The organism is Paenibacillus sp. NPDC093718, from assembly GCF_050279985.1.
GTDB lineage: Bacteria > Bacillota > Bacilli > Paenibacillales > Paenibacillaceae > Paenibacillus_AQ.
Genome location: NZ_JBNNUS010000002.1, coordinates 230,687 through 461,372 on the forward strand (window position 1 = coordinate 230,687; position 230,686 = coordinate 461,372).

At 48.3% G+C, this 230,686-nt stretch carries 188 protein-coding genes, 1 pseudogene and 1 other annotated feature (2 of these 190 cut by a window edge); of the genes and pseudogenes, 31 read left to right on the forward strand and 158 right to left on the reverse strand.

The window, feature by feature from the left end; all coding sequences use genetic code 11:
• The 4 genes in view from ACQKPA_RS06870 to ACQKPA_RS06885 are tightly spaced (at most 33 nt apart) and all read left to right on the forward strand, a layout consistent with a single transcriptional unit that may run on beyond the window.
• On the forward strand, positions 1–216 hold the 3' portion of the coding sequence (locus ACQKPA_RS06870) for a spore germination protein (protein ID WP_427490642.1). The gene continues 1,419 nt to the left of window position 1, outside the view; the window shows 216 of its 1,635 coding nt (coding positions 1,420–1,635); its start codon lies off the left edge, out of view; its stop codon occupies positions 214–216.
• 2 nt (positions 217–218) lie between these two features.
• Entirely contained in the window at positions 219–1,313 is a 1,095-nt protein-coding gene (locus ACQKPA_RS06875) for a GerAB/ArcD/ProY family transporter (protein WP_427490644.1), read from the forward strand.
• Complete coding sequence (locus ACQKPA_RS06880) at positions 1,310–1,519, forward strand: CLC_0170 family protein (RefSeq protein ID WP_071220965.1); 210 nt, start codon at positions 1,310–1,312, stop codon at positions 1,517–1,519. The genes ACQKPA_RS06875 and ACQKPA_RS06880 overlap by 4 nt, the downstream gene beginning before the upstream one ends.
• Before the next feature lie 33 nt (positions 1,520–1,552).
• Complete coding sequence (locus ACQKPA_RS06885) at positions 1,553–2,791, forward strand: Ger(x)C family spore germination protein (RefSeq protein ID WP_427490647.1); 1,239 nt, start codon at positions 1,553–1,555, stop codon at positions 2,789–2,791.
• A gap of 30 nt (positions 2,792–2,821) precedes the next feature.
• Here ACQKPA_RS06885 and ACQKPA_RS06890 read toward each other — a convergent pair whose 3' ends face one another.
• The 25 genes from ACQKPA_RS06890 to ACQKPA_RS07010 all read right to left on the reverse strand — a co-directional run bounded on the left by ACQKPA_RS06890 (position 2,822) and on the right by ACQKPA_RS07010 (position 39,213).
• Complete coding sequence (locus ACQKPA_RS06890) at positions 2,822–5,056, reverse strand: chondroitinase-B domain-containing protein (RefSeq protein WP_427490649.1); 2,235 nt, start codon at positions 5,054–5,056, stop codon at positions 2,822–2,824.
• 188 nt (positions 5,057–5,244) lie between these two features.
• Positions 5,245–6,372, reverse strand: coding sequence for a glycoside hydrolase family 88 protein (locus ACQKPA_RS06895; protein WP_427490651.1), 1,128 nt, complete (start codon positions 6,370–6,372; stop codon positions 5,245–5,247).
• A gap of 12 nt (positions 6,373–6,384) precedes the next feature.
• Positions 6,385–7,275: a carbohydrate ABC transporter permease gene (locus ACQKPA_RS06900; protein ID WP_427490653.1), complete on the reverse strand. Its 891-nt coding sequence runs from the start codon at positions 7,273–7,275 to the stop codon at positions 6,385–6,387.
• Between the two features lie 12 nt (positions 7,276–7,287).
• Positions 7,288–8,256 carry an ABC transporter permease gene (locus ACQKPA_RS06905; protein WP_427490654.1) on the reverse strand — a complete coding sequence of 323 codons (969 nt, stop codon included), beginning with the start codon at positions 8,254–8,256 and terminating at the stop codon, positions 7,288–7,290.
• An 84-nt stretch (positions 8,257–8,340) separates the two neighbouring features.
• Positions 8,341–10,008, reverse strand: a complete 1,668-nt coding sequence (locus ACQKPA_RS06910) for an extracellular solute-binding protein (RefSeq protein ID WP_427490656.1) — start codon at positions 10,006–10,008, stop codon at positions 8,341–8,343.
• Between the two features lie 151 nt (positions 10,009–10,159).
• Positions 10,160–12,490 (reverse strand): helix-turn-helix domain-containing protein, encoded by a 2,331-nt coding sequence (locus tag ACQKPA_RS06915; RefSeq protein WP_427490658.1) that lies wholly within the window; start codon positions 12,488–12,490, stop codon positions 10,160–10,162.
• A gap of 108 nt (positions 12,491–12,598) precedes the next feature.
• Positions 12,599–14,851 (reverse strand): glycosyl hydrolase family 95 catalytic domain-containing protein, encoded by a 2,253-nt coding sequence (locus tag ACQKPA_RS06920; protein ID WP_427490660.1) that lies wholly within the window; start codon positions 14,849–14,851, stop codon positions 12,599–12,601.
• A 13-nt stretch (positions 14,852–14,864) separates the two neighbouring features.
• Positions 14,865–16,493: a response regulator gene (locus ACQKPA_RS06925; protein WP_427490662.1), complete on the reverse strand. Its 1,629-nt coding sequence runs from the start codon at positions 16,491–16,493 to the stop codon at positions 14,865–14,867.
• Between the two features lie 9 nt (positions 16,494–16,502).
• Positions 16,503–18,266, reverse strand: coding sequence for a cache domain-containing sensor histidine kinase (locus ACQKPA_RS06930; protein ID WP_427490664.1), 1,764 nt, complete (start codon positions 18,264–18,266; stop codon positions 16,503–16,505).
• Between the two features lie 58 nt (positions 18,267–18,324).
• Complete coding sequence (locus ACQKPA_RS06935; protein WP_427490666.1) at positions 18,325–19,737, reverse strand: ABC transporter substrate-binding protein; 1,413 nt, start codon at positions 19,735–19,737, stop codon at positions 18,325–18,327.
• Between the two features lie 209 nt (positions 19,738–19,946).
• Positions 19,947–20,765 carry an endonuclease/exonuclease/phosphatase family protein gene (locus ACQKPA_RS06940; protein WP_427490668.1) on the reverse strand — a complete coding sequence of 273 codons (819 nt, stop codon included), beginning with the start codon at positions 20,763–20,765 and terminating at the stop codon, positions 19,947–19,949.
• 84 nt (positions 20,766–20,849) lie between these two features.
• Positions 20,850–21,842 carry a hypothetical protein gene (locus tag ACQKPA_RS06945; protein ID WP_427490670.1) on the reverse strand — a complete coding sequence of 331 codons (993 nt, stop codon included), beginning with the start codon at positions 21,840–21,842 and terminating at the stop codon, positions 20,850–20,852.
• 343 nt (positions 21,843–22,185) lie between these two features.
• Positions 22,186–22,581 (reverse strand): YvaD family protein, encoded by a 396-nt coding sequence (locus ACQKPA_RS06950; RefSeq protein WP_427490672.1) that lies wholly within the window; start codon positions 22,579–22,581, stop codon positions 22,186–22,188.
• Between the two features lie 38 nt (positions 22,582–22,619).
• Positions 22,620–23,180: a TetR/AcrR family transcriptional regulator gene (locus ACQKPA_RS06955; RefSeq protein ID WP_427490674.1), complete on the reverse strand. Its 561-nt coding sequence runs from the start codon at positions 23,178–23,180 to the stop codon at positions 22,620–22,622.
• 192 nt (positions 23,181–23,372) lie between these two features.
• Positions 23,373–25,697 carry a glycoside hydrolase family 3 N-terminal domain-containing protein gene (locus ACQKPA_RS06960; RefSeq protein ID WP_427490676.1) on the reverse strand — a complete coding sequence of 775 codons (2,325 nt, stop codon included), beginning with the start codon at positions 25,695–25,697 and terminating at the stop codon, positions 23,373–23,375.
• A gap of 33 nt (positions 25,698–25,730) precedes the next feature.
• Positions 25,731–27,308, reverse strand: a complete 1,578-nt coding sequence (locus ACQKPA_RS06965; protein ID WP_427490678.1) for a response regulator transcription factor — start codon at positions 27,306–27,308, stop codon at positions 25,731–25,733.
• Positions 27,292–29,091, reverse strand: coding sequence for a sensor histidine kinase (locus tag ACQKPA_RS06970; RefSeq protein ID WP_427490680.1), 1,800 nt, complete (start codon positions 29,089–29,091; stop codon positions 27,292–27,294). The genes ACQKPA_RS06965 and ACQKPA_RS06970 overlap by 17 nt, the downstream gene beginning before the upstream one ends.
• A 47-nt stretch (positions 29,092–29,138) precedes the next feature.
• On the reverse strand, positions 29,139–29,969 hold the full coding sequence (locus ACQKPA_RS06975) for a carbohydrate ABC transporter permease (RefSeq protein ID WP_427490682.1): 831 nt from the start codon (positions 29,967–29,969) through the stop codon (positions 29,139–29,141).
• Between the two features lie 16 nt (positions 29,970–29,985).
• The gene (locus tag ACQKPA_RS06980) at positions 29,986–30,858 is read right to left on the reverse strand and encodes a carbohydrate ABC transporter permease (RefSeq protein ID WP_427490684.1); all 873 of its coding nucleotides are present in this window, start codon (positions 30,856–30,858) and stop codon (positions 29,986–29,988) included.
• Between the two features lie 96 nt (positions 30,859–30,954).
• Positions 30,955–32,250: an extracellular solute-binding protein gene (locus ACQKPA_RS06985; RefSeq protein WP_427490686.1), complete on the reverse strand. Its 1,296-nt coding sequence runs from the start codon at positions 32,248–32,250 to the stop codon at positions 30,955–30,957.
• Between the two features lie 300 nt (positions 32,251–32,550).
• Positions 32,551–33,567 (reverse strand): glycosidase, encoded by a 1,017-nt coding sequence (locus ACQKPA_RS06990; protein WP_427490688.1) that lies wholly within the window; start codon positions 33,565–33,567, stop codon positions 32,551–32,553.
• Positions 33,568–33,846: 279 nt separating this feature from the next.
• A complete protein-coding gene (locus ACQKPA_RS06995) occupies positions 33,847–35,346 on the reverse strand; it encodes a malate:quinone oxidoreductase (protein ID WP_427490690.1) in 1,500 nt (499 codons plus the stop codon).
• A gap of 428 nt (positions 35,347–35,774) precedes the next feature.
• Positions 35,775–36,734: an ABC transporter substrate-binding protein gene (locus ACQKPA_RS07000; RefSeq protein WP_427490692.1), complete on the reverse strand. Its 960-nt coding sequence runs from the start codon at positions 36,732–36,734 to the stop codon at positions 35,775–35,777.
• A gap of 69 nt (positions 36,735–36,803) precedes the next feature.
• A complete protein-coding gene (locus ACQKPA_RS07005) occupies positions 36,804–38,426 on the reverse strand; it encodes a helix-turn-helix domain-containing protein (RefSeq protein ID WP_427490694.1) in 1,623 nt (540 codons plus the stop codon).
• A gap of 160 nt (positions 38,427–38,586) precedes the next feature.
• Positions 38,587–39,213 (reverse strand): spore coat protein, encoded by a 627-nt coding sequence (locus ACQKPA_RS07010; RefSeq protein ID WP_427490696.1) that lies wholly within the window; start codon positions 39,211–39,213, stop codon positions 38,587–38,589.
• A 498-nt stretch (positions 39,214–39,711) separates the two neighbouring features.
• Here ACQKPA_RS07010 and ACQKPA_RS07015 point away from each other — a divergent pair, with 498 nt between their 5' ends.
• Positions 39,712–40,386 carry a helix-turn-helix transcriptional regulator gene (locus ACQKPA_RS07015; RefSeq protein WP_427490698.1) on the forward strand — a complete coding sequence of 225 codons (675 nt, stop codon included), beginning with the start codon at positions 39,712–39,714 and terminating at the stop codon, positions 40,384–40,386.
• Between the two features lie 195 nt (positions 40,387–40,581).
• On the opposite strand, the gene ACQKPA_RS07020 is transcribed toward ACQKPA_RS07015, so the two are convergent.
• The 6 genes from ACQKPA_RS07020 to ACQKPA_RS07045 form a co-directional block, all read right to left on the reverse strand.
• Positions 40,582–41,952 (reverse strand): BNR repeat-containing protein, encoded by a 1,371-nt coding sequence (locus tag ACQKPA_RS07020; protein ID WP_427490700.1) that lies wholly within the window; start codon positions 41,950–41,952, stop codon positions 40,582–40,584.
• A gap of 63 nt (positions 41,953–42,015) precedes the next feature.
• Entirely contained in the window at positions 42,016–42,321 is a 306-nt protein-coding gene (locus tag ACQKPA_RS07025) for a hypothetical protein (protein ID WP_427490702.1), read from the reverse strand.
• 700 nt (positions 42,322–43,021) lie between these two features.
• Positions 43,022–43,168 carry a hypothetical protein gene (locus tag ACQKPA_RS07030; RefSeq protein ID WP_427490704.1) on the reverse strand — a complete coding sequence of 49 codons (147 nt, stop codon included), beginning with the start codon at positions 43,166–43,168 and terminating at the stop codon, positions 43,022–43,024.
• A gap of 223 nt (positions 43,169–43,391) precedes the next feature.
• Entirely contained in the window at positions 43,392–44,120 is a 729-nt protein-coding gene (locus ACQKPA_RS07035) for a DUF6138 family protein (RefSeq protein ID WP_427490706.1), read from the reverse strand.
• Positions 44,113–45,033: a DUF6138 family protein gene (locus ACQKPA_RS07040; RefSeq protein WP_427490708.1), complete on the reverse strand. Its 921-nt coding sequence runs from the start codon at positions 45,031–45,033 to the stop codon at positions 44,113–44,115. Before ACQKPA_RS07040 ends, ACQKPA_RS07035 begins: the two co-directional genes overlap by 8 nt.
• Before the next feature lie 304 nt (positions 45,034–45,337).
• Positions 45,338–45,847: a helix-turn-helix transcriptional regulator gene (locus ACQKPA_RS07045; protein ID WP_427490710.1), complete on the reverse strand. Its 510-nt coding sequence runs from the start codon at positions 45,845–45,847 to the stop codon at positions 45,338–45,340.
• Between the two features lie 201 nt (positions 45,848–46,048).
• Here ACQKPA_RS07045 and ACQKPA_RS07050 point away from each other — a divergent pair, with 201 nt between their 5' ends.
• Positions 46,049–47,278 carry a cytochrome P450 gene (locus ACQKPA_RS07050; RefSeq protein ID WP_427490712.1) on the forward strand — a complete coding sequence of 410 codons (1,230 nt, stop codon included), beginning with the start codon at positions 46,049–46,051 and terminating at the stop codon, positions 47,276–47,278.
• A gap of 231 nt (positions 47,279–47,509) precedes the next feature.
• On the opposite strand, the gene ACQKPA_RS07055 is transcribed toward ACQKPA_RS07050, so the two are convergent.
• Entirely contained in the window at positions 47,510–48,493 is a 984-nt protein-coding gene (locus ACQKPA_RS07055; protein ID WP_427490714.1) for a helix-turn-helix transcriptional regulator, read from the reverse strand.
• Between the two features lie 135 nt (positions 48,494–48,628).
• Here ACQKPA_RS07055 and ACQKPA_RS07060 point away from each other — a divergent pair, with 135 nt between their 5' ends.
• On the forward strand, positions 48,629–50,614 hold the full coding sequence (locus ACQKPA_RS07060; RefSeq protein ID WP_427490716.1) for a beta-galactosidase trimerization domain-containing protein: 1,986 nt from the start codon (positions 48,629–48,631) through the stop codon (positions 50,612–50,614).
• Positions 50,615–50,891: 277 nt separating this feature from the next.
• Here the strand turns inward: ACQKPA_RS07060 and ACQKPA_RS07065 are convergent, their stop codons facing one another.
• The 4 genes from ACQKPA_RS07065 to ACQKPA_RS07080 all read right to left on the reverse strand — a co-directional run bounded on the left by ACQKPA_RS07065 (position 50,892) and on the right by ACQKPA_RS07080 (position 56,067).
• Complete coding sequence (locus tag ACQKPA_RS07065; protein ID WP_427490718.1) at positions 50,892–53,096, reverse strand: heavy metal translocating P-type ATPase; 2,205 nt, start codon at positions 53,094–53,096, stop codon at positions 50,892–50,894.
• A 237-nt stretch (positions 53,097–53,333) separates the two neighbouring features.
• Positions 53,334–54,356 (reverse strand): serine hydrolase domain-containing protein, encoded by a 1,023-nt coding sequence (locus tag ACQKPA_RS07070; RefSeq protein ID WP_427490720.1) that lies wholly within the window; start codon positions 54,354–54,356, stop codon positions 53,334–53,336.
• A gap of 52 nt (positions 54,357–54,408) precedes the next feature.
• Positions 54,409–55,233: a MerR family transcriptional regulator gene (locus tag ACQKPA_RS07075; RefSeq protein ID WP_427490722.1), complete on the reverse strand. Its 825-nt coding sequence runs from the start codon at positions 55,231–55,233 to the stop codon at positions 54,409–54,411.
• Positions 55,234–55,344: 111 nt separating this feature from the next.
• Positions 55,345–56,067 carry an alpha/beta fold hydrolase gene (locus ACQKPA_RS07080; RefSeq protein WP_427490724.1) on the reverse strand — a complete coding sequence of 241 codons (723 nt, stop codon included), beginning with the start codon at positions 56,065–56,067 and terminating at the stop codon, positions 55,345–55,347.
• 341 nt (positions 56,068–56,408) lie between these two features.
• On the opposite strand from ACQKPA_RS07080, the gene ACQKPA_RS07085 reads away from it, so the two are divergent.
• A complete protein-coding gene (locus ACQKPA_RS07085) occupies positions 56,409–58,454 on the forward strand; it encodes a serine hydrolase (protein WP_427490726.1) in 2,046 nt (681 codons plus the stop codon).
• A 264-nt stretch (positions 58,455–58,718) separates the two neighbouring features.
• Here ACQKPA_RS07085 and ACQKPA_RS07090 read toward each other — a convergent pair whose 3' ends face one another.
• Positions 58,719–59,684, reverse strand: coding sequence for a DUF4097 family beta strand repeat-containing protein (locus ACQKPA_RS07090; RefSeq protein WP_427490728.1), 966 nt, complete (start codon positions 59,682–59,684; stop codon positions 58,719–58,721).
• Positions 59,685–59,945: 261 nt separating this feature from the next.
• The gene (locus ACQKPA_RS07095; RefSeq protein WP_071221625.1) at positions 59,946–60,761 is read right to left on the reverse strand and encodes a ZIP family metal transporter; all 816 of its coding nucleotides are present in this window, start codon (positions 60,759–60,761) and stop codon (positions 59,946–59,948) included.
• 331 nt (positions 60,762–61,092) lie between these two features.
• Here ACQKPA_RS07095 and ACQKPA_RS07100 point away from each other — a divergent pair, with 331 nt between their 5' ends.
• Entirely contained in the window at positions 61,093–61,653 is a 561-nt protein-coding gene (locus ACQKPA_RS07100) for an NAD(P)H-dependent oxidoreductase (RefSeq protein WP_427490730.1), read from the forward strand.
• A gap of 82 nt (positions 61,654–61,735) precedes the next feature.
• On the opposite strand, the gene ACQKPA_RS07105 is transcribed toward ACQKPA_RS07100, so the two are convergent.
• The 4 genes from ACQKPA_RS07105 to ACQKPA_RS07120 form a co-directional block, all read right to left on the reverse strand.
• Positions 61,736–62,107 carry a winged helix-turn-helix transcriptional regulator gene (locus ACQKPA_RS07105; protein ID WP_427490732.1) on the reverse strand — a complete coding sequence of 124 codons (372 nt, stop codon included), beginning with the start codon at positions 62,105–62,107 and terminating at the stop codon, positions 61,736–61,738.
• A 112-nt stretch (positions 62,108–62,219) separates the two neighbouring features.
• Entirely contained in the window at positions 62,220–65,411 is a 3,192-nt protein-coding gene (locus ACQKPA_RS07110; RefSeq protein ID WP_427490734.1) for a bifunctional cytochrome P450/NADPH--P450 reductase, read from the reverse strand.
• 365 nt (positions 65,412–65,776) lie between these two features.
• Entirely contained in the window at positions 65,777–66,301 is a 525-nt protein-coding gene (locus ACQKPA_RS07115) for a GNAT family N-acetyltransferase (protein WP_427490736.1), read from the reverse strand.
• Positions 66,302–66,303: 2 nt separating this feature from the next.
• Positions 66,304–66,912, reverse strand: coding sequence for a TetR/AcrR family transcriptional regulator (locus ACQKPA_RS07120; RefSeq protein ID WP_427490738.1), 609 nt, complete (start codon positions 66,910–66,912; stop codon positions 66,304–66,306).
• Between the two features lie 168 nt (positions 66,913–67,080).
• Here ACQKPA_RS07120 and ACQKPA_RS07125 point away from each other — a divergent pair, with 168 nt between their 5' ends.
• The gene (locus ACQKPA_RS07125) at positions 67,081–67,572 is read left to right on the forward strand and encodes a hypothetical protein (protein ID WP_427490740.1); all 492 of its coding nucleotides are present in this window, start codon (positions 67,081–67,083) and stop codon (positions 67,570–67,572) included.
• Between the two features lie 150 nt (positions 67,573–67,722).
• Here the strand turns inward: ACQKPA_RS07125 and ACQKPA_RS07130 are convergent, their stop codons facing one another.
• The 6 genes from ACQKPA_RS07130 to ACQKPA_RS07155 form a co-directional block, all read right to left on the reverse strand.
• Entirely contained in the window at positions 67,723–68,868 is a 1,146-nt protein-coding gene (locus ACQKPA_RS07130) for an NAD(P)/FAD-dependent oxidoreductase (protein ID WP_427490742.1), read from the reverse strand.
• A gap of 196 nt (positions 68,869–69,064) precedes the next feature.
• Positions 69,065–69,439, reverse strand: coding sequence for a VOC family protein (locus tag ACQKPA_RS07135; RefSeq protein WP_071221855.1), 375 nt, complete (start codon positions 69,437–69,439; stop codon positions 69,065–69,067).
• Positions 69,440–69,669: 230 nt separating this feature from the next.
• Positions 69,670–70,632: a DUF5643 domain-containing protein gene (locus tag ACQKPA_RS07140; RefSeq protein ID WP_427490744.1), complete on the reverse strand. Its 963-nt coding sequence runs from the start codon at positions 70,630–70,632 to the stop codon at positions 69,670–69,672.
• Between the two features lie 43 nt (positions 70,633–70,675).
• Positions 70,676–71,503: a DUF5643 domain-containing protein gene (locus tag ACQKPA_RS07145; RefSeq protein WP_427490746.1), complete on the reverse strand. Its 828-nt coding sequence runs from the start codon at positions 71,501–71,503 to the stop codon at positions 70,676–70,678.
• Positions 71,504–71,532: 29 nt separating this feature from the next.
• A complete protein-coding gene (locus ACQKPA_RS07150; protein ID WP_427490748.1) occupies positions 71,533–72,741 on the reverse strand; it encodes a DUF4179 domain-containing protein in 1,209 nt (402 codons plus the stop codon).
• On the reverse strand, positions 72,728–73,273 hold the full coding sequence (locus ACQKPA_RS07155) for a sigma-70 family RNA polymerase sigma factor (RefSeq protein ID WP_427490750.1): 546 nt from the start codon (positions 73,271–73,273) through the stop codon (positions 72,728–72,730). The genes ACQKPA_RS07150 and ACQKPA_RS07155 overlap by 14 nt, the downstream gene beginning before the upstream one ends.
• Before the next feature lie 200 nt (positions 73,274–73,473).
• On the opposite strand from ACQKPA_RS07155, the gene ACQKPA_RS07160 reads away from it, so the two are divergent.
• From ACQKPA_RS07160 to mscL, 5 genes are all read left to right on the forward strand, one after another.
• On the forward strand, positions 73,474–74,934 hold the full coding sequence (locus tag ACQKPA_RS07160) for an MDR family MFS transporter (protein WP_427490752.1): 1,461 nt from the start codon (positions 73,474–73,476) through the stop codon (positions 74,932–74,934).
• 51 nt (positions 74,935–74,985) lie between these two features.
• Positions 74,986–76,437, forward strand: coding sequence for an alpha/beta hydrolase family protein (locus ACQKPA_RS07165; RefSeq protein WP_427490754.1), 1,452 nt, complete (start codon positions 74,986–74,988; stop codon positions 76,435–76,437).
• Between the two features lie 94 nt (positions 76,438–76,531).
• Positions 76,532–77,419, forward strand: a complete 888-nt coding sequence (locus ACQKPA_RS07170; RefSeq protein ID WP_427490756.1) for a TetR/AcrR family transcriptional regulator — start codon at positions 76,532–76,534, stop codon at positions 77,417–77,419.
• A 455-nt stretch (positions 77,420–77,874) separates the two neighbouring features.
• Positions 77,875–78,558, forward strand: a complete 684-nt coding sequence (locus ACQKPA_RS07175) for a DUF1796 family putative cysteine peptidase (protein ID WP_427490758.1) — start codon at positions 77,875–77,877, stop codon at positions 78,556–78,558.
• A gap of 668 nt (positions 78,559–79,226) precedes the next feature.
• Positions 79,227–79,625 (forward strand): large conductance mechanosensitive channel protein MscL, encoded by a 399-nt coding sequence (gene mscL / locus ACQKPA_RS07180; RefSeq protein WP_427490760.1) that lies wholly within the window; start codon positions 79,227–79,229, stop codon positions 79,623–79,625.
• Between the two features lie 315 nt (positions 79,626–79,940).
• Here mscL and ACQKPA_RS07185 read toward each other — a convergent pair whose 3' ends face one another.
• The 4 genes from ACQKPA_RS07185 to ACQKPA_RS07200 form a co-directional block, all read right to left on the reverse strand.
• The gene (locus ACQKPA_RS07185; RefSeq protein WP_427490762.1) at positions 79,941–80,489 is read right to left on the reverse strand and encodes a DinB family protein; all 549 of its coding nucleotides are present in this window, start codon (positions 80,487–80,489) and stop codon (positions 79,941–79,943) included.
• 237 nt (positions 80,490–80,726) lie between these two features.
• On the reverse strand, positions 80,727–81,029 hold the full coding sequence (locus tag ACQKPA_RS07190) for a VOC family protein (RefSeq protein ID WP_427490764.1): 303 nt from the start codon (positions 81,027–81,029) through the stop codon (positions 80,727–80,729).
• Positions 81,030–81,033: 4 nt separating this feature from the next.
• Positions 81,034–81,180, reverse strand: a complete 147-nt coding sequence (locus ACQKPA_RS07195; protein ID WP_427490766.1) for a hypothetical protein — start codon at positions 81,178–81,180, stop codon at positions 81,034–81,036.
• Positions 81,181–81,195: 15 nt separating this feature from the next.
• The gene (locus ACQKPA_RS07200) at positions 81,196–81,828 is read right to left on the reverse strand and encodes a nitroreductase family protein (RefSeq protein WP_427490768.1); all 633 of its coding nucleotides are present in this window, start codon (positions 81,826–81,828) and stop codon (positions 81,196–81,198) included.
• A gap of 386 nt (positions 81,829–82,214) precedes the next feature.
• Here ACQKPA_RS07200 and ACQKPA_RS07205 point away from each other — a divergent pair, with 386 nt between their 5' ends.
• The gene (locus tag ACQKPA_RS07205; RefSeq protein ID WP_427490770.1) at positions 82,215–82,826 is read left to right on the forward strand and encodes a TetR/AcrR family transcriptional regulator; all 612 of its coding nucleotides are present in this window, start codon (positions 82,215–82,217) and stop codon (positions 82,824–82,826) included.
• A gap of 203 nt (positions 82,827–83,029) precedes the next feature.
• Here the strand turns inward: ACQKPA_RS07205 and ACQKPA_RS07210 are convergent, their stop codons facing one another.
• The 11 genes from ACQKPA_RS07210 to ACQKPA_RS07260 form a co-directional block, all read right to left on the reverse strand.
• Positions 83,030–84,190: an NAD(P)/FAD-dependent oxidoreductase gene (locus ACQKPA_RS07210; RefSeq protein WP_427490772.1), complete on the reverse strand. Its 1,161-nt coding sequence runs from the start codon at positions 84,188–84,190 to the stop codon at positions 83,030–83,032.
• 59 nt (positions 84,191–84,249) lie between these two features.
• A complete protein-coding gene (locus tag ACQKPA_RS07215) occupies positions 84,250–84,972 on the reverse strand; it encodes a methyltransferase domain-containing protein (RefSeq protein ID WP_427490774.1) in 723 nt (240 codons plus the stop codon).
• On the reverse strand, positions 84,959–86,116 hold the full coding sequence (locus ACQKPA_RS07220) for a type III polyketide synthase (protein ID WP_427490776.1): 1,158 nt from the start codon (positions 86,114–86,116) through the stop codon (positions 84,959–84,961). Before ACQKPA_RS07220 ends, ACQKPA_RS07215 begins: the two co-directional genes overlap by 14 nt.
• 227 nt (positions 86,117–86,343) lie before the next feature.
• Positions 86,344–86,673, reverse strand: a complete 330-nt coding sequence (locus ACQKPA_RS07225; protein ID WP_427490778.1) for a hypothetical protein — start codon at positions 86,671–86,673, stop codon at positions 86,344–86,346.
• A 215-nt stretch (positions 86,674–86,888) separates the two neighbouring features.
• On the reverse strand, positions 86,889–88,175 hold the full coding sequence (locus tag ACQKPA_RS07230) for a Gfo/Idh/MocA family protein (protein ID WP_427490780.1): 1,287 nt from the start codon (positions 88,173–88,175) through the stop codon (positions 86,889–86,891).
• Between the two features lie 28 nt (positions 88,176–88,203).
• Positions 88,204–89,091, reverse strand: coding sequence for a carbohydrate ABC transporter permease (locus tag ACQKPA_RS07235; protein WP_071221824.1), 888 nt, complete (start codon positions 89,089–89,091; stop codon positions 88,204–88,206).
• A 20-nt stretch (positions 89,092–89,111) separates the two neighbouring features.
• Positions 89,112–90,002: an ABC transporter permease gene (locus ACQKPA_RS07240; protein WP_260067316.1), complete on the reverse strand. Its 891-nt coding sequence runs from the start codon at positions 90,000–90,002 to the stop codon at positions 89,112–89,114.
• An 82-nt stretch (positions 90,003–90,084) separates the two neighbouring features.
• Entirely contained in the window at positions 90,085–91,809 is a 1,725-nt protein-coding gene (locus ACQKPA_RS07245) for an extracellular solute-binding protein (RefSeq protein WP_427490784.1), read from the reverse strand.
• A 119-nt stretch (positions 91,810–91,928) separates the two neighbouring features.
• On the reverse strand, positions 91,929–93,272 hold the full coding sequence (locus ACQKPA_RS07250) for a response regulator transcription factor (protein WP_427490786.1): 1,344 nt from the start codon (positions 93,270–93,272) through the stop codon (positions 91,929–91,931).
• Complete coding sequence (locus tag ACQKPA_RS07255) at positions 93,257–95,020, reverse strand: sensor histidine kinase (protein WP_427490788.1); 1,764 nt, start codon at positions 95,018–95,020, stop codon at positions 93,257–93,259. Before ACQKPA_RS07255 ends, ACQKPA_RS07250 begins: the two co-directional genes overlap by 16 nt.
• 178 nt (positions 95,021–95,198) lie before the next feature.
• Entirely contained in the window at positions 95,199–95,981 is a 783-nt protein-coding gene (locus ACQKPA_RS07260) for a phytanoyl-CoA dioxygenase family protein (protein WP_427490790.1), read from the reverse strand.
• Between the two features lie 124 nt (positions 95,982–96,105).
• On the opposite strand from ACQKPA_RS07260, the gene ACQKPA_RS07265 reads away from it, so the two are divergent.
• Positions 96,106–96,993, forward strand: a complete 888-nt coding sequence (locus ACQKPA_RS07265) for a helix-turn-helix domain-containing protein (RefSeq protein ID WP_427490792.1) — start codon at positions 96,106–96,108, stop codon at positions 96,991–96,993.
• A 79-nt stretch (positions 96,994–97,072) separates the two neighbouring features.
• Here ACQKPA_RS07265 and ACQKPA_RS07270 read toward each other — a convergent pair whose 3' ends face one another.
• The gene (locus ACQKPA_RS07270; RefSeq protein ID WP_427490794.1) at positions 97,073–97,828 is read right to left on the reverse strand and encodes a siderophore biosynthesis protein; all 756 of its coding nucleotides are present in this window, start codon (positions 97,826–97,828) and stop codon (positions 97,073–97,075) included.
• A gap of 7 nt (positions 97,829–97,835) precedes the next feature.
• Positions 97,836–98,327, reverse strand: a complete 492-nt coding sequence (locus ACQKPA_RS07275) for a hypothetical protein (RefSeq protein WP_427490796.1) — start codon at positions 98,325–98,327, stop codon at positions 97,836–97,838.
• 74 nt (positions 98,328–98,401) lie between these two features.
• On the opposite strand from ACQKPA_RS07275, the gene ACQKPA_RS07280 reads away from it, so the two are divergent.
• On the forward strand, positions 98,402–98,602 hold the full coding sequence (locus tag ACQKPA_RS07280) for a hypothetical protein (protein WP_427490798.1): 201 nt from the start codon (positions 98,402–98,404) through the stop codon (positions 98,600–98,602).
• A 102-nt stretch (positions 98,603–98,704) separates the two neighbouring features.
• Positions 98,705–99,190: a hypothetical protein gene (locus tag ACQKPA_RS07285; protein WP_427490800.1), complete on the forward strand. Its 486-nt coding sequence runs from the start codon at positions 98,705–98,707 to the stop codon at positions 99,188–99,190.
• A 112-nt stretch (positions 99,191–99,302) separates the two neighbouring features.
• Here the strand turns inward: ACQKPA_RS07285 and ACQKPA_RS07290 are convergent, their stop codons facing one another.
• The 12 genes from ACQKPA_RS07290 to ACQKPA_RS07345 all read right to left on the reverse strand — a co-directional run bounded on the left by ACQKPA_RS07290 (position 99,303) and on the right by ACQKPA_RS07345 (position 113,688).
• On the reverse strand, positions 99,303–99,752 hold the full coding sequence (locus ACQKPA_RS07290; protein ID WP_427490802.1) for a DUF1569 domain-containing protein: 450 nt from the start codon (positions 99,750–99,752) through the stop codon (positions 99,303–99,305).
• Between the two features lie 97 nt (positions 99,753–99,849).
• Positions 99,850–100,206 carry a DUF4181 domain-containing protein gene (locus tag ACQKPA_RS07295; protein WP_427490804.1) on the reverse strand — a complete coding sequence of 119 codons (357 nt, stop codon included), beginning with the start codon at positions 100,204–100,206 and terminating at the stop codon, positions 99,850–99,852.
• Between the two features lie 33 nt (positions 100,207–100,239).
• Positions 100,240–100,482, reverse strand: coding sequence for a hypothetical protein (locus ACQKPA_RS07300; protein WP_427490806.1), 243 nt, complete (start codon positions 100,480–100,482; stop codon positions 100,240–100,242).
• A gap of 452 nt (positions 100,483–100,934) precedes the next feature.
• Positions 100,935–101,573, reverse strand: a complete 639-nt coding sequence (locus ACQKPA_RS07305) for an RNA ligase family protein (RefSeq protein ID WP_427490808.1) — start codon at positions 101,571–101,573, stop codon at positions 100,935–100,937.
• A 14-nt stretch (positions 101,574–101,587) separates the two neighbouring features.
• Positions 101,588–102,547, reverse strand: coding sequence for an AAA family ATPase (locus tag ACQKPA_RS07310; protein WP_427490810.1), 960 nt, complete (start codon positions 102,545–102,547; stop codon positions 101,588–101,590).
• Between the two features lie 268 nt (positions 102,548–102,815).
• Positions 102,816–103,946, reverse strand: a complete 1,131-nt coding sequence (locus tag ACQKPA_RS07315) for a GntR family transcriptional regulator (protein WP_427490812.1) — start codon at positions 103,944–103,946, stop codon at positions 102,816–102,818.
• 118 nt (positions 103,947–104,064) lie between these two features.
• Positions 104,065–105,657, reverse strand: a complete 1,593-nt coding sequence (locus ACQKPA_RS07320) for an ABC transporter substrate-binding protein (RefSeq protein ID WP_427490814.1) — start codon at positions 105,655–105,657, stop codon at positions 104,065–104,067.
• A 63-nt stretch (positions 105,658–105,720) separates the two neighbouring features.
• Entirely contained in the window at positions 105,721–106,617 is an 897-nt protein-coding gene (locus tag ACQKPA_RS07325; RefSeq protein ID WP_216531383.1) for a carbohydrate ABC transporter permease, read from the reverse strand.
• Between the two features lie 37 nt (positions 106,618–106,654).
• Complete coding sequence (locus tag ACQKPA_RS07330; RefSeq protein WP_427490816.1) at positions 106,655–107,614, reverse strand: ABC transporter permease; 960 nt, start codon at positions 107,612–107,614, stop codon at positions 106,655–106,657.
• Positions 107,615–108,037: 423 nt separating this feature from the next.
• A complete protein-coding gene (locus tag ACQKPA_RS07335; RefSeq protein WP_427490818.1) occupies positions 108,038–111,280 on the reverse strand; it encodes a hypothetical protein in 3,243 nt (1,080 codons plus the stop codon).
• Positions 111,281–111,835: 555 nt separating this feature from the next.
• Positions 111,836–112,741: a DMT family transporter gene (locus ACQKPA_RS07340; RefSeq protein WP_427490820.1), complete on the reverse strand. Its 906-nt coding sequence runs from the start codon at positions 112,739–112,741 to the stop codon at positions 111,836–111,838.
• Positions 112,742–112,881: 140 nt separating this feature from the next.
• Entirely contained in the window at positions 112,882–113,688 is an 807-nt protein-coding gene (locus ACQKPA_RS07345; protein ID WP_427490822.1) for a helix-turn-helix domain-containing protein, read from the reverse strand.
• 142 nt (positions 113,689–113,830) lie between these two features.
• Here ACQKPA_RS07345 and ACQKPA_RS07350 point away from each other — a divergent pair, with 142 nt between their 5' ends.
• Complete coding sequence (locus tag ACQKPA_RS07350; RefSeq protein WP_427490824.1) at positions 113,831–114,637, forward strand: phytanoyl-CoA dioxygenase family protein; 807 nt, start codon at positions 113,831–113,833, stop codon at positions 114,635–114,637.
• Between the two features lie 177 nt (positions 114,638–114,814).
• On the opposite strand, the gene ACQKPA_RS07355 is transcribed toward ACQKPA_RS07350, so the two are convergent.
• Positions 114,815–116,029 (reverse strand): DegT/DnrJ/EryC1/StrS family aminotransferase, encoded by a 1,215-nt coding sequence (locus ACQKPA_RS07355; protein WP_427490826.1) that lies wholly within the window; start codon positions 116,027–116,029, stop codon positions 114,815–114,817.
• 220 nt (positions 116,030–116,249) lie between these two features.
• Between ACQKPA_RS07355 and ACQKPA_RS07360 the strand changes: the two genes are divergently transcribed.
• Complete coding sequence (locus ACQKPA_RS07360) at positions 116,250–117,641, forward strand: extracellular solute-binding protein (RefSeq protein ID WP_427490828.1); 1,392 nt, start codon at positions 116,250–116,252, stop codon at positions 117,639–117,641.
• 462 nt (positions 117,642–118,103) lie between these two features.
• Here the strand turns inward: ACQKPA_RS07360 and ACQKPA_RS07365 are convergent, their stop codons facing one another.
• From ACQKPA_RS07365 to ACQKPA_RS07485, 25 genes and pseudogenes are all read right to left on the reverse strand, one after another.
• Complete coding sequence (locus ACQKPA_RS07365; RefSeq protein ID WP_427490830.1) at positions 118,104–118,994, reverse strand: carbohydrate ABC transporter permease; 891 nt, start codon at positions 118,992–118,994, stop codon at positions 118,104–118,106.
• Positions 118,995–119,008: 14 nt separating this feature from the next.
• Entirely contained in the window at positions 119,009–119,917 is a 909-nt protein-coding gene (locus tag ACQKPA_RS07370; RefSeq protein ID WP_427490832.1) for an ABC transporter permease, read from the reverse strand.
• 66 nt (positions 119,918–119,983) lie between these two features.
• Positions 119,984–121,615: an extracellular solute-binding protein gene (locus ACQKPA_RS07375; protein WP_427490835.1), complete on the reverse strand. Its 1,632-nt coding sequence runs from the start codon at positions 121,613–121,615 to the stop codon at positions 119,984–119,986.
• Positions 121,616–121,818: 203 nt separating this feature from the next.
• Positions 121,819–123,063 carry a DegT/DnrJ/EryC1/StrS family aminotransferase gene (locus ACQKPA_RS07380; RefSeq protein WP_427490837.1) on the reverse strand — a complete coding sequence of 415 codons (1,245 nt, stop codon included), beginning with the start codon at positions 123,061–123,063 and terminating at the stop codon, positions 121,819–121,821.
• Between the two features lie 3 nt (positions 123,064–123,066).
• Complete coding sequence (locus ACQKPA_RS07385) at positions 123,067–124,809, reverse strand: hypothetical protein (RefSeq protein WP_427490839.1); 1,743 nt, start codon at positions 124,807–124,809, stop codon at positions 123,067–123,069.
• A gap of 23 nt (positions 124,810–124,832) precedes the next feature.
• On the reverse strand, positions 124,833–125,741 hold the full coding sequence (locus tag ACQKPA_RS07390) for a Gfo/Idh/MocA family protein (RefSeq protein WP_427490841.1): 909 nt from the start codon (positions 125,739–125,741) through the stop codon (positions 124,833–124,835).
• Between the two features lie 290 nt (positions 125,742–126,031).
• Positions 126,032–126,574, reverse strand: coding sequence for a GrpB family protein (locus tag ACQKPA_RS07395; protein WP_427490843.1), 543 nt, complete (start codon positions 126,572–126,574; stop codon positions 126,032–126,034).
• A gap of 688 nt (positions 126,575–127,262) precedes the next feature.
• Positions 127,263–128,387: a GerAB/ArcD/ProY family transporter gene (locus ACQKPA_RS07400; RefSeq protein WP_427490845.1), complete on the reverse strand. Its 1,125-nt coding sequence runs from the start codon at positions 128,385–128,387 to the stop codon at positions 127,263–127,265.
• Between the two features lie 18 nt (positions 128,388–128,405).
• Positions 128,406–128,645, reverse strand: a complete 240-nt coding sequence (locus ACQKPA_RS07405; protein WP_427490849.1) for a hypothetical protein — start codon at positions 128,643–128,645, stop codon at positions 128,406–128,408.
• A 9-nt stretch (positions 128,646–128,654) separates the two neighbouring features.
• Positions 128,655–129,863: a Ger(x)C family spore germination protein gene (locus ACQKPA_RS07410; RefSeq protein WP_427490851.1), complete on the reverse strand. Its 1,209-nt coding sequence runs from the start codon at positions 129,861–129,863 to the stop codon at positions 128,655–128,657.
• Between the two features lie 36 nt (positions 129,864–129,899).
• Positions 129,900–131,495, reverse strand: a complete 1,596-nt coding sequence (locus tag ACQKPA_RS07415) for a spore germination protein (protein WP_427490853.1) — start codon at positions 131,493–131,495, stop codon at positions 129,900–129,902.
• Positions 131,496–131,700: 205 nt separating this feature from the next.
• Positions 131,701–132,231 (reverse strand): DUF3189 family protein, encoded by a 531-nt coding sequence (locus ACQKPA_RS07420; RefSeq protein WP_427490855.1) that lies wholly within the window; start codon positions 132,229–132,231, stop codon positions 131,701–131,703.
• A 166-nt stretch (positions 132,232–132,397) separates the two neighbouring features.
• On the reverse strand, positions 132,398–133,480 hold the full coding sequence (locus ACQKPA_RS07425) for a Gfo/Idh/MocA family protein (RefSeq protein WP_427490857.1): 1,083 nt from the start codon (positions 133,478–133,480) through the stop codon (positions 132,398–132,400).
• Positions 133,481–134,038: 558 nt separating this feature from the next.
• Positions 134,039–134,821, reverse strand: a complete 783-nt coding sequence (locus tag ACQKPA_RS07430) for an SDR family NAD(P)-dependent oxidoreductase (RefSeq protein WP_427490859.1) — start codon at positions 134,819–134,821, stop codon at positions 134,039–134,041.
• 177 nt (positions 134,822–134,998) lie between these two features.
• The gene (gene treR / locus ACQKPA_RS07435; RefSeq protein ID WP_427490861.1) at positions 134,999–135,742 is read right to left on the reverse strand and encodes a trehalose operon repressor; all 744 of its coding nucleotides are present in this window, start codon (positions 135,740–135,742) and stop codon (positions 134,999–135,001) included.
• A gap of 63 nt (positions 135,743–135,805) precedes the next feature.
• Entirely contained in the window at positions 135,806–137,836 is a 2,031-nt protein-coding gene (gene treP / locus ACQKPA_RS07440) for a PTS system trehalose-specific EIIBC component (RefSeq protein ID WP_427490863.1), read from the reverse strand.
• 26 nt (positions 137,837–137,862) lie between these two features.
• On the reverse strand, positions 137,863–139,578 hold the full coding sequence (gene treC / locus ACQKPA_RS07445; RefSeq protein WP_427490865.1) for an alpha,alpha-phosphotrehalase: 1,716 nt from the start codon (positions 139,576–139,578) through the stop codon (positions 137,863–137,865).
• A gap of 291 nt (positions 139,579–139,869) precedes the next feature.
• A complete protein-coding gene (locus tag ACQKPA_RS07450; protein ID WP_427490867.1) occupies positions 139,870–141,351 on the reverse strand; it encodes an S-layer homology domain-containing protein in 1,482 nt (493 codons plus the stop codon).
• A 132-nt stretch (positions 141,352–141,483) separates the two neighbouring features.
• Positions 141,484–142,179, reverse strand: coding sequence for a response regulator transcription factor (locus tag ACQKPA_RS07455; RefSeq protein WP_427490869.1), 696 nt, complete (start codon positions 142,177–142,179; stop codon positions 141,484–141,486).
• Between the two features lie 3 nt (positions 142,180–142,182).
• Positions 142,183–143,655, reverse strand: a complete 1,473-nt coding sequence (locus ACQKPA_RS07460) for an ATP-binding protein (RefSeq protein WP_427490871.1) — start codon at positions 143,653–143,655, stop codon at positions 142,183–142,185.
• Positions 143,656–143,664: 9 nt separating this feature from the next.
• On the reverse strand, positions 143,665–144,885 hold the full coding sequence (locus tag ACQKPA_RS07465) for an amidohydrolase (RefSeq protein WP_427490873.1): 1,221 nt from the start codon (positions 144,883–144,885) through the stop codon (positions 143,665–143,667).
• A 171-nt stretch (positions 144,886–145,056) separates the two neighbouring features.
• A pseudogene (locus ACQKPA_RS07470) lies at positions 145,057–145,182 on the reverse strand (SAM-dependent methyltransferase); the annotation flags it as partial.
• Positions 145,183–145,200: 18 nt separating this feature from the next.
• The gene (locus ACQKPA_RS07475; protein WP_427490875.1) at positions 145,201–145,638 is read right to left on the reverse strand and encodes a hypothetical protein; all 438 of its coding nucleotides are present in this window, start codon (positions 145,636–145,638) and stop codon (positions 145,201–145,203) included.
• Positions 145,639–145,923: 285 nt separating this feature from the next.
• On the reverse strand, positions 145,924–146,898 hold the full coding sequence (locus tag ACQKPA_RS07480; protein WP_427490877.1) for a phosphotransferase enzyme family protein: 975 nt from the start codon (positions 146,896–146,898) through the stop codon (positions 145,924–145,926).
• A 34-nt stretch (positions 146,899–146,932) separates the two neighbouring features.
• Positions 146,933–147,496, reverse strand: coding sequence for an SMI1/KNR4 family protein (locus ACQKPA_RS07485; RefSeq protein ID WP_427490879.1), 564 nt, complete (start codon positions 147,494–147,496; stop codon positions 146,933–146,935).
• 175 nt (positions 147,497–147,671) lie between these two features.
• Between ACQKPA_RS07485 and ACQKPA_RS07490 the strand changes: the two genes are divergently transcribed.
• On the forward strand, positions 147,672–148,457 hold the full coding sequence (locus tag ACQKPA_RS07490) for a M15 family metallopeptidase (RefSeq protein WP_427490881.1): 786 nt from the start codon (positions 147,672–147,674) through the stop codon (positions 148,455–148,457).
• A 195-nt stretch (positions 148,458–148,652) separates the two neighbouring features.
• On the forward strand, positions 148,653–150,116 hold the full coding sequence (locus ACQKPA_RS07495; protein ID WP_427490883.1) for a 4-hydroxyphenylacetate 3-hydroxylase family protein: 1,464 nt from the start codon (positions 148,653–148,655) through the stop codon (positions 150,114–150,116).
• Positions 150,117–150,199: 83 nt separating this feature from the next.
• Here the strand turns inward: ACQKPA_RS07495 and ACQKPA_RS07500 are convergent, their stop codons facing one another.
• Complete coding sequence (locus tag ACQKPA_RS07500; protein WP_427490885.1) at positions 150,200–152,284, reverse strand: DUF5054 domain-containing protein; 2,085 nt, start codon at positions 152,282–152,284, stop codon at positions 150,200–150,202.
• Between the two features lie 209 nt (positions 152,285–152,493).
• Entirely contained in the window at positions 152,494–154,053 is a 1,560-nt protein-coding gene (locus tag ACQKPA_RS07505; protein WP_427490887.1) for a HEAT repeat domain-containing protein, read from the reverse strand.
• Positions 154,054–154,200: 147 nt separating this feature from the next.
• Between ACQKPA_RS07505 and ACQKPA_RS07510 the strand changes: the two genes are divergently transcribed.
• Positions 154,201–155,073: a helix-turn-helix domain-containing protein gene (locus tag ACQKPA_RS07510; RefSeq protein ID WP_427490889.1), complete on the forward strand. Its 873-nt coding sequence runs from the start codon at positions 154,201–154,203 to the stop codon at positions 155,071–155,073.
• 140 nt (positions 155,074–155,213) lie between these two features.
• Positions 155,214–156,083, forward strand: a complete 870-nt coding sequence (locus ACQKPA_RS07515; RefSeq protein WP_427490891.1) for a serine/threonine protein kinase — start codon at positions 155,214–155,216, stop codon at positions 156,081–156,083.
• Positions 156,084–156,474: 391 nt separating this feature from the next.
• Here the strand turns inward: ACQKPA_RS07515 and aac(2')-IIb are convergent, their stop codons facing one another.
• The 14 genes from aac(2')-IIb to ACQKPA_RS07585 form a co-directional block, all read right to left on the reverse strand.
• Positions 156,475–157,197 carry a kasugamycin N-acetyltransferase AAC(2')-IIb gene (aac(2')-IIb, locus tag ACQKPA_RS07520; protein ID WP_427490893.1) on the reverse strand — a complete coding sequence of 241 codons (723 nt, stop codon included), beginning with the start codon at positions 157,195–157,197 and terminating at the stop codon, positions 156,475–156,477.
• A 174-nt stretch (positions 157,198–157,371) separates the two neighbouring features.
• The gene (gene nhaC, locus ACQKPA_RS07525) at positions 157,372–158,748 is read right to left on the reverse strand and encodes a Na+/H+ antiporter NhaC (protein ID WP_427490895.1); all 1,377 of its coding nucleotides are present in this window, start codon (positions 158,746–158,748) and stop codon (positions 157,372–157,374) included.
• A gap of 230 nt (positions 158,749–158,978) precedes the next feature.
• Positions 158,979–160,064, reverse strand: coding sequence for an aspartate-semialdehyde dehydrogenase (gene asd / locus ACQKPA_RS07530; protein WP_427490897.1), 1,086 nt, complete (start codon positions 160,062–160,064; stop codon positions 158,979–158,981).
• Between the two features lie 198 nt (positions 160,065–160,262).
• Positions 160,263–160,527: a binding site (T-box leader), on the reverse strand.
• 112 nt (positions 160,528–160,639) lie between these two features.
• Positions 160,640–161,302, reverse strand: a complete 663-nt coding sequence (locus ACQKPA_RS07535; RefSeq protein ID WP_427490899.1) for a hypothetical protein — start codon at positions 161,300–161,302, stop codon at positions 160,640–160,642.
• A 22-nt stretch (positions 161,303–161,324) separates the two neighbouring features.
• On the reverse strand, positions 161,325–161,564 hold the full coding sequence (locus ACQKPA_RS07540) for a hypothetical protein (protein ID WP_427490901.1): 240 nt from the start codon (positions 161,562–161,564) through the stop codon (positions 161,325–161,327).
• Between the two features lie 125 nt (positions 161,565–161,689).
• Positions 161,690–162,340, reverse strand: a complete 651-nt coding sequence (locus ACQKPA_RS07545; protein WP_427490903.1) for a phosphatase PAP2 family protein — start codon at positions 162,338–162,340, stop codon at positions 161,690–161,692.
• Between the two features lie 326 nt (positions 162,341–162,666).
• On the reverse strand, positions 162,667–164,265 hold the full coding sequence (locus ACQKPA_RS07550; protein WP_427490905.1) for an amidohydrolase: 1,599 nt from the start codon (positions 164,263–164,265) through the stop codon (positions 162,667–162,669).
• Between the two features lie 130 nt (positions 164,266–164,395).
• Positions 164,396–165,631 carry an RICIN domain-containing protein gene (locus ACQKPA_RS07555; RefSeq protein WP_427490907.1) on the reverse strand — a complete coding sequence of 412 codons (1,236 nt, stop codon included), beginning with the start codon at positions 165,629–165,631 and terminating at the stop codon, positions 164,396–164,398.
• A 422-nt stretch (positions 165,632–166,053) separates the two neighbouring features.
• Positions 166,054–166,557 carry a VOC family protein gene (locus ACQKPA_RS07560; protein ID WP_427490909.1) on the reverse strand — a complete coding sequence of 168 codons (504 nt, stop codon included), beginning with the start codon at positions 166,555–166,557 and terminating at the stop codon, positions 166,054–166,056.
• Between the two features lie 21 nt (positions 166,558–166,578).
• Entirely contained in the window at positions 166,579–167,916 is a 1,338-nt protein-coding gene (locus ACQKPA_RS07565) for a helix-turn-helix domain-containing protein (protein WP_427490911.1), read from the reverse strand.
• A 640-nt stretch (positions 167,917–168,556) separates the two neighbouring features.
• A complete protein-coding gene (locus ACQKPA_RS07570) occupies positions 168,557–170,941 on the reverse strand; it encodes a polyprenyl synthetase family protein (RefSeq protein WP_427490913.1) in 2,385 nt (794 codons plus the stop codon).
• Between the two features lie 93 nt (positions 170,942–171,034).
• A complete protein-coding gene (locus ACQKPA_RS07575; protein WP_427490915.1) occupies positions 171,035–171,820 on the reverse strand; it encodes an alpha/beta hydrolase in 786 nt (261 codons plus the stop codon).
• Between the two features lie 147 nt (positions 171,821–171,967).
• Positions 171,968–175,420: a glycoside hydrolase family 2 TIM barrel-domain containing protein gene (locus ACQKPA_RS07580; protein WP_427490917.1), complete on the reverse strand. Its 3,453-nt coding sequence runs from the start codon at positions 175,418–175,420 to the stop codon at positions 171,968–171,970.
• Between the two features lie 271 nt (positions 175,421–175,691).
• Positions 175,692–176,105: a YugN-like family protein gene (locus ACQKPA_RS07585; protein ID WP_215155754.1), complete on the reverse strand. Its 414-nt coding sequence runs from the start codon at positions 176,103–176,105 to the stop codon at positions 175,692–175,694.
• Positions 176,106–176,597: 492 nt separating this feature from the next.
• Between ACQKPA_RS07585 and ACQKPA_RS07590 the strand changes: the two genes are divergently transcribed.
• Positions 176,598–178,388 (forward strand): hypothetical protein, encoded by a 1,791-nt coding sequence (locus ACQKPA_RS07590; RefSeq protein ID WP_427490919.1) that lies wholly within the window; start codon positions 176,598–176,600, stop codon positions 178,386–178,388.
• Positions 178,389–178,705: 317 nt separating this feature from the next.
• Here ACQKPA_RS07590 and ACQKPA_RS07595 read toward each other — a convergent pair whose 3' ends face one another.
• From ACQKPA_RS07595 to ACQKPA_RS07635, 9 genes are all read right to left on the reverse strand, one after another.
• Entirely contained in the window at positions 178,706–179,422 is a 717-nt protein-coding gene (locus tag ACQKPA_RS07595; RefSeq protein ID WP_427490921.1) for a DUF899 domain-containing protein, read from the reverse strand.
• A gap of 208 nt (positions 179,423–179,630) precedes the next feature.
• A complete protein-coding gene (locus ACQKPA_RS07600) occupies positions 179,631–179,981 on the reverse strand; it encodes a DUF2512 family protein (protein ID WP_427490923.1) in 351 nt (116 codons plus the stop codon).
• Positions 179,982–180,085: 104 nt separating this feature from the next.
• Positions 180,086–181,507, reverse strand: a complete 1,422-nt coding sequence (locus ACQKPA_RS07605; protein WP_427490925.1) for a sensor histidine kinase — start codon at positions 181,505–181,507, stop codon at positions 180,086–180,088.
• 3 nt (positions 181,508–181,510) lie between these two features.
• Positions 181,511–182,218 carry a response regulator transcription factor gene (locus tag ACQKPA_RS07610; protein WP_427490927.1) on the reverse strand — a complete coding sequence of 236 codons (708 nt, stop codon included), beginning with the start codon at positions 182,216–182,218 and terminating at the stop codon, positions 181,511–181,513.
• Positions 182,219–182,306: 88 nt separating this feature from the next.
• Positions 182,307–184,511 (reverse strand): M1 family metallopeptidase, encoded by a 2,205-nt coding sequence (locus ACQKPA_RS07615; RefSeq protein ID WP_427490929.1) that lies wholly within the window; start codon positions 184,509–184,511, stop codon positions 182,307–182,309.
• Between the two features lie 26 nt (positions 184,512–184,537).
• Entirely contained in the window at positions 184,538–184,720 is a 183-nt protein-coding gene (locus tag ACQKPA_RS07620) for a YxeA family protein (protein ID WP_427491694.1), read from the reverse strand.
• Between the two features lie 6 nt (positions 184,721–184,726).
• On the reverse strand, positions 184,727–184,903 hold the full coding sequence (locus tag ACQKPA_RS07625) for a hypothetical protein (RefSeq protein ID WP_427490931.1): 177 nt from the start codon (positions 184,901–184,903) through the stop codon (positions 184,727–184,729).
• A 22-nt stretch (positions 184,904–184,925) separates the two neighbouring features.
• Positions 184,926–186,857 carry an FtsX-like permease family protein gene (locus ACQKPA_RS07630; RefSeq protein ID WP_427491696.1) on the reverse strand — a complete coding sequence of 644 codons (1,932 nt, stop codon included), beginning with the start codon at positions 186,855–186,857 and terminating at the stop codon, positions 184,926–184,928.
• Positions 186,844–187,611 carry an ABC transporter ATP-binding protein gene (locus ACQKPA_RS07635; protein WP_427490933.1) on the reverse strand — a complete coding sequence of 256 codons (768 nt, stop codon included), beginning with the start codon at positions 187,609–187,611 and terminating at the stop codon, positions 186,844–186,846. Before ACQKPA_RS07635 ends, ACQKPA_RS07630 begins: the two co-directional genes overlap by 14 nt.
• 217 nt (positions 187,612–187,828) lie before the next feature.
• On the opposite strand from ACQKPA_RS07635, the gene glsA reads away from it, so the two are divergent.
• Positions 187,829–188,770 carry a glutaminase A gene (glsA, locus tag ACQKPA_RS07640; protein WP_427490935.1) on the forward strand — a complete coding sequence of 314 codons (942 nt, stop codon included), beginning with the start codon at positions 187,829–187,831 and terminating at the stop codon, positions 188,768–188,770.
• Positions 188,771–188,897: 127 nt separating this feature from the next.
• Here glsA and ACQKPA_RS07645 read toward each other — a convergent pair whose 3' ends face one another.
• The 10 genes from ACQKPA_RS07645 to ACQKPA_RS07690 form a co-directional block, all read right to left on the reverse strand.
• Positions 188,898–189,575 (reverse strand): serine/threonine protein kinase, encoded by a 678-nt coding sequence (locus ACQKPA_RS07645; RefSeq protein WP_427490937.1) that lies wholly within the window; start codon positions 189,573–189,575, stop codon positions 188,898–188,900.
• Positions 189,576–189,836: 261 nt separating this feature from the next.
• A complete protein-coding gene (locus tag ACQKPA_RS07650) occupies positions 189,837–193,565 on the reverse strand; it encodes an amino acid adenylation domain-containing protein (RefSeq protein WP_427490939.1) in 3,729 nt (1,242 codons plus the stop codon).
• Between the two features lie 48 nt (positions 193,566–193,613).
• Positions 193,614–195,386, reverse strand: coding sequence for a methyl-accepting chemotaxis protein (locus tag ACQKPA_RS07655; RefSeq protein ID WP_427490941.1), 1,773 nt, complete (start codon positions 195,384–195,386; stop codon positions 193,614–193,616).
• Positions 195,387–195,883: 497 nt separating this feature from the next.
• Complete coding sequence (locus ACQKPA_RS07660; RefSeq protein ID WP_427490943.1) at positions 195,884–196,216, reverse strand: thioredoxin family protein; 333 nt, start codon at positions 196,214–196,216, stop codon at positions 195,884–195,886.
• A gap of 39 nt (positions 196,217–196,255) precedes the next feature.
• Entirely contained in the window at positions 196,256–196,594 is a 339-nt protein-coding gene (gene ytxJ, locus ACQKPA_RS07665) for a bacillithiol system redox-active protein YtxJ (RefSeq protein ID WP_427490945.1), read from the reverse strand.
• A 260-nt stretch (positions 196,595–196,854) separates the two neighbouring features.
• Positions 196,855–197,583, reverse strand: coding sequence for a class I SAM-dependent methyltransferase (locus ACQKPA_RS07670; protein ID WP_427490947.1), 729 nt, complete (start codon positions 197,581–197,583; stop codon positions 196,855–196,857).
• A 38-nt stretch (positions 197,584–197,621) separates the two neighbouring features.
• Entirely contained in the window at positions 197,622–198,509 is an 888-nt protein-coding gene (locus ACQKPA_RS07675; protein ID WP_427490949.1) for a YwqG family protein, read from the reverse strand.
• 503 nt (positions 198,510–199,012) lie between these two features.
• Positions 199,013–199,156 carry a hypothetical protein gene (locus ACQKPA_RS07680; protein WP_427490951.1) on the reverse strand — a complete coding sequence of 48 codons (144 nt, stop codon included), beginning with the start codon at positions 199,154–199,156 and terminating at the stop codon, positions 199,013–199,015.
• Between the two features lie 331 nt (positions 199,157–199,487).
• Positions 199,488–201,776: a 5-methyltetrahydropteroyltriglutamate--homocysteine S-methyltransferase gene (metE, locus tag ACQKPA_RS07685; protein ID WP_427490953.1), complete on the reverse strand. Its 2,289-nt coding sequence runs from the start codon at positions 201,774–201,776 to the stop codon at positions 199,488–199,490.
• Between the two features lie 208 nt (positions 201,777–201,984).
• Complete coding sequence (locus ACQKPA_RS07690; protein WP_427490955.1) at positions 201,985–202,563, reverse strand: biliverdin-producing heme oxygenase; 579 nt, start codon at positions 202,561–202,563, stop codon at positions 201,985–201,987.
• A gap of 298 nt (positions 202,564–202,861) precedes the next feature.
• Between ACQKPA_RS07690 and ACQKPA_RS07695 the strand changes: the two genes are divergently transcribed.
• Positions 202,862–203,560 (forward strand): aspartate/glutamate racemase family protein, encoded by a 699-nt coding sequence (locus ACQKPA_RS07695; RefSeq protein ID WP_427490957.1) that lies wholly within the window; start codon positions 202,862–202,864, stop codon positions 203,558–203,560.
• Positions 203,561–203,577: 17 nt separating this feature from the next.
• On the opposite strand, the gene ACQKPA_RS07700 is transcribed toward ACQKPA_RS07695, so the two are convergent.
• The 16 genes from ACQKPA_RS07700 to ACQKPA_RS07775 all read right to left on the reverse strand — a co-directional run bounded on the left by ACQKPA_RS07700 (position 203,578) and on the right by ACQKPA_RS07775 (position 224,860).
• Positions 203,578–204,234 (reverse strand): GAP family protein, encoded by a 657-nt coding sequence (locus ACQKPA_RS07700; RefSeq protein WP_427490959.1) that lies wholly within the window; start codon positions 204,232–204,234, stop codon positions 203,578–203,580.
• Positions 204,231–204,719 (reverse strand): MerR family transcriptional regulator, encoded by a 489-nt coding sequence (locus ACQKPA_RS07705; RefSeq protein ID WP_427490961.1) that lies wholly within the window; start codon positions 204,717–204,719, stop codon positions 204,231–204,233. Before ACQKPA_RS07705 ends, ACQKPA_RS07700 begins: the two co-directional genes overlap by 4 nt.
• Before the next feature lie 210 nt (positions 204,720–204,929).
• Complete coding sequence (locus tag ACQKPA_RS07710) at positions 204,930–205,601, reverse strand: bifunctional 2-keto-4-hydroxyglutarate aldolase/2-keto-3-deoxy-6-phosphogluconate aldolase (protein ID WP_427490963.1); 672 nt, start codon at positions 205,599–205,601, stop codon at positions 204,930–204,932.
• 26 nt (positions 205,602–205,627) lie between these two features.
• The gene (locus tag ACQKPA_RS07715) at positions 205,628–207,289 is read right to left on the reverse strand and encodes a hypothetical protein (RefSeq protein ID WP_427490965.1); all 1,662 of its coding nucleotides are present in this window, start codon (positions 207,287–207,289) and stop codon (positions 205,628–205,630) included.
• Between the two features lie 242 nt (positions 207,290–207,531).
• Positions 207,532–209,388 (reverse strand): beta-galactosidase, encoded by a 1,857-nt coding sequence (locus ACQKPA_RS07720; RefSeq protein ID WP_427490967.1) that lies wholly within the window; start codon positions 209,386–209,388, stop codon positions 207,532–207,534.
• 35 nt (positions 209,389–209,423) lie between these two features.
• Complete coding sequence (locus tag ACQKPA_RS07725) at positions 209,424–210,677, reverse strand: alpha-L-fucosidase (RefSeq protein WP_427490969.1); 1,254 nt, start codon at positions 210,675–210,677, stop codon at positions 209,424–209,426.
• A 113-nt stretch (positions 210,678–210,790) separates the two neighbouring features.
• Positions 210,791–212,173, reverse strand: a complete 1,383-nt coding sequence (locus ACQKPA_RS07730) for an ABC transporter substrate-binding protein (RefSeq protein ID WP_427490971.1) — start codon at positions 212,171–212,173, stop codon at positions 210,791–210,793.
• Positions 212,174–212,323: 150 nt separating this feature from the next.
• On the reverse strand, positions 212,324–213,160 hold the full coding sequence (locus ACQKPA_RS07735) for a carbohydrate ABC transporter permease (RefSeq protein WP_397376704.1): 837 nt from the start codon (positions 213,158–213,160) through the stop codon (positions 212,324–212,326).
• 18 nt (positions 213,161–213,178) lie between these two features.
• Entirely contained in the window at positions 213,179–214,099 is a 921-nt protein-coding gene (locus ACQKPA_RS07740) for a carbohydrate ABC transporter permease (RefSeq protein ID WP_220685558.1), read from the reverse strand.
• Positions 214,100–214,457: 358 nt separating this feature from the next.
• Positions 214,458–216,047 (reverse strand): response regulator transcription factor, encoded by a 1,590-nt coding sequence (locus ACQKPA_RS07745; RefSeq protein ID WP_427490973.1) that lies wholly within the window; start codon positions 216,045–216,047, stop codon positions 214,458–214,460.
• The gene (locus ACQKPA_RS07750) at positions 216,044–217,768 is read right to left on the reverse strand and encodes a cache domain-containing sensor histidine kinase (protein WP_427490975.1); all 1,725 of its coding nucleotides are present in this window, start codon (positions 217,766–217,768) and stop codon (positions 216,044–216,046) included. The genes ACQKPA_RS07745 and ACQKPA_RS07750 overlap by 4 nt, the downstream gene beginning before the upstream one ends.
• 67 nt (positions 217,769–217,835) lie before the next feature.
• Positions 217,836–220,004: an alginate lyase family protein gene (locus ACQKPA_RS07755; RefSeq protein ID WP_427490977.1), complete on the reverse strand. Its 2,169-nt coding sequence runs from the start codon at positions 220,002–220,004 to the stop codon at positions 217,836–217,838.
• Complete coding sequence (locus ACQKPA_RS07760; protein ID WP_427490979.1) at positions 219,994–221,115, reverse strand: glycoside hydrolase family 88 protein; 1,122 nt, start codon at positions 221,113–221,115, stop codon at positions 219,994–219,996. Before ACQKPA_RS07760 ends, ACQKPA_RS07755 begins: the two co-directional genes overlap by 11 nt.
• A gap of 625 nt (positions 221,116–221,740) precedes the next feature.
• On the reverse strand, positions 221,741–222,271 hold the full coding sequence (locus tag ACQKPA_RS07765) for a ClbS/DfsB family four-helix bundle protein (RefSeq protein ID WP_427490981.1): 531 nt from the start codon (positions 222,269–222,271) through the stop codon (positions 221,741–221,743).
• 85 nt (positions 222,272–222,356) lie between these two features.
• Positions 222,357–224,264 (reverse strand): threonine--tRNA ligase, encoded by a 1,908-nt coding sequence (gene thrS / locus ACQKPA_RS07770; RefSeq protein ID WP_427490983.1) that lies wholly within the window; start codon positions 224,262–224,264, stop codon positions 222,357–222,359.
• A 458-nt stretch (positions 224,265–224,722) separates the two neighbouring features.
• Positions 224,723–224,860: a hypothetical protein gene (locus ACQKPA_RS07775; RefSeq protein WP_427490985.1), complete on the reverse strand. Its 138-nt coding sequence runs from the start codon at positions 224,858–224,860 to the stop codon at positions 224,723–224,725.
• 260 nt (positions 224,861–225,120) lie between these two features.
• On the opposite strand from ACQKPA_RS07775, the gene ACQKPA_RS07780 reads away from it, so the two are divergent.
• Positions 225,121–225,813, forward strand: coding sequence for a DUF421 domain-containing protein (locus ACQKPA_RS07780; protein ID WP_427490987.1), 693 nt, complete (start codon positions 225,121–225,123; stop codon positions 225,811–225,813).
• A gap of 70 nt (positions 225,814–225,883) precedes the next feature.
• Here the strand turns inward: ACQKPA_RS07780 and ACQKPA_RS07785 are convergent, their stop codons facing one another.
• A complete protein-coding gene (locus ACQKPA_RS07785; protein WP_427490989.1) occupies positions 225,884–226,666 on the reverse strand; it encodes a GNAT family N-acetyltransferase in 783 nt (260 codons plus the stop codon).
• Positions 226,667–226,680: 14 nt separating this feature from the next.
• Positions 226,681–227,853 carry a GNAT family N-acetyltransferase gene (locus tag ACQKPA_RS07790; protein WP_427490991.1) on the reverse strand — a complete coding sequence of 391 codons (1,173 nt, stop codon included), beginning with the start codon at positions 227,851–227,853 and terminating at the stop codon, positions 226,681–226,683.
• 323 nt (positions 227,854–228,176) lie between these two features.
• Between ACQKPA_RS07790 and ACQKPA_RS07795 the strand changes: the two genes are divergently transcribed.
• A complete protein-coding gene (locus ACQKPA_RS07795; RefSeq protein ID WP_427490993.1) occupies positions 228,177–228,716 on the forward strand; it encodes an NADPH-dependent FMN reductase in 540 nt (179 codons plus the stop codon).
• A 156-nt stretch (positions 228,717–228,872) separates the two neighbouring features.
• On the opposite strand, the gene ACQKPA_RS07800 is transcribed toward ACQKPA_RS07795, so the two are convergent.
• Positions 228,873–229,562, reverse strand: coding sequence for an ArsR/SmtB family transcription factor (locus ACQKPA_RS07800; protein ID WP_427490995.1), 690 nt, complete (start codon positions 229,560–229,562; stop codon positions 228,873–228,875).
• 97 nt (positions 229,563–229,659) lie between these two features.
• Between ACQKPA_RS07800 and ACQKPA_RS07805 the strand changes: the two genes are divergently transcribed.
• Positions 229,660–230,280: a flavin reductase family protein gene (locus tag ACQKPA_RS07805; protein ID WP_427490997.1), complete on the forward strand. Its 621-nt coding sequence runs from the start codon at positions 229,660–229,662 to the stop codon at positions 230,278–230,280.
• Positions 230,281–230,349: 69 nt separating this feature from the next.
• Here ACQKPA_RS07805 and ACQKPA_RS07810 read toward each other — a convergent pair whose 3' ends face one another.
• Positions 230,350–230,686: the 3' portion of a sigma factor gene (locus ACQKPA_RS07810; RefSeq protein WP_427490999.1), read on the reverse strand. 215 nt of this gene lie beyond the right edge of the window; only the last 337 of its 552 coding nucleotides appear in the window; the start codon falls outside the window, past its right edge — the gene reads right to left on this strand; the stop codon is at positions 230,350–230,352.

A 230,686-nucleotide genomic window follows, 5' to 3' on the forward strand; every position in this document is an offset into this window, starting at 1 on the left:
TTCGGGGTCCCGTACTTAAGTCCATTTGTGCCTGGCAACTTTCAAGGCATGCGGGATCTCCTGACCCGTGGGCCGTTGTGGAAAATGAAGAACCGGCCTTCCTTCCTCCATCCGATATACAAAACAAGATTGGGTGATCAAATGAAGGAACAGGTGGATCATTCTTCATCCCATATTATGGATCCCGTCCATCCTAACGACGAGAAAGGGCGTTAACGATGAAAGAACAGCGCCAAATCACTGTCTTGCAGGCTTCTGCCGTTACGATCAGCACCATCGTTGGAGTAGGCGTTCTTGCACTTCCGTTAGCTGCCGTGAAGGCCGCGGATGCAGGAGCTCCGCTAGTCACTTTTTTGGGAATGCTGCTAGCGTTTGTCGGACTTTTTTTCATGACCCGGCTTGGCATGCGGTTTCCGAATGACTCTTACATCGAGTATAGCGAGGTTATTATCGGCAAATGGCTCGGTAGATTCGGAAGCCTCATATCGATTGTTTTCTTTGCTGTATTATGCTCTCTTGTTGCAAGAGAATTCGGAGAGGTCGTTGTCACAGCCGTATTGAAACACACGCCACTCGAGGTCACTGTATTGGTCATGCTGCTCCTGGCTGCTTTTTCTTCACGCCGAAACATCATGACCTTTGCTTACATTCACTTATTTTACAGCCCCTTTATCCTAATACCTGCGCTGTTGATCGTTGCCCTGTCGTTAAAAAACGCGGACATGATTAATGTTCTCCCTGTGTTAGGGAATGAAATTCGAGGAATACCGGCAGGCATTATTACGTTGTCCACTATGTTCCAGGGATACTTCATTATGATGATGGTCATCCCTGCCATGTGCAAACCGGAAAGAGCGATGCGGTCCAGCATATGGGCAATGCTGATTACCGGTGTGCTCTATATATTAATCGTCACGGCAACGGTCAGCGTGTTTGGGGCGGAAGAGACAAAGAAGCTGTTATGGCCGACGCTGGAGCTGGCAAAAGCAACTTCATTGCCTGCCAATATACTGGAACGTTTGGATGCGGTCTTTCTTGCCGTCTGGGTAACCGCTGTCTTCACTTCCTTGTTCTCTTGCTACTACTTTACGATTTACTCGATAAGCAAGTTATTCCGATTAGCTGATCACGGGATGATGTCCTTCTTCATCCTACCCATTCTGTTCGTTCTGGCCATGCTGCCCCAAAGCTTGGTTCAATTAAATGAAGTGAACGGCTTGATATCCAAATTCGGTCTGCTGATAACCATCGTATATCCTGGAGTGCTGCTTATCATCTCCATGCTGCGTAAAAAAAGAGGTGCGTCCAAATGATCGGGAATCTTTACAGCGGTTATTTGGATGTTGCCATCTTGATCTGGGTGTTATCCGGCATGTTCAATCTGCTCATCGATAAAAATAAGTATGAACAATCGAACATGACCAAGGAAATGAAAGTATCTCGTATACTGGGCTGGATTCATATCGTGATCGGAACTGCGTTGTTTCTAAGTGTCATACTTGTTAAAGCCCTGGTGTGAGTGAGCATGTTCACCAAATTTAGGAGGATTTCAATGAGGAAAAGAATAAGCGTTAAACTAAACGTAAAATTCACGATCGTCCTTCTCCTATCCTGCTCACTCCTGACAGGCTGCTGGGATCGGATGGAAATTGAAGAGCGCGCTGTCGTTCTAGGAATATCGATTGATACGGCTGACAAGGATGCTGAGGCACGAGAGGATGAAATATCTCATCTTCGCGGGAAATACCCGGCACCTAAACAGGAATTAATCCAGCTATCCGTTCAAATTGCTCTTCCCGGCAGAATACCGCTCGGGCCAGGGGAAGGCGGCGGTTCGGGAGAAGGCGAGCAAGAAACGGTCTGGGTGCTTGATGTTGTAGGACACACCGTCGACGACGCCATGATGAATTTACAGCAGCAAATATCAGGCAAATTATTTTTTGGCCATCTGCGCGTCATTGTCGTATCAGAAGAGTTTGCCAGAAAAGGATTACAAAATTTGAACGACTATCTTCATCGCAACGCGGAAGTTCGCCGAATGGCCTGGTTGATGGTGTCAAAAGGGAAGGCCAAAAACCATATGCAGGCAGCACCTAAATTGGAGCGTGTCCCTGCGCTGTATCTAGCATCCACATTGGACGATGCCGTAAAACAAGGCAAATTTCCAAGTAACTACGTTGGGACGTTCTGGAGCAATTCTTCAAAGAAAGGCCAGGAAGGATTTCTGCCTTATATCAAAATCATGAAGGGAGATAATGTGGAAATCAGCGGAATGGCTTTTTTTAAAGGGGCCAAAATGGTAGGCGTGACAAAACCGTTTGAAATTGCCGGGTACCTGGTCATCAAGGGAATTAGTCCCGCAGGATACCGCGGAATTATTCATATTGGGAACGATTCACAAGTCGTAACGATCCATGCGACGAACCGGGAATCGGAAATTAAAGTCGATATCAAGAACGGGATTCCCCATTTTACAATTACGGCGTTGACAGAGGTTAATATCGAAGAAAAAAACACAGATACCCTCTCGGTCAACAGCACGAAAATTCTAGAGGAAATTGCACACGAGAATGAGCATTCCGTTAAACAATTATTAATCGGATTAATCCAAAAGACACAAAAAAAAGAATCCGATATATTCGGATTCGGCGAATTGGTAAGAGCCAAAAAACCATCGTATTGGAAAAGCCATGTTAAATCTGCGGAGCAATGGGGTGAAATCTATAAAAACGTAACCTTTGATTACCGTGTGACGTCCAAAGTTCGAAGAATCGGGATGAAGGCGGAATGATGCTGACGTTAGTCGTAAGAATACTCACCTTCATTTCGCCCAAGCATCCGGGCCTACATCATAGACGGAAAGCGGGGGATTGGCTCGCTGCTTGCCTGGCGCATATTCATCTGCACCCACGTCAGGTATATAGCGGATCTGGCCATCCATGTCGTCCGCTGCAACGAATGGAGTCAGGGCAGCGTCAACGGCCGGGCTATAGACGGATAATCGAATGAGGCCGTCCATACTGCGCACCAAATGGAGCTCTTGTTTGGTCATCTCTCTGTCCACGGTGGGATTGTTCGAGATCGGTGCGTTCCCCGAGAGCATATTTCCCTTGTACACAGCCCGTTCCTGGTCGGGTGCTTGGATCACCGCATCGGTTTCATGAAACATGGTACCTGCATGGCTAAATATCAGATTGTTATAAATCTTTGTCCCAACAGGCTGATAGGTTCTGCCGCCCAGATTGAAAGTCGTTGTTTGATTGCCGACATTCACGATGGTATTATTGTAGATTTGAACGTTATACTGCCGCCAATGTCCCCTTAAAAGTTCCGTTCTTTGTTCAGCAGGCAGATCGCCAAGCCGTGCAGTTTGCTCTTGGTTTCCACCCCAACGAACGATTGGATTCATACTGCCTTCCGTTCCGCCGTCATGTGTTCCGCCATCAAGACGAATCACTTTGTCCGTAAGGCCTTCCATGTAATTGTTATAGATTTTATGATCGTTGCCGTAGATCCGAAACCCGCTGCTGCCAGGTGTCACCCCATCCCCGATCAGATGGTTGCCGTAGAAGCTGTTACGGTTTCCATGCCGAGACACAATCCCGCCGTATGAATGACGAATCGTGTTGTTCCGAATGAAATTGTCGCTGCTCTTCACCGATATCACTTCATCTTCACCGTTAAACCCGTCAAACAAATTGGACTGAACCGTAATATAACCGGAGGCGAGCGAGGTACTGGAAAGCCCGAGCCTGATGGCTTCCAACCCGTTGGTTACCCGGGGACCAATGTCGTGAAAATAGTTATACTCGATGACGTCGTATTGCGATATATGCTGTCCGCTATGTCCTTCACCATCATAAATCAGGACTGCGCCAAAGCCCTTCTTCGGTCCAATATCATTATAAGCGATCCGGTTATGGCTGCTTGTTCCTTCAACACGGATGTAATGTCTGTGCGTGCCATTATCCGTAATGAGTTTCGGATCTTCATATGGCGTTAACCCCTTATATACCTCTCCGTTCGGATTATACCGATCTTCACTGTACCGGCAGCTGTTCTCCACATTGAGCAGGCACCATACATATCGGTTTTGAGCTTTAAATCGGTAGGGCTGACCCGTTTCATCCAAGGCAAAGGTGTTGCCCAAAATAGAAATTCGGCTGGAGCTTTCCAGCTGAACCCCTGGATGAACTCCGGTGAGCGCCCGCTGTGCCAAACCTCGGTCAATCAAGGTCTGTTTTCCATTCTCATCGCCGATCCCGTTCCGGAACGTGAGTCCGCTGACCTCAACATAACTTGAATTTTCGATGTGCATATAGCTGTTACCGCTAATAATTGCCTTGCCAGACTTCCCGGTAATCCGAATCGGATAGGCCGCTGAGCCGTGTTTATCCTTCACAACAAACGGACCGTTCTGCTCATAGGTCCCATCCTTCAGTTCAATCAGTGTACCAGCCACAGCCTGATCCAGCGCCTGCTGCAATTGTTCCGCCGTGCTGACCGAGACGCGCTTCATTTCCGGAGGCTTTACATCTTCTTCCTTCACTTCGCCAGCGTTTGGAGGAAGCGGTGGTTGCGCCTCTTCCGGTGATTCACCCGGCACTTTCCCTCCGTAAAGCTCTACTTCCATGATACTGTTCCAGTTACCCGAGCTGCCGCTGGCATTATTGCCATATCCGATCAACCGCAAATACCTTGCCTTCACCGTAGGCTGTAATACATATGTTTGCATGATGCTATCTTCCGAGTTCAGCTGCCGGCTGAACTGTCGTTCAAAAACAACAGTGCTGGATTGGAAATCTTCAGTATTCGAAGCTAATATCTCAAAGCTGGACTGACGCTCTCTAGCATTCAGAAACGCAATGTTCACGTAAGTAACGGTTTGTTCCGTGCCTAGATCAAACTGCAGCCATTGACCTTGACCCGATGCGGACCAGCGGCTTTGCTGGCTCTCCGCGTCCTCGCCCCATACCCCATCCAATACATTCCCGGGTATATAATTCGTACCCGGTTGGTGGCTGCTTGCCGTTACCGTGCTCTCGATTCGGTTCATGCTGCTCCCTCCTGCATCACTTGATGCCCCTTGGGCTTCTGAAGGCGACATCACCAGTGTTCCGACCATAAGGATCAAAACCAGCCCCATACATATCGATCTGTGATACCGTTGGTTTAATGCGTTTAATAACGTTTTCATATCCGTTCACCTCTCTTCGAATATTTACGCCCCCTAACCATAACCAATCAGAATACGCGATTAACCCAGCCCCGAAGCTTCGCCAGAGCCTCAACGTAATAATAATCCCCATAAATTAGCGACACATTGATATTGGTGTCCGCTGGCTTATGGCCGGTTCCGCCAAACAGGATTCCCTCATGCTCATGAACCTGAAATGCTGCATACTCCGTCGACAATGCCAGGACGATTCGCTCAGCGGCTGTCCGGTAAACAGCCCCAACTTCCGGAGTTGTCAAGGCAGCGAGCTCCAACAATCCGGAAGCAGCGATGGCCGCTGCGGAGGTGTCACGAGGCTCAGTATCGGGATTCGGTACCCTGAAGTCCCATGGCGGTACCCCGTGCCCCTGTAAGGAAGCTATAAAATGATGAGCTACCCGCTCGGCGGCATACAGAAAATCCTTGTTATTCGTAAAACGGTAAGCGTTAGCCATCCCGTACAGCGCCCATGCATTCCCTCTCGACCAGCAGGAATCCGGGGCATAGCCCTGCCATCCCTTATACTCCAGCAATTCCCCGCTTTCCGGATCAAACACTGCCACATGACAGGTGGATCCATCAGCACGAATCATATGCTCCAAAGCCATATTCGCATGGGCATTCGCAACGTGGCGAAATCTCGGGTCATCACCTTCTTCAGCTGCCCAGTACAAGAGGGACAGGTTCATGAGGCAATCGATAATAGCCCAGCCCGGGAGATCCTTGTTCCATGCCCTGATGTACTGGCCAGCCAAGTTAAATCGTCCGGCCAGAAAGTTAGCCGCCGCAAGTCCTCGCCTTCTGCCATCGGCATCTCCGGTTAACTTATATTTCAATACGGCTGTCGGTAAATACTGAAACCCGACATCATGATGGAAGCGACTCTCTTCCAAGGTCAATCGTTCCATCCGTATGTCCCACTCCCACGCCGCTTCCTTATACTTCGCCTCTCCAGTCATATCGTAAAAAATCCACAGCATTCCCGGCCAAAACCCCGATATCCAGTTGTCTAAGGTCAAGCCGTCGTAATTTCCATCCTTCGCTGCATGGGGTGCAAGTTCAGGCTTTCTAGCCAGCATCCGGTCCACCTTCAACCGAGCACTATTCCACCACATATCCAGCTCGAGTTCATGTTGAATCTTTAATTTACTCATCATATCCTCCTGTCGTTATCCTTTAATGGCACCAATTAGGGCACCTTTCACGAAGTACTTCTGCAGAAACGGATAGACCAGCAGAATCGGTACCGTCGCAACGATAATGGTTGCATGCTTCAGCGTTTCGCCGATAACGGCGACCTCCCCTCCGCTCGCTCCGCTTGCCATGGAGCTTGCATCATTGAGAAGCAGCAGCTCTCGCAGGACGAGCTGAAGCGGGTACAAGGAGCGATCCTGCAAATAGATCATAGCCTGAAACCACGAGTTCCAGTGGCTGACACCGTAATACAGCAGCATGACGGCGATGACCGGCATGCACAGCGGCATCATGATCCGATATAGGATGACGAATTCATTGGCTCCATCAATCTTGGCCGATTCCTCCAGACTATCAGGCACCGCCTCAAAAGCCGTTCTCATGATAATCAGATTAAAAGCAGATATAGCCTGAGGGATAATCAAGGACCACAGCGTATTGGTGAGCTCCAGGCCTTTCACTGTAAAATACAGCGGAATCAGACCGCCGCTGAAGAACATGGTGAATACGATAAACAGCATTAGCTGCTTGCGATATCGCAAACCCTTACGGGACAGCGCATACGCTCCGAACGCAGTCAACGTGATATTGAGCACCAAACCGCCCGAAACGATTAAAAACGTATTCAGGTATCCTTGTATAATCATCGGATTGTCAAACACGAGACGGTATGCGTTAAATGTTATATCCAGCGGCTTCCATAGAATCCCCGAATGCTGCATGTAACGGGTTGGATCGCTCAAGGAAGCAAACAGCACGTATATCAATGGGTATAACGTACATAAGGTGATTACGGTCAACAAGACGTAATTAAAAACATCAAACAGCTTTTCACCAACCGATCGATTCCCAGCTCTCCATTCCATTCCCTTCACCTCCTACCACAAGCTGGTTTTGTTCATTCTGCGGCTCAGCCAGTTTGAGCCGATAACAAGCGTAAAATTAATGGCCGAATTGAACAGCCCTACCGCCGAACTGAAGCTGTAATTGAATTCCTGAAGCCCCACCCGGTACACATAGGAGCTGATCACGTCTGCCGTATCGTAGGTTGACGGGTTATAGAGCAGGATGATTTTCTCGCTGCCGACGTTCATCAGCCTGCCGATTTCAAGAATGAACAGGATGATAATCGTAGGCATGATCCCCGGCAAAGTCACATTCAACATCTGCCTCCACCGATTGGCTCCATCAATCTTCGCGGCCTCATATTGTTCCTGATCGATACCGGCCAGGGCCGCAAGGTAGATGATGGTCCCCCAACCGATGTTCTGCCAAATTCCGGAGGTTACGAAGAGGGTCCGGAAATACTCAGACTCCAGCAGGAGGGAGACCCGTTCCCATCCGAAAAAAGCCAAAATATCGTTGATTAACCCGTCACTCATTGTGAATTCCTTAATAATGCCGCAAACAACGACCAGCGAAATAAAATGCGGCATATACGTTATGGTTTGAACCGTGCGTTTGAATGCGGTTTTCCTCACCTCGTTTAGCAGGAGCGCCAATATAATGGGCGCCGGGAAGCCAAAGAGGAGCTCATAAAAGCTGATTAACAGCGTATTTCTGACGACCCGCCAGAAGTAGATGCCGTTAAAAAACGATTCGAAATGCTCCCAGCCAGCCCATGGGCTACCCATGATGCCAAGACGTGGAGAAAACTCCTTAAAGGCAATAGACGCCCCGTACATGGGGAAATAATGAAAAACCGCAAAGTATAGGAGTACCGGGATTAACATGATATACAGGAAACGATTTTTACTAATGTCCTTCAACAAGCCCCAATTTCGCGGATCCAGTCCTGCCGAGTTAGAAGGAATTGACGTGCGTGTCGGAGGCGGAAGTTTCGCCATGACGTGCTCACTCCTTATGTTCTGTCTATTGAAGGTTCAAGTTAGCGAGGGGATGCAAGCCCGCTCCATTCCCCTCGCAATTCATTATCTGCTGTTGTATCGATCCAGAGCGCTTTGATAGATCTCAACCGCACGTTCAATCCCCAGCTTCTTGATTTGCTCCACGTACTTGTCGTAACTCTCCATCGGCTCCTTGCCGACAATGAACTTGACAAACATTTCCTCTTTATAATTGCTTACGTCAGTAAGAATCTTGCCAAGCTCCTTGCTTTCTTCGGCGGTTGGTGTCAGGAAGCCAGGCAGTATATGCTTCTCGGCATCCGTCTTCGCCCACACCTTCACGGCCTCATCCTGCTCAGGGAACGTATTCCAGTTCCGACGTTCATCCGCTTCGTAAGGTCCATTCGGCTTGGAATACTGCGATACCATCTGCTGCAGACTATATTTCTCATTATTTTTAATCAAATCGGTATACACCGGAGCACCGTTTTCCATCACATAGCTCTCTCCTTCAATACCGAAGTTGTAGAGCATCGCGCCCTCATCGCTGTAGGCATAGTCAAGCCAGCGTACGATCAGTTCCGGATTTTTGGCTGCGGTTGTGATGGCTTTGCTTGGTCCCGGATTGTACTTAAAATCTCGTTGTCCAATAAAAGGAACTTCGTCTTTGTGGAGCGTTGGATATGGAGCGCCAACCAGCTTGAATTTCGGATCCTGCCCCTTCATGGCATCCATCCATTTTCCCATGCCGCCGCTGAGAAGATGCACCATTGCGCCGGTCTGCCCGGTCAAAATCTTGTTGTCCAACGCTTTGGTATCGGTGAGCGCAAAATCCTTGTCAAACAATCCTTCCGCAAACCACTTGCGGAATAAGGCCAGAAAATCTTTATACTGCGGATCTATGGGACCATACCTCACCTTTCCTTCATCGTCCACATAGAAGGAGTTTGAGGTGCGGTAAGCTCCGATGAAAGCATCACGGATCTCAAAGTTCCCTCCGGTGTAAGTGACACTGAGCGGTGCTTTGGCACCCTTCTCGTCACGAAAGGCAATTAACGTCTTCTCCCACTCCTCTATGGTTGTTGGAACTGGAAGACCAAGCTCATCCAGCCAATCCTGACGGATCATGGGACCGCGGAAGACGAGCCCGGATGGATTGCGAATCATGGGAAATACATAATATTTGCCGCTGTCAGTCTTGACCATTTGATCAAGCGCCGGATCCGCTTCAAGTTTCTTCTTCAAGTTCGGGGCGTATTGATCAATCAGATCATTAAGCTCCAGGATAACACCGTCCTGAATGGCTTTCTCCGGTCCGCCCGGATAAGACCCCGCACTTCGTCCGGTCCAATCGTATTCAATGACATCGGGAAGCTCATCGGACGCAATCATCAGATTGAACTGCTCCGCCGTCTGCTGATCATTAGGATGAATATACTCCACCTGAACTCCTGTTTTTTCGGCAAGCGCTTTCCCAAAAGGCGTATCTGCCAGGTTGGAATAGAAGGTTACCGCATTCATGTTCAAGATTTCCCATGACGTGATCGATTCGGTTGTATTTAGCGGATACGATGAACCGATTGCAGTGGCTGTACCCTTCCCGGCCTCGTTCGGCTTAGCATCCGGCGTGTCATTCTTACTTCCCGACGAACATCCCGCAAGCACCAGACTTGTTAACAATATGGCGGTCAGTCCTGACTTTACATTTCGCAACAAGCTGTCTTTGACCAGCAAACGTTGAACCATCATCATTCCCCCGATTGTAAGATAAGGTGCAGGATAGGCCAGCATGATGCTCTATCCGATGTCATTGTTCAATAAAACCCGTGCCCCTTACCATAGACAAAATCTAAAATCGCAGGCAATTCCTTAAAAATCGATGGTTTTTCATGAAAAATCCGGATTACAGTGCGGCTTTCTGATATTTCCCGGGGGTCACGCCTTCGAATTTTTTAAAAATTCGTAAAAACGTGCTGACATCCGAATAACCGACCTGGTAAGCGATTTCATTGACAGTAAGCTTTTGCAGAACAAGCAGTTCTTTCGCTTTAGACAGACGAAGGCGGTTAATGCTATCCAGCAAGGCTTCTCCTGTAAATTCCTTGTACAGTCTTGATACATAAGAGGGGGTCATCTGAAAAGCATCGCCAATCGTTGAAATATTCAATTTCGGGTCATACAGATGCTCTTGGACATACTGCGAGACATCTTCGATTAGATAACGGTGATGATTCCGTTTCTCGGCCAGGATCCATTCACAGACTTGCGCAAGCATCTGTTTCATCCGCTCCTTCATCTCCGGAACATGATCGCATTCGAGCAATAGATCCGCATCGATGAATTGCTCTTCATACGTTCGCTTGCCGCCCGCTTTCACTTCCTCAAGCGTATTCAGCATTGTGCTTGCCAGGTTGTACATCAGGCATTTGGCGATTGGTACCGAAACCGGGTGCTTTGAAAAGTTGGCTTGGAATATATCATCCAAAATGGCTTCTGCTTTGTCGTAACTTCCGCTCTTCACCAAGCCTATAAACTGCTGCTCGACACTCAAAGGATAATAAAATTGACGGGTTTGCATACTCTTGTCAGAAAGAGTGTCCGTATATGGGATGAACTGTCCGCTCCCTATCACAATCCGGTATTCAAGTGCGGCCTGTGCTTCTTGATAAGAAAGGGCAATGCCATGCAAACTCGAATGAACCTGACCCACAGCCACCGTAAGCTCTGCTTCAATATGCTTTCGCATGAATTCGCGAACCTGAGCCAGTATTCGATTCAACACACTTTGCTCCTGCTCCTCTGACAAGCTCGCTTTGAAGTTAACGACACAAGCAAGCGCATCGTTCATTTCTGTTGTAAACACGAGCGCTTCATCGGAAGCCGTATCCTCAAGCACGTTGGTCAGTATGAAATGAAGCATTTGCTGCTTCTGATCCGGGAGTCCGCGAATGCCAAACTGCTCAAACTTGCCATAATGATCAATCGATATCAGCAGGACGACAGATCGGTCGGAATGAAACTGGATATCGTGAGCAGGCAGCGTGGTATGGAGAGACTGATCATGATCGGAGTACCCCTTTAACAGACGCCGCAATAAATGCGCTCGTATTGTATTGCGATGTTTGTGAAGCGCCGTTTGCATATCTGCTTTTTCATGAAAATGCTGCTGAATCGTCCCCTGCAGGAACGAGTACTCGTTGGCTCCCGCGTCAAACCTCAGACCGAATTGTTTGGATAAACTTTGCAGCATCAATTGAACCGGCATATAGTTTCTGCGTAAAAACAATACTGTAACGATCCCTCCGATAAACAAGCTCAGGGCGATGCTGATCCATGTCAGATGGCGTAAATCTTTCATCTTTTCATTGAATAGTGCCGCTGGCAGTACGGATACATATTTCCATCCGGTTACTTGCGACGTGATATAGGAAACGGCGAACCGCCCCTCGTCCGAGTTCATATAGATCATTCCGCTATCTCCTTGAAGCTGTTCATAACTCAGGCCAGCAGGACCGGTCGGATTCTGTCGTGATGCAGCGATATATCGGCTATCCGTATCGATAATGAACATACTGGCATCCTTTTGCCGGGGAACGCTCTCGATGAGCTTCGAATCCTTGATCAAGAACAGCACAACAGCTGGAGGCTGTGCCGGGGAATTAAACACAAGGGAATGAGCAAATACAACCACCGGGAAGCTCTGAAGGCCATCTTGAAACTTCATAGACTTGTAAACGTTTACATATCTTTGCTCGAACAGTCCCATCCACTTCTCATAAGAGGTTTCGTCATTCTGCCTCAGCTGCTGATAGAGCCCCCTGCCGCTTGTATGGCCATATGTTGAAATCACCGTATCACTGTTCAAATACATCACGTAAATATCCTCAATCGAATCGTTTGCATTTTTATAGGTTCGCAGGCTTTCCGATATGCTGAACACATCGTAATACTGATGATCACGAAGCGGTAACTCCACGCTGGAAAATGCCGAGATCCCCTTGTTTAGCGCGATTTCCAGACTTAAACGCTCCAGACTTTTCAGCTTGCTGTCGATGGACATCTCCATCTGCTGAAGAAGCAATTCGTTTGCCCGATTGGTCTCGCTCTTCACTTGATGGTATGAGAATGAATACAGCACAAAACTGATCAGAATCGGCACCATTAATACGGTGACATAAGAGAACAGCCACGCCACAATGACGCTGCGATTATATTTGCGAAGGATGTTGAACATGTGATTTTCCTCCCTTATTTGCCCCCTGTGATAACAAGAGCAGCCTTCATAGGGATAAGGCTGCTCTTAAGACGATAACGGTTGCAGGTTTTTACGCTTATCTACGGATTATTGGGGAATCCCATACAATCTCCACGGTTTGCGACTGCCAAACAGATTGCACTTGCCCTTCTCAGCAGGGACAGGCGAGATGCGGAATAGAGTGGATCCGCTCCCATGGGCTCTGTAAATATAAGCTTCCTCACCAGGCTTCAAAGAAAGATCGATCGTCCCGTCTTCCTGGATTGGACATTTTCTCGTGATTCCCCCGATGTCAATAACCAGGTCGTCGTCCGCAGAAGAGGCCATATCCGTTACGATCCGGCAGGGCTCTCCGGCAAGACTGCAAATATGTATCCAAGTTGTGCGCCCTTCCTCCCGAGCTGCGCTAACAAGAAAGCCTCCTTCTGCCCGCAGCTGATGGAATACCGACTCTGGCCACTCTTTAGGGACTGCAGGGAAAACATAGATCCGCTCCCCTCTGCTCTGAAGCAGCATATCATGGATCGATTCCGCCCCGGCCAGCGGCGTTTCGATGACCGGTCCCGCTTCTTTATACATGGTGTTCGGCTTAATGAGATGCATTAAACTTCGCAAATACGCGAGAGCTTCATCTCCTAAACCTAACTTGGCTGCGATGGAGGCGGCTCCGGTAAAGCTGAAACCGCGCAAATCTCCTTCAAGGCCGATCCAATGCCGGAGCGACCGAAGGATCAGCTCCTTCTCCTCTTCGGTATCGCCGACGATATGCAGTGGAAAGGCCGCCAGCATATGGCTGAAATGACGGTGCCCGAATTCCATACGCTGACCCTCGCCGATCATATAACCGGATGAATCGACCGGAAAATGTACCAAGCGCTCGAGCACTTCCCGCCACCGATCATGCAGCGGGTCATAAACACCAAGCTGATCCGACATGCGGATTAACGTTTCACATCCCCAGCGCAGCAGCGCTAAATCATAATGAGTATCAGCTGTCTTCACCTGCTTAAAGGACCCGTATTCCGGTGAGACTGTGGGAGGTAAGTGTAGTCGGCCGTCCTGCCCTTCCTCAAGAAGATGCAAATATAAACCCACGCTGCGACGCAGAAGAGGATATACCAGGCTACGCAGCATTTGATCATCCATGGCATAACGGTAATGACGCCAGCAGTTATGCATCACCCAAGTTAAATTCCCCACCTCATCCGTGACCGGACTGTCCAGATCATAGCTTGAGCTTCGACCAAGTCCTGCCGAGTCTGCATGGTAAGCTTCGGGAACATTACGGATCAGTTGATCCTGATGCCCCTCCAAAGAACGAATCAGCGACATGCCCAGATGGAGGCGATTGGCCGTATAGATCGGAGAGTAACTCATCTGAACGTTCATATTGAACCATAGTCCAGGCCATGGCGTCGATGTGAGCCACGGCCCCTGATTATCGATAGGGAAGGAGTCCGCCCGGGTCGCAGACGCAAGCTTATACATCTGTATCCAGTAAAAGCTTTCCAGCTGCTGATCCGGTATGGAAATGAAGCTTTCCGGATAATAATGATGCCACCACCTGCGATGGGCATGAATCCAGGCTTCCCAGCCTGAGGTTGAGTTCGGCACAGCCCGAAGTTCCCGTATCGCCTGATCACGAACGGATGCGTCCGTACCATTCATTACGGTTAAGATGCAGATCTGGCGATGCGAGTTTCCCATCTCCTGCTCAGACTGGTCAGGACGGTGAGTTAGCCAAGCCGTAGTGCAGCCGTCCCTGCTTCCATATTCCTGTATCCCCATCGATACCTCACCGGATTCTATATGCTGAACGGTGGTATCAGGTATATATTGGTTGAGATTGATCCCGTCCGCGTTCTTCAAAATAGGGTCAACTTCCGGATAGGCGTACCACTTCAGCTTCGCATGGCGTTCACCTTCATCTGCATCGAGCTCCAAGACAAGTACAGGCGCTAATGCATGCACAAGCGCGCGAATTCGGACTTCTCCCTTCGTTGTCGGTATAACCGCCCGGAGCTCCGCGTTCCATAATTCCAACCGCATTTCATAGGGCTGATAAATCCAACCCTCCAGCTCCAATGCAAGCTCGCCAATAGGCACGCGTACCGGGAAAGCCTGTTCACCCGGGCGTGATGCGGTTATATCGGAACGTCCAAGCACAAAACGCAGCACATTCCGTTTATCCCGATGTTCTTCACTATAGATCATCACTCCGAGCGTGCCGTTTCCAAGAAAAGCCCCCTCATCCCAGCTGATCGGACGCGTCGTCCACAACATATCGTGTCTCGACATAAACACCGGCCAGTCAATGGCATTCTCAATGCGGGTAGTCACGATATCCCTCCCATTACAATGAAATGTTGTTTCTTATGTGCGCCTGCTTGAATTCCGATGGTGTCATCTGCGTATATTTTTTAAATACGTCGGTAAAATATCGCCGCTCCACATAACCAAGCAATTCTGCTATCTCCTGGATTTGCCGATCCTCCAAGAGCAGCCGCTTGGCCACCTCCATCCGTTCTTGAGTGACAAATTGACTAAATGCCATTCCCGTCACTTTCTTGAACAAGCCGGCAAAATAACTGGGGCTTAAATGAACTGCCTTCGCGCAAGTACTTATGCTGAGGTCTTGATCCAAATTGGATTTCACATAATGAATGGCTTCCTGGATGATTTTTGCGGCGGCGGAGCGATTCTGATTCTCGATGCGTTCACAGCCTAGCGTCACGATGCTACGCAGAATCTTCTTCATGTCCGTTAAGGATCTCTCCGAGCTGACCCTCCCTTCCCGAACGATCATGTTCAAATCGGACAATTCATTCATGGGTACCTTATCTTGAATCGCCCTTAGCATCATATATGCCAGCTCATAGTATAAGCTGATGAAGTATTCCGGCTTCGGAAGCGGCGACCTGTCCGTAAACTCAGTCAGGATATGATCGAGCGTCAGTAAGGCTTGGTTGACGTTTCCGGATTGTATGGCATACACCATTTCCTGCTCTGCGGTCCGTATGCTGCGCGGCAAGGAGATTTCCGTATTAGCTATATCTTCATATGAAATCACCGCGTTGCCTCCGGTATAGAAATGGTATGACAGGGCATGCAAAGCCTGATCGTACGATGAGTTCAATTCATGGATATACGTTACGGGGCTGCCGATTCCTATTGATATTGTTATTGAAGTATATAATCTGACATGCTGACAGCACGCCTCCGCTATGGTCGCCGCTGAAACTGATAACGGTGTATTCAATACCGCGACTAGGCGATTAGCCGAATCCCGGAATACCATCCCCCTTGTATACAAAGCGATGGTCTCCTCCGTAATATTCTTCAATGCAAACCGGGCAAGCTCCAGTTCTTTCATCGGTGAATCCCGATGCTTGTCAGCAAATCCGTCGATTTCAAGAATCATGACGAGCAAATGCCTGGACTCCAAATCCGGCTTTACATATTCCCACCGCTGCTCCGCCTCCTGTTCGTTCACCTTATGATGCAGCAGCAACGTGAACAATTCCTGACGCAGGAAAGGCATGCTCTCCTGAACCCGCTGCTCTAATTCAGCGATATGATCCTCTTGGTTTCGTATCGCTTCAATTTCTTTTTTGGCCTTTACAACAATTTCCTCGATATGAGCAAGTGAAAAGGGCTTCGTTATGAAGTCGAACGCCCCAAGCTGAACCGCTTGCTTCGCATATTCGAAATCACTGAATCCCGTCATCAATATGACCTTGCTGCGCGGCAGCAGCTCTTTGACACGTCGGGTCAATTCGAGACCATCGAGCTTCGGCATTCGAATATCGGTCACGATGATATCCGGTTTGCACGAGGTGATCAACAGGAGTCCGTCTTCTCCATTGATTGCCGTCCCGCTTACGGATATCCCATGATGTTCCCAGTTGATTTGCTTGGATATGCCATCAACGACACTCTGAATGTCATCAATAAAGCATATCGTTGTCGTAATTGCGCTCATCGGCTTGAGTCAACTCCCTTCGAGTTGTGGGTAAAGGGGGATGATAATCGAAACTCGGGTACATACATTAGGTTCGCTCTCCAAGTGCAAATCAGCCGAGCTACCATACTGAAGCTGTAATCGCAATCGGACATTATATAACGCATAACCCGATCCAGCAGAGGATGCCGGTTGACGAAGGAGTGGATCAGCTGTATTCTTTTCGTTCAGCCCCATACCGTTATCTTCAACGATGAAGTACAGATAGGAGCTATCCTGCTTTACCTGAATCCGTATGAAGCCGCCCTCATTGCGATCGTTAAAGCCGTGCAGGATTGAATTTTCAACCAGCGGCTGCAGCATGATTTTTAAGATCGGGTGCTGCATATCCACTAAGGGATCAACCTCGACCATGTAGGTAAAGAGCGTTTCATAGCATTTTTGCTGAATGTTTAAATACTGCTCCACGTGCTGAAGCTCATGCGCAAGCGTAGTCATCTCCTTGCCGCGATTGAGGCCGAGCTGAAACAGCTGTGATAAGGACAGCACCATTTCCTGAACATCCTCCAATTGATTCAGCTGGCACTTCCAGTAAACCGTGTTCAGCGTGTTATATAGAAAGTGAGGATCAATTTGAGCTTGCAGGGCTTTCATCTCGGACTGACGTTTTTCCTTCTCTGCCTGCTTCACAATATCAAACATTTCATTAAGCTCTTCCAGCATCCGGTTAAAGCGATAACCGACCTGCGTAATTTCATCATTGTATTCGCTTTCATAACGTACGTTAAGATCGTTCATTTCCACCCGTTTCATTAGTGATTGCAAGTGGCTTAACGGTTTTATGAGCAATCGGGTCAGCATATTCGCAAAAGCAAACGACACAAGCAAGCATCCCGTGATCACCCCGAGAATGGTCAGCTTAATGCTGTCCATCTGCTTCATCAATTCTGATTTAGGCAGGAAGCTGAATAGCGTCCACTCCTTCACTCCCCCCAGCTTGGTAAAGTTAACGAGGTACTCATAACCTTGATCCGAATACTCAAAGCTACCCTGCTCAGCTGTTAAGGCCTCCCTGTATTTAGGCTCATGTTTCAGCGTATCCGCGATGACGGAATCGTTTAGCAGCACATCGCTCCCATCGGAAGAGGCCAAGAGATGAAACTGCTTGCGATTTTTATCCTCCGAGGCAATTAAGGATCGAATCGAGTCGATTTTGACATTCGCTACAACGAAAATATCTTCGATGTAATGGGAGGGTATGCCCTCCATCACAAAGGAAATGACGTTCTCCCTGCTGGAAAAGAAACGGTCCTCATGACCGGCCACCCATAATTTGCGTTTCTCGCTTTTGATGTGCGTATACAGCTCCGAATCATAGAACGAATGGGAGAAGTTACGCTGCTGACTTGTCTGGTAATAGTCACCCTCACGCGTGGCGATAAGAATAGAATCAATCATCGGTTCATACAGCTTGGTCTGCACAAAAGTCGATTGCAGCCCGGACAGATGGGTATAGTAATTCTCCGCCTCCGAGTAGCTGCTGTCCATCCCTAACGCTCTTCGGTAAGCCGTATTGACCATCATCGAGTAAACCGCTTGCGTGACATGATTCAGCTTCTCATCCAACACCTTCGACGTTTTATGAATCGTTTCCTGACTAAGCTGATAGGCATTGTCCTTCACAACTTCCTCCGCGATCATGTAGCTTAACGCGCCTGCGGTAGTAACCGCAAAAATGACAATGAGCATAAACGCAATCCAGATTCGGCGTCTGAACGATAGTCGGTAGAGCATTGATCAACATCCTCCGTCTCTATGTTTCGGCTGTGGCAGCAGTTGTTTGTTAATGTAATCAATCACTTAGCCATGAGACATCCTGAGGGTGCAGCGGATCAAATGAAGGAATGGCTTTCATATCCACTCTGCCTGCGGCCCGTTCCTGATCTAATGCTGCGTTGTAACGCGCGTTCAGATCCTCAACCAATGAATCAAGATCCCCGCCGATCATGATGTACTTTACGAATTCGTCCTCCCACTCCTTACCCTTTGGCTTGAATCCTTGAGGCGATGCAGGCCATATTCCGTCATACTCTCCTGGGAAGAAGCTGGTGATGCCGTCGATATCGGGTTTTCTGGCTTTAGCGGCTATTGCCTCCACGGACAAAATGCCAAGTCCGGCTTCCTGATACCCAATCAGCACTTCATCGCTATACATATAACGGAGAAACTTCCAAGCTTCCTCCTTATGCTTCGACTGGCTGCTAATCGACAACCACCTTGTCGCTCCAACTCCCTGGTTGATCATGCCTTTATAGGTCCCGTCAATCGATGGGGGAAGAGCAGCTCCCCATTGGATCTTGGCCGGAAACTGATACTTATAAATGCTGGGTTCCGAAGAATAGGACAGATACATCCCGATCTTCCCGTCGGCAAATTGTGCCCGCAGCGGATCGATGTCCAGAGATTCCGATCCCGGCAGCGTACTGCCATTCTCCATCATGGTCCGAAATGCGCTTATAATCGGTATAAAGCCTGAGAAATCATAGCTACCTGTCGAAAAGTCATATCCATCGCCGCTGATTCCGCTTATTTCCGCGATCGGAACCGCTGACCGGCCGAGAGCGCTGGCAGGAATTTTATAGGGGAGGGCAAAACCGTAAATGCCGTCCGCTTTTCCAATTTCGGTGATCCGACTTGCCGCCTCCACCAACTCGTCAAGCGATTTCGGGGGGGAGGTTATACCGGCCCGCTTAAACAGCTCCACATTATAAATAAGACGCAAGGTTGATCCGCTGTTAGGCAGGCTGTAGATGTATGGATCAAAGACGTTGTATCCTTCGATGAAGGCTTGCTTCCCGAACCTGTTTCTGATCTCGGGCGTTAAATATGGGTTGAGCGGCTCCACATAGCCTTTTCGGGTCATTTCAGCGAGATCGATCGGGGTAAAGATATCTGGTGATTGCCCGCTGGCAAATGACAAATCAAGCGATTGGGCAAAATCATCTGCCATCACCGTCATCTCAACCTCAATAAAATCGCTATTCTCCTCGTTATAACGATGAATGACCTCTTGGATATAATTCGCGTCATGACGCCCCGTTGACCAGAATCTCAGCTTTGTCTTTTCTGGGGCACCAGCCATATCTGATGCCGTTGAGTGCGAAAATATACGGCCAGAGCCCTGCCCTTTGCCACCTTGCATGCACCCCGTTACGGTTATGCACAAGCACATCAATGCAACCAGCGGTAATCTCCAAGTGATCATGCACGCTCCCTCCTTGTGCTTGTATCGTAGCATAACCTATTTTGTGGATATAGACAGAACGGTAAAAAAACTGTAAAGGGAAGAATATCGATTCATCTCCGCATACGAAAAAGGCTACCCCAAGCAAATGCCCGGTGGTAGCCTCTTGACCATTGTTATGTCCTGCATATATCTTGCACGAGCCTAAACTTTAAGCTTACCCAAACGGCCTAACGCTTGAATGTTACTTCGGCTGCGATAGGCAGATGATCCGAAGCTTCCGTATGGATCACGCGCTGATCTGAATGCTGAACGGCAGCTGAGGTCAGAATGTAATCGATTGTTACCGACGGATTGATTACAGGAAACGTATAGGCATCTTCGATTCCCTGAAAGCTGTTTACGAATAAACCGCTGTCCAGCAACAATTTAAACTCTGAACTGTTTGGTTCTGCGTTAAAGTCGCCCATCAGCAGCGCCGGTCCCTCAGAGGCAGATGCAAGTTCAATGATTTCCTGCGCCTGTGCCGTTCTGCTGGTAACGTCCAATCCAAGATGCGTGTTGTACACGTCCACATGGATCCCCCTCAGATTTACGACAGCGTGTAGAACACCGCGCTGCTCCTTCCCGAAACTGCTCAGCAGAACATTCTCGGATCGAAGGATCGGATACTTGCTAATGATGGCTGTTCCATACTGGCGGTTATTCGTCTGACCTTCCGCAGGCTCCAAATCTAGATTCGCACCATAAGCGTAGTGATATCCGAGCAAACCTGCCAATTCCTTCGCTTGGTCTTGAAAGTCGCTTCGTTCCCCGTAAAACCGGTCCACTTCTTGAAGGCCGACTATCTCTGCACCGGAATCACGGATAACATCGGCGATTCTTTGCAGGCTTAGCTGCTCATCCAATCCAACCCCGTGGTGGATATTGTAAGACATCACCGTTGTGCTTACTTCTTTGCCTTGCCCTTTTCCAGCCGCCAGCACCCCCGTTGTAAACATCGGAACAAACAACAGGCAAGCGATAAACGAAACGAAGCCTTTTTTCATGGACAAAATCTCCCTTCCATAGTCGAATGCCAACTATGATAAATTTACTGATGTCACAGTTCTCAGAGGCTAATTCAGTGGATGTTAATTAAATATACTATCCGGAACGTAATACACTTTTTGCGTATCTTTTTTGTTTACCGGGTCCGTCACAATCGTAAAATAAACGTTGCTGTTCTTTGTCTGCACTCCCTCGATTTCATGGTTTCCCACATTCGTGATGTTCACGAGGGTTTTGAATGTCCCTGCGTTTGTCATCATGGCAATCTGCGGGATGTCGCCTTCGGCTCCGCCTGATGTATATATTTTCGTCTGCCCCAGCATATCGGCCCCCTGGAAGGATCCGTTCGGCCTTACGATCCCACTGCCCGACTGCGTAAAGCTGCTAACGGCGGCGTTAACCGCAGCTGCGCTGTCCATCCGCACCTGTTCATTGCTGTCCAGAAGCTTATTGAGTGCGACCGTGTCGTAAATCGACCACGTTACGGTCCCCTCTTTTGTTTGTACGCGGAACACCGTATGCGTACTGTTGCCGCCGCCATCCACTCGGTAGGTCTCACCTAGCCTTGCCCCCGTTTTATTGGCGTAATTCATGTAGGTGAAGCGATGCAAATCCGTATAATCCACGGTCTTGCCAGCCGAATATTGCAGCCTAGCTACCTGCAGCGACCAGTAATAATCCGTTGAAGGATCTGCTTTGGAACTGAAGTAAAAGTAATTGATGCCATTGTACGTATACATATCCAGCGTTTGGCAGTGGCCGGTATTCGTAACCGTCATTTCATCTACATAAGTAGCGTCTTTCCCGTTAATGAGCAATCTTGAAAGATAGCAAGTTCCCTTCGACCGCTGCGTGACATAGAGATATTTATCCGCGATATAAGCCTTCTGAACGGCCACATTATGATTAAGTCCCTTTAAGTTGTAGGCGAGCGTTGCTGAAGCGTTGATCGTTTTCTCAGGAGTCGCCGCGAATGCCGGCAATCCGGACAAACAAAACACGAGAGCTGCTAGTATTGCGGACGTTAGCATTTTTAAATGCCTATTCATATGCCTCAACCCTTGAACGTCAACCATCAATACACCTCCATTAATAGTAGGAAAGAAATTGGACTGCCCCCGAAAACGCACGAAAGACAAGGTTCATGCGGGCATTTTTGCCATGGTAAAGGAAATCTTCCTCCTCTCTTTATACAGAAACATCGTTTCATTCCAGCCAAGTTTCTGCTTCATTACAGAAAATGGGGGATCCACTATTGAGTTTACCATGTACCTCAGGAATTTCCCGTGTATAAAATACTTAAAGTTAGACGAACCGCATGGTCCTTTAGCCCTTTTTTTTCGCTTGCACTCAGAAGATGTAGGCAGTGAACCTTTATCGAATGTTCATCCAGTAAAACGAAAATCAAAAAGCCGTGACTTAACACGGCTCCTTGGTCTCAAGCATTTTTGGGATGAAGAACAATGGATATAACATCAGGTACAGATTAGGCGCCCACCACATGATGTCAAAATCGGACTTCATGATCCAAAAAGCGATCGCCTGCAGTCCGGAACAAAATGTCAGGATGAGCGAGATTAAAGCAACGCTTCTCCACTTTATATTCTTCTGTTTATGTAGGTAAATGCTGTACATTCCGGTGATGGAAATGAGTATATCCAGCGGGAAGAACGACCAATTCCAGGCCACTAACAGCTCATTGGTATAATCCTGATATAAATATTCCTTGGGAATTAACGCTAGCGCAGTGACGATCCAATACACGATAAATCCGATATCCGTAAATAAAAACAGACCTTTTAATGTTTTACTCATGTGTTGCCCTCTCTTCTCCTTAATGAACGAATGATCGTTCAACCTTCCTTCTTGATAATACCGGATAACAGGATCTCTCCCATATCCCGCAGACCCTCCTGAAGCGTAATGCTGCTTTTATTTTCAGACGAGTCCTCAATTAATCGATACAGGCCTCCAACATACAAATCAATAAAAATTTTGGTATTAAAAGGGCGTAACAATCCTTGATTGATTCCTTCTTCAAATAGTTCAGTGATGCTGTCCCATTGTTTATTCAGAAATTCATCCAGCGTCTTCCATTGATCAGGATAGTAACGCTGAAGCTCGGTAATGAGGTTTAATCCGATAAACTGAAAATCAGTCGGAATGAGGATAAGGCATCGCTTAAGTTTATCGAGTGTCGTCAGATCAGGATTAGCCATGATGTCCTTTTCTTTTTCTTGAAGTTCGATGATGGCCTCACGAAGAATCGTTGCAATCAGCACATCCTTGGAAGGGAACCATCCGTACAGCGTCTTCGTGCTCATACCCAGTCGTTTGGCAAGGTCACCCATCGTAAAGCGTAATCCTCTTCTCTTGATTTCATGGCTTGCCGCCTCAACAATTCGATCTCTCAATAGATACACCTCCTCGTTCAGAAAATAATTAAACTTTAATGTTTTCCTTGATTTCTAAAATAATATCCCAATTTCTTCTTCTAGTCAACGAACGTACCAAACACGACAAAAAGAGACAGCATTGTATGCTGCCTCCAAGTATCGATGCATCGTGCTAATGTATAAGAACCCTTTTTTTGTTTCAGCTTCGTTTTAGGACTTTAACCTTAACTGAACAACACCGCTCTCCCAATCCGAATGGGCCCCCACTACGATGTTGACTCGACAAGGGACTACTTCGAATTCCATGTTTCGATTCCAAATAGCCAACTCCTCGAAGCCGAGCTCGAACGTGACGGTGGTTACATCACCAGGCTCCAGCGCTATCTTCTTAAATCCCTTTAATTCCCGTAATCGACGGGTAATCCCTGATTGATCGCCTTGAATATAGAGCTGTACGGTTTCAAGTCCTTTCCTGTCTCCGCTGTTTCTCACTTCCACGCTCACCTCGACGCGGCCTCCGGATCGAAGCTCTTCCAGCGTCATTTCCTTCTGAGAAATCGTTGGAGTCCCGTATTCAAACATGCTGTAACCAAGACCGAATCCGAACGGATATAACGGCTTGGACGGCATATCGACATAGGGACGAGGCTGTCCAGCGTTCTTCTGATTATAATAAACCGGCAATTGACCCACGGAGCGTGGTATGGAGACTGAAAGCTTGCCGCTGGGATTCACCTGTCCAAACAGAATCTCGCCAATGGCACGCCCCCCTTCGCTTCCAGGATACCAGGCACACAGCAGTGCATCGCTGAGCCCAGCCACCTCGCCGATGGCCAGCGGACGTCCCTGAATGAGCACCGTAATCACTGGTTTCCCCAGCGCGTGGATTTCCCGGACCAATTGCTCCTGAATGCCGCCTAATCGGAGATCGGCTAGATCGACGCCTTCCCCGCAATCCATTTCCGTCGGATCCCCTTCAGCTACGATGGCAGCACCATTACTATCAAACGTATCTCCGAATTGACGGGCACTGCTGCCGCCAAGTACGAGAACGACCGCATCCGCGGAACGGGCTGCTTCAACGGCCTCGGGTATTCCATTCGTGGACATGCCTCGTACGCTGCATCCGGGAGCAAAGACGATGTCCGTGCCTGCGGGTGCAGCCATCCGAATGCCTTGAAGCGCCGTGACTCCGCTGCCCTCGCGCTGAACGCTGGTGTAGTCTCCAAGCTGGTTGTAAAGCCTGTCCGCGTTAGGGCCGATGACCGCTAGTCGTTTGATCCGGCCGCTATTCAGCGGCAGTATGTTTGAGTCGTTCTTGAGCAGCACAACCGCTTCTCTCGCGACGGATGCATTCAAGTCTTTAGCGGCAGCATTATTGACGGTTGCAGCTGCCAAGCCTTCGTCTATGTATGGGTGCTCGAACAGTCCCAGTCTGAATTTAAGCCGAAGCACTCGAGCCACCGCCCGATCGATGTACTCCATATCGGCCTTCCCTTGTTTCACCGCTTGCTCAAGCGTGGTGAACGACTTGTCCCATAAGCTAAGATCAACCCCGGATGACAGGGCAAGTCCTGCCGCCGACTCATAATCTCCAGTTATGGACACCAATCGGTCGATGGCCGTTCCATCCGCCATGACAATCCCATCGAATCCCCATTCATCTCTCAGAATACCGGTTAACAGCTTATTATTGGCATGACACGGAATGCCGTCGAGCTCATTATAGGCCGCCATGACGCCAGCCGCACCAGCCTTGATCCCAGCCTGCGCGGCCGGCAGATGAATTTCGCGAAGCTCCCGCTCGCCAACGGGAACCGGCCCTGCATTGCGACCGCCCTGCCCTGCTCCCTGAGCGCACAGATGCTTGAGCACGGCTGCCGCCTTGTCCGGGTGCTTCCACTCTTCTTGCTCTCGTCCCTGCATGCCGTGCACAACCGCTTCCGTCATCCGCGCAGCCAGGTACGGGTCTTCCCCGTAACACTCCTCGGAGCGTCCCCACCGCGGATCCTGCTGGATGTCCAGTACCGACACCAAGCCGATGTGAGCCCCGCGGCTGCGGATTTCGGAGGCCACATGGGAATAGGCGCGTTCAATTAATTCGGGATTCCACGTCGATCCGATGGCCGTATTAACGGGCAGAAGCGTTCCGTCTAGCGCCTGATGACCATGGGGACATTCCTCCGAGAGAAGGACAGGAATGCCAAGCCGGCTATGTTCGATTACATAGCGCTGTATGGCATTCGCTACCTTGGCATTGTCCTGCGTAGGAATCCCGTTCTCATAGGTCACTCCAGACCAAGGGTCCGCCCGGAAGAGTCCGTACAACGCCCCCATGCCTGCTCCCCACTCGACATGCTCTTTGAATAATTCGGTTAGTTCAAACTCCGTTTCAGTCCCTTCGCAATGCCGATATGCCATCCAGCCGTACAAGTGCTGATTCAGCTGCCCGACCTTCTCGCGCAGCGTCATTCTCGACAGCAAATCCTCTACCCGCTCATCAACGGGAAGCGCTGCATTCCGATACTTATCCATTTTTTCTTTCTCCTTCCAATCTGGTCATTATGCTTATTCCTTGATATTCAAGACCCGATATTTCTTGGGTGTCATCCCCGTGTACAGTTTGAAGACGGATACAAAATACTTGTATTCTTTATACCCGACGCGATCTGCAATCTCAAACACCTTGTCCTGCGTCGTCAACAACAGCTTTCTCGCCTCGTTAATGCGCAATTCGTTCATGTATTCGCTGAAGCTTTTTCCCGTGCTTTGTTTGAAAATATTGCTGAAATAGCTCGGCGTAATTTTCAAATACGCGGCCACTTCCGATGCTTTCAGGTCACTAAGATAATGTTCCGCCATATACTTCTTGGCCTTCTCAATAATCCAGAACGATCGGTCGATGCCAACCTTGTCGATGAGCTGCAGAAGGTCAAACACTTCCGTGGATATCGCCTGCCGGATTGCATCGGCATGATTGTATACATCCAGATCGAACGTCCTTTCCAGACCATGCTCAAGCTGAGTCAACCCGCTTTGCCGAAGGCGCTGCCGCAGCATGATCGACAATTCATCACAGACCTTCACCATATCCGTCAATAGATAGCGCTGATCGCGGAAAAATTGGAACATGCCGCCCACAAGCTCTTCCAGCATATCAGCATCCTGCTTAAATAACGCCACGGTCAGCTTCGAGATCATGTCCGCACTGTCAAAATCGCGCAGCGCCCGGCTGTTATCCACTTTGGTCTTATAAGCGCAATCCAGTATAGGGCAGTTATCCAAAGCATGATAAGGCAGCAGGTTTCGAACTTCCGAACACATGGCTGCGGTTTGATCCAAGGAAGCGTAGGCCTCCGATACCGCACAATACATGCGATGCTCTTTCGGCCAAGAATCCAGCATATTTTGCAGGATTTCATCCCACTGCCCTTTCAATAGCGGTTGATCCGTCATCAGCAGGGTCATCAGCAAATTTTTATGCACGAATACGGATACGTGACGGACTCCGCATGATTCCAGGTTATCACGTATGGTATGCAGCCACAATTGCTGAAGTATCGCAAAATCCTGTTCGGTCACGGAAGCCGCGAGGTTCGAGAACTTCTCCAGCTGCGTGGCTATGAGTTTATACTCGGCACTGGTTAGTAGATATGGAGGCACAGGCTTAGCTATTGAAGTTTCGTACGGCGCGGCCATTTCGGCAAGCCAAAGCTCGGCATCCTTCACTGAACCATCGAGACGGGTATCCTTCCGGCGAACGTCTTCCACGATTCCAGCCACGACCGCCACCAATTCTTCAATATCGACGGGTTTCAATAAGTAATCGGTTACATCAAGCTTGATGGCTTGGCGTGCATACTCGAATTCCTCATAACCGCTGATCATGATGACCCGAATCTGGGGGTGGCAGCGCTTCAGCTCCTTAGTAAGCTGAAGACCGTCCATTCCCTCCATCCGGATGTCCGTCAGAACCAAATCAATCTCTTGTTCTTGGACTACCTGCAGCGCTTCACTGCCGTCATAGGCTTCCGCAACGACTTCGACGCCATGATCCGCCCAATCAATAGTATAGCGCAGGCCTTGACAGATCACGGGTTCATCGTCAACGATGAGCATTTTTACTGTCTTATCGTGTTGCATCATGCGATTCACCACCGTAGGTTTCAGAATGTGGGAGCTTGAGGCGAATCAAGGTACCTTGCGTTGAAGCCTCGATTACTTCCAGACCGTAGCGTTCTCCGAAAAATAGGTAAAGACGTTCATGAATGTTGCAGAGCGCACCTCGATTGTGACCGGTTTGCACCCCGTTACGGAGAGACTCCCGGACCTCCTCTAAGGTAACATCGTCCATTCCGCGCCCGTTATCCTGCACGTCGATCCAAATCTCATCCTCCCGCTTATACGCGATGACCGATATTCTGGCTGCCGGCTCACGCCGATCTATGCCATGTTTGAGAAAATTCTCAACCAAAGGCTGAATGGTAGCCTTCAAAGTAAGCGAATTCGCTAGATCATATTCCATATAAAGCGCGTATTTCAGTTTTTGACCCAGCCGCCTCTGCTGCAAATACAAATAGGAGCGTACGAACTCCATTTCTTTTGCGAGACTGGTCTCGTAATGACCATTGTTCAGACTGGAACGCAGGAATCGGGACAAAATTTCGATCAGCTGGCTGGACTCGCTGGCCTTCTCCAGCCTGGCAGTCCAGCGGATCATATCGAGGGTATTATAGAGAAAATGCGGGTCCATCTGCTCCTGCAGCAAACGCAGCTCGGATTCGCGTTCCCGCAGTTCCAGCTTGTATTTATGCTCGATCAGTTCCTGAATCGTGGATACCATATCGTTAAACCTGCGATTCAGTTCGGAAATCTCGTCCTTGGAACGAATAGGTACCCTCGCGGAGAAATCGCCGAGTTTTACGCGATTGGTCTCAATCTTCAAGCGCAGAATCGGCCTGATGATCGTATAGTGGAAGCCGATCAAGGCCGATAAACCCAATAGGAGAATCCCGACAAGAATGAACTGCATCAATATGGTTACGCCGCGTAGATCCTGATCAAGCGCAGCCTTGGGCACCATGGAAACGATATTCCAGTCGGTGTTTTCCATCCGTTGATGAAAGGTCAAATACGATTCCCCGTCGTAACGATAAGTGGAAGTACCCATCGTCCCTGCGGTCACGATATCCTTAAACGCTGCCTCATCGCCGATATTCAAGGGAAACCTGTCTTTGGAGGGCAGAACAGGCTGTCCATCGGAATCCACGATGAATACCATCCCTTCGTCCCGCGTTAAGCCCCGTTGAAGCTGTTTGAATATACTGGCTTCATCCATACGGATCACGAGCTGGGCAAGCGGCAGCGTGATCTCGTCGTAGGAGTTCAGTACACGGAACAAGGACACGAGGCTCACTTCTCCATACCAACCGCTGGTTGAAGGATACCCGTTGCTCCATACGATCCCGCCTTTCTGCTCGTCCGCAAGGCGGTTCCATGACTCTTCGTTGCCGTGAATCGGCTCGCCCATCTCAATGGAATTGCCGTTAAAGCCGGTGATGGATATCGATTTGATATAGTTTTTGGACATCAACTGAAACGTCAGAAATCCTTCGAGATTTTGCTTCAACTGCTCTGCCCTCCCGCTCTCTGGCGGTGGATCAAGACGCAAATATTGGCGCATGTCGTTGCTGAGGATCAAATAATCGGCAATATCCTCAATCATGGTCGTTTGCTCTTCCAGCTGGTTCGTTACGATCTCAAGGCTGCGCTGGCTTGATTGGATAAATTGGCTGCGCAGCACTTCGTTCAGCTTGTCTTGGGCCAGGACGCCGACCCCAAGCGTCGGCAGAATGACAAAAAAGAGGAAAATGACCAGAGCCTTCTGTTTCAGACCATAATTCCCGATCCAGCCAAAGCCGCTACGCATGCCCATTCCCTCTTTCGATGTCATCATGATGTTGAACAGTAACCGGATTAGCCTTTTACTGCGCCTGCCGTCATGCCGTTAACAAGCTGTTTTTGCAGGAGCAGGTAAAAAATAATGATCGGTATAAGCGCGATCGTCAGGGCAGCCATTTGCAGCGTCAGGCTGGCCGTTTCAATGCCGACAAAGTTGGCGAGCCCCAGCGGCAATGTTTTCAGCGACGACGAACTGATCAAGACGAGTGCGAACAAGTACTCGTTCCAATTATAGATAAAGTTCAAAATCACGACGGTTGAAATGGCAGGGCGCGTGATCGGCAAAATAATCGACCAGAAAATTTTGAATACACCCGCGCCGTCCATGACGCCCGACTCTTCAAGATCCTTCGGGAATCCTCTCATAAAGCCTTCCAGAATAAAGATCGTCAACGACAAATGGAAGGCTGTGTAAGGAAGAATCAGCGATAAATGGGTATCCAGCAAATGCAGATTCCGCATGATCAAGAAGATCGGAATCAAGGTCGCATGGATCGGAACGACCATGCCCAGCAGAAATATCGCGTAAGTCGCACCGCGCAGCTTAAAATTGAACCGGGCTAAAAAGTAAGCCGCAAGCGATCCAAGAAGAACCGTCACGATCAATGACACTACCGTTACGATGATGCTGTTAAGGAAGTAGGTATCCATATTCGCCACTTCCCACGCCTTAGCGTAATTGGAGAATTGCAGCTCGGTCGGTATGGAGAACGGGTTCGCCGCATATTCCTGCTCGGTTTTGAACGAATCTACGATCATCCAAAAGAAAGGGATTATATTAATAATAGCGAATATCCCCAAAAAAGTGTATGCCGATAAATGGAACCATTTCGATTGTCTGTACATCTCCTCCCTCTCCCTTCTATTCCTTTTCTCTTGCTAATCGATTTACGATCGTGATGACGATAAGGCTAAACAGCAGAATTAAAACGGATACCGCGCTGCCGTAACCGAATCTCATATTCATAAACGAGCTGTTATACATATAGACGGTCATAACCTCCGTCGCATGTGCCGGTCCTCCGCCCGTCATGATCTGGATCAGATCGAACACTCGGAACGAATTGCTGATGCTGTAGACAACGGAGACGAGCAATGTCCCCCGGATCATCGGAATGGTAATGCGCATGATCCGGCTTAGTCCAGTCGCCCCATCCAATGCAGCCGCCTCATTGACTTCATCGGGGATGTTTTGCAAAGCTGCCAATAAAATAATCATATACAGTCCGCAGTTTTGCCATATATAAGCGATGCTGATCGAGATCATGGACCAAAACGGATCGCCCAGCCAATTCTGCTGCCAGCTCTCGAGTCCCAAAACACCAAGCAGATTGTTCAGCATCCCATATTCCGTGTTGTACACCATGCCCCAGATCAAGGACACCATGACCGATGAGATGACCACGGGCAGGAATCCGATCGTCCGGAAGAAACTGGAGCCCTTAAGTCCTCGATTCAGCAGCAGGGCCAGCAGCAGGCCAAGCGGGATCTGTCCCGCTATCCCGGTAAACATGATAATGATGTTGTTTTTTACCGACAACCAAAAAATATCATCCTTGAAAATATCTACGAAATTGTCCAGCCCGATAAAACGCATAGGCGTGATCCCATCCCAGTTCATCAAGGAATAATAGACCGATAAGCCGATGGGAAATATGGCAATACATATATAGATAATGAGTGCTGGCGCCAAGCCCAAGAAAATAGCCCATTTCGTATGCTTAAGCGTATGCATTGGCGTAACTCCTTTCTTTCTGCCTTTAATAAGAAAAACCCGCTGCCGGGTTTTTCTTTGTGCCATCATAATGTTGACTCAATGGAAATTCGTCGCTTACTTCATGCTGTCGAAAGCCTCCTGCACCTCTTGGGCGAGCTCCTCCGGCGTCCCTCTGCCGATGGTCAGAGCCTGCAATCCATTCTGCATGACGTCGGTAACTTGCGTCGGAATGACACTGTCGAACACCGGCGCCGTTCCCTTGTTGGTCAGCTCCAGCATTTCCTTGAGATACGGGCTCGCATCTTCAGGAATTTCCACGTTGGCCGGTACGACAACGCCTTTACTGATCAGATCTTTGTATAAGTCTTCATTGACAAAAAACTTGATAAATTCCTCGGCAGCCGCTTTCTTTTCATCGCTCAATCCTTTTTTAATGGAGATGCCGTACTGAACGACGCCCGCGCTTTTCACCGGATCGCCGGAACCGCCAGGGACGCTCGGGAAGAGCGCAATGCCGAATTTGTCCCCTTCCTCGTTGTTGATGCGGATTCTTCCGTCAACCGTAGAAGAAGAGATATGCATCGCTGCTTTGCCTTGAATGAAGTAATCCTGACCCTGTACGGAATCCATGTTGTTCGCATCCGTATTGAATGCCTCCAGCTTGGCGAGTTCGTCAATGACGGCAATCGCTTTCACATATTCGGGATCGGTAAATTTGGCTTCCTTGTTCAGGATTTTCTGCAAGAAATCACTGCCTACGTAACGGTCTCCGATAATCGATAAGAAGGACGATTGCAGCGGCCATTTCTCTTTATTGCCCAAGGATATCGGCGTAATGCCGGCTTCCTTCAGCTTTTTCACCGCATCGATGAACTCTTCGTAAGTAGCCGGAAATTGCTCGTAACCGACCTTTGCGAACATCTCTTTGTTGTAATAAATAATATCCACAAAGGTTTGTTTGGTTGGCACGGCAAATTGACTGTCGTTCTGATTAAACCCGGCCAATGCGTCCTCCGGCAAGATATCCTTCCAATTGTCCATCAGGTCATCCAGCGGCATCAGCAGATCCCCGGCTACCAGAGGAGCCAGATCGGCACCAGGCCATACGACATTGATATCCGACAGGTTGTTGGCGGCAGCCAGCGTGCGCAGCTTCGTTTTATACTCGGTTGCCGCTACCCCGTCCTGCTTGATGATGATGTCGGGATGCTGTTTTTCAAATTCGGCGATTCGCTCTTTGTACACCTCGTTATCCACGTTCGGCGAGGTCCACGGATGCATGATGTTCAAGGTAACCTTTTCCGGTTCGGCAGCATCTTTCTCTCCGGAACCGCAGGCCACGGTTGACATGAGCAGCAGCGCGGCTGTTCCGGTGAGCAGCAGCGTTCTAAGCTTCTTAGAAGTTCTCATTTGATATACCCCTCTCTTTATATGTTACATATCATGTTCTTATATTTAACAATATAAGATATATTAATTATACAATCGGGCTTCAGATCCCAATATCCATAAAAAAAACGATTTCATCTAATTTTTTTAAGTCATTTTGAATAGGTGGAATATATATAATGCACAATTTTGTTAACAGGCGTCAATATTAATAACATTAACTTGACAATTTTCCAGTTTAATGGTATCGCTTACATGTTGGGTTCTATAGAAAGCGTGACAGAGAAACCAATTTTTACTCTGCCACGCCTTAACTCAGCGTTATTGCGGTTCGTTCAAAATATAATCTACCAACTCATCCAAAGGAACCGTTGCGAGCGCGATCGCCGTATCCGTCACACCATAATAGATATAAAGAAGCCCGTCCTTGACTACATTACCTGTCGGGAAAACGACGTTCGGAATCTGATAGCCGAACTTTTCATAATATGTCTCCGGCTCCATAATAAAGCGGCGTGTTCTGGCGATGATTTTTTCCGGATTTTCCAAATCCAGCAGCAAGGCCCCTACGCGATATACCGTATCTTGGTCTACGCCGTGATAGAGCACCAGCCAACCTTTGTCTGTCCGCACCGGAGGCGTCGAGCCGCCGATTTTTTTAAACTCCCAATCGTTGTTCTCGGCCTTTGCCAGCAGCTTGGGTTCGTCCCAATGCACCAAGTCTTCGGAGTAGCTGATCCACATCGCTGCTTTTTCGGTTCCGTATTCCTCCCCAACGTATTCTTCCGGTCTGCGAAGCAGCACATACTTGCCGTTGATTTTCTCCGGGAACAGAATGTTGTCGCGATCATTAATATCTAGCGGCGTCGTATCGCATAGGTATTCCCAGTGAATGAGATCCTTGGAGGTCAATATTCCGGAGCGCGTCAGCCAATGGCCTTCCTCTTCGCCCCAGCCGTCCGGATATTCGGGAATCGAGCGTTCGGGAATGCCGGCTCCCGTCGGGTAATAGTTCATGGCGCACGGACGCAATGCATAGTTCAAATAAAAGGTATCGTCGATTTTGACGATCCGCGGGTCCTGGATGCTGCCGTAAGGAAATCCCAGCTGGTCCGGCGTTACGACAGGCTCGTCCAGCACATGGGTGAAATGCACGCCGTCCGTGCTCTCCAGGAGACCCAGGTAGTTTTTGCAGGGAGTCAGGGATCCCGCCGTCCGTTCAATCATATAAAATTTTCCGTTATCGATAATGACGGCCGGATTGAATACCGTCACCTTTCTCCAATCGTAAAGTCCAGGCACTACGATCGGATTCTCCGGATGCCGGGTAATTTTCATGGATAAGCCTCCTATGATCATTATGTAAGTGTTATCAATTTCTTGATTTCATTATAAGAGGCTTAGCCCATTCATAATATCCTGCAAACTTTCAATATTATCCGAAATATTGATATCTGTGATGCTTGTCTGTTAAATAACGTAAAAAAGCGGTTCAATGAATGAACCGCTTGGATCTTTGGCCATTTGGCCGAGACGTATATGGGACTATCCTTATTCGTGCGTTATCCATTAACTGCGCGATGTGTATTTTAAATGCCGCTTTCTACCTATCTAGTATTAACTATGCACCAGTACTTTTAAGCTTAGACCTAGCGCTTCCGCAGTTGATTCTTGAATTTCCTCGAATAAGGCCGGGTTTTTCGCAAGAGACATGCCGTATGAAGGAATCATTTCCTTAATTTTCGGCTCCCATTCTTCCATCTGTTGCGGGAAGCACTTCTCTAATACCTCGAGCATAACGTGAACAGCTGTCGAAGCGCCTGGGGAAGCACCGAGCAAGGCAGCGACCGATCCATCCGCGGCACTAACTACTTCGGTACCAAATTGAAGCGTTCCTTTACCCTTCGGTGTATCCTTAATCACTTGTACACGTTGGCCCGCCACGACGATTTCCCAATCCTCGCTTTTGGCGTTCGGAATAAACTCGCGTAATTCTTCCATACGCTTTTCATTCGATAGCACCACTTGCTGGATCAGGTATCGGGTTAATGCCATTTCTTTTACCCCAGCCGCCAGCATGGTGAACAGATTGTTCGGTTTCACGGAGCTGATCAAATCAAAATTCGACCCCGTTTTTAAGAACTTGGGCGAGAAGCCGGCAAACGGTCCGAAGAGCAATGCCTTTTGGTTGTCAATATATCTTGTGTCCAAGTGGGGAACCGACATCGGAGGAGCGCCAACCTTGGCTTTTCCGTATACTTTGGCATGATGCTGCGCTACCACTTCCGGGTTCTTGCATACCATGAATAGTCCGCTTACCGGGAATCCTCCAATATGTTTGGACTCGGGAATACCGGTTTTTTGCAACAAATGCAGACTTCCGCCCCCGCCGCCGATAAAGATGAACTTGGCCGTATGATATTCGGTTTTACCGTGCTCGATTTCATGCACTTTCACTTTCCACGAACCATCTTGTGTACGTTTAATATCCTTGACGCTATGCTTGTAATTGATCTCGACATCTTTGCTTTTCAAATGGTCAAACAGCATGCGCGTTAAAGCGCCAAAGTTAATGTCCGTCCCGGAGTCGATTTTGGTTGCCGCTAACGGCTCATTCGATGTACGCCCTTCCATAATAAGCGGAATCCATTCCTTCAGCTGATCCGGATCCTCGGAATATTCCATCCCTTGAAAGAGTGGATTGTTTGACAGCGCTTCAAAACGTTTTTTCAAAAAAGCCACATCTTTTTCGCCTTGCACTAAACTCATATGAGGAATAGGCATGATAAAGTCCTGCGGATTGCGAATCAGATTGCTGCTCACCAGATAAGACCAAAACTGTCTTGAAACCTGAAACTGTTCGTTAATATTAATCGCTTTGCTGATGTCTATAGATCCGTCAGGTTTTTCGGATGTATAGTTAAGCTCGCACAATGCGGAATGGCCGGTCCCCGCATTATTCCATTCATTGGAGCTTTCTTCCCCCGCGCTTGCGAGCTTCTCAAACACTTTGATCTCCCACTCAGGTACTAACTCTTTCAATAAGGCTCCCAATGTTGCGCTCATGACGCCGGCACCGATTAAGATAACGTCTGTTTTTTTCTCCATGTTGCTCATTATAAACCTTCCTTATCCCATATATTTGAAAAAAGATAGACATCCCTGCTAAAAATGTCATTAAAAAGCAAGGCGCCCTCTGAAAACACACCTTTTTTTGTGTCAATTATCACCATATTATAGTCTATTATAAATATTGATAGATTAAAATACCTACTATTATCTAATCATTATAAACGATTTAAAGTTGTTAACAAAGTGAGAAGATCCTCCACAATACCCAAACGCCCAAGAAACCAAGCATATACATAGGATTTAGAGATTAAGTCATTTTTTTACCACTAAAAAAAGCCGCAAGAATCGCGACTTCTTAAGCCTATCTGTCCCTTGGCCTCCGAGACTTTATCGACTGCATCTGACCGGCATTTCGAGAACCTTTTGTAAATGAATAAGTATGAATATCAGATTGACACTTTGTCGCTATGCAGCTACTTCCCGTTGCCAAGCAGCAGCATCGTCTGGATCTCCAATTGCTTCTCCAGCGAGATGAGATCGCCTGCCGAGAACTGATTGATATCCAATGTGTAGATGCGATTGTTTTTGTAAGCCGGAAGGGACTTCCAGATGGCACTCTCCAAAATCTCCTTGGCACGATCCCCGCCTCCGTCCGCATCGTAGACCGTCACGAACATATAATCCGCGGCCATCTCCGGCAGTGATTCCAAGGAAATGTCCAGACCGGCTCCTCCGTTTACGATCTGCTCTTTCACGGCTTCTGGCGGCTGATAGCCGAGACCCGAATACAGATTGCGAGTACCGCGCCCAAAGCTCTCACCTACAACCCAGAAATTTTTCGCCCAAATCTCATAGACACCAACCGTTTCTCCTTCCTTCACAATTCCGTCCAGCTTCGCCTTGGCCTCTGCAAGCTTCTCCTCATAATGCCGAATCGCTTCCTCCGCTTCCTCCGATTTCCCGAGGAATTCTCCGAACTCACGCAGCTCGGCATACAGATCCTTTGCTCCCCAGGGAATAACAATCGTTGGTGCGATTTTGGCGAATTGCTCATAGTTCTTATCGGAAGGTCTAATAATGAGATCGGGGTCAAGAGACACAATTTTCTCAAGCGCCGCCTTATCGTCGCCGATATCCTCAATGCCATCGGTCAGATCCTGCAAAAAATATTGATTCAGGCTGGCCGTTCCGGCGCCGACTGGCTTAACTCCCAAGGTCAGCAGATGGCCGAGATATTGCGTGGCGACAATTCGCTTCGGGTCCTTTGGAATCTCGATCTCGCCCATGACCGTTTCATATTTACGTGTTGCCCCTGTTTGCTGGTCGCCATTGTTTACGACATTTTCGCTTTGCTGCTGCGTGTCTCCGCAGGCTCCCAGCACAATGACCATACCTCCGATCAGAGACAACATCAATCCTCTAAGCAACCACATCTTTGAACCCTCCATCGTGTTGATAATGATTATCATTATTATCATGATAACGGCAAGGGTTGCACGAGTCTATTGCGTTCCGTAAGCGGTTCTATGGACATTTGTTAGAAGTTCGGTGAGTATGGACAATTGCTGCTGCAAAGCAAGCGGATCATTATATTTAAATAGCTCCAGATCGAGAAAGAACACATTCCCGTTTCGAACGGCAGGCAAGCTTCTCCATTCCTTGCTGTTCATGACACGTTCTGCATAGCCTGCACCTCCAGCCCCTTCCCAGATGGTTACAAACATATAATCTGCGGCATAAGCAGCCAGCATGTTCGGCGTTAACTCCAAGCCGACTCCCTCACCCAATACGTGTTCTGCAAGCGGCTCTGGTGGCCGAAACGAGAACGTCTGGTATAAATGGCGCAAGCCTCTTCCATACGCCATATTAACCGCCCATAGCCGATCCGCCCAAAACTCAAACACGGCAGCCGTAGCATGTGAACTGATCAGTTTAGCTACTTGAACAGCAGCTTGCTCCTCCTTCGCTCGAAATCCATCAATCCAGTTCTTCGCTTCGCGTTCGCGGTTGAGTGCTCTGCCTAATCGCAGCAGTTCGTCGAGCGGGTCTTCCTGTCCCCAAGGAAGTGAAATGGTTGGAGCAAGCTGGGATAAGGGCTCGCTATTCGGTCCGGACGTGACGATCAGATCGGGCTGCAACGATGATATCGTCTGGAGCGATCGAGCATCTCCTACATCCTCTACATTCCCCAGCTTTCCGACATAGGGACGGGCACGCAGCAGATTGGTCGAAGTTCCAGCGGGCGTAAGTCCAAGCGCCAGCAAATGACCCACATATTGCAGGGCCACAATACGCTTCGGACGCTGGATATAATCGCGAGGAGAGTAGCCGAAATACTGCTTGAATTTCCGGCTTAAATATAAACCGTCCTGGTAGCCGATTTCCCGCGCGATTCGATCGAGATTACGATCGTCGCCGCTAAGCAATTCCTCCCTGGCTTTCTCCAGGCGGAGCCGCGTCAGATACTCCGAGAAGCCGGATCCCGTTGCTCTTTTGAACGATACAGAGAAGTGTTCCGGGGTTAATCCTACCCTCTTTGCCATGTCGTTACGGGTTATCGCCTCGGCGAAATGCTTCTCCATATAATCCACCACAATTCTCATACGCTCCAGCCAATCCTCTTCCCGCTCCACATCGTCGGTTGACTGCAGCAGCGTACCCAACAGTTGTTTAAATACCGCATCTATGCGAAGGTCAGCAGCAAGTCTCCCGCTGCTGACTCCGGGAATTTGCTTGAATTGGTATAATTCTTGAACAAGAACAAGAGCCTCGTGAGTAGCGGCGACGGGAAGCTTACCGGTGTCCATCAATGCAGAGATTCGCTTGCCGTATATGATTCGGCTTGTTGTCCGCTCCTTGAACTCCCAAACATCGTATCGCAATTCATAAAGCTCGAGCGGAACCGACGAGTTTGGCGTCCGACGTATGTCGGCAATCGTCCCCGGCGGACAATAACAGATCGCCTTCGCTTTCAAGCGATGCCTAACTCCATTCAAATACAAATCCCCAGAACCTTTACTTACCAATAACAGGGTATGTGTTTCCATGAATCCGCCGGCAGTCTCTTCGGTATGACCAAGCTTGATAAAGTGTACCCCAAACAGCGAATATTGCGTTTCTTCCATGCTGACGGCCACCCCTTCAGACTGTAACTTGTTTTATCCTATTATAGTATAGATGATAATCATTCTCAATTAATATCCAGTCGCTGAGATTATGTATTGCTTTTCCTTTCAGAAGAATTAAAAAAAGCGCCTTGTCCATACGGACAAAGCGCTTTGATTATTAGTGTGGGGGCATATTGCCAGGCATTGGGGCTGTGCCGTAGCTATTCTGCATGTACTGCATATCTTGCTGAGGCAGCTGCGGTACTTGATAGTATCCATGCTTATTCTGATATAGCGAAATCTCATAAGCCATCTCGATGCAGTTGGGAAGGGAATCGGCAAGCACGCGGCGTACGACCGGATTCGTAGATTCCATGGCTGCATTGGTTTTCATCGTAGCACCCGATTTCACTGCGTTCAACATGCTGAGCGCGATGGTTTCATCGTTGATCTCGGCTGTGGACTGCATCGGTTTTTTCGGTTGGCCTGGTTTCATGCCGTAAATAAAGTCATTGCCCTGCTTCATTTTATAGCTTTGCGTCGGCTTTGAAGGATCTTGTCCTGATTTAAAACACTCTAAGGTGATGTTATACTCATCAGCCATAAATTGCTTCTGGCGCTGCAGGATATCCCGAAGCTCCGGATCCTGCACATGTCCGCCCAGCATGGTATAGGTGTTCATGGTATTGATAGCCCCTGCCAATACTTCGTGGACATCAAACATCTCATGACCGCCGTGGTTCAATTGTGGAGGAATCATACCGGTCTCCATGTTTTGATGATTTTGTGGTTGTTCGAATTGCATTCTCGTACCTCCTAATATGGTTTGCTTACATGTCAATCAAGTAATTTCAACAAAGTGGTAGCTGTATATAACGGCTTCTTTCTGCAGTTCAGGTTTATTGTTAATTAAAAAAGCCGAAAGTATTCAGGGTATTTTTAGCGAACACAAGTTTTGTTGATGCTTATATTTTCATTGATATTTTTTTCCATCTTTTGTCTGATCCATATCGTAAGAAGCAGCATTAAAGGCATCGCCACCTGGAAGATGGGTGTTACATATGTCACGACAAACTTAATCCCAAGCCATATATGATGTTTTCGATGGAAATTCAGGAAAATCCGGTTCGCCCGCCGACGCGGGGCGATCACGAGGGGGAAGGGGATACCATCAAAAACATTTCCTTCCACCATCTAGTCGGCTAGTTATGTGCAGCAGGCGATGCGCTGGATCGACACGGGATTCGAGCATGTGGAAATACCACTTCTCGAAAGAGAAGCTGGCATTCAGGGAGACGTTGAAATGAGATTCAGGCAGCTTGCGTTAAGGCACGCGGATACGGCAATGACAGCATTCGTACGCAGGGATGGCTCCGTGAATCATATCGTGGAATTTTATCCGTACGAAGGCGGCGTTGTCCAAAGGCGTCACGGCATGTTTGCTGTTTATGGCAGGGCAGACATCCGACCCAGGCGTTTGATTTGCAGGCTGCCGAAGAAGCGGTCGAACGTAATTTCGACGATTATGAGTATCGGCGCACACCGATCGGAGCCCCGGGACGTGGAGGATTCAGCCGGTCATGCATCTAATATTTTGACGAGCCCTCCCGATCGGCCGGACCGGCACTGTTCCAGCGCGGATATCGTGCGTGCGGTAAGGGACTACATCCTCGGGCATCTGGGCGACGGCCTTAGTCTTGATGAATTGGGCGGTATCGTGCATCTCCATCCCGTCTACCTGTCCAAATTGTATAAGCAGGAAACGGGTGAAAACCTGTCGAGTTACATTCTGCGCGCCCGCTTGGAGAAATCGGCCCACCTGCTGGAGGTTTCCCATCTTCATGTCATGGACATCGCGCGTATGGTCGGTTACCGGAAACCGCAATATTTTATCAAGCTGTTTAAGGAGCTCTACGGCATCACACCGTACCAATACCGCAGGCAACGAATTGCGCAATCCTTCAGGACGGACGGTTAGGGCTCCAATTGCATATACATGATTAGATCCTTAATACTTAGGTGCTTGTCTTATTTAGCCATTATCAATACAACGTTCATCGGGAAGCAGTTTCTTAAACAAAAATTTCTTGCCTCAAAATAAAAAATCGACCGTTTCTCCCTAACAGGAAACGGTCGACTTCCAAGATGCTCTTCGGCGTTGCGGGTAAATGACTTATGCCGAAGGATCGGTCCTCCCTCCGTCTTCAATCGCTACGTTTTCACACAAGGTTCGCAGCACCGTCGTATAACCCAATCGCCCTTGCGAATGATCCCAATAGTAGTAATCCCCGTGCATCCATATCAAATCATACGGTTCGCCCAGTGCTGCATGGCGAACGACGAAAGGTCGAATGTTGTTTTGAGTCGAGTTTTCGGTGACTTGATGTATTTCGGCGATCGTCCCGTCATTTGCGATGACACAATGATGAATTTCGAAGACCTCACCGTGTTTACCTTCTACAGGGATTGACATATACACGGTGGCAGGGTCGTTATGATCCAGTGTCAAGCCTCCGGAATAGCAATGTTCTCTTTGATCATTTTGATGGAACCATCGTCCGCCATCCGCCAACGGTGTAATCTGCCAATCGGAGCCGGACCACTTGGCGTAACAATAGTGATGACGATCCTTGTCCTCATTGATCCTAACAAACAAGATCACCGGGTATCCCTCTTTATCCGCGGCAATATCCCAGTTCCAGCCGCGTATGCCCGGCTGGCGATCCACCAAATGGGCCGGATTGGTTTCATTGTTATCCAGCTTCAGCGGCCCGCGGTTCAGATCTGCGAGCTGATATCCATCAGCGCCGTGCAGCGTCAGGGTATTCACGTCCAGATACGAATAGTATAACGAATTCGGAGTCATATTGTCCGGATGCGTATAGGTATACGTCATCATAATTTTGTCTTTGCCGTTCGTTTCGTACTTGGCATACGGCCTTTTTCCGGTTTCTTGTTCATGGCACCTGGAATCCACAATCTGCTTCGGTTCCATATCGAAAGAGACGTTGCCTTCGAGATCCGGCAGCGTGAACCTTGCAACAGTCGGATGCCAGTTCACGCCGCGCCACAGCAGATAGAAATAATCGGGCTGATCCGTCAGCACGAAGGGAGAAGGATAGGTGGTGTTCCCATATCCCGTGGTATCGATTATTTTTTCAGGCCCTAAGGTTTCTAGATCGTCAGGACGGACTGTTACGCGATAATAAATAGATGGGGTTGTCGAGTGCTCGGAATAAAAAATCATCACCCGGCCGTCGGGCAGTGCCAAAAACGTCGGATTATTATGGTCATCCTGCTGAAAACCCGCTCGTACCCGCACTTGCTTGCGTTCTTGGCTCACATGATCATATTGAACCGCCTGGATGCTGCCCGCAACATCAATGTACCCGATGTATGTCTTGTCGCTACCCGTCACAGCATTGACATGTCGCAGCGCCCTCGGATCGGCAAACCAGCACCAGGCACCGTCACTGGTAAGGGTTGTAGGGATGCGTTCGATGCGTTCAGGTTCAACATTAAGGTTTCTATTGGAATTCGTCATTTGAGACCTCCTCGCTTCCTTGTCGGATCACTAGATTGCTTCATGATTATCCCTTATCATTTCTTAGCAGCGAATGCATCCAGCTGATTCTGCAGCTCCTCCATGAAGCTCGGGAATCCAGCTTCGTTCCGTGTGGGCCTTCTCGATCAGCTTGAGCGCAATTTCCTTATTCTTGGAGTGCGCGCCGACCGAGATCATCGTGATGTTGTCCGGTGTCATAAAAGGCATGTAATTCGGCACGTGGACCATATAATAATCAAACCATCCGTACTCAAACTCGGGAAACAATTCCTTGAGCACTCCGATGTAGCCGCTGCTGACTGCGCCGAAATGGTTGTTGAATTCCAGCGGCTTCTTATCCGTTTTCATCCATTCCAACGTTTCGCCGGTGGCGTTTCCCTGGGCGGCCAAAATCTCGCGGCTTACGATTCCGTCCTCATACCACTACTTGGCTCGAAGCAGCACCTGCTTATACTCCGGGGTATCATACATGCTGAGCCCCCGGCAAATTGTATTGCGGGATTGCCGAAGAGCCTGCCATGGATCATGTTGTTGCAGTGGATGAGCATTTGCGGCAAAATAGCGTATCCTCTGTCCTCATGATCTCAATAAGAGGCCGATTTTACCAAAAGAACACCGGGAAAACGCCTAGTATTACCATTCCCCTCATTAGGATCACCGCCGTCGATCTAGCTAGGTTTTAGCAGAAAGGCAATGCCGGATGCCCAGTAGTAGCCGAGCATGGCTGCCAGTGAAATTAAACTTTCCATGGATTTTTGGTATTAAAGGACCATGGTTCCGCTATTTCGTTGTTTTACCTATTTCACAGCAATATGCGGACAAGAGATCCGCTATTGCAGGATTTAGCGTGGAATCATTCGCGATTATGGTGCAATAACGGATCCTGTGTCCGCTAGATCACCATAATGAACCCATTTCGGCAAAATAGCGGAGCCTCTGTCCTCATCATCTCAATATGAGGCAATTCCAGCACGAAGAGTATCCTCTGTCCTCATCATCTCAATATGAGGCAATTCCAACACGAAGCGAAGCCTCTATCTTCATGATCTCAATACGAGGCAATTCCAGCACGAAGCGGAGCCTGCGAGCCGTCTTCTGCCTGAAGAATTTCTTGTATGCCCAGCCGCTCCCATTCGATCGCCTCAACGAGGCCTTCCCTTGTGTAAACGTCGTCGTCTGCAATCAGCACTTTCATCGAATGGCCCCTCCCCTACATTCATAAGTTCCGCAGATTCTTAAAGACAACGCTTTCAATTTTTCGAATGGCTCCAAACTTTTCCTGTCTTCTTGTCCGTATTTTATATCAATGTGTCTCCCTTTAGCTACTATATTGCCTGGAATAGTTAGATAAATATAAAAAAAGCTGCCTTTCAGCAGCTGATTATGGACTCATTTAAGGATGGCCTAATTGAACACGATTACTTCCGACAGGCGGCTTCCGCCAAATCGGTGAGCCACTGCGCCCTCTCTCCTTCGGCTTTGGCGGCTATCTTCTTCAGCTTGTCCGTTCCGCCCCAGATCAAATATACGATACGCCCCACCTGGTAATACGGGAGGCCGCGAACTTGATCGAGCAGCAGTCTGACGTTTAGCCCGTGTTCCATGTCCGATTGGATCTTCAGTTTCATCGAATCGTTGCACTTTACCAAGGTTGGAATGGTTTCGATATTAACGCCATGCCGCTCAGTAAAAGCTATCGTGAAATGGTTTTGAACGGATTGGTGTTCGTCATCAACTTTGCCCATGTATTCTCCCACCAATGGCAAAAACGTTGTATCCCTCAATCCGAGGCCAAAGACGGCATAGCTTCCTGGCATGCAGTTTTTGTCCCCTTCCGTATCCGCATACCATTCAAACGGTTCCATCGCTGCTTTGGCATACTCCTCCATGAAGGGATACAAATCCGGGTATTCCAAGGCGTTGGCGAAGAACCGATGCGTTCCCGACTTAGCCAATCCTTTGATCGGCAGCCACTGCTTGACCGGGGATTTCAGTTTGATTTGGTAGCTTTTCGGGAATCCCAGGTTGAAGAGCCGTGTCAGAAACCTGAGCGCGCGAGCGTAACTCTCCCCCGTTTCCTGCTTAATGGCTATGGAGATCTCGGCAAACACATCGTTGGCCGTACATTCCACCATTTCGTCACGCAAGGACGTCTTCCTTGGCGAAGGTCCCGCTTCCTTCTTTAGTCAATCGTTGGGCCCGTTCGCTTCCCAGTTCCTTGGCGCAATTCAACATAGTCAATCCTGTGCTTCTGCTATAAGAAGGCTCGTATTTCAGAATCAGGATGGCGGCATAAATCAGCAGTTCGATTGGACCTTGCTCGGTATTTTCCAAATGAATGCCGATTTTTTTCTTATATTCCGGCTGCCACTCCGTCCCGATATTATCGAAATAACGCGGAAGCGAACGCTCCTCAGCCCAATTCCGCAAAGCCGTAATTAGATAAGAACGATGCTCTGCGAGATGTTGGTTCCCTTTGTTCAATTGCTGAACCCGCTCAAAAACGGAAATGATCCAGGCGGGATCCGCGTCTGGAAACAGTCCCTCGTCCAGGATGTGCCTGGACAGGAAAAACGTCTCCAACGGTTTCGTCGGATAGGTTCCCGCTTCTAGCTTATTGGCAATATAGATTGAGATTCGTTCCTGTAATTGCTTCTTCTTTGTCTCATCTGCGTATGTAAGAATACAAAGGTTAAGATCGCCTTCCCGCACTCGAAACTTGCCGTTAAACGTAAACTGATAATCGATTAACGCGCTCGGCATCTCGTCCAATATATGCTGCATATAAGAGGATAGCTCAGGAACGATGTGCTCTCGCACATGTTCTTCGGTCAACGGCTCATCAGGTGTGCCCCTGTCTCCAGGCATCGATAAGTCCAGCTCGTCATCCGTCATGCTCACTCTGCCCTTGTTATATTCGAGCAGCGCATAGTCGTGAATCCCGATCTGCAGCGAAGTACGCTTCACGATTTTGTCCGCGTTTTTATCGCCGATATAAGCCATCCATTTGTCGATCTCCCGTTTCATTTCGTTCAAAAGTGTTTCCAGTGTCTGATCCATGTTCCACTAATACTCCTTTATATCATTTCGTATTGTTCCTCATCTGCTCTAACAGCTTTGGCCAAATGCGGCTGTCTCTCTTTCTCCTTCATACCCTTTCACTCTCCATGATCATGATTAAACCTCCATTCGCCGCTCATAAATAGACTTAATTCCAACCAAATATTGGAATATACTGCTTCATCTATGATACTATAAAACCGACTCATTTAAAGATCATTTCTAAGAGCATACATTCGCGCTAAAACATCGTCGTGCTTGATGCTACGTTGATTTAAGATCTGGTCGAAGTCGTATTTACCTATCAGGTTAAGCTGCTGACCAGCCTATCGATCCACGCCAATTCGCCTTGAACCTGGGAGACCGAATACCGCAGAACCTCGTCCCGGAACAACTCGTCCCCGCTTTCATCCAGTCTTCTCTCGATATCTGACAGCAGCTCTTCCAAGTCCTTCTTTCTCCTATGTAAAATCCGATTCCGGTCCTCCTTAGAAATACGATCGAACAGCGACACTCTAACCATGAATTCGATTTGATGTTTTGCATCTTTTTCGGTGAATTCGTTAATGAGATTTGTGATTTTTTCCCTCCCTGCTTCTGTAATTTCATACACATACTGATTCGGTCTGCCTTCTTGCTCATTTCGATGTTTACGAACAAATCCCTCATCCGTAAATTTTCGCAATGTCGGGTATAACATGTTGTGATTGACGTCCATCAAATAACCGAGATCCTTTTGGATTTCCTTTTTTATTTCATACCCGTGTTTCGGGGATTTATCGATTTGGATCAGAATGAGAAGTTCAAGATACATGATCGTTCAGGCCTTTCGTCGACGGATTTGACAAAACTGCTGCAGAATGAACAGCACACCTCTAGCGTATATGTTCTACCAAAATCCGACAAGGCAGAATATAAACAGAACTTTGGACATGGGTCATTGGAAACTATGACCAATTACAACTCTATGTTAAATTAACATATGTTAAATTACACTAGATTTGGAGGGAATCTAATGAATCATGAGATCATCTCGTTAGAGGAAATCACGCAGTTCCATTCACCGACCGAAGAATTCAATCCTTATGATTGGTACAAACACAAATTGCAGCATGAGCCCATCGTTTATAATCAGGCGACCCAAAGCTGGAACGTCTTCCGATACAATGACGTCCAGAGGGTTCTTAAGGATCATGAATATTTCTCTAGTGTAAGAACGCGGACGATGATCAGCGTTGGCGCCGATAATGACGAAGGCAAGAAAATGAGTAAGATCAACCTACAATCAGACCCCCCGGAACACCAGAAAAGCCGTGCCTTGATATCGGCCGCTTTCACCCCTCGCAGCTTGAAGCTCTGGGAACCGCGCATTCAAGAGATTGCAGACCAGCTTCTGCAGGAAATGGGAGACGCCCATGTCATTGACATCGTCCAACATTATGCCAGTGCGCTGCCGACGATCGTCATAGCGGATCTGCTCGGAGTTCCTTCCGAAGACCGGTTATTATTCAAGGAATGGGTAAACCATCTGTTCCTGCCCCTGCCCAAAAACCATTCGGAAGATGTACAAGAACTGAAGCGTCATGCAGCCAAGGAATATTACAACTACCTCTATCCTCATATCGTCCAAAAAAGAGCCAATCTCGCGGACGATATCATTTCCGACCTCATCCAAGCCGAGGTGGACGGGGATCGGTTATCGGACGATGAGATCGTCAGAACGACGATGTTTATCCTGGGTGCGGGTATTGAAACGACGACTCATCTGCTAGCCAATACGTTTTATTCCTTCTTATATGACAACAACCAAATTTACGGGGAAATCCAGGCTAACCGCGAGCTTCTTCCCAATGCCATAGAGGAAATGCTTCGCTATCGGTTTAACATTGCAAAAATGGATCGAACCGTCAAACAGGACAATCAGGTTCTCGGCGTGGATATGAAACAAGGGGATCTCGTCGTCGCCTGGATGAGTGCTGCCAATATGGATGAAGAGGTATTTGAGGATCCTTTCACCTTGAACATCCACCGTGCCAATAACAAAAAGCATTTAACCTTTGGGAATGGCGCTCACTTCTGCCTGGGCGCTCCGTTGGCACGGCTGGAAGCGAATATTGCGATAAGCAGGTTCATGGATTTCTTCCCGCGCATTGAACCGGTTCCTGAATTTAAACTGGAAGATAACCTGAGTCCTTCCGCGGCAGGACAAATGTTGACTCAACTTCCAATCCGTGTTCATCGGTAAGGCTGACCTGTCTCATTTCACTAGTTACAATCAAAAAAAGCCCTGCACAGCAAGGGCACATGGTATCCGGAGGCCCTGTCTATTCTAAAGGCACAGGGTCTCTCACTTTTTATGCACTCATTCTTTCACTATGTTACCTCTTTGCGAGAGCGGAGGGTTTGCAGCAAGCTCATGGGACCACTCTCCTGCAAGGTTAGGTGGCTTTACTATAAGCCGCCGAGTTTTTCATTGTCAATCTGCATTTTCGAAATATGAACCTGCACGGGATACGCACTCACTGAATCTCTCGCTGCCTGAGTACGGCTTATCATGGCTGACCAGGTGAAGCGTCCCCTCCGCCTTCCTTCTTCTGCCGAAGCATCTGCCGATACCACCGGGCGTCATGCCAAGCTTGGCGGTAAACAGGCGCGTCATGTAGTTGGAATCGCGGATTCCCACGCGTTCCGCGATCTCGGAAATGCCGAGCACCGTGCCGCCAAGCAGTTTCTTGGCCTCCTCCAGGCGCAGGTGCAGCACGTACTGAAGGGGCGTTTTGCCGATATGCCTCTTCATGCATCTTGCGATATAGCTCGCTTGGAAATGGAGCTTTTCCTCCAGCGCGGCCCGTTCAAACGGCTCCCTCCAGTGTTCGTTTAAATAAGCGGCGGCGGCTTGTGCCAGTCTGATGGAAGGCTCCGGCTCGGACGTCCGAGCGCAGCCTGCCAGCAGCGCGGCGAACAGCTCGACCAGCAAAAGGTGGAGCTGGAGCGCATTTTCCCCATTCAGTCTGTTGTGGGTATCGTTCAATCCGCGCAGCATCGGCTCCACGGTTTGCACCTCGAAGTGCGCGAACTTCGGCAAGTACATGCGCTGCTGCGTGGACGGCTCGACATCCTCGACCGTGCCTTTGGACAGCAGGGCCGACCAAGGAATAGACTCCTGCGGGATGTACGAAGCAGGATGTCCATGGATGAAATGAACCCAATAAATCTCCGTATGCTCCACGCAGGCCCGATGCCCGAAATGCCGCAGTCCCGCTTCCAACACGAGCAGCTTTCCGGCACTGACCTCATACTCCGTCTGTTCTTCCGTCATATAGAACATTCCTTTCGTGACCAGAAGCAGGTCATAAACGCCGAAAGTGCGAGCGAAATGCCTGTCTCCCGGCTTCCAGACGGCATGTCCCGCCGTAACAAATTGCGGCAGCGGCGGTATGACGAATTCTAAGCACAGCACGGCCACTCCCTCCTATTCGCAAGTTCATTTTGTGCTAATCAAAGTCTATATTATCACTGGTTGCCCGCATGAAAAAGAGGTACATTTGATCACGAGAAACCGTTCTCATAAAGCGACTAAGGAGGCTGTTTACGCATGCGTTTTCGTCAGGTTCATCTCGACTTCCATACATCCGAGGCTATTGCCGGTATCGGAAGCCGGTTTTCAAAATCCCAGTTCCAAAACATGCTGCGTGCCGGGCATGTCGATTCCATCACGGTGTTTTCAAAATGCCATCACGGCTGGGCATACCATCCGAGCGAAGCCAATGAAATGCACCCGCATCTCTCCTTCGATCTGCTAGGCGAGATGATTGCTGCCGCCCACGAAATCGACGTCAAAACGCCGGTGTACTTATCCGCCGGCCTTGACGAAAAGCTGGCGCGGCGCCATCCCGAATGGCTGATCCGCGATGCGGAAGACCGTACACGCTGGGCGAAAGATTTCATGACGCCCGGCTACCATGAATTTTGCTTCAACACACCTTACCTGGACATCCTGCTGGCGCAAATCCGCGAGGTTGCAACCAGATATGACGCGGACGGCATTTTCCTTGACATCGTCGGAATCCGTAATTGCCGGTGCCAGCATTGCGTGGCCGCGCTGCGATTAGCCGGTCAAGACCCTCGCGATGAAGCAGCCGTTGCCGCCCTGGGCGAGGCGACCTACCTGAATTATGCCCGCCGCGTAAGGGAAACGATTGATGAGATCAAGCCCGGTCTGCCGGTATTCCATAACAGCGGCCATCAGCGTCGCGGCCGCCGCGACCTCGCCCTCGTCAACAGCCATTTGGAACTGGAATCCCTGCCGACCGGGGGCTGGGGCTACGATCACTTTCCGCTGTCCGCACGCTATGCCCAGACGCTCGGCATGGACTATCTGGGCATGACGGGCAAATTCCATACCTCCTGGGGCGAATTCGGCGGTTACAAACATCCGAACGCGCTTCGCTTCGAAACGGCGCTAAGTCTCGCCCATGGCGCCAAGTGCTCGATCGGCGACCAGCTTCATCCTTCGGGTCTCATGGATGAAGCAACCTACGCCTTGATCGGCACTGCCTACGCGGAGGTGGAAGCGAAGGAGCCATGGTGCAGCGAAACCTCTTCCGTGGCGGACATCGCCGTCTTGTCGCTGGAGGCTGCTTGGGAGGCTTGTCCCGAAGCACGAAAATCGGAAGACCGGAACAATCTGGCGGATGCCGGAGCCGTACGCATACTGACCGAAGGACATTACCTGTACGACATCGTGGATGCCAGTGCTGATTTCAGCCTCTACAAAGTGCTGATTTTGCCGGATGACGTGCCGGTATGGCCGGCATTGGGAGAAGCTATCCGCGCTTTTACCGCAAGCGGCGGCAAGCTTCTGGCCACGGGTCGCTCGGGTTTGGATCCGGACGGCAGCGCCTTTACACTTGATCTTGGACTGAACTGGAGAGGCGCCAGCCCTTACCGTCCGTCATATTTCCGTCCGGACTTTACTCCAGGGCCACTTCTCCCTGCTTCATTTGTCATGTACAGTGAAGGACAGCAGGTTGAACTGAACGGTGGCCGTGCGCTTGGCAGCCGGGAGAATCCGTACTTTAACCGGGACGTGTTCACGTTCTGCTCGCATCAGCACACGCCAAGCGCGGGGGAGGACAGCGGACCCGGCATGATCGAAAGCACAAGCGGTATCTATATCGCTTGGAATGTGTTCGGCGACTACGCGGACAACGGACATCTCATTCTGAAAGAGATGGTACTGCATGCTCTCGCCCGGCTCCTGCCGCAACCTTCCTTGAGCTGCGATTTGCCGGCACGAGGCATTGCGACGCTTCAGTATCAGGAGGGCGATAAACGCTACATAAATCACCTTCTGTATGCCACCCCTGTGTTGAAGGGGCGTGTTGAAGTCATTGAAGACATCGTTCCGTTGAGGGATGTTTCCGTCGGCTTGCGTCTCCCGTCCCAGGCTTCGGTTAAACGGGTCTATTTAGCTCCCTCGATGGAGGACCTTCCTTATACAATCAATAATCAAGACGAGATTAACTACATGGTTCCTTATTTGGATAATCATCAAATGGTTGTGTTGGAGCTGGCGTAGCGATCCTTCCTGCCATAGATGAGTGATGGCAAACAACTCTGCCTTGAGGATTATCCGCAGTCTCCGGACTGCGGCTTTTTCCTTTTATCTTTTGATCTCAATTCGCTATTACATCGCAAGAAAGGACGGTTTACACCTGATAGAGAGGTTACTAAGGATCAGTTAGCGGTAGAGTCAACATGGTACCCTGCCAATTAGCTGTTATGTTTTCCACACTTCGTACATCCCTGCTCTTTATCTAGCCAAAGTTCGTGACTTGGCGTCACGGCTTAATCGTTCAACCATTCACGGTTATGCGGTTCTTGTCCAATCTCTGCACCTTCAGCTGCAATCTAAGCGCATTCGCAACAACAAGCACGGAGCTTGCCGCCATGCCGATGCAAGCGATGCGCGGATCCAAATAACCGCATGCGGCCAATGGTACGGTAACGGCGTTATACATCAGAGCAAACAGCAAATTCTGATGAACGTTCCTCATCGTTTGGCGGCTCCACGTATACGCATCGATGATGTTGAATAGCTTGTTTCCAATCAGTACGATGTCGCCAGCCTGTTTAGCCGCGTCCGCTCCCCCGCCCATCGCCATGCCGACATCTGCCACGGCTAGCGCAGCCGCATCGTTTATGCCATCGCCAATCATCGCAACGGAACGCCCTTGATGTTGAAGCTCTCGGATGAACGCGAGCTTGTCTTCAGGAAGCATGCCGGCACGCATTTGATCGATCCCGGCCGCGGCAGCCACCGCCACGGCGGCCTGCTCCTCATCGCCGGTTACCATCCACACATCGGCTCTGCGCTTTAACTCCTGTACAGTCTTCCGCGCATCTTTTCTAAGCTTGTCAATCAATACAAGCGATCCGATGCACTTCCCGTTCACGGCGACATAAATCCTTGTATAGCCGGGTTGATCTGGAGGACTCCCCAGCTGTACACCCTGCTCCAGCAGCCATCTCCGGTTTCCCACGCATACGCGCTCTCCTTTGACATAGCCTTCCATCCCTTTCCCAACTCGCTCTTGGAAATTCTGTGCTTCCAAAATCGGGGAATGTTTGTCTTGGGCAGCTCGTACAATGGCTTGTGCTAACGGGTGAGCGGACCGGGAAGCCACCGCAGCCGACATGGATAGCGCGTAGGCAGCTTTGGTGCCGTCTGCAGTGTGAATCGCTGTAAGTTGAGGCGTTCCTTCCGTCAAGGTGCCGGTCTTATCCAACAATACGACATCGGTTCGGCGCAAACTCTCCAGAGAACCGCCGTCTTTGAATAGAACGCCTCTTTGGGCGGACGAGCCGGTTGCGATCAGGATGGATACCGGCGTAGCTAATCCAAGCGCACAGGGACAGGCGATCAGTAACACAGACAGCGCGTGGCGCATGGCCGTTTCGGAAGCATCGGGGGATTGTGAAAACCAGAGCCACCCCGCATATGTAAGCGCAGCACAACCGATCATCATGGGAACAAAAATCGCCGCAATACGATCAACGGTTCGCTGAATGGCCGGTTTCCCCTGCTGCGCGGACTCGATTAGCCCAATCATTTGAGACAGGCGGGTTTCGTCATGATACTTATCAACCACGATGTCCAAACTTCCGATCAGACAACGCGTGCCGGCGTAGACTCGATCTTTCATGCCCTTGGCCACCGCTGTACTTTCACCTGTCAGCATAGATTCATCGGCATCCGCCGATCCCGACTGAACAAAGCCGTCAATGGAGATCCATTCCCCATGATTCACCCGGATCCGGTCTCCGATCTGCACTTGATCCGCAGAAATCCATTCTTCCCCATGACTGCGTATGACTCGAACCCGTTTAACCTGAAGCTCATATAAGGCACTAAGCTGTTTCAACGCTCTGCCTTTAGCCATGGTCTCAAGCCACTTGCCCAGCAGAACCGCAGTCATCACCATCGCAATCGTATCAAAATAAAGCGTTGGATGCGTGAAGCTGTCCCGGGATTCAAACATGACATAGTGGCTGTAGAAGTAAGCCACCGAGGTACTTAACGCAACGAGAGTATCCATGTTTGCCGTACGATGGATCATGGCCTGGTAAGCACCGTAATAGAAAGGATACCCAACACCAAACTGAAGCAAGGTAGCGAGCACCCATTGAAATACAGGTTCCATCAACAAATTCGGTATCCATTGTGCAGGCCAATCGGCAACATGCGCCATCATCGCCCATATGAGCGGCATGGACAAACAAGCCGCAATGATAAACCGGATGCGATAAGCTCCCGTCTCCGCATCGATCCCTGCCTGCGGATGCGACAGCCTGTCGGTCGCACCATATCCAAGTTTCCCTATTTTTTCTATGATCTTCTCTATTCCAATCTGCGTCGGTTCATAATGAATCGTGGCCTGAGATAAGGCGAGGCTCACACGGACAGATTGAATGCCTTGCACCTTACGAAGGACTTTCTCGATCCGGGCTGCACAAGCCGTGCAAGTCATGCCCGTCACATGGATTTGATGCAGCTTCACAACGATTCCTCCCCACCCTCTGCTTATTTCTGTTTTCGCTTGTCCATACATTGTATGAAAATACACGTAACATCAGAATGGCTAAGAAGGGCCACCGATTGCGATTTTTGCCTGAAAGAGTGTGCAGTAACCATAAAAGCCGCCAATTTGGCGGCTTCATATGCGCAGATATTCTTGTTCTTTTGACATCAACCACATGTTGAACCTGATACCGAGACAAAGATTGCGATGATCTATTTAGTAATTGATCGCCGGGATAATGCGTTCTTTAACCAGTGTCCATCGATCCCGAGGATTGACGGTAAATGCTGATGCAATGGCTACGACCAAGTCTTGCTTCGGAATGCAGCAAATGATATTGCCTCCATCGCCTACTGCCGAGTATGCAGATACTCCGTCCTCATCACGCAACCACCATAGATATCCATAATGGTTGGAATTCATCGCCGTTGATTGGTCAATCCATTCTCCCGATATAATGGGCCGATTGTCCCATGTGCCGCGGTTCAGATAAAGAAAGCCGAAACGAGCCATATCTCGAGGACTTAACGTAAGTCCCCACCCTCCGGTAGAGTTGCCAGCCGGATCTTTGACCCATCCCCTGACGTCTTTTCCGAATAAATCATCAAATCCGAATGAACTCATGTCATAATCCGGAATTTCGCTCATGCCGATCGGTTTAAACAAGTGTTCGTTAGCAAACGCACGGGCACTTTTTCCGGTGCTGCGAGTTATGACAGCTGAGAGGAGATGCGCCCCTGCAGTAGAATACTTAAATGCTCCCAGACTTCCTCCTTCACCCAGCATATCCAGCGTATAATGAACCCAATCCGATTGCATGCACAGTTTGTCCAGCGGTTCGTGCCAATCCTCAAAAGGATAAGGAGCCGTCATCGTGAGCAGATGGCGTATCGTTATTTCCCTTTTTTGTCGAGCGTCAGCCTTAAGTTCATATTTGGAAAAAAAATCCAGCACCTTCTGATCTGCATGTTGTATATAGCCTGCATCTATAGCAATGCCAATGAGTGCGGATATGATACTTTTCGTAACCGATGCAACATGGTGCCGATCCTCCGGGCCATATCCATGATCATATTTTTCATAAACGATAGCTCCGTGTCGAACCACGACTATACCATGAATATCGGGATATTCAGTTTTGATCCATGAGTCCAGCCCTGAAAGCTTGTCAGCGTCCATTCCCCCCGTCGCCGGGGCTAGGGTTTGCCATAAGGTCGTTGGCCAGCAGCTTCTTTTCATAATAGATACCTCGCAGAATTCGTTATTTAAGCGTATGGTATATGTAAATCTCTTATTTTTTGGTCACGGGGAAATACACCTCGGTAACCAATTCCTCGGCAGTCAAGGCTTGATAGGGGTCCGTTACATAAACTTCATAGGGCGATTGAGTCAATGCATATCCTTCATCTTCTACCCATTCCCTCAGTTTGGCATATACCGATGTCAAATTGGAATAAGCCCCCTTTAAAACAGACCTCGCACAAAGGCCACCACACAAAACTCTCGTTCCCTTAACAGCCTCCCTGACCGGGAGGGCAAACTCGGTGTCATTGCCTGCAGGATGGAATTCCGGACTGTGATATATCGTCATGGGTGTTCCAACCAAGGTAAGTTGCTCCCTGGCAATCTTTTCGTACAATCTGCTGTAATACCCGCCGTATCCTAAAGCATAGTCATCACGGCTCATCATCTGACGCATGTAAAGGATATTCATTGGTCCTGTTTCAACAAGCTGTACTTCGATTTCGTCCAGATATGACATCAGATGTATGCCCTGCTCCAGATTCAAGATATCCTGGTTCATTTGCTTTAGGATATCTTCATAGGTGTCTAACTTCTCCTGAATATCCCTACGTTTGCGATGAAGGGCGAAGCGGAGCTTCTCTTCGGATTGATCCGCTTCCTCGTCCAGAATCTCCTTGATTTCTTCCAACGAAAAATGATAAGACTTCAGACGGTTAATATAGAGCATTTTCTTTAATTGACTAATGGAATAATATCGGTAACCGTTTTCCGGATTAATCTGATCCGGATGGATTAATCCGATTTCATCGTAATATCGAAGTGTCTTTGTAGATACTTCGCATATTTTGGAGAATTCTCCAATCGACAGCAAAGGTTCACCTCTTTTCTGGTTTATCGCTCTTGGTTCAAGATCACTATACACCTTGCCCTAAGGGCAAAGTCTACAGCAATTTATTAGGATGATTACGATCTACCCGTCCTGCTATAAATGAGGAGTACCCTCCGGAATTGTACCGGTGTTAAGCCAATGGTTCACTACCCGATTAAACAGCGCCGGATCAGCAAGCGGCATGCCGTGCCCAACACCGGGAAAGATGATCCCGTCAGCGTTTTCGCTCAGCTGCACGAGATCTTCAGCCGACTTTTTAACACTGCCTCTCTCCTTCTCCCCAACCGCAACCAATAGCTTCGTTGTTGATTCTTGAATCCGCGGAGAAATTGAATAGGACATATTCTCCTTCAGCACTGAAACCAGCATCTCCCGCTTCATATGCAGAGTTTCCGCGTAATACTGTTCAAAGTCATCCTCATTCACATACAGCGTGCTTGCCTGCCATCTGGAAAACCATCTGTATTTTGTTAATGGAAAGCTTATACGAACTGAAGGTTCAATCAACTTAAGCGCTGCCGGCATCGGTCTCAGCAATGCGCTGTTTACGATGGCGTAATCAATAAGGCCGGGTCGTTGACATATCATCTCTACAAGAATTTGCGCCCCTAGTGAAAAGCCGAAGACAACAATCTCCCGTCCATCAGCTTTGCTCGAAATGACCTCGTTAAGCTGCTCCGCGGTGCACCTTATGGAAAAAGGCGGATTGCCGGGGCTGCGCCCATGTCCGGGCAAGTCAGGTATCAGGCAGAAGCTGTTTTCAAAAAAGGGAATCTGCTTGCTCCACATCCATCCGCTTACACCGCCGCCATGCAAAAAAAACGATCATCCTTGCTGCCTGCTTATTTCCGCTCTCCTTGATGTATAGATTCAGTTTCCTCATCCCCAGTCACTTCTATGTTTATACTATTATAAAATATGAAGTATAAATTATGATAGTATATCACCTAAAATACACAAATTAATTGTACTAAACATAAAAAAATGGTAAAAACTATTGATTTCGCCATCGGTTATTCTATCTCCCCTGGACCAAAGTCGAGGCCCGGTTCCCTCCGAAGAGCCAGTTAAAACTCATTCTGCGGACCGTTCTTCCATCTCCCTCCATCGTCTACCATGAAGTGGAAATCAAATACGATTGACAAGGAGAGGAACCCATGAAGCCAAATAAACAAAACAAATCCAGAACCATTCGTGTCCTGGCAGCCTCCGTTCTGTCCGCTAGCCTGCTGGCTTTCCCTGCCGATATCTTTGCCGATACGGCTAAACCCGCCTCAGGTACAGCCTTAACACTGCATACGGGAGCACCGGTACTGAGCTCCAAAGAAGTCAAGGCGTTCACCGACGCCTATTTTGCCCAACCCCAGGTTTCGGACATGCTGGCTGGTGCGCTTGTTGTGGTCGTAAAAGACGACAAGGTGCTGCTGAATACGGGCTACGGTTATGCCGACGTTGAATCCAAGAAAAAGATTGATCCCGATCAAACCTTGTTCCGCATGGCCTCGATATCCAAATCGATAACCGCGACGGCGGTCATGCAGCTGGTAGAGGAAGGAAAAATCGACCTGAAGCAAGACATCACCGAATATATGCCGGATGTTAAGATCACCAACAACACCGGGAGACCCGTCACCGTTGAGCATTTATTGACTCATACGACAGGCTTCGATTTTACGGACAACTACTCGGTTCCGCCGCATATGGTTCAAAATGGTGAGGTGCCGCTCGCAGACTTTATCCGGTTAAATGCGCCAGATGTGGTTCGCACGCCAGGAGAGGTTTACCGCTATGATAATCTTGCTTCCTCCATGCAGGGCTACATTGTCGAGCGGGTATCGGGAGAACCGTTTGAAGATTATGTAAAAAAGCATATTTTTACCCCGCTAAAAATGGAGCACGCTGAATTTCGGATGAATGATGATATCATCGCAAATCTTGCCACAGGCTATAATGTCGAACGTCAACCGTATAAGGCATACCAAAACATACCTACCATCGCACCGGAAGGCGGTATGTTCGCCACCGGTACCGATATGGCCAATTTCATCACTGCCCATCTAAATAAGGGCCAGTTCGGATCTTCTCGCATAATGAAGGAAGAAACGATGCGTTTGATGCATCAGACACATTATGATGCAGCCGGTCTTCCGTTGATGTCATACGGTTTTGAGTCGTTTATGCACAGCAGCCATAACGGCCAAACCCTGATTGGCAAAGGTGGCGATTTGGATGGCTATCATTCCTGGCTTTGGCTCCTTCCCGACCAGAATGTCGGAGCCCTGATCGTTGTTAACAGTGACGCGAGCACATCGATCCGCTCCGAATTTTTCACCGCATTTATGGATCATTTTTATCCGAAGAAGCAGGTTCAGCAGAACGACTTCCCGCTGAATCAGGAGCAGCTCAAGAAATTCGAGGGCATGTTCAGAAGTTTGAGAACACCGATTATTGCCACACAGGTGAAGGCTGGCCAAGGTGAGTTATTGGTCTTGGATACATTGGGCGAACATAAACTCACACCGGTCGGTCCGCTGCGATTCGTAGATGAGAACGGTACGCCGGCCGCCTTCAAGGAAGATGATAACGGCAATGTGGCGTATATGTATTATACGGCGATAGACAGCATGTCCGAGAAGCTCGAGGAGCCTGCTGCGTACAGCGACGTTCCGGAAAAGAATCCTTATGCCAAGGATATCTACTTCATACAGTCCCTCAAGGGTTTTGGAGAGAATGAGCAATCCACCTTCCGACCGAATGAACCGATTACGCGGGCAGAGTTTGTCAGTGTTATCAGCCGGCTGGCCGGGATGAAGCCTAGCGAAAGCGAGAGTTCGTTTAAGGATATGCAAGGGCACCCTCTCGCAGGTTATGTTCAGAATGTCGCGGACATGGGGGGTGTCACCGGCACACCGACCCAGAACTTTGAACCGGATCAGCCGATCACGCGCCAAGAGGCAGCTGCTATTATATGGCGTGTGGCACAAAACACCCTTGGAGCCAAGGCGGTTCCAGCCAAACTCAGCTCAAAACCGGCTGCATGGGCAGACGAAGCCGTACAGTTCATGGTCGGATCCGGGATGCATGGACCCGAGGTGACAACAGACGCAAACGGGGCCGCCGATTACCGGCCGTCCGACAAACTTCTGCGCAAGGAGGCTGCCGCCATCTATGCGAGACTGATTCAACAGGCTTTTGGTTTCTAATGAAGGAGACACCGAAGTTGGTCATACCCCTGTCAAGTTGATGCGAATAAAAAGACATCTCTAAGCTGCGACCGTTTCCCGGAAGTCCAATGGGAAGCGGTCGTTGCTTGTTTGCGCGTCCTGTTTTTCCCATGAAAAAATCCCCTCCAGCAAACAACATGTAAAGCCATCTTAACAGATGTCTCTTTTTCGTTGTCTGCCATGAGGGGAGAATACCTAATCGGGTGTCTTCTCTTCAATTCGTCAAATCTATTGTGATCAACTTTATTCCAGCTTGAAGTTTCCAGAGCCAGTGCGAACTTTCAGCGCTATGTCGCCATTGCCGAACGTCCCCTTCAGCCTGCCTTTGTCTTCGTCTTTTACCTCATACTGTATTCCATCCCACTCGATTTTCCCTTCACCGGAGCTTCCTTGAAAATCAACTTCCAGGGAGGAAGGCTCTTGAGCCAAATCGATGGTTATGTTCCCGCTTCCGGCTCGGAGGTCGGTATTATGGATCAACCGCTCCGATTCCAGGTGTATGTTTCCAGAGCCTGTCTTTCCTTGTACGGCCGACTCCCCGTCTTTCAGTTCAACGTCGCCGCTTCCATTCTGAAAGTTCACCGTTGTGGCATGGTAGCGTTCCGCCTCAATAGTGCCGGATCCTGATTCCAACGTAAAGGATTCGGCTTCAATCTCCATTGCCTCGATATCACCACTGCCGGTATGCACCGTAAGCGATCCTGCCTTCACATCCTGAACATTAATATTCCCGCTGCCTGCCTTAACGGTGACAGCATCTCCCCGCATATTCCCGATCTCGATATCGCCGCTTCCACTTTCAATTTTGGCCGCTGCCCATTGTTTTTCCGGTAACTCCACGGATAAATCGACATCCATAATATTCACGCCAAACTCAATACCGTCAGGAACATCAACCCCGATTACCAGCGTATCTCCGTTCGGCTCGACCTTCAATTTCACTTGGTCTGCATTTTTCGTGCTTACCTTTCCGTTCAACCGAACTTTAATCTCGGCTGCATTTCCTCTTGTGACTTCAATGTCGGAGCTTCCAGTCTGTAGGGACAAATCCCGGTAATCATCAGCGGCCAATGTTTTCTCTTCATTAATTTTCTTGGTCTTAAAGGAAAATCCGAATTGAACATCCGAAAAAATGTTCATCGGGTTCATCGTAAAGAGCAACAGCAGTACGCCGGCCACTACGATCAATATACCTGTTTTCTTTTGCATAATGTGTTCCCATTCCTTCCGTCGTCCCTTTTTGTCTCTCTTCTGCCATATCCTGAAGTCCTATTCAGTATAGCATCCATTCAGAGACTTGAGCATTGGTCCCGCGAATGAGACGGGAACCTCGACTTTAGTCCAGTATAACTTAGCCGGGAATTATCACATACGATCATTACATGACAGCAATGTGTGTAAACCCTACTCCCATTCAACCGATATGAACGACAAAACAGCCAGTCCGCACCCGGCTGGCTGTTCTCGGCGCTATCCCAACGCCACATCAAGAATCATCATCAATACAAAACCGAACATTAAACTCATGGAAGCCAAATCCTTATTCCCTTTTTCTTGCGAGCTTGGAATGACCTCTTCGGCTACAACGAAAATCATCGCACCGGCCGCAAAGCTCAATGCGTAAGGGAGCATGGGTTCAATAAAGGCGACGGCTACCGCGCCGATTACCGCGGCAATGGGTTCCACCATACCCGAGAACTGTCCATAGAAAAAGCTTTTTCTCTGAGACATTCCATCACCTCGTAGAGGCATGGAAACCGCAACGCCCTCCGGGAAGTTTTGAATACCGATTCCCAAGGCCAGCGTCAAAGCCCCCACCAGCGATGCTTCAGTCCCTCCGTTGGCAAGCGCACCGAATGCGATCCCGACCGCTAACCCTTCCGGAATGTTGTGGAGGGTAATTGCGAGTACCAGCAGAGTACTCCGTTTTCTCACTTTGGGGTTATATCCTTCCGCTCCTCCTATAGGAGAATTGGGATGAAGATGGGGTAACACCTTATCGATTCCCCATATAAAGACTCCACCTAATAAAAATCCGAAGGCAGCCGGAAACCAGTTCCCGATTGCATTTCCTTCCGACATCTCGATGGCTGGAGCCAATAAGGACCAGTAACTGGCCGCAATCATGACACCGCCAGCAAAACCCAGCATACTATCCAGCAGGCGCTGGTTCAATGTCTTTGTAAAAAAAACAAGGGCCGCCCCTAACGCCGTCATTCCCCAAGTAAACAAGGTGGCTAGTAATGCTTGGATAATGGGATTGAATTTCATAAAAAAATCTACCATTAAACAAGAACTCCTTTTATGAAAATAATATGATACCAGATAATATCTCCGAATATAGACCTTACATACATTTAACGGTTACCCAGAGAGTGATCTAGAAATTATGTACCCGCGAGAGTTCATTCTAATACAGTCAGTGCAAATTATTATATATCATAATATGCAATTATGGTTGTAATTTATTTTTCTGTGGCTCTACAATTTATTAACGGTTTTGTCCTTCACAACACTCACCTTTTGGTAAGTACCTGTACTAAAAGTGCATACTTACATAATTGCAGTTCGCACTTTATACTCTAGGAAATCAATCAAACTCAAGGAGGACACATCATTGAAAACACTTGTTATCGTTACACACCCAAACCTGGAAACATCCGTCATTAATAAGCGGTGGGTAGAAGAACTCCGACAATACCCGGAAAAATATACCGTACACGAATTGCATAAGGTTTACCCCGACGGGAACATTGATGTGCAAAAAGAACAAAAGCTCATTGAATCGCATAGTCATCTTGTTTTACAGTTTCCTATCTATTGGTTTAATTGCCCGCCGCTCCTCAAAAAATGGCTTGACGATGTTTTTGCTTATGGTTGGGCTTACGGCTCAAATGGCGATAAATTAAAGAATCGGAAAGTGGCTTTAGCTGTATCCGCAGGCATTAAGAAAGAAGATTATCGGGAAGACGGAAGGTATCGCTACACACTTGCCCAGATCCTAACTCCTTTTGAAACGACCTTCCTCTACTGCGACGCAGATTATCGTTCGTTCTTTGCCTACTATGGGCAAGAGGCTGCTCCTGGCGGGAACACGCCTGACATGGACGTATCGCCTCCTGATCTCGCATTGGATATAAGTGCACGAGATTATTTGAAGTTCATAGACAACCTGTGATTCGATGAATGAACTGAATGAAGCCGTAAAAAAAAGAAGTATTTCCTTGATCAGGAAATACTTCTTTGGATATAACAGAACCTCACGCTTCGCGCTGTACAGCTTCCAGAGCCTGCAAACTGTTTTTCTCTCCCCACTCGCACATCAGATGTAACACAGGAATGAGGGAAAGTCCGCGTTCCGACAAGGTGTATTCGACTTTTGGAGGGACCTGGGGATATTCCGTGCGAACGATTAGCTCATCTGCCTCCAGCTCCTTTAACATGATGCTTAGCGTTTTAAAGGATATCGAACCAATGCTTCGCTTCAGCTCATTATGCCGCATTACCTTATTTTCAGACAGCCAGTACAAGATGATCATTTTATATTTACCGCCGATCAAGGATAACGTATAACCAAAGCCGGTGTCTTGAGGTTTCACGCCAGTCGGAACACAGGTTTCAGTTTCGCGCATAAGTCACACTCTCCTTCGAATCTGTTCCAATACTCATGTACTGATCATCTTAACATAAAAACAGTACGGGATCGAAAGGAGATCTGTAGAACGAATTTCGCTGGAATGACCATCATCCCGCCCAGACGTCTTTTACATATTGTCCCGACGCCTCCAGCCCGGATAGCCAGGCGGCAGCAGCATCTGCACTTACGCCATGTCTTTCCCGATAGGAAAGCATTAGCGTTTGTTCCACCTCCGGGGCCATCCGGGAGCCGTCGCCGCAAATGTACATTCGTGCTCCTGCCTCAAGCAGTGACAGCAATAACGCTCCGTCTTGTTTCATTAAATGCTGGACATAGCATTTATCTACACCGTCTATCCTTGAAAAGGCAGTGTGCAAGGTGACCAGGCCTTCTCTCTCCGCCTGCTCAAACTCCTCGCGGTAAAGATAGTCTTGCTCCGGATTCCGACAGCCAAAGTACAGATGCGCAGCACCCAGCTCCTGCCCAGCCTCCCGAAGCGCTTGTCTCGCCTGGATGAAGCCCCTGAACGGAGCTACGCCCGTACCCGGTCCGATCATGATGATTGGCGTTGCCGGATCCTCCGGCAGCGCAAAGCCCGACTCCGGAGAACGAATGAACATCAGAACCTCTGCACCCGTCTCCAACTGCTCCAAATAATTGGAAGCCACGCCCCGGTATTCCCCTTGGCCGCTCCAAGCACTGCCCCGAACGACACTGACTGTGATGCTTGCCGTATGCGGGCTCATCCTCGGGGAGCTAGAAATCGAATAATATCTCGGCTTCAATGGTGGCAGGAGCTCAAGAAAACGTTCAAACGGCAGCTCGCAGGCTTCATACCGTTCCAGCAGGTCGAGCATGGTGATCCGTTTGTCCCGCACTTCAGCCTGATAGGTCGCTTCCGCAAGCAGTTCTTGAAGCTCTTTGGCATGCGGCGGGCATACCGTGAAAGAGGCCATCTCCCGAATCTGTGCTCTTGTGGCCGGCTCCTGCAGCTCCACGCTGCGGAACAGCAGGTCGTCCAGGCGGACAGGAATGCCAGTCGGCAAATGCGCACCGCTTCTTCCTTCAGCAGACAAGATAAGATGAGCACCCGCGTCCAGTTTGAATCTTCGAAGCACTCGCTGAACCAGCGTTACCGGATTGACCGGAAGCACCCCCAGATGATCTCCTTCACGATAATCCGTTCCCGCCGGGAGCGAAATTTCGATATGCTGCGTGATCCTTCCGCTGTCCGCATGCTGCAGATTGCGGGTGTGAGCAACGTACCCGGTTACAGCTTGGTAGGTTTCTGCCAGAGACACGGCGGCCGCTCCCTGCACGAACTGGACGGACAGGGCACTGCGCTTCGCCTCATTGACGGACACAAGAGGAAGTCCTAGCGAATGCATCAGATCCGGCCATAAATACTCCGTCCATTCATCGACTTCACGCTCAAAGTCCCCGCTGGCATCACTCTCACCACGCGTAAGCAGTCGCTGCGCCCCTTTGACAGCAAGCTGATCGTCTATCAAACGCGGAATCCGCTGATAGGTGCTTGCCCAGTTGTGGTCTCCGCAGCCGAATACCGCATATCGCACACCCTCAATTTCGGATTCATCCACCGTTTCCAGCCATTCCATAAAAGCTTTGGCATTGGATGGCGGCTGCCCGTTGTACGAGGCAGTAACAATGACTACAACCCCTTCCTTCGGAAGCTTTCCGGCATAATCGTCCAGTGCGCCGACCTGGCTGTCGAACCCTTGGTGCTTCGCAGCATCCGCCACCTCTCTGGCAATTCCCTCTGCTGTGCCCAGATTGGAACCGTACAACGCAAGCAGCGGTGTATGATGGGCATGTGCCGCAGAGGTAGAGGTTTCGGACTTGATGTATTCCCGCTTCTCCGACTCGAGTAACACCGTCTTACCTCCTCCCGGAAGCAAGAGTGCAGTCCCTTCCTGACGGCTTCGAACTTGAATATGGAACCCTTCCGGCTTCAAAGTGAGTGTTTCCTTAACCTTTAACTCATAAGACTGGTTATCGATCAATTCAAAATATTTGAGCACCAAGCCAAGCACCAAGGTTGCCTCCTGCAGCGCAAACTGCTGCCCGATGCATGCGCGTTGTCCGTTGCCGAATGGTTTGTACGCGTCATGCGGTACCTTGCTGGGATCTTCGAAGCGCTCCGGTCTGAACGTCTCCACGTCGTCTCCCCACACGCGGGTGTCCCTATGCAGTCCCGGAATCAGAACTGTTACGCTGTCCCCCTTCTGGATCGGATAGGTTCCTCCGATCGCCGTATCTTCCTTCGCATATAACGAGAAGGCAGGCGCCGTTGGCCATAAGCGCAGCGACTCGCTAAGAACCATGCGGACGTATTTGAGCTCCCGCACCTGGTTGTAAGTCGGCACGGGATCTTTCAGGACGCGGTCCACCTCGCTTACCGCTTTTTGCAATTTATCCGGATTTTTCAGCAAATAATAAATAGCAAAGGACAGCAATCCGCTTGTCGTCTCATGCCCCGCGATAAGAAACGTAATCATCTGATAACGAATATTCTCTTGATCCAGGCGCTCGCCTGTGTCAGGATCGACGCCTTCCAGCATATGCGCGAGCAAATCCCCTTCTTCACCGCCATACTTCTTGCGATCTTGAATGAGCTCATCAACTAGCGAGAACATGTTCTGGACATCTTCTTGAAACTGCCGCTTCTTTTTAATCATAAACATGTCCTGTATGCCCAGACGGTGCAGCTGATTCATGCCTTCATCAAGGGCCCGCACCATGCTGTCGATAAACGGGTGATTGTCTTCCCGGTAGAAGCTGTTAAAGCGATAATTAAAACCACACAGGCCGATGGTATCCAGCGTCAGACGAGTCATGTCGGTAGGAACATCCACGGATTCGTCAGGGTTGAGCCGAGTCCATTTCTGGATGAGCTGCATCGCGATATCAACCATTTTTGTATGGTAGCCTTGCATCGCACGCTGACTAAAGCTGGAGAGCAGAATGTTATGTGCTTTTTTCCAGTTGGGCTCGTGTGTAGCGCTCGTAAACAATCCATCACCTGCAAAAGGACGGACATTCTGAAGCGGCGCCCAGATTCGTTTATCAAAACGCTTCTCGTCGCAAGCGTCCTTGACATATTCGTGGCCGGAGACGTACAGCTCCCTGCGTCCGCCAGGATATTGAAATTGAAAGATCGGTCCGAGCTCCGAGGCAACCTTCACAAGCGATTGGACCGGAGCGGCGGAATCCAGCAGCGGCAGATTACCGAGGGGTCCGTAAGTTTTAGGTTGAGGTACTAACTTGGTTTGTGTCATGCTATCTCCCTCCATTATTCCTTTAATCTCTTTGTATTCGCCCTATGCCGGGCGGAATGAATCCTCAATTAATTAGAACCAAGTGACCGAAATCGTAATGTGGTCATTTTAAAATAAAAAAGGAGGATACGACGCTGCATCGTTAGTTTTCACTTACAATGGCTGCCTGATCCTGCCTTTACCCTATCATGATATGGATATCCCGCACATCTGCCGGAGGTCCGTAATATCAATTAGGTCCGCTGATATTCGATTATTACTTTTCAACCAGGATGTGTTCCGTTATTGAAACTTTAGGACTATGATCTGTGCTGACTGGATCCAGCCGTGATTCTCATTTTGCGTGCTTTAGAGATACGATATGATTAATGCCTATTTTTCCTGCTTTCTTTGGGGGAATCCTGTTTCATCGCTGGTATATTCGTATCGGCTACCTCTTCTATTAAAAACTCACGGTATGGAGTAGCTTCAAGAATATGGCCTATAATCAGCGAGCCTACCCCCTGTCCTCGATATTCCGAGGCCGTCCCAACAAACTCAATCGAACACTTCACCGGAGACGGATTCGCAAGAGGCGTTTCAAATTCCTTTTTCAAAAACATGTACGCGAGGCTGCCCTTATAAAAACCCAGATGCTCTCGCAGCTCTTTTTTGTTGAGTTTCACGGATAAAGAGGTACCGTCCGTGCATGCAGCCATCCCAACTACTTTGTCGCCGGCAACGGCTACATAAAATTGATCCAGATTAAACATGTGGGCAAAGGCTCTTGCGATTCGCTCCTGATCTTTAGAGAAATACCCAAGCCATTGCGAGAATCCTTCAGCAAAAATACGGGATATTTGAACTCTTGCATCCATTCCTGATTGATCAGCTTTCCTAACGGTAAACATAGTCAATCTCCCTCCATAAATAGGAATGATGTAAGTACCAGCGGGGATGGCATCACAAAGTTGTTTTTCAAAATCACTTTCATTTCAGCCAAGCCCTGCAATGCCGAATAGAACAACACGGCCATTTGGTGAGCATCCCCGGAACGGAAATCGCCTGACTCCTGCCCCTTCTTGATAAGCGCGGTTGTAGCACGCAGCAGCCGATCATTTATCTCTAAAACCTCAACTTGCTTCGGATTGGCTGCACCACCGGAGAAAAACAGCTGACTCATCAGTATCAGCAAGTTGGCAAGCTCTTCTCCATTTTGCATATCGTCATAAATCTCGTCGACAAACTGCGCCATGAGTTTTCTCGGAGAATCAGTTCCTTCAAACATTTGGGTGATTTTTTTCAAGCCGTCCAGTGCAAATTCAACAAGTTCATTAAACAAGCTTTCTTTTGTTTTGTAATGCCGATATAAAAGCCCGATGCTGATGCCGGCAACATCAGCGATGTCCTGCACATTCGTGGAGCCGAACCCTTTTTGAACAAATAGCTGCATCCCGGCCGATTGTATCTTTTGTCTGGTTGCGTTACGCATTTCTTCATATTGATCCTTTGTACGTGGCAATTGTTTCTCCTTCTTATGAGTGAGTTTTTACTCATTATAAAATATTGATATTGGAACAACAAGCGAATCACAGCAGAAACTTTTCAGTAAATGTTCACAGAATTTTCACTTACGAGGAGCTTTTCCCCATCTCTATAATTACAAAGGTAACTAGAAAGGATGAGGAAATTGCCAACGACGAAGAAAGAGAATTTTTATTTTGGTATGATGATGTGTGTGGGGATGGTCATCATGATGACGACCTACAATTTGATCACGAACGGATTGATTGGAAGTATATCGCTGGTAGCCGTGCTCGTGCAATTAGTTCTAGGCTTTATGATTGCCTTCATGCTGGAGTTGTTTGTTGTCGGACCCGCTGTCAAAAAAATCGTGTTTTCATTAACGCGTAACAATTCCAGTAAAATCATCATGATTGTGGCGATGGCATTTTTTATGGTGATTGGAATGGTGACCTTTATGTCCATGTACGGACTGGCGTCCTCCTACTATGCAAACGGTCTCGGAGGAGAATCGCTGCTTGGAAGCTACTTCTCCATCTTCATTAAAAATTTTGTGTTTGCTTTGCCGCTTCAACTCCTCATTGTAGGTCCGACCGTACGATTCCTGTTTGGCAAAATGAAAGCAAACCGCATGAACGAATTCCCTACGACCGTTTAGAATGTCGGGGGCTTCGCCGTAATAACAAAGAAAGCCGCGTTTGATCGCGGCTATCTTTATATCCAATATTCATCTGCACTCACATCCACATCCATACGTGATCCACACATACGGAATATTGCTATGACTGATTCATATTCATGGCTCCGATCAGCTGGACGGCCATGCTTGGGCTCCATCCATTGCTTTACGAACATCATAATCATGGATGTCGATATCCAGCGGTATTCGTAGCGCCAACTTTGCAAGTTGGCTCCCGATAAATGGACCCATTGTCAGTCCGGACGCGCCCAACCCGTTTGCCGTAATAAGACCCTCCCAGCCAGGGACTTCACCGATAACCGGTAGAAAGCCGGGTGTAAACGGACGAAACCCGACTCGCACTTCCTGAAACGTGCTGTCAGCTAGTCCAGGCGCCAATGCCAATCCTTTATTCAGGATTTCCTGCATGCCGCCGGCTGTCACTCTCGTATCGTAGCCTCTGACTTCATTTTCGTGAGTCGCCCCGATCACAATCTTCTGGTTATCAAAAGAAAGCAAATATTGATCCGAAGGCGGCATGACGACAGGCCAGGTACCTGTGTCTTGCTGGTCAGCCGCCTGTACATGCATGATTTGCGCTTTTTGAAAACGAACCTGAAAGCGAATGCCTAATGGCTGAAGCAGCTGGTTCGCCCATGCACCGGCACAAACAATGACTTCATCAGCCGCGAAGCTATGGGCCCCGACAGCTGCTCCGGTTACACGATTTGCTTGATATAACAATGCGGCATCCCCGTCTATAAGCTCGGCCCCGTTCCTCTGAGCGGACCGGATCAGCGCATCGCGCAGCGCACGACCATCGACGCGGGCGGCACCGCTAATATGAACGGAATGATAACCTTCTCCGAGCAAAGGAAACCACTGACGGGTTTCTTCCTCATTCAACCCGGTAATCTCACCGATTTCCGGAGCATCTGCTTTCCTAGTATGGGCTCGTTCCTTCATCTTGCTGATTTTATCCAAATCCTCATGAATGCTGAGGGCGCCGACTCGCGCGTAGCCTGTTTCTGTTTCGCCTTCGCTGATGAGTTCTTTCACTAACTCAGGGTAAAAACGTGCGCCCGCCTTGGCTAATTGGTACCATGCCTGATTCCGCCTTTGCGATAGCCAGGGGCAGATAATGCCTGCCGCGGCATCCGTAGCCTGTCCTTTATCTTTGCGGTCTATAATAAGGACTTCCGCTCCCATTTTTGCCAACTGATATGCAGTCGATGCCCCTAGTATTCCCGATCCAATAACGATCACTTTCTTCATGCATGACATCCCTTTCCTTAAATCACTGTATCCATTATAGCGAATGCAGGGAAAAAGTATAACGCCCACCATCTAAGCGGTTTGAATCGGACGGCTAAAGCATGTCAGCAGGAACATTTCTTCCGTACAAAAAAGCCGCCAAATAGGCGACTTCGCATCCATATGATCTATGGTTGATCATATGGATCGGTTATTCTTATTTTTCCATGACAGCAAAATAGTTTTCTTCATAATCTGCAAAGTTGAAAACTCTGCCGGAAGGCATATTTACCACTTCGCCGACCGTGATATTGTGGCTGGTTAAATGGCTGTGGAGCGCATCGAAATTTTCCGTGAAAAACATTAAAGAAGGTGTGCCCAAATGTAATCCTGGCGACATTTTGGCTACGAACTCCTTATCATGCAGAATGATGCTAGTTTCTGCTTCCTTTGTTGGAGCAATTTCAATCCATCTCATTTCGCCGTTGTTCTCTTCAGCTATGACTTGAAATCCCACCATTTCAGTCCAAAACTTCACGGCTTGATCCTGATTATTCACATACACCATAATTTGACCAACTTTGCTAATCATCGATTGTTACACTCCCTCGTATAAGTAAATTAAATGTCAATACTGGCTTGCCTCTAAGACTTCCTTTCACTTCTGATCATAGCATGTCAGATGCATGTATATTTCTTATCCATTGCGATTTTAGGTTAAATATTGGTTTAATATCATACGAAATGCTATGAAAAAAGAAGTGCCCGTCAAATATTCTGCGGACACTTCTTCATTTGCTGTGAAAAGGGTAGTCTAGTGAATTATTTTATAGGAATAATTAACTCAAGATCTTTCAAGTGATTTTTGACGACCTCTCCGTTCTTATCCAGTTTGAATTCGCCTGATGTTGCATTGGGATCTTTGAATTCAGGAGTGAACGGCTTAATGACAATAGATTTTACGTCCGCATCCGGAGCCTCCAGAATAAAGTCGTAATAATAATCACCGTTCTTGTTATTCTCATCAGTGCCTCTTCCCGATATTCGCTCCAGTTCATTACCTTGATCATCAAGGAAATCATACAGGATTGTTGAATCATGTCCACCCTTCAGAATAAACTGAACTCGGGTGGAATGAGCTGTAGAATGAACCTGCTTTAACGTCAAGTGGAGATTACCCGCTTTTTTAGTAATGTTAGGTTCAAGAACAACCGGTTTGTTGACTTCTTTTTGAATCGGAATCTCCAATGTGAACGGTTTCTGAACACCTTCCAGATAAATTTTAGCCGTTAACTTGAACTTGTCAGGAAATGATTCAAGGTTGCCTCCAAGCAAGGATGCATCGCTCAGGATCATAACCGCATGATTCGGATCGGAACCCGGTGTTGTGCCTAAGCTTGGTCTCTTCGCCAAATCCCCTCCACCATATTCGTGTATGGATTTGCCGTCAATGAAGACATCCATTTCGCGGATAGAACCTTTATCGTGGATATATTCACCCATCTGCTCATCCCACTGGCCTCCGGTTAAACTGCCGGCAAGCTCTTCACCGCTTCGCTTTAATTCAACTTTAACATGGTTACCGTCGTGCAATACTTTAGACGCTCCAAGGGTGATCCCTTGTTGGGTATCGCTAGCTACCTCGGATTTGATTTGATCCAAGCTCTTTGACACTTGTGGCTTTGTTGCCGTTACACTCGCCGCTTGAGCAGTTCCCCATACTGCTCCTCCCAGAATCATACCTGTCAGTGCCACAGTACTCATTACTTTATACATTGTTTTCATGTTTTTTCTCTCCATTCGATTTCTATTTTGTTATGTTCGTTCGCTATTTGACCAAAACCCGAATTTCAATATCCTTCATGTATTGTTTGATGATGTTTCCTTTGCTGTCCACCTTGTATTGACCGGAGGTACCATCTTTCAACTCGGGCTTAAATGGTTTTATGGTGAATGAGTTCACATTTTTGCCCAGCCCATCAAGGAGGATATCATAATAGTAATCACCTTTTTTATTATTCTCGTCGGTCCCCCTGCCACTGATCATGTCAAGCTGTTTACCTTGATCATCCACAACATCAAAGGAAATTGAATTCTTGTCAGAGCCTTTTTGTATCGGAATATCCAAGGTAAAGGGCTTGCTTACACCTTCAAGGCTAACGGTGGCAGTGAGCTTGAATTTATCGGGAAACGCCTTGATGTTTCCTCCAAGCTGTGATGCGTCCGTCAGGGTAATGATCGCTGTGTTCGGATCAGCGCCTGCTCGCCAGCTTAAACTCGGTCTTTGCGACAGACTTCCGGAACCATGGATTGATTTGCCGTCGATCAGGATACTCATGTCGCGAATGGAACCTTTTTCCCTAACGTACTCATTCGTTTTGCTATCCAGTTTCCCTCCCGTAATTCCGCCAGTATATCCTTTGCCGCTGCGTTGGATCGTAATGCTGACATGGTTCCCGTCGTATACTGCCTTAGTTACCCGAAGAGTGATTCCTGATTGTGTTACAGATATGGCTGAAGCAGCAGCCATGATCTGCGCAGAATTGCTGCTGGCACTAGTCTTCTCGGCGGCTGCGTCAGCATGACCCAAGACGGTTCCCCCAAGAAGCATGGCGGCGAATGCTGCCGTAGACATGACTTTACATAATTTTTTCATAGGCTCTCCTTGATATGTCTTTTTGTATTTTAGCGTTGAACGTCATACAGCTTATCCAAAGCGAGATGATTGACTGGAATGGTAATCTCCAATTCCTTCAGGTACGTCTTGACCATTTCTCCGTTACTGTCGACTTTATACAAGCCGCCGTTAGCCGTGGGATCATGAAAGACTGGCAGGAATGGTTTAATCGTTATGGATTCTGGTGCATCTTCAAACCGGTCAAACATCAACTCCAGCCTCTGCTGTTGTTGACGATCATCCCGGTAGACTCCCTTCCCGGAAATCCGGCCGAGTTCTCTTCCACGATCATCCCAAACCTCGAACAGCAGATTATGATCACCAAGCTTCCCTGACTTGTCCGTGCGTTCAAGATTCACAATGAGATCTGTTGTGATTGGAGTGAATTTCAGCTGCTCCAGTGTGATTTGAAGTCCGTTCCATTCTCTTGTTTCTCCAGAAGAGACGGTAATTCGATCTGTATTTTTCCGAACAGGTACATGGAAGACATAAGGGGCATCAATTCCTTCAAGTGAAATTTTGACCGTTAACTGGAATTGATCCGGCAAGGATTGATTATGATTATCTGAACGAGAAAAGCCTATGAGTTCGTACAGTACAACGTTGGGATCCGAAGTGGGCTTACCAATCAGACCCGGTTTATCGCTTAAACCGGGATCATGGATGGAGGTGCCGTCTATGAGCATCTCCACATCGATGATGGCACCTTTTTTTTGATATCTATACGTTGTATCGTTGTCGTCCTGTTTGATTTCAACATCCGATATCCCCCCCGTAAGTCCTTCACCCTCCCGCTTCACGGCCAAGGACAAACGAGTCCCGTCATATACAACCTGCGGTATTCGAATGGTCACACCTTCATGCGTTACGCTGGCGTTGGGTTCAGCTACCAACCCTCGCTCCCCCGCTGTTTGGAGCCCCAGATCATCAGCTAACCTGAAAATACTGCTGATCAGCGGTATTTTTTTTAAGGATTCTGCCATTGCCGGCGATACATAAGCACTGCTTATCACGCCAATCATGGCCGCCGCGGCAGTAGCTGCTACCAATCTGCGTACCTTAGTGGAACGCTGTTGCTGATTCGATCTCGTCGACATCGGAAGATCTGTCAGAGAAGCGTAAACCTCGTCCTGATGACGGCGAATGATGTCCGAAACCTCGCTCCGAGGCGCCTTCCCTATCTCCCGAAGTTCTTTTTCCAAGTCAAAAGGATTCATAGGCCAGCTTCCCCTTCCGATTTTGTTTTACCTGATCAAACAGTATTCCCCGCGCTCTGTGAAGACGTGCCCTCACAGCTCCATCCGTGATATCAAGCACGCTTGCAATTTCCTTAATGGGTAAATCCTGAAAATAGAATAAGTGTATAACGATTCGAAGCGTTTCATCTAAGCGATCTACCGCTTCACGAAGATCCAGCTTGTGGCTGTCTTCGTAATAGTTGGATGTTTGTATGAGCTCAGGCACTTCAGCCATGACAACCGTCCGCTCTCTGCTTCGAAGCAGCTGATTGCATTCATTGATCAGAATCCGAATCACCCAGGTTTTAAAGTACTTTGGTTTTTGTAATGTAGATAAAGATTTATATGCTTTAAGTGTTGTCTCCTGAAAAGCATCGGCACAATCTTCATCGCGTTTTAGAATGGACTTCGCCAAGCCGTACAGTTCGGGTTCCAGCCTCCGGAAGAGCCGGATAAACGCTTCACGATCTCCTCGCTGTGCTCTCTTGACTTCATGTTCCAATTCTCGCACGATATTCATCTCCTTTTGAGGGCCCTCTATAAGATTAGATGGACGAGTATACCAAAATGTTATATTGTCCGATAAAAAACTTGATGGATGCCCGTTTGACACAAATTACGTTCATCGTTACTATTATAAATGACTTATAGGTTTTTATAAAAACTAATAAGTATAATTTGCAAATTATTAAAGAAAGTAGGTTCACCATCATGTCAGATCCATCTGCAATTGTTCGTAACACATCAGAAGAAAGAGCTTTTACAATCAAAGACATTATGGCGCCATTACTGGCCGTCATCATCGGCACCTTTATGGTCCTGTTGGACAGCACCGTCGTAAATGTCGCCGTACCTACGCTAGTTCAATATTTTGATAGCCCCCTGCATACCATTCAATGGTCGATAGCCGCATACACGCTTGCATTGTCAGCGGTCATCCCTCTCGCGGGATGGCTGTCCGATAAATTTCAGCCCAAGCGTGTGTTTCTCATATCGATCGGATTGTTTACGATAGGATCCGTGTTATGTGCTTTTGCCCAGACAGCCGAGCAGCTCATCGCCTTCCGGGTTATTCAGGGAATGGGTGGCGGAATGGTATCGCCGATCGGAATGGCCATGGTGTACCGTTTGGCACCTCCGGATAAAAGAGGTTCTATTATAGGAATGTTTGGAATTCCACTGCTGCTTGCCCCAGCGCTCGGTCCCGTATTATCCGGATGGTTGATTGAGTTTGTCAGCTGGCATTGGATTTTTCTGATCAATCTCCCCATTGGCATGATCGGATTATTCGTGGGAATCAAACATCTGCCTTCCTTTCCAGGAAAGGACGCTACGTCTCTGGACATTGTTGGCATGATACTTGGGCCCATAGCTTTTGCCATGATTACTTATGGGGTCAGTGAGGGTGGGGTAAGCTGGACATCCGCCAGAACGTTATCCGGAATCATGATCGGCGGGATCGCGCTGCTTCTCTTCATTTGGTCCTGCTTGCGGCAAAAACAACCGTTGCTTGAACTGCGAGCGTTCAAATCGGCTGATTTTACTCGTGGTATCATCATCTCCTGGATCATGCAGGCAGCGATGTTCGGTTCCGTGCTTCTATTCCCGCTGCTTCTTCAGCAGATTAGAGGTTTCACTCCGCTGACGACCGGGCTCATCCTGCTGCCGCAGGCAGTCGGTTCCATGATCTTTATGCCTCTGGCAGGAAAGCTTTTTGATAAGGTGGGCGCACGTCCCCCGCTTGTGGCCGGAATGACGCTGATGACAGCTGCGTTGTTCACAATGTCTTTTGTCCGAACCGATACCCCTTTACTACTCATCATGATCGTTTTGTTCTTCATGGGCTCGGGCATGGGGTTATCGATGATGTCCCTGAATACGCATGTATTAAATGCAACCCCTAAGCACCTTGTAAGCCGGGTTACTCCGCTCACAAGTGCATCACAGCAGGTCATCGCTTCGTTTGCCGTAGCCGGCTTCACGGGATATTTATCTTTCCGGATGACATCAAGCCTGCCGAGTAACCCTGTTGGAACCAACCTTCTGGAATCCCAAGCTGCATCCTTTGCGGACACCTTTTTCCTGGCTGCCTGCATTGCTAGTGCAGGACTGATTCTCGGCTTATTTCTTAGAAAACCCAAACAAATAACCGATGAATCTTCGTTCCATTGAACAGCAGACATCTAATAACCACAATAACCGTTACACATAGGAGGAGCTTACTTGAGATTCGGAGAAATGGTTATCATACTATTCATTATCGCTTTGGCTATAGCTACGATTTGGGGACCAAAATCGAAAAAAAGCCGGCTGATTTACTCGTTAATCGCACTATATATCGTTACGGTTGTGCAGATCATCGTGGAAGACTGCCGGTGGCAAATGATCCCTTGTTATGCGGCTTCCGTTATCCTGACGATTTGCATCATTTTTAGAAAAAACGAAAAGAAACCACGCAGCAAGAGCAGGAGAAGATGGACAGCCTGGTTGTGGACCACGGTATTGTTCCTATGCGCTTCAGTCATGGTTGCACTGCCTCTCCTGCTCCCTGTATTCGCATTTAATCAACCTCAGGGACCCTATAGTGTGGGAACTGCGGTATACCATTTTATTGACAATGACCGGCCCGATGAGTACTCTGCCGATCCGACGGATCACCGCGAGCTGATGGTACAGTTATGGTATCCTTCCGAGCCCGAAACGGGGGAAGAAGCCGAACCCTATATCCGTGATGTTGCAGCGATTACACAAGGTCTCGAACAGGCCTTGTCCTTTCCTGCCTGGACGTTAAGCCATCTGGGTCTCGTGGAGTCCCATGCCTACAGCAATGCCCCGCTGTCCTCCATGGAGCAGGAATATCCGATCTTGATCTTTTCACATGGCATGACGGGTTTCCGCAACCAGAATACCTTCCAGATCGAAGAGATGGCCAGCCATGGATATATCGTGGTCGGAATCGACCATGCCTATGATGCGGCTGCAACCGTATACCCGGACGGCCGGGAGATTCTGATCAACAAGCACCAGCTTTCAGGTTTTGAAGCGCTTGACGAGCACATGACATTATGGACTCAGGATGTATCCTTTATTTTGAATCGGCTCGAACAATTGAATAGACAGGATGAGCAGGACCGTTTTACAGGCCGTCTTGATCTGGAGCGAATCGGCATGTTTGGGCATTCTTACGGAGGTGCCACTGCAGCCCAGATGCTGCTGAAGGATGCTCGAATCAAGGCTGCGATCAATATGGATGGAACCTTATATGGAGACCCCATGCCGAGCACGGGACTTAATAAGCCATATTTACAGATGAATGGTGAGAAGAGTATCGATAAGTCGATATTCGATAACTCGCTGAATCAAGCCATGGCACAAAGCGGCCAAACACGAGAGTATTACGAAGATTTTTGGGAGGAAACGGTAAGGCGTCGCATGAATGCTCTGCAGGGAGGCGGATACACGATGACGATCCCGCATACTTCCCATATGAGTTATACGGATTTTCATCTATTCTCTCCGCTGCTGCCTAACCCGGGAGAGGATCCAAAATCGGTTCATCGCATCATAAACGAGGTAAGCGTTGCTTTCTTTGACCAGCATCTCAAGGGAATACGGAATAACGCCATGGAAGAACTGTCGAATAAATATCCGGATATCGAGCTAGTTCAAGATTAAGGCACCTTTCTTATGCCTGTGGATTAGCTCTGCAAAAAACGATATGATAGTGATCGAATCCGGTTTATTTGTACATCGTTAAGGGGGGCGTGCTATGAGTTTGTTAAAAGAAAAAATATTGCAATCGGCTATTCGTTCCTTTGCCGAAAAAGGATACCAAGCGACTTCGATTCAAGATATCGCGGATGATTGCAGCATCGCTAAAGGCTCAATCTATAAATACTATGGTTCCAAAGAAGAGTTGTACATCCGTATTCTGGAGAAACGACAGCAAGATATGATTGATGCCGTAGAACAGATCCGCAAAAAAGGTTTATCCCGCAGGGAGACATTTCTTGAGGAAATCGCTTATCAGTTCGATTTTTTCATCGAGCATGGATATTATATATCGCGTGATCATAACGAGCTCCCACCGGCGAACAGTGACAAGATCGGTACCGTCATCCATCAGCTTCAATTGAATATGTTTCGTTATTACCAGGATATTTTGCTCCGTCATTACGGGGATTCGATAGCGGAATGGAAATGGGATGCTACAGCCGTCTTTAACGGATTGATCCGCGAGTATACCTTTCATGTCTTGTTTGGATTCAAACCACTCATTCAAAAGGAATTGGCTGTTTTCATTGCTGAACGAATGGATGATCTCATGCTGGGGTTGGAACAACGTGCTCCCCGTCCCTTACTCACCGATGAACTCATGAAGGAATATTCGATGGTTGATTTAGAGGCACTTACTCATACGCAAGAAATACGAAGAACGGCGTTGATGAATACGATTGAGTCGATTATCCCGGATATGCCCATCACGAACTCCAGAAAAAAAGACTTGTCTGAGGTATCGGCGATGCTGCGGGAAGAGTTCACTGCTGAACGTCCACGTTCCTTTTTGATCCAAGCGCTGCTTAAGGATCTGTCTTTGGAGAATGAGCTGACTTTCTACACCAATCAACTGCAACAGTTGATTCGAGAAAGTAATTGAGAGGATATCCAAGGAAGCCCTCTCTGTCTCTTCACATTGGAATCTGTCCGTGAATCATTCAAAGAAAAGAAGCTGCATGCTTTGCGGCTTCTTTTCTTTAAGTACATATGATGTCTCTTGTATTCGACCTTCGCTTGATCCCCATTTCAATGCATCTCCCGGCATTCTGCTTGTTCTAACTCCAGTTCCCTGCACGTCCCCACAAGCATAATGCTTGTAATTGCAAATAAAATCATCATTACATTCCTCATAATATATCACCTTCTTATATGTTCAATTAACCCCAGTCTAAACCATAATGAAAGATTCACTTATCGATTAACCTTTCTGCAAGCTTACATCTTTGTAAGACACTCCGATCAAAACAAACGTTTCCCTACCTATAAATGTCCATACGACCTGAAAACAGGCTGAATACGATAATCATAGACGAACATGAGAGAGTGGTGACAAATGTGAAGCTGGTAGATGTGAAAGGCGCTTATGATGTGATCATCAGCTTGGGCAGCTGGTGCGGGCCATCGATCAATTTGCGGCAGCGGCAGCTAAGACGCTTTTCTTTCCCGCTTGATTGGATGATAACGAACTCCATTTCGGATGTAACCCGGTTATTGAGCAACCGCTTCATCGGATTTATGGAACTTGAGCATATGCGAAAGATTGAAGGCACTTCCGCTCTTTTGGAGGATGGAATCGCCACGCCTGCTGAAGGAAGACCGTACCATGATGCTCATTTCATTCTGGATACGCAATATGATATGATCTCCGTACATGACTTCCCGATTTGGCCCAATCAAGATTGGACGCTATCGTATGCTTCCTATAAAGAGAAGATAAATCTTCGCATTCGCAGATTCTATGAAGTTCTAAACAACAGCCGATCCGTTTTATTTATCAGGTGGGGGGAAGTGAATGCCCCGGAGGCTGCTCTGCTTCATGCCGTCTTATCCTCGTTCGTAGCCGGCACGTGTAATATACTTTTTCTTCGAACCATGCATGATATTCAGGATGTGCAAGAATTGGATTGGGGGATCGACGGCGTTTGCACCCTCCAGGTTCCCATCGACCGTCCTAATGATGAATCCATTTGGAATCAAGCGATGGAAGGGCTTTACTTGACAGGCTACTGGAAGGACTAAGAATACCTGTAAGAGCATCTGATGGATATCACAACGAAACGTAAAAAAAGCTGCCGCTAATAAGCGGACAGCTTTTTTTGATATTTTGGCTGTAGTGTAAGGACAGATGAATAGATATTGAACGAGAAATGATTTTTATTTTGTTGTTACACTGTGACAATTGAGCTGATTAAAATACGGGCGGATCAAAAGAGAATGCTTAAGGTAACATACGAGAAGGTGTACGTGTTCTAGTTTCCTTTGCTCCCTCCATCCATTCTTAATAGTTCACAGAAAAGACCGCATCAATATTGGTGCGATCTTTTCTGTGAACTAAGAAACTACAAGCTCTCAATGCCGAGGAGGTTCTCGTCAAGAAAGCGAACGATTGAGCAAATAATCGTCCCAACTAACGCCATAAACGAACTTTTCCCCACTTTCAATAATAGAGTCAGTGTGGTGCAATACCTTTAGCAGGCTCATCTGCAATGTCGCTGTTCGTCCAGAATTCATAGCTGCGAAAGAGCTTGCATGTTATAACCTCTTCTGTGCCAAGCTTGATGTTGGCAATTTCCGTAAAAAAGATACGACTTAACGATCTTGCGCATTCCACTAGTTGCTGATAGGATATTTCGAGTGGTAGATTAATGACCGCCCTACATTTTAGATTGAAAAGCAGGTGACGCATTATGAATTTGTTAAAAGAATTTAAAACCTTTGCGCTTAAGGGTAACGTGCTGGATTTAGCCATTGGGGTTATTATTGGTGCTGCTTTTGGCAAAATCGTATCCTCCTTGGTGAGTGATATCATCATGCCGGTGATTGGATTGATTCTTGGCGGGGTGGATCTATCAGGGCTAAAGGCGACAATCGAGGATGCAACCCTGACGTATGGGGTATTTCTTCAAACGGTCGTGGACTTCCTGATCGTCTCGTTCTCGATCTTCATGTTCATCCGTACACTTAATCGCTTCAAACGCAAGGAAGAAACGAAGGCGGAAGAGCCCCCGGCTCCATCGAAGGAAGAACTGTTATTGACTGAAATTCGCGATTTGCTAAAACAACAAAATAAGGCTTCCGAAAAATAAGATGGAACTGATCTAGAGAGTGTGTTTTCGATACGAGAACACGCTCTCTTTATCGTTTAATACTTATTTTATTGACAGATCATGTTAATTTAGGGCTGCGAGGTTGCAATAAGCAGCGTAGCAGCCCTTCATTTTACATCGTATTTCGAATCCCTTTTCATGACACCGCAGGTCGAGATCATGCTCTTAGACTAAAGCCGAGGGATTTGCCCCTTTATTTCTAATGATTCGCCACCTACACTGATCCACACAGGGTAATGCTTTTTTGGAGCCGTTCGGAAAACGATCCTGCTATGCTCCCCATGGATACATGTATTATTGCTTGTGAACAGCATAAAGGAAACGGCAATAACCGATCTCAGCCGCGTTTTTCATCAGTTCTAGATTTAGCCAGGCTGCCAATTCATGAAAAGGCTTATCCGTGAAAGGCCATAAAGTTCGTTCCGTAGAAAGGAACGCTTCGTCCGTCAAAGCCGATATTTCCCGTTTCCACTCGCTGCTCAATTCATTTATTCTATCCCTGGTCTCTTGGATGTTACCCATAGAATGGATGTCTTCACGGGCCAATGTCCCACTGCCGAACGAATGATTCAGCACCATAGACCACCAGTATGTGATATGCCATGTCAGCCATGATATATTCGGCGGGCCAATTTCATACTCCTCGGATTCCGGCCATTCTGCCAGCCAGATTTCAGATTCACGGTAAACATGGAACCCCTTTGAAGCAGGTCGCCAATGAAACTCCTCGTCTTGAAGCCCCGTGAGATGCAAGTCGAGCAACTGCCAAGCGATTTGGAACTGGAAATCAAGAGTACTTCGAATGACTCCTGTCGGATTAGGTGAAAAATGTCCATACTGCATAACACCCCTCCATTCAACGTAATATTCAAACAATTTTATTTAATGTCTATATATTTAATAAACATATTAAAATAATGTTTGTTTAATGTCAATAAGTTATCCATGCATCCCTTTTATTCCCGTAAGCTCTTGACTGCCTCAATGACACATGCTTGTATCCGGGACATCATCTCCTCCAATAGCAGAAAAAAGCCGCATTCCATGCGGCTCTTTCAAAGCTGCAGCATCTGCAGCAATTTAACTTTTCTCTTGTTCAAGCAACTCAATTAGCAATTTCAATTGAGGAAGCGTATCCATATAGGCATACGCATAATGTCCCACTGCATTTTCCCCTTTTTGCAGGATAGGGATTTGGTTGCGCTGCCACAAGCTGATTTTCTCCTTCATTCCATTTACAAAAAAAGCGATATGATGAAAGCCTTCACCGTTGCGGTCCAAACTTTCTCGCCATGTGCTCGGATGATGATCCGGTTCGATCAGCTCCAGCTGGATCGATCCCAGTTTGAAGAAAGATAGCTTTGCGCGCGCCTCTGTAGGCATGTCTTTAAAACTCGGTTTTTTCGATATCGAATGTATCCGACCAGAACCACCCGGGATTCTCCATGCCGAAGAAATCAGCATATGCCTGACTTGTTGCTTCAATGTCATTGACAACCAATCCGATTTGAGCGATGACGTTAGTCTCTAGCATATTCTTATCCATGTTTCAAAACCGTTCACGGATAACCACCTGATCCACAGAGAAACGGCTCGTTTGATGCGCCGGTTGTTCAGCATAACCCAAAGTCAACATCAACACCGGAATATAACGATCAGGAATGTTTAATTCTTTCCTTAAAGCTTCTGCATCATATCCTCCCATTGGGCCTGAATCAATTCCATGCGCCTTTGCGGCTAACATAAGCTGCATAGCTGCAAAAGAGGCATTTCGAATGGCATCATGTATCCCCGCATGCTCAGTATTTTTGTAATAACTGTTTATATCGCTGACCATTGCATTTTTAACTTCCTCTGCCATGAAGCCTGCACGAACCGTTTCTCCATATACGTTCTCAGCATTTTCATTCGCTTTCGTGTCACCGAGTACAATGACTACCGCTGAAGCGTCAACAACTTGTTGCTGATTAAATGCGATAGGAAGTATACGGCTTTTGTTATCCTGATTCTGAATCGTGACGAATTTCCAATGCTGTAGATTCCATGCTGAAGGAGCTGTAATCGCTGTATCTATAATCTGATTCAACGTATCTTGAGGAATTTCAATCCCTGTTTGATACTTACGAACACTGGTGCGTTGTTTCATAACATGGATAACATTGCTATCTACTACTGTCGTCATATTAAATCCACCTCTTTTATAGTTTGAAAAACAAAATCTTTCACTGACGGCAAAGTTCCGGCCAAGTAGAAACCCCAAAGGTTAAGAATTCGTGCCAGGATGGCTTACAACGAATCGTATCTTCAAGAGGGACTCAACCTCCTTTCTCTCGATATTGTAATAGTTACTGCAGAGCCGCTTCCGTTGGTTTAGGACCTCGGCTAACAACCTTTAGTCCATCCACAATGAGGTAACAAAGTGGAAAAACGTGGCTACTGACCACATGTTAAATTATAACTTTACAAACGTCAAGTTAAATTGAAATAAAATTCAATTTAACTTGACTTATGTTCAATCAGAACGTATCATTCTTTCATAATAACTAGCGTTGTAACGGAGGTACTACAATGGGGGAAATTCGAAATGCCGAACGTACACGAAAGAGAATTCTTGAGGCAGCAAGAAAAGAGTTTTTTGATAAGGGATATACAGGTGCGCGGATAGAAGTCATTGCAAAAAGCGCTGATGTAAAAAAGCAATTGATTTATCATTATTTTAAGGGAAAAGAGGAGCTATTAGTGGCTGTTCTGGATCAAATGAAAGCTGAAATGCCGGATTGGGCAACCCAACTCCCTACTCATCCAGTGGATATTGCGGAGCATCGATTCCGAATTTTCAGTCAAACCAGAATGGATTTCTTAAGGTTCACCGCTTGGGAAGCACTTGAAACGCAGCCGCAACAAGATGCCAGAAAAAAAAGAAGAGAGGAAACACTTCAATCGTACGTGGAAGATATGAAATTGAAGCAAGAAGCAGGTCTTGTGTCAGAGGATTTAGACCCGGAATTGCTAACGTTGGCGATCTCCGCTTTGAGTACTTACCCGCTTGTCTATGGGGATGTTACCAAGATGATAACTGGCTACGAACCCAGCGACCAGCAATTTCAAGAGAAATGGTCGAAGTTTCTCACAAAGATTAGTGAGCGAATCTTTAGCAAAGATGGCAATCAGGAAGGTTAAAGTCGCAAGTTTTTCAACCTGATGCAGCCCCTACGCCGCCCGCATCTCTGTAATTCCTGCAGCTAATATAAGAAAAAGCAACCGATCATGCTGACCGACTGCCTGCTTGTTCATTTAGCGTTAGCGTATCTCATCAATTTGCATAGAATCATGCATCTAAAGGGTAGTTTTGATCGTTGTATGGTGAAGCACCGTCTGTTGTCTCAATCATCCATCCGTTTATACCCTGTGCCCGATTCGGATAAGCGGGTAGCTTTTACGATATAGGACGCCAATCCTGGAATCATCCGGGCGATGCCTGGATAGAAGCGGTTGGTTTTGGCAAAAGCAAGGTTCTGAATTCTCCTTGCCCTTCTGAGAAGCACCTTAAACGTACGATTAGCTTCAAACGTATATTGGTCTCGCCATTGTTCGAAGTTTAATTCTCCATGTAAATATTTGTGTGTCCAGCCGGAGCATAGCCATGATGATCGCAGAGCAACCGACATCCCGTCCCCGCACAGCGGCGGAAGCATCAGCATCGCATCGCCGATATGCGGATATTCCGACCATGGATGCGGAGTATTGGATAAATGAAGCGGGGCAATCGATACCTGGGTTCCCGAAACAGGCTCCCCTTCTGCCATTCGTTCGGTTAACCTTCTGTTCGTACGTGAAGCGGCCCGTAGAATTTCCGGCACCGATTTGCCGCTGCCCTGCACTGATTTCAAGGTCAGCAACGCGGCTACATTGACCATCCCATTTTCAATCGGCGAAATTCCGACATAACCCCCCTCGCAAAAATACAGCTCAACCCGAGCAGGGATCGTAATGCCGCTATAATGCGATTTTACACCAACGTACACGGTATCATCCCGATACGCCTCGGCAGAGGCAACGCCGCGTGGCCTTTTTGTGCCGTACGCACCAATAACGGCCCTTGCCTCATATCGAACGGCCTCATTCCCTAGCCTTGCGTCGACTTTATACCGATGATCCTCCAGCTTCTGAATATTGGTTACGGTTGTTCCCGTGACAATGTCCGCGCCCGCGGTCACTGCATTCTCATGCAGCAGGCGATCCAGTTCATAGCGGCTGATCCCGGTTGCCTGCCCCGGTAACGGAGCGTTAATCTCACCGCCGTGCGGCATTACGATTTTGGCGTGGTCCATGGAACTAGGCTCAACCGTTTCACGTAATTGGACCCCTAGATAGTCCAGCATCTCTTTGGTCTCTGGAGACATGAATTCGCCACAGGTTTTATGGCGCGGAAAGGATTGCCGGTCCAGCAATATCGTACGATGTCCTTGTTTTGCAAGCTGTAGTGCACAGCTAGTGCCTGCTACTCCCGCTCCAATGACGATGACATCCGCTTGCTTTGACATATATAAACACCTGCCTTATAGCTTGCATGAAGAACATTCATTTGGTGACGAGTAGAGGACTAGCGAGTCCCCTGTTTCGGGATAACAACGGAATAACGGAACAACGACTTCCATTTATAGGTCATGGTGTCGTGATTGAGCTGCTTTTTCAACTCTCTCCAATCCTTCCCTTTAAATCCCTTAGCAACCGATAACGGACCATCATGGCGAATATAACGATTGCGGGAAATGATGCGCGTCGTAAGCCAGACTGCCGTGTAGGGTACCGGATGCCGATGAATATCATTGATCACGACCCCGTAAATAGAAGCTCTCAGCATATGCGTCACCATCTCCACCAGCTGCTCGCCCTGGAAATGATGGAGGAACTGGGATCCTGTCACGATATCAGCCGATGCATCGGATAAATCTCTAACATCGGCACGCCGAACTTGAATCCTCGGTTCGTTCATAAACAAGCGCTTAGCCTCATCACAGGCTTCTTCTGTCATATCGACCAAGGTGATATTCAGCTTGATATCCCTTTGATCCGACCATTGCAGCAGCTTCTGGTTTACATCGCCTGAACCCGCCCCTACGTCCATGATGCTAAGGCTACTCGGGCTGCCCATCGATTTCCAAAGCTTCTCCACGCCGTCTAAGGTAGGACCAGGCGCCGCGAAGATTCGATTCAGTCGCCTTAAGTGCTTCAGCGCTTCGATCAACTCTTCCCCTCCCATGGAAAAGTCATCCATAAGCTCCTCTTCCTGCGCCCGGATGGATAAGGTTCTAAAGAAGGACATGGTCCAGATCCTTAACCGATGACGTAAATGCCTTCACGTAAGTAAATCGCATAAGCTCCGCGGTCAGGCCTGGGCCGAAGGCCATGGCTACCCCTTCCGTGGAGGCTTTGTTCAGCTCTTGCATCTCCTTACGCATCGCACTTAACACAAACATTATGGTCACGGAGGAGAGATTCCCCGCCGTTCTTAAAATGCCCCTGCTGTATTTGGTTTGTTCATCGGTCAGGCCCATGACTTCCTGGACAGAATCCACGATACCCCGTCCGCCAGGATGGATGGCCCACAATTCAGGGAGCTTATCTCCCTTCAGCAGAACACGCATTTCTTCCTCAAGGTGAGTACCGAGCAGCTTGGGAATACGCGGCGATAAAAAAAGATCAAAACCTGTATTGCCTACCTCCCACGTCATATCCTCCGTTGAATCCGGGAGCACGACCGAATAACCCGAGCCGAGCTCCAAATAATGTTGATGATCCGTTTCCGGGTGACCGATAACACAAGAGGAGGCCCCATCACCGAAAAACGAAGCAGCAAAAAGCGCTTCCCTTTCCTTGACCGGCTGAAAATGAAGGGTGCAAAGCTCCACGCACACAATCAGAACCTGCGACGCCTGCGCTCCTCTGACAACATCCCTTGCCATTTGAATCGCTTTAAGGCCGGCAGCACATCCCTGAAATATCAACGGCAGACGATTGACGCGCGGAGAAAGCCCCAAATGACGGATCAACAGCACATCCATGCCAGGCTGGTATTGGCCCGTGCAGCTGACCGTAATGAGATGCGTGATTCGATCCGGTGACATACCGGCATCTTTCATTGCCTTCTCGGCTGCTTCTATGCCAAGCGGGAGGGCCTCCCGCTTGTATGTATCCATGCGTTCCTCGGTTGTCGGGATGTCCGACTCGTCATGGGAAGGCAGATAGCGGCATTCTTCCAATGAACCAAGGTAGTTGGATTCGCAAGTATAACGAGTTTCAACACCACAGGATCTAAATACTCTTCGAGCAAAGCGGGCCAGATCGGGTTGATCCTGCAGCGTAGAAGCAATTAAATCCGCAATATCCGACTGTGCCACCGAATGTACCGGCAATGCCGTGCCCATCCCGAGAATCGCAACATCGGATATACCGTTTGTATGATTCATGCTAACCTCCTGTATCGTCTTGGAATTAAACATGATTACCCTTCCCTGGGCATTTTGAATTCGTTCAAAGACATACTCTAGAGATTAGGATAACCCGAGCATAGCAAATTATATCCAATTCAAACCAAATGCTTAATAAGCATGACCGCAATCTCAAAAAAAAACCACAGTTGTCGTGGTTTTCTTGGCTACTTATGATGGTTACACTTATGTAAAAGAAAACGCCATTATTGTTGATCCTGAACGAGGATCCTACGTTCAGATTCGTCCAACTGACTTCCCAGAAGCTCAGCATTGGCAAGAAGCACCCATTGGTTTAGTTCATCGTAACCGGATACCTCGGCAATGATCCGATAACGAGGGTACATCCATTCAGCAGGGGCGCATGACTCCAGAGCGGACGTGTCCGTCAAGCCTACGGCCCGAGGTTCCAACAAATTAATCAATGTGCCTTGCGGAAAAAAGGCCTCGATGTATCCTTCCACTTTAGCGCCGACGGGAAATAATTGTTGGGTCCGAGTGCCGTTGTTGTCAATTTCAAAATACCAGGTTCCCATCCCCGGCTCCTGAATATCTTTTAGATATCGTATAATCGTCATCTCCTATCGGTTAAAGCAAGCTTTCAAGAAATTCGGCTAAATTTCTAGGTTTATTTTACCATAGCCAGCCACTCGGCGCGGCGACTTGCTCAGATATATCAGATATATCTCTTACCTTTCTGTAATGCAAAACAAGCCCGATTGCAGCAGCAACCTCCTTGAGTATCTACATATTAGTTCCCGGACTTCGTACTCATTGATGGGCTGATCTGCTGCGCAAACTCCTTCAGATCGATGACCTTTCCATCCACTCTCGACTGCTCAGCCGCAAACGCCATGAGATGACTTTGAACGGAACGGCTTGCCGAAGTCAGCCCTTGACCGCTTCCCCCTGACTGCACCAGTCTCAGAAAATCCTTGATCAGGCCCATATCACCGCCGCCGTGTCCGACATGCCCGCCTCTATCCTCAAAAGATATTCGCTCGATCTTGCCGCTGCCGAAGTGAATGATCTCGATTTCATTCTTCTCCATGGCGCCGCGGATTTCCCCGCGGGTTCCCATCAGCTTGATCGTGCGGCTGACATCTCGCGTAAACGCGCTCATCGTGAAGGCGACCGTCACACTGTTGGCAAATTCCATATTGACAACCTGATGATCCACCACGTCATTGTCGCAATGGTATACGCATCTGCCGTACGGACCCTCCAGCAGCGCTTTATATCGGGCATCATAACTCATATCGTCGCTGATCGCCGACGTTGGCCAATTCGTATCCTCTGTCAAATACAGATCAGGCGCATAATAGAGGCACTGGTCCGAGACCGGGCATCCTTCCAGACAACGTTTGGGTGCGCCTTCCGGTGCTTGCGCAGCCGTAAAATGGCTCAGCGAGCCAAAAGAGGATACACGAAGGCAATCCGAGTCGGTAAGCCAAAGCAAAATGTCGAGATCATGACAGGATTTGGCGAGAATCATAGGGCTGGAATCTTCCTTGCGACGCCAATTCCCCCGGACAAAACTGTGCGCCTGATGCCAATAGCCCACGTTCTCGTTATGCTGGATCGACATCAATTGGCCAATGGTCTCGCGCTCCAGCAGTTCCTTTAAAGTTGTGAAAAACGGCGTATATCGCAGCACGTGACAGATGGAAAAAATCAACCCGGCCTGCGAAGCCATCTCGCCCATTCGGATGCACTCTTCGGGATCCGGAGACATTGGCTTTTCCAGCAGCACATGGTAACCGGCCTCTAGCGCCCGCATCGTCGGCTCGAAATGCTGCTTATCCTGGGTGCATATTAATACCGCGTCCGCCAGCTTGGGCCCTGCAAAGAAATCATTCCAATTCTCGTAGCACGCCGAATCTTGAAGTCCATGCCTAGCTTTAAACTGTTCCCTCCGCTGCTGATTCGGTTCCGCGACGGCAACCACCTCAAGCTCATGGGGATGCAGCAGGGCATATTCCATATAATTGATGCCTCGCAGTCCTGCTCCGATGAGGGCAACCTTAACCTTATTCATCCGTTTCTTCTCCTTTTTTTGCAATTACTTATTCTTTGACGCTTCCGACCGTCATCCCTTTAACGAAATACTTCTGCAGGAACGGATAGACGACCATGATCGGCAGCGCTCCCATGAATATTTGGGCAGTCCGGAGCGTTTTCTCGCTCAAATTCTCCATCGCCTTGATCTGCTCGATCGATATCGAAGTCATTTGGGAGTTGATTGACATAATGAGCGTGGATAAATAGGTTTGCAGCGGATATTTATCCGGTGAATTCAAGTATAGAATTCCGTCAAACCAAGCATTCCAGTGTCCCACAATGGTAAACAGGCCGATCGTTGCAATGGACGGCAGGGAAACCGGCAGGTAGATACGCCATAATATTCTCCAGTGTCCTGCGCCGTCAATCGTTGCAGCCTCTTCCAGCTCCTTCGGGATCGTTCTGAAGAAGTTCAGCATGAGGACCATGTTCCAAACATTGAGCGCCCCGGGAAGAATCAGCGCCCATACGGAGTCAATCAAGCCGGTATTCTTTACGATCATATAAGTGGGAATCAAGCCACCGCCGAAAAACATCGTAATGGCAAAAAACCACACGTACGGCGTTCGGAACTTAAATTGATGATTTGATTTCGATAAGGGGTATGCGGTTATGAATACCAAAAACATATTCACTGCCGTTCCTAACACAACCCGCGTAAGCGAAACCTGAAACGATCGAAAAAACTCCACCTTTTCACCCAAATAGCGGTAAGCATCCAGGTTAAAGCCGACGGGCCAGAGCCTCACTTCTCCCGCCATCGCCGCTGTATTCGAGCTTAACGAAATCGAGAGCAAATGAATGAACGGAATGATACCGAGCAAGGTGATTGCGGATAGAACCAGCGTATTCAAGATTACAAACAGCCTTCTGCTGATCGTTGGTTTGTGCATTTTCCTACCTCCACTCCAGCCTAAAAGATCCGATAATTGTTATATTTATAAGCCGCATAGTACGTCACAGCCACGAGAGCCAGAGAAATGACGGATTTAAAGAAGCCGACTGCGGCGGCAGGTCCGAATTGCTGACTGAACATTCCGAGCCTATAAACGAAGGTATCGATAATATCCGCACCTTCATAAACCGTCGGGTTGTACATAATCAGAATCTGTTCGAAACCGGCATTGAGAATTCCGCCAAGACTTAATACACCCAGCAGGATGAGAATCGGTGCCATGCCAGGAAGCGTAATATGAATCATCTGTTTCCATCTTCCTGCTCCGTCTACTTCTGCAGCTTCATACAGCGTTGCATGGATTCCTGTTATGGCTGCGAGCATAACAATCATGTTATAGCCCATCCCTTTCCATACGTCTGACCCGATAATGATCCCACGGAACCAGTGGTTATCCAGCATAAACATGATCGGTTCCATATCGAGCGCTCCCAGCAAGCCGTTTACGGGACCATTCAAGGAGAACAATTCTATGATAACGCCGCCAAGCACCGTCCAGGACAGAAAGAATGGCAGGAAGATGGCGGATTGGATAAAACGCGAGAACCATCTTCGGGTGACTTCGTTGAGAAGCAGTGCCAGAATTAGAGGCACCAGTAAAAACAAAATCATTTTGAATACGGAAATGACAATGGTATTCCACAGTACCTGCTTGAAATCGGGCAGTTCAAATACATATCGGAAATTATCAAAGCCAACAAATTCCGAGTGGAAGAACCCGGCGAGCGGCTCAAACTGTTGAAAAGCCATCACGAGGCCGGCCATAGGCCCATAAGCATATATTAACGTGACGATAACTCCAGGCAGCAACATCAAATGCAGCAGATATTCTTTTTTTAGCGTTCTCACAGATGAACCTCCCCGTCCATTTAAAACGGGAGGAATCTGCCAACTTCATAAAGGCTTATCCTCCCGTTCTATCATTCAAAGATTATTTGGCACTCTGCTGGCCGTACCAATCGTTGACCTCTTGCGTAATCTGATCGCCGCCAAGCGACTTCCAGCTCTGTACGAATTTATCAAATTCGTCCAACGAAGCCCCCATGACGATCTTGGTGAAGGTTTCCTGCATCAGTTTATCGAGCTGGGATCCCTTCTCCACTTGTGTTGCCGTGGGAAGACCGTAGAATTCATTGTTCACGTAAGCCTGATTTTCTTTGATTTGACGCGTCATTCCCCAGCCGCCGTCTTTCGCCGCCCGACTGAAATACTGGCCCCAATTTACGCCTTTTGAAGCATCTGCGGTATTACCGGCAAGGTAATCCTTTGTTGCTTTGAAGACGTCGGCCACATTTTTGTAGTTCTCGTCATCCAGCGTGATTTCCGATTGGTTCGCGTCAAGCGCTTTGTTTACTTCCGTATAGATCGTATCGATTTGGGCCGGATTATAAATCCGTGGGTTGAACCAATTGTATACATATCCTTTTTCCGCTTTATTCTGATCCATGTACTTTTTGTTGCCCATCTCGATGTAGAAGTTGATCATCTTAATGGCGGCTTCCGGATTCTTCATTTTTTTGTTCACGACCACGAGCTTGTTGCTGCGAATCTTGGGCACCATCGATTTCCCGGGTCCATCCAGCCCAGGAATTTGAAGGGCAATCCATTCTGCCTTAGGATCTTTATCCACATTGAGATTCAATGGCCAGTTCGGATACCACCATTCGCCGTACGAAATACCGACCTTGCCTGCGGTAATATCCTCAACGGACTTGTTCTCGTCCTTCAAGGCAAATTCCTTATCCAGAATTCCTTCCTTGTACCAGGACTGCAGCTTGCCCAGCGCGGTCTTTACTTCCGGCTGAATGAGTCCAGGTATAAGCTTGCCGCTGTCGTCCTTAATCCAGGCCGACTGGTTGTCCCCGATGGACGGATAAGCGCCAAATCCATTGAAGAAACCTCTCAGGTCAAAGCCCCAGAAGAACAGATTCTTCTGCATCGCAATACCGTACGTGTCACTTTTACCGTTTTGATCCGGATCCTGCTGCACAAAGGCCCTTGCAACCTGTTCCAGCTCATCCATGGTTTGCGGCGGCTGCAAATTCAGGTTGTCGAGCCAGTCCTTCCGGATCCAGAGCAGCTGGGTGGACAGGAAAGGATCTTCGAATCCGGGAATCGCGAGCAGCTTGCCTTCCGACGTAAACGTCTTCATCGCAAAGCCGCCGTCAGACTCCATGTATTTTTTCAGTGCGGGCGAAGCATAGTCGTTGTAAGCTTGGGTGAGATCGGCAAGCATCCCCTGCTTCTTCAGCTTCTCGAAGTTCTTCTGGTCCAGTTCCATAATATCCGGCAGATCCGCCGAAGCCATGGCTAATGAAAACTTCTGTTCGAACTGGCTGGAAGGCACTGTCCATTTGTACTGAACCTCAATGTTCAGCATGTCTTTGAGATCTTTGAAGTAAGCATTCTGTTCAGGTGTAATCCCTTGCGGCGTTCGCGGGTCTTCCGGCGGATTGTAGCCGAGCACTTGCGTGACCGTGACCGTTTCAGGATATTTGCCTAGAGGGTCGGGCGGTGCCGTATTAGTTTTTGCATCCTCAGTAGAGGTTTTGGCCGGCGTCCCCTCAGATTCTTTTACCTGATTCGAGCATGCAGCCATTACCGAAAGCGTCATCGCGCTAATTAACATCATCTTCGCTAGTTTGAACCATCTCATGATTGCTTCCCCCTTTATCTGGCGTAATCTTGAAATCTGTGCTGCTTACGTCTCATTATAGATTCGGCCCGAAAGCGCTATCAATTTTAAGTTTTTTACATCTCTTTCACTTTTTTTACTTATTGGGTATTTCGGTATTCCTGAGGGGAAACCCCCATCTTTTTCTTGAAAAATGTCGTGAAATAAGAAGGAGATTCGAATCCGAGCCGAGTGGCAATCTCCTGCAATTTCATATTCGTATGCAACATCAGATGGAGCGCTCCCTCCAGCTTCTTCGCCTGGATGTACTCCAGAAGGTTGTGCCCTGTCAGCTGCTTGTAGTAGCGAGACAGATAGGACGGGTTAAAATGGACTTCCTCCGCAATCGCGGTCAAGGAGACGTCCCCGGATAAATGCTCCACAATATATTTATGGATCTGGTCGATCACATCGAATTTCATATCATCCTGCTTGAACCGGTCGTAATCTCGCACGTTATCTTCAAGCTCTTTAGCCTTTTCAATGTCCACAATGACCATATTTTGACCAAGCGCTGCCCTGCTCTGCAGCATGGATTGTATAACATCAAGCTGCTGCCCCGAGGTATCCCACTTATGTAGCAGATTGCCGGATATCCCGAAAGAAACATGAACACCGAGCAGTTCCTCGCATTCATTTTGGACCAGCTCCAGGATGCCCCTCATATAAGATATAAACCTGTGCCAATGTAGCTCGTACTCCGGCTCATCCCCGCGAAAACGATTCCGAAGCTCCGCATCCGGCTGCAGCAGCCATACCTGTAAGGCATCATCCAGAACAGCATGCTCACATGTAAATGAGGAGGGCAAATCGTTGATAAACGTCATCTGAACAGCTTGCGCCACATCCTTTGTTTTCGTCTCCGCTGCGCCGCTGATCCTGCCCATGATAAAGAATGCCGGCTGGTCTACATCAATGCGGAACTCCACTTCTTCATAGCGAGGCTCGGACAATAGACGATGAACAGGTTCTCCTTTCAATACCTTTCGTATCAGCTCCCGTTTCAGCAGAGGCTCGGCGATTTGAAAATGCACTTTTGCCTTTTCCGCCTGGATTCTGCGACGATTCTCCTCATCAAGCTTAGAGGAGGCCTCTTGAACAGCTTGAAAAATCGGATCGATTCCTTCGGTTTTCAGGATGTAATTATCCACGTTTTTTCGCAGTGCTTCATGTACATAATCAAATTCACTGTAACCGGTCAAGAAAATGATTCGGCAATGCGGCCAATAGTATGTAATTTCATCAATCAGTTGAAGCCCGTTCTTATGGGGCATTCGTATATCGCTGACCAGGATGTCCAGCTTCACTCTCATGGCAATTTCCAGCGCTTCCTTGGCGGAATAAGCTTTGCATACATCCAGTTCCAATTGTGCATGCTCCTGAAATAGCTGAACCAAGCCGTTAACGATGACAGGTTCGTCGTCTACGATCAACAGTCTATACATGATGATGCCTCCTCTATCCCATCGATGATAATGATCAGATCCACCTTTAAGCCGCCATAGGCGCTGCGCGAGATGAATAATCCGCTGCCTGGCCCGTATTTAAGCTGAAGCCGGTTGTTCACGTTGACCAAGCCTGTTTTTTCAATATGCTTCGAATCCATCGCAAGCTTATCCTGCAAATGCTGCAGCATGTCATTCGTTAGCAGCTTCCCGTTATCCTCCACCGTGACACGCAATTGGCCTTCCCGGTAATCGCTGCTGATGTACAATTTCCCCTCCTCCATGCCGTCTTCAAACGCGTGCTCAAACGCATTTTCTACTATAGGCTGTATGATGAGTCTCGGAACGGTAATGAACGGAGGGATGTCCGAAATTTCTTTATGCTCATATGCAATCCGGTTCGAGAAGCGGATGCCTTGAATCTCGCAGTAATCGAGCGCATGCTTGTATTCCGTATAGAAAGGAACCTCATCGGAGCCGCTTCTCGTGATGTATTGATAGTAGCTTCCGAGCTTTTGCGAGAGCTCCGCTGCGCTGTCCGAGTCTCCAACCTTGCACATCATATAAATATTGAAGAAGCTGTTATATAGAAAATGCGGATTGATCTGGGACTGCAGCTGCTTCAGCTGCGAGTGCTGCAGTGCTATTTTTTGCTCATAGTTTTCCTCAATCGAATGTTTGAGCTTATGCGCCATCCTGTTGAACCCGTTAAATACGTAATGAAACTCATCTTTGCTTCTGGACTCGATCATGATGTTCAAATTATCGGTTTCGATCATATGAAAGGCTTTGACAAGCTTGGACAGAGGCCTGTGGATCATCAGATTAACCGAGAACGAATAGAGCACCATGACGGTCACCGCCAGAATAAACAACGTATAAAACCATGTAATGAATTGGCTTAAAGGCCGCGTTATTTCATTTTGGTTCACATACATGACCAGGGACAGATGCAGCGCGCTAACTTCATTCTGGATGATAAAATAGTCTACGCCATCCAGCTCCCCCGTCCCCGATACACTTTGCTCCGGGCTGGGATTGTCCAGGATATGACTCAAAATCTCGGATGACTCATCGTCCCGCGAAGCTGTCGTTAATATGGTCCCCCCTTCTTTACTCCCGAGTAATACTTCGGATTCCGGATACAGCTTGGCAATTTCGCTTAAAGCCCCCAGCAGCTTGGATCTGGAAATTTCGATGTAGGACCAGATGCCGCCGTTATTTTCGGTTTCAATCAGAAAAATCCGGTCACCGCTGCGGTAAAAAGAAGGCTTGGGCATAACCGACATCATGGAAGATATCCGTTCCATTTCCTTATTGGGCGTGTTGGTTACGCCCGTTGTGGTGGAGATCGTTTTCCCGATATCTTTTACGTAAACACCGGCGCTCACAATGTACTCGCTAGAGACCATGAGGGTTGCAAGCCGATCCCTGACCTGATCAATGAGCTCCACCTCTTCATAGTCTTCCAGCATGCTGCCCCGAAAGCTCAGCTTCTGCAGATCCTTGTCATTTAACAGCTGCAGCTGTAAATTCCGGATAAAATACATCTCTTTATCGAGCTGCTTGGAATAGAAGGATGCGCCTGCCGTCGCAGAGTTCAAGAGGGACTCCTTCGTAACGGACATCCCCTTATAATTCAACCAAATATTCATCGAGATGAGAGGAAGTAATAATAGAATAAAAACGATGACGATTTTCTGATATACAAACCATTTCGATGCTTTGCCTGGAGCTTGAAGTTTCATGCGTTCCCCCCATTTTGTATCAACCGATCTATTATCATCTAGTATAGGGGGGCTGGCTGACATTACAACGAATTATTTTTACATGTTAGGTGTGAACTGAGTTTCAGGCATAGAAAAAAGCCCCGCAAGGGGCTTTAAGCTCTTTGAATTCAGCAAAGGGATCAGCACTATGATGTGGTCATTTCGAACCGATGATTTCATATTTTGGCTTCACGTTGTTGAAATCCGGATTGGTTCCGCTTACCATTAGACCCATTCCCCAATCGAAGTGAACATCCGCTGTAGGGACATCCGTTGCATCACGATATTGGAACAGGATGTTTCTCCGCGTACGATCGCTCCGGTTCACGTCCGAGCCATGAATGGTCAGGTAATTAAAGAAGAGCACATCACCCGCCTTGGCTGGGCACGGGGTTCCCGAAGATAATGGATACTCCTTGTGGTTCAAATAGTAAGCGCCGATATGCGGCAAAACGCCCTGTTTATGGGATCCCGGCACAACGCATAGGCAGCCGTTCTCCATATCGGCATCGTCGAGATGAACGCTGGCTGCTAACATGGTGTGATCGCGATGTGGGAAATACGGATAGTCTTGATGCATGGGAAACGCGGCCCCGTTAGCAGGAGGCTTCACCAGCATTTTCGAATGATGCAGCTGCACATTTGGTCCGATAATTCCGTTCAACGCTTCTGTCATACGGGGATGGATTGCCGCTCGCATGAACGCGGCATCATGGTAGTGCACATCGTGAAAACCTTTCAGGACCAGCTTCTTAAGCTGCTCAGGCGGCAGGAAGTCACCTTGCCAGGCATGGTTTTGATCTGATTTGGCGCGTGCCGCCCTCTGGATGATCCCATCAACTGCCGCTTTCATATCCTCAACTTCCTGTTGATTATAAACGCCCCGGACCAGCAGGTACCCATTCTCTTTGTAAAATTGCACATCCTTCTCGTCAATCATCACCATGCACCCTCTCGATATTTTATGGAATATCTAGTTTAATTATAGTAAGGGCAAGCGAAATCGTATTTGCACGGGGATGACGACGTTTTGCAAAATTACGCCAAAGGAGCTGTAAACCGCCTTGTATCATTGGAGCAAAAGCGAGGAACGCCTTAATCGTTATGCCGGACGGCTTGAGGGTGAAAGCCTCTCGTTCCTTGTCCATTACTGGGGGACCGTCCGGCATTTGACAGCCAATTCCATACATCGGCATTCATTCTATGAGATTTGTTATGTGGACGGCGGGACCGGTGTATATACAGACGGAAATGAGACATATCCCTTATATGAGGGGGTAGCTTTCTGTACACGCCCAGGTCGGTTACATCAGATTAAAGACGTTCACGATCTGAATCTGTTGTTCGTTGCGTTTGAAGCGATGGAGAAACCGTCAGCTCCGGATGTATCGGTGAAATACATGGAAGCGCTTGATCGATGTGCTGTTTGGACCGAGCATGCGGGCGAATCACCCGCCACCCAAATATGGAAATCCATGCTGGTCCGGTCGGAAGCCGATGACTCGCTGCCTGCATCGCTTCTGCCCAAGCTGGCGCATGTACTCCTGCAATCCTTTCCTGGACTGCTCGGGGCTTCCGGCAGCTTCGAAAGCGCTCCTCTCCTATCATCCGCGTTACAACTCATTCAAAAGGCAAAGTTGTACATAAGAGACAACCTCAGCGGGCCTGTGTCACTACCCGAAGTGGCGGCTTACCTGAATGTGTCCGAGCGGCAATTATCCCGATTGTTTGCGGAGAGCATTCATGAATCCTTTACCTCCATGGTTCGCACCGAACGGATCCGGGCAGCCGAGTTACTGCTCCAGCACACCCAAGATCCCATCAAGGTGATTGCAGAGCGAACCGGGTTCTCATCCATTCATTACTTCACAAGGCTGTTCACCAAGTTCAAGGGCATCCCCCCTGCCGCTTATCGAGCGAAATGGGCCTTAGAGGCGGATCAACAGGAATGATCTCGCAGCCCTCCATTCACGAGGCTGCTTGTATTTCTAACCTGGACATTCGTCATCATGGCCTAGCTTAAGACGCAGTTCAAGTATATTCCAAGCAAATGACAGCCTTGCGCAGCTCCTTTGAGTAGAACAGGTATAACGCATCAGCCCCATAGGCCTGAAAGTAATATCCCGTTAACCGACCAATATATGTAAAAGTATTACCCTCCGGCGTACGGGGCACATGCAGCAGATTGGTCTGCTCGAAGCTCAGCCAGTCCTCAAGAGATTCCCCCTCTTCCTGCAAATCCCGCTGTGCTTCATCCGACATAAATCCGATGTCATCCAGGAGTCCGTTAATCTCAGGAAAGCTCAATCCCCAGCCCTTTTCCAGCTTTTCCTGGTATTCACGTTTCAGTTCATTCGCTGATCCGGCAGCGCGGCCGAATGACGAGTATGGGAAGATATGTCCCTGCTCTTCATAGAACTGCTTGCGAGCCATAAAGTCCCGCTCATTGTCGGCATAGGCTTCTATCAGTGTTTCATGATCCGGTTCCTGCTCGAGTAAAAAGTAGTTCCAATCCGCTTCGAACCGATATTTTCCGTTCACCACATCAAAGCCAAGCATATCCTCCTTGGTAAACTGCCGGTGTTCGGACACGGTTTCTTCACCGACGCTGCCGTCGTAAATTTCTTTGACGGACACAAAGTGCAGCCACTGATCCTCGCCGGGAAACAGGCACTGCAGATTTACGGAAATAATCGGAAGAAAATGCTGCCGGTACCGCTCCACGTCGCCTTCGAATACATCCTCGTAAGCCGGAAAAGGACGAATATGCGATTTTGATATATTCATAGCTTGCTCACTCCTTAAATTTAGGGGATCCCGCGAAATTTACGTATCGTTTCATCTTCTGCTCAAATTCCGTATCATAGCGGAATTGCCGTGGGTATCGATCTTCGCGCAGCATTTCGTACAATACCGATTGTCCTTCCTGGTAGCGGACCGCAAACTCACATTCATCATAAAATTTGCGGGATAGCCGGCGAATCTCGTTACCCCCACTATGGCTTCGCCAACCCAGCTGAATCATATCCAGCTGATCCAGCGGATCGCGATACGTGTCCAGCACGATGCAGGAGACCGAATCCTCCACCTCATGGTATACCAGAACATGTCCGCTATTCACCGGGCTATCGAAGTACCGTTCATATATATTTCTTACGGGAACCGTTATGCCAAGCCGATCCATCACCGCTTTGAAATTCGGGTGTACTTTATACTCGTCAGAGCGTTCATCCGGATACCATACGAGCTCGGAAATCGACGCTGTAATATTGAATTCATATTTCATCTCTCGTTGCCCCCTCATACGGGATATTCTACCATATTTCATTCCTGAGTTTGTATTCCCCACGCTTAACCACGGTGACTTGGCGTGTTATAATTCGGTTAATTCACGCGCTGTCCATTCTCATTCAAGGTGCTCTTCATTTCCAAGGTGAAACCAGCGACGAAGAAACCTATGAGACCAAACCGGATTTTCTCGCCCATGTGATGCCATCACTGACTGATCTTTTGGGAAGCGAGCAAATGGATGCCCTGCTGGAATATTTATCGCTTCAGTAAAGATGTCTGATCGTTTAATCTAACCGTACCATTACAAGGTATATGTAATCGAAAGGTGCAATGGTTCGATGTTCACAAGAAATAATAAATAAGGAGATTCGCATGACAGGAACTTTAACTTTAATCCGTTATAACGGAACCGAAAAACACGCTTTGGCCGAATCCAAAGCCTATGCAACCCGCAGCCAAGTCAATGAACGGCCGCAAATCATGCTCTGGTTCGAGACAGAGACGGAACCCGAGCCGCTCCAGTCTTTACCGGACTCGGATGAATTACTGAACAATCCGGATGCGGAGCTTACGATTTATCCGGATACGTTAAAACTCGATGTCTTTGCTCCGCTGGAATTTACGATTACCCAGGGTTATAACGAGAACTCCAGAAGCCTGGATGCAAGGCTGTATTACTTTGAGCACCAGGAGGTCAATGATAACCGGGGACGCATCGAATATAGAGGAAATGGCGTATTTTACGTATATTGGACTGGGACAACGATGGACATCAACTATTATGACGGCAGTAAGCCGGATACCAGACTGGAGCTGGAAGGCGAGTTTACAATGGAGAAATACGTGGATTGGTTATAAAGAAAAATAGATAATCTGCAGCAAAACCCTTCAACCTCGTAGAGCCAACGTACGTTGTATGCTGGCTCGACGGGGGGATATTCGCATCAATACTGCACAGGTTTCCTGAGCCTTAAACACCAAACTGTTTCAAGTGATGGTCCAGATGCTTGTATAATCCCCTCCCCCATTGCTCCGGAGTCAATTTACCGAAGAATGCATGAGGATGCGTGGTACATCTCTCAGGTCCGTTCTTTTGGAATGCTTTAATTTTTTCTTTCAATTGTTCTCTTTCCGTTTCAAATTCCCTTGGATCCGCAATCAAAATATCCGGAATCGTAGACATATTGCGGGGTAACGGTTTTTCATTATAAAACACAGGCTTCGCGAGATTCCCTACCAGCCTACCTAACCAGCCTCTTGGCGGGTTTGTGATGCCCATGGCGATGTCTTGGAACGCGGAGCAGTGAGACAGCATTTGGGCAACATCCATTTTTCCCCATAACGGTTGTGATTGAGCGCTTAATGTGTCGATTCGGTTTAATATTCGGGTCATATCTAAATGATTGAACATATTATTCATGTTTGCCTCTCCCCATAATGAAATCCATGTCTAAACACCTGATTACATTATAGCTGACCCATCTCCGGGACATTTCTTCTTGATTGCTTTTTTTGTTTTAATATTTTAATAAGAGAATGAATATCATCAAACCTGTGAAGAAAAGTGAAACTGCAGCCAATAGGATTGACACTTGATGGTGCCTGCTTTCGCGTATGTATTTCCACTCCATATATCCGCGAAAGCAGAAGATTACGGATAATAAGAATGGCCATATGGGATAGGGTCTGCTTCTATCCATCGTCCATACAAGGATGAGTATCGGAATTAATAAAGCCCATGAGCCCAGAAGATACCATTTATACACCGGTGTGTCACGCATCTCTTCCTCGCCTACGTCGATGATCTTCCTTAGGACCCATTGACCAACACAAATAACAAGGATAATAAATGAGTATAACCCCTCCATTATCATCCTCCTTTAGGTGTTATAAACAGTAAGTGCTTTCTACATCCATCTCATAAAATATCCCTTTGACACCTTTACCTGTCTTTCGCGTGCCCAAATCTCCAGCTGCCTGATTCCCTCCGTCTGATCCTCCGCGAACGTAAAACATAACTTTAGAGGTACGATTGCACGCCCTTTCGGCTTGATCCCGATCACCGGTTTCCTGTCATGGTTGATCAGCAAACATTTCACAGCTTCTACGTTAATTACTGTACCGTTTATGACGATTCCGTCTTGAGCCATTTCCATCACGCCTGGTTTCATCAGATAGGTTCGATATACGGAGATGATGAATATTGCGGAGCAAAGAACCAACCATACAATCCATACATAATAAAAGAAGTCCCTTTCTTCACGGCCTCTTATTATATTTCCAAGAAGAATAGCGATTAAAATCAACATCGAAATCATCAATCTGATCCCTGAAGGAGCAGAAACTCGAAACATCTTCTTATTCATCTTTTCTCCGATCATGAAATAATGATGGTCTGTATTTAGATCCATATGTATAGGTTCATTATACTCGAACTAACAAAATGTGGTAACCCTATGTACAAACAACAATAAAAAAAGCCCCGATTTAAGCGGCAGCTCGTGTCTATGTATTCACTTCATCTCATATAAAAAGCAATCTCGAATTACATGATCAACACCTCAATTTCTAATAGTTAATGTTCATAATACAACCTTGCCGATTATTCCCCAGCAGCCAAACGATTCGGTTCGATCGGTTTGCTTAGCCAATGCTCATCGGTTTGTACGTGATTCTTGCGCACGAACTTGGCAACGCTGCGTTTAAAATCGTCATAAGCGAATGAGGAAGCCAGCCGAACCACATAACCTTCCTGTTCCCCTCCACAGTTTGACTGCTTCGTATAACATGCTTTGGCAGCACCCTCGTCCCAGACTCCCCGGTACAAGACAGGAACCGATACAAGCCCCAGACGTTCCGCCCATTCCTCTGTTTCATCCCATGAGAGGCATACATTTGACTCATTCCACACCGAAAACAGCATGTAATAGGCAGGCAGCGCCGCATACGAAAGTGAATGCTTGGCATATACGTTTTCCCCGCAGAGACGATATCCCTCCGGAATCAAATACTTGATGCCCCCATGCAGCGTCTTCACATAATGACGGGAAGGATGATCCTTGCTGTCCAGCGATCTGGCATGAATGAAACCGGGGTACATCGTGGTGTTCTCCCCGTCCATTTTCTCGGTAATGACGACCTCCTGTCCCGTAAAATGGTCCGTGTTTCGTAAAATCTTATCGTCATCCGTATATCCTCTGGACCAAGGCAAATGCATCGTTTTGGGATACTTTATTTTCATTGTTGTTCACCTCCTTATTTGCCGAAGGTATCGGCTTCCGCGAAGAAATACAGCTCAGCCAGCATATCTTCGCCTAACAAATGATAGATTTGGGATGCCCCTGCATCCCCTCCATGCAAAATTTCCATATGAAAGCTCACAAGTTGAACGACGTACTGAATGAACGCATCATCATATCCAAGGTCCTTCAATGTATGGCAGGCAATGCTTGCCGATACGTGCTCGTGCCCATAATAGGAATAGTACCCTCTTGCTTGCTTCCATACTTTGCAAAACGGCTTGCCCGCGTCATGGAACAGTGCTGCTAACTGCATAGCCAGCAGGTGCTCGCCTTCATAGAAAGCATTGATATATTCCAGCACGGCATACGTGTGCTCCGACAACGTTTTGGAATGGTACGGGTTCTCCTGATCATATCCCAGCATCACATTGAAATAGGGAGATTGGGACAAGTAGAGAAATAACTCATCATGACCCGGTCTGCGTGTTAACAGCACTTCCAGTCCTTCTCTTGTAAGCTGCGTTTCGCTATACTCATGAACGAGATGCAGATCACTGAATCCTTCTCTCATGACAGGAAATTCAAGGTTCTTGGCATATTTCGTCAAGATCCTCTCGTCGAGCCGGCGTTTTCGTCCCTTGACTCTTTCCAGAGCCACTTCATAAGGGGTTGTGCAGATATGGCATTCCACCGATCGATCGCCAAATCGCTTCAAAAACTTCTGTCTCCGCTCCCGGCTGACATTGGTGGCATCAAAAACGACATTTCGTCCGGCCGCAAGCGCCTGTTCGATCTCGGCGAAAGCTGCATCAAATACCAGATACGTATTTTTCTGTTTGGATTCGCTGCCGAACAATCTTTCACGGATCGAATCCGTCGCAACGATGACGACCCGCTCGCTTTTGCATAATTGTTTGGCATAATAGCTTTTTCCGCTGCCGGGTATTCCCACCAGCATATGAATGGTACACATGTTGTTCACCTCCTTTCATGTCTTGGTTCGCTAGGTGTCATCTTTACGTGTCCGGAGGGAGTTCAAATCGCCGTTGGTCAGATAGATCTCTCTAATGGACAGCGCTTATCGAAATCCGTTCCTCTAAATAATGTACCATCCTTACGGAGTGTTTGAGTTAGTAGAGAATTTTTATACTCAACTTTTACATACTTATAAAAAGGCTGATTGCAGCGGGTAAGAGGCCCTGCCCGGCAATCAGCCTTCATATCATCCTTTCATATCCTAACTACTCCGTGACTTTCCCTCTCGGAGCAGCTGCGGTTGTATCACGCTCCACCAGCTTGACGGGGATCAGTGTCCGGTCCGGTGTCTGTTTCCCTCTCTCGAGCCAGTTTACAACATGTTCGGCAGCTTGGCGTCCAATCTCGTAAAAATTCTGCTCAACGGTGGTCAGCGGAATCATGACATGCTCTGTGAGAGGATTATTATCAAAGCCTATGATCGAAATATCCTCCGGAATACGGATCCCTCGTTCCAAACAGCGGTTCAGCAGGTTGGCGGCGATCAGATCATTCTCCGTCTGAACAGCCGTTACCCCTTCCGTCCGGTAAGAGTCCAGCAGCTCATTATAAAATCGTTCAAAGCCAACCTTCTCCCGATAATCCTTCATATTCAGCCTGATATAACGGCTATCAACGGGAAGTCCATGGTCCTTCAGCGCTTGGCAGTATCCGAAATACCGGTTGCGCACCGAAGAGGTTGATTCAATGCTGACTGCTGTAAGAAACGCGATCTTTCGATGACCGAGCTCAATCAGCCTGGATACGGCTTGATAGGAACCACTGAAATTGTCAGAAACCACCGCCCCTAGCGGCAGACTGTCAAAATATTTATCGATCGTCACGATCGGATAATCTTCAAGGCAAAGTCGATGCAAAATGTCGTAGTTCGTCTGATCGTTCCGCGGATACAATATAATGGCCGCAATGCCCTTTCGGGTCAGCATTTCCAGCAGATCGCGTTCTTTCTGGGAATCGTAGTCGCTTTGGTGAATGCTCAAATAGTAACCGTTCGCGTTGAGCCAGTCCGAAGCTCCGCGAATATATCCCATCGTGCCGCGATCGTCTTCGGAAGGCAGGATAAGCGATATCATTTTATCCATTCCAACCGACCGCTGCTCCTGCCCACGTTGCCGTGGTTTAACAAAGCTGCCGCTTCCCTTGACACGGTAGATAAACCCGTCCCGCTCCAGCTCCTCAAGCGCTCTTCTTGTTGTAATACGGCTCACGCCGAAGGTGGAGCTCAGCTCGGCCTCCGTAGGAAGCTGGGCTTCAGGAGCATAGTGGCCCGAAGAAATTTGCGATTTCAGCTCATCCATCATCACGCGGTACAGCGGTGGTTTATTGTCTTTGGTCAACTTGGTTCTCATCCCATCTTTATCTATTTTCCAGTGTAAATCTTGTCGTACTAAAATTATAGCGTTTGCATCATTGGCATGTAAACCGCTCCTATCATCCTTCTTCGAGTCATATCGATTACTTTACATTTGTATAACGTTCATACTGCGCTCGTTTGATATCTAAGTAGCTCTGGGCTCCCATTTTGTCCAGAGTCTTTACGTAGTTATCCCAGTCCGTGTCCAGGCTGGCTTTCCCCGTCACAAACTTCACCCGCATCTCCTCAATGTATTTATTAATATCGGTCAGGATCGCGCTCGTTTGATTGGCTTCCTCATCCGTAGGAACAAAATCAGGCCAAAGCTCTTTGGGCGCCAACTGATCCAGCTCAGCCGGATCCGCCTTAATCTCGTCGGCTACCGTCGTCCCACGCGCCGCCATCCGCAAATCGTCGTCTGGCTCAACATATGGATAATAAGCACCATACACATTATCGACATATTGGAAAGCGCCCAGCTGCACGCCGCCCTTGTAATTTAAAATCTCGTCCTTGTATTTCGGTTTGCCGTCAACCATTTCATAGGTTTCGCCCTCAAGTCCAAAGGTGGCAAAGTTAATCCCTTCCTCCCCATAGAAATAATCGATCCACTTGATGGTTTCAACCGGATATTTGTTTTTGTTGGTGATGACGAAACCGAAAATCCCTTTGGCCGGCGGCCCCAGTACCCCAGCGACTTTATCCCCGTTCGGCCCCTCGAGGGCATGAATGCCCACATAGTTCTCGGCTGCATCCTTACCGATATATCCCGGTCCTTCCCATACAAACGAACCGATCAGATTGTTGGAGCCGTCCGTAGACCACTTCGCATAATCATAGCCTGTCGTAAAATTTTGCTGGGCCAGTGACCCGTCCTTGTACAAATCGCTCATGTATCGGAGCAGCTCTCTGTACTTCGGATCATTAAACGTTGTCTTGACCTGTCCGTCCGCGTCCTTATATAGATATTGACCGAATGCCTTGGCACCGCCTTCCCCCATACCGAAGCTGCCAGCCAAGAAACTCTCCAGGAAAGTCCAATAAGAAGACTCGAGCACCCAGCCCAGACGCGAGCTGTCCTTCTCCCGCACCTTCATGAGCGCCTGGCGAAACTCCTCGGTCGTCTTCGGAACATCTAGTCCCGCTTCATCGAGCCAACCCTTGTGGATATACAAACGAACGGAATTGAATGCTTTCGAGAAATCAACGTAAGGCAGGGCATAAATATGTCCGTCCGACATCGTGATGGCTCCCTTAATGTCCGGATTGTCCTTCAGGAGTTTGTTCAAATTCGGAGCATGCTGCTCAATCAGGTCCTCGAGCGGAACAAATAAACCCTGTTTGCCGTATTTCATCAACTCGTCGGTGCCGAAAGCAATGCGATAGAATGCATCCGGCAGGTCGTTGGAGCCGAGCATGACATTTTTTCGTTCGTTGACGGCGGAGCCCGCCAGCTCCTCAAATTCGACTTGAATGCCGGACATTTCTTCGTATTTTTGCCACATCCATAATTGATCGGCTGGTGGATGCACATCGGTATATCCGCGTTTAACGATCCTTAGCTTGATGTTCCCGGGATCTCCGTCCGTTCCGGCCGGTTCCGGCTCCGCCTTACCCCCTGAACCGCCGCAGGCGGAAAGCGTCAACGAAAATGACATCGTTAAGGCAAGCAGAAGTTTCATTCCTTTTCTCATATCCATATCCCCTCTTTTCATGATAATGAGTTCCAAGCGGTAATGACCGCTCTCTATATCGGCTTACCCTTTGATAGCTCCCACCATGATGCCTTTCTCAAAGAAACGCGACAACAGCGGATACAACAGGAGCAGCGGCAGCGCGGATAATACGACGATCGCATATTTCAAGCCTTCCTTGACCATCATCTGATCCGCATATTCGGCACCGACCGATATTCCGGCCATTTCCTTGAAGTCGTTCTGAACCAGTATTTCTCTTAAAATCAGCTGCAGCGGAAATTTACTACGATCCGTCAAGTAAATCATAGCGTCAAAATAAGAGTTCCAATGGCCGACCCCGTAGAACAGGATCATTACGGCAATGATCGGCATCGACAAAGGCAGCACGATTCGATACAGCATATGAAAATCATTGCAGCCGTCGACGTAGGCGCTCTCTTCGAGCTCCACCGGAATCCGGGTCTGGAAGTAGGTTCGCATAATAATCATGTTGTAGGCGCTGATCGCACCAGGCAGTACCAAGGCCCACATCGTATTCAGAAGTCCGAGCTCCTTGTTTACCAAATAAAGAGGGATCAGCCCACCGCCGAAAAACATGGTGAAAGCAAACAGCAGTGTAAACAGTCCCTTGCCGTAAAAACGCTTCCTGGAGAGCGGATAAGCGCCAAATACCGTCATCATAATATTGATCGCCGTCCCTATGAATGCGTACAGAAGCGTATTGGCATACCCTCTCCAGATCTCGCTGTTCTCGAACACTTTGGCATAACTGTCGAGATTGAAGCCTGCCGGGAACAGCAGCAGCGGCTTGTCCCAAATTTGGCGCGGATCGGAAAATGAAGCAAACAAGACAAAGAGAAGCGGGTACAAAATGACGATGATTACCAGAATGGACAGCACTAGAATGATGATATCAGCCAGCTTTTCTCCAGGCGTTCGTTTGATGTTCAGCAGCACTTCTTACATTCCCTCCTTAATCCTGCACCGACGACCTCTACCATAAGCTGGTCTCCCCCGCTTTGCGTGCAACCGCATTGACGATAATCAGGATGATAAAGTTGATCACATTGTTGAACAGGCCAACGGCCGCGGAAAAGCTGTATTGGGTGTTGAGTAGTCCGCTCTTGTACATGTAAGTGGAGATCACCTCGGACGTTTCGAGGTTCATCGGGTTTTGCATTAACAGAATTTTCTCGAAGCCGACACTCATGATGCCGCCGGCGCTCAAGATGGACAGGATCACGATGGTCGGAACGATACCGGGAATCGTTATATGCCATATTCGCCTAAATTTGCTGGCCCCGTCCATATAAGCCGCCTCGTACAGGTCAGGCGAGATGCCCGAGATGGCAGCGCTGTAGATGAGCGAAGACCAGCCAACTCCTTGCCATACGCCCGACCAGACGTACAGATGCCAGAATTTCGATGGCTCTGCCAGATAATCGACCGGTTCCCTCCCCAAGGAAACAAGGATGGAGTTGAAGACGCCATTCGTCGGCGAGATAAAGAAGAACAGAATACCGACCGCGACCACAACCGAAATGAAGTGCGGTGCGTAGGAGATGCTTTGGGCGAATGAGCGGAATTTACGATTTCGAATCTCGTTGAACAAAAGCGCCAGCAAGATCGGAGCGGGAATGCCAACCAACAGACCGTATAAACTGATCCCGATGGTATTCTTCAGAATCGTCCAAAAATAATAAGCGTCAAATAACCGCTCGAAGTGCTCGAACCCGACCCATGGACTGTTCCAAATGCCAAGGCCGGGCATAAAATCCTTGAAGGCGATCTGAACGCCGTACATCGGCCAATAATGCCAGATCAAAAAATAAAGCACCGCCGGCGAGATAATGATATACAACCCGATATTTCGCTTAAGCTGCCTTTTAACATGCGTCCATTTGTTGGGCTTTGGAGCGGGCTGTGGGGATGCCGAGTTTAATCGGGCGTCCATGCTTTGTCATGACCTCCTTTTTCTCGATCAAATTGCGTCAGCAATATTAGCCATGCTGGGGCACTAATATCGGCTTGCTTGGTAATGCACCACCTCCTTCCCAACAACTTGTATTAACATTTTTTATACACTTGATTATTTGTTATAACACATTCTAGTTAGGTTTTATTTTCCAGTCAATATAACATCGAAAAATTGATACTTTAGAAGTATAAACAACACTTTTGTTATGACAAATTTCGACGGTACCGCATTTCCATATCATAATTGAAGAGTAATCATCGTTTCATGCTTGTTAAATGAAGAATCTTGTCTTTATGGAATACAAAAAACAGCCGCGTGATTCACGCGGCTGTTTCTAAATATGAACGAAGAAATAGAAATAAAGTATCGTATTTACGAAGGACTAGAGATTTCGCCTGCTTACAGGTGACCTGCCAGTTTGGCAAGCACTTCTGCTTGTTCACCCGTCAATACTTTGCCTGATTGTGCGCTGACTTCATGGGAAAAGGCGTTCAGCATGCCTTCCTTGGCAGAGGAGTCGCCTCTATTCTCGGCCTCTTTGGCATTGAGGAGTTTCGTTGACAGAGATTGTGCGAGTCCCGGATCGCTTGCGGCAAAATGCTCTGCAAGCGCGGACAAGCTATCATACGTCACAATCACCTCGAAACTAAAGACCGCTTCCGTTTTATTTCCCGCCAGATCGATTGCCGTGACGGAGATATCATGGGATCCCGGCTCGAAGAAATAGGCAGGACGTTCAATCAGTGGACGAAGGCATGGATTCTCAGCTAACCCGGACAAGCTATCGTCGGCGCTGCATGAGACGTATACGGAATCGGTAACCGTGTACGTACGCTCACCGGTGAATTCTACAACCGGAGCCGTCTTGTCGATCTGCACCTTCAGCGTCCCTGGAACCTCAGACACGCCTGAGGAGTTTGCAGCGGAATAGGTGACGGTTGTGACGCCTTCCTTCGTGATATCAACCTGGGCCGTATTTCCTTTTACCGTGGTTTTCTCTATCGGCTGCGCCCCTTCCGCAGAGTATTCGATAGAGTACGCACGGTCGGCAGAGATGGACAACGACACATCGGAATTCACCCAGCCGTTCTCATTGGGAGAAGGAGATAGGCTAACCGTGGAGACGGGTGGCACGGTGTCTTTTACCGTCACAAAGAAATCGTCATAATAGGCGGTTGCCACATTGTATCTGGAGGTTACAGCAATCAGTTTTGCGTAAGCTGCATTAGCTGGAGCCTTCCCTCTTAGCGTCACTTTCTGCCATTGGGCCAATCGCGATTCATCCAAATGGGTTTCCAAGGTGGAGATGGTCGCGTTATTGCTATCAAAGAATCGGAACATAAAGCCAGGCTGTCCGGATTCAATATAGAGATTCATGCCCGCCGTATATTCCTCTCCCGGGATAACGGGAATCGGATCACTCTGAACGGCAACGGATGCCGTTCTCAGCGTGTCCGTAATCTTCAGGCTGTGCGTTCCTGTGAAACTGCGTTCTGTACTGAGATCATAGCGGTAACCGTTACCCGGTGCGAATAACGGACCCCACCCCTTCAAATCCTCTTCGAAGCCCGGATTGGTAACAGGAACAGCCGTATGCGGCGGTTCTTCAACGACCTCTCCGTCGACTTCCATCCGATACAGAATCGTATTGGTTTGCATATCCGTGAAATACAGGTTCCCGTCCGCGTGCAGATCAAATCGGGAGGTGTCAGCCAAGGTCCGATGTTCCAGCGTTTCAGGATCAATGACCGTTAGTTTGTTGTTAAACAGCACATAGAGCAGCCCATCCTCCGACCAACGCAGCGGGTGATGCGCCCATTGGCTGAAGTTTAAGCTTGGATACACCTTTTTGCTCTTCACTACTTCATAGGTATCGGGATCAATTGCAAAAATGTATTCATAGGACGCCCCCCAGATCAAGCCGTCCGGACCTGCGGAAAGATCGCCGATGAAAATCGGTTTATCCAATCCCGGAACCCTGAGCGGGAACTCGGTGATTTTTTGCTGCTTCTCCTCATCCCATACAAAGATTTTCGCTTCCACCTCGGTCGGCTCGGAGCCGAGTCCGCCCCGAATCGTCGTGGAGCCGAACACCTTGCCGTCATGAACCGTGGTGCTGAGCACGCTCTGATTCTGGACGACATTGCGGTGAACGTTTATTTCACCGGTAGCGGTGTCATAAACGGTCAGTGAGCCGCCCAAGGTTCCGTAACCGGAAATCGTTGAAATGTACAATTTGCCTTTTGAACTGGAGATATCCACCAGCCTCTCCTGATCATTGCCCAGCACGGCCAATCTCTTCGGATTGTTCATTCCAGGCTCCGTCGATAAATCGAACTCGTACAGTCCGCCCTCCGGATACACGCCCATATACACCTTATTGCCCACGGCATGAACGCTATCGGCCTGGCCGATGCTGAACGGCGTCGCCGTTTTATCCGTCAGATCAACGAGCGAAGAACGTGCCTGCGAGCCGGTTGTGATCAACTCTGTATCGGATACGCTTTTTAATCGGTTTACAACGCCGGGCAGACCCGGAATGACCGGGGGCATCAGATGTACCTGCTTGGTTTCGATGTTCATGATCGTAACGCCGCCGTCATATCGGACGGTAACCAGATTTTTGCCCGGGTATTCCGGATTGTTCGGAAATTCCACCCAATCTACTCCCCGAAATCCGCTGTTGTACTCCATCCCGGTCAACTCGACCTCATGTGTGGCAAGATCAAACGTTTTCAGCTTCTTGTCGGACATATAATACAGTTTTCCGTCAAGCGAGTCCGTTGCGTGCAGTCCCGTTACGTTCTCCAGCACAACATCCATCCAGCTTTCCGTCTGCGTATCGTAGATAAACGCCTCTCCAGGAATGCCGCTTCCGTCCGTATATCTGGCAAACAAATAACGGTTATCAATCGTGCTCAAGTCATACACGGTGTCTTCCTTAACCGGCAAGGAAGCAGCGATATTCGTTTTCTCACCTGTCGTTAAGTTCACGCGTACGATCTGCTTATGTGCGGTACCGGCATAGATATTGCCGCCCTGGTAAGCAATGGAGCGCACATATTCCTGATCAAGCAATCCGATGACGCGGCCATAATCTTTTGTCTGCTTTGTAGCCGGGTCGTACTGGTACACTTTGCCGCCGGGATAGGTTCCGACATACACACGGCCCTGTTCATCCGTGGTGATGCTGTTCGGGACCGACTGCCCGTCAAACTGCGCCACCTGCACAGGGACATGAGTAACCGGAGAGTAACTCCACAGCCTTGCTCCGCCGCCGTCAGCTGCAAGGAACAATGTTCCGTCCGGTGCCGTGGTATGTGCCCAGGAGCTTTCGGAAGGTCCGATCGGAATGCTCCGCAGCAGTTTATAATCCTCCAGATCAATGACGTTAAGATGACCCGGCTTCCCTTTACTGGTCGCGTAGAGCACGTTGCGGCCCTCTTCCTTGCCGGTGGTGCCGTTGAACACGGCCACCGTATAGTTGTTAGGGACCAGAATTTCTTCCGGTGTCCCATACGTTTTTTGAGCCAGCCTGCTCTCCCCGGAAGCAGCTGCGACACCACCGCCTCCCGAGCATGCCAATATAAAACAAATTGCAAACATCAAGACTTGGTACTTGCCACCCTTTCTAATTCTCATAAATAACCTCCTTAGATTTACTCGTTAACTTCCCGAAAGATCGCTCCACATGCAGACGGATATCAAACGGGCGTTAGTCTCTGTTTTTGTATACGGCTCCTCCTTTTTCGATGGATTGATAAGCCCCTTATAAGTAGAATATAGAACATGGGCGGGGGCCGTCTGGCCCGTATATTAGGCAAATACCAAGATGGTGTCAATCGATATTTATCATGTTTCATTACATTTGTCCTATTATGGGTCAAAGTGGATTTTGCAAAAGTGGTAGAATAATCGCAAAATCTTCATCGAAAATTTCAAGCTTAGAACCCAATAGGAAAATAACAACACCCAACGGTTAACAAGAAAAAAGCCGCAATTTAAGCGGCCCGGAGCAAAGTATAAATTCGTATCGCACGCGGCATCCTTCCTTCTTTAGGAAGCTCTTTAGGAAATTCTTCATTTTCGTTTATATCGAAATCCCTTAATTACTTGAATGCTTCATAAAAAGTACAACGTGGGGATAAAAAAATAAAAGACTGCCTCTTTAGCAGTCCTTCTTGGTGCTATTGAATGTTACTTAGTTACAGCAGCAACTCTTTCTTTTTGTGTTCGTCCGCCACGATTTGTGATAAACACCCCGGATAAAATGAGAATTAAGCCGATGATCAGGCTCCATCCAATCGGTTCATCCAGCAGTGTATATCCCCAGATCATCGCCGTTGCAGGAACGAGATAAGTGACGGATGTCGCGAACTCGGGGCTCCCTTTCAAGACCATATAATTGAACAGAATATATGCTACACCAGAGCCGAAGATGCCCAGGCCAACAAGAGAACCTATATTGGCAGGCTCCACGATCTTGGCAAGTTCAACCTTTTCCATTGTAAGAGCGATTACTCCACTCCCTGCCATTGCCCCAAGCAATGTTGCGAACGTTAACTGATACATACTCAGTCCGCCCAATAAACGTTTGGATAACTGCGAACCAACGGCATAACACAAAGTAGCACCTATCATCGTCGCAAACCCAATGAAATCGACGGTAATAAATGATCCAGGTCGAATGCCGAGCAGAATAATCAGTCCGATAAGCGCCACACCCATGCCCATCCATTGAATCCGCCTAAACACAGAGCCGAAGAACAGCAACCCCACGATCATGGTCCAGATCGGCGTCGTTGCATTCAATACCGAAGCCATGCTGCTGGCCAGCCTGGTCTCACTAAACCCGATTAAGGTCCATGGCAGGGCCATATTGATCATCGCGATCACGATGGTGGGCAGCCAGCGGATTTGCCGCAGGGCAAACGGCTTTCGCATGATGAGCATAACGACTGTGATGAAGAGAAATCCAAAGGTTGATCGCAGAAAGGCGATCCCCCACGGGCCGAAATCATGCAGCAAATTTTTGACGAAAAAGAACGAACCTCCCCATATGAGACTAAGGAGGATGAGTGAAACATATAAGGATCGTGCCAACTTAATACCTTCTTTCTATAATAGGGACATCCTTATAAGTTAACATCTCATCATGGAGGTTGTACAGAGTGATTCTACACAATGCTCTTTCAGGCAGCTTCTATTGGTATAATTCATTGATAACTTAAGCCTTGCAGCCTTCATGTAGGCTTCCACGCCTGGCGGAACTGCCTCGGTGAAACCCCGTACTGTTTGCGAAACTGATCGGCAAAATGATTGTAACTGTTAAATCCTACATCCTGCGCGGCTTCGTTCGCCGTACGGCCGGAATGGGTCATCAATAAGGCGGCATGGCGAATCCTCATTTGATTCAGATGCTCCACAATGGTGTACCCCGTTTCTTGCTTGAACAAGTGGGCCAGCCTTGACCCCGATATTCCGATCTCTCGCGATATCGCATCAATTCGAATATCTTCTTTTAACGATCGGGACAGCAAACCAAGGGTCTGCTCGACTCTGGGATCGAGTCTTTTGTTCATCCGCTGCGCAAGCAGAAGCAAAATTTCACGCACCGAATTCTCGCACAGTGCCTCCCATAGATCCAAACGATCCAGCGAATCTTGAAGTACATTCCGAAATGTTTGCTCGACTCGCCCACGGACACGTTCATCGGGCAGCGTTTCGACCAGAAACTCCTCATGTCGCAGCATCCTGTTTTCTGGAAGTCCGGGATAATGAATCCACAGGAAGTTCCAGCGTTTCCCCTGCACAGTTCCGTATTCATGCGCGATATTGGCGCGCAGTAGGCCAAGCTGCCCGGGCCCGCAGCGTTTCTCTCCGGCAGGCGTCCGGACATAGCCTTCTCCATGCAGCGTATAAACAAGCAGCCAGTCCTTCATACCATGAGGGCGACGTAAACGATAAGCATCGTCTTGGTCGAAATGGTCGCCGAAAATGGTGCCGGTACTTTCTAAGGGTTTCACGTGCCTGCCCGCCGGCGTTCGCATGAACCTCTCCTCCTTTTGTACCTGTAATAACAGAATAGCAGAATCCCGGTATTAATAAGCAGAAAACTGACTTCCTCTCAAGTTAAGCAGGCGATATTCTATTGTCAATAGGAAAAACAATAAACTTACAGGAGGCATTCCCATGCAAAAGCAGCCAAGGGTATTAACTCAAGAACAGTTGCAATTGTTCGAAACGGAAGGTTATTTAATCGTAAAAGGGCTCTTCCGCCAGGAAGAGGTGTCAGAAATCGAAGCAACGTTTGAGGAGATCAGTCATACTACCGTTCCTGGCCACTTTGAGCCGGTGTTGGATGAGGAAGTTGTCGAACCGCTGAAGCGTTATCCCCGTGTGATGCATCCGCACCGCTTTAATCCGACCGCGAAGAAATATATGCTGCACAAGCCTGTTATGGATGTACTGGCCGATTTGTATGGCGAGCCTGCACTCGCGGCTCAAAGCATGTTCTATTACAAACCCCCGGGTTCCCGCGGTCAAGCGCTGCACCAGGACAACTTTTACCTGCAGGTCGAGCCGGGGAACTGTATCGCGGCGTGGACCGCAATCGATGCGTCTAATGAAGAGAACGGCGGGTTGCTCGTCGTTCCGAAAACAAGTGATTATGCTCTGGTGTGCCCGGAGGAAGCCGATTCGAACGAGTCGTTCACCACCCATTTCGTGAAGCCGCCCAAGGACAGCAAGGCCCTCCCGGCGATCATGGACAAAGGCGATGTGCTGTTCTTTAACGGCAACCTGATCCACGGCTCCTACCGTAACAAATCCAACCGTTTTCGCCGAGCCTTCATCTGCCACTACGCCAATGCCTCGGCTGCCAAGATCGGTGCTTTCTATCGGCCGCTATTCCGGGAGGACGGTACGGAAATTAATCTCGACATCAATCCGAATGGCGGTCCGTGCGGCGTCGAATTCAAAACGGCGTATCCCCATTAAATTTCAGGCGCTTATACGCTAACGATATGGATGATGGAATCCTCGCCGCCGATGGCTAATATTCATATCGTTAAATCAAGAAACCGCGATAATCGCGGTTTCTTATATGTGTATGTCTTGTTATCCAGATATTAGCTGCGATTATTCTGCCGTTTCATCCGAGCTCTCAGTTGCCATTCAAGGTCGACCCATGCTCCCTGTTCCTAACGATGCCATTACCTTGCGTACAGCTTTGGCGATGTCAACCATATCCTCTTCCTCGGCCAGCAGCACGTTTTGGTGCAGCCAGAGAACCTCCTTCTGGCACGCCCGTTCGCTGATGGGGCAATCCTGCACCCGCCTCTCACCCGTCCGACTCTCGATCTCGCGAATTAAGGCTTCGTTGCGGTTCAGCGACACATAACCGTAACTGACCGGAATACCTTCCGAATTCAAACGGCGGATCACCTCGTTCTTATCGACGGTGTCGGCAACACTGGAATCCAGTTTAAACAGGTATAGATGGTATGCATGCTTCGTGATCCTTGGATCCCTGCGGATCGTATGAATGCCCACAATGTTCCCAAGCAGCTCGGTCAGCAGTTTGCCGTTGCGCTCCCGTTTGTCCATCTGTTCGTCCAGACGGCTCATCTGCCCGAGCAGCACCGCTGCTTGAAATTCAGTCATGCGCAAATTCCAGCCGATATGCTCATGCTGATACCAGGCACCCTCGCGAATGCGCCCCACGTTGACCAGCGACCAGGCTTTATCGGCCAGCTTCTTGTCGTTCGTCAAAATAATGCCGCCCTCACCCGCATTTATGTTCTTGCTTGATTGGAAACTGAACGTGCCCAGGTCTCCCAACGCTCCCACAGCCTTCCCTTCCCACCGGGCACCGACGGCCTGTGCCGAGTCCTCGATCAGTGTCAAGCCGTGCCGATCTGCGATGGTCCTCAGCCTGGTCATATCCGAAGGGGCTCCGCCGAGATGCACCGTCACGATCGCCTTCGTTTTTGCCGTAATCAACGCCTCGATCTTATCGGGGTCCAGCAGCAGCGTGTCCGGCTCTACATCCGCAAACACGGGAATCGCTCCGAATAGAAGCGAGGATGTCGCGGTCGCAATAAAAGTGTACGGCGGCATGATCACTTCGTCACCCGGACCGACTCCTGCCGCCATCAGAGCAATTGTAATCCCGACGGTCCCATTCACGACGGTCACCGCGTGGGCAGCCCCGTGGAAGGCGGCGAACCGCTCCTCGAATTCAGGGAGCTTGACGCGGCCGATCCCGCCCCATTTTCCCGAATGAAGCACCTCCAGCAAGTGCCGTTCCTCAGCCTCGCCGTAAACAGGCCACTGCGGGAAAGGCTTCGTACGAACCGGAGCCCCCCCGTGGATTGCTAACGCTTCCATCAGACCTTCACCTCCTTGTTTTAACAAAAAAAGATAGTTGTATCATACCTGTATTATATATTCACGTCAAAAAAAATGCCAGAACAATATCGTCACAGATCCCTTCAATAAACCTATAATCGTGCCTCACGTTTCTTCAATTGTATCCAACTTGTATTTATTTTTGCGTTGTATTATAATACCAAGTAATTTGATGTATACAGGAGCCATGCATAAAACGATGAAAAGAGAGAATGAATTTCGTTATTCCAAGCTTGCCAACATTTTGCGGGAACAGATTCTTTCCGGTTATATCAAGCCCGGACATTTTCTCATGTCCGAGAACGATCTCTGCAAGCATTACGGCATAAGCCGTACCTCGGTCAGAAAGTCGCTGGATCAGCTGATGAAAGAAGGCCTCATTGTCAAGAAGGTTGGGCAAGGGACCATCGTCTCCCCCGATCTCGTCATTGAGCATTCCAAGAACAAAGTGCTGCGGATCTTCTGTACCTCGCCCTCTAATTTTTACGATCATTGCATGCCGATTATCATAGAGGAGTTCGAACGGGAAAATCCGAACGTTGAAGTAAAAACCTTAAGCTTCTCTTCCATTGAATTCTGGGATTCCGTTCAGGCCAGCATCGAGCTGGGACTGCAGCCGGATATCATTCTTACCACCGATCGCCACTTTAGCGACGCAAGTTCGATGATCGATTTCATAGATTTAAAGGAACATTTATCCGACAGTTTCGATATGCTGTATCCGCGGCTTCGTGCTCCTTTCCTCCGGGATAATGAGCTGAAGGCAGCGATCGCAACCTTTTCGACCTTATATTTGGCCTATAATCCGCAATTGTTTCAGAAGCATCGTGTACCCGAGCCCTCCGAATTATGGACGACGGAAGAGTTTCTTGAAACAGCCGGGCGCTTGACCATGGATACCAATGGAGACGGCATCGACGATCAGTTTGGGCTGACGCTATCCTCCTCTTTGAACCGCTGGCCCGTAATTGCTTTGCAGAACGGAGCTGATTTCAAGTCTGACAGCGGTAAGGAACCTCTGTTTCGGACGCTGAACTTCATTCACGATTTGTTATATAGGCGCCGGGTCGCAACACTGTCTCCGAGGCATGTTTTAAACTCCGAAGCTTTTGCGAGGGGAAAGGCTGCCATGATGATCACGACCTCCATCGAGATGGCGGGTTGGAAAAACAGCATGATTGATTTCGAATCGAGAATCGCTTCCCTTCCATTCGGCGAACGGATGGGCACGATGCTGATCGCCAATGCATTTATGATTCCTTCCGAGAGCCATGAAACGGAATCGGCCATTCGTTTTTTGCAGAAGGCATTGTCTCCGGACATGCAGGAGAAACTCGGCAAGAGCGCCGGGTTCATGTCTGCGCTTCGTCCGATTAACGAGAAGATCTGGGACGCTTCCTTGCTGCAGTCGTTGTACATCAACGACGACATTACGGAGAACAGCTATTTTCTGCATGAATTGTTCGGCGATTTCAGCGTGGTGGACGATCTGGAGAACGAGATGCAGCTGTACTGGGCCGGTTTGGAATCTGCGGATGAAGCGGCCGAGAGGCTCCACGCCATGATGGCTCAGCAACGGCAACCGATGTGAGTACGGTCATCCGTCCTGATGACGCTCACTTCTGCCGCATTTCATACTTGATCGAAAACTTCGATTAAGTTGTTGTGTTGTTTCGTCGCTACAACTTCTATCGGCTTAGCGTCAACCTTGGTCCGGAGATCCACCGGATTAAGGTTGTTTTTTCTTTTGCAATCGTTCTTCACAGCGGATCTTTCCCAAGTAAAGCAGCCAATTAAGAGGAATATGATCAACATGCAGCTGATCATTTTCTAATCCTGTAAAAGAGTGCCTAAGCTGCGCATCCGAAATAAAGGATCAGCCGGAGCTAATTACCGGCTGATCCTATCAGGTTCTATGTTTCTTCCTTCCGCAGGCAGCGCATACGATTACACCTCGCGAGGCGATATAGCACTCCAACAATTGATCCGGGCGCGATGTCGTACGTGAAGCCTTGGCCGAAATCACGGGCATTCACATAACAGCGAATCGATACTAACCCTTAATGGCTCCAAGAAGCATCCCTTTAATGAAGAATCGCTGCAGGAACGGATAGATTACCAATACCGGAATTATCGCGACGACCACCGTCGCCATCTTAATCGTCTCGGGAGGTAGCGTCTGCAGCAGCATCGGATTCGAGATGGCCAGCTCTTGGTTAATGTTCGGCGTTTGAATCATATTTCGCAGCACCACTTGAATCGGATACAGCTTTTTGTCGCTCAAATACATGATCCCGGCGAAATAAGCATTCCAATGGCCGACGCCGTAGAACAAGCCCAGCGTAGCCATAATCGGCGCCGACAGCGGCAGCACGATTCTGGCCAGCGTCTGCACGTCCCCGCAGCCGTCCACCTTCGCGGCTTCCTCCACCTCCGGCGGCAAATTTTCAAAATACGTTTTCATAATCAACATATTAAATGTGGATACAAGGCCAGGGATGATTAACGCCCACAACGTATTCATTAAACCGGTCGCTCTGACGACTAAATATAAGGGAATTAGCCCGCCGGAGAAAAGCATCGTAAACACGATCGCCATCAGAATCGCGTTTCTTCCCGGGATATGTTTCTTCGATAACGGATACGCCAAGAGGGTCGTAACCACCAGGTTTAGCAACGTGCCTAAGGCCGTCACGTAAATCGTTACCTTCAACGCTTGAGGGACGGTACGGCTGGAGAAAATCGCTTCGAACGCTTCCAGCGTAAACGTCGACGGCAAGAGAACGAAGCCCCCGTTGCGCAGCACCTCCGAATAAGGTGTTACAGACATAATAAATACGTAATAAAGCGGAAACAACGTGATCAATCCAAATAGCGTCAGCACCGAATAAATGACGGCATCCGCAATCCGATCGGACGTTGTATGATTCCGTATGCGGGACATAGTCGATCAACCTCCTACCAGATTCCGGATCCGCCGAATTTTTTGGCAAGCTTGTTTGCGCCGATGACAAGGATGAAGCCGATAACCGACTTAAACAAATTCATCGCAATCGCTATGCTGAATTCCAGCTGTTCAAGACCGCGGCGGAACACCCAAGTATCAATAATGTCGCCCACCTCGTATACGCGCGCATTCAAGAAGATAAATACCTGATCGAAACCTGCGTCCAGGATGGTTCCGATCTTCAGGATCAAGAGCAGGATAAACACATCCCGAATGCCTGGAAGGGTCACATGCCAGAGCTGACGCCACCGTCCAGCCCCGTCCACGACGGCCGCATCATAAAGCTCCTGATTGATGGTTGCCAATGCGGCGAGGTAGATGATGGCGCCGAAGCCCGTATTTTTCCATATATCCGTAGAAACCAGGATCGACCGGAATGTATCATTATTCGCCAAGAAATTAATCGGCTCGCCTCCGAGCTCCCGGATGAAATAGTTCACGATCCCGGAATCCTGGGAGAGGAAGGCGAAGGCAAGACCATAAACGATAACCCAGGATAAGAAATACGGCCCGTAGGTTAAGGTCTGTATAACCCGCTTGAACCACATCTTCCGAACTTCGTTCAGCATCAAGGCAAGCAGCACGTCCGGCAGCATGTTGAAGACGATTCGGTATACGCTGAGCACGACCGTGTTGCGCATGATTTCGTAAAAGTACGGCGAACCGAAGATCGTCTGAAAATGTTTGAATCCGACCCATTCGCTCCCCCATATTCCCTTGGACAGATTGTAATCTTTAAATGCGATAATCAGTCCGCCCATGGGGACGTAGTGATAGATGAGATAATAGAGTAACCCCGGGAGCATCATCAAATAAAACCACCGGTACCGGAACAATGCTTTTCCCAGCCTGGTTTCCACCCGCTTTCCCCTCCCCGCTGCAAAAACTGCAAATATAGAGGGGGTTATCCCCCCTCATTGGAAGCTTTACTGAATGACGCCGGCAGCCTTGATTTGCTCGGTGTACGTGTCGATCATCGATTGTCCTCCGTACTCGCTCATAAGCTCTTCGTGATATTTCGGCCAATTCGACGCATCCGGTTCATCGAATAATATCTGAACCTGCAGTTCCTTCATTTTTTTGCGGAAGTCGGCTAAGTTAAACCCCGGCGGGGGAGCGACGTTCGTTCCGATCGAAGGTTGCAGCTTATAGGATTGAATCGTTGCGATAATTTCGCGGTCCCGTTCCGTCATACGCTCGTCGACCACCTCCAAGCCAAGTACATCATTTTCCGGATTGTTCGAGTAGAAGAATCGATAGATCAATTGGAAGTTCCCCTGCTCAACGACATCCTTCTGCAGCGCATCCACATTCGCCTGATTGACGGTAATCGTGCTGCCGCTTCGCGTGTAATGCGTTCCTTCCAGTCCGTAGTTTATAAGCAGGAAGCCTTCCTCGCTGGACATCCAGTCGATAATTTGAGCCATGCGCTCCAATTTTTCCGGGCTTTCCTCCGCTGTCTTCCTCGCAAACATGAACGGCGATTCCGGCAGGTTGTGTGTCCACGTGCCGGAATCCGCAAACGGATGGAACGGCATCCAGTTCGCTTTCGGATTAACCGCCTTCGACTTGTTCTGAATGCTGACCGGATTGCTGTCGAACGCAAACGTCATGTTACCGCCGACGATGATGCCGGCCTTGCCGCCGACCGCTTTGTCTTCATGCTCCGTGCCTTTCAACAGGAACCAGTCCGGATCGACCGTACCCTCGGCCATCATATCTTTAATCCCTTGAATGACGTGCTGGACCGCCAAGTCGCTTTGCACATCGACGAGTTGATTGTCACGGATCATGAACGCGCCGATGAGGCCGTTCTGAATCCAGTGCGGGAAGTCGAAGGAGAGCGTATTGCCGTTTCCGGCCGCCGTTAAGCCGTACGTATCGTTCTTCCCGTTTTGGTCCGGATCGTCGAACGTAAATGCGCGAATCACTTCCATCGTCTCTTCGAAGTTTGTTGGCATTGACAAGCCGAGATGATCCAGCCAATCCTGTCGGATATAGTAGGAACGGTAAACGTTGCGCGGGAAGATAAGCGGAGCTCGTTCGAATTTTCCTTCTACTGCGTAGCGCTGCAGCTCCACTTCGCTAATCCATTTAAAGTAATTGGGCATCTTCTCCGGGGTCACATAGGGAGTCATATCGGCGGTAACGCCGTCGAGGATATATTTCTGGGAGTTGGCTCCGGTTGATACAAACAGGTCCGGAGCCTCGCCGGATGCAATCAGAAGATTCAGCTTATTGTCATAGTCAGGGCCGCTCGGGGCATTCTCTATGGTCAGATCGACATCGAATTTCTCTTCAATCGCCTTGCCGATAAAATCGACATCCCCTTCAGGCAGGACGGCATCCGCGGAGGATGGGATAAACCATTTCAATGCCAATCGTTCCCCCGACGATTTCGGATCGGATGCCGGCGGGGTTTCTTGCTTCGCGCCTGTATCCGTACCGCCGGCCGACTTATTGCCGGTAGTGCCGGAGCTTGAAGTACAGCCGCTGATAACAAGCGAGGATGCAAGGACAAGTGAGAGGAGAAGCTTTAATCTTGCAATTTTCATCATGGAAGACCTCCCGAAATTGATTTTTACTTTTCCATAACGACCGACACCCTTGCTTCCGTTCATTCTTAAACTCCAATGATGGGAGACACCCCTCCTCTCACCTTTTTATGTAAAGTAAATTCACACTCCACAATATATAATATGTATCATACCTGTATTATAATGTGGAGCTTTCCGGGACGTCAACTCCGTTTTACTTCATGTCAGCGTTTTCTTTCTGTCTGATAATAAAATGCCACCTTGCGGACTGCAGCAACCATATCATCAATGTCTTCTTTAGTGTAATGTTCGTTAACATTCAATCTGACAGCAGTACGTAATATGAGTTCGGCATTCGGGCACAGTCCTTTTTCATACGTGATCCCGTTCAGGTCGAAAGGAAAGCTGCTGTTCGGATAAGCGCTCCAACGCTGGAACATAGGCTGCATATATACCACTTCCGGAATGTATCCAGCGCTGTTCGGGATCCCTTCGGCTGCAAGCGCTTTCGAAAATTCCGACCGACTGCAGCCAAGCTCTTCTTCATCAACGCGCAGCATATAGAACCAGTACGTCCCTGTATTTCCTTCCTCCACCCGATGCGCGGCGATGCCCGGCACGCCCTCCAACCCTGCTGTCATTTGATTACCGTAAGCGGTTCGCCGCTCACAGATCCACGGCAGTTTCTTCAACTGGGCAATGCCGACCGCTCCTTGAAGCTCCGTCATCCGGTAATTTGGAGCCAACGTCTGCAAGTCGCGTATCACGCTACTGCCGAAGCGGCGGTAGTTTTTGCCCGCAAATGCATGCACGTTGTAGTAATCGTCCTCTCTTCCTGAATTGATTGTCACGATGCCTCCGTCTCCAGTGGAGATATGCTTGAAATCATTCGTGCTGAAGCAGCCGTAATCACCGATCGTGCCGACCAGCCGCCCCTTATATTTAGTCAAATAGCTTTGAGCGCAATCCTCAATCACGATCAGGTGATGTTTCCTTGCGATATCCATGATGGGGTCCATATCGCAAACATTTCCGGCCAGGTGCACGACAACGATCGCCTTCGTTCTGCTTGTGACGCGGGATTCCACGGAGACGGGATCGAGGTTATAGGTATGCGGATCAAGATCCGCGAACACCGGTATCGCGTTCTGGTACAAGATTCCGACCAGCGTCCCTTGATCCGTAATCGGACTCGTAATGACTTCATCGCCGACCGTGATTCCTGCTGCGCCCAAGGCGACATGGATCGCCGCCGTTCCCAAAGAAGCGGCTACGCTGTATGTCACTCCGTATAACGCATTGAAGTCGGTCAGAAACTGCTTCACCTTGCCGCCGAAATGATAGAACAGCGTATCCTGCTCGAGCGCCTCCATCAACTGCTTCGCTTCCTCGAAGCCAAAACGCCGGCCGGTGTGAAACGGCGTTTCCTTCGTCTTCGGTCCCCCATGAAGTGCAAGCTTATGGTTCATAACTCATACCTCCTTGGTGAGTACTTGACGTCTGCCATTTAGAACTACTTTTCTGCAAGGGATACCGTAGCGCATTTCAGCATTGACATCGGCGTTGGCGTCAGTGCCCTTCAGTTCCGGTAACGGGATATATACAACTACGTCAAGCAAATCTTCGGCTCCTTCGGTGTTGATTTGCCCGTCCGGCCCGATTCCGGTAAAACGCACGTTTCTTCGCGCCCGCTCCCAATCGTTAATTTGCTTGGAAGTCCAAAATGCAAAACCCATTTTCCTCGCTTCTGCGACAACTTTCCTCAGTGCTTCGGTAACAAGGGGCTGCTGATGAATATGAACCTGATGGAACAAGAAGTGCGCAACGCCTTCCACGCGTTTCACCTGCTCCAGCAGTGGAATGATCACACTCGAATCCGCCAGATTCATATGATCCAGATCCTGTGTCAGCAAGCTGATTTCCAGTACGTTATACGACCGGTTGCCTTCGTCAAACCAGGCGGCCGGGAAATACGGGTGGCATGTTCCGAACAAAAAGCCGATATTCCCTTTCTTGCTCGGTCCTCTGGTCTGCTCGGCTTGAATCCCGTTCTTCTCGCACCATGCGAACAGCTCTCCCCAGCCCTCGAAACGGGTATAATGATTCTTGTTGGAAACGACCTCTTCAAGTAAAGTCGCCTCCTTCAACCATCGGAACTGGCGGTCGAATTCGGCTTCATCCCATTTCCCGTTTTGGGTATCAAGCGCGTTGTAATGAAATGCCAGCTCATGTCCTTCCCGCTTTACCCGCTCATAAATATGCGGGCTGTACCCGGGCTCGATCATGCACCAGGTCGATTGGATGCCGCATTCCTTCAGCACGTCCAGCGTCGTCTCGGCTGTCTCGTCGATATTCAGATCGCTGTCGTGGGATATCATCGCAACGGCAGGCACGCCCTCCGGCCAATATCCGATGAAGGGAACGGTACAGCCTTTGTCGGTCGCGCACTTCAGCAGATGACCGATCATTTGCTCCTTCCATAAATCCGCATAAGGATGCGCGAAGTATGGAGCCCCCGTTTCCGTGCGAAGCCGGTCGAGCTCCCAATCCATGCCGCTACGGTCATCGGCTTTCAGAATCCACTCATCCACCGCGCCGGTACCGTCTTTAGCGGGAGTGCCGTCATCCAAAACAGGCCCGGTTCCTTGCTGGAATAGGACAATCGTCTTCGGAATATTGACGGACCAGCGGTAAATCACACCCTTGCCTACAACGAATTCAAGCAGCGCCGCCCCTGCTTGTTCGCCGGTCGGCCGCTCCTTGAAGATTGATCCCGTTGGGACCGCAGGATACGCTTTCGGTACCGGCTGTTCCCAAGGCGACGCAGATAAGAAACGGAGCGGTTGACGGCTCACCTCTGCTTCGTTGTGTGCCAAAGCCGCATACCCGACCGAAAGCTCCGGCTGCTTGTAGCATCCCAGCCTTGAAGCCAGTGCGCCGATTCCGGCGTACGAGATGACGGTGCCGCCATGCTCCGCATATGACCAAATCTCTTCCGCCGTAGCCTGATTCTCTTCCGTAAAGGCAACGATAAGGATATCCGGGAGCTCCACTCCTTCTGCATTCAGCGACTCCGCCCCGTCGATCCATTCGAACGGTATCCCCGCGTGTGTCAGAATCTCGCCGACGAATGTTTCAAACACATTGATTCCGTAACGGTGATGTCTCTTGACTGCTTGTTGATCCAGCAATACGCCGATCCGCGCCATTTTCATCAGTTAATCTCACCTTTCCCTTGTTAAAGATGTACGGTTATGCCAGCTGCTCTGCTCTCATTCGCTGCTTCGATAAACCGTATGATCTCTAATGTTTCCTCTAGGTCAATCGGAGCTTCCCCGGTTCGGAACATCCCCATAATCCCCTCCAGCATGCTGGCGTAATACGGCTTCGGATGAGCGTGTACGTCCACCGCTCTCGTTCCGCTTGCTCGGTGGATAAGCGCACCGAATTGATTGTTCCCCCGGCGGTTGCCCCGGATTGTTCCAATCCGTCCATCTTTCCAAAGTCCCGTGACGAATTCGTGGTCATCCGTTGCTGCCGCAGTCACTTGAATACAACCCTTGCCCATACCGGCGAATAGCATTTCGGCTGTATGGATGCCGTACCAGAACAACCCCGGCTGAGTCGGCTGTAGCGCTGTCGGGCCGTAACAATCCATTCCGATAATCGATTGCGTTCCACCATCGTTCAACACAGTTATAAGCCCTTCCGCATAACGAAGCGCGGAGCAGCTCATAATCGGCACCCGGTACCGGCGGGCAGTCTCCGCGATGGCAAGCGCGTCCTTAGAAGCAACTGCAAACGGCTTGTCGATAAAGACGGGTTTCCCATAGGGTGCGATTCTCTCGAACTGCTCCATGTGAACACGACCGTCAACGGACTCCAACAGAAGAACATCGCAATCTTCGGCCACATTCTCCATGGAATCCATGATCCGGACGCCGTATGTACCCGACAAGGTGTCCGTATAGCCTTGCACTCTGGAATAGCTTAACTCGAAATCGGGGGACCCTCCGGGATAAGCCGCTATAACCTTCCCGCCCGGAACATGGTAAGGGTGGTCTGGCCGGTTCAACAGCTCGGTAAATGCCGTCACATGCGAGGTATCCAGTCCGATCATTCCGATCTTTAACGACTTGCGATCCATGACTATCCTCCTAAAGAAGGTACTTGTTATATACCTGTATCTATTTTAATACGATACTTTCTTTTCTCAGCTCTGTCAATTGTTTTTGGATGCCATTCGTGAAAATCGCGGACTGGCAAGGCAAGACTGAACTCAACAAAAAAGATTCCTTGCCGGACTACGGCAGGAATCTATTCTACATAGAGTCACGGATGGAAGAGTTTGGATCTCGTCGACGTTTCAAACCCGTATGACCAATGGAACTTCGAAGTGATGAGCGCACGAATTCAAGTCTAAGGCTGCATGAAGTTCTAGTCCTCCCATACATTTTGCAGCGGAAGGCCCAGCTCCCTTCTTGCCGCATCCACAATCATCTGAATAAAATCGGTCTTCTCCCTTGTGTAAGCTTCCATGGAGATTGCGTTCCGGGCAGCCCGTCTTTTTACTTCGCCGTACTGTTCCACAAGCTCCGGATGGCTGCGTAAATAATCTCGAAGCAGAATTTCATTTCTCGTATGGAAATGTTCGTTATACGGCATCAGGTGGATATTGTGCGTCCATCTTCCACTCGTACTTTTGGCGTATAAATATCTTTCTCGCATCCCGGTTTGAACATAGGTATAGCTAACGGGATCAAGCCGTGAACCGTAATAGGCGATCGGCTGCAGCAGCGTCAAGCCGACAAAGATGTCGATCACCGGCTTGGCCGCCTGTCCGGGAATCGCCGTACTTCCCACATGTTCGACTGCTATGGCTTCGGTTCCAAGTCTCGAAATCAGTGCTTCTTTTTCTGCTTCAAAAGCTTCAGGCCACCGTGGATCATATTCTACAATGGCGATGGTATCCTCCATCATGCTCACCTCACTTTACTCATATTAACCTCCGTGTTTTATGAAATGATGTAGATAATATTATATATAAAATAGACCCTGATTAGGATCGAGGCCACTGAAGAACTCGTAGTTTTACGGAGCCGTTAAAAACATGAAGCAAAAGACGACCTTCATTTCCAGTAATAGGGAATGAAGGTGTTTCGGTATCACCAAGTTATAAAGTTCCAGATAAGGGCTTAAAGTCATCGATTGTTGTTTTTGAATCATCACGTTCACCTACTTGATTTAATACCTTAATTATACAGAGAAAAGACACAATCTCCTCAATAAAATTTGAGGAGATTGTGCCTTTTTCAGTTAAGGACTTTTTCAGTGGCCTGACTAGGATCAACATCTATTTTTCATTCATCTCAGGATCGTTAAGTTTACATAATATTCATTACATAACTCAATGTTATTTCGTACTTTGAATTGCAGTTTACATCATCATAAAACAGCCCTACCATAGAACAAGTTCTAGGATAGGGCTGTTCACAAAGGCATAAAGGACGATAGCCGTCCTTTAATGCGGCCTGAGTGACTTCAAGGATGCGAACCTCAATAATCCGACTTTTGCAGAGGCTGCGCAGCAATTTCCTGCATTCGGCAAGTCGTGCCGTAAATCTTAAGATTATCTTTATACGCTTGCGGGGATAGTCCCGGAATTAATTCAGACCGAACCCGAGGGCTTTTTTGTTTTTTTGGACCGCATTTTCCGCAGCCTGTGCATGCAGAGCAATAGCAATGGCAGTATAAGCCCGATTGTAATCGTATATGGAGTCCAAATCTTTGTGTCCCATACCATCTTGTATGGAATATTGGGATAAATGAAGACGGAAACCGCGGCCAAAATCCAGCCTATCGGCATAACCAGAGGCTGATAATTTTTAATATTAAAAATCTGGCTTACGCCGATCGCAACCGCGTAAAAATATAAGGAAATACGGAAAAACAAAGTGATAAACCACATCACCGCCATGACCGCTTCAATACGTTGAAGGAAATTGCCGATATTGATTTTCCTTGCGAGCATGTAACTGGGATACATATTTCTTGCCGTAATGTCCGGACCCAAGACCAAAATCGCCAATCCAATGATCATAAAAAGTACGACCGCGCCGAATAGGCTTCCGATATATACGGCTTTGTATGCCTCCGCCGGACGATTGACGGCCCCAGGGTAGACAATGATCAACACGATATGCGGTAGAAAAGCAATGCTAACAAAAGAAACCGCGGCCGGGAAGATGGGGTTGATCCCCGATTCGAAAATGGGCATTGCATTCTCCCATTTAATCTCCGACAATAGTAAAACGCTCATGGACAGAAACAGAAGAAGAAACCATGGAAAGAGCATCTCCGCTGAACGAGCCAGCACCTCAAGCCCCAAGCGTACCCCCAGCACACCCAGGGCTCCGAAGAGGTAAACAATCGCCTGTATCGGGGTTTCCGGCAGCATCTGGATGGTCATGAAGATGCCAATTTCGTGTAACACCGTAGCGGGACCGCCTAGGAACAACGTCAGTAATAACAGAACATTTAGCGTTTTGCCAATCCATTTTCCTAAAAGCTTCTCGGATAATTGCATCAAATTCATTTCCGGATACTTTTTGGACAATTGCAACTGCACCGTCAAGATGATGAATCCGAGACCGATCCCAACCAAAGAAGCAATCCAAGCATCTTGCTTAGCAATGGAAGCCATACTCGAAGGAACGATAAGAATAGCGCTTCCGATCGTATACATAGCGGTTAGAATACTGACCTGGCGCAATGAAATTTTTACTACGGGCATCCCTTCCCGCTCCTTTTCTTATTGGATCAAACCGATGGCAGAGAGCCAATCACTGAACGGCTTGAAGACGATCGTTATCAAACCCAAAGGGGTCGGGATATCGTCCATGACCGTTTGGGCCACGCTAATTCCAATGCCTATGATCAGGAATGCCGCGAACCCCCAGATCTCCCTGTATTCTTTTTCCTGCAGCATCCTCGGCAGCTCCAGCCAAGTAATGATCATGGCTGAAACTGCAATCATCGCGATATTCAGCATAAATTCGCCTCATTCTTTAAGATCATTTAGAAAAGAATCGTTAGTTGTACCGATTCGCCGGATTTTGTATTTCACCTCGACATGGGTCTCGAGGTTCGGAAAATACCGGTCATTCCACTCTTCCTTCATCCCTTTCCATGCCTTCGGATGCGAACGGCGAACAGCTTCCCCGAAGCCGAATATGTCAACTTTATGCTCGGTTTGCACTTTATCGATAACAGACTCCAAGTTTTTGGTTATTTTTTCTTCCATTTCGACCTCGAGATCTCTCAAAGTCGCCGGTTGGGACAAATCCAAGCCGCTGCACTCCACAGAGCCAATATTTCCCTCCATATTAATCTTGATATCCATTACTGGACGATATTGGATGATTCTTCCATTTAACTTGGCATCGGTCCTCAGCGTCTCCACGATAACCTTTCCATCGTTCCTCCGGCAGGGAACAAAGTCTACGGAGCTTTTAACCTTCCCGCTTATGAGTCGATAACCTCTGCTATCCTTCTCGTTTAACCAGCCAATCAGCTTGTCCATTTTGAAAACGGCAAGCCCCGAATATTTCAATTGGCTTGGCGTATTAATATTTTCTACGTTTTTCTTCGTTTTTCCGATATCCCGATTCCCTGTTATCACCAGTCCAGTAAGCACGGGGTCTTTTCCGCTGCTGGTGATGTCGCTTATCAATTCATCCAGCGTTACAGCCATGCTGGGTGACCATGCCTTCTCGGAGTTTTGCAGGGATTCGTAAAGTTTATTGGCAGGGATCGTCTCCATAGGCGTCATGATTTTCAAGGTTTCCTCCGCCGTTGCTCCTTTGGTAACAACCAGGTAGAAATCGGTTCTGAATTCATGATCCCTCGACAGCAGGTCCAGAACTTTGGCTATCCCTTCCCTTGCCATCGCCTCATCCATCAGAAACATCCGTAGATGGGAAAAATAAATTTTTCGCGGGCTAACCTGGGTCATTCTCCGCGCCGCTTCAAATATGGTGTCGCCTTCAGCCGTATACAATGCAGCTGGCGCTTGGGGACCTCCGCTTCTTCTGGCGGTGAGCTGCCCGGGTATGGCGACTTGGACCGACAAACGGTAGCGGCCGTCCACCCAGTCAACCCCTGCTGCTACCGCGATGGCCAGGTCATTCAATTCTCTGCGGTTCCAGCAGCCGCTTAGAAGAAGAGTAATGACGATATGTAGGAGAAGCAACGCCAATATCCGTTTCATCCAGTTTCACTCGCTTTCCCGCTGGTATGCAATGTTCTATTCCCGCGATTTTTGGGGAGGTTTGCTTTTGCTGCGCTTTACGTTATTCTGATTTATCAATCGGGGACGATTCAACATCATCCAATGCGGCAGCCGCAATATCGTATCTTTTTGCCCATCCGGAATTAACGGTGCGAAAGGCGACATATACGGGACTCCGAACGAGCGGAGGCTGCACAAATGGAGAATAAGAGCGATGATCCCGACTAAGATGCCGAACAGGCCAAAGGATCCGGCAAGGGCCATTAACGGAAATCGGAGCATCCGAAAAGCAATGGACATATTAAACGATGGAACGACAAAACTGGAAATGGCCGTTATGGCAACCACAATGACCATGGCTGGAGAGATTATTCCCGCTTCCACGGCGGCTTGCCCAATGACCAATGTTCCTACGATGGAAATAGCGTATCCGATATTTTTGGGAAGCCGCACGCCTGCTTCCCGCAGAATCTCGAAGGTGACCTCCATGAGGACGGCCTCGACGAAAGCGGGAAACGGGATTTGCTCACGCTGTCCAGCCAGCCCGAACAGGAGCCGGGTCGGTAGCATTTCGTGATGAAAGGTGGTTATGGCGATATAGAGGGAAGGCCCAAGCAACGAAATGAATATGCTCAGGTAGCGCAGCACGCGCAGGAATGAACTGATATCCGAGCGCTGATAGTAATCTTCCGCCGCATGCAAGAAAGAAACAAATAGGGCAGGAACGATCAGAACAAATGGGGTGCCATCCACGATAATAGCGATTTTTCCTTCAAGCAGCTCCGCCGCAACAACATCGGGACGTTCGGTATTATAAATCGTGGGAAATGGAGTCAAGGTCTTATCCTGCACCAATTCCTCGATATATCCGCTCTCCAAGATGCTGTCCACATCGATTCGATCAAGCCGAGTCCGGACTTCCTCGACGATTTTTTCGTTTGCAATGCCATCGATGTACATCATGGCGACGTCCGTTTGCGTAATTCTGCCGATCTGCTTCGTTTCCATCCACAGATGCGGATCCTTGATCTTTCGACGAATCAAAGCCGTATTCGTTCGCAGCGACTCCGTAAAGGATTCGCGCGGACCGCGGACGACATTTTCCGCCGACGTTTCCATGACTCCGCGGTCCTTCCATCCACGTGTACCTGCTGCGATGCCTCGATCCAATCCATCTACCAGAAAAATGGTGTCCCCCGACAGTAAGGAATGGAACAACTTTTTATAATCGTAAATGGACTGAATCTCATTATTGATAAAGGAAATGTTTTCTAATATCTTTTGCCCATCGAAAGGCTTCGGATGTTCCTTCTCTTCCCTCACCAGGGATTTAGCAGTGTCAGCTACGACCATCATAATGGATTCCGTAATGATCTTTTGGTCGGCCAAGCCGTCTGTATAGAGGATAGCGATATAGTGTTTCTCCTCTTCATCCAGCGGAATTTCCCTGATCACGATATCGGTACTGTTACCGAGGGCTGCTCTAATATGGTTCAGATTGCTTTTTATATCCGGGCTTAAAGCATCGGGATCTTTTGTCGATGTGTTAGCCGGTGGGGTATCTTTGGTGTTGTTTTTGATGGTATGGCCGGTTCTTCTTCGATACCGCATGGGAACATCCTTCCTCTCACAGATGCTATTCCCCCATTATTACCGAAGAAAACCAGCCGTAAACTTACAGGCGAATATTGCTGTGTACCTTGCGGACCAAGGGAAATTCCTTCTTTCTAACGGACGGATAATCTGTATAAGAAAGAAGACAATCCTATCTCTTCAGGAATGTCTTCTTATGATCTACGTGTTTCTCGTCATTACTTTAATCTCCATAAAGCTGTGCGGAATAATGTTTGTTCTCCATAACGATAACGGACTCAGTTCCAGACCTCGCGGCTGCGGTTTGTTTGGTATGTAGAACCAGCTCAAGGATGCTGCTGCAGCACTGCTTCGCGCCTGCGATTAATAATGGATCGCCTATAAAACTCAATTTTAATCTTTTAGTTAAAAATCCCCCAATCGTCATGACCAATGGAACGGTAGGCGAAGTGTTGGAATACACAATCGGCTCTGCGTTCTGATATTTGTCTTGAAGGATCAGACTCAAATTTTTTAAAGCTGGAATGACAACCTTGGATGAGCCCCGTCCAATTGTGTACACCGGATTCCCATTCTCATCCAGACCGTGAAAAACAAGTTTGCCCATGTCGGAAGTATTGAGTTTATTGAAATAGTCAACCGCCAGAATCTCTTCTGTTGTAAGCTGCCGATTCGTGGGTAATTTATTTAGATGGTACGCTGCTGCCAGTGAGGTTGTGTGCGTTCCACCGTAATCATTATAAATAAATATCATTTCATATACCCTGCCTTCGCTATGTCATGACCTTATTATTCCCGTTAATCTATATCTCATTCCACCGTAATACATATCCAGTTTGCTAGATTCAGTATGTTTCGAAAAAAAAAAAGCCCTGATCATCAGGGCTTTTGCATGATTAAATCATCCTATGAATCTAAACTTAGTCCAGGTAAACGGCTTTGCCGAGTTTTGCGGATTCGTAGAGAGCTTCCAAAATACGAGATACAACATATGCTTGTTCCGGGGTAACGACAGGATCTTTATCCTGATCGATCGCCTCGATCCATCTTCTCATCTCAACATCCGGAGCCTGCTCCTTCTTCCCGTCATAGAACGCCACTCCGCCGGAATTCAATTCGATCTCGTTTGTGTACAGACGACTGAATTTCTCGCCGTTGATGCGAAGACCGTTCTTCATGTCGGCTCCGCCTTCCGAACCGCTCAGCGTACATTTTGCTTCATCGATATCCAGCGTATTGAGCGCCCAGCTGGATTCCAGCATGATGGTTGCGCCATTCTCCATAACAATCATACCGAACGCGGAGTCCTCGACGGTGAATTTTTCCGGATCCCATGGTCCCCAAGCATTTGCCGCGTTCTCCTTGCGAGACAATTCATGGTAAGTGGTACCGAGGACGATCTTCGGTTTGTAATTATCCATCATCCAGAGGGTCAAATCGAGAGCATGCGTACCGATATCGATAAGCGGCCCGCCGCCTTGTTTTTCCTCATCCAAAAACACGCCCCAAGTTGGAACCGCTCTTCTCCGTACGGCATGAGCCTTGGCAAAATAAATATTTCCGAGTTCACCGGCTTCGCATACTTGTTTCAGGTAAAGACTGTCTTCACGGAATCGATTATTGTAACCGATCGTCAATTTCTTGCCTGTGCGCTTCGCGGTTTCCATCATCCGCTTGGCATCCGCAGCCGTTTTTGCCATCGGTTTCTCGCACATTACATGCTTACCTGCTTCAAGGGAAGCAATGGAAATTTCGGCATGCGAGTCATTAGGCGTCAGAACATGAATGATATCGATGCTCTGATCCTGCAGCAACTCTTTGTAGTCGCCATACACTTTAGCTTCCTCAGTCCCGTATTTGCTTGCAGCAGCTTCTGCCCGATCAAGGACGATATCACAGAAAGCCACGAGCTCCACGTTGTTCAATCTGCTTAAGCTCGGCAGATGCTTCCCGTTTGCGATACCGCCACAGCCGATAATTCCAATACGATACACTTTAGACATGAATCATCACCATCACTTTTTATTAATTTTTAATCTCTTCAAATACAAAGTCCTGCCTATCCATAACGCCTTAAAGAGCAGGCGGGCTTTTATGTATGTAATTCTGCCACTACGTTCGTTTGACCTTCAGAGGCTCCCATCAGATCCTTAAGGGTGTTCGATGAACGTCTCGCCTTTAGGGTGTCACTCCTTTCCGATGAGCAAGGTTTTACTATCCTCACATCCACATATAAGGTATCACATCTCACACATTTTTTTAGTCCAACTATGCGACAAATCATATATAAAATTACGACATCCTTATGAGAAGAACGTCATTAGGCAACTGGGCCACTTACTACACATGATCCGAAGTTTACATAATATAATTTATGAAAAAATTGATTCTACCCTGTAGCACGAGGGTGCCTGCGCATTGATTCAACCCTGTGGGAATCCACCTGCAAACCCAAACTGCGAAATGCCATAAGTACAGCGCCGGCGGCGGCCGATAATTGGGGGATATCACGACCTCATGCTTCACATCCAAGACCTCCCGTGTTCTTAATTGCTAACAGCTTACAAAGACGGAGCTGAACCCCCGTCAATATTGATGGAAGTGCCTGTAACATAGGAAGCAGCATCGGATGCCATAAATACGATAACTTTTGCCGCTTCTTCCGTGTTTCCAATACGTCCGAGCGGAATATTATGGCGTGGGTCCCGTGCATACTGTTCCCATGTGAGTCCGGGTTCTTCCCGTTTCCAACGCGCTTCAAGCTGTGCACTGCGTATCGTTCCGATGCATACGGTGTTTACTCTGATATGGTCAGGCGCCAGATCGCGACTCATGGCCTTGGTCATGGCTTGCCCTGCCGCGCGGCTGACGCTGCTTGGCATGGATGAAGTCGGCGGCGTTTTGGCCCAGGACGTCGTGACATTAATAATCGCACCCCCGCCGGACTCTCTCATATGAGGGACAGCTGCACGCGCAAATCGAATCGCGCCAAACAGCTTGAGATCCAGATCCGATGCCCATTGCTCGTCATCGATCAGCTCAAATGGCCTAGCAGCGGCGGTTCCGGCATTGTTCACCAGAATATCGAGCCGTCTGTAGTGACTGACGGTTTCGGTTACAGCTCGTATGCAATCCTCAGGTTTCGTAACATCTGCTGCGATGGTTAGCGTTTCGATATCCGCTGCTTGTCGGATATGGTCTGCCGCAGCTTTTAACTGCGCCTCATCTCGTGCACAAATAGCAACCTTGGCACCTTCCAGCGCAAACGTCACCGCGGCTTCAAGGCCTATGCCTCTGCTTCCTCCGGTGATTAACACGACTTTTCCTGTCAGTCCCAAGTCCATGTTCTATCGACTCCTTTACCTTGATTATCGGACATTTACTACTAGATAGCTTCAACATCAAGAAAGAGTTTTCCTCTTTCCTTCCCTCTATTCTCCGCGCACCGCTTCGTTAGCCATATCCCCGGTAGCCTGTCAGGACAGCATAAAAAAAGCCGCGATGAATTCGCGGCTACATAATCACTTCCATTGCTCTCCAAAATCATGAATGGTTTCTCTTCTTGCAAAATCAACGAACTGAAATTTATCCAATCGATGCCTCGATTCCGTATACTGGAAGAGCGTGGTATCTTCCAGATGAACGTAACCCCGGACTACGACGACATGAGTATCGTTTCCAAGATCCATATAGGACTGGTCCATCGTAGTAGCTCGTTCAACGGAGATCACTTTTTTCGAGTAGCTGATTTTCAGATGGAGCTCCTGCTCCAGGTATTGATAGATAGAATCGCCGGTAATATCTCTCGTTAGACCCGTTACGATGTCGGCAAGCAAATAATCGATATCGAGAATGATGCGCTCACCTTCGATTTCCCTGGCACGGATGACCCTCCATACAAGCCGATCCGGACGAATTTGAAGCTCCTTTGCAATTCCCTCCCCGGCCGGAACACATTCCGTCTCATATACAATCGTTCGGCTCTTTCGGCCTAACCGTTCCGCTAGCTCTTTATAACTGACGAGCCCCGTTACCGGGAAGTTCATTCTGCCTGTATCCAGCACAAAAGAACCTTTGCCTTTTACCTTGTGAATATAACCGTTTTGTGCCAGCAAATTGAGTCCCTTACGTACCGTTTCCCTAGTGATTTGATAGGTAGCCGCAAGCTCGTTTTCCGAGGGCAGCTTGCTGCCGGGCTGCAGAGCGCCGCTTTCGATTTTGTCGGCATAATCTTTGTATAGCGTCCAATAAATGTTGTTCGTCATCCTTTATCACCATCAGTTATTGTACCATTATCCAGCGGCTTATTACATGCTACATAGGAACTGTCAGCTTCCATTACCAAGAGTCACCTGAAGCACTCGCATTTCGCCTGGAAACGCTTCGCCTTCAAACTCCGTAACCTTCTGAATGTGTTCCTGCCCATCTGGAATAATGACCGGCGTAATGACGGGTAAACCGGCTGCTTGAATCCGATCCATATCGAATTCAAGCAGCAGCTGCCCTTTGCTTATCTCCGCACCTGTTTCCACGTGAGCCGTGAATCCCTCTCCCTTCAAGGAGACAGTGTTGATTCCGACGTGAATCAGGATCTCAACTCCGTTCGTATCCGTCAAAATAATCGCATGTTTGCTCTTCTTGATCAGATGCGCGACTTGACCGTCAAACGGAGCATACACTTTTCCTTCGGACGGGAGGATGGCAATGCCCTGTCCCATCTGTTTATCCGCGAAGGCAGGATCCGGCACCTCAGACAGGGGAACCACTTTCCCTTTGATCGGTGCCATGATATCTACTACGGCTTCTTGCGCCGCTTCCGTAGTTGGACTATTCGCCGGTTCTGACGGATCAAACGACTCGGATTGATAACTGCCGTTCGATGCTGGTGGAACAGCTTGTTCTGTTGCAGTCATGCCAGCAGGATTCCCTTCCGTTGTACGTCGAGACTGCTTGGACAACTGGTAACGCCCGAACAGCAATGTCCCCATGAACGGAATGACCAATACAATCGCCATGCCAATGAAGAAGACGCCCCACTGGTTAGGGAATATCGATAGGAATCCCGGAATCCCGCCCACGCCGATCGATGAAGCCAGAACGTTGTTCACAGCCAGCAGCACACCGGCAATTCCGGATCCGATCATGCCGAAAATAAACGGATATTTATGACGAACGTTGACCCCGAAGATGGCCGGCTCTGTTACCCCCAAGAAGGCGGAGATGGAAGAGGTAACGGCAAGTCCTTTCGCCTTCTGTTCCTTCATGATAAACATCATGGCCAGCGCTGCGGCACCTTGCGCAATATTAGACAATGCCAGCATCGGCCACAAGAACGTTCCACCTTCACTGCCGATGAGCTGAATGTCCACTGCAAGGAAGGTATGATGCATCCCCGTAATGACAAGGAGCGCGTACAGTCCGCCGTAGATCAGGCCGCCCAGAGCGGCAAAGGAATCAAAAATGCTGACAAGACCTGAAGTGAGGACGTTGCCGATGACAAACGTGATGGGTCCCACCAGAACAAACGCGAGGAACCCGGTCACCAACAGGGCCACGGGGGCCACGACAAGCAGCTTAATGGAGTCATGGACGCGTTTGTTCAGGAACTTCTCGATTTTGGCCAAAATATAAGCCGAGACAAGAACCGGCAGCACTTGACCTTGATAACCGATTTTCTCCACTTCAAAGCCGAACAGGTTCCAGACGGGAACCGTACCCTCCAGCTTGGCATCGGCATACTGGTAAGCGCTGAGCAGATCCGGATTTACCAGGATCAGGCCCAGTACAATCCCGAGCAGCGGGTTGCCTCCGAACTGTCTTACCGCCGACCATCCGATCAGAACGGGAAGGAAAGTAAAGGCGGTGCTTGCAATCAGATTAATAATCGAGGCGACGTCCGCCCACTCGGGATGAACCTGAATCAACGATTGTCCTTCATAGAAAATCCCCGGTCCCGTAAGCAGATTGTTGATACCAAGCAGCAAACCTGCCATGACGATGGCCGGCAGAATCGGAATGAATATATCCGCAAGCGTCTTGATCGCCCGCTGCAGCGGATTCTGCTTCTTGCTAGCAATGTTCTTCACTTCATCCTTCGAAACTCTCGCTCCGCCGGTGATGTCCATCATTTCATTGTAAACCTGGTCGACAAGACCCGGTCCGATCACGACCTGAAACTGTCCCTGGGACGAGAACTGCCCCTTCACCAGATCGTTCGCTTCAAGTCCTTGGGAGTCCACCTTACTGTCGTCCACAAGGGCAAATCTTAATCGGGTTACGCAATGCGTAGCGGCTTCGATGTTGTCTTTTCCGCCGACTGCCTCGACAATGCGCTCCACGTTTTTGCGATCAATGGCCATAGCTCTACGCTCCTGACATTATGAATTTAGTTGTTATGAATAAGCCACATATAGGATGCATACGGTCGAAGTGCAACGGATGGAGTAAGGTCAGGGTCTTCCGTTGTATTGCCGATTAGCAGTTGAACCGATCGACTTTCGGTTAGATTGTCTTTCATCGTCTTCGGAAGCTCGAACGAAACGTTGCGGTCGCTGAAATTGGAAATGACAACAAGCGTCTGCTCCTTGTTCGTTCTGGCATACGCATAAATTTCGGGATGACCTTCATCCAGGCGAACATATTCACCGTCCGTAATAACCTGAATGTTCTTTCGCATTTCAATCAGCTTCCGGTAATGATGATAGATCGATTGCGGATCCTCCACTTCGGATTGCGCATTGATCAGCGGGTACCGCTCATCGATCTTGATCCATGGCGTCCCCGTCGTAAATCCGGCTTGGTCGCCGTCATTCCACAGCATGGGCAATCTGGAGTTGTCGCGCGAGCGCACTTTGACGATGTGGGCAGCCTCCTCCGGCGTTTTACCCTGCTCCTGGAGAATGGTGTACATGTTTAAAGATTCAATATCCCGAAACTCGGAGATATCATTCCATTTCGGATCGGGCATGCCGATTTCTTCGCCTTGATACACATATGGCGTGCCTTGTAATCCGTGAAGCGTCGTGGCCAGCATCTTTGCACTTTCCGTGCGGTATTCGCCATCATTGGTGAACCGGGTCAGCGCTCGCGGCTGATCATGGTTGTTCCAGAAGAGGGCATTCCAGCCGCCGCCCTTCTGCATGCCGATTTGCCAATCGGAGAGCACTCTTTTCAACTCCTCAAAATCATAAGGCTTGAGCTCCCATTTTTGCCCGTTGGGATAGTCTACCTTCAAGTGGTGGAAGTTGAACGTCATGGAGAATTCATTCTCCTCCGGGTTCGAGTATCGAATGCAATGCTCCAAGGTTGTGGAGGACATCTCTCCCACCGTGACGAGATTGTAAGGCTTGAACACTTTTTCATTCAATTCCTTAATGTATTCGTGCACTCGGGGGCCGTCCGTATAAAACCTGCGTCCGTCGCCCGGCGCCACGGAACCGTCGTCATCGGGAAATCTGGTATCCTTCGATATGAGATTGATGACATCCATCCGGAATCCGCTGACTCCCTTTTCCGCCCAATAGGTGAGGATATCCACAACCTCTGCACGGACCTTCTCGTTCTCCCAGTTCAAGTCTGCCTGCGTTTTGTCAAACAAAGTCAAATAATATTGCCCTGTCCCCTCGTCAAACTGCCAAGCTGGCCCTCCGAACTTGGATTGCCAGTTATTCGGCGGGCCGCCGTCTTCTGCGGGATCCCGCCAGATGTAATAGTCGCGATACGGATTATCGCGGGAGGAAACCGCTTCTTTAAACCATCGATGCTCGGTCGATGAATGATTCACGACGATGTCGATCATCAGATGCATGTCTCGCTTTTTTAATTCGGCCACAAGTTCATCGAAATCGTCCATCGTCCCGTACGAAGGATCTATGCTGCAATAATCCGCTACGTCGTAACCGTTATCATTTTGCGGAGAAACATAAACCGGCTGAAGCCACACAATGTCGATGCCAAGTCCTTTTATATAATCCAGCTTCTCCATGAGCCCTCGGATATCGCCGGTACCTAGGCCGGTCGTGTCGTTGAAGCTCTTCGGATATACTTGATAAACCGTCGAAGTTCTCCACCAATCATGAGACTGGGTATCTGGGTTCAACATGAAACTATGTCCTCCTCGTCATCTTGTATATACAGGTTGCATATAGGGAAATCTTATACATGTATATACAAGTTGTCAACCGTTTAACAATTAATACCCACTTCTTGGACATTTCGACTACAGAAATAACAATTTATTTGGAATTTTTTTCTGATGTTGTGGAATGAATTGCTAACCACCAATGTCACAAATGGTAAAATTGTTTCTATCATATGCAATAAACCCCATATGAAAAGAACGAGCTTTTGAGCTCGTCCTTATCTTATGAGGTATTCATGTTCCCACTGTTTATTATCTCATGCTCAGAACCGCCGATGTTTCGCCTGCCCATTCGCCGACCGGTTTAATCGTATAAGTCGTTCCTGGCTTCAGTTTACCCTCCTGTGTAAGATCGAACACGCCGATGGCACCTTTGCGGCTTGAGTATTTATAGGTTGCCATAAGCTTGCCGCCCTCTGTGTCAATCAATTCGATGCTCCGACCGGAGAACAGCTCATCTCCAGGGTCCACGGATAATGTAATGGAAACGGAGCTGTCACTGATCGCCTCTGCTCCGATGATATCCAGCGGTTTGAAACTCTCCGCAACGAAAGTCGGATTCGCAATCTGTGCCCAATCCGAGGTAACGGTATAGGTAACACCCGGCGTCAGTGCCTGGCCTTCAGGCAAACGGAATTTCGGTTCTTGTTTGCCATCCGTGGACTGGGTAAATGGTACGTATTTGGCCACGATAGGTTGTCCGCCTGCAGGCGTAATCGTGACTTCCCTGGCTTGACCAGAGGATATGATCTGATAGACTTTTCCATCCGCGCTGTTGTTCTCATCCAATACGAATGCATTGGCTCCGCGGCCTCCGCTATAAGCGGAAATAACATAACCGTAGTCAACGACGCCGTTCTCTTTAAGTGCCTCCAACTCAAAGGTATCCTGAGCCACTTGTCTAGCCTCTGTCATGTCCAACTTCGTGCTATTACCTGTAAATGTACCTGCTGTTTTCCCTTTATAGGTAAGCGTATACGATGTACCCGGTTTCTGAACGGAGGTTGGGACGATGTAAGTGGAAATTGAGCCCGTCTTCAAACGCGGCATGTTGGTGAGTTCAAGTCCGTTGTTAAATTTAAAATCTTCTTTGGCTTTGGCAAATGCCTCATTGTCCGCGGTCAAGGGTGCATCGAAGGTGACGATCAGTGTTATGGCATTCAGTGCGCGGACACTGGTGATTTTAGCTTTTTCTGACGGAATTGCCTCATGGGCCATGCTGATCAAGTAAGCAGCTTGACCACGGGTGGTTTGGCCTTCCTCTGAATAGAAACGCTTTGCCCAGTAATCCACGGACCTCGCATCTCGTTTCAGAGCCTTAGACACCATTTGTACCAGTTCAGCATGGGTAACGGTTTCCCGTGGGTCAAAACGTCCGTCCGGTGCCTGCATAATATCTTGCGCTACCAGCTCAGATGCGTACCGCTCATACCACGCGTTTGGATTCACATCCGTAAAGCTTGGCTTTTCCTCCCCTTTGCCTTCAAGTCCAAACGCAAGCACAAGCATTTTCGCCAGCTCTGCCCGTGTGATCGGACTGGTTATCCCCATCGAGCCATCCTGGTAACCCTGCATCACGCGAAGCTGGGACAATACTTGAGTGGCTTGCTCTATATCTTGGACAGCCAGCGGAGCTCCTGCTGCCTCGACTTGCAAAACATGTAACGGCAGCGAAGCCGTTCCCAGAGCAGCTGCCACCATCATGGCCGCCAGTTTATTAGAATATGTTTTCATTGGTAAACCCTCCCTGAATCGTTGAAATATGAGCCTTGATTGTCATATCTCCATGATAGAGGAGAGTCCTAAACTCCCAAGAAAGCTGGGATTAAGCGTTTCGAAAACTTTTATTAACAATTTCTAAATTGTTTAAACCGAAAAACGGTAGCCAGCCCCCCAGACCGTTTCAATGTACTGCGGATTGGATGGATCCAGCTCCATCTTTTCGCGCAGCTTACGGACATGGACGGTTACGGTTGCAATATCCCCGCTGGAATCCATGCCCCATATCCGTTCAAACAGTTCCGTTTTGTTAAACACCCGGTTCGGATGACTGGCCAGAAATTCCAGCAAATTAAACTCCCGGGTTGTGAACGCGACCTCCTGATTGCGTACGAACACCCTTCGCGCCGATTTATCGATAACCAAACCGCGAATGTGAATTTCTGAGCTTGGGCTTAGGCTTTGCTTGCCCATAAGCCTCACATATCTCATCAAATGGGCTTTGGCTCTTGCGACTAATTCGCTCGGGCTGAACGGCTTGGTAATGTAATCGTCGGCACCGAGATTGAAGGCACGGATTTTATCGATCTCTTCATTCTTGGCGGATACGATCAGAATCGGTACCTCTTTGTTCTTCCTGATGTGGCTGCATAATTCAAAGCCATTCATACCGGGCAGCTGAAGGTCCACAATGATAAGGCTGTAGTCCTCATTAAGGGCAAGCTTCAATCCCTCATTGCCTGTATGGCATAGATCAACCATAAATCCATTCAACTCAAAATAATCCCGCTCCAACTGAGCGATGGTTGTCTCGTCTTCAATGATGAGAATACGTGCCGTCATGGATTAAAGTGCCTCCTTCATATTCGCTCGTTTGAGGGTAAAGTACAGGCTGGTGCCGACGCCCAGCTCGCTCTCCGCCCAGATGGCACCCCCGTGTCCTTCGATGATCTGGCTGGCAATGGCAAGCCCCAGGCCGCTGCCGCCCGTTGCAGAATTGCGGGATGGCTCCGCACGATAAAATCTTTCGAATATATGAGGAATCGCTTCCGGATCGATGCCCATGCCATTATCCCGTATTTCTACCGTTACCCATTCCGGAGAAAGGTGAGTGGAGACGCATATGGTTTTGTGCTGCTTGTCCATGAAGTTTTGGGCATTCCCGATGATATTGAGCAACGTTCGCTTTAATTTTTCCAGATCAGCAACGACCTGGACTGACTGACCGGTACGTTCCTTCCACTCCAGCCGTATTCCCTTCTCCTCCAACACGTAGCGCTGCTCATCGATGCAATCGTCTATAAAACCGATGATATCGACATGCTCATACATGAACGGAACCTGCTTTAAATCTAACTTGGAATAGAGAAACAACTCATCAACAAGTTTATCCAGATCAATGGTTTTGGTGTAAATGATGTTCACGTATTTATCCATTTTCTCCGGCGTATCCGCAACACCGTCGCGTATGCCCTCGATATACCCTTTAATATTCGTTATGGGAGTGCGCAAGTCATGAGAGATATTGGAGATCAGCTCTTTCCGATTCTCTTCATCCTGAAGTCGCAGTTGAATCGATTCATGCAGACGCTTCCGCATATTCTCAAACGTCTCGTTCAACTGACCGATTTCGTCCTTGGAATGTAAATCCAGAGAAAACTGGAGATTTCCCTCCTTAATGTGTTCAGCCGAATTTCGGAGCAAATCAAGCGGTTTGACCACGCTGCGCGTGATCCAACGATATAACAATACGTTCGCAACGACAACGATGCCAACGAGACTCAAGACAAGTATGGGCAGCAGCTTGCGCGTGACTTCGCCGAAAGGACTTCGCTCGCGAATCACGTACACGCTCCCTTTGGCCCCGTCTGAATACCGGAAATCATATTTGGCATAAGCATAGAACCGTTCACCAATGTTAAAGGTATTGCGGATCTGATTGTTGTTCAGGTCATATGGAGGCAGATTCGCTTCCAGTTCAGGCTGGTTCATCGTGTTGGACTCAAAGACCTGGTCGTTTTCTCTGCGGACGTACAGTCCCGCTCGTACGGTTCTCAGCTTAAAATCGTATTCCGTCAGAAGCTCTTTGTTCTGCAGCTCATCCGGCTCGTTCTTGGCAAGATATTTTAATTCGAGGAAAATAGACTCCTCTTGTTCCGTGAGCGGGTTAATCTGGTAGTGCACTTTATAAAAATCACGGATACCGTGAATATCGCCGGTAGCCGCAATGGTAAACAAACTGGCAGTCAAGACAAAGACCAGCAGGCTAATGACCAGCATACCGGTATAGGACAGCAGCAACTTAATCCGAATGGACATAAAATTCGCCTAAAGCGAACCGGAAACGATGTGTCCCTGAAACATCGTCGCCACGCGTTTGGATCTTCTCGCAACGGCTTCAGCTGAACAAGAAGCTTCGACCAATACGATGCTGGCGACGTCTCCGACCTGCGGCCACACCTGCTCCCCATCATGATTCAGCGGTGTAATGCCACCGGTAATATATTGGAGCGTTTGCGCTAGAGCGCGTTCATCCACCCATCTGGATATTTCCGCCAGTCGGCCGGCGCGCTCCAGCACATCCCCATTTCCGAAGGGCGACCACACATCAAAAATGTTGTCGCATCCGACGGCCACATCTACACCGCGCTCGTGCAGCAAACCAACCGGCGGAAAGTTCCGGCCAATGGGCACACTCGTAATAATGGCGACCCCTGCATCAGCGAGTAAGTCCCCCATTTCTTGTGCTTGGGATGGTGGAATATCACCCAGTCCGAAGGCATGGCTGATCGCCACCTTGCCCTGCAGACCCGCCTCGATGGTCAGCTGTGCTAACCGCTTCATGGTAAAGGTTCCCAGATGATGGGCATCATGCAGATGCAGATCAATTCCCGCATTGGCCTCCACGGCGAGCTCCACCATCTCCTGCAAGGATGCTTCGATATCGCCATCCACCGTCGCCGGATCAACCCCGCCTACCAAGCCTGCTCCGCTGCGAAGTGCTTGTCTTACTAACTCCGTTGATTTCGAGCGTAACAAACCATGCTGCGGAAAAGCTACAATCTCATAAGATAACTTTCCTTCAAAAACGCGTAATGCCTGTTGTACCGCTTCTAAATTGCCTAATCCCACTTCCGGATAGATATCCACATGCGTACGCACATGTGTCACGCCGGACTCCAGGTAAATATCAAGCAGCCGTTCCGCACGGTCCTGCGTTAACGTATCCAGCGAAGGAAGCGTCGCTTTCTCGATAGCCAAACGTTCGAAGATACTGGAAACGGGCGTAACGGAACGCCATCGGTCACCAAGCAGCGTTTTATCCAAATGGCAGTGCTTTTCGATAAAGGATGGCAGAAGCAATAAACCCTTCACATCGTGCTGCGGCCACTCGTCTGTTATGGTTGTGTCCGAAGCTACGATTTTCGCGATTTTCCCATCTTCTATGAATATATGGCGAATCTCCGTCTTTGTTCCCGTAATAACGCCATCTTGAACTTCATAACCGCTTTCTAACCGGGCATTTGTTAACCAAAATGCTGAACTCATATATCTATCATTCCTCTCTCCACTTACCAGATATACGATCATGCTATCACAGGAAAAAAGATATGGATAATATTTAAAAAATAGCATTTACTTAAGTTTTACATATACATAAAAAGAAAAGCCACCCGCTTGGATGACTCTTCTGATGAAGCCTTGGAAATGGGCATGCTGTTAAGGCTTTATGGCTCTTGTCGCAATAAAACTGTTCGCATAACGATCCAACAATTTCTCGCCTCCGAAGGAATCCTCGTATAACCCGGCAATCATAAATCCGGATTGGATCTGACCTCCAATTTGCTGTTAGAATCATGGGCTTTATTCTATATTCATGGACCTTTGGTCCAGCCAGGCCTGAAACTGCTCCGGCGTGCTTACGTTTTCTTCCAGGACCGCTGTATAAATATCAAAGCTTCGCACGGTTTTGCCATATTCAGTACGGCTTGCCCAGTTATTTTTAATTCTCAAAATAGCTTCCCGGCGTTCCTGAGTCAGCAGATCAGGCATCGTTAGGATATGTTTCAAATCGGGTTGTCTCTCCGGTTCATCCACGAACCAAATGTCCATCTTCCACTCCTTCCCTAGTTGAGACCTATACTTTAGGCCAATGTACAATCCATCGGGATAAGCGGAATCCGTATTATAAACTCCGGTATCATTGATGAACTTCAGCTCCCGCACACCAGCACGCAGCATGAGTTCCGATGCGATTTGTGCTATTAAGTGTTGATTCAGCTGAGAACATTTTACCGTCATGTCCAGGTCTCTCCATACCATCAACCCGAGAGCGGAGCTGCCGACACGCACCGGTTCACCTGCTTGACTTAATAACTCATGAAGTCGAAGTTCATCTGCTACCTCAAAGCCTCATCCTGGAGAGCTTTTTGTTGCAGCAGAAGTTTGCTTTCCGCCATACGGTGTTCACCCCTAATCCTTAAGTTGTATATCTCATCTCATATGGTATCACCCGATCAGCGTGCTGACCAAGGGATTGAATGCTTATAATTATCTTTCACGGATATCGTCTGAGCCGACATCGAGTTATATGGAATAAAATATGCGTTCACCCGACAAATAAGGGGTACAGTAATCGGCGCACAGCTTCGGCATTCGTTCACGCATCCATGCATGCACGGATTCATTCTCCATCTGAAAGACATAGTATCCGATAATGGCCAGCAGCATGAAACCTTCTAACAGAACAAGCTTATCTTCTCCCGTATGATCATGGCCATAATACCCTTTCAGGAATATATCCCGAAGCTCTGAAGGAACCATCATGGCACCCATTGCAACATCCGTGTAATCATACCCTGGTCCGAAAAAACCAAAATCGATAAAACTCAGTTCTCCATCCGAGGTCATGATGATGTTCCCCAAGCTTAAATCACCGTGGATAAGCCCCCAAGCCTCAACGTTCCTATTGTCCTCAAGGCGTGCGTTAACCAACGATATCATGTCTTCAATAATGGAAACATCGGAGGAAGTAAACAAATCTTTCGCTAATCCTTGCTGTATAACCTCGATCATATATAGATTGTAGGCAATCCCCTGACTCGGACGCTTGTCGAGGCCCTCCTGCTCGTATTGTCTATAGAATTTGTGCAGCTCTGCAATGCGAGCCCCCAGCTTTTCGACCAATACCGGGTCGCTTACGTCATCCTTCTGCAAGTCTCTTCCTTCCAGCCAGGTAAGCACGGAACTGTTCCAACGCTTCCCCTCGTGTTCGATGATCGTGATCAGCTCACCTTCCCGATTACGCACAGGCCTTTGGACAAGCAGATGATTCCGGTCTGACAAGTGCTCCAGCATTTGCAGCTCACCCAGCAGACCTTCGTATGTATGCTGCTGACCTGCCATGCCGTCTTTGACCGGTTGATGAATGCGCAGCAGATATGTACTTCCGTTATGGCCTTTTACCTTATAGGTTCGATTTTCATTATGCCGAATAAACGCAATCTCCGCTTCACGGATATCGTATTCATTCAAAATTTCCTGCAGTTGTTCATTTCGCATGTGACGATTCTCCTTATAGATAAAGGTAAACGTTTCAACCTTCTAGGAACGTATGGTCAAAATACGCCTTGAAATCCGGATATAAAAATACCAGCGACTCTTTAAGCTTGTCCTGATTCGTTCGTTCTTCATCCAGGTCAAACAAGATTTCATGTTCGATTTCATAGATCGCTCCGTATCCCTCGCCTGCGTCCTCTCTTAGATCGATACACCATATCTTTCCGTACTCTTCGTCCCATGTAAAAGGAAGGTAACCCAACCGGCACAACAAGGGATTGTACATGTGCCTGACATTATCCAGCGGCTCGTCAACTGCTTGTTCAGGTATGCCGTCAAAGTAATGATGATACGTGGAAATGAATGCTTTATACCACTCCGGAAAAGTCAATCCATACTCTTCTTCCATCGCCCCAATGTGATCTTCACTCACATTGGAAGGGACCAATTTCCATGTGGACCACTCCTCATCGGTATCGACGACTTTCATCTCTGCAGGAACGTCGGGACGCATCCACCTGCAGAATCCCTCCTCCGTAACTTGACTATATTTGGCGTAATAGGTCTCAAACCCTTGTTTAATATATTCGCGTATTTCCATCTAAAAAGTCTCCTTATGTAGAAATTTGTTACGATTTCATATCACTATAATCTATTTTTGGGTTATTATTAGATTCGATCTATTCTATTTTGTTTACAATTCAGAAACAAGTCAGAGATTCTACCGATATAACTCTCTTATATACTCAGAGATAGCTAACGAGGAGGGACTTCACATGCACAAAAAAATCGTAAAATCCATCATCCCCACAGTCATCATCGGTTCCGTTGTCACAAGCCTAGCCTTATCCAGTTTTCTAAGCAGTACCGGCATTGGCAAGGCGGAAGCTGCCGCTGCAGCTTCTTCCAGCTTATCATTTACTGCGTTTTTGGAAAACAACGCTCCTAACCGGACTGTAAAGACGGTTCATGGTTTAAATACGGTCACCAATCTATCAAGCACCGTCGTACTCGTCAACAAGCAAAGAAATCTACCATCGAGTTATGTTCCGCAAGACTTGGTTGTACCCCGCATTCCATTCAGCTTCTCGGGACCCAGTCCTAAAAAACAGATGAAACGAGTAGCGGCAACTGCGCTCGAAAAATTATTTGCGGCAGCCAAGAAAGACGGGATCGATCTCAAAGCCGTGTCAGGTTACCGATCCTATGCCACCCAGAAGGCCATATTCGAACGCAACGCCCGTAATAAGGGCGAAGCCGTCGCTAATAAAACAAGCGCTCGTCCTGGACAAAGCGAGCATCAGACCGGGCTGAGCATGGATATATCCAGTGCTTCCGTAGGGTATGCGTTGGAGCAAAGCTTCGGAAATACCAAAGAAGGCAAATGGCTAAAAGCCAATGCACCGAAGTACGGATTTATCATTCGTTACGGAAAAGGCAAGGAGAAATTAACCGGCTATTCTTATGAGCCCTGGCATGTACGTTACGTGGGCGTCTATATTGCAGGAGAAATCACGAGGCAAAACCTGACGCTTGAGCAGTATCTGGGTCAATCCCATTAATCGAAAAATCAAAGAAACGGACCGTAACGGGTCCGTTTTTTTGTCTTTTGTCACTTCCTGATTTAAACTTCTGAGGTACAACCGCATATTTTCAGTTGGTTCCGACGGACAATGTACTCCGTGTGGACTAAGCACGTACATTAACAGCAGTAGATAGGTCGTTAGCTTATGATTTTTGCAAATGGGGTGAACAACGTGCCTATTAAATCGGGAAAGCAGTATATCGAACGGATTGATCGGCAAAATATCAACATTTGGTATAAAGGTGAACCTATCAAGGGACCTTTATCAGAGCATCCTGCATTTCAAGGTCTGATTCAAACCCAGGCCGATCTATACGATATGCAATGTGAAGCAAGATATATCGAACAATTGACTTACCCCTCACCCGATACGGGAGAACGGGTAGGCTTGTCTTTTCTCCCGCCAAAGAATGCTGAGGATTTGCAGAAACGCCGAATCATGATGGAGTTATGGGCGAACAAGCATCACGGCTTTTTAGGGCGCTCTCCCGATTATATGAACACCGCGATCATGTCCTTATATACCGCTGCCGATATTCTGGAGGAACATCATCCGAAATATGCGAAAAATCTCAGGAACTATTATAAGTACTGTCGAGATCACGATATTACATTATCTCACGCCTTCATCCAGCCCTATGCATGTAAAATGTCCGGTCAGAAGGATGCAGCCGAAGACTCTATCGCGGCTAAAGTCGTCGAGATGAATCATGAAGGAATGATCATAAGCGGTGCCTTCTTGATGGCAACACAAGGGGCTACTTGCGAAGAAATGCTGGTATTTCCGACCCCTTCGCCAACGATGTCCCAGGATGTAAATCCTTCTGCGTTTGCATTTGCGGTTCCCAACGATTTACCGGGGATGACTTTTATATGCCGTGAAAGCTACGGTGCCACTTCTTCCTATGATTATCCCCTGAGCGCCAGATACGAAGAGATGGATACGCTCGTCATCTTCGACCGCGTGCTGGTCCCTCATGATCGAATATTTTACTACGGGGACGAGACTTTCGCCGGGCGTTTATTCGGCGAGAGTCACTTTCATACGCATATCGCCCATCAAATGGCCGTCCGTTTTATCGTAAAAACCGAATTCATGCTCGGCTTGCTGGAATCCTTGGCAGATGAACAGAACATTGGACTCGAGCCCCATATGGTCTCGAATGTTTCGAAAGTGATTACATTTCTGGAAACCTTCAAGGCATTAAGATTGGCATCCGAACAGGGCGCCAGCCATGATAAATTCGGATATCTCGTACCAGCCGCCAATCCTCTTATCGCATCCAGCATCCTCTTCCCCAAATTCTATCCCAAGATGGTAGAGATGATTCAACTGCTAGGCTCCAGCGGCCTGATTATGATCCCTTCCGAACTGGATTTTCATTCGGAGTCTGGCCCCTACCTTAATCAATATTTAAAAGGGTCAACGACAGATGCTCGGGATCGCATTGCATTGTTCAGGCTTGCATGGGAGCTTGGCGCAAGCTCGTTCGGTGGTCGGCAAACCCAGTTTGAACGATTCTTCTTCGGAAATGCGCAGACGGCAGCCTATCGGATGTATAACCATTTTGAACAGCATGAGCAGCTTCGGAGCAGGATCAGCGATTTTATTTCCCGAGAGAAACCTTCTTCATAGCTTGACTGGAGGGGACGATCCAACAATAAAAAAGATGCGAGCGATAAACTCACATCTTTCGGTTTGTTTCATGATCAGATGACTCACGAATGAGAATGCAGGCTCAATCTGAACCGATAGTTCATATCATCCTCGAACCACATCATGAAGTTCGTGCCCCATACGTTGTTGTGCAGATTGAAATGAAATCCTCCGGTCAATGAAGCATACGTATTGTCAAATTGCAGCAGCCGCGGTTCTCCCGGACAAACAAGCGGCGCGTCCAAGGTTTCAATGGCCGCCGTTCCGTCCGCCCCCTCATAATACAGGCCCACGTTGATTCCATGCATGTTCCGGTTGCCGTCCTTCACGACAAATAACGGGGATATACGCTGGCCCAGCTTATCCATCATCCATGCGTTGGGATTATCCACAAGGGGGGCAAACGAGAACCAGCTTGCTTCCGGAAGACGGCAGGCTGGTTTACCCTTCCAGCTCATACTTACCTCTATAACGGGCTCATTCGCAAGGAACGTATAGATTACGTTCAATGTGCGCGGAGCCCCATAGTGGTTGCTGAGAATCTCCGGCAGCTTCATTTCCGCCGTTACGATATCATAATCGGCGTTCCTCTCCAGGTGCAACGTCCGCAAGGAGGCGGTATATCGCCGATGCTCCGGCCGCGGTTTGACATACTCGATTCCCGGCTTGCCGAAATCGTTGTCTGCCCAGCCATGATGGATATCCAGATTGGTCATGTATTCTTTGAAGAAACGGTCGTAGTTTTCTTTGCTGAAGGTTTCATACCTATAAGTGCCCAGTCTCTGATGGTCATCCGCCCATACCTTCCCGGATCGATCCATTAATCGGTTGATCGAGCCGTCGGCGGCGAAACTCACCTGAAACTGACCTACTTCGTATAGCTCGTTTGTCTCGATCGGTTGTTTGTACTCCATCGGCTCCGATCCCGGAAGGGGATGATGCTGGTTCATCCGATCCAGCTCCCTTCTCGCTTCAGCTGCCAACGACTTCGGCAGCGATTGAACGGCCTCCTCAAGATAATCCCGCTGCTCCTGCCAAGAGCTCTCGTAATGGCTGTACGACCTGGTATCAATCGCCTGCTGGCATAGGTAGTCATATTTTCTCAATGTATTGTCTTCAACGATATCCCGTGCTCTTGCAGCGGCTAAATCCGTGGCCGAATAATGAACAAAATCGGCGAGATAGACGGAATTGTTCAGCCCCCAGGTATGCTCGGGAATCAACATCAGACGGTTGCAGAATCGTGCGTACGCATCGCTGTCCTTATCCAATTGACCGGATTCGATCCAGCGATCCCGAAGCCTTAGCAATTCACGGTAGCGAGCGATTTTCCAAGGATCCGAGGCAATCCCGTGTATCCACGAATCCCCAATTTCTTCACTCACGACAGGCAATCGATCTTTGACGGTACGCAGTCGCTGGGCAAATGCATCAAGTGTTGAGGCCATGATTTTCGCCCCGGGATAATCCCGCTCCAACTGTTCAAACAATGCACGGATCTCCTCTATCGTGGATGGACCATGATTATCATGGGTATGGGCAAAATACAAGGCATCTTCCAGCCCTTCCATTTGAAACGGTTTGCCGTAACTATCCGCATAATGGACGATGATCTCCGAGCCGTCGGAAGCCCGCCATACAAACATCTCCGGCACCTTGGGATTCTTGGATACCATATTAACGCCCAAATGCAAATATTGTATGCCGTGTTTAACCAGCAGCGGGACCATTGCAAGAGTATGGCCCGGAACATCCGTCATTTTAGCGGCGATCGTGGATTTTCCATACGTTCGGTCCAAGTCGCCCGAAATGGACATTCCGAATTCGAATAAACGGGCATCCATGATTTCCGTATGCGTTGTAAACGGCAGCCCGTGCCAAGCAATGCGCCCCTCCTCTATGGCTTTTTCCATGCGTGCCCGCATCTCAGGAGATGACGTTTGCAGAAATTCATGGATTAACCACGAGCCGGTCGTCCATATGAATTTTGCGTTCCCCTCTTCGTTATCCAGCTGTTCGGACAGCTCCAAGGCCTGGGGGATGAAATGCTCCATATATCGCTCGATTACGTTCTTTCCCAAATCGGTAAACCCGATGTCCAGATGGGTCTTGAATACGACATGAACTCTTTTGATTGATGCTGTCATGCTTGACTGCCCCTTTCCACCATAAATGGCTAACCACGAACTTTGAGCCCAATTTTACAAGAGTGCAACGAACAAGTCTTTGCATGAAAGGGTCATGCTTTTGCAAAATAAGGACACCTGCCATGAATCGCGCCGGAGCTCAGGCATTCCAAAAAGCCCCTCTCATTTCGGCTGGGAATGGGAAGGGCTTCGGAAGGCAAATTCGGATATCAGAAAGTGCTCGCCTTCGTTGTGTCCGGACACCATCTGGCCGGTCGATAATATCGAATCAGGACATCCATCGCTTCGGGTGTCCGCAGATGGGTAAGCGTTTCGAAGGCATACGCCCTTACATAACGATCCTTGCTGTGAAGCGCTTGCTCAAGCGAATGGATAACTAGGGGAACATCAGGTGCCTTGGCGGTACGAAGCAACGCCAAGGCCGCAGTGTATCCCATTTTATTTAGAATATAGCTCTGCTGGCTGAAGTCCGTTTCATCGGTTTCCGCGGTTCTACTTCCCTCTTGCAGAAGCGACTGTTCCAATACGTTTGCCAAGGCCTCACACACATCGCCTGCCTCGCTCCCCATCATGCCCAGCGCTTCGACTGCATTTCGGCGAACCCAATCGCTCGGGTCCTGCAAGCACGCGATCAATGCCGACGAAACCTCATGCGTCGAAGGTACCATCGCTCCCAATGCGAAAGCAGCAAGCGCCCTGCGCTTCTCGTTTGCGTGTTCCAGCAGTACAAGCAGTCCTGAAACGGCACCAGCGCCGGCACCTTGCAGTCCGTAAGCCGCTCTCTCTGCGATTTGCGTTGTTCCTTCGGAAATGAGGCGTATCAATTCATCAATGCCGGCGGAGCCTAGTTGGCCAAGCGCATAACCGGCATTCAAAGCTACCGGCTCCCTATCATTCAGCATTCGGGCCAGTTCGGGAGCCAACGAAGCGGCCTTTTCTCCTAGCAATCCAGCTTGATCCGCGGCCTTTGCGCGAACGGTCTCGTCCTCAGACTTTAAATCTTCTGCCAATTGCTCTATTTGAGCTTTGTCTCCCGTTGCAGTGGGGATCCCCTGACCCGGTTCGCCGCGCATCCAGTTCCATACATCTCCCCATAGATTCAAATGCCCGTAAGGTGTTCCGCCTGTAAGGCTCATCTCCTTCTCTTGATGATTCCAGCTCGGCGATTCCGGCGCATGCAATCGAACGAATTGAAACTTTAACATGTAACGATCCATGTCGGAGACATTAAGCGAAGCTTTATGCCATAAATCAAAATGAACCAGAACCATCGTTCCGGCTTTGCCGGTCGGCAGCAGCGTCTCGCCTTGATCGCCTATAAACTTTTCGTAATATGCGGTACCGGGCATGATGGCGGTCGGTCCCATTTCCTCAGTGATATCCTGCATGTAATAAAAAATCATCGCCCACCAAGGCCGGTGGCTGCGCATGCTGGACCAGTAACCGTCTTTGTGCCACTGCCCGCCTCCCGGCAGCGGATCTCCCGGCTGATTGTAATGGCAATGCCGATGCGGATGCATATAGTAATCTGGTCCGAGTACACTCGTCAAAGCCCCTTTAACGACCGGCGTTTCGAAGAACTGCTGAATCTCGGGCACACGGGGGAGGATGTTATTGCCGGGGTTTCCTTCCTCGTGCAATACAACATTTATTTTATCTCTGACGGCAGCATGAAGCTGATCCGGCAATTCGTTGTGAAGCACCAGATACCCCTTCGTAATAAATTGAATTATTTGTTCATCCGTCAATAGGCATTCACAATCCAACATCTTAATTCCCTCCTCATACATGAAATGAATTCAGTGTTAGTATAGCAATGGTGACGATCGCTGTATTTACATAAACGTCAGGCTTTTATACAATCGTCATGCGAATATTTATAGAATCTTATCTTATAAGGATGTGGAAATAAATACGTGGATTTTGCCGTCTTCCATCCCTATGTGTTTTATGCGACACGGTATCCCTTTTCCAAAGGTCAAAGCAATAACAACCGGCACTGCTATTCGTCATCGCTTTATCTAATTACCGAGGGTAAGGGCATCCTTCGCACCAGAGGCCGCACATACCATACCGACCCGGGTTCCCTTGTCTATATACCGGCAGGGCAGCCGCATGATTGGATAGCGGACAGCCAGGATCCCATGGTACATGTCTGCTGTTATTTCGACTGGTCCTATGTGGACCGCCGGGCTATGGCCGATCATCCCAGCGTGATCTGTTATGACATTGCCCAGCTGATTCCTTCCTATGTAGGCCCTTCTTTTCCCTATGCCATACCCGAGCTCATGAGAGTTGAGAAGATCAACGTATGGAGCGACCTGTTTGAAAAATTCTACACCGGGAACCAGTTCGAGAATGAGCATACCTACATGCGCAGCGTAAGGACACAAAGCCGGTTCCTGCAATTCATCGATTATTTTCTTGCATTCGCATTGCAGGATGAGGCCATTCCAGATCATAGAATGAACAAACTACTGGAGCGACTTGATCAGGATATCCTGCACGGCAAGCTGCGTCCATTGAAGTCGTATTACGAGGATCTTCGGATCAGCAGAGGTTATTTTTTCGAATTGTTCAGAAGATCGACGGGCTTGCCGCCAACCCAATACATTAACCAGTTCCGCATCAATCGGGCCAAGGAGGATCTGCGCAATATGGACCTCAGCATCACGGAGATCGCCGAGAAGCACGGCTTCTCTTCTATCCATTATTTTTCGAAGCTGTTCCGGCAACTTAACGGCTTATCGCCGCTAGATTATAGAAAAGATCGAGAGGATATCGATTGACCAGCAGAGGTTCACCCTAATCCGGCAAGATATTCCCTCTATTCGTCTAATCCAATCAAAAAGCATATAATGGACGATAACAAGGGATCGCACTTGCTCTAAACATACTAGAGGGACCAAAAGGAGAGATTGGAATCGATATGCGCTTATTCTCATACTTAAGCTCCTTTATAAACGCTTGGCGGGATTACCCGGCTGAAGAAAATACGGTTCTGGGGAATCGTTACATTGTTCAACAGAGGATTGGGGAAGGAAGTTACGGCATCATCTATAAATGCAGGGATCAACAGAGCGGCGATGTGGTGGCGGTCAAACAGTCACGACCCAGCAAAGGCGATTACGCCAAAGAATTGCTGAACCGTGAGGCAGCGATATTAAGTTCTCTCCAGCATCCGCAAATTCCGGCATATCGGAATTTTTTCACGGACAACCGCCATACTTATCTGGTCATGTCTTATATGAACGGTGATACGCTTGAAGATTTAATATTTGAACAAGACATGAAATACGGAGAAGACGAATGCATCGAGATCACGCTGCAGCTTCTGAAGCTGGTTCGATACATACATGACCAAGGCTATGTTCATCTTGATCTGCGGATTCCGAACGTACTGTTTAAGGATGGCAGGATCCAAATTATTGATTTTGGACTCTCGAGAAGGATTGGTGAGCCCCCTCCGCTCCAAGTACCTGTTCGGAAAAAGTTCAAGGCAGACAGCTCGGCGTCCTCTGTTCAATATAAGGACTCGCAGGAAAGCGAGGATCTCCGGGACATCGGTCACTTTATGCTGTTCATGCTCTATTCCACCTACGAACCGGATCACAACCGGGGCGCAACCGTGGAGCGAAGCTGGCAGGAAGAACTTCATCTCTCGATTGGACTGCAGAACATGATTAAACGCTTGATGCAACTGAGTGAACCTTACTCAAGTTCTTTGCAGTTCATGCACGAGCTGCAGTCGCTCGCTAATGCAAGAAACCACCCCTCTGATAAGAAGGGCAGCCTTTAATTTGATTATGGGGTTTCATTTATGTTACGATCCGATTAAATTATATGGAATGATGACGAACAAGAAAGGAGGATGTTTTCGCATGTTAAGAAAGATCATAAACAAGCTTCTCCACTCTACATCCCATAGTCATGGCCGAAAGCGTTACAGCAGTTCCGCGAAGAATTATGGAAGAAAATACAGCAGCAGTCATGGCTATTCGCGTCGTAAAGGTTCCTCATCCGATTACAAACACAGGCATGGCAACCAAGGTCATGGCTACTATAAGAACAGAAGAGGCAGCTCGAGCTAATCATTTAACATCATAATGGAGTACTTCACTTCATCCCTCAACTTTTTGAGGGATTTCTTTATGGCTTCATACAGTAAGGAGTCTACGCTGCCCAGCAGGTCATCTGATCGTGAAGTTAACCCCGTAATAGGACAACCCTAATTTATTAGCCACTCTCCAGGAAGAGCTGTTTTCCCATAAAGTGCTGTACAATGCCACCGCGCCCATCTTATGCACCTCTATGGACCATCCGGCAACAACAGCAGCCGCATAACCTCTTCCACGAAATTCCTCTAACGTTTCAAGCCCGGCTTCGTGAGCTCCTTCAGTAATCCGAACGCTGCGGCAAACCGACACCACCCTATTCTCATGAATGAGTGCAACACAAGGCTGGTCATAATCATTTTCCGTGGTCAGCCATTCAAAACCGGTGAGCGAATATTCATGAATATTTGCCGGGTTGATCCTTACCGTCTGTTTGGCCTGCGTTGTCTGATCAGGTATCCGATAACAAGGTCCGCTCGTATAGTGCTCAGCATGAAGGAGGTTCATATAAGCTGCAAAATGTTTAGGTCTCGTCGGAACCTCTTCGGTTACGATCGGCTCATCTTCAACCAAAGCCCTCAACTGCCCGGCAATTCTTTCGGGAACATCATGACGAAACCTGCAGATCGAAGAGCCGTCTATCGTTCGACCCATGAAAAACCTCGGGGCTTGCTCCTCTCCCGGCCAAGGCTCGTTGATGGTGCGAATTCGCATATCCCGGTCATGCGTAAACATCGCCCGAACATGCAATTCCATCAATGTCGCAGCGGTTGGCTCTTTATCTTTGCTATGGTTCATGCTAATATCCCCTCCCGGTAAGAATGAATCCGCGATGTTGGCTGCACATCACTTTCCATCATACCAGATGAATCGAAGAACAGGCTGGGTGTAAATCACTTAAATCAAAAAGACCCTGTCTCCCCTATCCGGGAGGCAAGGTCAAACTGAGGATCTATGTTTATCCGGTAATCCTTAGATCTTCGTGCCCAGCGAGTTCCGCTGCAATCGCGGTATCAAGGCATAGGCAAATGTAAAGAGCGGGCTTAACCACAAGAAAGTTGCATACGGCGCATATTCAATGACCGGAATCCCAAGCGTAGCAGCGAAGAAGGCACCGCTTACCCCCCATGGAATCAGTGGGTTAACAAGCGTACCGCAATCCTCCAATGTACGGGACAACGTCTTCGCCGGAAGATCTCGGCGGACATATTCCTCCTTGAACATTTGACCAGGCAAAAGGATCGATAAATACTGCTCACCTGTCATGCCGTTGACCGCAATCGCGGACGCCCCGGTCATCAGAACGATGCTGCTCTTCCGCTTCAGCGGCTGCATGACTTTGCGGAAGAAGGCTTCAATGACGCCGCAATGCTGAAGCAGCCCTCCCAAGGATAACGCAATCAAGATCAGCGATACGGACCCCATCATCGATTGCAATCCGCCGCGGTTGACAATGGAAGCAACGGTTTGGTTGGCGATCGTGCTCTTGTAACCGCTCTGCATGACTCTGAACCAGACATCGACTGCCGTCTGCTGCTGAACGAAGGCTGTTACGATGAGTCCGGTAACAATGCCGACAATGAGTGTAGGGAGGATCGGAATCCGCTTGATGGAACAGGCAATGACCGCAAGCGGCGATAGCAACGTTAGCCAATGAATATGGAAACCGTCATTCAGCGCAGCCTTGATTTGAATTATCGATGTTAAATCCAGGGTATTCGCCGTTGGTGCCAGCAGGAAAAAGATCGTTGTCACGATCAGGGCAGGCACCGTAGTGTAGATCATGTTGCCAATGTGAGTGAACAAGGATATGCCGGCGACCGCCGGAGCAAAGTTCGTTGTATCGGACAGCGGCGACATCTTATCCCCAAAGCAAGCCCCGCAGATCACCGCTCCTGCTGCCAGTGCCGGAGAAATCCCGGTCGTTACAGCAATTCCCATGAAGGCAACGCCAACCGTACTGACCGTCGTGAAGGAGCTTCCGGTAAACATCGACACCACGATGGTCACGTATAACGCACTCACGGCAAAATAATGCGGTTCAATATAATCCATGCCATAGTATAAAATGGTCGGGACGGTGCCGCTCATCATCCATACCGCAATCAGAATGCCGATGAGCGAAAGGATGAGAATCGGCATAATCGCCGTTTGAATGCCTTGAATGATAGCGGATTCTAGATGCTTCCAGGAAAACCCGAACAACCGCAGCAAGGAGGCGATACCCACGGTTGTTGCCAGAAGCGGTATATGCGGCTCTGCCTTAAGAAGAAAGATAGAGACAAACAGTACTGCCAGTATAAACACAATAAGAATGATGCTTTTTGAGAAACTGAGATGTCGTTCCATGGTGCTAAGACTCCTTATACTTGGTCATGACAGGGCTTCTTCCCGTCCACTTGTCTATATAGATGAACTTTTTCGCTTTTATGCTTTTCGGCTTCTTTGCTTTTTTGCATTGAAGCGCGAATTACACTATATACGATAAACACGAACTTAGTCAATGTACGAACCATGAACAATGACCACAAAAAGGCGACTGCATCAAGCAGTCGCCTTTTTCTTAATGAGTATAGTTATTATTTCGCTTGAATGTAACCTTCGGCTTTCAGCAGTTCAGCGATCAGAACAGCTCCGCCAGCCGCGCCGCGCAGCGTATTATGCGAGAGTCCTACGAATTTGTAATCGTAGAGGGAATCCTCGCGCAATCTGCCCACCGATACGCCCATGCCGCTCTCGATGTCACGGTCCAGCTTCGTTTGCGGGCGATTCTCTTCCTCGAAATACGTAATGAACTGCTTCGGTGCGCTTGGAAGATTCAGCTCTTGCGGTCTTCCCTTAAACTGCTGCCAGCGGTCCAGAATTTCATCCTTCGAAGGCTTGTTCTCGAACGATGCAAATACGGTGGCTAAGTGGCCATCGGTTACGGGAACGCGAATGCATTGCGTCGTAATCAATGGCGATTGGGCTTTCACGATCTCACCATTCACGACGCTGCCCCAAATGCGCAGCGGCTCCTGCTCGCTCTTCTCTTCCTCCCCGCCGATATACGGTATCACATTGTCCAGCATATCCGGCCAATCGGTGAAGTTCTTACCGGCACCGGAAATCGCCTGGTAGGTGGAGGCAACAACCTGGGTAGGTTTGTAGTCAAGCAAAGCGTGAAGCGCCGGTACATAACTCTGAATGGAGCAATTCGGCTTCACGGCAATGAAACCGGTTGTCGTTCCCAGACGTTTGCGCTGCGCGGCAATCACGTCAATATGACCCGGATTAATTTCCGGAATGACCATCGGAACGTCAGGCGTCCAGCGATGGGCGGAATTGTTGGAAATGACGGGCGTCCCCGTTTTGGCATAGGCTTCTTCCAATGCCTGTATCTCATTCTTCTTCATATCAACCGCGCAAAATACAAAATCGACCTCTGCAGCTACCTGTTCCACTTGTGAAGCATCCTGCACAATAATGCCCTTCACCTGCTCGGGAATTGGCGTGGCAAGCTTCCAGCGGCCCTGAACCGACTCTTCATACGTTTTGCCGGCTGAGTTTTTGCTGGCAGAAATGGAAGTGACTTCGAACCATGGATGCCCATCCAGCAGTTGCATAAAACGTTGACCGACCATACCCGTTCCACCGACAATACCGACTTTAAGTTTTTCAGACATTCGTTACTCATATCCTTTCAATAATGGCGTCATGTTCCCCATACATCGACTTTGATCTGCTGTACGGACAAAAGCATGCAGTAAATGAGCTTCTTCTAGATAACGATTCAAACCGGCGAGATTCGTGTAGGTATCCTACCTTGAACCATCATATTTCTTTTGATTTAACAAAAAAATCCCACCCCCAAGACCATAAGTCTTAGGGACGAGATTGTTATACTCGCGGTACCACCCCAAATTTGCCAATATGTCACCATATTCGCCTCATCGAGTACGGCATTACACGGTAATGCAGATACTCTAGCTCTGTAACAGGAGCTCCTGGCACACCATCCGCCTCTCAATGAGGGTTCCATGTGCTGCTCTGAGTCTTTTTTCAATAAAGAACGCTTTGCCCCTTTTCAGCTGCCGGAGCTCTCTGTACAAGAATTCGTTTATTTACTCGTCTCTTCATCGCATTTGTTATGATTATTATATATAAAACCATTTCGGCGGTAAACCTTATTTATTAAATTTTCGGAAAACTCGGCTGATTTCATGAGCTGTTGCATCAATCCACACCTGTCGGAACCATTTTATGGCTGAAGTTGCACGGCCTCCAGCTCCATTTCCCGGCGGATCGCCATTTCCATCCTCGTTCTTAATAATATGTATTGATTCACCATCGGGTGATCGTATCCCAAAACATGTTGGATCCGGCCAATCATGGAATCATCTTCATACTCGTTGCTCCATTGGAACAACTGCGCGTAAAGATCGGAGAACTGCTCATTATTCGTCGCAGCAAAACGGAGGGGATGAAGATCACCACTCAGCTTTACTTCCATCAAATCATGCAGCACCTGCAGGCCGTGAACGATCAACGCCTCTACCTCTAACGTCTCACCCTTATGTAAATCCAGCGTATCCTTCATATCCGAAATAAGCTGACTGAACGTCACTTCGGACATTTGCATGGACATGTAACCCCACCAGTGACTTCCAGTTCCGGTTGCATCCATCTCCCATTTCGGTTCCATCAAAATACGTCGGATCTGCGCCTGTTGCGATCGGCCAAATGCAGCGATGCCCAGGATCAATCCCGCATTGCAATCCGTAGAGGCCTGCTCCCCCCACTCCATAAGACGGGGAATCATCCGGGCATCGGTGAATTTGAAACATAGAGCCGGGAGGAATTCGGGAAAAAGCGGTTGTCCGTAAACCCGCTCCAGTTCATCATGCAAAATATCGCCAGGCATGTTCTCCTTAAGTTTCTTCCCATCAAAACAGACACGTACTATATCCTCTGCCAGCTCCTGATCTTTCGCATCTCAAAATCGGATCAAGCAGCAGGGAACGCTTGTAATCGGAAGGCTCCTCCGCAAACAGTCGGAATAAGGCGGCTGCGTCATTCCGGCCACCATACAGGGAGGTAATCCGGCAGTATGAAGCCAGAATCGTTCCATCCATCCTGGGATTGTTCTTGAAATCTCTGATGAGCTTTTCGGTGTTCCGAATCATTCTTATGGCTTCTCCTGTAACATGATGATGGCATTTTTTCCTATAAACGAGGATTTTATCGTTCGATTTCGTACACAATGCTTGCAAGTTAAACGGCTATCATACTATCCGGACTTTCATTGCTCCTACATATTCTCCCCGCGGACGATAACTCCCCGGTTTTTAGCACGGAGTCCTATAGATAATTTTCCTACCCCAAACCACAGAATCTCAACTAGTGCGATGGCACCCGCCACGTCCAGCAGGACATGCTGTTTCACGAATAACGTGGAAACAATGATCGACCAAGCAAAGATATGCACCGCCACCCGATCTTTATTCGTAAAGCCTGCACTAGCTGCTGCCCCTTTTATCATCAAGTAACTGGTCAGAACATGGATGCTTGGGAAACAGTTGTACGGATTGTCGGTGCTGTACACCAGATTTACCAACCGATCAAGAACCCCTGTGCCTATAAGTGGCGGCCGCTCTACCGTCGTCTGGAACAAGAAAAAGATAATGTAACACGCGATTAGTCCAATACACTGAGTCAATAGCGTTCGATAATACACATTCCGGTCTCTGGCACAGAACAGAAACAGCATAATAATGATAAAAGGGTACCATACCAGATACGGTATAATGAATATCGGTACAAACGGAATGGCAGAGTCAAGATCCGTCATTAAGCTTTTTACTGGCGTATGTGCATGGTTCAATATCCCATAAAAAATGTTGAGCACAGGAATGGCCAGGATCCATAGCAGCGGGAGATATGTCTTCCATTTTAAGTTCATTGGCTTCCTCCCTTCTTCGACTCTTCAGTCTCTTTAAATATATGAAACAACGACGCAATTGCGCCTCCTGTTTTTCACACTAACCAACGATGTAGCCGTTTTATCTATAGTTTGAAAGTTAATCCGGATAACTCACATGTTCTCTTATCTCCACTTGCGTTTGCTTAAGATCATCCCCTCATGTTGTGCGACGATTTTGCCGGCAACTTCACAATATACCATGTCGTCGAGTAAGGCTCAAGTCGATAACCCATCTTTGTGTCATTAAAAATCGTCCATAAATACAAATCGAGCAAGTCCTTTGCTGGACTGCTCGATTGGATAAGTTACTGCGAATAACCGATTTCTCCGTTCACAATCGTCATTCTGATCTTCGTCTTCAGCAGTTCATCCGGATCCATAGCATCATGCAAGCAACGATCCACAACGGTAAAATCGGCATATTTCCCTATTGCTATCGTTCCCCGCTGCCCTGATTCTCCCGCCGCCTTGGCGCCGCCGAGCGTAAACAATTCAATCGATTCTGTTAAGGTCAGCTTCTCCTCCGGCAGATATCCATCATGTCTCTCTTCCGGCTTCCGTCTCGTCATTGCAGCATGAATCCCGAGCAGCGGACTCAGCGGCTCTATGGGAGCATCACTTCCTCCGGAACAAGGCAGACCGGAACGCAGCCACTTCTTCCACGCATACAAATAGCTTGTCCGATCAGGGCCCACACGCTCCAGCACCCAAGGGAAATCGCTGGCTACAAACCGGGGCTGCAGGTCAACGGCGAGATTCAGCTTACTCATTCGCTTCACCGTATCCGGATGTACAATTTGGGCATGGATAAATCGGTCCGGAAGTTTCGAATCCCGGCTTAATGGATAAAATTCAAGCACATCCGTCATCAACTCTGCCGCGCCGTCCCCAATCGCATGAAAAGCAACGGGAAAGCACAGATGACGCGCTCTGCCAACGATCTCCCTTAGCTCCTCTAAAGTATGCATAGCCAGCCCCCTAGTATGAGGCGCATCATGGTAAGGTTCCTTCAGCAGTGCCGTTCTTCCGCCAACCGCTCCGTCCGCGAATAATTTAACAGCCCCAATACGGTTCCAATCGTTGCCGGTGCCCGGCTTAAGGCCCAGCTCTCTCATTTCATCAAGATAACCATGAAACATCAGCTGATGGGTACGAAAGTGCAGTCCCTCCTCTCTTAGCTCTCTATGAATCCGCTGCATTGCTTCAACACTTCCAAGCAAACGGATATCCTCCGTATGAGCTGCCGTAAGGCCTAAACGCAGCGCATCACGGCATGCCTCCAGCATCGCTAATTTCAGCCTGGCGGGATCAGGCTCCGGCTGTACCATGGCAAAAGGTATCGATGCATTCTCGTAGATGCGGCCGTTTAACCGGCCATCGGCATCCCGGCCGAAAGCGCCGGATACCGGATCTGACGTGTCTGATGTAATACCCGCTCTTCGGAAGGCTTCCGAATTAACCAGATAAGCATGGAAACAGGTCCTAGTAAGATAGACTGGATGTTCCGTTGTAATTTCGTCGAGTTCCTGCATGCTCGGAATCTGATGGTCTGGAAAGTTATGCTCATTCCAGTTCAACCCCATGATCCACTCCCCAGGCTGGGTAACCGCGACCCTTTCCCTAAGCATAGCCAGCATCTCTTCCTTGGAGGTCGCCTCGGTGAAGTCAAGCATGCCAAGCTTCAGTCCATGCATACCGAGATGCATATGCGCATCGACCAGGCCAGGTAAAACGAAGGCGCCATCCCAATCCACCGTTCGATACTTCCGATCCGCCAGCTGAAGTCGCAGGTCGGCTGCGCTTCCAATAGCACGAATGATTCCGTCTTCCACATATATCGAATCCGCTGTCGAAGCGCTATGGGGTAAAAAGAGTTTTCCGTTCGTAAAAAAAACTGGTTGCATGTTTCCTGATTCCTCCGGATTTTTCCATCCATTATACCAAACAGGCATGCAGCTCGTCAGTCGGAACAGGACTAAGCCAACCTTCTTCATAACCAAACAAGCAGCCCCTCACGGAGCTGCTTGTCCAAGCTTAGTTAATTTTGGTGAACATCCACTTCTGCGCATCCGTATCATTATCCGTCCACTGCTGGACAACCGCCCCATCTGCTGTGGAGGCACTGGCTACATCGACTGCCAGTCCGCTTACTTTGGACACAAGTTTGTAATACCCTCCGCCAACATCAACGATCCTCCATCGCTGCGCATTCGATCCATTATCGTCCCATTGCTGCAGCTGAACGCCAGTGGATGTAGACGAATTCGGCACATCGAGAACTTTTCCGCTATGCACGGCTGTGAGCTTGTAGTATCCGTCTCCGGTGCTTTCTACTCTGAACCTTTGATTATTGGCGACGTAGTTGGTCCACTGCTGTATCTTGGCTCCGCTTGCCGTGGAGACATCCACAACATCCATCACTTTCCCGCTCGCCTTGGAAGCGATCGTGTAAATCCCATCACTGATCACGTTCGATGCTCCCGTGTCCTGATACACACGTACATAATCCACCAGCATCTGCGATGGGAACGGCGTGGAATTGTTCGGGCTTCCAGGCCAATTTCCGCCGACTGCAAGATTCAATAATATAAAGAACGGGCGCTGGAATTCCTCGGTATTGCCGGTTCCATTCTCAATATAGAATTCATTGAACTGCTGACCGTCTACAAACCAACGAATATATTTGGAATCCCACTCTATGCTGTAGACATGGAACTGGGAGAAATCCAAATTGCCGGATACTCGTCCATATTCGGCATGCCCTCCTGCATCCCAGTGTACGGTACCATTCACGTAAGAGTTATGGTTTACCCGTTCCATAATGTCAATTTCTCCGCTTTTCGGCCAGCCAACCGAACTGATATTGCTTCCCAGCATCCAGAAGGCCGGCCATAGACCTTGACCCGATGGCAGCTTGATCCGCGCCTCTACTTTCCCGTAAGTAAAGCTCTTCAAATCTTGGGTTTTGAGCCGGGCAGAAGTGTAATTCATCCCTCCGTAGGATTCCTTCTGTGCTGTAATGACAAGGTTACCTCCAGTTACCTGAACATTCTGTGCCCGGTCGGTATAATACTGCAGCTCATTGTTTCCCCATCCGCCGCTGCCGGTACCGATTTCCGGTGTCCAATAGGCTCTGTTGAGCGAGGTCCCATTGAACTCGTCACTCCATACCAAATTCCAGTTCGGTGCGGCATCGCCTTTGTTGACAGGCAATAGAACGACCAGAAGACTGAACAGTATAACGACACTTATTCCTTTTCTTAGCATCATGTTCCCTCCTAATTTTGATCGAGTTAAAGGCTTCATGGATACTAGTGCACCTCATAGCTGTTCTTCTAGCGAACCGTCTACTAAGCTTCGAGTCACCTCGCTTTCTCGTTCTCTATGATTTGCCATACAACCAATCTATGATGGTAGATTCACTTGTTGTTCGAGGACATTACGTAAAATAATGCGCTTAAATTCCCATTATAGGTTCATTATATACCACTATCAACCTCAATTTATATTTTTTTACATTTATAATCTGCATTCAATAGATCCTTATCTATCAAAAAAAGCCGGCTGCAAGCACCGGCTTAGAATTTCCTCAATATCCACCTTTTACGACCACCAATGTTTTTTCAGTGAATGGAACACCCCAAAGTTTGATATTCCCTTTTAATGTAATCGTAAGCTGATGTCGTCCGTACCTATTCACGACATATCATAAGTTTGTTTCCATCGGGATCCTTTACGACGAACCATTGATTATGTTCAATTTCCGTGACGAGCTCCACACCGTGCTTTTTCATGTAGGCTAAAGATCCTTCCAAGTCCTCTGTCAGCAGCATGAACGCAGGAGTATCGATAGATGGGGCTCCGCCCGGCTGATCTCCTCCCCACTTCGGCATGGTATCCAGAATCACGCCCGTTCCTTCCATGGGCAAAGGGCATAAATGACCATTCATCACCTGGCAATCATCTTCCGCTATTCCGAGTACACGGCAGTACCAGCTGCGCGACCTTTCGATATCCCGAACCGGGATGAATATGCTGCCCACTTTGTTCTTAATTGGACTTACCTTTGCATGGTTGTGATTATCACGCACTTGTTCGCTCATTGTTTTGCCTCCATGTATCATTTTTAACACGCGTGGTGTCGTAAACGGACGATACCCTTCCGGCTGCACTCTTTCGATAGGCAATCGGCCCATGAACTCCCTCCATTCTTATGCTCATGACATGATTTGAACAGGAACATAACACTTCACTCTGATAATCCCGTGATCCGTCTCTTCTTTAGGCAGATAACTCGCATACCAAAAGCGTCCTGGATCCGGCCTATACTCGGTTGACATATCGAGCCATCGATCCACTCTTTCAAGTACACCTGTCATCGTGCCAGCGGCACCTGACTCCAGACAAGCATACATTCCGCCTTCCAGCTCAACTTGCAGATCTGCTTCTTCATAGGAAGGAAGAAAATCCTCAGGAGGAGCTATATAAACCTCATAAGTAGAGCATTCGTCCAGTAGTCCACCGTCACAGTGCATGAACACGCGAATCCGCGAATCTTCCATCAATCCATTGCGGCATAACCAGGCAATGGAAGCTTCATCCGCTTGTTTGACGCAGTCTACCCCCGTCCTTCGAAAACGCATCACCTTAAGCGAAGACAACAGCACGATTTCAATAGGTTTCACCTGCTTAATTCGTTCCACCGGAAGATAAAGCTTCATCCGAACGATTAGATCCCGGTTCAGCGCATATTCTTCAATGAACTCATGCTTTCCTTGCTCAAACACGCTGCGGGGTAGCCACTCGGAGTACAAACGGTTCCAGGTGTTTTGAATACTGTCTTCCGCTACCGACGGCGTTCGAGCCACTGCATACAATCCGCCATCAATCGCCATAGAATAAAGCTCCGAATGCTTCATCATCTCGGCTTGGTCCCTCGAGCCTACAGCCAGCAGTTGATAACCAAAGGGCTTGGTTTCACCTTTCATGTCCACGTTCCAACCGAAGAGCCTCAGCCCATTGAGATCGATACGGTGTGATGACAATCGTTCGCGAAAATGCTCGATCGCAGCGGTTTCTATACCCTCCTCATACTCAGAAACGAATAAATGGCCGATCCCTTGCTGAGGATTCAGACGGATAACCCTTACTTCAGGAAATCGTTCAGATAAGTCCCGCTCTTCCAAATAGCTTATATGCTCATTCAGATTCATCCGTTCGAAGCTGTAAACCACCTGGGATCTTCGGTATTGTCCTGGAGTCTGTCCCGTGAGCCTCTTGAAGGTTTTAATGAATGTGGGATACGACTCAAACCCGCAGCGATACCCGATATCGATGGTCGGCAAGTCGCTATCCCGCAAGCAGTTAGCGGCTTCGTTAATTCTGCGTTTACGTATGTATTCCTTAATGGGGTGTCCCGTTAGGCTATGAAACAAACGGTATAAATTGGGCAGCGACATGGCCGCCACGCCGGCAATCTCCTCAAGTGTCAGTGATTCCGTCAGATGATCTTCGATATAATCAATGGCGCGTTGAACGATTTCACCGCTCTGCATTTCAAGTCGTGTTGCCCCCTATCTATGTGGATTGGCTATGAGGTCATCATACCAAATTCCATGCAGCAAGAACTGTACTTTTTTATCAAAAAACAATCTCGCCACTACGAATACAAAAAAGCATTCTCTTGATTGACGACGAGAGTAATGCTAATTCCGACGAAATGTTAAAAAAGGCATTCCGGGTGGATGCCTTTTATTCTTATCCACTTCAACTACTTGTCAAGAAAGCTTGAGAGTAATGGCAGCAACAATTCCGGATCCGGCATATGGTCTTGGCCCTCTAGGATCGTGTTTTGGGCGTTTGGAATAGCTCGGCTTAACTGCTTTCCAACCTCCAGCATGGAAACAGGACTTTGTTCGCCAACAATGATACTAATCGGCGTGCTCAGACGGAACGCTCTTTCAATCGGCGGCAGGTCGCTGGCTAGAAGCGTATCATAGGGCTTATTATATCTTTAGGGAATAAGTTGTATTTCTTCTGTGTTGCTGCTTTTGCACAATACCATCCTTGTAACACGCTTGCAGCAAGCATGGCCTAAACAAATGCCATAACCAAAAAAAGTGCTGGCATTCACGCCAACACTTCCTCTCGGGATATTTCCTCATTATTGAATATTAACAATATAGTAGAAGCAATTTAACGATCTCGATTTACCATGTAATTTAATAAATGTTTGAGAAACGCCGTATTGCGCGGCATCTCCTGCAGCGCCTCCATAGCCAGGCAATAATGCTCCCACATTTCCCGACTGGCGCTTTCCTGACCCAAAATGCTCACAAAGGTCGATGTATTATTCTCCGCATCCTGTCCTCCGGGTTTCCCGAGCTGCTCCATATCGCCCTGCACATCAAGCAAATCATCCTGAATCTGAAAGGCAATGCCCGCATGGTAGGCGAATTTCTTCAGTGTCGCAATTTCGGTCTCTTTCACCTGAGCGAGGATGGCAGGCATAACGAGAGATGCCTCGAAGGCAATGCCCGTCTTGTAATAACATACCGTATTCAGTTCCTCCAAAGACAATGCCTTCCCTTTTGAATTCAAATCCATCGCCTGGCCCGAACACATATCTCCCGCTCGCTGAGACGAATATTGAATCAGCTTTAATACCGTTTTGGGATCAAACCCTTCAAGGGACGATTGTTCTTCGATAGCCTTCTGAATCAGGAACAAACCGGTGATTTCCGCCGTGGCGCTATCATGAACCCGATGCAGGGTCGGTCGTCCTCTACGGGTAGAGGCGTTATCCTGGGACGGCAAATCATCGAATATCAAGGAAGCGGTGTGCATGTATTCAAGCGACCTTAGCAGCGGCACGATGGCGGAAGCTTGCAGACCGTATTCATTGACGGCCATGACCCAAGTCAAGATAGGTCTTAGACGTTTGCCGTCCCCTTCGAGCGTATAATTGGCGGCGTCAATCAGCGACTCTTTCATGGGTGGAATGCCAAGGGGCTTCGCGATTTGCAAGCTGTTGTTAATCTCATTTCGAACGGTTTTAAAGGTATCGATAAAAAAATCCTTTTCCTTCCGCTCGTTTCGGAGCACCGTAACCATCTGGTCTCGCAGCAACTTATCGAAGAAATCCACCTGATCGGCTGTTCGAACCATTTTCTGGACAAGTCGATTGAACTCCGGGTTACCGGATGCAAAAATATCCATGATTTCGTTATATTTCTCAGCACCGACCCGTTCCTTACAACGCTTCAGGCCATTAATGGCCCGGTCTAGCATCACCTCTCGCGTCTTGGCGTCCGAATGATACACCTCATGAATCAGATGGGAAATAACCGCCCAGTACATTTCATAAGGATTGATAAGATCCGTACGCTGACCGCGATATTTTAAATAGTAAGTATACGGGGTTACCGCTCCGTCTTCCATATCCTGAAACATATCGGCAAAATCATCGGCCAGCTGGTTGTAGATACCGTAGAAGAAGGTCCGGTCCTCAAAGCCTTCATCCGCCGAAGCGCTGATGACGGAACGGACGATCAAACGGGAGGACGATGATTTCAGGATGATTGGCAGATATAATTCCTCGTTACTGTAATTGGGATTGCACAGATCCTTAACGCGGTCAATATGCTGGGAATGAAAAAACACATTAGACTGCTCGAAAAAAGCATGCTGCGTTTCCGGGCGTTGGTGTCCCTGAATATACTCAAATGCATCCCGAAGCTCTTTATGAACGAATTGAACGAGATCCATGTTTTTCCCGCTCCACTGCCCAAGCTCCGGTACCGTTCCAGTAAGGAGCGCCTGACGTATCATCTGGGAGTACTGTTCCTTCTCTTGAGCGTTAAGTACCCTTGAATCGAGCAGATCGTCTATAAAAGGATAGGTCAACCCGTAGGAATATCCCAGCCGGATAGCATCATCAAGGCGGGCTGAGCGCTCCGCAGGCGATGTCTCGACACTCATATCCTCGATGACGTGCATAACAACGCCAACGATAATTTTAATCAATTTGCGTTGAGCTTGGTCCGCATCCATCTCCTCCGGAATATGGGTCGCCACGTGCTTCAGTTTGTTAATGACCCAAATCACGGCATTCTCGATGCCTTCCTTCTGGGCCCATCGGTACAGCCCGGTCAAACTCATGTAATCCGGCGTACCTCCACCGTTCCTATTGGTAGGGCGAAGCAGAAGTTTTTTGGTATCGTGGGCAACGCGCCGAATTCGGGCCTTCGTGTTAGGCGAATCCAGGTCCATCCCCAGGTCTCTCATATAAATATAGGAAATGCTTCGATCCAAGTAATCATCCAATTCACCTGTATAATGAAGCCATCCGATATATTTATGATAATCCCGGCTATCCGGTTTCTTCTTTCCCCGCGATAAAAAAGACAGCCATGAAGGACGATGAATATGCTTCCTTTTCCATATTAGAATGTCCTCTGTCAGGGTCGGCACATAACTCTTTTCCTTAACCTGTACATAAAGTGATGCAAAATACTGAGCTGCCTTCTGCTCAGCCCGCCGATATCCCGTATCGGCATAGTCTGTATACGCCACATTCATATGATGGAATCCCTCAACTTCTTTAAGTGTTTAACATGTACCCATGTTTATAACCTATATACGTAGAAGTTTCAATCGGGTTACATTTCAGTTTCAGCGTTGAAACGAATCGAGGCCCTGGATCCAGAGGTCCATGGCTTCCGTCACTTCGATCAACTGCTCTGCTGCGGTTAAGGAAGCTTCGTTGTCTCCCTTTTGAAAACCGTAAGAACCGAATTGTCCGTGATTGCCTCCCGCAATATCCACGTATGTCGTATCCTCCGGCAGATTCTTTCTTGCAGCTTCCCACTCTGTTCGATCAAGAACGCCATCCTGCGTACCGGTGATCTGGAGCGCGGACATATTCAATCCGTTTAGCTTGCCTCCATCATCCGCATAAGATGCCATGAAGTAAACCCCGTCAATGACATCCGCATGTTCAGAAGCATATCTCGCAGCAATAACACCACCTAAGGAATGCCCGCCAATGACATAACGGCTGCCTTGATGCTCCGATATGAACGAATCCGCCTTATTCTGTCCGAATACGGCGAGATTCAAAGGCATGGATGCAATGTACACGCGGTACCCCTTCTCCGCCATTCTCTTGGCAAAAGGCGCATAGCTTTCGGGCTCCACCAATCCACCCGGATAAAAAATAATGTCCGGCTGGATCACCTCCCCGCCCACCGGCTCGAAACGATAGCCGTCCTTGAGGTGTTCGACAACTACTTTCGTATCACTTTGAAACACCGCTTTCGCTTCATCGAGCGGTTTGTAAGTACGGGAATCCAGTAGGACACTTGCTGCTATGGTAATAATGGCTAATATAGACAGGGTCCATATGACAATCCTGAGCCTTCTTTTGCTCCTCGGTTTATTGGTTTGCTTCATTTCCATCACGTTCCCTTCCATCCAGGTATGTCGATTATTTAATTATACCGCAGGGTTAATTAAAATCCTATCGATCCGTTCAGATGGATCTTACCTCAATTCATAACAAAAGAAGGCTGCCGATTGGATCAGCAGCCTCGATCACCCCTTGTATTATGAATCTGATCGTACAAACCGGAACCAGCCAAAATCAAACTGGCTTCCCGGCAGGAAGATGAACGTCACCTTCTGTTTGCCGTTCACATGCTCCAGATCGAACACTTGCTCTTCGTATCCATCAGTCTGCGTAAATTCAACAAGCTGATTGCTTTCTCCCGTCGAATTGGCAAACCGGATATGAATCGTGTTCTTATCTATGGCCGAGCGCCCGTACACAATCAGTTTTGAAGTGCCTGCTTCTGAGAAATCCATTAGGTCAAACTCGAGGGAAACATTATTTCCTATACCTTCAACAGCCTTGTCATCCATAATCGTAAAGGTATCTCCGTAGATTCGATCACCATCTGCGGCATAATTCTGCTCGAAGGCTCGATTCCCCGCCTGAAAATAAAATCCTTTGATGTGCACCTTCTGGCGCAGGACAAAGCATATTGACGTGATGCCGCGCAGCTTCTTGGACAACCGGTAGGTTTCTTCCTGATACACATTCCACTTGGACTCTTTCTGATAAATGCAGTCGGCCAGCAAGGAGCTGCCCTCCTCACCAGGCATGCCTTCCCAGATTTGCAGCGAGTACGCTTCGCTTGAAAGTGCAAATATCGGAATGGTGATCGTATCGGAGCCATGGGGACCGAAATCGATGTCCCGAAATCCGACTTGCGTCTCGCCGTCTCTGCTCGTAGCTACGCCTCTTTCGTTCCCGTTTCCCACATCACCTTGACTGTAATCATACAGTCCTGCGGAAATGAAGGAGTATGGGTCTTTGTAGGCCGCACCCAAACCGGCAACTTGAAATTCAAGCTGGGAGATGAGCTTGGTTTTATCCGTCCCGTTCCGACTCGTACATCTCAAACGAAACTCACCGTCGCCAAGAGCAGTTACGATGGCTTCATGACCATCGGATTCCACACTGGCGATATTGGATTCGATGCCGGCATCATTTACGACAGCCCATTCGACCTCTTGATAAGAGGTTTCCGGCGGATGTAACATGGCACGCACCACCATTTGCCGATTGGACGGATGAAATGATTGACCTCCTTCGCTGATCAGTTCAATCTTGCGAAGCGGAAGCTCGAGCATGTTCCCTGTCAGACACGGCCCCTCTTCGTTATTCAGGCTTGCCGATATGCCCTTTATCTTTTTATCCTGCGCGGGGATGGATGTCAGATGTAGGCATCGACTCTCCAAACCATTGGTAGACACTTCGATTCGAATTGGGCCAGGCTCCAATGTGGCTCCGATGATGGCCATCAGCTTGCCGCTGAACAATCTTCGGCTCCGGCCTTTGTACGGATCGTAATCCGTGCTGTCTCCGTTATCGAGTCCAAGCAATCGCCCGGCACCCGTAACATGGACCTCCACCCGGTTATTCGCGTTCTCGACGGCATGGCCGTCCTCATCCTCCATCTTAATTTCCAGGAAGATGAGATCTGTTCCATCGGCTGTTAATTCTTCTTTATCCGGGCACAAAACAATACGTTTGGCATCGCCAAAAGAGGTTCTTGTATGCACAGCTACGAGACGGCCAGCTTCATCATAAGCGATCGCTTTCAATTCGCCTTTTGCATAAGGAATCTTCCACCAACCCACCAGCTGTCTTCCGTGTGCATGGTCAATATCATGCTTACCGATGGTTTCCCCATTAAGCTGCAGCTCGACGGTTGGCGCATTGGAACAGATGCGCACATCGATCATTTGGCCGTCGTTGAAATCCCAGTATGGCAGCAGATGAACCATGGGCTTCGTTTTATAATCCGTCCAGGCTGCTTGATAGATATAATAAGAATCCTTCTTGAAGGTTGCCGTATCAATCTGTCCGAAATAAGAGTTTTTGGTATGATACGGTGTAGGTTCTCCAATATAATCGAATCCGGTCCATATAAACTGTCCCAGCGAGAAAGGCATGTCTCGCTCAGCCAAAATGCAGGCCTCCGCCGATTTCGCCCCCCAACTTGTCGAGCTGTTTCCAAGGGAGGAACACTGCTCGTCGTCATCGGCCAGAATGGACTTTTCAAATGGGAAATGATAGATGCCTCGGCTTTGTACGACCGATGCGGTCTCGCTGCCATAGATGATCCAATCCGGATGTTCCAGATGATGCTTCTCGTAATACTTCTCGGCATAGTTATAACCTGCCACCTTTACGATATCGGCACATAGCTGAGCGTTCTCCCAAGGCATATAATTCGATCCGATGGTAACGCTTGCATTTTGCTTGGGATCGTGTCGCTGGACCTCTGCCAGCAGCATTCTTGTTATATCCTGACCCCTCTCATCCGCATGGGTATCATATATTTCATTCCCGATACTCCACATCATAAGGGACGGATGGTTCCGATCCCGTTTGACCCAGCTCTTCACGTCGCGCTGAACCCAATCCGGGAAAAACCTTGCATAATCATAAGGGGTTTTCGGTCGTTCCCACATATCAAAGGCTTCCGATACGATCAGCAGCCCCATTTCATCCGCAAGATCCATCCATTCTTTGGCAGGCATATTGTGAGCGGTGCGGATCGCATTAACTCCCATGTCTTTCAGAATAGCAAACCTTCTGGCAAAGGCCGTTCTGTTAAACGCTGCACCCAGAGCTCCGAGATCATGATGCTCGCATACGCCGTTCAATTTCAGTTTGCGGCCGTTCAGGAGGAACCCCTGATTCGGATCAAGCTGAATATGGCGGAATCCCACGTTGTGCGATACCGATTCTATCATTTCATCGTGCCGATCTGCCGGAAGATCCATTCCAGTCACCCGCATCTCGGTAACCAACTGATACAGATGAGGTTCATCCGGGCTCCAGAGCCGTGGACGCCCAACAGCTAGAGTTTGCGTATCCGTTAAATTGCCAGCGCTGCTAGCGTTGACGCGATGGGACACCTCTGCGATCCTCTGACCATCCTTCTGGAGCGTGTGGTTGATGACCACATCATCTACGATATTCAATTCTGTGTCGACTTCGACCAACCATCCACTTTCCTGAGATTTTGTTGATATATAAATGCCGTCTGTTGCGATATGGTTCGCTTGCCTTATCTTTAACCACACATTACGATAGATGCCCGCGCCCGAATACCACCGACTGTTCGGACTTTGAAACACAACCTTCACAACGATATCATTCTCCCCTTCTACCAGGAAATCCGTGATTTCGTGTTCAAAGGAGGAATAGCCATATTTCCAGTCACCCACGCTATGACCATTGACATAGACGGAAGAATCCATATACACCCCGTCAAAACACAGTAGAACCTGAGTTCCTTCGCCATTCCACGACCATTGCTTCCGGTACCAGCCTATGCTGTTTTCATATAAATTTTCCGTGTTATAAATAAGCCAATCATGGGGAATATCCACGGGTTGGAATTTAAGATTCGCCGAATCCGTATGGTCAAGACTGCTTTTTGCAAATGTCCATCCTTCATTAAATAATGTTTTTTTGTTCATGGGTGAGTTCACCTTCTTCATTTATTTAATTGATCCAAGTTGGCACATACGGAAGCCAGTCTATCCAACTATACCAGGATGCTTTATCATTTGAGCCTGCTTTTACGAAAGTTCTATAGTTTTCAAAGGATATTCTTTAATTCCCCTATTCTGATCACCCATACAAAAAGGAGCTCCTTGACTGCAGCAAACGTCAGAGCTCCTTGCTTGTTATGATGTAAATATGAAAAAGAGATCAAGAAAACCTGATCTCCTCGATGAGCGCCGAGTGTTAGTGCAAGTACCCTGTCTCCACTTCGTCCAAGACTTTTCTTGCTTGTTCAATCCACATATCATCCACCGATGCGTCAGGGTCGATCGGAGCCTGGAATTGATCAAAGAGAGCTCCTAATAAACGAGGTGCCGCATGCTTATCGGTTCCCGTATTGTATATATGTCTGAACACGAATGGACGGCCAAGCTTTATCGTAGCATGGCAACCGCCGCATTCGCCATCCAAGCTGCCTTTGGTGACCAGAAAAGGGATCCGAAGCCACACCATCCGCTCCTGGTCCAACCGCCGGTCCAGGTAGCCATGCTTGTAATCCCAATTTCCGGCTAACGTAAAATCATGTTTGCATAGATAGGTATCAATATTCACAAAACGGTCTTCGATATTCTCCAATCTCGATTCCAAATTAATCATGTGCGCCCACCTTATGTTTTTAGTCCTAGGATGGACTTGAATCCCAAACCGTATACGGGATATGGTTTACGAATTCAACATCCGATTCAACTCCATATGCTAAAGTCTCACTTTCCGCTACTACTAGGGACTCCTCTCCCTTAAATTACTAGCCGCTATGATGTAAGCTTTAAAATCTCCATCATAACCGATACATTTAATGATGCTCTTCATTATAAACAGTGACACTAGGCCATATCGAAGCCAAAAACACAACTTTCTTCCTGAGTAGTTAGCCTTAATCTTGTTCAAATTCATATAATTTATGTGATTTAGTTATACTTTTCTAAATATAGCGTAGTTCCTTTTAAACCGATCATCTGTTCGATGTATTCCTTGCCACCTGTCCCGTAAGAACAAGGTCTCATCTTTTTTCGAGGCATCAATGCTATAATAACCCCGTTTACTAAATAGAGAATACGTGGAGTTCTCGCAGAGAAACGGAGGGAAAACATGAAAGTAAAAGGTTACCCGATGCTTGCCGGCCTGTTGGCTGTCATGCTTCTGGTGGGGCTTCAAACCCCGGCTTATGGAGAAAATGCTACAACAAAAGCAACTTGGATCTGGCAGACGGATCTGATTCAGGATGGCGGCGAAGAACTGCTTGATTTTTCCCGCGAAGAAGGAGTTAATCTGATCTTCCTACAGATTGATCGTCAAATGCCGTCCGAAACTTACGAGGCATTTATACAGCGTGCGCATGAGAATCAAATCGCGGTGCATGCTTTAGGAGGAGATCCAAGATGGGCCCTCACCGAACATCGGGAGGATATGCTCGGACTCGCCGATTGGGTGATCAACTATAACGGCAAGGTTTCGGCTGGTGCCCAATTTGACGGCATCCACCTTGATATAGAGCCGTATGTACTTGCCCAGTGGGAGGATGAGCAGGACAAAATCATTAGCACCTGGGAACAAAATCTTATGGTGTTCCTGAATCAAGTATCCGGGAACGACCTGGAGCTCGGAATTGACATCCCCTTCTGGTTTGATCAATACACCTTGGGTAATGGAACCGGTCTGAATGAATGGCTGATCGGAACATTTGACCATGTTACTGTGATGGCCTATCGGAACGAAGTAGAATCCGAGCATGGCATTCTGGACCTGACGCGAGATGAGCTTGAGCTTGCCAACAGGCTTGGTAAGCGGATTCTCATTGGGGTTAACACGAAGGAAATGCCGGGCGAGCCTTACACCAGCTTTTATGGACATGGTAAGGAAAGAATGAACGCAAAATTGGAGCATCTGTCCAGTGCGCTCGGTTCATATGCTTCCTTTGCCGGGATCGCTATCCACGATATTCGCAACTGGCAAAACATGTCTAATGATGTGAGCGTACCGCCAGACGATAAAGAACCTACTCCACCATCACCGGTCCCCGATCCGAATCCTGAACCGGGAGAAGGCGGTCGCGTGCCAGATGCGGATCCGGTTACACGGGACCCTATCGTAAGAGGCACCTATATATGGGAAGCCCATGAAGTGATTCAAAACAGTCAGGAAATTCTTGATTTTGCGAAAGAGAAGAACCTGAACTGGCTGTATGTAAGGCTGGACCTCGAGCAGCCGTACAGTTCGTACTCGTCGTTTGTTAAACAAGCGGCTGCAGCCGGAATCGAGGTTCATGCCATGGGTGGCCATCCGATATGGGCACTTGAGGAGAACCGGCCCAGAATGATGCGATTGGTCAATTATGTGAAGAACTACAATCGCGCTGTGGAAGGCAATGAGCGTTTTCATGGCATTCATTTGGACATTGAGCCTTATGTGCTGCCTGCATGGAGAGAAAATTCGCAGCAGGTTATTTCCGAATGGACCGCGAATCTGGATGCCTTTGTTACGGAATTGAAAAAAGACTCCAACCTGGAAGCAAGCATGGATATGGCCGTGTGGCTCGACAAATATAAAGTTACCGGTCAAGATATGTCACTCAGCAAGTGGATGATCAACCGAATGGACCATGTTTCTCTCATGGCCTTCCGGGATACAGCGGAAGGATCGAACGGGATTGTCGCGGTCTCTAAGGAAGAGATTGCATATGCCGATGAGCTGGGCAAACCGATCAAGATTTCCGTGGAGATCAAAGCCAGCCATGAAGGCGATCATATTTCCTTCTATGAAGAAGGAGCAGGTTACATGGAAGAAGAGCTTGCCAAGCTGCCTGATTTATTGAAGGATTCTCCTTCCTTTACCGGTAGCGTGGTGCATGCGTATGCTTATTGGAAGAATGCCAAACCGTGAATATCCTAAATTGAGGTGAAAATAGCCCCGTTGCCCTATTCGAGCAACGGGGCTATTCTATATGTTCCGCAGACTCCCGTCCTATGCGCGCGGTATAACTTTACGTGCTGTTATACCCTATACTGCGCTAGTGTTTCCACAGCACTTAACAAACGATGCTGCCGATCATTCACTTCGGCAGCATCGCTGTTTAAATATATTAATGGCCTTTTTGGAAATATGGGCTTCACCATCAATGCTACAAGGCCGACTGGTCCAGTTGTTTACGAGCATTCCAGGCATTCGGTCAAACGCATCTCGCGCTTCAGTCTGCTTCACTATCCGTCATATGCAGAATAGGTGTGAAAGACTCGATCGCCGACCCGGAGAAACCAGCTTCTTCCCGGCAGCTCAATCGACTGCTTGCCTTCAAAGTCTAGTGGATTACCTGCCTGCTCATACTCCGCTTTGGTGCGGTAATTATATTCTACAGGAGTTACAGCCTCATCCAGCGTAACGTGGAAATCGTAGTTGAAATCACTACCATACGAAGAGTACCAAGGGAAGCTCCAGCCCTTGCGCTCTCTGTATGCCTCGATCTTTGCCAGTGGTGCACGGGAGATGTATACAAAAGAGGTGTCACGGTCATGCATCAACTTCAGGTGGTCATCCGAAATCTCGGCTGCACCTGCCGAGCAGCCTGGGCAGCCCTGTTCCCAGTCCGGGTCAAACATGAAGTGCCCGACGATGAGTTGACTTCGACCGTCAAACAAGTCAAGCAGTCTTGCCTTGCCGTCCGGACCTTCGAAGACGTAATCCTTGTCCATCTCGACCATTGGCAGGGTTCTTCGTTCAACCAGCATCGCATCCGGTTCATGGGTAACTTCGTTCTCTTTGGCTAACAATTCCTTACGAGCCACGAGCCACTCGTCCCGAGACACGATTTTGGGAAATTCCTCTCCTGTCTCTTTGGCCATCAGATCCTTACGATTCAATAGCCAATCATCCGGGGATAGGACTTTTGGAAGCTGCAAATGATTTTCTCCATTTTTCATAATGAAATTCTCTCCTTTCATGTATTTTCTTAAGTTTATCTCTAATGGCAGCTAAGAATTTCTTCTCAATTGCTCAAATATCAAGAATTATAGCCTTGCCCTTTCAGCAAAACCTTCTATTTTCGATATATAAAAAAAAAGAAGCCTGATTTCAGGCTTCTTTTCGGATCGTGCGTTATGTGTTTGTTTCATATATTCCATTCTGGTTTTACGAAGCCCGCCGTCTCTTTTCAAACAAATGCTCGCCCCTGAGCCACATATGATACAAATACTCAAAGCTTCCCGCAAGTACCGCAATCAGCAGGACCTCCGAGAAATCAATAGACCAGTTTGCAACTCCACCGATGATCCACAGCATCACAAATACTAAGCCGGCATCCGCAATTGTTGCCATCATATTGCTGGTTCGGGGCAGAATATATAAATCCCCCACCAAATAAGCGACGATGCCAATTCCTAATGCCGTCAAGATAGCGCCTGTGAACGAAGCATCGGTAAGCGCAACCAGCAGTGCCGTAATCAAGACTCCATGCACCAATAGCTTAACAAGCAGTTTCATAAGCGATACACTCCTTTTAACGGTAGTGTAACCTGCTTGTATGATTAATACTCCAGACCATGGTCCTTTAAACGTCGGAAAACCATCATTTACATCGGACAACTCTAAGTACGCACCAGTTTGATTTCCATAACCGTGCCTTGACCCACCGTGCTATGAACATGAATATGTCCTCCATGCGCGCTAACAATGTCATGCGTAATCGCCATGCCAAGACCTGATCCCTTATGGAGTTCTCCCGTGTTGGTCCCACGGTAATAGCGATCGAAGATTCTTCCAAGCTCCTCCTGCTTAATGCCCTTTCCATTGTCCTCTACACGAATCAGGATAGACTCTTCATTCTTCTCGACTTGGACCTTGATCGAAATATCCTCGCGGTTATGAACAATTGCATTATAGATCAGATTGCTGATCGCTCGGCGTATCAGAATATCGTCAACCTCCATTTTAATAACCTCATGACTGCTCCTAAAATCAATATCCCGGTTGGCATACCTGGGGTCATTGAGGGTATCGATGACGACATTGCGTACCAGGCTTACGATGTTTATATTTTTCTTATTTAACGTCAGCTCTTTATTCCTCAAGCGGGTCGACAGATTCAAGTCCTCAATCACGTCTCGCAAATATTTGGACTTTCCTTCGATGATCCCGGCGTAATCCCGTATTTCATCCATAGAGAACTGATATTCCGTGTCCTTTATCATCTCCGCATAGCCTTGAATCGAAGCAAGCGGCGTTTTGATATCATGCGAGATATTTCCGATCCACTCTTCCTTCATCGCATCCAATTTCTTTCTTTCCTTCTCACTTGATTTCAGCTCTTGGGACAAAAGATTGATATTGGCGAACACGTCCTTATATATCCCCTTAGGTTGATGATAGACGTTATAATCACGCCCAGCCAAACGCTTAATGCTGTCGATTAAGATAAACATAGGTTTGGTCAGCCGCTTGCTGAAGATATAAGCGATACATAAGGCGATGAATCCGTCAACAATGATGATGGATACACTAAAAATTTTAAATATCTGCACGAAGTTCCGTGAATCGATGGTTAACACTTGCCGCTCCAGGTATGGGGACGTAAATCCAACCAAGTAACTGTAACGATGTTCGAAGCCTGTTTTTTCACCAATAAAGACGGTAGAAAGGACTTCCTTCTCGACATACTTATAAATTTGCACGATATCGATGGGGGCGTACTTCGTTTTGGCCTCCTCCGGAGCAAGATAGCGGTAGATTTCCCCGCCATCCTCATCCAGAATTTGAACCCACGCTTGATTCTGCTCCAGAATCTCCTTGCCCTTCTCGCTTATCGAAGCACCCGATTCCGATATTACGATATGTTCCTGAAAGGATCGGGATATCGATTCTGCTGAGGTTTGCCTATTTAAGAGAGGGAGATCCTCATTTACCGCTTGAAGAATGAATAGTCCGATAATCACCACGATGTTCATAATAATAACGATGACGACGATAAGAACCACGGAGACCAGATACCTGCCGGTCAGCTTCCACTTCATCCCTTATTCATCCTCTACATCAAGCTTATACCCAAGGCCTTTTACCGTAAGCAGATAGCGGGGATTGGAAGGGTCCTCTTCTATTTTCTCCCGCAGCCTCCTGATGTGAACCATCACGGTATTATCAAAACCGAAGAATTCCTCACCCCATACCTGATCATATAAACTTTCCTTACTGATGATCTGGCCCGGATGTTTAAGCAGCAGCGTGAGCAATCCCAGCTCTTTCGGTTTTAGTGGAATGACTTTGCCGTTCTTCTTCAGCTCTACCTTCTCTTCATCTAATTCAAAGGGGCCTTTCTTCATCACGCGATTCGGTTTGTCCGCAAGCTCCGTAATATCCGGTCTCCGAAACCGGGCTTTGATCCGGTAAGCCACTTCCTTCGGACTAAATGGCTTGGTAATGTAATCGTCCCCGCCGATGGCGAATCCCAGGATTTTATCAATTTCTTCTGTCTTGGCGGATAAGAAGAATATCGGAACATTCGAGACGCTGCGAATTTTCTTGCATACTTCGTATCCTTCTCCGTCCGGGAGCATGATATCCAGAATAACAAGATCAGGCTGCCATTTCTGGAATTCAACCCATGCTGCTTCCGCTGTTCCCGCAGTATACACCTGGTCGATGCCTTCCTTGATCAGCACGGTTTGAAGAAGCCTGACAATATCCGCCTCATCATCAACGACAAGTACCTTTTGATCAAACGCCAATTCGTTCACCCCCTGCTATAACCAACATTTTTCCCACCTGCCAGGCTGCTATTCAACAGAGCATGGCTCGGGAAGACATACAGAAAGCTTACTCCTCCGCAAAAAACTTCGATAGCGGATTCACCTCCAGTTTATCTAACACCACCTTGCCATTCTTGTCCAATACATAGTACTGATAAAAAGCGCTCGTGAATCCGAGAGATTCCTGCATTTTTGCCATGTATGTCTCCATGGCTGCATCTGTTACATGATCACCATTCCAGAAATAGTGCAGCATTAGGCGATTTTGATTGAATGGATGCTTGATCACATACGCTCCGGAAGCACTTGGTTGATTCAAGATATCCTTCCAGGCAAAGCCCATTTTGTTGGCCCGCTCGATGATACCGGATTTCAGCGCCTGGATCACCCCGTTCGATTTACCGTTGCCAATCACGATCAAATTGCTTGTCCCCAGTTCCTTCTTCAATTTCTTTTTCAATACCTGGCGATCCCGAATTACGTCATATTTCACTCCGCTGATATCAAAAAGCATCGTGAGCTGGTTCACCATGGCTTCTTTCTGCTTACGTGTTGGACTGCTTACTTGATCACTCAGAACGATCGATAACGGCTCTCCCTGGAGGGCCTTCTCCATAATACGGCTCATCGTTTCGTAGGGCAAACCTGGATTTTGGTTAAAGGCAGATTGATACAGCAATTGAAACTGATCATGCATATATGCGGTTCTCTCTTCTTCTGACAGTTGGTATTCTGGCTTAAGAACAAAACCCGGTTGATAAAGTGCCGTGGCCATTTCGATTCGCGCCTCTTTTCCGAGAACGTCTTCAATTGTTTGGAGAAGTCCCTCGATTGTGGCATTTTTATATACATAACGCTTGAAATATTCCCTCATCAAGTGGTCAAACTTCTCTTCACCAACGGACCGGTACAATTGATAAATCGCTTGGCGGCCTTTATCGTAATAAACCGGACTAGCCAAATCCCCCACCTCATCATTGTTTGACGCAATGGCAAGTTCCACCGGGGAATCGTCAAATTGAATGGATCTAAAGCCATTCAGTTTATCCCCCTGCTTCTCGGCAAAATACACCATGGAAAAATCGGCAAAACCTTCATCGAGGAAGGATTCCGTCTCCGAATCGTTCCCGATCAGAGCATGAAACCACTGATGTGCGATTTCATGAACGAATACCGTGTCCTGTTTCGGATCAGCCTGGCTCTGAACTGGACCCATTTGGATGACCCGTGAATATTCGATAGCCACGCCCTCGACGTACGACTCGACAATTCGGAATTCCGGATAAGGATAAGCACCGTATTTATCACCAAAAAATGCAATGGCTTTAAATGCCTGATCGATATACCGATCAATGACCTGTTTCTTTCCTGGATCGTTATCAAAATAAAAATATTCGATCGTCAAGCCGTCGCGGGTAACGCTGTCCATTTTGAAATTGGGACTGGCAAAGAATACGAATTCCCTTGTATTGTTGGCAACTGTGGAAACGACTTTGCGGCCGGATTCCACGTCATTCCGTGTCGTTATCGTGCCTGGCATCGCCACTTGATAATCGTCGGGAACGTTGAACTCTACTTCATAGTCTGCGGAAGTATAATAATCGGTTTCGAACGTTGGACTGTAAGGGGTTGTGTTCCATTGATGCTTCTCCTCATCATAGACCGACATGACCGGAAACCAGTGAGCGCCATTCACAATATCCTGGTAATACGATAAGCGCTGCGAACCATACGGAATGTTCAGCGTGAAGTCCATATGTACCGTTATCGTTGCTCCCGGTTGTAAAGGCTTCTTCAATTGAATAGTCAAAGCCTGATCTTTGTTGTGGAACTCGAGAGCTTGGCCGTTTGCTTTCACTCCTTGAATATCAATGCCTCCAAGAAAATCTTCCGACTTCTTATCCGGATGGTTCCTGCTAATTTCTTCGTTCGATCGTTTAAACATGGACGTCTGCGTCGATTTCGAACGGTTGACATCGGCATAGGTATGAAATACAAGCTGATTCAACGTATCCTCACTGGTGTTTTGATATGTAACCATGCTGCTTCCCTGCATGGTCATATTCTTCTCGTTCAGTCTCGCCTGGATATGATATTGAATCGGTGCATGCGCTTCAACGCTGGCTGAGATTTGCGAAATGGCAGTAGGGGAAACGGCTTTTGCAGCTGCACTACCCGCGCTGATGAGCGGGCATGCAGTCAATGTCAAAACAAGTGAGCCGATGATAGCCTTTTTTGATAGGTTCGTCGTTCTTTCTTTTATGTGAGTCACGTTATTCTCTCCCTCTGATATCGTCCTTATTTTCCTAACGTTGCAAGCTTCATCTTGGCTATTTCCGGAATTTCGTTTGCCTGTACCTCTTGATAGGAACTGACACCCTTTTCTTTAACATATAAACGCAAGTACGCTTCCTTTCGCAGCTCTTTGTTTGCCCTAAAGGTTAACGTCTTCGCGCCCCCTTCTTTGTCGAACCCCTCCAGGTTGTACTAGTAGTAGATGTACTTCTCCCCGTTATCCGCTTTGTCTTCCACTCGGTTTCCATCTTGGATTTGCACATAATATGATTCTGTTCCGAGGCGATTGATGTTCACATTTTGAATGAATACAACAAATCCAATGAGGATGGCGACAAGAATGCCCCCGAAGATCATCGTTTTTTTCATGACTGTGCTCCTTTATGATTGGTTATTTTATTTTGGTTACGATTTTATAGTAGGACCTAACGGTAACAACGTAATAGATCAAATAAACACAGGTATAGACGGCCATACAGATCACGACCGGAATCACAAGATTCATATGCAGAAGCTTGGACAACGCAGAAAGTGCGACAGCGCAGTGCGCAATGCCCGCAGCGAGCGGCAAAGCAAAGATGAACAGCACTTGCTGGGCAATGCTCTTTTTAACCTCACGCCGATTTACGCCGATTTTGTATAATATCTGATATCTTGCCTTGTCCGAATTAGCCTCTGTCAATTGCTTGAAATAGATGATGCTGCCTGTCGCCGTAAGGAACACCAGTCCCAGGAATCCTCCCATAAAAATCAACAGGCCTGACGATTCCATTCCTCTCGCATAATCATGATAATAGCTGGCGAATGAGGCGCTTTCCGGTAAGATGCCTTCCAGATCCTCCGTCAACTGCTTCGCTTTATCTTGATTCGATATGCCGTAAGCCTCCAGCAAAATCGTGTTGGTCTGTTTCTGCAATTGCGTAAACAGTTCGTCGCTTACGACCACTGTAGAAAAGACCGTACCCATATTTAGCACGCTGAATTTCTTCAATTCCTTAAAGGTAATTTGCTGCTCCTGCTTGTCTGGTTTGAGCGTGACCGTAGAACCCACATACGTCGGTGAAATTCCTTCGTAATAGGCCGGGTCCAAGGCAACGGCCTCTTCTCCGCTTAAAGTGATGGTGCCTTTGCGGCCCTGCACCTTCGCCAGCTCGTTAAAATCTTGCTGGGAGATGATGCTGAATGTTTGAATGTCATGCGAGAATGCCTCGCTAAGACCTCTAACATCAGCATCCACTTCCAAGACAGGGACGGACACGTGATATAACAGCTCGTGATGCGGAGCTGAGTCGATCAACTCGTCGGCGCGCTTAGTCACGCTGCTGTCATGGGAGATCCACATCATGCTGTTCGCGTTGGCTTGCTGGGCGCTGCTTGCATTGCTGTAATAGAAGCTGTACGCCGTCCCAACAGCAGTAAGTGTTGTCGCGCTAAGTACGGCAATGATTGTGAGCGTCCGCGCGTTCCCTTTGATGCGATATAGAAGCTGGGAGACACCAATCATGTTCATCCCGTTCCAGAATCTGTTCTTGTTATTTCTGGACAATTTCAACAACGTAACGGTCAGGGTACTGAACAACAGATACGTTCCGATAATCACGGTCATCAGGATGACGAGTGGCGTTAACATGAATCCCATCGCCGCCCAAGTCTTGGATTGCAGCAGATTTTGCAGAGCAAGCCAATATCCGGTGCCTATGAATACCAGAGACAATATAGCGGTGATCCATGAAGCCTTCGGTTCCCGTTCTCCCTCTTGATCCGCATGAAACAATTCAATCAATTTGAACCGGTAGATCAATCGGTAACCCTGCAGCGATGTGATAAGCGTAATGATCATGAACACGATGGTGGTATTGATGATGGCCGCAGCCGATATCGAGAAATTCGACACCGCATCATATCCCATAACCTTCATTAACAGGGATACAAAGAATCTCGTCAGCACGGAGCCTAGAGCCATCCCGGCTAGTAGAGCTAGCACACCCATCAGAAAGTTTTCATAAAATAGCATCCGGCCGATTTGTTTCTTCCGCACACCGAGTAATGAATACAATCCGACTTCTTTCTTGCGCTTGCGGGTAAAGAAGGAGTTGGAATACCAAATGAATATAGCCACGAAGATGATCAGCACGACGGCGGCACCGCTAAAGGCTGAACTGATTTTTGTCGATCCCTCCGTTGCGGACTGAATGGCAGTATCATATTTTAATGAAACAAAAGTGAAGTAAATGACGATACTAAAAATCATCGAAGCAAAATACAAAAAGTAATTGGTGAAATTTTTACGGATATTTTTTCTGGCTATGCTAAACAGTGTCATCATGCTCACCCCCAAGTGCAGCCAGTACCTCCAGAATCTGTTCAAAAAACACCTTGCGAAGTTGGTCTTCTCTATGAAGCTCCTGATACAGCTGTCCGTCTTTTATAAAAATGACGCGTTTGCAGTAGCTCGCAGCATAAGCATCGTGAGTGACCATCATGATGGTGGAGCGATCGATCTCATTCAGTTTCTTTAAGCTTTGCAGCAGGTTGGTTGCCGACTTGGAATCCAGCGCCCCTGTCGGTTCATCCGCCAATATGAGGCTTGGATTGGCCACAATGGCGCGCGAGGCCGCGGTACGCTGCTTCTGACCACCCGAGACGTGATAAGGATATTTGTTTAAGATATCGCGAATGCCGAACGTATCGGCGATCGCGTTTACCCGTTTCTCAATCTCGTCTGCAGGCACCTTGGACAACGCCAGTGGAAGCAAAATATTTTCTTTGACCGTCAGTGTGTCCAGCAGGTTGTAGTCCTGAAATATAAATCCGAGCTGATTCCGGCGAAAATCCGATAGCTGCTCCTCGTTCATCGACACGATATGCTGCCCGGCAATGGTAATATCGCCTGCCGACGGTGTATCGATCGTCGAGAAAATATTCAGCAGCGTGGATTTTCCTGCCCCGGATGGTCCCATAATGCCGACGAACTCGCCTTCCTGAATCTCAAGATTGATATCATGCAATGCCGTATATTGATTCCCTTGATTACCGAATGTTTTTTCTACATGTTTTGCTTGTAATATGGTTGTCATATGGCGTTCCCCTTCAAGTTGTCGTTAGTTAAGCACAGATGTAATTATAAAAGGCGAACCTTACACGATTTTTATACGAACCTTACATAAAGCTTAACAAACTAGTTGAGTACACGAACACGAGCATGGCTTACTCAGAACAAAACAAAAACCCGCAGCATGGACACGGCCATGGCGGGCTTATAAGGTGTTTAACACCAAGAAAGGGGTTTAACAGATGAGCCCAACCGAAATCGAAGCCATCCGGCAGCAGCTTCCCGGCTGGCTGGAAGCCAGCTCGCCCTGTGTCGGCAGAGGCAAAGTTGCCTCCTACATCCCCGAGCTGCCCAAAGCTCCCCATGCTGCTCTGGGCATCACCCTTCTGAACACCATGGGTGAATCCGTCACAGCCGGGGACTGCGGGCTGCGCTTTACGATGCAGAGCATCTCCAAAGTGTTTACGCTAATATTGGCACTGATGGACAATGGAGAGGATGCCGTCTTCAGCAAGGTTGGCATGGAGCCGACCGGAGACAACTTCAATTCCATGTTGAAGCTGGAGTTAGTAAGGCCCGGCATTCCCTTCAATCCGATGATAAACGCAGGCGCGATTACCATTTCTTCTTTAATTCACGGAGATAGCCCGAGCGAGAAATCCGATCGAATTCTTCAGTTTCTTCAAGAGCTATCAGGTAACGCTGGTTTGGAATATGACTTGGGCGTTTACCGTTCAGAATCGGAAACAGGGAATCTGAATCGTTCCATAGCATTCTTTTTGAAGGAAAACGGGGTTCTCAGCGGAGATGTGGAAGAGGTGTTAGAGGTGTATTTTCGGCACTGCTCAATCGCTGTGAATTGCGCCGATCTAGCCAGAATGGCATTAGTCCTGGCTTGCAACGGTACGGATCCGCTTACCGGCAACGCGCTCATACCTAGAAGGTATGTTCAAATCGCCAGGACGTTCATGACGACGTGCGGCATGTACAACGCATCAGGAGAATTCGCCATTCAGGTAGGATTGCCCGCCAAGAGCGGCGTTTCAGGGGGCATTTTAACTTTTGTGCCGGGACGTTATGGAATCGGTGTGCTGGGCCCAGCACTGAATGACAAAGGCAACAGCTATGCCGGCGTGCATTTGCTACAGACCATATCCCGAGAGATGGACTGGAGTATATTCTAATTACCAAAATCCCCCTGGAGCCGTTACAGCTTCAGGGGGATTGAATCCGCCGTATATGTTCCGATGATAGCGCTTCGTTCGCTAAGCGGGGAATGCTCCTACCCCGTTTGGAATAGGTCCGGTTATCCTATTTTCTGAAGAACAGTCGTCCAATCCGGTCCGCAAATTCCTGCATATTCACACTGGATGGATCAAGACGGTAATATCCGTTCTTCACGGCCTCCAATACCCAGAGCGGTAACTTCTTGCCCTCAAGCAGCGGATATACGTTGTCGTAAGCCCACACGAGATGCTCCCATCGTTTATCGTTTCCATCCTGAATATACTCCGATACATCGAGTACCTTCCCTCTGCCTTCCTGCAGTAGTACATTCTTCAAATGAATATCCCGTGGGTTTAAGCCCTTGCTCCGCACAAAGGAGCGTGCTGCTTCAACATCATCAATGACCTGCCTCGGCACGGGCACACCATAGAGCAAACAGTCGTACAGGGTGAATCCGGATTCATGGCTGATCGCCACATAACGCTCACCTGCTCCATAAAATACAGGGAAATAGGGGCTGCCCACCAACTCTTGATAGACCTTAATCTCCGCTTCCTTCTTAGGCTGCGCCTCCGCAGCATACAATTTAAACGCATAAGCCGGCAAAGGTTCGTATACGAATACTGCAGCATCCGTACCGATTCCGATGCAGCGCAGGTCGTCCGATTCGCCTTCAATCGTAACAGGGTCGTTCTCTCCGTTCTTGAAAACTTCCATGCAAGTTAGTGCGTTCTCTGCCTGCTTCCAATGTTCGTGATTCATGGGCCACCTCATTTGGTGTTACTGGACTTAAATCAGTATGATCGTACCACACTCACGCCATAAGAAAAAAGTCTATCGACGAACTTTCACAGATGACAGACCGCAATTAGATGAAGTTTTTCTTGCGAGATAAGGATGATAAGCCTCGGATGTTTATACTTTCTTATCTCTTAAAAAAATATGTGCATGCTGTGCCTGATCCTGACCACAAAAAAAACCGCGAGAGCTTCTCGCGGTTTCATGCTTGCTGCCTGACTATGATTACTCCGGTTTCACGAAATATCCAATACCAGCGGCATATTCAATCATTTTTTCAAATAACAGCTTGTCCGGTAAAGCGCATTTCACGCCTGTGTGCTTGAGGAATTCCAAGGTTTGCGGACAAGTATACCGGTAGATGGAATTCTTGGCTCCGTCGCCTTCGAATTGCGCCATCGCCAGCTCAAGGCCTTCCTTATCCTTCGGCTGCTGAGGATCCAATAACCATGCCTCATATGCCTTCCAGTCCATCACTGAAATGTCATATCCATAGGCTTTGAAATGCTCCACCATCTCCTCATAAGGAATGGCAACCGGGTTGCAGATATGGAACACCCGCCCGACCGTCTCTTGCTGAAGCAGCAGAGCGGTAATGGCTTCCCCGGCATAGTTAATCGGCGTAATATCCACTTCCCATCTCACACCGGGCGCTTTCTTCAACAGCAGCATCGCTTTCAGCATGCGGTAAAAAGCGTTGTTATCGATGTTTTTCTGGAAAATTCCATTCTCCGAGTTACAGGACAAATTCCCCACGCGATAAACCGATGATGGAATGCCTCTATCTGCACCGGCTTGAATGACCAGCTTCTCTGCCTCCAGCTTGCTGTTCGTATAGACATTCTCAATGGACGATTCTTCATATCCCGTTCCGGCAACGATGGCATCCCATTGACCGCCAAGTGCCAAATCTTCAGGGATCCCAAGCGTAGAAATAAAGTGAAAGCGGATATGCGGTCTTCTCTGAGCCAAAGCCAACAAACGGTCCGTGCTCTCCACATTGACTCTCGCAAAATAGTCGGAATCCCCAAAATGCTTCACTTCAGCACCGCAATGAATGATGGAATCAATACGCGCTTCAATCATTGCACGGTCTTCAGCACCGAGCCCGAGATATTCCTGCTCCAAGTCGCCCTGAATCGCAATCACCCTTTTGTCCATTCGAGACTTGACCTCTTCGCCAAAGTATCCGGTCATGATCTGCTCAAGGCGAGCATAAGGCTCCATCATCTTCGATGGACGAACCAGGCAATAGACGGTAGCGGTCGATTGTTTCAATAGTTCATACAACAGATGTGATCCCAGATATCCCGTGGCGCCTGTCAGCAAAATATGCTGCTGGGTATAGGTGGGTTGTTCCGAACCATGGTTGATAGGGAAAGAGATCGGATACTCAGCCAAATCCTCCATAGGAAGATCACTATTCTCTGGTTGATCGGCTGGGATCGTTACCTGCCCCATTTCCTCTACTCGCTCCGCTAATTTCGCAATCGTGGGATAAACAAAGAAATCATTGATCTTCAACTGTGGATAATGCGGCTTAAGGAGCACCAGAATCTCCAGAATTTTCAGAGAATACCCGCCAATATCGAAGAAATCGTCATGAATGCCGATTTTGGTTTGGCCGAGTGCTTGTTCCCAAGCCGCAGCAACTTCCCGCTGAATATCGTTAACCGGTGCCTCGTAGTGGGAGTCATCCTCTTCCATCTCCATCGACAATTCGTATATTGCCAGCTTCTTACGGTCAATCTTACCGGTCGGGGATAGCGGCATTTCTTCTACGAAACACATGTATTTAGGAACCATGTAACCAGGTACTTTCTGACTTAAAAATTGCACCAAATCCTTAGCGGAAGCTGCCTGTCCATCATGGGTTGTATAGAATGCCGCTAACATTTTGGTTCCGTCCTCGTCCATTCTCGGAATAACCGCGATGTCCTTTACTTGTTCATGCTTCGCCAGATTGTCTTCGATCTCCCCAATCTCGATCCGGAAGCCTCTGATCTTCACCTGCGAATCTTTACGTCCCCGGTATTCCACTTGTCCGTTTGGCAGCAGGCGAACCAAGTCTCCGGAACGATAGTATTGTTTTCCGGATTCCGGTGTTATCGGATCCAATATGAAGGCTTCTTTTGTTTTCTCAGGCTGATTCAGATAGCCTTTGGCAACGCCGACCGAGCAGATCAGAAGCTCTCCGGTTACGCAAGTTGGACATAACTCATTATGTTCATTCACAATATACAATTCATAGTTGGCAAAAGGCGTCCCGATATACACGGTGGCCAGATCGTCCGGAACCGGATAATCCACGACATGCCCTGTTGCTACTACCGTCGTTTCCGTTGGGCCGTATAGATTCACGATTGGAATCTGCAGCTTTTTCTGGAACATCCGAACGGTTTCTCCGGCCAGCGCTTCCCCTCCGACCACGATCGTCTTGATATTCCGGTATTTATGTGTGTCTTCCACAGGCAAATACGCTGCCAATTGATTAAAAAACACCGTAGGCAATATTGCAACACGTGTTGCCTTGGTTTCTGCTACGGCCTCCGTGAAGGCGTCTATGGAAAAACGCTGTTCATCGGTTAGAAGATGCAGTCGTGAACCGCAAGCCAACGATCCGAATATATCGTAAACGGAAGCATCAAAGCTGAATGTGGAATATTGAAGAATGATATCCTGTTCACTCATCTGTAAATTCTCTTGATTGGCCAGTGCCAAATTCACGACGCCTTGATGGGCGATTAAGGCCCCTTTCGGTTTGCCCGTCGAACCGGAGGTATAGATAATATAGGCCAAATCATCACCTTCAACGCGGACGCCACAGGCTTCATCCGAGTACGAAAGGAATTGTTCATCTAGACAGAAGTACTCTGGCTTCGGTTGAAAACCAGCCAGAAGACCATCCAGCTTGGCTGTGAAGTCCTGATGCGTCAAAATGATCGCCGATTCGGTATCCTCGATAATATAGGCATTTCTTTCATCTGGATGTGATGGATCCAGCGGGATATAGGCTCCGCCGGCCTTGAGCACACCGAGCATACTGACAATCGTATCCAGGCCCCTCTTCATAAATATCGAGACGAATTGGCCTTTACGCAGTCCCTTGTCTATAAGCATATGTGAAATTTGGTTTGACAACCGGTCAAGCTGCTCATACGATACTTGCTCATGACCTGTCGATAGCGCGATTCGCTTCGGAAATTTCTCCACAATGGAAGCAAGCATCGACACAATGGTAGGATCCTTCGGGAGCTCCCTTTTCGTGTCATTGAGTTTCAAGTATGCGTTCTTATCCTCTTCTGTCAGCATAGGCAAACGGCTAACCGGAACATCCATATGTTCAAGAGCCGCATTTGCGAGCAGCTCAAAATGCCAGCTGAATTTTTCGATCGTTTCTTCTCGATACAATGGTCGTGCATAGGATACATAGAGTGTCCATTCGTCCTTCTTCTCCTCCTGAACCATCCAGTTCAGCCCACTGGAGCTATAAGCATAACCATTCCCATTATTGCCATAGACCGTTTGGAGAGTGAGCGGTTGACCGGTGAATCCTTCTATATCCTCAAGTGAAAAGCTGCTTACTTCAATATGCTCCATTTTGGCGGAAATTTGCTCATAGATCTGTGCGAATGAATCGTTGCCGCTTAAGTTAACTCTCAACGGAAGGAGATTGCCCTTCTCATTGTTCACGCCGATCAGCAAATCGGTATCGTGAGTCATTCGGTATAGAAACACCACATAGCTTGTGAGTATCCACACCTTCATGTCATATGAATCGCGGAGCCGCTTGATTTTACCGGTTTCGATATGAAGCTTGATCGCCGTGCGATCAAGCTCTTGCTGCTGAAGATGCGCTGGACCATCGGTGTACAGATAGAATCCCGGTAAAGGTAGCTGCAGTTCATTCAACCAATATTCTTTGCCTTGTTCGATCATCAATGTTGTATTCAAAGGTTTCAGCTCCATCTTTTGTTCTCTACTGTTTTTGTTCTCGCGGCACTACACACGCAATTTGTTTACAAGGGCCTCCAGCTCAGCGGAAACCTGGTTGATCTGTTCTGCAGATTCGAAAATTTTGGCGAAGGAAGCCTGCTGTTCCTGGGCACTGATCCGGATTTCACCCGATACGGACGAGTTTCTCTCTGCGAGCTCTGCCAATTGTTTAATCGCTGCGGTAATCTGTTCGGTCTCGGCAACCATTTGCTGGGTAGCTGCAGACACCTCTTGAATTTGACTCGTCACCGTATCGGTTGCCACCAGCATGCCTTTAAACAGCTCACCCGTTTCTTTGACAACCTCAATTCCCTTAGCGACATTGTGTTCTCCTTCGCTGATGGCTTCTACCGCAGATGCCGTTTCATCCTGAATGTATCGAACCAATTCAATGATTTGGTCCGCCGATTTTCTGGATTCCTCCGAAAGTTTCTTCACTTCGCTGGCGACGACAGCAAACCCGCGGCCCTCTTCGCCGGCTCTTGCCGCCTCGATTCCGGCATTGAGTGATAACAGATTCGTCTGAGAGGCAATTTCGGTAATTACCTGCACGATCTGACCAATCTCATGTGAACGGTTCTGCAGCTTCTCGATGATATTCACCGAGTTTTTGACCGAATAATCAATCGAATTCATCTGCTCGATAACCTGCTCCACATTGTGGTTACCACGTTCCGATTGCTCCTTCATCTGTACGGATATCTCGGAAAGATCCGATGTATTGCCGGCAATCGTTGATACGCCGGATGAGATTTCCTCAAGCGAAACCACACTTTCGGTAATGGAAGTGCTCTGCAGAGCAACGCGTTCCGACATTTCCTCCATATTTCTAGTAATAGCTGAAGAGTTGTTATTATTGACTTCCACAGCCGAGAAGAGGAATTTAGACTGCTCTGCAGACTGCTCCGATACCGTTTTGATCGTTGTGACAAGTTCATTAATATGATTGACGGTTGTATTGAACTTGGCATTGACCTGGCCCAGCTCATCTTCGCCAGCTTTTAATTGGACGGTAAAGTCACCTTTGCTCAGCTTGTCCAGCGCCCCCATTAATGCTTGAATCGGTGCGAATGTCCGTCTAATCGTGAAGTATTGCAATGCTAATACGATCAGCAAGGTAATCAGCAGCGCAAAAACCGTATTGGTGATCAATTCCTGTTTCCCGGAAGCGATTAAGCTTGCATCCACGTCGATCCCCATGTAAGCAAAAATTTCCCCGCTGGCATCCTGGAAAGGATGCAGCACGGTGATCCAGGTACCATAATTATCTGTATAACCTTTGGTGGAGACGGTTTTTTTCGTTTTCAACATCTCTCTCACGGCATCGGCATGGATCTTCGGCTGTTCGTATAAGTCCCCGAGATTCAAGTCTTCTTCGGCAAACATATCGAGCACTGCCGTTGGCATGGCAATAATCGAGGTCTTGTTTCCACCCTCGAGCTCCGGTCCAAAAATATAGCCTTGAGCAATGTTTGGATGACTTAGGGATAGTTCATCAAACGTTTTGGTAAGTTTTTTTTGGATATCCGCATTACGGTCGGTGGCGCCTTTCACCGCTTGAGCATCTTCCACCGAAACCGACTTAACCAAGGTATCCATAATTTTTGCCGAATCGGATTGCAGCTGCTTCGTCAGTACGCTGTCCTGGATATAATAACTAGATCCAATAACGACGGCACCCGTAATAATGATATACAGGCTCGTCCATAACATATTTTTTGTAACAATGCTCAGATTTTTAAAACGCATTCCTCTTGATAACGGTTTTGGCTCACTCACTTGGTGTCTCTCCTTTGATATCTCTTATGTATCTTCCAATTAAAATAGGGATTTCTTTAGCGAACCTGTCGCATCACCTACTTTCCTGGAAACATTAAATATTTCCGGAATTTTTCATGAATACATTACATTTTTCAAAAATGTTCATCTTGAATGAACCGCCTTCCCCCTCCATCATTCTTCTGACATAGATCCATTCCACATAAAGTTCTTGTTATGTGAAATTCCAGTTCAATAGATCCATATTCACGTTATGATTCCGTAACGCTACATCTTTTGTACTATTAATAAATCGGCATTTCACCTTAGATTTTTAATACTTTAGTAATATTTGAATGCAAAATAGTCCTGATTTTCGACAATTATTTGAATTTTTCATGACTGCTATTGCCTTAAACTTCCTCTTCACAGCTTGTTTTGAAATGCAAAAGGCGACATTCCGTAAGTCTTGTGACTTTGGAATATCGCCTTTTGGTTCATTTCTTTTTCGCTGACACCTAGCTAAAGAGCTCCATCAAGTTTTTTAATTTCTTTTCTAACGCGCCAAACTGTACAAAACGATCCTCTCTCAGATGCTCTTTTCCCTCTACAAATAAGAGGAGTACCGGTGCGGTAAATATCAAATATCTCGAGGCGATTTCCCCGACGGCTTCGCCTTGGATATGTCCCAATGAGATGTGAGGGAACTGCTCCAACAATTCTCTAAGTTTGGGTAAGATCGCGTGGCATACGCTACAATCTTGTCTGGATACATACACAAAACTGAAGGTATGATCTTGAATAAACCGCTCGATCGCCTCTATCGATCTTAGTTCTTCCAATTCTTTCATCTTTTACACCATACTTTCAGGCGCGACAAAGGATTATGTTCAGTCCAGAACCGCGGTGATATGCGCAGACGTAACCGCCCAGTGTGAGGCCGTCCAATATTTCGCTTGGTCCTTCACATAGATAATTTGCGGCGATTCATGCTTTACGTTCAAATCCTCGGCAATCTTATTGGAAACCGGCCGGGATTCAATGACTTTAACCAGCGTGTAATCCACATCGCCGTTTGGCGTATTTTTCAAGTAAGATTCAAACTCCGAAAGAGCATTGGAGCTAACCGGGCATGTCGTGCTATGCTTCAAAATGACTTGGCCGCGTTCGGAAGATTTTTTCAGAATCGCATCCCATTCTTCTATTGTCGTAATTTCATTCCATTGCATTTGATATTCTCCCTTTGGATGTGATGTAATGCATTGCATTATTTCTATTATACAACCAATCGCTATGATACACATAGGCTGCAGCGCTCTTTCATGCGTAGAAAGTCTTAGGGTGATTATCCTTCTTCCATCGATATCCGAATCACGGCCGGAGTGTTGATTGCCGTCATACCAGGAAATCGTATCTCCCGTTACGTACTACGAGCACAAAAAGAACCGCGACGGACGCGGTTCCCCTATGAATATGTATGGATTCCAAGTTACGATTTATTGGCTCTCACAATCAGAAAATGAGGGTTCGTCATTAGGCGATCAAACCATTTGGCCATCCATTCCTTAGCTTCCGGGTTGTCTTTATCCGCTAAACTGGGCTGCGGCTCGATGAGCTGATCGATTCGAAACCGTGAGGAGGTTAAGTTGATGATTTCTTGAATCGGTCTTCTATAAAAGGAAACCTCAACGGGTCCGGACTCCGGTTTGTTCCAAACCTCCGTCAATAACTCACGAGCAAAGTAATCTTGGCGATCAAAATGTTTAACATCCATAAAGGGATGATGAACGGAGTAAATCAGACTGCCTCCAGGTTTGAGCACGCGCTGAAATTCGCGAAAGGTCGGCGCCCAATCCTCGATGTAATGAAGCGTCAATGAACTTACGATAAGATCAAAAGCCTCATCTTCAAAGGGCAGCTCCTCGGTTATATCGCATGCGAATACCGTCGCTTCATTGCCGACTCGTCTCTTACAGGCTTCTACCATCGCCGGACTCAGATCAACCGCTGTGACCCGGGCCCCTCGTTTAAGGAATTGCTCCGTATACCACCCCGCGGCACAACCAGCATCGAGGACGGTCATTTGCTCCATATTCGCCGGTAACAAATGGATCATGGCCGGCCTTTCGTAATACGCATTATGTCCGCTCTGCGAATCCACATGCCGCTCGTAGTCTCCGGCGAGCTTATCATATGCTTCAATGACCTTCTCCTTCATGGTTCATCCCCCCTCCAAGGACATAATGATCCCTATATTCAGCTTGAGTATAGCGAACAATACGTGTGCTCAAAATTTCTGGCCAGCAAGTCCTCTTTTCGAATGTAAAATTGCAGTTCACCCGCATCCCACCAGCAAAATCCTACATCGTCGTCCGAATCGATGGCCAGCAGCAGCAGTGTATCCCGAATTTCCTGCTGGGCTCGCTCCGCATTGCCGCCACAATGCTCGGTAATCTGCTGCATAGCCGCCTCCATGGAGTAATTGTACTCGAATCCGGTTAACAGCATCAAAGCAGCCTCATGCTCGCAATCTCCATGCTGGGTTGAAGGATAGCCAAAGATTGTCGCGATGTCGTCAGACTCGATCCCCGTCAATTGATGACACAGCTCCTCGTAAGATTCAAAATCGTGCTCCTCATCCTCGACGATTTCATCATCTACATAAGCGTAATTAGGAGGCTCAAGCGTAGCTCTGGCTTCAATACGGTAGCCGGTGAACTCTTCTTCTAACGAGGTTCCCTCAGGAGCCCGGCGTCGAACCGCAGCCACCGTCTGATCCTCTGCCAGATACAGAACCCGATGTTCGATATTATAGGCAGGCTCATCAACGCCAATGAAGAAATACAGCATTCCGCCCAGTGGAAGCGAAGCGGTGGCATCATGAGCTGCCACATCCCTCAACTGCAGCTGTGCCAAATACGTCATCGGTGTACCATCCGAAGTCAGTGGCCATTCAATTTCTTCGGGAAGATCCGGATCTCCGCCAATCCGTGAATGGCACGGCTTGGCATAGTCCTCCACTCCCTTTTTGGATAACCGTATGCCTTGGCGCGTATGTTCGATTAAATAGTCAGCTGCATGTTCAAATTGGTGTTCCTTGATGATGCTTTGCATCTTGATCAAGTTACGTTCGTTTAACTGCATGTCTTGTCCCTCTTCTAATCAAAGTTTAGATAATAATCATAACAAAAAAACGAGGATTTGCACGATTCCCCTATCTAATCTTATCTGTATCATAAACCTGATCGGTGCTGGATTGAACCAACGAGTAGACGCCCCCAGTCAGTACGATCAATGCAACGACAATAAAAAAGACTCGCCATGACCTGTCACTCATCACGATACCGTCGCGAGAACCTTAGGAATTCGGGCTTTCTCATAAGCGTTTTTTTCATATCCCCCTCCATTGCACTGACATAAGTCCCTCCGTTATAAGCATAGCTCCTATCATTATATAAACGACATAAACCATGCTTTGGTTGCCGGCTAATTTATCATCTTTTGTATTGGATTCCATCCGGCGGTTGGAATCGATCATTTGAATCGGCATTCGAACAGCATATTAGGCGTTGCCAAGAGGACCTTGCGTCTCATATATCGTATAGACCTATACCCCGTCTATCGGCATGTTCCAATACTTAGGACTTCTACCAAGCAGATGATGCTGGCATCAACTCCACCGTTGATGAACCGACGTGCCATGCCAATTTGAAGCCGACAAAAAGCAGGACTGCAATAAATAGAATATAGAAGGCTTTGGTAAATTTCTTTCTTTCCTTGTGATAGATCATGGTTCCTCCTTCTTGGTGATCGTGCTAGATACGATTCCTTAAGAAGAATATAATCGCCGGATGTGACAACGATTTTACCAAGATGTCAACAACTTGTGTCCAACGTTACTCTATGTAAATGACAGGAGGTTCCATAGACATATAGACGTCACTCGGATCCTGTTCTAGAAGCAAATCTTTCAAATAGCTGCATTCTATCCTATACGCTTTATGATAGATATCGATCGGCTTGATTAGTAAAAAAAAGAAGCAAGCTGCCGATGCAGCTTGCTTCTATCTTAACTTAACGATTCATTACTCAGCCCACCCTGGCAACAAGCCAGATTTACGGTTACACGTTCAGCGAATAGGACGAGCGTGCGATCTCCGTGGCTTGAACCATGTTGCGAAGGGATGCGACCGTTTCTTCTTTACCGCGTGTTTTGAGCCCACAGTCCGGATTGATCCAGAACAGCTTCGGATCCAGGACCCGCAGTGCACGCTCGATCATGCTTGTCATCTCTTCCACTCGAGGTACCCGCGGACTGTGGATATCATACACGCCTAGTCCGATCCCTAATCTGTACGTATTGACCTCGAAGCTATGAATCAGCTCGCCATGACTGCGCGAAGTTTCAATCGAGATGACATCGGCATCCATCGCCTCAATCGAATCGATCATGTCATGGAACTCGCAATAACACATATGCGTATGAATTTGCGTAGTCGGCTGAACCGTGCATGTGGTCATGCGGAAGGCTTTAACAGCCCAAGCGAGATACTCCGCTTGATCTTCCTCCTTGAGCGGCAACCCTTCGCGCACCGCTGGCTCATCCACCTGAATCATCCCGATGCCCGCCTGCTCCAGCGCCTCTACTTCCTGTCTTAGGGCATAAGCCAGTTGATAGGCGATCTGTTCTCGCGTGATATCTTCGCGGACGAACGACCAGTTCATAATCGTAATCGGGCCGGTTAGCATCCCTTTCACGGGCCGGTCCGTCTTCGATTGTGCATATTTCGTTTCCTCCACCGTCATCGGTTTCTCGAATGCCACATCCCCGAAGATCACAGGCGGTTTTACGCAGCGTGAGCCGTAAGACTGAACCCATCCAAACTGAGTGAAGGCAAAACCTCCAAGCTTCTCTCCGAAAAATTCAACCATATCCGTTCTTTCGAACTCTCCATGCACAAGCACATCAAGGCCAATCTCTTCCTGCAGCTTGATCCAAACATCGATTTGCTCTTGAATGAAGCGCTCATACTGCTCATGGCTCCACTCTCCCTTACGCCACGCCTGACGTGCCTTGCGCACCTCGGCTGACTGCGGGAAGCTGCCGATTGTCGTAGTCGGAAAAATCGGCAGCTGCCATTTGTTCTGTTGAGCGATATGACGCTCCGCAAACGGCTGACTGCGAACCGGATTCTGTGAACTAATCTCAGCAACTGCCTGCTGAATGTCATGGCGATTCCGCTCTCCGGATTGTTTCAGCGCCTCAAGCGCAGCATCGCATGCTTCCAGTTCCTTGGAGATTCGGGCTGTGCCAGTGGAGATTGCTTTTGACAAAAGAACCAGTTCATTCAGCTTCTCGTCTGCAAAGGCGAGCGCCCCTTTCAATTCTGACTGCAATTTCGTTTCGCTGTTCACCGTCACCGGAACATGCAGCAAGCTGCACGAAGATTGAACGATCAAGCGTTCAGGGGCTACGTATTTCGTCAACTCTTCCAATTGTGACAGCTTCTCGCGAAGAGACGCCTTCCAAATGCCCCGTCCGTCGATTATGCCCGCGCCCAACACCTTATTCGCAGGAAACCCTGACTGTTTAATGGCTTGCACATTGCCTTCGTATCCGTGCACCAGGTCAAGACCGATGCCGCTAACCGGAAGCTGGATAATTTCCTGATAGTTTTCAACGGATTCAAAATAGGTTTGCAGCATGATGTTCAATCCTGGTGCCGAAGCCGCAAACGTTTCATAGACGTTGGTTAGCCGCTTAAGATCATCAACGCTTAATTTTGTGACGAGAATCGGCTCATCGATCTGTACCCATTGAACACCTTCTTGGGCAAGCTCCTGAAGAATTTGTACGTAGAGCGGTAACAATTTTTCCAGCCAGGCATCCGTCTCCGACGACTGATACCCTTTGGACAATTTCAGGAAGGTTAGCGGACCTACAATAACCGGCTTGCCTTCTATTCCGAGTTTCTCCTTGGCCTCCCGATAAGCTGCCAACGGTCTGTTCTCCGTCAGTACCGGAGCAGCCCCATCCAATTCAGGCACGATATAGTGATAATTCGTATTAAACCACTTGGTCATTTCACTTGCCGTAGCATCCTTCGTTCCGCGTGCAATACCATAATATACAGACAATGGCACAACGCCGCCCTCATAAGAGAAGCGTTTCGGTACGATGCCAAACATCGTCGCCGTATCCAGAACATGATCATAATAACTAAAATCATTAACCGCAATAAGATCGATCCCGCTCTCCTGCTGCTTCCGTAAATGATTCAACCGAATCTCCTGCAGCTGCCTGTGAAACTCCGATTCTTCCAGCTTGCCTGCCCAGAATGCTTCCAAGGCTTTCTTCCATTCCCGATCAGCGCCAATACGCGGATATCCCAGTACACTGCTTTTTGCCATCTATGTAACACTCCTATACAAATTGTTACAAGAAAGATATCATGTATTGATCGGTATAGTGTAACTCATATAAGCTATATCTAGTTATAGCCTATGGCTATAGCAAGATTGGTATGCGTGTAATGCTTGTATCGCTTCGACGCAAAAAAACAGCAAAATGCGGTTTTCATCAAGGTGTCTCTATGGATAGAGTCCGTCCCCGATATGCCTATTCTCTGATCCAAGCATCCAGCAAACGAAAAGTTTCTTTAGCCGAATGTATAATCTCATCCGGATCCTCCGCTGCATTGAGCAGCGCTTCCCGGAATTCGGTCCATCTTGGCTTGGTCTCTTGACCATATGCATAGAAATAACGTAGACCCGACTCCGGACTCAGTGGCAAGAACTTCATCAATTGTTTCGTAATGACTTGGCCACCAAGTGTGGATCCCTCAATAACATACAGATATCCCAATATTCGCGCTTGGCTGCTCAGCTCTGGCAATCGGCTGCACAGTGGCAATTGTGCAATCTCATCAGGAGTCATTCCCAGATGAATAAGATCTTCTTCCAATAGGTTCGATTTCGTTCGGATTTCCAGATCCAAACCAAGATGGTTCACGGCACCCTCTGCCATCAGCTGCGCTTCGGCCGGTTTAATAAATCCGTAAAATTTCGCTAAATAAGACCGATATTGATCCATGGTCAAGGTCTGATCGAAGGCAGCTTTGGCGTATGGATTCTGTTCGATTCGTTCATGCTGCGCTGCCGTCTCTTCTCTTAACCGTTCTAAAATCCGCGTGCTCATGGATAACCCCCTCAATGTCTCGAGCTGAAATGCAAGGACAAGCACATTTGTAACAAACCGCTAGAATTAGGTATCGGTCAGTCGATGAACCCTGCGATTAATATATCATAACGAGAATACTATGAATACATAGCTGGCTCAAAGGTGCCCGATATCATTCCTTTTTGAAAACAAATTCAATCTCTTCACTGCATTACCTCGGTTATGAACACCTTGTAACGGATACAGAGATAGCATTTGTTTTGCATGTTGAAACACCCTATAATAAGTTTACTTCGGACTGTAAAGGAGCTTATTTATGAAGACAATTGGACTAATCGGGGGAATGAGCTGGGAATCCTCCATTGAATACTACAGAATGATAAATGAGCAGGTGAGAAGCCAATTGGGTGGCCTCCACTCGGCCAAATGCCTTATGTACAGCGTGAACTTCGAAGAGATTGAACGCTATCAATCCGAGGGGAATTGGAAAAAAGCCGGTGAAACATTAGGTGAAGTTGCGCTTTCACTAGAAAAGGGCGGCGCCGATTTTATTGTGATATGTTCCAACACGATGCACATGGTACTAGATTATATAGAAGAAAGAATAAGGATCCCTGTACTGCACATTGCCGATGCTACGGCTAATCAAATCCATGAACATGGGATTCGTACAGTAGGCTTGCTTGGAACCAAATATACCATGGAGCAGAATTTTTATAAGCAACGATTAGAATCTAATGGTATTAAAGTGCTCATCCCCAATGAACAAGATCGAGAGATCGTAAATAAAGTGATATACGAGGAATTATGTCTCGGTAACATCCAATCGGATTCAAAAGCTCACTATAAAGAAGTTATTGAACGGCTTATTCAAGATGGAGCCGAAGGAATTATTCTGGGGTGTACGGAGATCGGATTATTAATAAAACCCGAAGATTCCAATGTTCCGCTCTTTGATACAACCCTCATACATGCCAGTGAAGCTGTTCATAAATCATTGGAAGCAGACTCTTAATTTAAAAACGGATATCGTTACAAGTTATCTATGCTGTTCAGCACCAGAATCAGCCCGGCAATACACAATACCCATGACAGAATCGATCCGGAGCTCTGGGCGATTTTCAGGCGCAGCTTCTCCAACGGACGCTGCATCATGCGGCCGAATACGAGGTGTAATCCAAGCAATATGACTGGAGGCAGCACCATCACGATATTGTATGCAGCCAGGATGGGCATCCATTGAACCGTTGTTAACTGAGCCGTAGTCATCAGCCCGATAGCCGCCAAGTACGGAAGGGCTGTTGCTACCTCCAGCAGGGACGTCGTGAATCCAAGTCCGATCATGGCTCCGAAGCTTTTGGATCTTGGACGGCGCGGCGCGGATGTTTTTTTCGTGGGGATAAAGAAACTAACGACAAACAGGACACCTCCGACAATGGTCATGATCCAGCTTACCGTTCGATTTTGAAAAATGCCGCTTACGGATTGCAGAACAGCATCCAAACCCAGCATAAGCGCAGCGCCTACCAGGAAGTAGAAGCCCGCCACTGTGAATAAATAAATGAATAAACGCGGGATTGGCCGGTCCCGTTCGGTCAAGAGCAAATACACCGTTACGCCAAGCGTAGCTGGACTCAGCATGTCCAAGAGTGATAAGGCTCCAATGGAGAGCAGCAGTTCCAACGTCAAGATGTCTCCCCCACTTCTACTTGTTCTTTGTCCTTTCGTAATACATAAATTTCGAATGCCTGTTCCATGAAATGAAGAAGGGCATCCTCGATGGGATATAATCCCATCTGCTCGGACTGCGCCGGAGATTTACGGATCTCCCACAGCTTATCTATGAAGGGATCTTCATCTTCAAATACCTCAAGTCGTTTCTCATCCATCCGTCGTACAATTCGCTGCACATCCGGTGAATAGGGACCGTCCTGCATCCGCCTTTTGAGCTGCCCCAACAGAGCAATCCACTCGAGAGAGTCGGGATCCGTGCTGTTCATATTAGGGAGTAAACTTAATAACTCCACTTCGCGCTTCTCAAACATCTGCTGCCTTAACGAATGCTTTAACGATGGGTCTCTTCCAGAGAGGTGAATCAATTTCTGAATAACGTCCCAGCTTGTCTCACCTTCCATCGCAATGCTATGAAGCACGGCCCGCAGCGCCGATTCCATCTGGGTCAGCTTCGTATTATTAGGTCAGCCAGAGATTTCTGGTTGGCCTAATAATACGAAAGCCCTAGCCATCGGGCTTTATTCTAATAAGACTTGAATTCACGCTATATTCAGAATGAACGTTCAAAAAACAAATAACGCCTCTTGAAGACTCAGGGAGTCAATAACAGCCGTTATCAGATTAATCTTCCTACCAATTCCAAAGGATTGTTACGGCGTCAGCCCTTTAGCCTGCAAATACGCTTGCTTGTATTCGGCTGCTTTATGGGCAATCAAGCTGTAATCCTGCCGCTTCAAAGCTTCGCTTGTCAGATCCGAGCCAATACCGACGGCTATAGCCCCCGCCTTAATCCATTCGCCAAGATTATCAAGCGAGACACCACCGGTCGGCATGATATTCGCCTGCGGCAGCGGGCCTTTGATCGCCTTGATCATCGACGGATCATACAGATTGCCAGGGAACAGCTTGACAATGTCCGCCCCCAGTTCCAGTGCTTCCTGGATTTCCTTGATCGTCATCACGCCCGGCATGACCGGAATCCGATAGCGGTTGCACAGCATGACGGTTTCCCTGCTTAGGCACGGCCCAACAACAAACTCGGCGCCGCTCAATATCGCAGCACGCGCAGTTTCCGGATCAAGCACTGTACCTACCCCGATGATGGCATAGGAGGAAGGGTCCTCGGCGTTCCATGAATATTTGCGCGACAATGTTTCAATAGCCCGGAGCGCAAACGGTACCGTCATCGTTACCTCGATCACTTTAATGCCGCCGGCAATCGCCTGTTCGGCCATCTCCACAACCTGCTCCGGCGTTTCGCCGCGCAGGACCGCGACCACGCCTTCTTCTGCTATTTTTTGAATCAGCTGCAATTTCTTCATCTTAACTCCTCTTTTCTATTCGATTACTACACAGAATACGATTCAAACGTACATTCCGCTCCGTTTATCGTTCTCGCTGAGCTGCCTGAAGCCATAACCTTCAGATGCAGCCGATCCTCGGTCATCCATCCTGTATACGCAACCTCAAACCCGCCGTCTGTCTTGAATTCCGGCGTGTGCCCGGACATTTGCCGTGCGAACGCCGCCAGTTGTCCGATCCCTCTGTTCTCCGCTTCCCGAACGGTCACCGCTTCTACGGTGAGAGCCACTCGAGGGCCATGGCAAACGGCCAGATGATATCCGGACTGCTCCCTAATGTCATAAACAGTCCCGGGGTTCAAATGTACGGCAAAATAAACCTCATCTACCTTGCCGTACAAAGCTTCGGACTCGTACAACCATTCCCCTTCCGGCAAAACGCCGACAACTTCTTCGCCTCCAGCACCCGCTGGTTCCGGCAGCGGATACAGCGCCACCACCACATTTTTGTGATACAGCACCTCCATCCACTCGCTTTGGTGGCGGGGATCGCTTCCTGAGGGATCATATCCCTCTCCCGGGTGAAAAAAATACAGCTGATTTGCCTTTCCGCCAGTGCGGACAGGAAGGCTGAACATCCAGCGCAGCTGCTCGTTGTCGAACTCACGAACCCGCTCCCACAATCCGCCCGCCGCAAAATGTTCCGTCACATAAGAATAGGAGTGCAGCTGCCGCATCTCGCCGTCAACCGATTTCATCAGAGCCTTGCGAACTTCGGTCGGTTCGCTTCGTTCTAGGGCAAGACGACGATTAGCTTCCGGAGCTTCGTGGAACAGAAAACCGGCATACTCTGTGCGCGGCATCTCCTCCGGCAGGCTAAAATCACCGAACTGGACATAATCGTGAAGCACGTTGGCATCCCTCGGTGCATCATGCGGCCATCCTCTAGAGTGGGCTCCTACCCACGCCCCTTTCAAATAAAAGGACGTGCGCAGGCTCCACAGCTCATCCAACAGTTCATGAAGCTCCCGCTTTAATTCCGGTTCCTCCATTAGTTCCAACGCGCAAGTTAACGCCTGCGTCCAATGCCAGAACCACGGCAGGCATCCGTATTCTGCCATACCTTCCCGCCTGAGCATGCTCAGGGTATCCCGAAGACTTTGTTTTCCGTCCTCCAGGAGTTCCTTATCATCGAACCAATGGCCGAATATTAGCTTGGCTGCCGTATATTTAGCCTCATGATGATTGCAAACGGTGAGCGGCTTGCGAAAAAAACCTCCGTGGTAGATGTGTTCCAGTCCAGCCTCAAACTCAGCCGCCAAGCCCTCGCTCATCTCACTTTCAAACTTGCGATGGAAAAAAAACATCAAGCTCCCCATTAATTCAATCGGCAGCGTGTGCGGACTCGCTGCTTCCGGCTTCGGCCCAAGGTTCAGCGGCCAGTGTCCGTACATCGGACTCTTCGCGTCCTTGTTCTGCAGTCGCAGCACACGACCCAGAACCTCCTCTGCCAGCCGTTTGCCTTCCTGCCGGTTAAACTGCGGATCAATCTCAAGGTCTAGCGAAGCCGCAAACAGATAAGAGGCATAGTAGAAGTTATCACGGACATCCCTATGAAACCACAGTCCGCTGGGTAATAGGGGCTGCCTCCATGCTTGTTCCGCAACGTTCCGAACAATCCGGTTCATTCTCTCTTTATATTCGTTCATTTGTTCTCCTTTCCCAATCCGATGGTAAAGCTGCTTCCCAACATAATGAAAATAAAAAAACGAACTAAAAGAAACCTAATTCGAACCTATATAAACATTAAAAACCTAAATGAACAAAAAGGGAAGCTATTTTTCAGAACCCATGCCATCATTTATCTTGTTTGCAGTAAAAGCCCGACCAGAGGAATGATCCGGCCGGGCATGTTGTACTCAATGAACTGTATTATCCTTGTCGTTATGGACTATTTGTCATCCCCATCCTGTACGAAATTGAGCACAGCTTCGTCCACTGCCGCGGTCTGTCCAAGGTCCGGTTGATCTGACAGCTCGACTTCGCAAGATTCGGGACCACCGTGCAGTTCAAAAAGAACCAGCTCGTTCTCCCCTTTACGCAATAAGGGGCCGGGAATATACAAGGCCTTCTGCGGCCCCTCGTTCCAGTACCGGCCGAGATTAAAGCCATTGATCCAGGCGACACCTTTGGTCCAGCCATCAAAGCGAAGAAACGTGTCTCCGATATCCTCCACCCGAAAGCTGCCGCGGTAAAATCGGGGCATGCCCGCGTTTTCCGACGGCATGGACAGCTTTTCTTGCTCCGCCCGCCCTTCATCCGTAACCGGTGTATAAGAGAGTGATGACAGCATCTCTGACTCCACTGGCAGGGTTCGGATCGTCCAGTCGTACAGGAACTGGTTATCGATTCTCACGCCTTCCGTGATCCCCTTGGGATCTCGGATTAGCGGCCCGTAATTGATCCGGCCCATGTTCTCTACGAGAATATCCAGCCTCGCTCCGCCTGCGGGTACGGTAATATCGAGAGGCTCTGATTTCCATCGTTCGATAACGCCAAGCGGCCGACCGTCCAGAAATACCTGCGCGCGATCACGAACCTCCTGAATATGCAGCTGCTGTCCTTGCCGCGGTCCCTGAATAAATGTGCTGTACAATATAAAGCCATAGGACTGTCCGAATTTTTCCATCGGCTGGGTGCATACGCTTTGGATCGGTTCTGAGAGATGCTCTAGATTGGCATCCGCAAACAGATCGGCCATTTCAGACAACGCGACCTTTCCGTAGGCTACCTTTGGAATGGGATCCGGGAAGACACACCCCGGCTTAAAACCATGCTTGCCGAGCACCAACCGCACCGCCTCATATTTCTCCGTCTGATCCCCCCATTCCGTCAAAGGGGCATCATAGTCGTAGCTTGTCGTTGTTGGCTCATATGCCTGGATGTGATTCGCTCCACTGTAAAAGCCGAAGTTGGTTCCGCCATGAAACATATACATATTAATCGAGGAACCCTTCTCAAGCATTTCATCCAGTACGCCGGCGACATCGGCCGCATCCCGCACATGATGGTCCTCCATCCAGTGATCAAACCAGCCGTTCCAGAATTCCATGACCATCAGCGGCTCTTCCGTGCGATACTCCCGGTATTTGCGGAAGGATTCTTCTACCCGGGATCCGAAATTCACCGTTGCATGCACATCGCCAAGCGTCCCGCCCAGCAGCATTTCGTCGGTTGGCCCATCCGAAGTAAAGAGAAGCACATCAACGCCGCGCCGAACCAGTCCTGCGCGTAAATACTCCAGATAAGCGTGGTCGTTGCCGTAACTGCCGTATTCATTCTCGACCTGAACCGCCAGAATCGGCCCTCCGTGTGTGGACAGCAGCGGAACCAGTCTCGGGATCAACTCGTCGTAATAATGATCCACCTTGCTTAAATAGAGCGGGTCACTGCAACGAAGCCGGATTTCTCCATAACCTAGCAGCCAGCCCGGCAAACCTCCAAATTCCCATTCCGCACAGATGAACGGGCTTGGTCTGACAATGACATGCAGGCCCAGTTTCCCGGCTATTTCGATAAACGATACAATATCGGCCATACCGCTAAAGTTAAATTCCCCTTCTTTGGGTTCATGTACATTCCATGCGATATATGTTTCAACGGTATTAAAGCCGCAGGCCTTTATTTTTAATAGCCTGTCCTCCCAATAATCAGGAACGACACGGAAATAGTGAATCGCTCCCGATATGATCCGGTACGGCTGCCCGTCCAGCAAGTACTGCCCGTTCTTCCATGTGAGCATTCCCATTACAGATCCCCTCCACACCTATAAAAATCCAACGTTTATTCCCCGCAGCGATAAACCGCCATGCTTTTGATTTTCGGACTTGCTGCCGATTTCACTACACGCAAACGCACCTTGTCGGGAGACACTGGAGCGAACGCATCGATTTTCTTGTGACCGATCGCGCTGCCGCGTGTAAGCTCGAGCCACGCTCCATCAATGAAGGCTTCCAGCACATATTGACTCACCCGTTCCCCGAAAGCAATATCCTCCATAACAACGACATGATCGATCACGCATGTTCGGGGAAGGATCAATTGGGCGACCTCTCCCGATCCCGAGCTTTCGGCCAGGGCATGACCAAACCGACGCTCGATCTCTCTGCCAAATGCCAGAAGCCGCTTTACATCGGCTTCCGGAAGCAGCCCGCGATGGTCTGGAGCGACGTTGAGCAGCAAGGTCGCCCCATGTCCGACCGACCGATAGTAGATTTCCATTAACTGATCAACGGACAACAGCAAGTGTTCTTCATCCGGATGCCAGAACCAGCGGTCTTTTCGGATGGGGACATCGCATTCCGCGGGCACCCAGCCCGGCGTCTCCGGCAGCCACTTCAGCGATTCTTCGCTGAACATGCTGCCCCGCAAAGAATCGGCCGTGTTCCAGCAAGGATACGGAGCCACGCCATCCTCATTGCCGACCCAACGGATCGTGGGTGCGCCCATATTAAACACCATGGCGCCGGGCTGATACCTTTTAACGAGATCCATGATACGGGGCCAGTCATATTCGCGGCCTTCCGCCCCTGCGCCGTCAAACCAAATTTCCACAAGCGGACCATAGCCCGATAAGAGCTCCTCCAATTGTCTACAATAAAAGTCATCATACTGTTGCGGGTCGGCATAACACGGCTCGTGCCTGTCCCAGGGGGATACATAAATACCGAAGCCGATGCCCTCTTCCCGGCAAGCATCCGCGCACTCTTTTACGACATCGCCCTGACCCTCCTTCCACGGACTCGAGGCTACGGAATAGTCCGTTGTCGCCGTCGGCCACAGGCAAAAACCGTCGTGGTGCTTGGCCGTCAATATGAAATAACGGAATCCGGCTTCCTTCGCGGACCGGACCCACTGTTTAGCATCCAGTTGGTCCGGATTAAACAAAGACGGAGCATCCTTGCCTTCCCCCCATTCCTGGTCGCAGAACGTATTGATTCCGAAATGGCAGAACATCCCGAGCTCCATGTCCTGCCAGGCTAGCTGCTCCAGCGAAGGAACAACAAGCTGGTCCTTAAGCTTTCTTGATATGGACATAACTTCCCCTCCAACTCTCACCAGTCGTAAAAAAAGGGCTTTGGGGAAGCCCGTTAAATGGCCCCCCGAAACCCGTTTCCTACCAGGATTCTCATACCTTGTGCATTGCCCCGTTACTTGACAACGCCTTTTTCGTTAATAATTTTTGTAGCCTCATCGACCATCCATTGTTGAACCTCATCAATCGGTTCGTTGCTGAGCATGAATTTCGCAAAGCCGTCATTAATGATCTTGGTCAATTCTGATGTATCCGTCATCATGACTTTGGCTGCATCAAGATACTGGATTTCATCACTAAACAGCGTATATTTCAACGACTCCATATCGTACTTATCCTCTTTACCGGCAACCAGCTTTGTCAACAATTCTTCGTTATTCGCTTTCTTGTAGCCAGAGAACTCGAGTCTGTTGTCCGAATCGGCTGTTGTCATGAATCTCATAAGCTTGAAGGATGCTTCCTTGTTGGTGGAATTGGCACCCAGCGCCAGCATATTGCCGCTGGTGAAGTATTTTCCTTCATACTCTTTAGGTTCCGATCCTGCAGGAGGCACAGGTACAGGAGCGAAAGCTGTTTTGAAATCATGCGGATATTGCTCGGTATTGCCTGGATCCGCTACCGTAAAGTTTCCTGTAAGTATCATAGCAGCTTCTTCATTAAAAAATTCAGTACGGTAGTTCAGCTTCGCGGCAAGCACGTCACTGTAAGGTTTGGCCGACTTGTCCGTCTCCTCCATATCTTTGCGGAGCTGGAAAAAGTATTTGTAGGTCGGATCTGCCAGAATGGTCGTTCCGTCCTCATATACGAACGGATCTTTCATCATAGTTTGCGCCGGAGCGTTCATATAAAGCTCCCATGTATGGAAGTAAGAACCGTAACGCTTGTCAACCCCTTCGCCCTTGGTCAGCTTTTTGGAATAGTCGCGGTAATCATCCCACGTCCAGCCGAATTTCGGAACCTCAAGTCCCGCTTCATCCAGGGCATCCTTGTTGAGCATCACATAGTTTGTGCTCTTGGTGTACTGCATGCCATAATACTTGTCTTCTAGCTTGGCATTAACAAAATATTCGTCTTCCGGAACGAGACTTTCCTGCTCATAGAACTCGTTCAGGGGAGCAAGGGCTCCACGTGAGGCCCGTTCGAGAACTCCGCCCAAGCTTGGGAATTGAATAACATCGATCGCTTCACCGGATGAGATCAGGAAATCCAACTTTTTCAACATTTCCACGGAATCGCCGGGAACCAGAACCACATGCTCGACCTTGATATTCGGATTCTGATCCATAAATTCCTGGAGCATGGCGTCCGTACCCGCCTGTTGAGCTTCGTTATCCCAGTTGTAGTACTTGACGGTAACCTGCTTGTCCGTCTGACCGCTTCCACCGTTCGTGCTGGCACCGCTTTCTGACCCGGATTTCCCGCAGCCGCTTAATACCAGGGTGCTCGCCAGGATCGTGCTAAGAATAACGGATAATCTGTGTTTACTTTTTTTCTTCATCTTACTTCCCCCTGCACAGATAAATTAGTTGTGGTGCTGTTTTCATGTTCATTATAGGCACCAGCATGGCTGATCAAGTGCACAATTTTGAGGTTCTAGGATTACATTTTTGACTTTTCGAACCTCTGAATTTTGACTTTAGACTTCGTATCAGCCTTTTACCCCGCCCAAAGCAATGCCGTTTATAACCTGCTTTTGCAATGCGATGAACACAATGACCAGCGGAATGATCGCCGAGACTGACGCCATCATCATAATGGCATAGTTGTTGGTGTAGTCATCACGGAACAGCGTCATCCCCAGAGGAATCGTGTATAAGTCCTTGTCCAGCAAGAAGATGAGCGGATTCTGGTAATCGTTCCAGGTCCATATGAATTTTATAATAGCCACCGTAGCAAGCACAGGCTTGCACAGCGGAACCATAATGGAAGCAAATGTCCGCAGATGACCCGCTCCGTCAATTCTGGCCGCTTCCAAGTATTCATCGCTGATCCCGTTCATAAATTGACGCAGCAGGAAGGTGAAGTAAATCGAGAACATGCTCATGAAGATGATGGCCTCATGCGTATTGTAGAGTCCAAACCAGCGAATGAGCAGAAACCGCGGAATGAGCGTCGCCTGATCCGGAATGATCATGAACGAGAGCAAGGCCATAAAAACAAGATTCCGTCCCTTGAATCGAATCTTCGTTAGCGCATAACCTGCCATGGAAGAGATAATCAGGGTGATTAGGGTCGTAATAATCGCTATTTTAAAAGAATTAAAATAGAAATCATAGAAGGGAACTCTTCCCATCCAGACCATCTTGAAATTGTACGCCAGATTCACCTTTTCCGGTATCCATTGAATCGGGAATCGCATAACATCCTTCTCATATTTAAAAGCCGCGGAAATCATCCAGATGAGCGGAACGAGAAACACAATGGACAATGCCCCCATGATAAAGGTGACTACCACTTTGGACAGGTTTTTTCGAAGAAGCTGCATGTACATTCCTCTCCCTCCTTATTCTTCATTTCTCATTTTCCAGGTGAGCGCGGTAATCAGACCGATAATCGCGAACAGCAGCCAGGAAATGGCCGAAGCGTATCCCATATTGTAATATTGAAAGCCTTCCTCATAGATGCGGAATACAAGCACGGTAGAAGAATTGTTCGGGCCGCCTTCCGTTAAAAATGCAATGATGTCAAACACTTTAAACGAGCCGATCAACATCGTAATCAACAGGAAGAAGGTTGTTGGACGAAGCATCGGAACCGTGATGGCAAAAAACTTTTTAATTGCACTGGCACCGTCAATATCCGCCGCTTCGTAAATCTCATTCGAAATGTTCGTGAGCCCTGCCATATAGATAATGATTGTGTAGCCCAGGCCCGCCCAGGAACTGATAATCGAGATCGCCAAGAGCGACGTTTTTGGATCGACCAGCCATTTCGGCGGATTGCTGATCCCGAGATCCATCAGAAACTGGTTGATCGGTCCCAGCGATGGGTGGAATAATGCACTCCACACCGCAGCAACTGCAATAATCGAAGAGATATAAGGAATGAAAAACGCGACTTTAAAATAACTCTTGAAGAACACGCTGTTGTGAATCAAAACCGATAGCACCAGAGCAATGGCAATCGGGATCGGCACCGTAAGAACCATATAGATCAAATTGTTTTTTATCGCTTGAATAATGGTCGGATCATGGAACATCTTGATGTAGTTATCCAGTCCGGTAAACTCGATCCCCTGGACACCCGACAGCATGTCCCAATCGGATAAACTTAAATACAAAGAAAATCCAAGAGCAAACACGTTTAATAGCAGCATCCCGACGATTTCCGGGGCCAGAAACAGCCACCCAATCAAAGCCTCTTTCCGCTTGGGAGTCCAAAACTTCCGCCGGCTCTTGGGCACTGGTTGTTGTACAGCCTCCATGTAGCATCACCTCAACAATTTGTAAGTTGTCATTATAGTAATATATCCGCCATCGGCAAGTAGGAGGGATTATGACCAGCCATGTGCAAGATTTTGACCTAATATAGCCCCACAAAGTGGAGCCTATGCCTTCGATGCTTACTCCAGCTACTTTGCAGGAGCCCAAAACAAAAAGCCCCACAAAGTGGAGCCTATGCTTCGATGCTTATTCCAAATACTTTGCGGGGACCCCAAAACATATAAATGCGAATATATTATTTCTTGCGCTTCGCTTAAAACGTATACATTCTAAAATCTTAAAAAGCCCTTGTTCGGGCGGCTTGCTCTTGCAGCTGCGAATTAAATCGTAACGGTCCGCTTACTTTCGCGCGGTGTACTTCGCTTTATATTCGCTGGGCGTGGTCCCCACGTATTTTTTAAACACTTTTGAAAAATACGTCCGATCCGAATAACCTAATCCCATGGCCAGAGACTCCAGATTTTGTCCGGACATTCTGAGCATTTTGGTGGCCATCTTCATTTTGTATTGATGCACGTAATCCGTAAAGGTCAACCCCGTCATCCGTTTGAAATATCGCGAAAAATAGCTCGGATTCAAAAACAGATAGCGTGCCATATCGATCGACGTAATGTTATCGTCAAGATGCTGATCGATATATTGCTGGATCACCTGCAGCTTCGGCTCATTCGTGGAGCTTCCCACTCCCGCTTGCCGGGTTCCGATAATCTGGGTCAGCTTTCTCTCCACCAGTTCCATCATATCCTCCAAGGTGCGAGCTAAAGCAAGATAAGCAAACAGATCCTCATCGAATTTGAGACTGGAGAACATCAGCTCGATACCTCGCAGCATGGAGGAAAGATCCCTGGCAAAGTCGGCCGGATCAATCGACAGCTCTTTCGCGTTGCCGGCGATTTTGTGCAGGGTCGTGCGGATACCGTCGAGATCCTGCTTGATGAGTTTCCGTTCCAGCTCCGAAACGTAGCTATCAAGAAATCCCTGAGGCGCGGCTTGAAACCACCGCGACCTTATTTGAGAAATTTCGGATATCGTATATTCGGAATTTTCATAAAACTCGCATTTGTCATGAAGAATTTCCTGATAGATGGAGCCAATCGAGCTTAATTCCATTTTGTCAGTAACCGCGATCACGTTCGGTTGTATTTTGAGAAAATGAACGCACTGATAACGCAGCCGCTGCAAATAATTATGGAGATGCAAGCTGGCATTCTGTGCGAGATTCACCCTAAAGTTATGCAGAATCACAATGTTCCCCTGCTCCATGAACGGCGTAATCCCTTCATACGATTCGGACAATTCCATCGCGATATTGTAGACAGCGTATAAAATCAGCGGAAATTCCGATTGTCTGAACCGCTTGTCAAAGCTGGAGAGCTGAATGCTGACCAGCCCCAGCATAAACCACGGATACGTCCAGGAGATGCCGATCTGCGCCGCATAAGCCAAGGTGGCCTCGGACGGAGAGCCATTGATTACCTTTTGCAGCAAATCCTGCCGAAAGAGCTGACTATTGTAACTCGCTGCCTCGCGATTAATCAGACCAGCCCGCGTCTTTAACAAGTGCATGGATTTGCCGAGGCTCTGTTCCAGCTGCTCTGCCGTAAGCTGATCTTTGATCAAATAGTCATCCGCCTGCAGTTTTACGGCCTGCTGGGCATAATGAAAATCCTCATGACACGTCAGGAAGATAATCCGAACTTCCGGCTTCATGCGAATAAAATGGTCCGCCAACTCAATGCCGTTTTTCTGTGGCAGTCCGATATCCGTAATGACAATGTCCGGCCGGACTTCCTCAAACATATGCATCGCTTTCGCGCTGGAATACGTACTGCCGGCTAACTGCAGATTGTTTGCCTCCCAGTCAATCATCTGTTGCAGTACCTTGAGCATAGGAACATCATCGTCTATGAGCATTACTCTGTACATCATTCTTCCTCTCCCTCTGGTAAAAAACCATGATGATGACTTTGGGGCAAGTACAGTGAAACTGACATTCCACCTTGCGGAAGGTTGGCGAGTGTCAAACTCGCTTCCTGTCCGAAGGTCAATCGGAGTCTTTGGATCACATTCATAAGACCGACCCTCTCATAAGCTCCATCCTGCTCGCCGCTTGGTCTTCCAAGTCTACGGTTTAGACATTGGAGCATGTCTTCATCGGCCTCGAAGCCATTGTTGATAATCTCGATTCTGATTCCGTCCGGGTTGTTTCGGGAACGGATCTCAATGCGTGGAGTTTGATGATCGACAAGCCCGTGGACGATGGCATTCTCAACGATGGGCTGCAAAATAAGTTTCGGCAAGATGAGTCCCTCGGTTTCCGGATCCAGATCAACCTCTAAATGAAGCGGAATTTCATTGCGGATTTTCATAATGTCAACATAGTGGCCCAGCAGCCTGCATTCCTCGCGTAAGGTGGCCGGCTCATTGACCTTGAGATAGGCTCGGAGCAAACTCATCAGGGAATCAATAATTCCACTGTGAAGCGTATCCTTCGTCAAGATCAGGCTGCATTTGATCGAATTCAGCGTGTTGATCAAAAAATGAGGGCGGATTTGCATAAACAAGGCCTCGAGCTCCATCACACGCTTCTGCTCCTGCTCCTGTTCGATATCATGGATCAGCCGCTGCAATTGATCGAGCATCGTATTCAGCGTCTGCCCCAATTCGGCGATATCATCCTTGCCCTTGACCTCCAGTCTGACATCCAGGTTTCCCATTCCGAACTGGCGTACGACCCGCTGCAGTTTAAGAATCGGGCTGTGCAGCCTCTTGGCGATCAGGATGGACATCCCGGAGAACACGAGAAACAGCAGCAGAACCCCGGCAAGACCGGTATAAAAAGTTCGGGAGATTTGCCCCGACCACTCTTTCTCCAAGGCCTCGTAAGCCAGCTTCCAGTTCGATTTCAATATGGTTCTGTCCGTTCGGACACTGCCCTTGGTCTCCGTATGATTCGGGATCAACCCGGAATTGCCTGCGATGAATTCCCCGTTTGCATCAAAGAGCGCCACCTTGCCGAAGTCGATCGTACCTAGCAGCTTGTTGAAGTAAATATCGGAAACGGCACTAAGTAATACGGACACTTGCCTCTTCTCTCGGCTGTCATAGATGACCCTGGCAATATAATAACTCTTGCCTTTCCCTGACGAGTCGCCGCCAGCCATCCCAAGCCATTGCAGGGTTTCTGGTTTACTGAGATCGACGCGCTCCATCAGTTTGTCGAGGCTTCCGTTAATGGCGGTCAAATCCTCCGTGCCGGATGAGATGACAAAATGCTGACGGTTGACCAAGTACATGCGAACGTTATTATTCAGCGGCTTGGAATTAATCAGGGAAAATACGTCCTGAATTTGTCTAAAATGTACATAATCCTGATAAGTAGCCAGCCGTTTGGTGTCTGCGAATGACTTCAGGATATTGCGAACATTCGTATCGTTCACGATAAAATGGGAAGCAAACGTGACATCGTCAATCGTCTTGCTCAGCTCATCCGTCATGACGTTCAGGACATTCTCGTTGCTGAGCTGCAGCTTCTCTACCATCGTATCCCGAATCAGAACAAACGAAATGATAGAAACCGCTATCAGCGGAATAAAGATCAGCAAAAGAAACGACAGCTGGATGCGTTTGTAGTAGGTGAATTTGAACATGTTCTCTACGCCTCTCTTATGCTCTTGTCCTCTTTATTCTATCAGTCCTCTGTGCTGGAAGCATTCATTAAATGATAACGGTTGCTTGCTTTTTTCTGCCTTGAAGGGTCATCAGAACAACCTCTCCAAAGATCTGCATGCCCTCCACCATATAAGAATCATAATGGCCGGACGGCGCACGGTGACTAACAACGAGAATAAACTCCTCTTCCATTCCCGGGAGCTGAATCCCACATGCCTCCGCTTGCCCGTCATGAACCCGCTCACCCGTATGACGGTATATCGGGACCATACGGACTTGCGGAGAATCCGTTTCGCCTGGACGATGTGGATACAGCACTTGCATGATGCTGATCAATCCTTTTCCCGTCCGGGAGTAAGTCACATTCGCATTCGGTTCCAGCAGGTTATATTCGCGGGATATCACGCCCTCGCCCACTTCTCCGCGCAGGCCGTCTGAGCGTACGGGGATAATCGATAGATTCGCCTCCCCGAGGGTGTTTGTACGGCATATCAATGACTCTGCTTCTATTCCGACTTCTCCTGGCGGGTGCGGAAAATGAAAATGCTGGGTAAAGGTATGCTGCTCAAGGCACATCAAGCTGTCGATCAGCAGCCAAAAATAAGGCTTTACAAAAATGATCCTTCTCCGCGGATACAACGGTTCATTCCCATAGAGATAGCCGTCATGCGCCCCCTCGACATAGTCAAACTCCGGCCTACTGACCCATTTGCAGCCCAGTGGTCCGGCCATCCGGTCGAAAGACCAGGTGTCCCTGACCCCGGTAAACCCGATTCCGTCGACAACTGTTGTGTTATGGGCTGAGCTCTCCTTCAATGCTTTTCTCAGCGGTGTATGGTCGCTATAGTTGTACCTTCCAAGATCGGTGAGCAGATCACGGCCGTAAGCATGGAGATCCACGTGCAGCATATCGGCGTGACCGTGGCCTCCGCCAAGCGGGCCGCAGTGAAAATAAAGGTACAATGCTTCTTCGTCCCAACCCGTTCGCATCGTATAATGCCCGGAATGGGTAAAAGCTCGACTCTGGGATGGCGGCTCTGCCGGAACCATAGCTTTGTACTTCCGGATTCCGTCTATGTCGAACAGCCAGGCATTATCATAATCCGGTCGAGCATTACCGCCATATCTCAGAACGGAATCCCCAAATAACCACGCGGCATAGGTCAGAATGCCACGGATATCGCTATCGTCGCTGTCTCCCAGCATCGGCTGCCTGTGATTTGGCTTCGCCCAGTACAGGGAGGCTTCGGCCATCTCGTGAACCGTACGCCGAAATGGACCGTCAAGCTCCAACCCGTTGAGATTGGCAAGGTGAATGCAGTCAAGATAACAAGCCAGCACCTCATGATGGTATGTAGGCGATTGCTCCCAATGAATGCCATCCGCCATAATTTGAAGCCTCGCCGTCTCCTTCAGTCTCACTTCTCCCATTTCCCGCCACCGTGCCGACTTGCTGAACTCCGGGAAGAACAGTGCAATATGGTACAAGCCGCAAGTTTCCAGTACTCCCCAGTTGCTGATATGCTTCCAGCTGGTGAAGGAAGCAGCCAGATACTCCCCGTGCTCGTGAAGCGAAATCAGCGTTTTACCGAGCAATGACGGAGTCAGGGAAGGGCTACCGATCACGTATCGAAGTGCCTTGATCCAGTTCACGCTGCGCAGACCCGCCTCGATCGGGCGCCATGTCAACGTATCCGTCGTTGGTTCTCCAGGGACCGGATTCCGATCCATCCAGTCTTCGAGCTGCTGGCTAAACACCGCCGCATACTTCTCATCGCCTGTCATCGCATACGCTTGTCCCAGCGCCACCCAGTAGCGGTGGCGATTCAACATATAAGCCCACTCCACGTCTTGATCGGGAATATGGCACCAGTCAATATCACCGTCAAATGTAACGGGAATCACACTACGTTCCATATCCCATGGAAAGCGGAACAGGAACGTCTGCTGCACCACCTCATCCGCCGTCTTCATGACGGTTTCCAGTTCATCTGCACAGAATTGCTTCACATAATCCGTAATTTTCTGCTTATCCTCACTGCTCATCCACCAACCGGGTGTCTTCCGACAGGAGAAGTGTTTATGCAGCTTACACAGCATATCGTGCCGATGACCTTGATCGTCTGCATCCTGCATCGAACGCATAACGGGATCCTCCAGATTCAAAAGAGCCAATACGGCATTCACTGAAGCTTCCGTGGCATCAGCGTTCATACCAATACCCCTTGCGCCCGGTCTCCATCCGAATCAAAGCTTCCAGGTAAAAATAATCCCCCCAGATCATGAAATCATTCGGGGACAATCCGCCGCGCACATGATAAGAACCATGCTGCAGCAGGCCCTCCGCTACTTTGCCGATCGTAGAATAATTTCTTACCAGCGAGGTCATGGAATCCTCCAGGCCTTGCTCAAAGTCGGTTCTTTCGGGATCCTCCTCATCCAAATGTCCAATCAGTTCCAGCAAGCCTGCTGCCACAATGGCGGAGGCCGAGCTGTCGCGATAAGTCTCGGCGGTTACGGGAGCATTAAAGTCCCAAAAGGCGACATGATCCTCCGGTAAGTGCTTTAGGAAATACCTCGCCATTCTTTTAGAGGTATCGAGGTATACAGGATCTCCTGTATATTGGTAAGCCAGCGCGAAGCCGTACACCCCCCACGCTTGTCCTCGCGTCCATGTCGAGCCGTTCGTAAAGCCCTGATGCGTGGCACCGCCGATCGGCTCCCCCGTATGCGGATCGAAGAAAAAGGTGTGGTATGAACTGTCATCTCCCCGCACCAGATAACGCCGTGTCTTCTCCGCCTGCATGACTGCGATGTCTCTATATACGGGATTGCCGGTTTGCTGTCCCGCCCAGAACAGCAGCGGCAGATTCATCAAACAATCGATAATGATGCGACCGCCCTCCTGTTTATCTCCTTCAGGACCCCACGCTTGAATATATCCTCCGTCTGGACGCCAGCGCTTTAGCAGCAAGTCCGCAGCCTCAAGCGTCAATTGGCGGGCGCTCTCATTCTTCTCAATGATCCACTCCGCTTTGGAGGACAAGGAATACAGAAATCCGATATCGTGATGATCAAGCACCTTTTTTTCTGCAAAGCGGCGGCGAAAATCTTCTACCGTTCGTTTTGCCCCCAATCGAAAGGCCTCGTCGCCCGTGTATTCATAACATAGCCAGAGAAGACCGCTCCAGAAACCGTTCGTCCAGTCGTCATTGTCATTCAGCAAATATGCGCCGTCCCTGCTGACGTGGGGAAATGTTGTCCCGAAGGTATCCATGTTTTTCCGGATTTTCTCTACAGCATCATTAATCGCATTACTCCACATAACTTCGTGCTCCCTTCAAATCCATCATGATTACGATTCATGATAAGGAGAGTCACCCAGTTCTTGTAGAGCCGATTTTTGCCTTGATGTGCAATATTTTGACTTTCGCGCCCCTAACATGGTGAATAAGGAACAAACCAGTCCCTTCCTGTTCGAATCCAACGAAAAAAAGGGGTTATCCCAAAAGATCTTAGATCTTGGGGGAGGCCCCCTTCTTGCTGTAAGAAGACGCTCCATGTACGAATCGTTCCTCCTATCGCTGTTGCCCCCACATTTCTTGGAATGGTTCTGAGCAAGGACAAAATGTGGGGGCAAAGGCGAGCACTGACGCTTGTCCGGAATCGATTCGTCCTCTCCGCTACACCGTGCAGATTTCTTGATTTTTTAGACGCAAAGAAACCGTTCTTGGATAAAATGGAGATACGACCCAAAGGAACGGTTTCTTTTGTACATTCAATATACCATGGACCAACTCTATCTGATTAAACAGAAGCCTAGCGGTGTGGGAATAATATCCTGAGCACCGCCATGGCTTTATTTGACAAAACTTTCTGTTTATGAGAGCCATACATCAAGCAACTAAATCTATATGGGACGGCCCGTCATGTCTGCCGAGCGATATGGGTTAGCCGGCATGCTTTTTCCACTTTCTGATTTTGGTTCTGAAGCTTTTGAACGGCGCGACGGAATTGATGTGCAGCCATTTCCACATCGGCCAGTTGGCACTGGTTACCGTCCACTTGCGAACCCCTGAATGAAACAACTCTTCCTCACGCAAGCCGTTGATCCATTCACACCATTCTTTCGTCCTCTGCTTTAACAACGAACGTAATTCTTCCAAAGAATATCCATCATACGTATGATAGAATTGCTGATACAACGCCCCCAACTGATTCCACTTTAAGTCAGGGGTTGGCGTCGTAACTTCTTTACCCGCAAGTTCATCCTTCTCCCAGCTCATCACCAGCGCTAGCCATCCCAGCTGATAGGCAATCATCTCTTGGGGTGTTCTATCGACTTCGCCAATACGAAGATTCCTTTTATCCTCTGGAACGTCTTCAAATTCTTGGTCAAAGAGGCTATACGTTCGTTGAATTTCAGCGATGAAAGCTTCTTTGTTCTGGTACGTTTGCAACGGTACTCTCTCCTTCATCATTTACGGGCTTCGCTCCACAGACTTATCCAAATTATACCATGTAAAAGGGTCGTGCACGGTGATGAATATCACCAATGGGTTGTTCTTATCCCCTGGACTCAATCTCTTTCCGAAGCCTTGCGATCACATCATCCAGGGCACTCTCTCCAAGTTCGCCCTCGCCCCGTTTACGGACCGATACGCGATCGGAGTTCATTTCTTTCTCGCCAAGAACAAGCGTGTAAGGTGTTTTCAGCAGACCCGCTTCACGGATTTTATAACCCAGCTTTTCATTTCTTACATCGACGTTCACCCGTATGCCGGCATTTTCCAGACGCTTCTTCACCTTTAACGAGTAATCGATATAATGGTCGGATACCGGTATGATCATAACCTGCACGGGAGCCAGCCACATCGGGAAAGCCCCGCCGTAATGCTCTGTAAGAATCCCGATAAACCGCTCGATGGACCCAAATACCGCCCGGTGGATAACAACCGGCCGATGCTTCTGATTATCTTCTCCGATATACGAAAGATCGAATTTTTCAGGGAATTGAAAATCCAGTTGGATGGTACCGCATTGCCAGCTTCGCTTTAAGGAATCCAAGATATGAAAATCGATTTTCGGACCATAAAACGCCCCATCCCCTTCATTAATCCGGTACGGCAGCCCCAGTTGATCCAGCACCTGCTGCAGGGAGGACTCCGCCTGCTCCCACAATTCTTCAGAGCCCATGGAATCTTCCGGTCTTGTCGATAACTCGATTGTATAATCAAAGCCAAACACTTGATAAACCTGGCTGATAAAATTGATAACCTGTTTGATTTCTTCCTGGATCTGATCGGGTCTTACAAAAATGTGCGCATCATCCTGACAAAACGTGCGCACCCGCATCATGCCGTTCAGTGCGCCTGAGAATTCATGGCGGTGCACCTGACCAAATTCGGAAATGCGAATGGGCAGCTCTCGGTAGGAATGCAGCGAGTTTTTGTAGACTAACATATGCCCTGGACAATTCATCGGCTTCAGCGCATACTCCGTCTCGTCCACTTGCGTGAAATACATATTGTCTTTGTAGTGATCCCAGTGACCGGACATTTCCCACAGCCGCTTGTTCATCATCAGCGGAGTGCGCACTTCATCATAATCGCAATGGAACTGAAGTCCTCTTGCGAATGACTCCAGCTCATTGCGGATGATCATCCCGTTCGGCAAAAAGAAAGGCATGCCCGGCGCTTCCTCCGAGAACATAAAGAGCCCGAGCTCTTTTCCCAGCTTCCGATGATCCCGTTTCTTGGCCTCTTCAAGCAGCAACAGATGCTCCTCGAGCTGCGACTTCTTGGGAAACGCCGTTCCATATATTCTTTGCAGCATTTTATTGTCCGAGTTCCCCCGCCAATAAGCGCCCGCCACACTCATTAATTTAAATGCCTTGATTCTGCCCGTTGAAGGAAGATGCGGCCCCCTGCACAAATCAACGAACTCTCCCTGCTCATACACCGAAATGACCTCGTCCGCCGGCAATTCGCGGATCAGCTCCGTCTTGTACGGGTCATCTTGGAAAATACGTTCGGCCTCCTGACGACCAACCTCCTTACGAATAATCGGCAGGTCTTCCTGAACGATCTTCTGCATTTCACGCTCAATGGCAATCAAGTCTTCAGACACAATCGAATGCCCCAAATCCATATCGTAATAAAAACCATCCTCAATGACAGGTCCTACCCCCAAATGGACGGACTGGCTGCCATACGTCCGTTTAACGGCCTGGGCCATCAGATGAGCAGCGCTGTGCCGATACACGTACAGTCCATCCTCTGAATCCAGCGTGATGATGCTTACTTCCGCATCCTCACACAGCTCATGATCCAAATCCACGAGTTTCCCATTCACTTTGGCTGCAACGGCTTGTTTCTTCAGACCTGAATGAATGGATTCCGCGATTTGATTCATCGTCGTTTGTGCGGGATACTCCTTTTTACTTCCGTCTGGCAGCGTTACTACGATTGACATTGTTATCCCTCCATCAAATTTAGATTGAACGCAAAAAAGCACTCGATCCCGAAGGGACGAGTGCGTTCAGCTCGTGGTTCCACCCTAATTTGATCCAGACTTACAGCGGCTAAATCGCAGCATGCTCATCGGATCCTCATTCAGACATCCGGTAACGGGGATGATTCGGTGTTTTCTAGTACCATGTCGATTGTCGAACAACCGATCAGGGTTCAAAAACACAGCTACAAAGGGGTAATTCAAGAAGCAATCACGGAGGAAGCTTTCACCAATCACTTCCCTCTCTGGGCAGGTCGTTTCAAGAATCATGTCTTTGATCGTCGCTGATTGTAAAGTACTATAAGTCAGTTTTTTCTAATTGTCAAACATAAACTGACTGATAGATCCATGTTAATATGGATAACTTCCAGTTTCCTCTAATACATCCTATGTAAACATCTCTATCATGGTCGCTTTTCTCAATTGTTCAATGAGATTTTAATCAGATATCCAACGCCTAAACCAATCAAAACTCCTGGAAACGCGCTGCCCAGCGCTAAATCGATACCCACTCCAATGATGACGCAAGCGTAAATAATGACATCTCCCTTGTTCATTCCGTCCATCTCCTCCTGTATGTATTTATGACATAGATCGTAATTTTCTATCACAAAACACATCTTACAAGATGACGTCGCGTCGCTTTCAAGTGGTTGATTTAAAAAGGTAAAGTTCTTAGGGATCAGGGAGAGCGTATCGAAAATTCTCAAGTAATCGTCAACCCTCGAAATGGGCGGTTAAATCTCCCTTGTTTCTCCTTGAAGCCAAAACGTTTAATATCTTACCATATGACATTAACGCTGAAGGAGGGTTGTCCATGGATATGTTTATGGATTTAGGGGTCAAACTGATCATCAGCTTTTTCGGGTTATGGATCATCACATTTGTTACGGGGAGAAAAACCATCAGCCAGCTTACACCGCTTGACTTCTTGTCTTCCTTAATTCTGAGTGAAATCGTCGGGGCAAGCCTCTATGATGATAAGGTAAACCTATATCATTTGTTATTCGCTCTTGCGCTGTGGACGACGATGTCTTACCTCTTCGAGAAGGCAACCACCCACTTTGTTAAGTTCGGATATTTAACGGAAGGCCGGGCGGTGCTTCTGATCGATAACGGTAAACTCAACCAAAAATTGCTAAATAAATACGATATGGAATATAAACAGCTGTTATCCATGCTGAGACGTCAAAGAATTTTCTCGCTTACTGAAGTTAAATATGCCATTCTGGAAACGGACGGATCGCTGTCTGTCATGCGCAAACCTGAGTACGAGCCGCCTACGGCCCAGGATATGGGCATGGAAGCCAAGCCGGATAACTTTACGGTAACGGTCATCGACAAGGGAAAACTGCTCGAGGAATCGATGCTGGGCAAGCACATTGAACAGAGCGTGATCCAATCGAAAGCGCGGGAACAAGGTTATGACTCCCTGGAAGATATCGCTTACGCGGAATATGGAGATGACGGCAAGCTTTATGTTTATTCCAAGCGGGAGGTTCGGGATTGAACCTGCACGACTCCGCTAAAAAACAAAAAAAGCCTGATTTGTCAGGCTTTTTTTGTTTCGTCTCTATAAATTACAGTGCGAATTCTACGATATATTGTTTACACACCGTAACATATCCCAGGGACTGATATAAACGTACCGCGCTTAGGTTATCCTCCAGCACATTCAGATACACATGGGGAGTGACTGCACGCCCCTTACGGGTCAATTCCGCGCATACCTTTTTGCCGTACCCTTGTCTCCTCCACGCAGCATCCGTGCCGATATTCCCAAGCTCCACATAATCATCGCTATAAATATGGTATCCGCCGACAGCGATGAGCTCCTGATCCTGAACAACCCCATAGAACGGATTCTGAAGCTCTTCCCTTGCAAAAGCCATCGAATGGAACTCCGCCATTTTCGACTCGATCATATCAAAGTACGAGGGATCTAAACGAAACACTTCGTTATCCCCTAAAGGCAAATCTTCAAGATGCCGATGCTTCATGAGAAGGATGCCTGCGGGAGGTTTCATCACATCAATCTCAGGATTTAGAACCTCCCATTCATCCTCACTCACGATAAAGCTCCCTAATGCCCCATCCGGTAATTCCAGATCTTGTATCATTTGGGACAACACGGACCGAAAACGAAACGATGTCTGAAGGGGATAAACCGAAAAGGCGTAGAAAGGCAGACCTTTCAGGAAGGCCGTAACACCCAGCAGCTCTCCATGTTCTGAGAACTGTCCATAGTGAACGGTTTGATTCTTCCGGAACGTAAGGTAGGAATAATATAAGAAGTGCTGCTCTCTGTTGATCGTTTCCAAGAGACGCCCCAGTTCTTCAGGCAACAGCCTGCGAATTACCAAGTCTTCTCCCTTTCTCAAAAGAAATCCATGAGGTAGGTTTGACCAGCGGGAATCATCGTTTCCAGGTGTTTTACAGTCTTTGGATTCCCGGATAGCCGGTGAATGGCATGAAGCGCCTGTGCTCTTTTGTATCCCGTAAACAGCGCAGTCAACGTCTGAATATCGGTGGTCAGATCAGCCTGCTCCCCTTGATCGGTCGGAAGCTCCGAAAGCTCCGCTTTCCCCTCTTGATTAACGGACAACCTCCATCTGCCCGCATTCCAAGGCGCAGCGGAATCTTCCACCTCTATGGTCATAACGGCTTCCTGATCAGCCTCAAAAGCGTACTGCTCCACAAAGGATTTTAAATCTACGATGCGGGCCATGAAGTATGGAACCACTTCCTGGGTAACGCGTGGATCCGGCAGCATGAATGGCAGCTGATCATCTCCAGGTACCATCGTCATCGTAGCCTGCTCAATCCTGGAATCATGGTTTCCAAAAAAGGTCCAGAGTGCGCTTCTTGCTTCTTCATTCAGGTACACAAATTCGTCGCACACGAGATCTTTGTCTTTGAGCTCATATAATGCGTAGCCCGTCGGTTTGCCCTCCGCTGAATAATAAACAACGCTGTGATTGTCGCCCTGCAGCACGAATCTTGCCCACCATGCTTCATCCCGCACAAGCGTACCGTTATAGCGGCTGGCATAGGCTTGATACATGCCGTCGAGTGTTGGAATATCGGTTACGCCTCTTACAATGCGGCCCGGCACTTCCACCTTACGCGGGAATTTAGATACCGGAATGGTGTACTTTTTGTATTCCGCGTAAAGTTCCCAGCCAAATTTACGATAGAACGGGATCGAAAACGGATGAAGGAAGGAAAGGGTCTGGCCTTTGCTCTTCATCTCTTGCAATGCATGCTTGAGCAAGGTGGATACATGTCCCTGCCTGCGGTTCTCGGGCCATGTTGCCACACCGGCAATACCGCCCATATCGAATATGTCTCCATGCACATAAACTTGCAGCGGGATGATGGTCAGTTTCGCTTGCAGCTCTTCTCCGTCAAAAATCCCCCAGAAGCGTTCAGGTTTAAAATGCTTTTGATTGGATTCTCGCTGCTCCGGTGTTAGCTTATATTGAAAGGCATATTCGGATAATTTTGTGCTGATCTCAAACTCATCGGATCTTAATTGTCTAAGTTCCATACTTGCTTCACCTCTCCAATCTTTATATGTACTTTTGCTGCTGAATTACCGTTTATCCCGGTTCGGAATTTTATTCCAGGACATATGATCAGTATAACATTACTGCTGTCTACGCGGTACAAAACACCGTTTGTTTTCAGGAACATATCCTGCCGCATGGGACCGTAATGAGACCATAATGGGACAGAAAAAACCATAAAATTTTTCACGAACTTTTTGTAAGCTACTTGACAAAGTTAACCCCCTGAGATTATGATTAGCTCATGCAAAATAACCAACACATCCAGATAAAATAAATTTAAAATAATCAGGAGGTAACAACAATGTCCAAATTGAATATCGGTATTATTCTAGGCAGCACACGTCAAGGCCGTTTAAGCCCGCAAGTAGGTGAATGGGTTAAACGTATCGCTGATGAACGCGGAGATGCAAACTACGAAATCGTTGATATCGCTGATTACAAGCTGCCGCTTTTTGGCGAAGCTGATGCTACAGAGCAAGCTACCGCTTGGAACAATAAGCTGAACAGTCTTGACGGCTTTGTCTTCATCGTACAAGAATACAACCACAGTATTACTGGCGCTTTGAAAAATGCGCTCGATTTTGCTCGTGAGCCATGGAACAACAAAGCTGCAGGTATCGTGAGTTATGGTTCGGTTGGCGGCGCTCGTGCTGCCGAACATCTGCGTGGAATTCTGGGCGAATTGTCCGTAGCGGATGTTCGTGTACACCCCGCACTTTCGTTATTCACTGATTTCGAGAATGGCTCTGTGTTCAAACCGGCTGATCTGCATCTCGTCAACCTGAATGGCATGCTTGACCAAGTGCTTGCATGGAGCGGAGCTTTGAAAACACTGCGCTAATCTCTAATTCAAGGACTGCCCCCCTTCATCTTCTGATGAGGCGAGGGCAGTCCTTTTAATTTTTCTGCATCCGTTTTTCTGCATCCATTTTTCTGCATCCATAAGTATATCTGCATCGTCGATCTTCACCATCATTCCTATACCGAAACCCCGTTCCTACTCCACGTCAATATGGAATATTTCCTGCAATCCCTTCTTGCCTTCGGGTGTGATTTTTATCGCTCTTGTGCTTGGAACGCGTTGTATCCAATGTAACTCGAGTAATCTTTCTAGCAGGGCATGTCCTAATGCTCCGGCCAGGTGATGCCGTCTTTCACTCCAATCCATGCATCGATGTGTGAAAGAGCGGCGTTTGCGCTTAACACGACTCAGATCGACCTGAAATGCCTTGAAAAAGTCCTCTCCTTTTTCTGTAACCGTATATTGATCTTCCTCTTCGGATAGGACACCGGCGCTGAGCAATGAATTTGTCAATTGGATTCCCAATTTCCCCGCCAGATGATCGTAGCATGTCCTTGCCTGACGTAAGGCTTCATTCTCCGCAGCCTGGTTTAATGATCTTATTTCGACAGGAGGCGATATCGATAGAAGTGTCTCCATGATCTGGGCAACCTCCTGATTCTGTATCCCGTAATAACGATGTCTTCCCTGTTGTTCGACAGTGACCAGATTCGCCGTCACCATTTTCGATAAATGGAAGCTGGCCGTTTGCGGTTTGATTTTTGCCATGTACGCCAGCTCGCTTGCCGGATGATATCGCCCATCCAATAAGACGGTTAAAATAGCCGCTCTAGAAGCATCGCTAACGAGTGAGGCTACTTGTGCTATGTTCGAATTCGCATTCATCTCTATCCCTCCTGATGTAATCCATATTTCGATGAGCATCGAACCTTTTCTATTTTACAATGGTTTGGGATAGAACAGTTAATGGGAGGAACATTTTATGAAGGAAATGAAAGGCATGATCAACACGGATATCATTAAACCGAAAATTCTATATTATGGAACCCCGGTTATTTTACTCAATACGCTAAATGAAGATAATACCGTAAATATTAGTCCCATATCCTCTTCGTGGGCGCTGGGAGATTACATTATTTTAGGAATCGGACTCGGGGGTAAAGCGATAGAGAACTTGGAAAGGCATCCGGAATGTGTCATCAACCTTCCTGACCCTTCCTTATGGGAAAATGTTGAACAATTAGCCCCTCATACAGGAAAATATCCGGTTCCTGATGGTAAGGCAAAGAACGGTTTTACATATGAAAAAGATAAATACGCGATTAGCGGTTTAACTCCTGCGGATTCTGTCACGGTAAAGCCAACTCGTATCATGGAGTGTCCGATACAGATTGAAGCCAGGGTCAATCACATTCGGTTTCCTGACTATTCTTCCATGTTTGCCATTGTCGAAACAGAGGCTGTACACGTGCATGCCCATCACGACATCGTCTTGAATGAACATCACATTGATGCAGCCAAATGGAGCCCGATAATATATAATTTCCGGCATTATTATGGCCTTGGCAACTCGTTAGGCAAAACATTCCGAGCCGAAACATAAGCGAGAATGATGAAGAATGAGAGAGAGGCCCGCAGCATATGCGGGCCTCTTCTATATTTACACTCGTTGTTAAGGCTGAACCGGAATGGTCATTTCCAGATCCTTCAGATAGGTTTTATCTCCTAAGCTATCCTTGTCTTGTCCAATAACACTCCAATCCTTGTTGTTTACGGTCAGGGTAAACGGCTTAATCGTTATGGATTTCGGAGTTCCGTTTACAGGGCTGAACAGTTGATCGACATGATATTCGGTCTTAGGCTTGCTGTGAAAGTAATCAAACTTCCGCGGAGTCAGCACATTTCCTTGATCATCCACCAGCTCATAATAGACCATGCTCGCGCTATAATCGCAGTGATAGGCCATTTTATACAACCAGGCAGAGAAAGACACTTGTCTCTTGTACTGA

Coding starts and splice junctions, on each gene's coding strand:
- ACQKPA_RS06875 (WP_427490644.1), top strand. CDS start 219: ATGAAAGAACAGCGCCAAATCACTGTCTTGCAGGCTTCTGCCGTTACG.
- ACQKPA_RS06880 (WP_071220965.1), top strand. CDS start 1,310: ATGATCGGGAATCTTTACAGCGGTTATTTGGATGTTGCCATCTTGATC.
- ACQKPA_RS06885 (WP_427490647.1), top strand. CDS start 1,553: ATGAGGAAAAGAATAAGCGTTAAACTAAACGTAAAATTCACGATCGTC.
- ACQKPA_RS06890 (WP_427490649.1), bottom strand. CDS start 5,056: ATGAACCGAATCGAGAGCACGGTAACGGCAAGCAGCCACCAACCGGGT.
- ACQKPA_RS06895 (WP_427490651.1), bottom strand. CDS start 6,372: ATGATGAGTAAATTAAAGATTCAACATGAACTCGAGCTGGATATGTGG.
- ACQKPA_RS06900 (WP_427490653.1), bottom strand. CDS start 7,275: ATGGAATGGAGAGCTGGGAATCGATCGGTTGGTGAAAAGCTGTTTGAT.
- ACQKPA_RS06905 (WP_427490654.1), bottom strand. CDS start 8,256: ATGGCGAAACTTCCGCCTCCGACACGCACGTCAATTCCTTCTAACTCG.
- ACQKPA_RS06910 (WP_427490656.1), bottom strand. CDS start 10,008: ATGATGATGGTTCAACGTTTGCTGGTCAAAGACAGCTTGTTGCGAAAT.
- ACQKPA_RS06915 (WP_427490658.1), bottom strand. CDS start 12,490: ATGTTCAACATCCTTCGCAAATATAATCGCAGCGTCATTGTGGCGTGG.
- ACQKPA_RS06925 (WP_427490662.1), bottom strand. CDS start 16,493: ATGAGCGCAATTACGACAACGATATGCTTTATTGATGACATTCAGAGT.
- ACQKPA_RS06930 (WP_427490664.1), bottom strand. CDS start 18,266: ATGCTCTACCGACTATCGTTCAGACGCCGAATCTGGATTGCGTTTATG.
- ACQKPA_RS06935 (WP_427490666.1), bottom strand. CDS start 19,737: ATGATCACTTGGAGATTACCGCTGGTTGCATTGATGTGCTTGTGCATA.
- ACQKPA_RS06940 (WP_427490668.1), bottom strand. CDS start 20,765: ATGAAAAAAGGCTTCGTTTCGTTTATCGCTTGCCTGTTGTTTGTTCCG.
- ACQKPA_RS06945 (WP_427490670.1), bottom strand. CDS start 21,842: ATGGTTGACGTTCAAGGGTTGAGGCATATGAATAGGCATTTAAAAATG.
- ACQKPA_RS06950 (WP_427490672.1), bottom strand. CDS start 22,581: ATGAGTAAAACATTAAAAGGTCTGTTTTTATTTACGGATATCGGATTT.
- ACQKPA_RS06960 (WP_427490676.1), bottom strand. CDS start 25,697: ATGGATAAGTATCGGAATGCAGCGCTTCCCGTTGATGAGCGGGTAGAG.
- ACQKPA_RS06965 (WP_427490678.1), bottom strand. CDS start 27,308: ATGATGCAACACGATAAGACAGTAAAAATGCTCATCGTTGACGATGAA.
- ACQKPA_RS06970 (WP_427490680.1), bottom strand. CDS start 29,091: ATGCGTAGCGGCTTTGGCTGGATCGGGAATTATGGTCTGAAACAGAAG.
- ACQKPA_RS06975 (WP_427490682.1), bottom strand. CDS start 29,969: ATGTACAGACAATCGAAATGGTTCCATTTATCGGCATACACTTTTTTG.
- ACQKPA_RS06980 (WP_427490684.1), bottom strand. CDS start 30,858: ATGCATACGCTTAAGCATACGAAATGGGCTATTTTCTTGGGCTTGGCG.
- ACQKPA_RS06985 (WP_427490686.1), bottom strand. CDS start 32,250: ATGAGAACTTCTAAGAAGCTTAGAACGCTGCTGCTCACCGGAACAGCC.
- ACQKPA_RS06990 (WP_427490688.1), bottom strand. CDS start 33,567: ATGAAAATTACCCGGCATCCGGAGAATCCGATCGTAGTGCCTGGACTT.
- ACQKPA_RS06995 (WP_427490690.1), bottom strand. CDS start 35,346: ATGAGCAACATGGAGAAAAAAACAGACGTTATCTTAATCGGTGCCGGC.
- ACQKPA_RS07000 (WP_427490692.1), bottom strand. CDS start 36,734: ATGTGGTTGCTTAGAGGATTGATGTTGTCTCTGATCGGAGGTATGGTC.
- ACQKPA_RS07005 (WP_427490694.1), bottom strand. CDS start 38,426: ATGGAAGAAACGCAATATTCGCTGTTTGGGGTACACTTTATCAAGCTT.
- ACQKPA_RS07010 (WP_427490696.1), bottom strand. CDS start 39,213: ATGCAATTCGAACAACCACAAAATCATCAAAACATGGAGACCGGTATG.
- ACQKPA_RS07015 (WP_427490698.1), top strand. CDS start 39,712: ATGAGATTCAGGCAGCTTGCGTTAAGGCACGCGGATACGGCAATGACA.
- ACQKPA_RS07020 (WP_427490700.1), bottom strand. CDS start 41,952: ATGACGAATTCCAATAGAAACCTTAATGTTGAACCTGAACGCATCGAA.
- ACQKPA_RS07025 (WP_427490702.1), bottom strand. CDS start 42,321: ATGAAAACGGATAAGAAGCCGCTGGAATTCAACAACCATTTCGGCGCA.
- ACQKPA_RS07030 (WP_427490704.1), bottom strand. CDS start 43,168: ATGAAAGTGCTGATTGCAGACGACGACGTTTACACAAGGGAAGGCCTC.
- ACQKPA_RS07040 (WP_427490708.1), bottom strand. CDS start 45,033: ATGGATCAGACACTGGAAACACTTTTGAACGAAATGAAACGGGAGATC.
- ACQKPA_RS07045 (WP_427490710.1), bottom strand. CDS start 45,847: ATGTATCTTGAACTTCTCATTCTGATCCAAATCGATAAATCCCCGAAA.
- ACQKPA_RS07050 (WP_427490712.1), top strand. CDS start 46,049: ATGAATCATGAGATCATCTCGTTAGAGGAAATCACGCAGTTCCATTCA.
- ACQKPA_RS07060 (WP_427490716.1), top strand. CDS start 48,629: ATGCGTTTTCGTCAGGTTCATCTCGACTTCCATACATCCGAGGCTATT.
- ACQKPA_RS07070 (WP_427490720.1), bottom strand. CDS start 54,356: ATGAAAAGAAGCTGCTGGCCAACGACCTTATGGCAAACCCTAGCCCCG.
- ACQKPA_RS07085 (WP_427490726.1), top strand. CDS start 56,409: ATGAAGCCAAATAAACAAAACAAATCCAGAACCATTCGTGTCCTGGCA.
- ACQKPA_RS07090 (WP_427490728.1), bottom strand. CDS start 59,684: ATGCAAAAGAAAACAGGTATATTGATCGTAGTGGCCGGCGTACTGCTG.
- ACQKPA_RS07095 (WP_071221625.1), bottom strand. CDS start 60,761: ATGGTAGATTTTTTTATGAAATTCAATCCCATTATCCAAGCATTACTA.
- ACQKPA_RS07105 (WP_427490732.1), bottom strand. CDS start 62,107: ATGCGCGAAACTGAAACCTGTGTTCCGACTGGCGTGAAACCTCAAGAC.
- ACQKPA_RS07110 (WP_427490734.1), bottom strand. CDS start 65,411: ATGACACAAACCAAGTTAGTACCTCAACCTAAAACTTACGGACCCCTC.
- ACQKPA_RS07115 (WP_427490736.1), bottom strand. CDS start 66,301: ATGTTTACCGTTAGGAAAGCTGATCAATCAGGAATGGATGCAAGAGTT.
- ACQKPA_RS07130 (WP_427490742.1), bottom strand. CDS start 68,868: ATGAAGAAAGTGATCGTTATTGGATCGGGAATACTAGGGGCATCGACT.
- ACQKPA_RS07135 (WP_071221855.1), bottom strand. CDS start 69,439: ATGATTAGCAAAGTTGGTCAAATTATGGTGTATGTGAATAATCAGGAT.
- ACQKPA_RS07140 (WP_427490744.1), bottom strand. CDS start 70,632: ATGAAAACAATGTATAAAGTAATGAGTACTGTGGCACTGACAGGTATG.
- ACQKPA_RS07145 (WP_427490746.1), bottom strand. CDS start 71,503: ATGAAAAAATTATGTAAAGTCATGTCTACGGCAGCATTCGCCGCCATG.
- ACQKPA_RS07150 (WP_427490748.1), bottom strand. CDS start 72,741: ATGAATCCTTTTGACTTGGAAAAAGAACTTCGGGAGATAGGGAAGGCG.
- ACQKPA_RS07160 (WP_427490752.1), top strand. CDS start 73,474: ATGTCAGATCCATCTGCAATTGTTCGTAACACATCAGAAGAAAGAGCT.
- ACQKPA_RS07170 (WP_427490756.1), top strand. CDS start 76,532: ATGAGTTTGTTAAAAGAAAAAATATTGCAATCGGCTATTCGTTCCTTT.
- mscL (WP_427490760.1), top strand. CDS start 79,227: ATGAATTTGTTAAAAGAATTTAAAACCTTTGCGCTTAAGGGTAACGTG.
- ACQKPA_RS07185 (WP_427490762.1), bottom strand. CDS start 80,489: ATGCAGTATGGACATTTTTCACCTAATCCGACAGGAGTCATTCGAAGT.
- ACQKPA_RS07190 (WP_427490764.1), bottom strand. CDS start 81,029: ATGCCTACAGAGGCGCGCGCAAAGCTATCTTTCTTCAAACTGGGATCG.
- ACQKPA_RS07195 (WP_427490766.1), bottom strand. CDS start 81,180: ATGCTAGAGACTAACGTCATCGCTCAAATCGGATTGGTTGTCAATGAC.
- ACQKPA_RS07200 (WP_427490768.1), bottom strand. CDS start 81,828: ATGACGACAGTAGTAGATAGCAATGTTATCCATGTTATGAAACAACGC.
- ACQKPA_RS07205 (WP_427490770.1), top strand. CDS start 82,215: ATGGGGGAAATTCGAAATGCCGAACGTACACGAAAGAGAATTCTTGAG.
- ACQKPA_RS07210 (WP_427490772.1), bottom strand. CDS start 84,190: ATGTCAAAGCAAGCGGATGTCATCGTCATTGGAGCGGGAGTAGCAGGC.
- ACQKPA_RS07215 (WP_427490774.1), bottom strand. CDS start 84,972: ATGTCCTTCTTTAGAACCTTATCCATCCGGGCGCAGGAAGAGGAGCTT.
- ACQKPA_RS07220 (WP_427490776.1), bottom strand. CDS start 86,116: ATGAATCATACAAACGGTATATCCGATGTTGCGATTCTCGGGATGGGC.
- ACQKPA_RS07225 (WP_427490778.1), bottom strand. CDS start 86,673: ATGGGAACCTGGTATTTTGAAATTGACAACAACGGCACTCGGACCCAA.
- ACQKPA_RS07230 (WP_427490780.1), bottom strand. CDS start 88,175: ATGAATAAGGTTAAGGTTGCCCTCATCGGAGCAGGACTGCGAGGCATC.
- ACQKPA_RS07235 (WP_071221824.1), bottom strand. CDS start 89,091: ATGCACAAACCAACGATCAGCAGAAGGCTGTTTGTAATCTTGAATACG.
- ACQKPA_RS07245 (WP_427490784.1), bottom strand. CDS start 91,809: ATGAGATGGTTCAAACTAGCGAAGATGATGTTAATTAGCGCGATGACG.
- ACQKPA_RS07250 (WP_427490786.1), bottom strand. CDS start 93,272: ATGTATAGACTGTTGATCGTAGACGACGAACCTGTCATCGTTAACGGC.
- ACQKPA_RS07255 (WP_427490788.1), bottom strand. CDS start 95,020: ATGAAACTTCAAGCTCCAGGCAAAGCATCGAAATGGTTTGTATATCAG.
- ACQKPA_RS07260 (WP_427490790.1), bottom strand. CDS start 95,981: ATGATTGACGAGAAGGATGTGCAATTTTACAAAGAGAATGGGTACCTG.
- ACQKPA_RS07270 (WP_427490794.1), bottom strand. CDS start 97,828: ATGAATATATCAAAATCGCATATTCGTCCTTTTCCGGCTTACGAGGAT.
- ACQKPA_RS07275 (WP_427490796.1), bottom strand. CDS start 98,327: ATGAAATATGAATTCAATATTACAGCGTCGATTTCCGAGCTCGTATGG.
- ACQKPA_RS07285 (WP_427490800.1), top strand. CDS start 98,705: ATGACAGGAACTTTAACTTTAATCCGTTATAACGGAACCGAAAAACAC.
- ACQKPA_RS07290 (WP_427490802.1), bottom strand. CDS start 99,752: ATGAATAATATGTTCAATCATTTAGATATGACCCGAATATTAAACCGA.
- ACQKPA_RS07295 (WP_427490804.1), bottom strand. CDS start 100,206: ATGATAATGGAGGGGTTATACTCATTTATTATCCTTGTTATTTGTGTT.
- ACQKPA_RS07300 (WP_427490806.1), bottom strand. CDS start 100,482: ATGGCTCAAGACGGAATCGTCATAAACGGTACAGTAATTAACGTAGAA.
- ACQKPA_RS07305 (WP_427490808.1), bottom strand. CDS start 101,573: ATGAAAATAAAGTATCCCAAAACGATGCATTTGCCTTGGTCCAGAGGA.
- ACQKPA_RS07310 (WP_427490810.1), bottom strand. CDS start 102,547: ATGTGTACCATTCATATGCTGGTGGGAATACCCGGCAGCGGAAAAAGC.
- ACQKPA_RS07320 (WP_427490814.1), bottom strand. CDS start 105,657: ATGAGAAAAGGAATGAAACTTCTGCTTGCCTTAACGATGTCATTTTCG.
- ACQKPA_RS07330 (WP_427490816.1), bottom strand. CDS start 107,614: ATGGACGCCCGATTAAACTCGGCATCCCCACAGCCCGCTCCAAAGCCC.
- ACQKPA_RS07335 (WP_427490818.1), bottom strand. CDS start 111,280: ATGAGAATTAGAAAGGGTGGCAAGTACCAAGTCTTGATGTTTGCAATT.
- ACQKPA_RS07345 (WP_427490822.1), bottom strand. CDS start 113,688: ATGCGAACGCCGGCGGGCAGGCACGTGAAACCCTTAGAAAGTACCGGC.
- ACQKPA_RS07350 (WP_427490824.1), top strand. CDS start 113,831: ATGCAAAAGCAGCCAAGGGTATTAACTCAAGAACAGTTGCAATTGTTC.
- ACQKPA_RS07355 (WP_427490826.1), bottom strand. CDS start 116,029: ATGGAAGCGTTAGCAATCCACGGGGGGGCTCCGGTTCGTACGAAGCCT.
- ACQKPA_RS07360 (WP_427490828.1), top strand. CDS start 116,250: ATGAAAAGAGAGAATGAATTTCGTTATTCCAAGCTTGCCAACATTTTG.
- ACQKPA_RS07365 (WP_427490830.1), bottom strand. CDS start 118,994: ATGTCCCGCATACGGAATCATACAACGTCCGATCGGATTGCGGATGCC.
- ACQKPA_RS07375 (WP_427490835.1), bottom strand. CDS start 121,615: ATGATGAAAATTGCAAGATTAAAGCTTCTCCTCTCACTTGTCCTTGCA.
- ACQKPA_RS07380 (WP_427490837.1), bottom strand. CDS start 123,063: ATGAACCATAAGCTTGCACTTCATGGGGGACCGAAGACGAAGGAAACG.
- ACQKPA_RS07385 (WP_427490839.1), bottom strand. CDS start 124,809: ATGAAAATGGCGCGGATCGGCGTATTGCTGGATCAACAAGCAGTCAAG.
- ACQKPA_RS07390 (WP_427490841.1), bottom strand. CDS start 125,741: ATGGATCGCAAGTCGTTAAAGATCGGAATGATCGGACTGGATACCTCG.
- ACQKPA_RS07395 (WP_427490843.1), bottom strand. CDS start 126,574: ATGATGGAGGATACCATCGCCATTGTAGAATATGATCCACGGTGGCCT.
- ACQKPA_RS07400 (WP_427490845.1), bottom strand. CDS start 128,387: ATGCCCGTAGTAAAAATTTCATTGCGCCAGGTCAGTATTCTAACCGCT.
- ACQKPA_RS07405 (WP_427490849.1), bottom strand. CDS start 128,645: ATGCTGAATATCGCGATGATTGCAGTTTCAGCCATGATCATTACTTGG.
- ACQKPA_RS07410 (WP_427490851.1), bottom strand. CDS start 129,863: ATGAAACGGATATTGGCGTTGCTTCTCCTACATATCGTCATTACTCTT.
- ACQKPA_RS07415 (WP_427490853.1), bottom strand. CDS start 131,495: ATGCGGTATCGAAGAAGAACCGGCCATACCATCAAAAACAACACCAAA.
- ACQKPA_RS07420 (WP_427490855.1), bottom strand. CDS start 132,231: ATGATATTTATTTATAATGATTACGGTGGAACGCACACAACCTCACTG.
- ACQKPA_RS07425 (WP_427490857.1), bottom strand. CDS start 133,480: ATGTCTAAAGTGTATCGTATTGGAATTATCGGCTGTGGCGGTATCGCA.
- ACQKPA_RS07430 (WP_427490859.1), bottom strand. CDS start 134,821: ATGGACTTGGGACTGACAGGAAAAGTCGTGTTAATCACCGGAGGAAGC.
- treR (WP_427490861.1), bottom strand. CDS start 135,742: ATGACGAACAACATTTATTGGACGCTATACAAAGATTATGCCGACAAA.
- treP (WP_427490863.1), bottom strand. CDS start 137,836: ATGGCCATTGATCGCAAAAACGTGGAGCGCATTGTCGAGGCAGTCGGC.
- treC (WP_427490865.1), bottom strand. CDS start 139,578: ATGTTGAACCCAGATACCCAGTCTCATGATTGGTGGAGAACTTCGACG.
- ACQKPA_RS07450 (WP_427490867.1), bottom strand. CDS start 141,351: ATGAAAACATATTCTAATAAACTGGCGGCCATGATGGTGGCAGCTGCT.
- ACQKPA_RS07455 (WP_427490869.1), bottom strand. CDS start 142,179: ATGACGGCACGTATTCTCATCATTGAAGACGAGACAACCATCGCTCAG.
- ACQKPA_RS07460 (WP_427490871.1), bottom strand. CDS start 143,655: ATGTCCATTCGGATTAAGTTGCTGCTGTCCTATACCGGTATGCTGGTC.
- ACQKPA_RS07465 (WP_427490873.1), bottom strand. CDS start 144,885: ATGAGTTCAGCATTTTGGTTAACAAATGCCCGGTTAGAAAGCGGTTAT.
- ACQKPA_RS07475 (WP_427490875.1), bottom strand. CDS start 145,638: ATGACGGTAAAATGTTCTCAGCTGAATCAACACTTAATAGCACAAATC.
- ACQKPA_RS07480 (WP_427490877.1), bottom strand. CDS start 146,898: ATGCGAAATGAACAACTGCAGGAAATTTTGAATGAATACGATATCCGT.
- ACQKPA_RS07485 (WP_427490879.1), bottom strand. CDS start 147,496: ATGGAAATACGCGAATATATTAAACAAGGGTTTGAGACCTATTACGCC.
- ACQKPA_RS07490 (WP_427490881.1), top strand. CDS start 147,672: ATGCACAAAAAAATCGTAAAATCCATCATCCCCACAGTCATCATCGGT.
- ACQKPA_RS07500 (WP_427490885.1), bottom strand. CDS start 152,284: ATGACAGCATCAATCAAAAGAGTTCATGTCGTATTCAAGACCCATCTG.
- ACQKPA_RS07505 (WP_427490887.1), bottom strand. CDS start 154,053: ATGTTGGATTGTGAATGCCTATTGACGGATGAACAAATAATTCAATTT.
- ACQKPA_RS07515 (WP_427490891.1), top strand. CDS start 155,214: ATGCGCTTATTCTCATACTTAAGCTCCTTTATAAACGCTTGGCGGGAT.
- nhaC (WP_427490895.1), bottom strand. CDS start 158,748: ATGGAACGACATCTCAGTTTCTCAAAAAGCATCATTCTTATTGTGTTT.
- asd (WP_427490897.1), bottom strand. CDS start 160,064: ATGTCTGAAAAACTTAAAGTCGGTATTGTCGGTGGAACGGGTATGGTC.
- ACQKPA_RS07535 (WP_427490899.1), bottom strand. CDS start 161,302: ATGCCTGGCGATATTTTGCATGATGAACTGGAGCGGGTTTACGGACAA.
- ACQKPA_RS07540 (WP_427490901.1), bottom strand. CDS start 161,564: ATGATTCGGAACACCGAAAAGCTCATCAGAGATTTCAAGAACAATCCC.
- ACQKPA_RS07545 (WP_427490903.1), bottom strand. CDS start 162,340: ATGAACTTAAAATGGAAGACATATCTCCCGCTGCTATGGATCCTGGCC.
- ACQKPA_RS07550 (WP_427490905.1), bottom strand. CDS start 164,265: ATGCAACCAGTTTTTTTTACGAACGGAAAACTCTTTTTACCCCATAGC.
- ACQKPA_RS07555 (WP_427490907.1), bottom strand. CDS start 165,631: ATGATGCTAAGAAAAGGAATAAGTGTCGTTATACTGTTCAGTCTTCTG.
- ACQKPA_RS07560 (WP_427490909.1), bottom strand. CDS start 166,557: ATGGGCCGATTGCCTATCGAAAGAGTGCAGCCGGAAGGGTATCGTCCG.
- ACQKPA_RS07565 (WP_427490911.1), bottom strand. CDS start 167,916: ATGCAGAGCGGTGAAATCGTTCAACGCGCCATTGATTATATCGAAGAT.
- ACQKPA_RS07570 (WP_427490913.1), bottom strand. CDS start 170,941: ATGAATGTGGCGTATACAGACTATGCCGATACGGGATATCGGCGGGCT.
- ACQKPA_RS07575 (WP_427490915.1), bottom strand. CDS start 171,820: ATGGAAATGAAGCAAACCAATAAACCGAGGAGCAAAAGAAGGCTCAGG.
- ACQKPA_RS07580 (WP_427490917.1), bottom strand. CDS start 175,420: ATGAACAAAAAAACATTATTTAATGAAGGATGGACATTTGCAAAAAGC.
- ACQKPA_RS07585 (WP_215155754.1), bottom strand. CDS start 176,105: ATGATTAATTTGGAATCGAGATTGGAGAATATCGAAGACCGTTTTGTG.
- ACQKPA_RS07590 (WP_427490919.1), top strand. CDS start 176,598: ATGAAAGTAAAAGGTTACCCGATGCTTGCCGGCCTGTTGGCTGTCATG.
- ACQKPA_RS07595 (WP_427490921.1), bottom strand. CDS start 179,422: ATGAAAAATGGAGAAAATCATTTGCAGCTTCCAAAAGTCCTATCCCCG.
- ACQKPA_RS07600 (WP_427490923.1), bottom strand. CDS start 179,981: ATGAAACTGCTTGTTAAGCTATTGGTGCATGGAGTCTTGATTACGGCA.
- ACQKPA_RS07605 (WP_427490925.1), bottom strand. CDS start 181,507: ATGAAGTGGAAGCTGACCGGCAGGTATCTGGTCTCCGTGGTTCTTATC.
- ACQKPA_RS07625 (WP_427490931.1), bottom strand. CDS start 184,903: ATGAAAAAAACGATGATCTTCGGGGGCATTCTTGTCGCCATCCTCATT.
- ACQKPA_RS07630 (WP_427491696.1), bottom strand. CDS start 186,857: ATGACACTGTTTAGCATAGCCAGAAAAAATATCCGTAAAAATTTCACC.
- ACQKPA_RS07635 (WP_427490933.1), bottom strand. CDS start 187,611: ATGACAACCATATTACAAGCAAAACATGTAGAAAAAACATTCGGTAAT.
- glsA (WP_427490935.1), top strand. CDS start 187,829: ATGAGCCCAACCGAAATCGAAGCCATCCGGCAGCAGCTTCCCGGCTGG.
- ACQKPA_RS07645 (WP_427490937.1), bottom strand. CDS start 189,575: ATGAATCACGAACATTGGAAGCAGGCAGAGAACGCACTAACTTGCATG.
- ACQKPA_RS07660 (WP_427490943.1), bottom strand. CDS start 196,216: ATGAAAGAATTGGAAGAACTAAGATCGATAGAGGCGATCGAGCGGTTT.
- ytxJ (WP_427490945.1), bottom strand. CDS start 196,594: ATGCAATGGAATGAAATTACGACAATAGAAGAATGGGATGCGATTCTG.
- ACQKPA_RS07670 (WP_427490947.1), bottom strand. CDS start 197,583: ATGAAGGAGAAGGTCATTGAAGCATATGATAAGCTCGCCGGAGACTAC.
- ACQKPA_RS07675 (WP_427490949.1), bottom strand. CDS start 198,509: ATGCAGTTAAACGAACGTAACTTGATCAAGATGCAAAGCATCATCAAG.
- ACQKPA_RS07680 (WP_427490951.1), bottom strand. CDS start 199,156: ATGATCTATCACAAGGAAAGAAAGAAATTTACCAAAGCCTTCTATATT.
- metE (WP_427490953.1), bottom strand. CDS start 201,776: ATGGCAAAAAGCAGTGTACTGGGATATCCGCGTATTGGCGCTGATCGG.
- ACQKPA_RS07690 (WP_427490955.1), bottom strand. CDS start 202,563: ATGAGCACGCGGATTTTAGAACGGTTAAGAGAAGAGACGGCAGCGCAG.
- ACQKPA_RS07695 (WP_427490957.1), top strand. CDS start 202,862: ATGAAGACAATTGGACTAATCGGGGGAATGAGCTGGGAATCCTCCATT.
- ACQKPA_RS07705 (WP_427490961.1), bottom strand. CDS start 204,719: ATGGAATCGGCGCTGCGGGCCGTGCTTCATAGCATTGCGATGGAAGGT.
- ACQKPA_RS07710 (WP_427490963.1), bottom strand. CDS start 205,601: ATGAAGAAATTGCAGCTGATTCAAAAAATAGCAGAAGAAGGCGTGGTC.
- ACQKPA_RS07715 (WP_427490965.1), bottom strand. CDS start 207,289: ATGAACGAATATAAAGAGAGAATGAACCGGATTGTTCGGAACGTTGCG.
- ACQKPA_RS07720 (WP_427490967.1), bottom strand. CDS start 209,388: ATGGGAATGCTCACATGGAAGAACGGGCAGTACTTGCTGGACGGGCAG.
- ACQKPA_RS07725 (WP_427490969.1), bottom strand. CDS start 210,677: ATGTCCATATCAAGAAAGCTTAAGGACCAGCTTGTTGTTCCTTCGCTG.
- ACQKPA_RS07730 (WP_427490971.1), bottom strand. CDS start 212,173: ATGAAGAAAAAAAGTAAACACAGATTATCCGTTATTCTTAGCACGATC.
- ACQKPA_RS07735 (WP_397376704.1), bottom strand. CDS start 213,160: ATGCAGCTTCTTCGAAAAAACCTGTCCAAAGTGGTAGTCACCTTTATC.
- ACQKPA_RS07740 (WP_220685558.1), bottom strand. CDS start 214,099: ATGGAGGCTGTACAACAACCAGTGCCCAAGAGCCGGCGGAAGTTTTGG.
- ACQKPA_RS07745 (WP_427490973.1), bottom strand. CDS start 216,047: ATGATGTACAGAGTAATGCTCATAGACGATGATGTTCCTATGCTCAAG.
- ACQKPA_RS07750 (WP_427490975.1), bottom strand. CDS start 217,768: ATGTTCAAATTCACCTACTACAAACGCATCCAGCTGTCGTTTCTTTTG.
- ACQKPA_RS07755 (WP_427490977.1), bottom strand. CDS start 220,004: ATGAACGCTGATGCCACGGAAGCTTCAGTGAATGCCGTATTGGCTCTT.
- ACQKPA_RS07760 (WP_427490979.1), bottom strand. CDS start 221,115: ATGTGGAGTAATGCGATTAATGATGCTGTAGAGAAAATCCGGAAAAAC.
- ACQKPA_RS07765 (WP_427490981.1), bottom strand. CDS start 222,271: ATGATGAAGGAGAGAGTACCGTTGCAAACGTACCAGAACAAAGAAGCT.
- thrS (WP_427490983.1), bottom strand. CDS start 224,264: ATGTCAATCGTAGTAACGCTGCCAGACGGAAGTAAAAAGGAGTATCCC.
- ACQKPA_RS07775 (WP_427490985.1), bottom strand. CDS start 224,860: ATGAACAAGGGAGATGTCATTATTTACGCTTGCGTCATCATTGGAGTG.
- ACQKPA_RS07780 (WP_427490987.1), top strand. CDS start 225,121: ATGGATATGTTTATGGATTTAGGGGTCAAACTGATCATCAGCTTTTTC.
- ACQKPA_RS07790 (WP_427490991.1), bottom strand. CDS start 227,853: ATGGAACTTAGACAATTAAGATCCGATGAGTTTGAGATCAGCACAAAA.
- ACQKPA_RS07795 (WP_427490993.1), top strand. CDS start 228,177: ATGTCCAAATTGAATATCGGTATTATTCTAGGCAGCACACGTCAAGGC.
- ACQKPA_RS07800 (WP_427490995.1), bottom strand. CDS start 229,562: ATGAATGCGAATTCGAACATAGCACAAGTAGCCTCACTCGTTAGCGAT.
- ACQKPA_RS07805 (WP_427490997.1), top strand. CDS start 229,660: ATGAAGGAAATGAAAGGCATGATCAACACGGATATCATTAAACCGAAA.